General features: G+C 62.0%; 218 protein-coding genes, 2 tRNA genes and 2 riboswitches (2 of these 222 cut by a window edge). Of the genes, 122 read left to right on the plus strand and 98 right to left on the minus strand.

Annotated elements, in window-relative coordinates; genetic code table 11:
• The 3 genes from ACXYL9_RS04060 to ACXYL9_RS04070 all read right to left on the minus strand — a co-directional run.
• Positions 1-302, minus strand: partial view of an ABC transporter permease gene (locus tag ACXYL9_RS04060; protein ID WP_459038304.1) — the 5' end (the start) only. The gene continues 2,062 nt to the left of window position 1, outside the view; the window shows 302 of its 2,364 coding nt (coding positions 1-302); it begins with the start codon at positions 300-302; its stop codon lies off the left edge, out of view.
• The gene (locus ACXYL9_RS04065) at positions 299-1,039 is read right to left on the minus strand and encodes an ABC transporter ATP-binding protein (RefSeq protein WP_459038305.1); all 741 of its coding nucleotides are present in this window, start codon (positions 1,037-1,039) and stop codon (positions 299-301) included. The genes ACXYL9_RS04060 and ACXYL9_RS04065 overlap by 4 nt, the downstream gene beginning before the upstream one ends.
• Positions 1,040-1,101: 62 nt before the next feature.
• Entirely contained in the window at positions 1,102-2,136 is a 1,035-nt protein-coding gene (locus ACXYL9_RS04070; RefSeq protein ID WP_459038306.1) for a sodium:calcium antiporter, read from the minus strand.
• A gap of 516 nt (positions 2,137-2,652) precedes the next feature.
• On the opposite strand from ACXYL9_RS04070, the gene ACXYL9_RS04075 reads away from it, so the two are divergent.
• The 6 genes from ACXYL9_RS04075 (at position 2,653) to ACXYL9_RS04100 (ending at position 17,086) form a co-directional block, all read left to right on the plus strand.
• Positions 2,653-3,576: a universal stress protein gene (locus ACXYL9_RS04075; RefSeq protein ID WP_459038307.1), complete on the plus strand. Its 924-nt coding sequence runs from the start codon at positions 2,653-2,655 to the stop codon at positions 3,574-3,576.
• A complete protein-coding gene (locus ACXYL9_RS04080; protein ID WP_459038308.1) occupies positions 3,573-11,795 on the plus strand; it encodes a GH36-type glycosyl hydrolase domain-containing protein in 8,223 nt (2,740 codons plus the stop codon). Before ACXYL9_RS04075 ends, ACXYL9_RS04080 begins: the two co-directional genes overlap by 4 nt.
• Complete coding sequence (ppsA, locus tag ACXYL9_RS04085) at positions 11,792-14,206, plus strand: phosphoenolpyruvate synthase (protein ID WP_459038309.1); 2,415 nt, start codon at positions 11,792-11,794, stop codon at positions 14,204-14,206. The genes ACXYL9_RS04080 and ppsA overlap by 4 nt, the downstream gene beginning before the upstream one ends.
• Before the next feature lie 20 nt (positions 14,207-14,226).
• Positions 14,227-15,120: a 1-phosphofructokinase family hexose kinase gene (locus ACXYL9_RS04090; RefSeq protein WP_459038310.1), complete on the plus strand. Its 894-nt coding sequence runs from the start codon at positions 14,227-14,229 to the stop codon at positions 15,118-15,120.
• 319 nt (positions 15,121-15,439) lie between these two features.
• Positions 15,440-16,498 carry a fatty acid desaturase gene (locus ACXYL9_RS04095; RefSeq protein WP_459038311.1) on the plus strand — a complete coding sequence of 353 codons (1,059 nt, stop codon included), beginning with the start codon at positions 15,440-15,442 and terminating at the stop codon, positions 16,496-16,498.
• A gap of 75 nt (positions 16,499-16,573) precedes the next feature.
• Positions 16,574-17,086, plus strand: a complete 513-nt coding sequence (locus tag ACXYL9_RS04100) for a SixA phosphatase family protein (protein WP_459038312.1) — start codon at positions 16,574-16,576, stop codon at positions 17,084-17,086.
• A 52-nt stretch (positions 17,087-17,138) separates the two neighbouring features.
• Here ACXYL9_RS04100 and ACXYL9_RS04105 read toward each other — a convergent pair whose 3' ends face one another.
• The gene (locus tag ACXYL9_RS04105) at positions 17,139-17,399 is read right to left on the minus strand and encodes a hypothetical protein (RefSeq protein WP_459038313.1); all 261 of its coding nucleotides are present in this window, start codon (positions 17,397-17,399) and stop codon (positions 17,139-17,141) included.
• A gap of 91 nt (positions 17,400-17,490) precedes the next feature.
• On the opposite strand from ACXYL9_RS04105, the gene ACXYL9_RS04110 reads away from it, so the two are divergent.
• From ACXYL9_RS04110 to ACXYL9_RS04145, 8 genes are all read left to right on the plus strand, one after another.
• On the plus strand, positions 17,491-19,362 hold the full coding sequence (locus ACXYL9_RS04110; protein ID WP_459038314.1) for an ABC-F family ATP-binding cassette domain-containing protein: 1,872 nt from the start codon (positions 17,491-17,493) through the stop codon (positions 19,360-19,362).
• A 176-nt stretch (positions 19,363-19,538) separates the two neighbouring features.
• On the plus strand, positions 19,539-21,833 hold the full coding sequence (locus tag ACXYL9_RS04115; protein WP_459038315.1) for a bifunctional salicylyl-CoA 5-hydroxylase/oxidoreductase: 2,295 nt from the start codon (positions 19,539-19,541) through the stop codon (positions 21,831-21,833).
• Between the two features lie 58 nt (positions 21,834-21,891).
• Entirely contained in the window at positions 21,892-22,701 is an 810-nt protein-coding gene (locus ACXYL9_RS04120) for an enoyl-CoA hydratase family protein (RefSeq protein ID WP_459038316.1), read from the plus strand.
• Positions 22,702-22,703: 2 nt separating this feature from the next.
• Positions 22,704-24,323 (plus strand): benzoate-CoA ligase family protein, encoded by a 1,620-nt coding sequence (locus tag ACXYL9_RS04125; protein WP_459038317.1) that lies wholly within the window; start codon positions 22,704-22,706, stop codon positions 24,321-24,323.
• Between the two features lie 13 nt (positions 24,324-24,336).
• Positions 24,337-24,732, plus strand: a complete 396-nt coding sequence (locus tag ACXYL9_RS04130) for a RidA family protein (RefSeq protein WP_459038318.1) — start codon at positions 24,337-24,339, stop codon at positions 24,730-24,732.
• A 157-nt stretch (positions 24,733-24,889) separates the two neighbouring features.
• Positions 24,890-25,567: a guanitoxin biosynthesis heme-dependent pre-guanitoxin N-hydroxylase GntA gene (gntA, locus tag ACXYL9_RS04135; protein WP_459039855.1), complete on the plus strand. Its 678-nt coding sequence runs from the start codon at positions 24,890-24,892 to the stop codon at positions 25,565-25,567.
• Positions 25,564-26,151, plus strand: coding sequence for a DUF1989 domain-containing protein (locus ACXYL9_RS04140; RefSeq protein ID WP_459038319.1), 588 nt, complete (start codon positions 25,564-25,566; stop codon positions 26,149-26,151). The genes gntA and ACXYL9_RS04140 overlap by 4 nt, the downstream gene beginning before the upstream one ends.
• A complete protein-coding gene (locus ACXYL9_RS04145; protein ID WP_459038320.1) occupies positions 26,144-26,689 on the plus strand; it encodes a DUF421 domain-containing protein in 546 nt (181 codons plus the stop codon). The genes ACXYL9_RS04140 and ACXYL9_RS04145 overlap by 8 nt, the downstream gene beginning before the upstream one ends.
• 80 nt (positions 26,690-26,769) lie before the next feature.
• On the opposite strand, the gene ACXYL9_RS04150 is transcribed toward ACXYL9_RS04145, so the two are convergent.
• Entirely contained in the window at positions 26,770-27,795 is a 1,026-nt protein-coding gene (locus ACXYL9_RS04150; protein ID WP_459038321.1) for an aldo/keto reductase, read from the minus strand.
• Between the two features lie 105 nt (positions 27,796-27,900).
• Between ACXYL9_RS04150 and ACXYL9_RS04155 the strand changes: the two genes are divergently transcribed.
• From ACXYL9_RS04155 to gcvPB, 9 genes are all read left to right on the plus strand, one after another.
• Positions 27,901-28,887, plus strand: a complete 987-nt coding sequence (locus ACXYL9_RS04155; RefSeq protein ID WP_459038322.1) for an ArsR/SmtB family transcription factor — start codon at positions 27,901-27,903, stop codon at positions 28,885-28,887.
• Positions 28,884-29,813 carry a methylenetetrahydrofolate reductase [NAD(P)H] gene (metF, locus tag ACXYL9_RS04160; protein ID WP_459038323.1) on the plus strand — a complete coding sequence of 310 codons (930 nt, stop codon included), beginning with the start codon at positions 28,884-28,886 and terminating at the stop codon, positions 29,811-29,813. Before ACXYL9_RS04155 ends, metF begins: the two co-directional genes overlap by 4 nt.
• Positions 29,810-30,856 (plus strand): homocysteine S-methyltransferase family protein, encoded by a 1,047-nt coding sequence (locus ACXYL9_RS04165; protein ID WP_459038324.1) that lies wholly within the window; start codon positions 29,810-29,812, stop codon positions 30,854-30,856. The genes metF and ACXYL9_RS04165 overlap by 4 nt, the downstream gene beginning before the upstream one ends.
• A gap of 1 nt (position 30,857) precedes the next feature.
• Positions 30,858-33,494: a methionine synthase gene (metH, locus tag ACXYL9_RS04170; protein WP_459038325.1), complete on the plus strand. Its 2,637-nt coding sequence runs from the start codon at positions 30,858-30,860 to the stop codon at positions 33,492-33,494.
• Positions 33,491-34,408 carry a sulfite exporter TauE/SafE family protein gene (locus tag ACXYL9_RS04175; protein ID WP_459038326.1) on the plus strand — a complete coding sequence of 306 codons (918 nt, stop codon included), beginning with the start codon at positions 33,491-33,493 and terminating at the stop codon, positions 34,406-34,408. Before metH ends, ACXYL9_RS04175 begins: the two co-directional genes overlap by 4 nt.
• Positions 34,409-34,486: 78 nt before the next feature.
• Positions 34,487-34,578, plus strand: a riboswitch (glycine riboswitch).
• Between the two features lie 151 nt (positions 34,579-34,729).
• Entirely contained in the window at positions 34,730-35,872 is a 1,143-nt protein-coding gene (gene gcvT / locus ACXYL9_RS04180) for a glycine cleavage system aminomethyltransferase GcvT (protein WP_459038327.1), read from the plus strand.
• Positions 35,873-35,876: 4 nt separating this feature from the next.
• Positions 35,877-36,248 carry a glycine cleavage system protein GcvH gene (gcvH, locus tag ACXYL9_RS04185; protein ID WP_459038328.1) on the plus strand — a complete coding sequence of 124 codons (372 nt, stop codon included), beginning with the start codon at positions 35,877-35,879 and terminating at the stop codon, positions 36,246-36,248.
• A gap of 36 nt (positions 36,249-36,284) precedes the next feature.
• On the plus strand, positions 36,285-37,646 hold the full coding sequence (gene gcvPA / locus ACXYL9_RS04190) for an aminomethyl-transferring glycine dehydrogenase subunit GcvPA (protein WP_459038329.1): 1,362 nt from the start codon (positions 36,285-36,287) through the stop codon (positions 37,644-37,646).
• The gene (gcvPB, locus tag ACXYL9_RS04195; protein WP_459038330.1) at positions 37,643-39,256 is read left to right on the plus strand and encodes an aminomethyl-transferring glycine dehydrogenase subunit GcvPB; all 1,614 of its coding nucleotides are present in this window, start codon (positions 37,643-37,645) and stop codon (positions 39,254-39,256) included. The genes gcvPA and gcvPB overlap by 4 nt, the downstream gene beginning before the upstream one ends.
• A 5-nt stretch (positions 39,257-39,261) precedes the next feature.
• On the opposite strand, the gene ACXYL9_RS04200 is transcribed toward gcvPB, so the two are convergent.
• Positions 39,262-40,557, minus strand: coding sequence for a lipopolysaccharide biosynthesis protein (locus tag ACXYL9_RS04200; RefSeq protein ID WP_459038331.1), 1,296 nt, complete (start codon positions 40,555-40,557; stop codon positions 39,262-39,264).
• A gap of 16 nt (positions 40,558-40,573) precedes the next feature.
• Positions 40,574-41,368, minus strand: coding sequence for an NTP transferase domain-containing protein (locus ACXYL9_RS04205; RefSeq protein ID WP_459038332.1), 795 nt, complete (start codon positions 41,366-41,368; stop codon positions 40,574-40,576).
• 74 nt (positions 41,369-41,442) lie between these two features.
• Here ACXYL9_RS04205 and ACXYL9_RS04210 point away from each other — a divergent pair, with 74 nt between their 5' ends.
• The gene (locus ACXYL9_RS04210) at positions 41,443-42,189 is read left to right on the plus strand and encodes an Nmad3 family putative nucleotide modification protein (RefSeq protein ID WP_459038333.1); all 747 of its coding nucleotides are present in this window, start codon (positions 41,443-41,445) and stop codon (positions 42,187-42,189) included.
• Positions 42,190-42,351: 162 nt separating this feature from the next.
• On the opposite strand, the gene mmsB is transcribed toward ACXYL9_RS04210, so the two are convergent.
• From mmsB to ACXYL9_RS04255, 9 genes are read right to left on the minus strand one after another with little or no spacing between them, the layout of a single operon-like run.
• Positions 42,352-43,221, minus strand: a complete 870-nt coding sequence (gene mmsB, locus ACXYL9_RS04215; protein WP_459038334.1) for a 3-hydroxyisobutyrate dehydrogenase — start codon at positions 43,219-43,221, stop codon at positions 42,352-42,354.
• 12 nt (positions 43,222-43,233) lie between these two features.
• Positions 43,234-43,491, minus strand: a complete 258-nt coding sequence (locus ACXYL9_RS04220; protein ID WP_459038335.1) for a hypothetical protein — start codon at positions 43,489-43,491, stop codon at positions 43,234-43,236.
• Positions 43,476-44,261, minus strand: a complete 786-nt coding sequence (locus ACXYL9_RS04225; RefSeq protein ID WP_459038336.1) for an enoyl-CoA hydratase-related protein — start codon at positions 44,259-44,261, stop codon at positions 43,476-43,478. The genes ACXYL9_RS04220 and ACXYL9_RS04225 overlap by 16 nt, the downstream gene beginning before the upstream one ends.
• Positions 44,258-45,316, minus strand: a complete 1,059-nt coding sequence (locus ACXYL9_RS04230; RefSeq protein ID WP_459038337.1) for an enoyl-CoA hydratase/isomerase family protein — start codon at positions 45,314-45,316, stop codon at positions 44,258-44,260. Before ACXYL9_RS04230 ends, ACXYL9_RS04225 begins: the two co-directional genes overlap by 4 nt.
• A 4-nt stretch (positions 45,317-45,320) precedes the next feature.
• Complete coding sequence (locus ACXYL9_RS04235; protein ID WP_459038338.1) at positions 45,321-46,469, minus strand: acyl-CoA dehydrogenase family protein; 1,149 nt, start codon at positions 46,467-46,469, stop codon at positions 45,321-45,323.
• Between the two features lie 51 nt (positions 46,470-46,520).
• Positions 46,521-46,907, minus strand: coding sequence for a RidA family protein (locus tag ACXYL9_RS04240; RefSeq protein WP_459038339.1), 387 nt, complete (start codon positions 46,905-46,907; stop codon positions 46,521-46,523).
• A 6-nt stretch (positions 46,908-46,913) separates the two neighbouring features.
• The gene (locus ACXYL9_RS04245) at positions 46,914-47,327 is read right to left on the minus strand and encodes a hypothetical protein (protein ID WP_459038340.1); all 414 of its coding nucleotides are present in this window, start codon (positions 47,325-47,327) and stop codon (positions 46,914-46,916) included.
• A 57-nt stretch (positions 47,328-47,384) separates the two neighbouring features.
• Positions 47,385-47,696, minus strand: a complete 312-nt coding sequence (locus tag ACXYL9_RS04250; RefSeq protein WP_459038341.1) for an I78 family peptidase inhibitor — start codon at positions 47,694-47,696, stop codon at positions 47,385-47,387.
• 43 nt (positions 47,697-47,739) lie between these two features.
• Positions 47,740-49,236: a CoA-acylating methylmalonate-semialdehyde dehydrogenase gene (locus ACXYL9_RS04255; protein WP_459038342.1), complete on the minus strand. Its 1,497-nt coding sequence runs from the start codon at positions 49,234-49,236 to the stop codon at positions 47,740-47,742.
• Positions 49,237-49,401: 165 nt separating this feature from the next.
• On the opposite strand from ACXYL9_RS04255, the gene ACXYL9_RS04260 reads away from it, so the two are divergent.
• The 5 genes from ACXYL9_RS04260 (at position 49,402) to ACXYL9_RS04280 (ending at position 54,446) form a co-directional block, all read left to right on the plus strand.
• Complete coding sequence (locus ACXYL9_RS04260) at positions 49,402-50,160, plus strand: SDR family NAD(P)-dependent oxidoreductase (protein ID WP_459038343.1); 759 nt, start codon at positions 49,402-49,404, stop codon at positions 50,158-50,160.
• A gap of 191 nt (positions 50,161-50,351) precedes the next feature.
• Complete coding sequence (locus tag ACXYL9_RS04265) at positions 50,352-50,855, plus strand: Csu type fimbrial protein (RefSeq protein WP_459038344.1); 504 nt, start codon at positions 50,352-50,354, stop codon at positions 50,853-50,855.
• A gap of 120 nt (positions 50,856-50,975) precedes the next feature.
• On the plus strand, positions 50,976-51,641 hold the full coding sequence (locus ACXYL9_RS04270) for a fimbrial biogenesis chaperone (protein WP_459038345.1): 666 nt from the start codon (positions 50,976-50,978) through the stop codon (positions 51,639-51,641).
• The gene (locus ACXYL9_RS04275; RefSeq protein ID WP_459038346.1) at positions 51,613-54,261 is read left to right on the plus strand and encodes a fimbria/pilus outer membrane usher protein; all 2,649 of its coding nucleotides are present in this window, start codon (positions 51,613-51,615) and stop codon (positions 54,259-54,261) included. Before ACXYL9_RS04270 ends, ACXYL9_RS04275 begins: the two co-directional genes overlap by 29 nt.
• A gap of 111 nt (positions 54,262-54,372) precedes the next feature.
• Positions 54,373-54,446, plus strand: a tRNA-Gly gene (locus ACXYL9_RS04280).
• A 3-nt stretch (positions 54,447-54,449) separates the two neighbouring features.
• On the opposite strand, the gene cueR is transcribed toward ACXYL9_RS04280, so the two are convergent.
• On the minus strand, positions 54,450-54,854 hold the full coding sequence (gene cueR / locus ACXYL9_RS04285) for a Cu(I)-responsive transcriptional regulator (protein ID WP_459038347.1): 405 nt from the start codon (positions 54,852-54,854) through the stop codon (positions 54,450-54,452).
• Positions 54,851-57,202 (minus strand): heavy metal translocating P-type ATPase, encoded by a 2,352-nt coding sequence (locus ACXYL9_RS04290; protein ID WP_459038348.1) that lies wholly within the window; start codon positions 57,200-57,202, stop codon positions 54,851-54,853. Before ACXYL9_RS04290 ends, cueR begins: the two co-directional genes overlap by 4 nt.
• 216 nt (positions 57,203-57,418) lie before the next feature.
• Between ACXYL9_RS04290 and ACXYL9_RS04295 the strand changes: the two genes are divergently transcribed.
• The 3 genes from ACXYL9_RS04295 to ACXYL9_RS04305 are packed head-to-tail and all read left to right on the plus strand — an operon-like array spanning position 57,419 to position 59,959.
• Positions 57,419-58,132: a VV20781 family protein gene (locus ACXYL9_RS04295; RefSeq protein WP_459039856.1), complete on the plus strand. Its 714-nt coding sequence runs from the start codon at positions 57,419-57,421 to the stop codon at positions 58,130-58,132.
• Positions 58,125-59,210: a sensor histidine kinase gene (locus ACXYL9_RS04300; protein ID WP_459038349.1), complete on the plus strand. Its 1,086-nt coding sequence runs from the start codon at positions 58,125-58,127 to the stop codon at positions 59,208-59,210. The genes ACXYL9_RS04295 and ACXYL9_RS04300 overlap by 8 nt, the downstream gene beginning before the upstream one ends.
• Positions 59,207-59,959 (plus strand): LytR/AlgR family response regulator transcription factor, encoded by a 753-nt coding sequence (locus tag ACXYL9_RS04305; protein ID WP_459038350.1) that lies wholly within the window; start codon positions 59,207-59,209, stop codon positions 59,957-59,959. The genes ACXYL9_RS04300 and ACXYL9_RS04305 overlap by 4 nt, the downstream gene beginning before the upstream one ends.
• 79 nt (positions 59,960-60,038) lie before the next feature.
• Here the strand turns inward: ACXYL9_RS04305 and ACXYL9_RS04310 are convergent, their stop codons facing one another.
• Positions 60,039-60,638, minus strand: coding sequence for an outer membrane protein (locus tag ACXYL9_RS04310; RefSeq protein WP_459038351.1), 600 nt, complete (start codon positions 60,636-60,638; stop codon positions 60,039-60,041).
• 302 nt (positions 60,639-60,940) lie between these two features.
• Here ACXYL9_RS04310 and ACXYL9_RS04315 point away from each other — a divergent pair, with 302 nt between their 5' ends.
• From ACXYL9_RS04315 to ACXYL9_RS04345, 7 genes are all read left to right on the plus strand, one after another.
• Positions 60,941-61,744: an aldo/keto reductase gene (locus tag ACXYL9_RS04315; protein ID WP_459038352.1), complete on the plus strand. Its 804-nt coding sequence runs from the start codon at positions 60,941-60,943 to the stop codon at positions 61,742-61,744.
• Positions 61,741-63,258 carry a GMC oxidoreductase gene (locus ACXYL9_RS04320; RefSeq protein WP_459038353.1) on the plus strand — a complete coding sequence of 506 codons (1,518 nt, stop codon included), beginning with the start codon at positions 61,741-61,743 and terminating at the stop codon, positions 63,256-63,258. Before ACXYL9_RS04315 ends, ACXYL9_RS04320 begins: the two co-directional genes overlap by 4 nt.
• Entirely contained in the window at positions 63,255-64,202 is a 948-nt protein-coding gene (locus ACXYL9_RS04325; RefSeq protein WP_459038354.1) for a class I SAM-dependent methyltransferase, read from the plus strand. Before ACXYL9_RS04320 ends, ACXYL9_RS04325 begins: the two co-directional genes overlap by 4 nt.
• A 97-nt stretch (positions 64,203-64,299) precedes the next feature.
• Positions 64,300-64,854: a TMEM165/GDT1 family protein gene (locus ACXYL9_RS04330; RefSeq protein WP_459038355.1), complete on the plus strand. Its 555-nt coding sequence runs from the start codon at positions 64,300-64,302 to the stop codon at positions 64,852-64,854.
• Positions 64,855-64,967: 113 nt separating this feature from the next.
• A complete protein-coding gene (locus tag ACXYL9_RS04335; RefSeq protein WP_459038356.1) occupies positions 64,968-65,429 on the plus strand; it encodes a Dps family protein in 462 nt (153 codons plus the stop codon).
• A 77-nt stretch (positions 65,430-65,506) separates the two neighbouring features.
• Positions 65,507-66,130, plus strand: a complete 624-nt coding sequence (locus ACXYL9_RS04340) for a 6-phosphogluconolactonase (protein ID WP_459038357.1) — start codon at positions 65,507-65,509, stop codon at positions 66,128-66,130.
• Entirely contained in the window at positions 66,118-66,612 is a 495-nt protein-coding gene (locus ACXYL9_RS04345; RefSeq protein WP_459038358.1) for an NUDIX hydrolase, read from the plus strand. Before ACXYL9_RS04340 ends, ACXYL9_RS04345 begins: the two co-directional genes overlap by 13 nt.
• On the opposite strand, the gene dinB is transcribed toward ACXYL9_RS04345, so the two are convergent.
• On the minus strand, positions 66,604-67,746 hold the full coding sequence (dinB, locus tag ACXYL9_RS04350; protein WP_459038359.1) for a DNA polymerase IV: 1,143 nt from the start codon (positions 67,744-67,746) through the stop codon (positions 66,604-66,606). The genes ACXYL9_RS04345 and dinB overlap by 9 nt on opposite strands.
• Before the next feature lie 115 nt (positions 67,747-67,861).
• On the opposite strand from dinB, the gene ACXYL9_RS04355 reads away from it, so the two are divergent.
• The gene (locus ACXYL9_RS04355; RefSeq protein ID WP_459038360.1) at positions 67,862-69,121 is read left to right on the plus strand and encodes a multidrug effflux MFS transporter; all 1,260 of its coding nucleotides are present in this window, start codon (positions 67,862-67,864) and stop codon (positions 69,119-69,121) included.
• Here ACXYL9_RS04355 and ACXYL9_RS04360 read toward each other — a convergent pair.
• The 6 genes from ACXYL9_RS04360 to crtY are packed head-to-tail and all read right to left on the minus strand — an operon-like array spanning position 69,118 to position 76,991.
• Positions 69,118-70,671 (minus strand): acyl-CoA carboxylase subunit beta, encoded by a 1,554-nt coding sequence (locus ACXYL9_RS04360; protein ID WP_459038361.1) that lies wholly within the window; start codon positions 70,669-70,671, stop codon positions 69,118-69,120. The genes ACXYL9_RS04355 and ACXYL9_RS04360 overlap by 4 nt on opposite strands.
• A complete protein-coding gene (locus ACXYL9_RS04365; protein ID WP_459038362.1) occupies positions 70,668-72,539 on the minus strand; it encodes an acetyl/propionyl/methylcrotonyl-CoA carboxylase subunit alpha in 1,872 nt (623 codons plus the stop codon). Before ACXYL9_RS04365 ends, ACXYL9_RS04360 begins: the two co-directional genes overlap by 4 nt.
• 54 nt (positions 72,540-72,593) lie before the next feature.
• Entirely contained in the window at positions 72,594-73,682 is a 1,089-nt protein-coding gene (locus tag ACXYL9_RS04370; protein WP_459038363.1) for a phytoene/squalene synthase family protein, read from the minus strand.
• A 1-nt stretch (position 73,683) separates the two neighbouring features.
• Positions 73,684-74,265: an LOG family protein gene (locus ACXYL9_RS04375; RefSeq protein ID WP_459038364.1), complete on the minus strand. Its 582-nt coding sequence runs from the start codon at positions 74,263-74,265 to the stop codon at positions 73,684-73,686.
• 22 nt (positions 74,266-74,287) lie between these two features.
• Positions 74,288-75,793: a phytoene desaturase gene (locus ACXYL9_RS04380; protein ID WP_459038365.1), complete on the minus strand. Its 1,506-nt coding sequence runs from the start codon at positions 75,791-75,793 to the stop codon at positions 74,288-74,290.
• 22 nt (positions 75,794-75,815) lie between these two features.
• Complete coding sequence (crtY, locus tag ACXYL9_RS04385; RefSeq protein WP_459038366.1) at positions 75,816-76,991, minus strand: lycopene beta-cyclase CrtY; 1,176 nt, start codon at positions 76,989-76,991, stop codon at positions 75,816-75,818.
• 100 nt (positions 76,992-77,091) lie between these two features.
• Between crtY and ACXYL9_RS04390 the strand changes: the two genes are divergently transcribed.
• Complete coding sequence (locus tag ACXYL9_RS04390) at positions 77,092-77,994, plus strand: MipA/OmpV family protein (RefSeq protein WP_459038367.1); 903 nt, start codon at positions 77,092-77,094, stop codon at positions 77,992-77,994.
• A gap of 59 nt (positions 77,995-78,053) precedes the next feature.
• Here ACXYL9_RS04390 and ACXYL9_RS04395 read toward each other — a convergent pair whose 3' ends face one another.
• Positions 78,054-80,096, minus strand: coding sequence for a S9 family peptidase (locus ACXYL9_RS04395; RefSeq protein ID WP_459038368.1), 2,043 nt, complete (start codon positions 80,094-80,096; stop codon positions 78,054-78,056).
• Between the two features lie 94 nt (positions 80,097-80,190).
• Here ACXYL9_RS04395 and ACXYL9_RS04400 point away from each other — a divergent pair, with 94 nt between their 5' ends.
• From ACXYL9_RS04400 to ACXYL9_RS04415, 4 genes are all read left to right on the plus strand, one after another.
• Entirely contained in the window at positions 80,191-81,477 is a 1,287-nt protein-coding gene (locus tag ACXYL9_RS04400) for a metal-dependent hydrolase family protein (RefSeq protein ID WP_459038369.1), read from the plus strand.
• Entirely contained in the window at positions 81,444-82,385 is a 942-nt protein-coding gene (locus ACXYL9_RS04405; protein WP_459038370.1) for an MBL fold metallo-hydrolase, read from the plus strand. The genes ACXYL9_RS04400 and ACXYL9_RS04405 overlap by 34 nt, the downstream gene beginning before the upstream one ends.
• Positions 82,386-82,524: 139 nt before the next feature.
• Positions 82,525-84,351, plus strand: a complete 1,827-nt coding sequence (locus tag ACXYL9_RS04410; RefSeq protein WP_459038371.1) for a DUF885 domain-containing protein — start codon at positions 82,525-82,527, stop codon at positions 84,349-84,351.
• Between the two features lie 65 nt (positions 84,352-84,416).
• Positions 84,417-84,863, plus strand: coding sequence for a hotdog fold thioesterase (locus ACXYL9_RS04415; protein ID WP_459038372.1), 447 nt, complete (start codon positions 84,417-84,419; stop codon positions 84,861-84,863).
• A gap of 13 nt (positions 84,864-84,876) precedes the next feature.
• Here ACXYL9_RS04415 and ACXYL9_RS04420 read toward each other — a convergent pair whose 3' ends face one another.
• The gene (locus ACXYL9_RS04420) at positions 84,877-85,995 is read right to left on the minus strand and encodes an NAD(P)H-dependent flavin oxidoreductase (RefSeq protein ID WP_459038373.1); all 1,119 of its coding nucleotides are present in this window, start codon (positions 85,993-85,995) and stop codon (positions 84,877-84,879) included.
• A gap of 15 nt (positions 85,996-86,010) precedes the next feature.
• Positions 86,011-87,000, minus strand: coding sequence for a glutathione S-transferase N-terminal domain-containing protein (locus ACXYL9_RS04425; RefSeq protein ID WP_459038374.1), 990 nt, complete (start codon positions 86,998-87,000; stop codon positions 86,011-86,013).
• A gap of 196 nt (positions 87,001-87,196) precedes the next feature.
• A riboswitch (TPP riboswitch) is annotated at positions 87,197-87,303 on the plus strand.
• 54 nt (positions 87,304-87,357) lie between these two features.
• On the opposite strand from ACXYL9_RS04425, the gene ACXYL9_RS04430 reads away from it, so the two are divergent.
• The 5 genes from ACXYL9_RS04430 to ACXYL9_RS04450 all read left to right on the plus strand — a co-directional run bounded on the left by ACXYL9_RS04430 (position 87,358) and on the right by ACXYL9_RS04450 (position 91,367).
• Positions 87,358-87,765, plus strand: coding sequence for a hypothetical protein (locus ACXYL9_RS04430; RefSeq protein WP_459038375.1), 408 nt, complete (start codon positions 87,358-87,360; stop codon positions 87,763-87,765).
• Between the two features lie 31 nt (positions 87,766-87,796).
• A complete protein-coding gene (gene thiC, locus ACXYL9_RS04435; RefSeq protein ID WP_459038376.1) occupies positions 87,797-89,716 on the plus strand; it encodes a phosphomethylpyrimidine synthase ThiC in 1,920 nt (639 codons plus the stop codon).
• Positions 89,713-90,132, plus strand: coding sequence for a GFA family protein (locus ACXYL9_RS04440; protein ID WP_459038377.1), 420 nt, complete (start codon positions 89,713-89,715; stop codon positions 90,130-90,132). The genes thiC and ACXYL9_RS04440 overlap by 4 nt, the downstream gene beginning before the upstream one ends.
• A 99-nt stretch (positions 90,133-90,231) precedes the next feature.
• Positions 90,232-90,591: a hypothetical protein gene (locus ACXYL9_RS04445; protein ID WP_459038378.1), complete on the plus strand. Its 360-nt coding sequence runs from the start codon at positions 90,232-90,234 to the stop codon at positions 90,589-90,591.
• A 218-nt stretch (positions 90,592-90,809) separates the two neighbouring features.
• On the plus strand, positions 90,810-91,367 hold the full coding sequence (locus ACXYL9_RS04450; RefSeq protein ID WP_459038379.1) for a fasciclin domain-containing protein: 558 nt from the start codon (positions 90,810-90,812) through the stop codon (positions 91,365-91,367).
• Between the two features lie 102 nt (positions 91,368-91,469).
• Here the strand turns inward: ACXYL9_RS04450 and ACXYL9_RS04455 are convergent, their stop codons facing one another.
• The 4 genes from ACXYL9_RS04455 to ACXYL9_RS04470 form a co-directional block, all read right to left on the minus strand.
• A complete protein-coding gene (locus tag ACXYL9_RS04455) occupies positions 91,470-91,868 on the minus strand; it encodes a DUF3592 domain-containing protein (protein WP_459038380.1) in 399 nt (132 codons plus the stop codon).
• Between the two features lie 223 nt (positions 91,869-92,091).
• Positions 92,092-92,769 (minus strand): type 1 glutamine amidotransferase domain-containing protein, encoded by a 678-nt coding sequence (locus ACXYL9_RS04460; RefSeq protein ID WP_459038381.1) that lies wholly within the window; start codon positions 92,767-92,769, stop codon positions 92,092-92,094.
• Positions 92,770-92,885: 116 nt separating this feature from the next.
• Positions 92,886-93,014 (minus strand): hypothetical protein, encoded by a 129-nt coding sequence (locus ACXYL9_RS04465; RefSeq protein WP_459038382.1) that lies wholly within the window; start codon positions 93,012-93,014, stop codon positions 92,886-92,888.
• 92 nt (positions 93,015-93,106) lie between these two features.
• The gene (locus ACXYL9_RS04470) at positions 93,107-93,574 is read right to left on the minus strand and encodes a YaiI/YqxD family protein (protein WP_459038383.1); all 468 of its coding nucleotides are present in this window, start codon (positions 93,572-93,574) and stop codon (positions 93,107-93,109) included.
• Positions 93,575-93,876: 302 nt separating this feature from the next.
• On the opposite strand from ACXYL9_RS04470, the gene ACXYL9_RS04475 reads away from it, so the two are divergent.
• The 5 genes from ACXYL9_RS04475 to ACXYL9_RS04495 all read left to right on the plus strand — a co-directional run bounded on the left by ACXYL9_RS04475 (position 93,877) and on the right by ACXYL9_RS04495 (position 97,298).
• The gene (locus tag ACXYL9_RS04475; protein ID WP_459038384.1) at positions 93,877-94,023 is read left to right on the plus strand and encodes a hypothetical protein; all 147 of its coding nucleotides are present in this window, start codon (positions 93,877-93,879) and stop codon (positions 94,021-94,023) included.
• 207 nt (positions 94,024-94,230) lie between these two features.
• Complete coding sequence (locus tag ACXYL9_RS04480; RefSeq protein WP_459038385.1) at positions 94,231-94,443, plus strand: cold-shock protein; 213 nt, start codon at positions 94,231-94,233, stop codon at positions 94,441-94,443.
• A 71-nt stretch (positions 94,444-94,514) separates the two neighbouring features.
• Entirely contained in the window at positions 94,515-94,727 is a 213-nt protein-coding gene (locus tag ACXYL9_RS04485) for a hypothetical protein (RefSeq protein WP_459038386.1), read from the plus strand.
• A 174-nt stretch (positions 94,728-94,901) separates the two neighbouring features.
• On the plus strand, positions 94,902-95,246 hold the full coding sequence (locus tag ACXYL9_RS04490) for an HPF/RaiA family ribosome-associated protein (protein ID WP_459038387.1): 345 nt from the start codon (positions 94,902-94,904) through the stop codon (positions 95,244-95,246).
• 276 nt (positions 95,247-95,522) lie between these two features.
• Positions 95,523-97,298, plus strand: coding sequence for a tetratricopeptide repeat-containing sulfotransferase family protein (locus ACXYL9_RS04495; protein ID WP_459038388.1), 1,776 nt, complete (start codon positions 95,523-95,525; stop codon positions 97,296-97,298).
• Between the two features lie 73 nt (positions 97,299-97,371).
• Here the strand turns inward: ACXYL9_RS04495 and ACXYL9_RS04500 are convergent, their stop codons facing one another.
• A complete protein-coding gene (locus tag ACXYL9_RS04500; RefSeq protein ID WP_459038389.1) occupies positions 97,372-98,079 on the minus strand; it encodes a hypothetical protein in 708 nt (235 codons plus the stop codon).
• A 73-nt stretch (positions 98,080-98,152) separates the two neighbouring features.
• On the opposite strand from ACXYL9_RS04500, the gene ACXYL9_RS04505 reads away from it, so the two are divergent.
• A complete protein-coding gene (locus ACXYL9_RS04505; RefSeq protein WP_459038390.1) occupies positions 98,153-98,599 on the plus strand; it encodes a COG3650 family protein in 447 nt (148 codons plus the stop codon).
• 120 nt (positions 98,600-98,719) lie between these two features.
• Positions 98,720-99,298, plus strand: coding sequence for a fasciclin domain-containing protein (locus ACXYL9_RS04510; protein WP_459038391.1), 579 nt, complete (start codon positions 98,720-98,722; stop codon positions 99,296-99,298).
• A gap of 63 nt (positions 99,299-99,361) precedes the next feature.
• On the opposite strand, the gene ACXYL9_RS04515 is transcribed toward ACXYL9_RS04510, so the two are convergent.
• Complete coding sequence (locus ACXYL9_RS04515; protein ID WP_459038392.1) at positions 99,362-99,697, minus strand: Mpo1-like protein; 336 nt, start codon at positions 99,695-99,697, stop codon at positions 99,362-99,364.
• Between the two features lie 7 nt (positions 99,698-99,704).
• Positions 99,705-101,126 (minus strand): S41 family peptidase, encoded by a 1,422-nt coding sequence (locus tag ACXYL9_RS04520; RefSeq protein WP_459038393.1) that lies wholly within the window; start codon positions 101,124-101,126, stop codon positions 99,705-99,707.
• Between the two features lie 207 nt (positions 101,127-101,333).
• Between ACXYL9_RS04520 and ACXYL9_RS04525 the strand changes: the two genes are divergently transcribed.
• Both ACXYL9_RS04525 and ACXYL9_RS04530 read left to right on the plus strand, forming a co-directional pair.
• Entirely contained in the window at positions 101,334-101,921 is a 588-nt protein-coding gene (locus ACXYL9_RS04525; protein ID WP_459038394.1) for a YbhB/YbcL family Raf kinase inhibitor-like protein, read from the plus strand.
• 34 nt (positions 101,922-101,955) lie between these two features.
• Positions 101,956-102,204, plus strand: coding sequence for an SWIB/MDM2 domain-containing protein (locus ACXYL9_RS04530; RefSeq protein WP_459038395.1), 249 nt, complete (start codon positions 101,956-101,958; stop codon positions 102,202-102,204).
• Between the two features lie 6 nt (positions 102,205-102,210).
• Here the strand turns inward: ACXYL9_RS04530 and ACXYL9_RS04535 are convergent, their stop codons facing one another.
• Complete coding sequence (locus tag ACXYL9_RS04535) at positions 102,211-102,621, minus strand: DoxX family protein (RefSeq protein ID WP_459038396.1); 411 nt, start codon at positions 102,619-102,621, stop codon at positions 102,211-102,213.
• A 152-nt stretch (positions 102,622-102,773) separates the two neighbouring features.
• Between ACXYL9_RS04535 and ACXYL9_RS04540 the strand changes: the two genes are divergently transcribed.
• The gene (locus ACXYL9_RS04540; RefSeq protein ID WP_459038397.1) at positions 102,774-104,033 is read left to right on the plus strand and encodes a dipeptidase; all 1,260 of its coding nucleotides are present in this window, start codon (positions 102,774-102,776) and stop codon (positions 104,031-104,033) included.
• A gap of 11 nt (positions 104,034-104,044) precedes the next feature.
• On the opposite strand, the gene ACXYL9_RS04545 is transcribed toward ACXYL9_RS04540, so the two are convergent.
• From ACXYL9_RS04545 to dapD, 4 genes are all read right to left on the minus strand, one after another.
• Positions 104,045-104,236, minus strand: coding sequence for a DUF3008 family protein (locus ACXYL9_RS04545; protein ID WP_459038398.1), 192 nt, complete (start codon positions 104,234-104,236; stop codon positions 104,045-104,047).
• Entirely contained in the window at positions 104,236-104,466 is a 231-nt protein-coding gene (locus ACXYL9_RS04550; protein ID WP_459038399.1) for a hypervirulence associated TUDOR domain-containing protein, read from the minus strand. The genes ACXYL9_RS04545 and ACXYL9_RS04550 overlap by 1 nt, the downstream gene beginning before the upstream one ends.
• Before the next feature lie 68 nt (positions 104,467-104,534).
• Positions 104,535-104,807 carry a hypothetical protein gene (locus tag ACXYL9_RS04555; protein WP_459038400.1) on the minus strand — a complete coding sequence of 91 codons (273 nt, stop codon included), beginning with the start codon at positions 104,805-104,807 and terminating at the stop codon, positions 104,535-104,537.
• 59 nt (positions 104,808-104,866) lie between these two features.
• Complete coding sequence (gene dapD, locus ACXYL9_RS04560) at positions 104,867-105,685, minus strand: 2,3,4,5-tetrahydropyridine-2,6-dicarboxylate N-succinyltransferase (protein WP_459038401.1); 819 nt, start codon at positions 105,683-105,685, stop codon at positions 104,867-104,869.
• A 165-nt stretch (positions 105,686-105,850) separates the two neighbouring features.
• On the opposite strand from dapD, the gene ACXYL9_RS04565 reads away from it, so the two are divergent.
• Positions 105,851-108,223, plus strand: coding sequence for a S8 family peptidase (locus tag ACXYL9_RS04565; RefSeq protein WP_459038402.1), 2,373 nt, complete (start codon positions 105,851-105,853; stop codon positions 108,221-108,223).
• Between the two features lie 4 nt (positions 108,224-108,227).
• Here the strand turns inward: ACXYL9_RS04565 and ACXYL9_RS04570 are convergent, their stop codons facing one another.
• From ACXYL9_RS04570 to ACXYL9_RS04590, 5 genes are all read right to left on the minus strand, one after another.
• Positions 108,228-109,322 carry a phosphotransferase family protein gene (locus ACXYL9_RS04570; protein WP_459038403.1) on the minus strand — a complete coding sequence of 365 codons (1,095 nt, stop codon included), beginning with the start codon at positions 109,320-109,322 and terminating at the stop codon, positions 108,228-108,230.
• The gene (locus ACXYL9_RS04575; RefSeq protein ID WP_459038404.1) at positions 109,322-110,410 is read right to left on the minus strand and encodes a Zn-dependent alcohol dehydrogenase; all 1,089 of its coding nucleotides are present in this window, start codon (positions 110,408-110,410) and stop codon (positions 109,322-109,324) included. The genes ACXYL9_RS04570 and ACXYL9_RS04575 overlap by 1 nt, the downstream gene beginning before the upstream one ends.
• A 14-nt stretch (positions 110,411-110,424) precedes the next feature.
• A complete protein-coding gene (locus ACXYL9_RS04580) occupies positions 110,425-111,777 on the minus strand; it encodes an acyl-CoA dehydrogenase family protein (RefSeq protein ID WP_459038405.1) in 1,353 nt (450 codons plus the stop codon).
• A 93-nt stretch (positions 111,778-111,870) separates the two neighbouring features.
• Positions 111,871-113,307 (minus strand): MFS transporter, encoded by a 1,437-nt coding sequence (locus ACXYL9_RS04585; protein WP_459038406.1) that lies wholly within the window; start codon positions 113,305-113,307, stop codon positions 111,871-111,873.
• Positions 113,307-114,161 carry an SDR family NAD(P)-dependent oxidoreductase gene (locus ACXYL9_RS04590; RefSeq protein ID WP_459039857.1) on the minus strand — a complete coding sequence of 285 codons (855 nt, stop codon included), beginning with the start codon at positions 114,159-114,161 and terminating at the stop codon, positions 113,307-113,309. The genes ACXYL9_RS04585 and ACXYL9_RS04590 overlap by 1 nt, the downstream gene beginning before the upstream one ends.
• A gap of 183 nt (positions 114,162-114,344) precedes the next feature.
• On the opposite strand from ACXYL9_RS04590, the gene ACXYL9_RS04595 reads away from it, so the two are divergent.
• From ACXYL9_RS04595 to ACXYL9_RS04615, 5 genes are all read left to right on the plus strand, one after another.
• Positions 114,345-115,526 (plus strand): acyl-CoA dehydrogenase family protein, encoded by a 1,182-nt coding sequence (locus ACXYL9_RS04595; protein WP_459038407.1) that lies wholly within the window; start codon positions 114,345-114,347, stop codon positions 115,524-115,526.
• Between the two features lie 43 nt (positions 115,527-115,569).
• Entirely contained in the window at positions 115,570-116,709 is a 1,140-nt protein-coding gene (locus ACXYL9_RS04600; RefSeq protein ID WP_459038408.1) for an acyl-CoA dehydrogenase family protein, read from the plus strand.
• Between the two features lie 19 nt (positions 116,710-116,728).
• Positions 116,729-117,535, plus strand: coding sequence for an SDR family NAD(P)-dependent oxidoreductase (locus ACXYL9_RS04605; RefSeq protein WP_459039858.1), 807 nt, complete (start codon positions 116,729-116,731; stop codon positions 117,533-117,535).
• Between the two features lie 92 nt (positions 117,536-117,627).
• The gene (locus ACXYL9_RS04610; protein WP_459038409.1) at positions 117,628-117,864 is read left to right on the plus strand and encodes a hypothetical protein; all 237 of its coding nucleotides are present in this window, start codon (positions 117,628-117,630) and stop codon (positions 117,862-117,864) included.
• Positions 117,865-117,885: 21 nt separating this feature from the next.
• A complete protein-coding gene (locus ACXYL9_RS04615; protein ID WP_459038410.1) occupies positions 117,886-121,302 on the plus strand; it encodes a CheR family methyltransferase in 3,417 nt (1,138 codons plus the stop codon).
• Here ACXYL9_RS04615 and ACXYL9_RS04620 read toward each other — a convergent pair.
• The 4 genes from ACXYL9_RS04620 to ACXYL9_RS04635 form a co-directional block, all read right to left on the minus strand.
• Positions 121,299-121,652, minus strand: a complete 354-nt coding sequence (locus ACXYL9_RS04620) for a response regulator (protein WP_459038411.1) — start codon at positions 121,650-121,652, stop codon at positions 121,299-121,301. The genes ACXYL9_RS04615 and ACXYL9_RS04620 overlap by 4 nt on opposite strands.
• A 109-nt stretch (positions 121,653-121,761) precedes the next feature.
• Complete coding sequence (gene gmk, locus ACXYL9_RS04625) at positions 121,762-122,403, minus strand: guanylate kinase (RefSeq protein WP_459038412.1); 642 nt, start codon at positions 122,401-122,403, stop codon at positions 121,762-121,764.
• Between the two features lie 75 nt (positions 122,404-122,478).
• Positions 122,479-122,868 (minus strand): hypothetical protein, encoded by a 390-nt coding sequence (locus ACXYL9_RS04630; RefSeq protein WP_459038413.1) that lies wholly within the window; start codon positions 122,866-122,868, stop codon positions 122,479-122,481.
• A gap of 34 nt (positions 122,869-122,902) precedes the next feature.
• Positions 122,903-123,406: an SspB family protein gene (locus ACXYL9_RS04635; protein WP_459038414.1), complete on the minus strand. Its 504-nt coding sequence runs from the start codon at positions 123,404-123,406 to the stop codon at positions 122,903-122,905.
• Between the two features lie 83 nt (positions 123,407-123,489).
• Here ACXYL9_RS04635 and hisB point away from each other — a divergent pair, with 83 nt between their 5' ends.
• From hisB to pal, 12 genes are all read left to right on the plus strand, one after another.
• On the plus strand, positions 123,490-124,083 hold the full coding sequence (hisB, locus tag ACXYL9_RS04640) for an imidazoleglycerol-phosphate dehydratase HisB (RefSeq protein ID WP_459038415.1): 594 nt from the start codon (positions 123,490-123,492) through the stop codon (positions 124,081-124,083).
• A complete protein-coding gene (gene hisH / locus ACXYL9_RS04645) occupies positions 124,076-124,708 on the plus strand; it encodes an imidazole glycerol phosphate synthase subunit HisH (protein ID WP_459038416.1) in 633 nt (210 codons plus the stop codon). The genes hisB and hisH overlap by 8 nt, the downstream gene beginning before the upstream one ends.
• On the plus strand, positions 124,705-125,433 hold the full coding sequence (hisA, locus tag ACXYL9_RS04650) for a 1-(5-phosphoribosyl)-5-[(5-phosphoribosylamino)methylideneamino]imidazole-4-carboxamide isomerase (protein WP_459038417.1): 729 nt from the start codon (positions 124,705-124,707) through the stop codon (positions 125,431-125,433). The genes hisH and hisA overlap by 4 nt, the downstream gene beginning before the upstream one ends.
• Positions 125,430-126,191 (plus strand): imidazole glycerol phosphate synthase subunit HisF, encoded by a 762-nt coding sequence (gene hisF, locus ACXYL9_RS04655; protein ID WP_459038418.1) that lies wholly within the window; start codon positions 125,430-125,432, stop codon positions 126,189-126,191. Before hisA ends, hisF begins: the two co-directional genes overlap by 4 nt.
• A gap of 52 nt (positions 126,192-126,243) precedes the next feature.
• On the plus strand, positions 126,244-126,567 hold the full coding sequence (locus ACXYL9_RS04660; RefSeq protein ID WP_459038419.1) for a phosphoribosyl-ATP diphosphatase: 324 nt from the start codon (positions 126,244-126,246) through the stop codon (positions 126,565-126,567).
• 4 nt (positions 126,568-126,571) lie between these two features.
• Positions 126,572-126,955, plus strand: a complete 384-nt coding sequence (locus ACXYL9_RS04665) for a histidine triad nucleotide-binding protein (protein ID WP_459038420.1) — start codon at positions 126,572-126,574, stop codon at positions 126,953-126,955.
• Positions 126,956-127,069: 114 nt separating this feature from the next.
• Positions 127,070-127,525 carry a YbgC/FadM family acyl-CoA thioesterase gene (locus ACXYL9_RS04670; RefSeq protein WP_459038421.1) on the plus strand — a complete coding sequence of 152 codons (456 nt, stop codon included), beginning with the start codon at positions 127,070-127,072 and terminating at the stop codon, positions 127,523-127,525.
• Complete coding sequence (tolQ, locus tag ACXYL9_RS04675) at positions 127,522-128,220, plus strand: protein TolQ (protein ID WP_459038422.1); 699 nt, start codon at positions 127,522-127,524, stop codon at positions 128,218-128,220. The genes ACXYL9_RS04670 and tolQ overlap by 4 nt, the downstream gene beginning before the upstream one ends.
• Before the next feature lie 2 nt (positions 128,221-128,222).
• Positions 128,223-128,666: an ExbD/TolR family protein gene (locus ACXYL9_RS04680; RefSeq protein WP_459038423.1), complete on the plus strand. Its 444-nt coding sequence runs from the start codon at positions 128,223-128,225 to the stop codon at positions 128,664-128,666.
• A 9-nt stretch (positions 128,667-128,675) separates the two neighbouring features.
• Positions 128,676-129,482 (plus strand): hypothetical protein, encoded by an 807-nt coding sequence (locus ACXYL9_RS04685; protein WP_459038424.1) that lies wholly within the window; start codon positions 128,676-128,678, stop codon positions 129,480-129,482.
• Positions 129,483-129,484: 2 nt separating this feature from the next.
• Entirely contained in the window at positions 129,485-130,888 is a 1,404-nt protein-coding gene (gene tolB, locus ACXYL9_RS04690; protein ID WP_459038425.1) for a Tol-Pal system beta propeller repeat protein TolB, read from the plus strand.
• A gap of 85 nt (positions 130,889-130,973) precedes the next feature.
• Entirely contained in the window at positions 130,974-131,480 is a 507-nt protein-coding gene (gene pal, locus ACXYL9_RS04695) for a peptidoglycan-associated lipoprotein Pal (protein ID WP_459038426.1), read from the plus strand.
• Positions 131,481-131,535: 55 nt separating this feature from the next.
• Here the strand turns inward: pal and ACXYL9_RS04700 are convergent, their stop codons facing one another.
• Positions 131,536-131,691 carry a hypothetical protein gene (locus tag ACXYL9_RS04700; protein ID WP_459038427.1) on the minus strand — a complete coding sequence of 52 codons (156 nt, stop codon included), beginning with the start codon at positions 131,689-131,691 and terminating at the stop codon, positions 131,536-131,538.
• A gap of 164 nt (positions 131,692-131,855) precedes the next feature.
• Here ACXYL9_RS04700 and ACXYL9_RS04705 point away from each other — a divergent pair, with 164 nt between their 5' ends.
• On the plus strand, positions 131,856-132,389 hold the full coding sequence (locus tag ACXYL9_RS04705) for a J domain-containing protein (protein WP_459038428.1): 534 nt from the start codon (positions 131,856-131,858) through the stop codon (positions 132,387-132,389).
• A 16-nt stretch (positions 132,390-132,405) separates the two neighbouring features.
• Here the strand turns inward: ACXYL9_RS04705 and ACXYL9_RS04710 are convergent, their stop codons facing one another.
• The 5 genes from ACXYL9_RS04710 to ACXYL9_RS04730 all read right to left on the minus strand — a co-directional run bounded on the left by ACXYL9_RS04710 (position 132,406) and on the right by ACXYL9_RS04730 (position 138,602).
• A complete protein-coding gene (locus ACXYL9_RS04710; protein WP_459038429.1) occupies positions 132,406-133,170 on the minus strand; it encodes an SDR family NAD(P)-dependent oxidoreductase in 765 nt (254 codons plus the stop codon).
• A 32-nt stretch (positions 133,171-133,202) separates the two neighbouring features.
• The gene (gene purT, locus ACXYL9_RS04715) at positions 133,203-134,369 is read right to left on the minus strand and encodes a formate-dependent phosphoribosylglycinamide formyltransferase (RefSeq protein WP_459039859.1); all 1,167 of its coding nucleotides are present in this window, start codon (positions 134,367-134,369) and stop codon (positions 133,203-133,205) included.
• Between the two features lie 74 nt (positions 134,370-134,443).
• A complete protein-coding gene (locus ACXYL9_RS04720; protein ID WP_459038430.1) occupies positions 134,444-135,760 on the minus strand; it encodes a cystathionine gamma-synthase family protein in 1,317 nt (438 codons plus the stop codon).
• 165 nt (positions 135,761-135,925) lie between these two features.
• Positions 135,926-137,338 carry an SLC13 family permease gene (locus ACXYL9_RS04725; protein ID WP_459038431.1) on the minus strand — a complete coding sequence of 471 codons (1,413 nt, stop codon included), beginning with the start codon at positions 137,336-137,338 and terminating at the stop codon, positions 135,926-135,928.
• 109 nt (positions 137,339-137,447) lie between these two features.
• Entirely contained in the window at positions 137,448-138,602 is a 1,155-nt protein-coding gene (locus ACXYL9_RS04730; protein WP_459038432.1) for a DUF547 domain-containing protein, read from the minus strand.
• 240 nt (positions 138,603-138,842) lie between these two features.
• Here ACXYL9_RS04730 and ACXYL9_RS04735 point away from each other — a divergent pair, with 240 nt between their 5' ends.
• On the plus strand, positions 138,843-140,327 hold the full coding sequence (locus ACXYL9_RS04735) for an HWE histidine kinase domain-containing protein (protein WP_459038433.1): 1,485 nt from the start codon (positions 138,843-138,845) through the stop codon (positions 140,325-140,327).
• 102 nt (positions 140,328-140,429) lie between these two features.
• On the opposite strand, the gene ACXYL9_RS04740 is transcribed toward ACXYL9_RS04735, so the two are convergent.
• A complete protein-coding gene (locus ACXYL9_RS04740) occupies positions 140,430-141,035 on the minus strand; it encodes an outer membrane protein (RefSeq protein WP_459038434.1) in 606 nt (201 codons plus the stop codon).
• A gap of 138 nt (positions 141,036-141,173) precedes the next feature.
• Positions 141,174-141,264: transfer RNA gene (locus ACXYL9_RS04745), tRNA-Ser, on the minus strand.
• A gap of 77 nt (positions 141,265-141,341) precedes the next feature.
• On the opposite strand from ACXYL9_RS04745, the gene ACXYL9_RS04750 reads away from it, so the two are divergent.
• The 3 genes from ACXYL9_RS04750 to ACXYL9_RS04760 are packed head-to-tail and all read left to right on the plus strand — an operon-like array spanning position 141,342 to position 143,145.
• Positions 141,342-141,746 carry a metallopeptidase family protein gene (locus ACXYL9_RS04750; RefSeq protein ID WP_459038435.1) on the plus strand — a complete coding sequence of 135 codons (405 nt, stop codon included), beginning with the start codon at positions 141,342-141,344 and terminating at the stop codon, positions 141,744-141,746.
• Positions 141,747-141,784: 38 nt separating this feature from the next.
• Positions 141,785-142,834 carry a peptidylprolyl isomerase gene (locus tag ACXYL9_RS04755; protein WP_459038436.1) on the plus strand — a complete coding sequence of 350 codons (1,050 nt, stop codon included), beginning with the start codon at positions 141,785-141,787 and terminating at the stop codon, positions 142,832-142,834.
• Positions 142,831-143,145, plus strand: a complete 315-nt coding sequence (locus ACXYL9_RS04760) for a DUF1905 domain-containing protein (protein WP_459038437.1) — start codon at positions 142,831-142,833, stop codon at positions 143,143-143,145. Before ACXYL9_RS04755 ends, ACXYL9_RS04760 begins: the two co-directional genes overlap by 4 nt.
• Here ACXYL9_RS04760 and ACXYL9_RS04765 read toward each other — a convergent pair.
• The 3 genes from ACXYL9_RS04765 to hemF form a co-directional block, all read right to left on the minus strand.
• Entirely contained in the window at positions 143,142-145,235 is a 2,094-nt protein-coding gene (locus tag ACXYL9_RS04765; protein ID WP_459038438.1) for a RelA/SpoT family protein, read from the minus strand. The genes ACXYL9_RS04760 and ACXYL9_RS04765 overlap by 4 nt on opposite strands.
• A gap of 123 nt (positions 145,236-145,358) precedes the next feature.
• Positions 145,359-146,222 (minus strand): Rieske (2Fe-2S) protein, encoded by an 864-nt coding sequence (locus tag ACXYL9_RS04770; protein ID WP_459038439.1) that lies wholly within the window; start codon positions 146,220-146,222, stop codon positions 145,359-145,361.
• On the minus strand, positions 146,222-147,094 hold the full coding sequence (hemF, locus tag ACXYL9_RS04775; RefSeq protein WP_459038440.1) for an oxygen-dependent coproporphyrinogen oxidase: 873 nt from the start codon (positions 147,092-147,094) through the stop codon (positions 146,222-146,224). Before hemF ends, ACXYL9_RS04770 begins: the two co-directional genes overlap by 1 nt.
• A 45-nt stretch (positions 147,095-147,139) precedes the next feature.
• On the opposite strand from hemF, the gene pdeM reads away from it, so the two are divergent.
• The 9 genes from pdeM to ACXYL9_RS04820 all read left to right on the plus strand — a co-directional run bounded on the left by pdeM (position 147,140) and on the right by ACXYL9_RS04820 (position 157,386).
• Entirely contained in the window at positions 147,140-147,829 is a 690-nt protein-coding gene (gene pdeM / locus ACXYL9_RS04780; protein WP_459038441.1) for a ligase-associated DNA damage response endonuclease PdeM, read from the plus strand.
• Between the two features lie 158 nt (positions 147,830-147,987).
• Positions 147,988-148,506 (plus strand): translation initiation factor IF-3, encoded by a 519-nt coding sequence (gene infC / locus ACXYL9_RS04785; protein WP_459038442.1) that lies wholly within the window; start codon positions 147,988-147,990, stop codon positions 148,504-148,506.
• 73 nt (positions 148,507-148,579) lie between these two features.
• Positions 148,580-149,113 carry a PilZ domain-containing protein gene (locus ACXYL9_RS04790; protein ID WP_459038443.1) on the plus strand — a complete coding sequence of 178 codons (534 nt, stop codon included), beginning with the start codon at positions 148,580-148,582 and terminating at the stop codon, positions 149,111-149,113.
• Positions 149,114-149,193: 80 nt separating this feature from the next.
• Positions 149,194-152,763 carry a hydantoinase B/oxoprolinase family protein gene (locus tag ACXYL9_RS04795; protein ID WP_459038444.1) on the plus strand — a complete coding sequence of 1,190 codons (3,570 nt, stop codon included), beginning with the start codon at positions 149,194-149,196 and terminating at the stop codon, positions 152,761-152,763.
• Positions 152,760-153,443 carry a DUF969 domain-containing protein gene (locus tag ACXYL9_RS04800; protein ID WP_459038445.1) on the plus strand — a complete coding sequence of 228 codons (684 nt, stop codon included), beginning with the start codon at positions 152,760-152,762 and terminating at the stop codon, positions 153,441-153,443. Before ACXYL9_RS04795 ends, ACXYL9_RS04800 begins: the two co-directional genes overlap by 4 nt.
• Entirely contained in the window at positions 153,440-154,402 is a 963-nt protein-coding gene (locus ACXYL9_RS04805) for a DUF979 domain-containing protein (RefSeq protein WP_459038446.1), read from the plus strand. The genes ACXYL9_RS04800 and ACXYL9_RS04805 overlap by 4 nt, the downstream gene beginning before the upstream one ends.
• On the plus strand, positions 154,393-155,376 hold the full coding sequence (locus ACXYL9_RS04810) for a DUF2891 domain-containing protein (protein WP_459038447.1): 984 nt from the start codon (positions 154,393-154,395) through the stop codon (positions 155,374-155,376). The genes ACXYL9_RS04805 and ACXYL9_RS04810 overlap by 10 nt, the downstream gene beginning before the upstream one ends.
• A complete protein-coding gene (gene mobA / locus ACXYL9_RS04815; RefSeq protein ID WP_459038448.1) occupies positions 155,373-155,888 on the plus strand; it encodes a molybdenum cofactor guanylyltransferase in 516 nt (171 codons plus the stop codon). Before ACXYL9_RS04810 ends, mobA begins: the two co-directional genes overlap by 4 nt.
• A 73-nt stretch (positions 155,889-155,961) precedes the next feature.
• A complete protein-coding gene (locus ACXYL9_RS04820) occupies positions 155,962-157,386 on the plus strand; it encodes an aldehyde dehydrogenase family protein (RefSeq protein ID WP_459038449.1) in 1,425 nt (474 codons plus the stop codon).
• A 65-nt stretch (positions 157,387-157,451) separates the two neighbouring features.
• On the opposite strand, the gene ACXYL9_RS04825 is transcribed toward ACXYL9_RS04820, so the two are convergent.
• The 13 genes from ACXYL9_RS04825 to tsaD all read right to left on the minus strand — a co-directional run bounded on the left by ACXYL9_RS04825 (position 157,452) and on the right by tsaD (position 169,143).
• Entirely contained in the window at positions 157,452-157,967 is a 516-nt protein-coding gene (locus ACXYL9_RS04825) for a flavin reductase family protein (protein WP_459038450.1), read from the minus strand.
• A gap of 56 nt (positions 157,968-158,023) precedes the next feature.
• The gene (locus ACXYL9_RS04830) at positions 158,024-158,425 is read right to left on the minus strand and encodes a DUF421 domain-containing protein (RefSeq protein ID WP_459038451.1); all 402 of its coding nucleotides are present in this window, start codon (positions 158,423-158,425) and stop codon (positions 158,024-158,026) included.
• A 167-nt stretch (positions 158,426-158,592) separates the two neighbouring features.
• Positions 158,593-159,603: a fumarylacetoacetate hydrolase family protein gene (locus tag ACXYL9_RS04835; protein ID WP_459038452.1), complete on the minus strand. Its 1,011-nt coding sequence runs from the start codon at positions 159,601-159,603 to the stop codon at positions 158,593-158,595.
• Position 159,604: 1 nt separating this feature from the next.
• Positions 159,605-160,255, minus strand: a complete 651-nt coding sequence (gene maiA, locus ACXYL9_RS04840) for a maleylacetoacetate isomerase (RefSeq protein ID WP_459038453.1) — start codon at positions 160,253-160,255, stop codon at positions 159,605-159,607.
• Positions 160,256-160,481: 226 nt separating this feature from the next.
• Positions 160,482-161,657, minus strand: a complete 1,176-nt coding sequence (locus tag ACXYL9_RS04845) for an acyl-CoA dehydrogenase (protein ID WP_459039860.1) — start codon at positions 161,655-161,657, stop codon at positions 160,482-160,484.
• A gap of 129 nt (positions 161,658-161,786) precedes the next feature.
• A complete protein-coding gene (locus tag ACXYL9_RS04850) occupies positions 161,787-162,146 on the minus strand; it encodes a response regulator (RefSeq protein ID WP_459038454.1) in 360 nt (119 codons plus the stop codon).
• Positions 162,147-162,226: 80 nt separating this feature from the next.
• On the minus strand, positions 162,227-162,736 hold the full coding sequence (locus tag ACXYL9_RS04855; RefSeq protein WP_459038455.1) for a hypothetical protein: 510 nt from the start codon (positions 162,734-162,736) through the stop codon (positions 162,227-162,229).
• Complete coding sequence (locus ACXYL9_RS04860; protein ID WP_459038456.1) at positions 162,733-162,903, minus strand: hypothetical protein; 171 nt, start codon at positions 162,901-162,903, stop codon at positions 162,733-162,735. The genes ACXYL9_RS04855 and ACXYL9_RS04860 overlap by 4 nt, the downstream gene beginning before the upstream one ends.
• 1 nt (position 162,904) lies before the next feature.
• Positions 162,905-163,639 (minus strand): OmpA family protein, encoded by a 735-nt coding sequence (locus ACXYL9_RS04865; RefSeq protein ID WP_459039861.1) that lies wholly within the window; start codon positions 163,637-163,639, stop codon positions 162,905-162,907.
• A 54-nt stretch (positions 163,640-163,693) separates the two neighbouring features.
• Complete coding sequence (locus ACXYL9_RS04870) at positions 163,694-165,409, minus strand: vWA domain-containing protein (RefSeq protein WP_459038457.1); 1,716 nt, start codon at positions 165,407-165,409, stop codon at positions 163,694-163,696.
• A 103-nt stretch (positions 165,410-165,512) separates the two neighbouring features.
• Entirely contained in the window at positions 165,513-167,045 is a 1,533-nt protein-coding gene (locus ACXYL9_RS04875; RefSeq protein ID WP_459039862.1) for a lipopolysaccharide biosynthesis protein, read from the minus strand.
• Positions 167,046-167,116: 71 nt separating this feature from the next.
• The gene (locus ACXYL9_RS04880) at positions 167,117-168,112 is read right to left on the minus strand and encodes an NAD(P)H-dependent glycerol-3-phosphate dehydrogenase (protein ID WP_459038458.1); all 996 of its coding nucleotides are present in this window, start codon (positions 168,110-168,112) and stop codon (positions 167,117-167,119) included.
• A complete protein-coding gene (gene tsaD, locus ACXYL9_RS04885) occupies positions 168,109-169,143 on the minus strand; it encodes a tRNA (adenosine(37)-N6)-threonylcarbamoyltransferase complex transferase subunit TsaD (RefSeq protein ID WP_459038459.1) in 1,035 nt (344 codons plus the stop codon). Before tsaD ends, ACXYL9_RS04880 begins: the two co-directional genes overlap by 4 nt.
• 118 nt (positions 169,144-169,261) lie before the next feature.
• On the opposite strand from tsaD, the gene rfbA reads away from it, so the two are divergent.
• Genes rfbA through ACXYL9_RS04910 form a run of 5 tightly spaced genes read left to right on the plus strand, consistent with a single transcriptional unit; the run spans position 169,262 to position 173,567 of the window.
• Positions 169,262-170,152: a glucose-1-phosphate thymidylyltransferase RfbA gene (gene rfbA / locus ACXYL9_RS04890; RefSeq protein WP_459038460.1), complete on the plus strand. Its 891-nt coding sequence runs from the start codon at positions 169,262-169,264 to the stop codon at positions 170,150-170,152.
• Positions 170,149-170,694 carry a dTDP-4-dehydrorhamnose 3,5-epimerase gene (gene rfbC / locus ACXYL9_RS04895; RefSeq protein ID WP_459038461.1) on the plus strand — a complete coding sequence of 182 codons (546 nt, stop codon included), beginning with the start codon at positions 170,149-170,151 and terminating at the stop codon, positions 170,692-170,694. The genes rfbA and rfbC overlap by 4 nt, the downstream gene beginning before the upstream one ends.
• On the plus strand, positions 170,691-171,551 hold the full coding sequence (gene rfbD, locus ACXYL9_RS04900; protein ID WP_459038462.1) for a dTDP-4-dehydrorhamnose reductase: 861 nt from the start codon (positions 170,691-170,693) through the stop codon (positions 171,549-171,551). The genes rfbC and rfbD overlap by 4 nt, the downstream gene beginning before the upstream one ends.
• The gene (gene rfbB, locus ACXYL9_RS04905) at positions 171,544-172,596 is read left to right on the plus strand and encodes a dTDP-glucose 4,6-dehydratase (protein ID WP_459038463.1); all 1,053 of its coding nucleotides are present in this window, start codon (positions 171,544-171,546) and stop codon (positions 172,594-172,596) included. Before rfbD ends, rfbB begins: the two co-directional genes overlap by 8 nt.
• Entirely contained in the window at positions 172,593-173,567 is a 975-nt protein-coding gene (locus tag ACXYL9_RS04910; protein ID WP_459038464.1) for a glycosyltransferase family 2 protein, read from the plus strand. Before rfbB ends, ACXYL9_RS04910 begins: the two co-directional genes overlap by 4 nt.
• 25 nt (positions 173,568-173,592) lie before the next feature.
• On the opposite strand, the gene wecC is transcribed toward ACXYL9_RS04910, so the two are convergent.
• From wecC to ACXYL9_RS04925, 3 genes are all read right to left on the minus strand, one after another.
• Entirely contained in the window at positions 173,593-174,843 is a 1,251-nt protein-coding gene (gene wecC / locus ACXYL9_RS04915) for a UDP-N-acetyl-D-mannosamine dehydrogenase (protein WP_459038465.1), read from the minus strand.
• 63 nt (positions 174,844-174,906) lie between these two features.
• Positions 174,907-175,695, minus strand: a complete 789-nt coding sequence (locus ACXYL9_RS04920) for a WecB/TagA/CpsF family glycosyltransferase (RefSeq protein ID WP_459038466.1) — start codon at positions 175,693-175,695, stop codon at positions 174,907-174,909.
• Positions 175,692-176,753, minus strand: a complete 1,062-nt coding sequence (locus tag ACXYL9_RS04925; RefSeq protein ID WP_459038467.1) for a hypothetical protein — start codon at positions 176,751-176,753, stop codon at positions 175,692-175,694. The genes ACXYL9_RS04920 and ACXYL9_RS04925 overlap by 4 nt, the downstream gene beginning before the upstream one ends.
• A 369-nt stretch (positions 176,754-177,122) precedes the next feature.
• On the opposite strand from ACXYL9_RS04925, the gene ACXYL9_RS04930 reads away from it, so the two are divergent.
• The 3 genes from ACXYL9_RS04930 (at position 177,123) to ACXYL9_RS04940 (ending at position 179,939) form a co-directional block, all read left to right on the plus strand.
• A complete protein-coding gene (locus ACXYL9_RS04930; protein WP_459038468.1) occupies positions 177,123-177,779 on the plus strand; it encodes a class I SAM-dependent methyltransferase in 657 nt (218 codons plus the stop codon).
• A 130-nt stretch (positions 177,780-177,909) separates the two neighbouring features.
• Positions 177,910-179,133, plus strand: a complete 1,224-nt coding sequence (locus tag ACXYL9_RS04935; protein ID WP_459038469.1) for an acyltransferase family protein — start codon at positions 177,910-177,912, stop codon at positions 179,131-179,133.
• Positions 179,134-179,303: 170 nt separating this feature from the next.
• Positions 179,304-179,939, plus strand: coding sequence for a class I SAM-dependent methyltransferase (locus ACXYL9_RS04940; RefSeq protein WP_459038470.1), 636 nt, complete (start codon positions 179,304-179,306; stop codon positions 179,937-179,939).
• Between the two features lie 2 nt (positions 179,940-179,941).
• Here the strand turns inward: ACXYL9_RS04940 and ACXYL9_RS04945 are convergent, their stop codons facing one another.
• From ACXYL9_RS04945 to ACXYL9_RS04975, 7 genes are all read right to left on the minus strand, one after another.
• Entirely contained in the window at positions 179,942-180,544 is a 603-nt protein-coding gene (locus ACXYL9_RS04945; protein ID WP_459038471.1) for a CatB-related O-acetyltransferase, read from the minus strand.
• On the minus strand, positions 180,544-182,010 hold the full coding sequence (locus tag ACXYL9_RS04950) for a flippase (protein ID WP_459038472.1): 1,467 nt from the start codon (positions 182,008-182,010) through the stop codon (positions 180,544-180,546). The genes ACXYL9_RS04945 and ACXYL9_RS04950 overlap by 1 nt, the downstream gene beginning before the upstream one ends.
• Complete coding sequence (locus tag ACXYL9_RS04955) at positions 182,007-183,182, minus strand: glycosyltransferase family 4 protein (RefSeq protein WP_459038473.1); 1,176 nt, start codon at positions 183,180-183,182, stop codon at positions 182,007-182,009. Before ACXYL9_RS04955 ends, ACXYL9_RS04950 begins: the two co-directional genes overlap by 4 nt.
• 30 nt (positions 183,183-183,212) lie before the next feature.
• A complete protein-coding gene (locus tag ACXYL9_RS04960; protein ID WP_459038474.1) occupies positions 183,213-184,316 on the minus strand; it encodes a hypothetical protein in 1,104 nt (367 codons plus the stop codon).
• Between the two features lie 66 nt (positions 184,317-184,382).
• Positions 184,383-186,662, minus strand: a complete 2,280-nt coding sequence (locus tag ACXYL9_RS04965; protein WP_459038475.1) for a GumC family protein — start codon at positions 186,660-186,662, stop codon at positions 184,383-184,385.
• Positions 186,598-187,347, minus strand: a complete 750-nt coding sequence (locus tag ACXYL9_RS04970; RefSeq protein ID WP_459038476.1) for a polysaccharide biosynthesis/export family protein — start codon at positions 187,345-187,347, stop codon at positions 186,598-186,600. The genes ACXYL9_RS04965 and ACXYL9_RS04970 overlap by 65 nt, the downstream gene beginning before the upstream one ends.
• 59 nt (positions 187,348-187,406) lie before the next feature.
• The gene (locus tag ACXYL9_RS04975) at positions 187,407-188,813 is read right to left on the minus strand and encodes an O-antigen ligase family protein (RefSeq protein ID WP_459038477.1); all 1,407 of its coding nucleotides are present in this window, start codon (positions 188,811-188,813) and stop codon (positions 187,407-187,409) included.
• 161 nt (positions 188,814-188,974) lie between these two features.
• Here ACXYL9_RS04975 and ACXYL9_RS04980 point away from each other — a divergent pair, with 161 nt between their 5' ends.
• Genes ACXYL9_RS04980 through ACXYL9_RS04995 form a run of 4 tightly spaced genes read left to right on the plus strand, consistent with a single transcriptional unit; the run spans position 188,975 to position 192,164 of the window.
• Positions 188,975-189,532 carry a hypothetical protein gene (locus tag ACXYL9_RS04980; RefSeq protein WP_459038478.1) on the plus strand — a complete coding sequence of 186 codons (558 nt, stop codon included), beginning with the start codon at positions 188,975-188,977 and terminating at the stop codon, positions 189,530-189,532.
• A gap of 60 nt (positions 189,533-189,592) precedes the next feature.
• Positions 189,593-190,522 (plus strand): hydroxymethylbilane synthase, encoded by a 930-nt coding sequence (gene hemC / locus ACXYL9_RS04985; protein WP_459038479.1) that lies wholly within the window; start codon positions 189,593-189,595, stop codon positions 190,520-190,522.
• Positions 190,519-191,262, plus strand: coding sequence for a uroporphyrinogen-III synthase (locus ACXYL9_RS04990; RefSeq protein ID WP_459038480.1), 744 nt, complete (start codon positions 190,519-190,521; stop codon positions 191,260-191,262). The genes hemC and ACXYL9_RS04990 overlap by 4 nt, the downstream gene beginning before the upstream one ends.
• Before the next feature lie 23 nt (positions 191,263-191,285).
• Entirely contained in the window at positions 191,286-192,164 is an 879-nt protein-coding gene (locus ACXYL9_RS04995) for a hypothetical protein (protein ID WP_459038481.1), read from the plus strand.
• Positions 192,165-192,175: 11 nt separating this feature from the next.
• Here ACXYL9_RS04995 and ACXYL9_RS05000 read toward each other — a convergent pair whose 3' ends face one another.
• Positions 192,176-193,396, minus strand: coding sequence for an FAD-dependent monooxygenase (locus ACXYL9_RS05000; protein WP_459038482.1), 1,221 nt, complete (start codon positions 193,394-193,396; stop codon positions 192,176-192,178).
• Between the two features lie 46 nt (positions 193,397-193,442).
• Here ACXYL9_RS05000 and ACXYL9_RS05005 point away from each other — a divergent pair, with 46 nt between their 5' ends.
• Positions 193,443-195,512 (plus strand): protein-disulfide reductase DsbD family protein, encoded by a 2,070-nt coding sequence (locus ACXYL9_RS05005; RefSeq protein ID WP_459038483.1) that lies wholly within the window; start codon positions 193,443-193,445, stop codon positions 195,510-195,512.
• Here the strand turns inward: ACXYL9_RS05005 and ACXYL9_RS05010 are convergent.
• Entirely contained in the window at positions 195,463-196,029 is a 567-nt protein-coding gene (locus tag ACXYL9_RS05010; protein ID WP_459038484.1) for a hypothetical protein, read from the minus strand. The genes ACXYL9_RS05005 and ACXYL9_RS05010 overlap by 50 nt on opposite strands.
• The gene (uvrB, locus tag ACXYL9_RS05015) at positions 196,026-198,209 is read right to left on the minus strand and encodes an excinuclease ABC subunit UvrB (RefSeq protein WP_459038485.1); all 2,184 of its coding nucleotides are present in this window, start codon (positions 198,207-198,209) and stop codon (positions 196,026-196,028) included. The genes ACXYL9_RS05010 and uvrB overlap by 4 nt, the downstream gene beginning before the upstream one ends.
• A gap of 110 nt (positions 198,210-198,319) precedes the next feature.
• Here uvrB and ACXYL9_RS05020 point away from each other — a divergent pair, with 110 nt between their 5' ends.
• The 7 genes from ACXYL9_RS05020 (at position 198,320) to ACXYL9_RS05050 (ending at position 204,629) form a co-directional block, all read left to right on the plus strand.
• Positions 198,320-198,919, plus strand: coding sequence for a DUF3617 domain-containing protein (locus tag ACXYL9_RS05020; RefSeq protein WP_459038486.1), 600 nt, complete (start codon positions 198,320-198,322; stop codon positions 198,917-198,919).
• A 90-nt stretch (positions 198,920-199,009) separates the two neighbouring features.
• On the plus strand, positions 199,010-199,789 hold the full coding sequence (locus tag ACXYL9_RS05025) for an alpha/beta hydrolase (RefSeq protein ID WP_459038487.1): 780 nt from the start codon (positions 199,010-199,012) through the stop codon (positions 199,787-199,789).
• Positions 199,790-199,842: 53 nt separating this feature from the next.
• On the plus strand, positions 199,843-201,270 hold the full coding sequence (locus tag ACXYL9_RS05030; protein ID WP_459038488.1) for a circularly permuted type 2 ATP-grasp protein: 1,428 nt from the start codon (positions 199,843-199,845) through the stop codon (positions 201,268-201,270).
• Positions 201,271-201,283: 13 nt separating this feature from the next.
• The gene (locus ACXYL9_RS05035) at positions 201,284-202,228 is read left to right on the plus strand and encodes an alpha-E domain-containing protein (protein ID WP_459038489.1); all 945 of its coding nucleotides are present in this window, start codon (positions 201,284-201,286) and stop codon (positions 202,226-202,228) included.
• Positions 202,228-203,046, plus strand: coding sequence for a transglutaminase family protein (locus ACXYL9_RS05040; RefSeq protein WP_459038490.1), 819 nt, complete (start codon positions 202,228-202,230; stop codon positions 203,044-203,046). Before ACXYL9_RS05035 ends, ACXYL9_RS05040 begins: the two co-directional genes overlap by 1 nt.
• Positions 203,047-203,086: 40 nt before the next feature.
• The gene (locus tag ACXYL9_RS05045) at positions 203,087-203,827 is read left to right on the plus strand and encodes a peptidase (protein WP_459038491.1); all 741 of its coding nucleotides are present in this window, start codon (positions 203,087-203,089) and stop codon (positions 203,825-203,827) included.
• A gap of 181 nt (positions 203,828-204,008) precedes the next feature.
• Positions 204,009-204,629, plus strand: coding sequence for a response regulator transcription factor (locus ACXYL9_RS05050; RefSeq protein WP_459038492.1), 621 nt, complete (start codon positions 204,009-204,011; stop codon positions 204,627-204,629).
• A gap of 72 nt (positions 204,630-204,701) precedes the next feature.
• Here the strand turns inward: ACXYL9_RS05050 and ACXYL9_RS05055 are convergent, their stop codons facing one another.
• The gene (locus tag ACXYL9_RS05055) at positions 204,702-205,361 is read right to left on the minus strand and encodes an extensin family protein (RefSeq protein ID WP_459038493.1); all 660 of its coding nucleotides are present in this window, start codon (positions 205,359-205,361) and stop codon (positions 204,702-204,704) included.
• Between the two features lie 96 nt (positions 205,362-205,457).
• Between ACXYL9_RS05055 and budC the strand changes: the two genes are divergently transcribed.
• Positions 205,458-206,237, plus strand: coding sequence for a meso-2,3-butanediol dehydrogenase (gene budC, locus ACXYL9_RS05060; protein ID WP_459038494.1), 780 nt, complete (start codon positions 205,458-205,460; stop codon positions 206,235-206,237).
• Positions 206,238-206,247: 10 nt separating this feature from the next.
• Here the strand turns inward: budC and ACXYL9_RS05065 are convergent, their stop codons facing one another.
• The 4 genes from ACXYL9_RS05065 to ACXYL9_RS05080 form a co-directional block, all read right to left on the minus strand.
• On the minus strand, positions 206,248-206,619 hold the full coding sequence (locus ACXYL9_RS05065; RefSeq protein ID WP_459038495.1) for a VOC family protein: 372 nt from the start codon (positions 206,617-206,619) through the stop codon (positions 206,248-206,250).
• A gap of 66 nt (positions 206,620-206,685) precedes the next feature.
• A complete protein-coding gene (putP, locus tag ACXYL9_RS05070; RefSeq protein ID WP_459038496.1) occupies positions 206,686-208,164 on the minus strand; it encodes a sodium/proline symporter PutP in 1,479 nt (492 codons plus the stop codon).
• A gap of 224 nt (positions 208,165-208,388) precedes the next feature.
• Positions 208,389-209,258 carry a hypothetical protein gene (locus ACXYL9_RS05075; protein WP_459038497.1) on the minus strand — a complete coding sequence of 290 codons (870 nt, stop codon included), beginning with the start codon at positions 209,256-209,258 and terminating at the stop codon, positions 208,389-208,391.
• 111 nt (positions 209,259-209,369) lie between these two features.
• Positions 209,370-210,635, minus strand: a complete 1,266-nt coding sequence (locus tag ACXYL9_RS05080; protein WP_459038498.1) for a S8 family serine peptidase — start codon at positions 210,633-210,635, stop codon at positions 209,370-209,372.
• Between the two features lie 28 nt (positions 210,636-210,663).
• Between ACXYL9_RS05080 and ACXYL9_RS05085 the strand changes: the two genes are divergently transcribed.
• The 4 genes from ACXYL9_RS05085 (at position 210,664) to ACXYL9_RS05100 (ending at position 214,253) form a co-directional block, all read left to right on the plus strand.
• On the plus strand, positions 210,664-211,203 hold the full coding sequence (locus ACXYL9_RS05085; protein ID WP_459038499.1) for a sigma-70 family RNA polymerase sigma factor: 540 nt from the start codon (positions 210,664-210,666) through the stop codon (positions 211,201-211,203).
• Positions 211,200-211,910 (plus strand): anti-sigma factor, encoded by a 711-nt coding sequence (locus ACXYL9_RS05090; RefSeq protein ID WP_459038500.1) that lies wholly within the window; start codon positions 211,200-211,202, stop codon positions 211,908-211,910. The genes ACXYL9_RS05085 and ACXYL9_RS05090 overlap by 4 nt, the downstream gene beginning before the upstream one ends.
• A gap of 361 nt (positions 211,911-212,271) precedes the next feature.
• Positions 212,272-212,661: an acyltransferase family protein gene (locus ACXYL9_RS05095; RefSeq protein WP_459038501.1), complete on the plus strand. Its 390-nt coding sequence runs from the start codon at positions 212,272-212,274 to the stop codon at positions 212,659-212,661.
• A 14-nt stretch (positions 212,662-212,675) separates the two neighbouring features.
• Positions 212,676-214,253, plus strand: a complete 1,578-nt coding sequence (locus ACXYL9_RS05100) for an acyltransferase family protein (RefSeq protein ID WP_459038502.1) — start codon at positions 212,676-212,678, stop codon at positions 214,251-214,253.
• A 133-nt stretch (positions 214,254-214,386) separates the two neighbouring features.
• On the opposite strand, the gene ACXYL9_RS05105 is transcribed toward ACXYL9_RS05100, so the two are convergent.
• On the minus strand, positions 214,387-214,740 hold the full coding sequence (locus ACXYL9_RS05105; RefSeq protein ID WP_459038503.1) for a hypothetical protein: 354 nt from the start codon (positions 214,738-214,740) through the stop codon (positions 214,387-214,389).
• A 107-nt stretch (positions 214,741-214,847) separates the two neighbouring features.
• Positions 214,848-216,680, minus strand: coding sequence for a translational GTPase TypA (gene typA / locus ACXYL9_RS05110; protein ID WP_459038504.1), 1,833 nt, complete (start codon positions 216,678-216,680; stop codon positions 214,848-214,850).
• A 237-nt stretch (positions 216,681-216,917) separates the two neighbouring features.
• Between typA and ACXYL9_RS05115 the strand changes: the two genes are divergently transcribed.
• Positions 216,918-219,500, plus strand: a complete 2,583-nt coding sequence (locus ACXYL9_RS05115; RefSeq protein WP_459038505.1) for a TonB-dependent receptor — start codon at positions 216,918-216,920, stop codon at positions 219,498-219,500.
• A 93-nt stretch (positions 219,501-219,593) separates the two neighbouring features.
• Here the strand turns inward: ACXYL9_RS05115 and ACXYL9_RS05120 are convergent, their stop codons facing one another.
• Together ACXYL9_RS05120 and ACXYL9_RS05125 are read right to left on the minus strand one after the other, a co-directional pair.
• On the minus strand, positions 219,594-222,122 hold the full coding sequence (locus ACXYL9_RS05120) for an ABC transporter permease (protein WP_459038506.1): 2,529 nt from the start codon (positions 222,120-222,122) through the stop codon (positions 219,594-219,596).
• Positions 222,119-222,865 (minus strand): ABC transporter ATP-binding protein, encoded by a 747-nt coding sequence (locus ACXYL9_RS05125; protein WP_459038507.1) that lies wholly within the window; start codon positions 222,863-222,865, stop codon positions 222,119-222,121. Before ACXYL9_RS05125 ends, ACXYL9_RS05120 begins: the two co-directional genes overlap by 4 nt.
• A 26-nt stretch (positions 222,866-222,891) precedes the next feature.
• Between ACXYL9_RS05125 and ACXYL9_RS05130 the strand changes: the two genes are divergently transcribed.
• A complete protein-coding gene (locus ACXYL9_RS05130) occupies positions 222,892-223,614 on the plus strand; it encodes an arylesterase (protein ID WP_459038508.1) in 723 nt (240 codons plus the stop codon).
• Between the two features lie 27 nt (positions 223,615-223,641).
• Here ACXYL9_RS05130 and recF read toward each other — a convergent pair whose 3' ends face one another.
• Positions 223,642-224,727 carry a DNA replication/repair protein RecF gene (gene recF / locus ACXYL9_RS05135; protein ID WP_459038509.1) on the minus strand — a complete coding sequence of 362 codons (1,086 nt, stop codon included), beginning with the start codon at positions 224,725-224,727 and terminating at the stop codon, positions 223,642-223,644.
• A 230-nt stretch (positions 224,728-224,957) separates the two neighbouring features.
• On the opposite strand from recF, the gene ACXYL9_RS05140 reads away from it, so the two are divergent.
• The 3 genes from ACXYL9_RS05140 to ACXYL9_RS05150 are packed head-to-tail and all read left to right on the plus strand — an operon-like array spanning position 224,958 to position 225,432.
• Positions 224,958-225,065 (plus strand): enoyl-CoA hydratase, encoded by a 108-nt coding sequence (locus tag ACXYL9_RS05140; protein WP_459038510.1) that lies wholly within the window; start codon positions 224,958-224,960, stop codon positions 225,063-225,065.
• Positions 225,066-225,103: 38 nt separating this feature from the next.
• Positions 225,104-225,223 (plus strand): recombination protein F, encoded by a 120-nt coding sequence (locus ACXYL9_RS05145; RefSeq protein ID WP_459038511.1) that lies wholly within the window; start codon positions 225,104-225,106, stop codon positions 225,221-225,223.
• Entirely contained in the window at positions 225,220-225,432 is a 213-nt protein-coding gene (locus tag ACXYL9_RS05150; protein ID WP_459038512.1) for a PspC domain-containing protein, read from the plus strand. The genes ACXYL9_RS05145 and ACXYL9_RS05150 overlap by 4 nt, the downstream gene beginning before the upstream one ends.
• 102 nt (positions 225,433-225,534) lie before the next feature.
• Here the strand turns inward: ACXYL9_RS05150 and ACXYL9_RS05155 are convergent, their stop codons facing one another.
• Positions 225,535-225,929, minus strand: the 3' end of a protein-coding gene (locus ACXYL9_RS05155) for an SDR family oxidoreductase (RefSeq protein WP_459038513.1). 400 nt of this gene lie beyond the right edge of the window; only the last 395 of its 795 coding nucleotides appear in the window; its start codon lies beyond the right edge, outside the window; it ends in the stop codon at positions 225,535-225,537.

The following is a 225,929-nucleotide window of genomic DNA, read 5'->3' on the forward strand; positions in this document are numbered from 1 at the left end:
GGTTCGATCCTGCCCGGGAATTCCAGTGTGGCGAATTGTTCGATCCGGCCTTCCGCTTGCGCTACGCCGTCCACCGCCGCCACGCGCTCGACAATGCTGCGCGGGGCGCGGGTCATGTTCACGAATACATCGGCAAAGCGATAGCGATCATAATAGGCATCGCGTGTCTGCGTCAGCGAGTGATGCACGCCCATCGCCATGACGAAAGTCGCCATCGCCGCGCCGATGACCAGGGCGATGGCCAGGACTTGTCCGCGCATGCGCCACAGATCGCGGGCCAGCTTGGTGTCGAGCGCTGTCACCAGGCCATCTCGGAGGCCGCGACCCGATGTTCGTTCACCTCGATCCGGGCGATCTGGCCGTCAAGAAAGTGGAATACCCGATCCGCCATCGCGGCGATCCCGGCGTTGTGGGTGATCAGGATCAGTGTGGTGCCGAGTTCGCGATTGGCGTCAGCCAGCGTTTCCAGAACCTTGATTCCGGTGGCGCTGTCGAGCGCGCCGGTCGGCTCGTCGCACAGGAGAACCCCGGGGCGTTTGGCGATCGCGCGCGCCACCGCGACCCGCTGCTGCTCACCGCCCGAAAGCTGAGCGGGAAAGTGATGTCGCCGAGCGCTGAGACCTACCAGTTCGAGAGCCTCGGCAGCAGGCATAGGATCTTCGGAGATATCAGTAACCAACTTGACGTTCTCTTCCGCTGTCAGGCTGGGAATGAGATTATAGAACTGGAAGATGAAGCCGATATTCGCACGGCGGAACCGGGTCAGATCCCTGTCGTCCAGCGCGGTCAACTCGGTGTCCCCGAACCATAGCTGACCTGCCGTCGGTCGATCCAGACCGCCGACGATGTTGAGCAGGGTGGATTTCCCACTGCCTGACGGCCCGAGCAGGACCAGCACCTCGCCCATGTTGATCTGCAGGTCCACGCCGCGCAGCGCATGCACTTCGGTCTCGCCGGTAATATATGTCTTGCGCAGAGACTGGCCGAGAAATGCCGCCTCGCCAGCGGTTGGAAGTTCGTGCTCGCCGCGGTTCACCATGCCGAGGGTTTAAAGGGGGGCCTAGGTCGCCGCGCTACGCAATTGTCCTAAGGCTGCGCCATTCAAGGCAGCGATCCCAGGGTAAGCAGGACGGCAAGGCCGGCGGCATAGACCAATAGCACCGCAATCGAATCCTCTCCCATGCGCACAATGGTGCGATCCCGGCGCTCTATCAGGCCAAGGACAAACACCCCCGACATGATCAAGGCCAGCAAGGCTGCTGTCGCTTCGAATGGCCCGGCCATGTTCAGCACAGGCGGTCCTGCATAAACAAGGTCGATGACGAAGATCAGCGCCAGGTTGAAGAGGTTGGAGCCGAATACCTCGCCGATCGCCAACTCGTACCGCTGGCCCCTGATCGCACCGACGATCGCCGAAAACTCAGGCAATGATGTAGCTGCGGCCAGGAAAAGGAAACCCATGAGGCTGCCGCCGATACCAGTCTGATCTGAAATCAAGGTGGCGGTCACAGCCAGCGTACCGCCGCCGATCAGTATTACGGCCGCAAGCATGGCCAACCCCAGCAATATTTCGTGCCAGCCGATGTCACCGTGTTCTGCTTCGATCGCCAATGCGAGATCGGGCTGACCCACGACCAGCCACATCGGGCGCCGCTCGGACCGGTCCGAAATCCTGATCGCGAGTACAGCAGCTACAAAGATGATCAAGGGCCACCATCCGACCAGGCCAAGAATGGTGCTATCGCCTGCAGTGATTGCGGCGATCACCAGGGCCAGTACCATCATGCCGAGCACGCCCTGGATCAATGTGACCGGCTTGGCCACAACCGAGGTCAACGGGCGCGAACCCAGCATCATATCGGCCATCGCGAGCAGCAGAATGTTGAATCCTGCACTCCCGAGCACGTCGTTGAGGGCCAACAATGGCGCCCCGATGGCTGCGGCGGTCGTGGCAGTCGCCAGTTCGGGCAGCGAGGTGATCCCGCCCAGCACCAGCATGCCTGCAAAGCCCTGTCCCAGCCCGGTCTTGTCGCTCAATGCCACCACATAGCGGGGCAGCCGTGTTCCGGCCCACCAGACGGAACCGGCAGCGATAAGAAACCCCAGCACCAGCAGGGGTAAGGGGAGCGAAATCACCGCTGTGGGCATGATGTCGAAGGATCAGGAATGCACATTGCCGCAGATCTTCGGGCACTTGGGCTCTGCACGCCTATCCGTAGTATTCCGGAAGTCTACTTATTGCGACCCTGCAGCCATCGGCACATCCACCAAGAGCGATTTCTTTGCGTTGATGACCCGGCCATGGCGCGAAAACAGCCTCGTCCGGTCAAACAGCAACCTGGTCGAAGGATAGTGTCAGCGGGCGCCAGTTGTGACGGGAAGCTGCATCCACGCGATTTGCCATGGGGTCAGCGATGCGATGGCACGCCATCGGCCTTCTACGGGAGGTTCCCTATAGGAGGCTCTCGGACACCGCTGCATTCTTCGTTTCACCGGGGAGAGAATCGCTCGCCGCAGACACCCGAGGAAGTTGCAATGGTCACCAGCCAATTCAGACATTTCGCCGAAGCACGGTCCCCATCGCGTTCTGGTCCCCACATTAGCGCCAGGTCGTCCAGGGCGACGCGTGGTGCCAGTGCAGCGCCCCGTCTGGTGGCCTGCGTCGACGATGGCGAGCAGGCGCAAGCGGTTTCCACGCAGGCGCTGGCCATTGCCTGCAGCCTCGGGCTGGAAGTGACCTTTGCGAGGGTGATCGAAGCACAGGGTCATTTCGCCTCGCCCGCTGATCCAATCGAATGGCAAATGCGCCGTCGGGCTCAGCGCGAAAACTTGCGCGACTTCGCCGATCGCGATGAGGAGAAAGTATTGGCGAACAGCGTGCTGCTGGCTGGAGTTCCGGCCGACGAACTCTCCGATTGGGCGCAGGACCATGGCGCGACTATGCTGGCGGTCGGCCGCCGCAGGAGCGATCAGGGAAAGGGGCTGGGTTCGACCGCCCAGGCGTTGCTGGAGCGGGCCGATCATTCGCTTCTGCTGGTTCCGCCCGGCACTCCGAAAGAGGGTGGGTATCGTCGGATCATGATACCGATCGACGGGTCCGCGAGGGCAGACAGCGTTTTGCCGATCGCCCGCCGCATTGCGCGGACGCACGGCGCAGACCTGGTTCTGGTGCATATCGTTCCACGGTTGGAGGTTGTCGGAGGAGCCAATGCGCCGCATGTCGAACAGTCCCGAGACCGTATTGAAGCGCATAACTATCGCCGCGGAAGTCAGCATCTTGAGGACTTGCGCCGCCGTAGCGTCGAGGATGGGGTAAAAGTCACCGCCATCACGCGTGGTCCTGGCGATCCCCGGTCCCTGCTGAGCAAGATAGCTGACGAGGAACACGTGGATCTCATCGTTATGGCATCTCACGGCAATACCGGCTTGCAGGATGTGGCCTGCGGTAGTGTGGCGGAATATCTTGCCGGCCATTCCCCGGTGCCCCTGCTGATGGTGAGGCCCAACATCAAGATCAGCTCCGGCCTCGAACCGGCGAGCTGTCGTGATGCTGCTATCTTTCGATTCGAAGAGTGAGCGCTGAAGAAGACCCCGGTTCGCCCCTTGAACTGGCTGCGCAAAGTCTGGCCGAAAGGCACCGGACCAAACGGGGACCTCCGACAGCGATAGCGGCATGGCAGCATATCGATGCGATGCGGGGTTGGCTTGGCCAAGCCCGTCTAGCTTGCGTCGATCCTCCGCCCGAAGCCAGCAAGGCAGCCGAATGGCTGCTCGACAATGATTACCAGGTCCACCGGGCACTCAGGCAGATTGCCCAGGATATGCCGCGCAGTTTCTACCGCCAATTACCGGCTCTCGTGCAAGACGCCGAAGGAGTGGCGCGCATCTACGCGCTTGCACATGAATTCCTGCGGGCCAGTCATCTGCAGGTCTCGCTGACCGGGGCCTTGCGCTTCGTCCGCGCGTATCAGCAGCAACAGGGGCTCACCATTGCCGAGTTGTGGGCCTTTCCCACGATGTTGCGGATTGCCTGTGTCGAGATTCTCGTTGCCTCGCTGACACCCCTGTTGGGTGGTGGGATGGAATTGCCCTGCGAGCTTTCGCCAGCGGCGTTCGATCCGCAATCGCTCGATCAGACCGAACGGGTGGCGAGGTCGATATCCAACCTGGGTATTGTCGCAGCGATCCCCTGGGATGATTTTTTCGACCGCACCAGCCTGGTCGAGGAGGCGTTGGGTCGCGACCCGTCCGGGCATTATCCGCACATGGATTTCGAGACGCGCGATCGTTATCGAAATGCCGTCGAATATCTGGCGCGGGCCAATGATTGTAGCGAAAGCGATATTGTCCTGGCAGCAATCCGCCGGGCTAGCGCTGCCGAGGCGGAAACCGTCTGCCGCCACGTAGGATTTTGGCTGGTCGACGGGGGGCGCAACGAGCTCGAACGAGAATTGGGTACCGCGGTCGCATTGCATCAGCGACTGACCCGGATGGTGCTGGCCCGACCCGGGTGGTTCTACGCAGTGGCAATTCTACTGTCCGGGATCGCCGCGCTTATCCTGCCAGCGCTTTACCTGGCGCTCGTGGGCGCATCGTTTGAGGGCTGGCTGGGCGCGATGACTGTCAGTGTCGTCCCCGCATCGGTTCTGGCCATCACCGTCGTGCATTGGGCCATCACCCGGGTCTTTCCACCCACCGTTCTGCCCAAGCTGGATTTCCGCAAAGGATTGCCCAAGTCGATGCCCAGCATGGTGGTTTTGCCGGTGCTGATCGGCTCCAGGAATGAAATAGCGAGCCTTGCCCAGCAGCTGGAGACACATTGGCTGGCCAATCTGGACCCGCACCTGCAAGTCGCCTTACTGGCCGATCTTGCGGACGCCTCGGAAGAGGTGATGCCCGGTGACGCCGAGATAGTGGAGGCGCTGATTGAGGCAGTCAGCATGCTTAACCAGCGCCACGCGGGACCAGGCAAAGGGCCGTTTCACCTGTTGTTGCGGCCGCGACGCTACAATCCGGGCGAAGGGTGCTGGATGGCGTGGGAGCGGAAGCGCGGCAAGCTGGAGCAATTTAACAAGTTGCTGATCGACGGGGACATGGCGGCCTTCTCTTTGCACATAGGCGCTCTCGAGGAGCTGCGAGAGATTCGCTATGTCGTGACGGTCGATGCCGACACTCTGTTGCCACCCGGTTCGGTTGCGCGATTGGTCGGCACAATTGCCCATCCGCTCAACAGCGCGCAGGTCGAAGTTGAGACCGGAAAGGTGCAGCGCGGATACGCACTGGTGCAGCCGCGCGTCGAGATTTCCCCGCAAGCTGGCATCCGCAGCGTGTTCGCGCGCCTGTTCACTGGCGACACCGCCATCGACATCTACAGCCGGGCGGTGTCCGACGTTTACCAAGACCTGTTTGGAGCGGGTATCTTTGTGGGCAAGGGCATCTATGACGTGCGCGCTTTCCATGCCTCGGTGGACGGTCGCGTGCCGGAAAACCGGATACTCAGCCACGATCTGTTCGAAGGGGCGCATGGCAAGGCCGCGCTGGCCACCGACATCGTCCTGTACGAGAATTTTCCGGCGAGTTACCCCGAATATGCCCGCCGCCTGCACCGCTGGATCAGGGGTGACTGGCAATTGCTCGCGTGGCTTTGGCCCCGGGTACCTGGCGCCGGCGGGGCCAGGTTGCGCAATCCGATCAGCGGGATCGACCGCTGGAAAATCCTCGACAATTTGCGTCGCAGCTTGGTCGCGCCGGGACTGGTTGTTCTCGCACTTGCCGGCTGGTTCGTGCTGCCGGGCAGTCCGTGGTTCTGGACTGCGCTGGTGGTGTTGGCGCCCGGATGGCAATTGTTCACCGATGTCATTAGCGGGCTAGCGCGCGGGCGGCGCGTCGGGGCGTCCTATGGCGCGCTTGCGCGCTTGTCCGATCAGGCGGGACGATGGCTTCAGGCGATGGTCTACCTTCTGCATGAAGCGTTGCTGTCGTTCAGCGCAATCAGCGTCACCTTGTGGCGCAATCTGGTCAGCCACAAGCATCTGCTCGAATGGACTGCTGCGGCGCATGTCGCCGTGCGAATGAAAAAAAGCAGTCCCCGGTCGTCGGTTTGGCGGGAGATGTGGATCGGCCCGGTGGTCGCTACCGCCATCACCACGGTACTGGCCGCGTTCAGGCCATCGGCCTTGCCAAGCGCGTTAGTGCTGTTGGTACCGTGGATAGTGGCGCCCGAAATTGCCCTGTGGAGCGGCAAATCGCGCAAGTCAAAAGCGGTGCCATTGGGGGACGGTGATACCGAGTATCTTCGCCTGCTCGCCCGCCGGACATGGTATTTTTTCGAAAGCTTTGCCGGACCCGAAGACAATTGGCTGCCACCCGATAACTATCAGGGACCGCCGCATGAGGAGATCGGCCACCGCACATCGCCGACCAATATCGGAATGCTGCTTCTATCCACGGCGGCTGCCTGGGACTTGGGCTATCTCGGACGGGCAGAGCTGGTCGCGCGCGGACGCAACGTCTTTGATGCCCTGGACCGGCTGGAGCGTTATCGAGGTCACTTCTACAATTGGTACGAAACCCGCCATCTGCATCCGCTCGAGCCGAGATATGTCTCGGTCGTCGATAGTGGCAATCTTGCTGTCTGCCTGATCGCCTTTGCCGAAACCCTGCGCGAGGCGACCGCGCAGGGCGGGCTGGAGGCGCAAAGGTGGGAGGGGCTGAACGACCTGTTCGAACTGATTGATCACGCCGCGTCCCACTTTCCGGATGCGGCCGACCTGCGTGGCCTGATCACGACAACTCGCGCGCGGATAGCTGCGGCAGAAGGTGGGGCACAACAGGCCTCATTGCTCGACTGGATGGACGATACAGCCCTGCCGTCCATTGTGGGTGCAGCGGAAGAAATAGCGGCAAACGCAGGTCATGATGCCCCGGAAAATCTGCGCGATCTGTTCGTATGGCTCGACCGCTTGCGCCACCATCTGGACGAGATGCACCGCGACCAGGGCGCGTCTGGCGAAATCGCGAAAGAGCTTCACGCACTGGCGGAAGATGCAGGCGCTCTGGCCTGGTCGATGGACTTTTCCTGGCTTTATGATCGGGAGCGCCGGCTGTTCTTCATCGGTCACAATGTTTCTGCCAGCCGGATCGATACACACCATTACGATTTGCTCGCGTCCGAAGCGCGGTTGGCGAGTTTCTTTGCGATCGCCAAGGGCGATGTTCCTGTCGAGCACTGGTTTCATCTCGAACGACCGGTGACCCGCGCGCCCGGCGGGCTGTCGTTGCTGTCGTGGAACGGATCGATGTTCGAATATCTGATGCCACGATTGCTGCTCCGCGGTGAGCCGGAAACGCTGCTCGGCGAGAGCGAGCGGGTCGCGGTGGAGATACAGCGTCGTCATGCCAAGGACCACGACCTGCCATGGGGGGTATCGGAATCGGCCTTCGCCGAACGCGACCCGGAACATCGCTATCGCTATCAGGCATTTGGCACGCCCGGCCTGGGCCTGAAACGTGGTCTGTCGCGGGACCAGGTCATTGCGCCGTATGCTTCTGCATTGGCCTTGGCAGTGGCGCCCGGTTACGCGACAGCCAATCTCCGCCAGATGTCCGCATTGGGGGCGGAAGGGCGCTATGGCATGTGGGAAGCGCTTGATTTCACGCCCGATCGCGCGCCTGCCAACGGGCGCTTCACTCCAGTCGTCGCTTATATGGCCCACCATCAGGGCATGATACTGTGCGCGATAGCCAATCTCCTGACAAACGACCGGATGGTGGACCGTTTTGGACGCGATCCCCAGATGCGGCTTGTTTCGTTGCTGTTGAGCGAGCGGGTGCCGCATGAAATCCCACCTGAGATCGAGCGGCTCGAAACGCTCGAAGCGCCGGACGTGGCCGTGCAGGTGGGCGCCATCGCCCCGTGGGAGCCGCAAGCGACGGTCTTTCCGCAGGTTCAGGTGCTGGGCAATGGGCGGCTGTCGAGTTGGATTTCGGAAAGCGGCGGAGGGGCGCTGCGCTGGCAAGGCCAGTCGCTGACCCGCTTCGTGCCGGATGCCACGCGCGACGCTGACGGGATATGGCTCTATCTCCACGAGGAAAGCAGCGGTGCCCTATGGTCCGCTACGCGCCAGCCGACTGCGGCGGTCGCGGACGAATATAGCGTGATATTCCAGCCGCATATGGCAGAGTTCCATCGCCGCGATCACGGGATCGACCTGCGGATGGAGGTCAGCGTTGGCAACGGCGACGATCTGGAGCTCCGCCGTTTGACCCTCGTCAATGAAACCGCCGATATCCGCACATTACGGCTCACGAGTTACGCCGAGATTGTGCTTGCTCAACCGCTCGATGATGAACGCCACCCGGCCTTCAGCAAGTTGTTTACTGGCGGTGAGTTTGTTCCCCGGATCGGTGGGCTACTGTTTACTCGGCGGCCTCGAAGCCCGCGTGAAACACCTGCGACTCTCGTCCATTTCGCGGTGGACACAGACGGACCGGTCAAGGACCTGCGCCACGAAGTGGACCGGCGTGCCTTCATCGGGCGAGGCCGGACCTTGCGCAATCCGGTTGGCGCAGCGAGCAAGCTGGGCGGGAGCGAGGGGCACACGCTCGATCCCATTGCAGCGCTGCAATTCGAAATCCCGCTGAAGCCGGGCGAGCTGCGCACCATCTGTATTGTTACAGCGGTTGCTGCCGGACGGGCCGCCGCACTCGAGATTGCTGCCCGCCATGCGACGCTTTCCTCGATGGACTGGGTTCTGGGCGATGCCGAACTGGAGTCCGCGCGGGCAATCGGGCGTGCGCGGGTAAAGCCGAAAAACCTGCCGGCGCTGCAGTCGCTCGGCTCGCTTCTGATTCATCCCCACCCTGCATTGCGGGGGGAGCCTGCACGCATCCGCGAGAATCGCCTGGGGCAGGGCGGGCTATGGGGTCTCGCACTGTCCGGTGATTTACCGATCCTGCTTTTGCGGACGAGCGGGGCGAGGGGGCGCATGATCCCGCTTCTGGTCAGCGCACACCAATGGTGGCGGCGAATTGGCCTGCCCGTCGATCTTGTCATCCTCCAGAACAGCGGTTCCACCTACGCCGAGCCAATGCGCGGCGAACTGCACGAGTTGCTTCGAGACGTCGGAGCGAGCGAGATGCTGGGCCGCAATGGCGGGATCCACCTGCTGTTTGCGGACCAGAGCGGTTTCGATCAGGTCCGCCTGATGGAAGCAATGGCCTGGGTGATACTGGACGATGACGCCGGAGACTTGGAAGCCCAACTCGCACGCGCCCGTACCTCGGCATCGCCACCCCCGCCAATCCTGCCGAGCGTCGAATATCTGTCCACGCCTGAAGTTGGACCAGAGCAGGCCGGGAAAAGTCCAGAACCGCTATTGTTCGAAAATGGTTTCGGCGGCTTTTGTCCCGCCAGCGGCGATTACCTGATCCATCTCGAACCCGGTCGGCCAACCCCTGCGCCGTGGGTCAACGTGTTGGCCAATGACAGGTTCGGAACGCTGATGAGCGAGACCGGGGGCGGCTTTACTTGGTCGATCAACAGCGGGGAAAACCGCCTGACCCCGTGGACCAACGACCCCGTTTCCGATCGCCCGGTCGAGATACTCTACTTGCGTGACGAGGAGAGTGCGGCCGTCTGGTCGGTCACGCCGGCACCTGCGGGCCATGAGGCGCCGTGCGATATTCGCCACGGGGCAGGGTTTTCCGAGTGGCGCAAGTCATCGCATGGGATCGTGCAACACCAGCGGGTCTTTGTCGCACCGGACGCGGCGGTCAAGCTAGTGCGATTGCGGCTTGAAAATAAAACGGCTCGCCATCGTCGCCTGACCGCGACCTATTACGCTGAATGGTTGCTCGGATCGCTGCCTTCGATTGCACGCAGGCACGTTTCCTGCCGCTTCGATGCAGGCGCACAGGCGGTGATTGCGACCAGCCCGTGGAACATTGATTTCGCGGATCGGGCGGTCTTTCTCACCGCAACGGTCGATGCGCATGGCTTTACCACCGACCGGGAGGAATTCCTCGGGCGGGGGGGCGATCAGGCTGCGCCAGCGGCGCTGGGTCGTTGGGGGCTCGCCGGCAACGAGGTGGCGGGTGGAGATGCCTGCGGAGCCTATCAGGTGCACATCGAACTCGCCCCGGGCGAGGGCACGGAAGTAACCTTCATCCTCGGCGATGCAGCGAGCGAGGAGAAAGCCCTTTCGCTGGCTGCAAATTGGCGCTCGGACACCATGGTCGCGGATGCCGAAACTGCGCTGGCCCGAACTTGGGGCGATTTGCTGGGCAGCGTCGAGGTCGAAACGCCGGATCCCGCATTTGATCTGATGATCAATCGCTGGCTGATTTACCAAAGCATGTCGGCGCGGGTGATGGCGCGATCCGGCTTCTACCAGGCGAGCGGTGCCATCGGCTTTCGCGACCAGTTGCAAGACGTTCTGGCGTTGTTGCAGATCGATCCCGTCCGCGCGCGCGCGCACATTCTTGTCTGCGCGGCGCATCAGTTCGAGGAGGGCGACGTCCTGCATTGGTGGCACCCGCCATCCGAGCGCGGCGTACGCACACGCTTTTCCGACGATTTGATGTGGTTGCCCTACGCGGCTGGAACCTACGTCCGCGCGACGGGCGATCTTGGCATTCTGGACGAATTGGTCCCCTTCCTGTCAGCCCCGCCTCTGACCGCAGATGAGAGCGATCGCTATGCTAAGTTTGAACCATGCGGTCCTGCCGCGCCCCTGATTGAGCATTGCGAGCGGGCCATGAAACGAATGGAGTTGGGCGCCAACGGCCTGCCCCTGATGGGGACGGGCGACTGGAACGACGGGATGGACAGGGTAGGGGACGAAGGGCGCGGCGAGAGCGTCTGGCTTGCCTGGTTCGGTGCCGTAACTGCAGATTTGTTGGCCGATATGGAACGGCGGATGGGCCGCACTGACGAGGCCGCAGAATGGGAAGCGCGGGCAGAGACCTTGCGCTGTAATGCCGAGGAAGCGGGCTGGGATGGTGGCTGGTATCGCCGCGCCTATGACGATGAGGGCCATCCTCTGGGCGCATCCGGGTCAGACGAATGCCGGATCGATTCCATCTCGCAAAGCTGGGCAGCATTTGCCGGCGCCAACCCGGAACGGGTCACACTGGCGCTGCAGGCGGCTAAACGCGAATTAATCGATCCGGAAGCGGCGCTGGCGCGGCTGCTGTGGCCACCGTTCGACAAGGGCCCCCGCGATCCCGGCTATATCAAGGCCTATCCACCGGGCTTGCGCGAAAATGGCGGACAATATTCGCATGCCGCCGCCTGGTTGGGCCTGGCATTGGCGCAAACCGGCGATGCCGATGGAGCGCTGGATATTTTTCACATGATCTGCCCGGTGCAGCGCACTGCATCCCGTGAAGGTGCTGAACTCTATCGCATCGAACCTTACGTTGTGGCGGGTGATATCGCCTCTGCCGATCCGCATCGCGGCAAAGGAGGGTGGAGCTGGTATACGGGGGCCGCGTCCTGGACATGGCGGCTGGGTGTCGAAGGCTTGCTGGGGCTGACCCTGCGCGATGCCGGAGTGCACATCGCGCCGTCTCTGCCCCGGGATTGGCCTGGCTATCGCGCAATCCTGCGGCGTGGCACTGCGAAGATCGTGGTCCACGTCGAACGATCGGATTCCGGTCGGGACCTCGAGATCATCGTCGATGGGGTGCGCCATCAGGGCGATACCATTCCCTTCCCAGACCAAGGCAAGGAGTGCCAGGTGCACGTAAACCTGCGGACGAAAACCAATGCATCAGTGGGAGCGCCAGCATGACCAAGGCATTGATCTTGAAGTTTGAAGACGTGTCGCGAGGGGATGTCGGCAAGGTTGGCGGAAAGAATGCATCGCTAGGTGAGATGATCGGCGCCTTGGTGCCAAAGGGAATCGCCGTGCCCCCCGGGTTTGCAACCACCGCGGACGCATTTCGGCTTTTTATCGCGCATAATAAGCTTGCGCCGGTCATCGGGGACCATTTCGCGGCCCTCGCTGCGGGCGATCGCTCGCTGGCCGAGACTGGTAAAGCCATTCGCACTGCCATCCTTGCCGGGCAATGGCCCGATGCGCTGAAGGGGGCAATTGGCAAGGCGTATCGTGATCTTGCCAAGGAGGCTGGGGATCCGGCGCTGGCAACAGCTGTCCGCTCCAGCGCCACTGCGGAAGATTTGCCCGAAGCGAGCTTTGCCGGCCAGCAGGAGACCTTTCTCAATATAAGCGGCGAGGAGGCGCTGCTCGATGCGTGTCGCCGTTGTTACGCCTCGTTATATACTGACCGGGCGATCTCCTACCGTGCAGCGCATGGTTTTACCGAGGATACCGTCGCACTTTCGATCGGCGTGCAGCAGATGGTGCGCGCCGATCTGGCGAGTTCCGGCGTGATGTTTTCCATCGATACCGAGAATGGCTTTCCCGATTCGGTGCTGATCGACGGCGCATGGGGACTGGGCGAGAATGTCGTTCAGGGCGCAGTCGATCCCGATGCTTGGCAGGTTTTCAAGCCACTGCTGGATGACGCCGCGCTCTGCCCGATAATCGAGAAAAGTCGCGGCGCGAAAGCGGTCAAGATGGTCTATTCGGGAGGTGGGGAAGGGACCACGGTAAACATCGAAACCAGCGCAGAAGAGCGAGCGGGCTTCGTACTGACTGACAGCGAAGTCGTGCAGTTGGCGCGGTGGGCCACGCTCATCGAAACACATTACGGCTGCCCGATGGACATGGAATGGGCGAAAGATGGCCCTGACGGCGGACTATTCATCGTTCAGGCGCGGCCCGAAACGGTCCAGTCGCGCGCTGATCGGGGCACACTCCAATCCTATTCGTTGGATCGTGCGGGGGATGTCCTGACAACCGGCCTTGCCATCGGGGCGGCTGCAGCGACAGGTAAGGTTTGCCGGATCGAAAGCGCAGCGGACATCGCTGATTTCGTGGATGGATCGGTGCTGGTGACTTCCACTACCGATCCCGATTGGGTGCCGATCATGCAGCGCGCCGCCGCCATTGTCACCGATCACGGCGGGCGGACATCGCACGCAGCCATTGTCAGCCGTGAATTTGGCCTGCCCGCAGTCGTCGGCACGGGCAATGCCATGGAGGTGCTGCAGTCGGGGCAAGAGGTCACGGTCAGCTGCGTCGGAGGCGACCAGGGCGTGGTTTATGCCGGGATAGCCCAGATCACCGCTGAAACGATTGATCTGACCGGGTTGCCCGATACGCGCATCAAGGTCATGCTCAACCTGGCTGATCCAAGTGCAGCCAGCCGTTGGTGGCAGCTCCCAACTGCCGGTGTGGGACTGACGCGGATGGAATTCGTCATCGCCAACACGATCAAGGCGCATCCAATGGCGCTGGTTCACTTTGATGAACTGGAGGACGCAGAAGCGAAGGCCGAGATCGGGCGCCTGACTGCCGGATATGCGGACAAGGGCGAGTACTTCGTCGATCAACTCGCCTTCGGCCTCGCGAGGATTGCCGCGGTTCACTATCCGGAACCGGTCATCGTGCGGATGAGCGATTTCAAGACAAATGAGTATGCCGGGCTCGTCGGCGGGGCTGCGTTCGAGCCAGAAGAGGAAAATCCGATGCTCGGATTCCGCGGGGCATCGCGCTATTACTCGCCGCTATACCGCGCCGGTTTCGAGCTGGAATGCCGCGCGATCAAGCGACTGCGAGAGCGTTTGGGCTTCAACAACGTCGCGGTGATGATCCCCTTTTGCCGGACCTTGGAGGAAGCGGATCGAGTGCTGGAGGTGATGGCCAGTGCGGGACTCAAGCGTGGCGAAAACGGCCTTGAAGTCTACGTGATGTGCGAGATCCCGGCCAATGTCATATTGGCGGGCGAGTTCGCAGAGCGGTTCGACGGTTTTTCAATCGGCAGCAACGATCTCACCCAGCTTACCCTTGGGATCGACCGCGATTCCGAGTTGCTTGCCGATCAATTCGATGAGCGCAATCCGGCTGTCGAATGGATGATCCGCCATGTCATCACGGAAGCGCACCGGCACGCCACCAAGGTGGGCCTGTGCGGACAGGCCCCCAGCGACCATCCGGAATTTGCCCGCTTCCTGGTGGAATGCGGGATCGATTCAATTTCAGTGACACCGGACAGCTTCGTGGCGGTCAAACGCCATGTCGCGCAGGCGGAACAGGACTTCGCGGAGACCGCGAGCAAGGGGGAACCAGTCGCATGATGGATCTTGGAACATTGACAATGAACCCCACTCTTGATGCGGCGTATGAAGTCGACCGAGTGATCCCGTCACGCAAGATGCGGGCGAGCGCAGAGCGATATGATCCGGGCGGTGGCGGCATCAACGTGGCGCGGGTGTTCGTACGGCTGGGTGGCAATGCCCGATGCTATTACCTTTCCGGCGGCGCGACCGGAGTGGCGCTCGACGGCTTGCTCGACTTGCATCAGTTGGTTCGTTCACCGACCAGGATCGCAGGCCAGACACGCGTCGCCGCCGCCGTGCACGAACGCAGCAGCGGACAGGAATATCGTTTCATCCCCGGCGGGCCCGAAGTGAGCGAAGCCGAATGGCGTGCTTGCCTGAAAAGTCTGGAAGCCGCGAAACACGATTTCCTCGTTGCCAGCGGTTCCCTGCCGCGCGGAGTGCCGGAAGATTTCTATGCCAGGGTGGCTGCCATGGCCAAGGCGCAAGGGATGCGGTTTGTCCTCGACACGTCGGGTCCGGCTCTGGCCGCTGGCTTGGAAGGGGGTGACATATTCCTCGCCAAGCCCAGCATCGGTGAATTTCGCGCTCTCGTTGGTGAGGATGTGACAGGCGAAAAGGCCATTGCAGATGCGGCCATGGCGGTGGTTGAGCGCGGCCACGCAGAATATCTTGTCGTCACCATGGCTGCAGAGGGCGCCTTGCTCGCCAGTCATTCGGGGCCGCTGCGCCTGCCGGCATTGGCGGTGGACGCTTGCAGCGCCGTGGGTGCGGGCGATAGTTTCCTGGCGGCGATGGTGCATGCGCTGGCGATGGGGCGCAAGCCGGAAGAAGCGTTTCGCTTCGGCTTGGCTGCCGGAGCCGCAGCAGTCCTGACCCCGGGCACAGATCTCTGCCGCCCGGAAGATGTGAAGAGGCTTTTCGAGCAGTAAGGCATCAAATCTGATAGCTGTCGCTGCGGACGGGAAGATATGCGTCACCGACCGTTTGATGAATTATCCCGGTCCTGGTGCACCATTGATCTTGGGGGATAACGGTTGCCTCGCGCGACCGGGCAACGAATGCGTCGAGCAGGATCAGGCACTCGCTCGCCTGACCCTTCAGCACCAGGTCTTGATTGATCCCTGGTAATTAATCGGCCGCCAGCGAGGGAAAAGCTTGCCCTTTTCGGATCTTGGGGTTGCTGGCCCAATCGAAGAAGATCCACAAACCTGCGTGACAATGCTGGTGGCGGCATATAGCGCTTCGACCGTGAGCACGCCTGTCCATGAAGAAGCCTGCAATGATGGAGCCCCTGTCATTGCCTCTGCGCCGCTTGATCCGCAGCAGCTAATGCGTGAATTGAATGCGTTTCGCGAGCCGCACCTCAAACGGAGCGGATGGGAACTGGCGGTCACGCTGGTTCCGTTCCTTACCTTGTTCGCGCTTATCGTGGTTGCGGTCCAGGCAGGCTATTTCCTGGCGCTTGCGTTAACACCGCTCGCGGGGCTGTTTCTGCTTCGGCTGTTTATCATACAGCACGATTGCGGCCACGGAGCCTTCCTGCGCGGCAGGGCGGGTAATGACTGGCTCGGTAGAGCGCTGGGTGTATTCACGCTCACGCCCTATGATTGCTGGCGGCGTTCGCATGCGCTGCATCACGCTGCGACCGGCAATTTGGACGCCCGCGGAATTGGGGATGTCGACACGCTGACAGTTCGCGAATTCCAGGAGCGCACGCGCCTGCAGCGGTTTCTCTACCGCTTTTATCGCCATCCTCTGGTCTTGTTGGGCCTTGGCCCGGCCTATCTGTTTTTGCTGCGTCACCGGCTCCCGATTGGCCTGATGAGCGAAGGACGGATTTACTGGGTGAGCGCGATAGCGACCAATTTGGTGACCGCGCTGATCCTGGCCATGCCGATCTATATGGCGGGCATCGGCGTTACAGCACTGGTGTTTTTCCCTGTATTGCTCACCGCCGCTTCGATGGGCGTCTGGCTGTTCTATATACAACATCAGTTTTCAGATGCGCATTGGGACCGAGAGGCCGACTGGTCTTTCTACCATGCTGCCTTGCATGGGAGTTCGCACCTCGACCTGCCGCCTGTCTTGCGCTGGTTTACCGGCAATATCGGCATCCACCATGTCCATCATCTGGCTAGCCGAATTCCGTTCTACCGCTTGCCGGAAGTGTTGGAGAAGCACCCCCCCTTGCACGACTTGAACCGGTTTACCGCGCTACACACCTTGAGCGCCTTGCGGCTCGCATTGTGGGATGAGGGCGAACGGAGGCTCGTTACTTTTCGCGAAGCATCGCGGATTACCGCCTAGAATTTCGCTGGACCACCGCGTCGCAGGCCCGGTTGTCGCCGCGTGCAATTAGACCCAAACGAAGGGAAAAATGCGATGAAAAGCTGGCGTGCGATGGTGCTGCTTGTGACACTTGCGCTGGGAGCGTGCGCGGCGCCAGCGACACGCGACCGCGACGGGGCCGCTTCTTCCCATCAGGATAGAGACGCGATCTTCGTCATCAGGCATTTGCACAAAGCCCAAGGCGACGATCCCCCGCTCAATAGCGAGGGCACCGCAGCAGCAGAGCGCCTTGCGGAGATGTTGGCGGACAAGGGCATCGTCGCGATTTATGCAACTGCAACGCGCCGCGCGATGGAGACAGCCGCCCCGCTGTCGAGGAGGATCGGCGTCACGGTCACCCAGTACGACGCTCGTCAGCCTGAAGCCCTCGTTACCTCTGTCACGGCGAGCGAGGGAGCAGTGCTGGTCGTCGGCCACAGCAATACCGTTCCCGACCTGGTGGCGCGCTTCGGCGGGCACCAGGCGCCTGAATTGACGGAACAGGATTATGGAACGGTCTTCATGATCGATGCGACCGGCAAGGTGCATGAGTTGGTGGTCGACTGAGCGACCAGTCTCCGCAAGAGCCAGCCGTGATCGCTAGATCGAAGGATAGGGATCAGTCCGGCGTGGCGGCGGCGAGCAGATCCATCAAGTTGCGCGCCGCTTCGCGGTCGGTCGGATCCTCGAACGCGACATCCAGGTCAGGCGCCGCGTCCAGCATGTAAAGCAAGGACCATAGTGCGAAGCGCCGCCCACGGTCGCGCTCAAGCCCGAAATCGACGCGCATTCGATCAACCCCGGCGGGCAGGGCGGCCGGATCGACTTCGGCTAGGTCGGGCGTCCCGAAATAGCGCTGCAACAGGTCTTGCATCTCCATTCCCCCTCGCTAGCGCACCGGGCAGATCGTGCAAGCCACCGGGCCGGGAATTCCTTTGGGCGCGGCGCGATAGGCTGTTAAGGGGCCGCGCATGCTTACCATCGACGGTGTCACAGTGCGGCTTGGCGGCCGGCCTATTCTCGAACGTGCCACCGCGACGGTACCGGTGGGTGCTCGCGTCGGCCTGATCGGACGCAACGGCGCAGGCAAGTCCACGCTGATGAAAGCGCTGATCGGTGAGATCGAGCCCGACGCAGGCGAAATCACCAAGCCCTCGCGCGCTCGGATCGGCTATATTGCGCAGGAAACGCCCAGCGGCACAATGACGCCGGAGGAAGTCGTGCTGGCTTCTGCAACAGAGCGTGCGCAATTGCTGGCGGAGCTGGAAACCTGCACCGATATGGACCGGATGGGTGATGTGCACGAACGCCTGCTGGCGATCGATGCCTACAGCGCACCGGCACGCGCGGCCAAGATCCTCAACGGTCTGGGTTTCGATGAAGAGATGCAGCAGCGCCCAGTGGAGACCTTCTCCGGCGGGTGGAAAATGCGCATCGCTTTGGGTGCGTTGCTATTTTCCGAGCCCGACATTCTCCTGCTCGACGAACCGTCCAATCACCTCGATCTGGAAGCGACGCTGTGGCTCGAGAATTTCCTCCGATCCTATCCGGCAACGCTGGTGGTGATCAGCCATGAACGCGACCTGCTGAACAAGGTGGTCGACCACATCCTCCACCTGCAGGGTGGCCAGTTGACGCTGTATCCGGGGGGGTACGATGCGTTCGAGAAACAGCGGGCCGAGCGCGCGGCGCAACTGGCCTCGGCAAAGGCTTCACAGGATGCACAGCGAGCGCGGCTGCAGGATTACGTCGCCCGCAACAGCGCGCGCGCCTCGACTGCCAAGCAAGCGCAATCGCGGGCCAAGATGCTGGCGAGGATGCAACCCATCGCGGCGCTTATGGAAGACCCGACGCTAAGCTTCGACTTTCCCGATCCCGCAGAACTGCGATCGCCGATGATCACGCTTGAGCATGCGGCGGTGGGCTATGGCGAAGCGCCGCCGGTCCTGCGGCGGTTGAATTTCCGCATCGAAGCCGATGACCGGATCGCGCTGCTGGGCCGCAACGGCAATGGCAAGACCACGCTGGCGCGGCTGCTGGCCTCGCAACTGGCCCCGGCAGAAGGCGAGATGAACGCGCCCGGCAAGCTGAAGGTGGGCTATTTCACGCAATACCAGGTCGAGGAACTGGCCGGCGAAGACACCCCGCTGGACCTCATGAACCGCGCGATGGAGGGCCAGTCGCAGGGCGCGATACGCGCGCAACTGGGACGGTTCGGCTTCTCGGGTTCGCGTGCGCAGACCCGGGTGGACAAGCTCTCAGGCGGGGAGCGTGCACGGCTGGCGCTGGCTCTGATCACCCGCGACGCGCCGCACCTGCTGATCCTCGACGAGCCGACTAACCACTTGGACGTCGATGCGCGCGAGGCGCTAATCCAGGCGCTGAACGACTATTCCGGCGCCGTGATCCTCATCAGTCATGATCGGCACATGGTCGAACTGACGGCTGACCGGCTGGTTCTGGTCGATAGCGGAACGGCCCGCGAATATGCGGGCAGCATGGATGATTACATCGACTTCGTGCTGGGCCGCAGACAGCCCAAGGGCGACCGGGGCGGCAAGGCCGGGAAGCCGCGCGGCGCAGGCCAGGCGAATAACCCGGCGCAACTGCGCAGCGCAAAAGCGGAGTTTGCAAAGACCGAAGAAGCGATCGCGCGCCTGACAGATGAAATCAAAAAGCTCGACCGCCTGATCCTCGAAAGCACCAGCGGCAACGCCGGGCCGGACAGCGCGAAGATGCAGGACCTCCTCAAGGCGCGGGCCGAGGCCGCCGACACCCTGGCAGGCTCGGAAGAAAATTGGCTGGCGGCCGCTGCGGCTTTAGAGGAAATCGAGCAAGGGTAGAGCTATTGTCCCCGGAGCGCCCCCCCCGAGGACGGCGAACTTGGCTCGACCCGCTCGCCGAGATGCAGGCACTGCGATCATTCTTCCTGCCCAAAGATCGACGAGAAAGCCGATTGGTCTTGAAATAGATTCAGCCTGCGGTCACTCATGTCGACGTGGAGAGTGGGCTGAGAAAAATGAGAAAGGTCGCGATCTGCGGTGGGGGCCCGGCAGGGCTCTATGCCGCGATAAGCCTCAAGCTGCGTCAACCGGATTGCGCGATCACCGTGTTCGAACGCAACCGGCCCGACGACACTTTCGGCTGGGGCGTGGTGCTGTCAGAAGAGACGCTCGAGAACCTCGCCGCCAACGATGCCGACAGCGCCGACGCGATCCGTGCCGATTTTGCCTATTGGGACGATATCGCAGTGGTGCGCGGCGACAGCCGTATCGTGTCGACCGGACACGGCTTCTGCGGCATCGGGCGACGAAGGCTGTTGGCAATATTGCAGGAGCGGGCAGTCGGGCTGGGCGTATCGATCGATTTTGAAACCGAGGTGGACGATGTCGCCGTATTAATGCGCGACTATGACCTTGTCATCGCCGCCGACGGGGTCAACTCGAGGACGCGTGAACAATTTGCGGACATCTTCTGTCCCGAGATCGATGTGCGAACCAACAAGTTCGTCTGGCTCGGCACGCACCAGAAATTCGACGACGCCTTCACCTTCATCTTCGAGAAAACCGAACATGGCTGGGTCTGGGCCCATGCCTACCAGTTCGACAGTGACACGGCGACGTTCATCGTCGAATGCAGGGAAGAGACCTGGAACGCTTCCGGCTTTGGCGAAATGGACCGGGATCAATCGGTCGCCGCCTGCGAGTCCATCTTTGCAGATCATCTCGGTGGGCACGCGCTGATCTCCAATGCCAGGCACCTGAGGGGCGGGGGCTGGCTCAACTTCCCGCGGGTCCTGTGCGAGCGCTGGCACCACGAAAACCTGGTCCTGCTCGGAGATGCAGCAGCGACAGCGCATTTCTCGATCGGCTCGGGCACCAAACTAGCGATGGAAAGCGCGATTGCGCTGGCCGATCTGCTCCAGGACAAGCCCGATCGAGAAAGCGCATTCCAGGCCTACGAGGAGGAGCGTCGGGTCGAAGTGCTCAAGCTCCAGTCCGCGGCGCGCAATTCGTGCGAGTGGTTCGAGGAAGTGGAGCGGTATCTCACGCTCGAACCGGTGCAGTTCGCCTATTCGCTGCTGACCCGCTCGCAGCGTATCAGCCATGAGAACCTGCGGCTGCGCGATGGCAAGTGGCTGGGCGAGGCGGAAGGGTGGTTCCATCGCCAGGCGGGGAGCAATTCCGCTCGCGCCCCGATGTTCGCGCCGTTTCGCCTGCGCAGCCTCCAGCTGGCCAATCGCGTCGTCGTGTCACCTATGGCGCAGTACAAGGCGATCGACGGCTGCCCGACCGACTGGCACTTCGCCCATTATGCCGAGCGCGCCAAGGGCGGTGCCGGACTGGTTTATATCGAGATGACCTGCGTCGCTGCCGATGCCCGGATCACGCCGGGATGCCCTGGCCTCTACGCGCCCGAACATGAGGCGGCGTGGAAGCGGCTGACCGACTTCATCCATGCCGAAACCGGAGCGAAGGTCTGCGCGCAGCTTGGCCATGCCGGTCCGAAGGGATCGACCCAGCTCGGCTGGGAGGAAATGGACGCGCCGCTCGTGGATGATAATTGGCCGCTGATCGCCGCTTCCGCCGTGCCGTGGTCGGAGCGCAACCAGGTGCCCAAGGCCATGGAGCGGGCCGACATGGATCGCGTGCGCGACCAATTCGTCGGGGCTGCGCAGATGGCAGAGCGCGCAGGCTTCGACATGATCGAACTGCACATGGCGCACGGCTATCTGCTGTCGAGCTTTATCACCCCGCTGACTAACCGGCGCGAAGACGAATATGGCGGTAGCCTGGAAAACCGCATGCGCTACCCGCTGGAAGTGTTTAGCGCGGTGCGCGCCGTGTGGCCGGAGGACAAGCCAATCGCGGTGCGCATCTCTGCCAACGATTGGGTTGGGGAGGATGGCGTGACGCCCGATGAGGCCGTCGGAATCGCTGAATTGCTGCGGGAAGCGGGCGTCGATATCTGCGACGTTTCCGCCGGTCAGACCTCGACCCGGGCGCAGCCGGTCTATGGGCGCATGTTCCAGACGCCGTTTTCCGACCGTATCCGCAACGAAACCGGCATGGCGACAATGGCGGTGGGCAATATATACGAGCCCGACCATGTGAACTCGATCCTGCTGGCAGGCCGCGCCGACCTCGTCTGCCTCGCGCGCCCGCATCTCAGCGATCCCTACTGGACGCTGCATGCCGCCGCCGGGCTCGGAGATACTTCGGTGGCCTGGCCCGACCCCTATCTCGCCGGCCGCGACCAGCTTTACCGGCTCGCCGAGAAAGAGCGTCTCGCTGCCGAGGAGTTCAAGGCATGAGCGAAACCTTGGTAGAATTCATTCAGCCCGCCCGCAGCGGCGAAACAGTGGAGATCGCATGACCCCCGAGAACTATTCCCCCGAGCATTTCCTGTGGGATTTCGCCGATGGCGTCGCCACGATCACGCTCAACCGACCCGACCGCAAGAACCCGCTCACCTTCGAAAGCTACGCCGAATTGCGCGATACATTCCGCGCGCTCAATTATGCAACGGATGTGAAGGTGGTGGTCGTCACCGGCGCGGGCGGCAATTTCTCTTCAGGTGGCGACGTGCACGAGATTATCGGCCCGCTGACCGAAATGGCCATGCCGCAATTGCTCGAATTCACCCGTATGACCGGCGATTTGGTGAAGGCGATGCGCGGCTGTCCGCAGCCGATCGTCGCCGCTCTCGACGGGGTGTGCGTCGGGGCGGGCGCGATCATGGCGATGGCAAGCGACATGAGGCTGGCGACACCGGCCACGAAAACCGCGTTCCTGTTTACCCGCGTCGGCCTGGCGGGATGCGACATGGGAGCCTGCGCCATCCTGCCACGCATCATCGGGCAGGGACGGGCGTCCGAATTGCTCTATACCGGACGGGTGATGAGTGCCGAGGAAGGCGAGCGCTGGGGATTCCACAACCGATTGGTCGATGCTGGCGCCTTGAAGGACGAAGCGGACAGGCTGGCTCGCTCGCTGGCTTCCGGCCCGACATTCGCGCATGGTATCACCAAGACGCAGCTGGCGCATGAATGGAACGTCGGGATCGACACGGCGATCGAGATGGAAGCGCAGGCGCAGGCGATCTGCATGGCGACCAAGGATTTCCGCCGCGCCTTTGAAGCCTTTGCGGCCAAGGAAACCCCGGTGTTCGAGGGCGATTGATCGTGAAGCTCCTCCCTTCCGGTCACGACGACCCATTCGCGCGCGACAATCTGCCGCCGTTCGATCGATGGCCCGAGCTGCTGCTCGATGGCTTCGACTATCCCGAACGGCTCAACGCCGGGGTCGAATTGTGCGACCGGCTGGTGGAGGCGGGCCACGGCGACCGGATCGCACTGATCGGCAATGGCCGGGCGCGGACTTACAAGGAACTTGCCGACTGGTCGAACCGCATCGCGCATGCGCTGGTCGAGGATTACGGCGTGGTGCCGGGCAACAGGGTACTGATCCGCGGACCCAACAATCCGGCGCTGGTGGCCTGCTGGCTCGCGGCGACCAAGGCGGGGGCGGTGGCGGTCAACACCATGCCGATGCTGCGTGCGGGCGAGCTTTGCAAGATCGTCGACAAGGCTGAGGTCAGCCTCGCTCTATGCGACACGCGCAGTCTCGACGAAATGGTCGCCTGCGCCAAGGATTCGCGTTTCCTTCAGAAAGTCGTCGGGTTTGATGGCACCGCCAATCACGATGCCGAGCTCGACCGGATCGCCTTGTCTAAACCCGTACAATTCGAGGCGGCAGACACGTCGCAGGACGACGTCGCGCTGCTCGGCTTCACTTCGGGCACCACGGGCGAGCCAAAGGCGACGATGCATTTCCATCGCGATCTGCTGGTCATCGCCGATGGCTATGCGAAGGACGTGCTCGGCGTGGTGCCCGACGATATCTTCGTGGGTTCTCCACCGCTTGCTTTCACTTTCGGGCTCGGGGGGCTGGCGATTTTCCCGCTGCGCTTCGGCGCTGCGGCAGCGCTGCTCGAACAGGCGAGCCCCGCCAACATGGTCGAACTGATAGAAAACCACCGTGCCACTATCAGTTTTACAGCACCGACCGCCTACCGGGCCATGCTCGCTGCAATGGATGAGGGAGCCGATCTTTCTTCGCTCCGGTTGGCCGTGTCGGCGGGCGAGACGCTACCCGCGCCGGTTTACGAGGAATGGGAGCGCAAGACGGGTAAGCCGATCCTTGACGGGATCGGCTCGACCGAATTGCTGCATATTTTCATTACCAATCGCCCTGATGATCGCGCGCCCGCTTGCACCGGGCGGCCCGTATCAGGCTACGAAGCACGTGTCGTCGACGACGATATGCAGGACGTTCCACAAGGCGAAATCGGCCGCCTCGCCGTCCGTGGCCCAACCGGGTGCCGCTATCTCGCCGATCCGCGCCAGCAGGATTATGTGCGCGACGGCTGGAATCTCACCGGGGACAGCTTCCGACAGGGCGAAGACGGACGGTTCCACTTCGCCGCTCGCTCGGACGACATGATAATCTCTGCAGGCTACAATATCGCCGGGCCCGAAGTTGAGGCTGCGCTTCTGGCGCATCCGGATGTCGCCGAATGCGCGGTGATCGGAGCCATCGACGAGGAGCGCGGTCAACTGGTCGAAGCGCATGTTGTCCTCGCCGCCGATGTGGCGCGAGACGATGCGACCGTCGAACGGTTGCAGAACCACGTGAAGTCGAGCATCGCGCCGTATAAATATCCGCGCTCGGTGGTGTTTGTCGATGCCTTGCCCAAGACCACGACCGGGAAGATCCAGCGGTTCCGCCTGCGCGAAGGTTGATAGGAAAGAGACCATGCATGAAACGATACACCCTGCAGGCTGGGCGCCGGCGATCGGCTATGCCAACGGCGTGGCGGCATCAGGCCGCACGCTCTATCTGGGCGGCCAGATCGGGTGGAACGCGCAGCAGCAGTTCGAAAGCGACGATCTTGCCGAGCAGGTTCGCCAGACGCTGGAAAACATCGTTGCGGTGGTCGAGGAAGCGGGCGGAAAGCCCGAACATGTCGTCTCGATGACCTGGTTTATGACCGATCTCGAGGAATACACCGCGCAGATGAAAGATATCGGCCGGGCCTATCGCGCCGTCATCGGCAAGCATTTTCCCGCCATGGCGGTGGTCGAGGTGGGGCGGCTCGTGGAGCGGCGGGCCAAAGTGGAGATCCAGGCTGTCGCGGTCTTGCCAGGCTAGTCAGGCCCATTTCGGGTCGAGAATTCTGTCCCAAAGATGGGTAACCTCCTCCGACTGAGAGGGCGGTAGAAATTTATCTGTCCTCGGAGCGTTTTTGCGGGTCGCGCGTTAAGCGGTCATGCAAACCCAAACCGGAACCCTCACCGCCGATCGGCCGATGGCGATCGACCGCGAGGCAATGATTGCGTCGTTCAAAGACCACATCCGTCAACTGGACTTTCCCTGTGTCGGTGCGAAGTCGGCACTCGCCCGGGAAACACTCGAAGTCTATTGCGGCTGGTCGCTGACAAGCGGGTGGGACGATGTCGAGATTCACGACCGGCTGTTGCAGTGGAGTTATAACTATCGACGCGACCCGGAAGGGCTGCGCAGCTTCGCGGTGATCTTCCAGGGTCCCGAGAGCCTCGACGAAGGCGATTTCGAGACGGCGCTGTGGGAGCGGCTGCAATCCCTTGCGCACAAAGACGCCTGGCGCGGACAGGATTACGACAACGCTGTCAGCAGCGACCCGGGTAGCCCGCATTTCTCGCTCAGCTTTGGGGGAGCTGCCTATTTCGTTGTCGGTATGCACCCGCAAGCATCGCGGCCCGCGCGGCGCACGCAATATCCCACGCTGGTGTTCAACCTCCACGACCAGTTCGAGCAATTGCGCGAGGCAGGGCGGTATGAACGGATGCGCGAACGCATTCTCGATCGGGACCGCGAGCTTGCCGGAGACATCAACCCGATGCTCTCGCGGCATGGCGAGTCAAGCGAAGCGCGGCAGTATAGCGGGCGCCAAGTGGGCGAGGATTGGAGCTGCCCGTTCCACGATCCCCGCAAGAACAAATCGTGAAGCGGATAGAACCACGTTCGGGCGTCGCATTCGAACTGCGCGCAGGAGAGACTTTGCAGGTCAGCGATCCGCAAGGACAGCAAGTGTCGGATATGGTCGCTTACAAGCTGGACGACGTGCGCGAGGTGATCTCGAACGGCCGAACCTTCGACTACGAAGAAACGATCAAGCTGACGACCGGCAACCGGCTGTGGTCGAACCGTTCCAACGTGATGCTGACCATCATCGAGGACACGGTTGGCGTGCACGATTTCCTTTTAACACCCTGCAGTAGAGCCACCTTCCGCCATTTCTATCCTGACAAGCCCGAGCATCGCGGGTGTTTCGGAAATCTGGCTGCGGTACTGGCCCCCTACGGCGTCGAGGAAGACATGATCCCGACGGCTTTCAATGTTTTCATGAACGTGCCGGTCGATACCAAAAGCGGGGTTCTGAGGGTCAATCCCCCGCCCAGCAAGGCCGGAGATACAATCACCCTGCGCGCCGAAATGGACTTGGTAATCGGCTTGACGGCTTGTTCCGCCTACGCATCGAACGGGGGCTCGTTTAAGCCTATCGATTACCAGGTGACCACCGATGCCTGAAGCGATCAACCTTTGGTCCGGCTGGCCGCGGATGATCGAAATCTCGCTCAATGCAGTGCTGTTTTTCGTCCTGATCGTGGCCCTTGTCCGTATCGTCGGAAAGCGGTCAACGAGCCAGTTCAATAATTTCGACTGGATCATCAATATCGCTGTCGGGAGCCTCGCGGCGAGCGGGATACTGCTCAAGAATGTGGCAACCCTGGACGCGGTTCTGGCGATCCTCGTAATTGCGGCTTGCCAGTATCTCGCCACATTCTGGGTCCGCAAGACCGAGCTCGGATCCAGGGTCGTAAAGGCGCAACCGGCCCTGCTGACCCACAAGGGCGACTTCCTGCGCGAGGCAATGGACGAAGCGCGAATATCCGAGGCCGAAATCCGCGCCGCGCTGCGCCGTGAAGGTATTCACGATGATGCCGGCGCGAATTGGGTCATCCTTGAAACCAACGGCGAGCTGACCGTCATTCCTGCACGTGATGTCGCGCTTGATGATGCCAGCGCACTCGAGGATGTCGCCATACCGGACCGGGTGCGCAACTAGCTGCCTTGCCGAAGCGTCACGCGCGTGATTGCCGGTCGTCGGTCAGCCGCTGGCGAGAGGCATGCCACGTAGACTGAAGGTCATCGGCTCTTGACCGAGACCTGCAAGTCGCCTGGCGGCATGGCGAACATTCCGGTTACTTCATGCGGCACGTAACTTTGCTCGAGTGTCGCGGTCTCATCGGGCGTTAGTGTCACGTCGAGCGCGGCCACCGCGTCGTCGATGTGTTTGGTCTTGGTGGCGCCCACGATCGGACTGGTTATGCCATCCTTTTGCAACACCCAGGCAAGCGCCACCTGCGCCATCGGTATGTTGCGTGCCTTGGCGACTACTTGGACTGCCTCAATCACCGCCCGGTCGGCTTTTTCGGTGCGACCATACAGAGCAGGGATCAGCCGGTCGGTGTCAGACCGGCGGGTCGTGTCCGCCTCGGGTGGGCGAGCCAGTTTGCCGCGAGCCAGCGGGCTCCACGGCATCACCGCGATACCGTAGTCACGGCACAACGGCAGCATCTCGCGCTCTTCTTCGCGATAAAGCAGGTTCACGTAATTCTGCATCGAGACGAACTTCTTGAAACCGCCCTTCTCGGCGATGTGGAGCAGTTTCTGGAACTGCCACGCATACATGCTCGACGCGCCGACATACCGGACCTTGCCGCTGCGAACGATGCCGTCGAGCGTCTCGACAATCTCTTCCATCGGCGTCAGCGGGTCGAGCCGGTGGATTTGGTAAAGGTCGATATAGTCGGTACCGAGCCGGCGGAGGCTGTCGTCGACAGCGTGGATCAGCGCCTTGGCCGAAAGGCCGCCGGTGTTGGGCGCTTGGCGCCAGCGAAAGAAACCCTTGGTGGCAATGACGATCTCATCTCGATGCGACATCTCGCGCAGCAATTTGCCGGTGATCTCCTCGCTCGTCCCGCCGGAATAGGCATTGGCGGTGTCGAAGAAATTGATCCCCGCCTCGAGCGCCTGTTTGAAGAAGGGCCGCGACTCCGCCTCGCTCAGGGTCCAGTCGTGTCCTTCCGCTTCCGCATCGCCAAAACTCATGCAGCCCAGGCACAGGCGCGAGACGGTGAGGCCGGTGTTGCCAAACTGGGTATATTGCATCCAATGCTCTCCTTCAGGGCGTTGCGGCGTAACATTGCGCTGACCGGCGCGAAAGCCGCGCAATAGACTTGCACATATAACGATATCTTTATATGTCGATTGCCGATGAACCTTGAAACCACCATGCGCGCCCTTGCGGACCAGACCCGGCTCAGGATCATGCGGCTGCTGGGCACGATGGAACTGGCCGTGGGCGAGCTGGCCCAGGTACTCGGTCAAAGCCAGCCGCGGGTTTCTCGTCATGTTGCCATCCTGTGCGATGCCGAGCTGGCCGAGCGTCGGCGCGAGGGCAGCTGGGTTTTTCTGCGCACCAGGCTGGCGGACGAGGCCAGCGGCGAGATAGGCTGCGCGGTAGCCAGGATCCTTTCCGCCGCCGAGAACGATGACGAACTGTTCCGCCGTCAATGCGAGCAGGATCGCCAGCACCTTGCAGCGATCCGGCAGGCGCGTGAAGCCGGCGCAGCAGACTGGTTTGCTAGCCATGCCGAGGAATGGGACGACCTGCGCAGCCTGCACACGCCTGATGCAGCAGTCGAAAGCGCGCTGGTCGAAGCGCTTGGCGACGAGCCGCTCGGCACATTGCTCGATATCGGCACGGGCACGGGACGTATGGCTGAGCTGTTCGGCACCGGCGCGGACCACGTGGTAGCGCTCGACAAGAGCCTCGACATGCTTCGAGTGGCCCGCGCCAAACTGCAACACCTTCCGGCCGACAGGATCGAGCTGGTCCAGGGCGATTTCTACGGCCTGCCCTTTGAAGATGATCGGTTCGACACGGTGCTGCTGCACCAGGTCCTGCACTATGCCCCTGAACCCGAACGCGCGCTGGCCGAAGCGGCGCGGGTGCTGAGAGATGGCGGCCGAATCGCCATCGTCGACTTTGCTGCGCACACACATGAGGAATTGCGTGAGCGATTCCAGCATGTCCGGCTCGGCTTTTCCGATAGCCAGATGCGTAATTTGCTGCGCCAGGCCGGTTTCGTGCCCACCCAACCCGTCACGCTCGAGGGCAGCCAACTGGAGGTCAAGGTCTGGCTCGGTCGGCAATCCTCCCGTTCCCCTGCCAAGCGTTCCAAGGAAACCGCGCGATGAGCCCCACGTTGAGCCAGATGCGCGAAGCCCAGCGCGCACTTGAAACCCCGCTGTTTTCCGGCCTGCCGGGCGATATCGATGTCAGTTTCGAATTCTTCCCGCCCAAGACCGAGAAGATGGGCGAGACTTTGTGGCAGAGCGTGGAGACCTTGCGTCCACTCGGTCCGCGCTTCGCCTCGGTCACCTATGGAGCAGGCGGCTCGACGCGCGAACGCACGCACGAACAGGTTGTGCGGATACAGAACGAAGCAGGAATCCCGGCGGCTGCCCATCTGACCTGCGTCGATGCGACCCGCGAACAGGTCGACGAGGTCGCGCTTCACTATTGGGAAGAGGGCATCCGCCACATCGTCGCTTTGCGCGGCGATATGCCTGACGGCGCCTCGCGCTATGTCCCGCATCCCGGCGGTTATGCCAATGCCGTCGAACTTATTGCCGGGCTGAAGCAGGTCGCCGATTTTGAGATTTCGGTCGCGGCTTACCCGGAGGTCCATCCGGATTCTCCCGATGCCCAGTCCGATATCGCCAATCTCAAGGCCAAGTTTGATGCTGGTGCCACCCGGGCGATTACGCAATTTTTCTTCGATCCCGAGTGTTTCTTCGAATTTCGCGACCGCGCCGCCGCCGCCGGGATCGAGGGTGAGATCGTGCCCGGCGTCATGCCGGTGCTCAGCTTCGCAGCGGTCCAGCGCATGTCGGGCCTTTGCGGCACCGCCATCCCAGACTGGATGGAGGGGCTGTTCGACGGTCTCGACGATCGACCGGCCGCGCGCCAGCTGGTCAGCGCCACGATCACCGCCGAACTGTGCCGCCGCCTGTATGCTGGCGGCGTGCGCCAGTTTCATTTCTACACGCTCAACCGGGCAGAACTGAGCTATGCCATCTGCCACATGCTCGGCCTGCGACCCAAAGGGGACAAGGCATGACCGCACGCGAGATATTGCAAGCCGAAACGGCCAAGCGCGTCCTCGTCTTCGACGGTGCTTTCGGGACGCAGATCCAGGACCGCAAGCTGGGCGAGGCCGACTATGCCGGTGACCTGGGCTTGGGTGCGGACCAGAAGGGCAATAACGATATACTGGCCCTGACCCGGCCCGACGTGATCGAGGATATTACCCGCGCCTATCTTGATGCCGGGGCAGATATCGTTTCGACCAACACCTTTTCCGCCAACCGGATCAGCCAGGCCGATTACGCCGCCGAAGCGCTAGTCGGCGACATCAACCGCGCCTCGGCCCGGATCGCGCGCGAACTGGCCGACAAATATGCCGAATATGACGGGCGCCCGCGCTTCGTTGCCGGGGCCATCGGACCTACCAACAAGACGCTGTCGCTCAGCCCCGACGTCGATGACCCCGGCTATCGCGAAATCGATTTCGACGGGCTGGCCGACGTCTACCGCGAACAGGCGGCTGCTCTGGTAGAGGGCGGGGCTGACTTCATCTTGATCGAGACCATCTTCGATACGCTCAACGCCAAGGCCGGCATCTTCGCTGTCCGCCAGCTCGAACGCGAGCTGGAGCGGGACATTCCGATCATGCTGTCGATGACACTGACCGATCTTTCTGGCCGCAATTTGTCGGGCCACACGGTCGAGGCTTTCTGGAACGCCGTGCGTCACGCCCGTCCTATCACGGTCGGTCTCAACTGCAGCTTCGGCGCGGAGCAGTTGCGTCCGCATGTTCAGCTGCTTTCGCGCGTCGCCGATACGCTGATCATGGCTTATCCCAATGCCGGCCTGCCCAATGAGCTGGGCGAATATGACGAGGCGCCCGAGACCACCGCACGGTTGGTGCGGCAATGGGCAGAGAACGAGCATGTGAACATCCTGGGTGGATGTTGCGGATCGACTCCCGAACATATCGCCAGGATTGCCAATGCGGTGAAGGACCTTTCTCCACGCCGCGTACCCGCTGCGGAGCCGGAAATGCGGCTGGCCGGCCTTGAACCTTTTACGATCGCTGCCTGACATGAACCAGATTTCGACTGCCCGTTTCGTCAATATCGGCGAACGTACCAACGTTACCGGTTCGGCACGGTTCAAGAAGCTCGTCATGGCCGATGACTATGCCGCTGCGGTCGAGGTCGCGCGCAGCCAGGTTGAAAACGGCGCGCAGGTGATTGACGTCAACATGGACGAGGGCCTGCTCGATGCAGTCCACGCCATGACGACGTTCCTCAAGCTAATCGCTGCCGAGCCCGATATTGCGCGCGTGCCGGTGATGATCGACAGTTCCAAGTGGGAGGTAATCGAGGCCGGGCTAAAATGCGTTTCGGGCAAGCCGATCGTCAATTCGATAAGCATGAAGGAAGGCGAGGCACCGTTTCTCGAACAGGCCCGTAAATGCATGGACTATGGCGCTGCCGTAGTGGTTATGGCGTTCGACGAGAAAGGCCAGGCCGATAGCCGGGACCGCAAGGTCGCCATCTGCTCGCGCGCTTATGAATTGCTGACGGGCATCGGCTTTCCACCCGAGGACATCATCTTTGACCCCAACGTCTTTGCCGTGGCGACGGGGATCGAAGAACATGACCGGTACGGCCTCGATTTTCTCGAAGCCGTGCGCGAGATCAAGGCCGCCTGTCCCCATGCCAAGACCAGCGGCGGGTTATCCAACCTCTCATTCAGCTTCCGTGGCAACGAGACAGTGCGGCGGGCAATGCATTCGGTGTTCCTCTATCACGCCATCCCCGCCGGGCTCGACATGGCGATCGTCAATGCCGGCCAACTCGACATTTACGACGATATCGACCCCACCTTGCGCGACGCGTGCGAGGACGTGATCCTGATGCGACCTCCACCTGCGGACAGCGAACATTCCTCCGCGACCGAGCGGTTGATCGCACTTGCCGAAAGCTATCGCGGCCAGACCAAGGCCGATGAGAAGGCGGCCGAGGAATGGCGCGGCTGGCCGGTGGCAAAACGGCTCGAACATGCGCTGGTCAAGGGCATTGACGCCCATGTTGTTGCCGATACCGAGGAAATGCGCGCTAGCACCGCCGAGGCTGGCGGCCGGCCTATCGAGGTGATCGAAGGCCCGTTGATGGACGGGATGAACGTGGTCGGAGATCTGTTCGGCAGCGGCAAGATGTTTCTCCCGCAGGTGGTCAAATCTGCCCGCGTGATGAAGAAGGCGGTCGCCCACCTGATCCCCTATATCGAGGCCGAGAAGGACGAGGGCGCGCGTGCCAAGGGCACGATCATCATGGCCACGGTGAAGGGCGACGTCCACGATATCGGCAAGAACATCGTCGGCGTGGTTCTGCAGTGCAATGGCTATGAAGTCATCGACCTGGGCGTGATGGTTCCGTGGCAGGATATCCTCAAGGCCGCGAACGATCACAAGGCCGACATGATAGGGCTGTCAGGCTTGATCACCCCGTCGCTCGACGAAATGGTGACCGTGGCGGAGGAAATGAAAACCGCCGGGATGACCATGCCGCTGCTGATTGGCGGGGCGACCACCAGCAAGGTTCACACCGCGCTGCGGATCGATCCTGCCTACGATGGCCCGGTTATCCACGTTCTCGACGCCAGCCGCGCAGTCGGGGTCGCCAGCAGGCTGCTGTCGGACACGCAGGCGGATGAATTCATCCAGACCACTGCCGATGACTACCAGCACGTGCGCGATGTTCGCGCGGGCAAGGGCCAGAGCGAGCTGTTCACCATCGAGGAAGCGCGGGCCAATTATTACGACGCATATTTGAGCGACAAGGCCGCGCCACCCGAAAAGCCGGGCCTGCACGTGTTCGAGGACTGGTCGCTGGCCGACTTGCGCGAATATATCGACTGGACCCCGTTCTTCCGTGCCTGGGAATTGCATGGCACTTATCCGCGCATACTCGATGATGACGTGGTCGGCGAAGCCGCGCGCAGCCTGTTTGCCGACGCGCAGGCCATGCTGGACCGGATCGTCGATGAGAAATGGCTGACGGCCAAGGGCGTGTGCGGTTTTTGGCCGTGCGCGCGCGATGGCGACGACGTCACCATTCATCGCAAGGACGGCAGTGAGCACGTGGTGCTACCGTTCCTGCGCCAGCAGGTGAAGAAGAGCCGGGACCGCGCCAATTTCTGCCTCGCAGACTTCATCGATCCGGCAGGCGACTGGATCGGCGGATTTGCTGTCGGAATCCACGGCATCGAACCGCACAGTGCACGCTTCCAGGCCGACAAGGACGATTATTCCGACATCTTGCTCAAGGCGCTGGCCGACCGGTTTGCCGAGGCGTTTGCGGAAGCCCTGCACCGTCATGCGCGGACCGACCTCTGGGGCTATGCTCCGGGCGAACAGCTGACCAGCGAGGCGCTGATCAAGGAGCAGTATCGCGGGATCCGGCCCGCGCCGGGCTATCCGGCCTGTCCCGACCACTCGCTCAAGCCGATATTGTTCGACCTGCTCGATGCGCCGGGGAATGCCGGCCTGACACTGACCGAGAGCTTCGCCATGTGGCCGACCTCGGCCGTCAGCGGCTTTTATTTCGGCCACCCCGAGAGCCAGTATTTCGGGGTCGCACGGATCGGCCGCGACCAGTTGGAAGACTACGCTCAGCGCCGCGGTGTTGACCTGGCAACAGCTGAACGATGGCTGCGACCCAACCTCTCATGAGTTCCCTGCCTAAGGGACGCCTGGTATGGATCGGCGGCACTATCATGCTGCTGGCCTATGCCGCGCTGCTTCTGGCGGTCCCGTTCGACCCCGAGCTCATGCGCGACCTGTGGTTCCTTCCCGGGGTCGGTATCGTCGGTGCGATCATTGCCAATACCTCCGGCACAGGCGGGGGCGTGGTCTTCGTCCCCGTTTTCAATGCGCTGCGCGAATTGGCGATCATGGATTTGCAGCCGCTGCAGGTGGTCGGCGTATCCATGGCAATTCAAAGCTTCGGTATGACCATGGGCGCGCTGCGTTGGACCGACCGGCTGTACCACCAACCCGATCCGGAACCATTGCACGCCATGGTTCATCCGCGTGATTTTTTCTTGGTCGCGTTATCGGTGATGGCAATTTCCGTGCCCGCCATGCTGTTGACGCAGCGCGCTACGGCATTCGATCAGCATGCCGTGCTGATGGGCTACAAGGCGTTTTCCATCCTGCTCGGCTTGGCACTGATCGCTTCGACATGGACGGTGAACCGCCAGCGTCCCGAGAAAGCCCGGCTCGAGCGAATTGATATCGTGGTGCTGATGCTGATTGCCGCACCCGGCGGGGCGCTTACCGCGTTGTTTTCGGTCGGAATCGGCGAACTGGTCGCACTCTATCTGTTCATCCGGCACTACCCGGTCCTGCTGTGCACCGGGGCGGCTTGCCTGATCTCCTCGGTGAGCGTCATTTCGGGCACGATCTGGCATATCGAGGCCGGCACGATCAATTGGAATGTGGTCCTACTTGCCGGTCCTGCCGCAGCACTTGGCGGGTTTCTCGCCCGACCGATCGCGCTGTGGCTGGGCGCGCGGCGGCTGAAGACCATGGACGGAGCGTGGATAGTTTCCTCGGCGCTCTACCTGCTGTGGTTGAACCGCTGAATGGACTTCGTGCCGCATTGACCGACTGATCTTTCTCGCCCATGCGAAACTCGTCTTTCGGTGGAAACGATTCTGCCGGACGGACCAGCGGGAGAGCCCTTGCAGCGATGCACGGCGCCGAAGGAGCAACCGCCCCGGAAACTCTCAGGCAAACGGACCGCTGGACCGGTTGACACTCTGGAAAGCGCCGACCCCCTCGCGGGGAGAGGCCACCGAAGGGGGAAGTGGGTGCCGCTGCGGCAGCCATGAAGCTCTCAGGTTTCCCGACAGAGGGGGCGGAACAGCGCTTCGATGCGAAGCGTCGCCGTGTCGGGAACTGTAATGAGCGAAATCGAAACCGAAGACGAAATTCTGGCCGAGGAATTGGGCGCGCTGCCGCTCGATAGCTGGCATCGCCGGCAGGGCGCACGAATGGTGCCCTTCGCAGGCTATGAAATGCCGATCCAGTACACCGGTGAACACGGCGGGATCGTTGCCGAGCACAACTGGACCCGCGACAGCGCCAGCCTGTTCGACGTCAGCCACATGGGCCAGCTTTCCGTCACCGGACCGGACGCAGCCCATGAGCTGGAAAAGCTGCTGCCCGGCGCGATTGAAAGTCTGAAACCGGGCAAGATGCGCTACTCGCTGCTGCTGACCGAGGCTGGCGGGATCATTGACGATTTGATGGTGACCAACACCGGCCCGCACATCGCGCTGGTAGTCAATGGCGCGTGCAAATGGGACGACATTGCCCACCTGCGCGAGCACCTGCCCGACGAAATTACCCTGACCCATTACGACGACCAGGCATTGTTGGCGCTGCAAGGCCCCAAGGCTGCCGAGGTGCTCGAGGCGCTGGTGCCGGGCACAGCCGAACTGACATTCATGACCTCTGGCGGCTTCACCTGGGACGGTGCGCCGCTGTGGGTCAGCCGCGCAGGCTATACCGGCGAGGACGGGTTCGAGATCTCGGTCCACAATGACCATGTTGAAAGGCTGGCCGATGCGCTGGTGGCGGACCCGCGGGTCAATCCCGCCGGGCTCGGCGCGCGCGACAGCCTGCGGCTAGAGGCGGGGCTTCCACTCTATGGCCACGACCTCGATCTCGACACCGATCCCGTCAGCGCCGACCTGACCTTTGCCTTGACCAAGAAGCGCCGCGAAACCGGCGGCTATATGGGGCACGCAGCGATTGCCGCCCGACTGGCCGATGGCGGCACTGTTCGTCGTATCGGCCTGCAGCTGGAAGGCCGTATGCCCGCGCGCGAAGGTGCCACGGTCCATGTGGGTGATGCCGAGATTGGCCGTGTGACCAGCGGCGGCTTCTCGCCCACGCTCGGTTATCCGATTGCCATGGCCTATATCGCCAATGAACATGCGACCGAGGGTAACAAGGTCGAAATCGAAGTCCGCAACAAGCGTCTGCCGGCTGAAGTCGTGCCGATGCCTTTCGTACCGCACCGCTACTACCGAGGGAGCTAAGCAGATGGCCCGTTACTTCACTGATGAGCATGAATGGATCGATCTCGAGGGGGACCTCGCGACGGTCGGGATCACCGATTACGCCCAGGAACAGCTTGGCGATATCGTCTTCGTCGAATTGCCCGATGTCGGCAGCAATGTCGAAAAGGGCGGCGAAGCGGCCGTGGTCGAAAGCGTCAAGGCGGCGAGCGATGTCTACGCCCCGATCACCGGCGAGGTGATGGAAGCCAATTCCGCGCTCGAAGACGATCCCGCGCTGGTCAATACCTCGCCGGAAGAAGAAGGCTGGTTCTTCCGCATCACCGTGGCCGACAAGTCCGAGCTCGAAGGGCTGATGGACGCCAAGGCCTATAAAGCCTTCTGCGACGAGCTTTAACGAACTTCCCCGCCACCGCGCGGAATTGGAGTGACAATGCGTTACCTTCCCCTGACCGATACCGATCGCGGCGCGATGCTCGCGCGTGTGGGCGCTTCCTCGATCGACGAATTGTTCGTCGATGTGCCCGAGGAGGCGCGGCTCGATGGGCCGATTCACGGCCTGCCGATGCATGCCAGCGAGATGGCAGTTGAAAAGCACATGCGGCTGCTGAGCAAGAAGAACTTGGCCGCAGCCGATGCGCCGTTCTTCCTCGGGGCAGGGGCCTATCGCCACCACGTACCGGCTTCGGTCGATCACATCATCCAGCGCGGCGAGTTCCTGACTGCCTATACGCCTTACCAGCCCGAAATCGCGCAGGGCACGCTGCAGATGCTGTTCGAGTTCCAGACGCAGGTCGCGCGGCTCTATGGCTGCACGGTTGCGAATGCCTCGATGTACGACGGCTCGACCGCGTGCTGGGAAGCGGTCGCCATGGCCAGCCGGGTGACCAAGCGGGACCGCGTCGTACTCTCGGGCGCACTGCACCCGCATTATGCTGAAGTGGTGCGCACCATGGCGAAGTTCACCAGCGACGAGGTCGCCGGGGCCGAGCCGACGATCCAGCCCGAGGCCGATATCGACGGCCTGATCGCGCGGATCGACGACAAGACGAGCTGCGTGGTGGTGCAATATCCCGACATTCTCGGACGCATTTCGGATCTTTCGCGCATCGCTGATGCCGCGCATGAAAAGGGCGCGCTGCTGATTGCCGTGAACACTGAGCCGGTAGCGCTTGGCGCGATCAAGTCGCCGGGTGAAATGGGCGCGGACATCGTCGTGGGCGAAGGCCAGTCGATCGGTGTCGGGCTGCAGTTCGGCGGGCCGTATCTCGGCCTGTTCGCGGTGCGTGACAAGAAACATGTCCGCCAGATGCCGGGTCGCCTGTGCGGCGAAACAACCGATGCCGAGGGCAAACGCGGTTTCGTCCTCACTCTGTCGACCCGCGAGCAACACATTCGCCGCGAGAAGGCGACCAGCAATATCTGCACCAACAGCGGATTGTGCGCGCTGGCCTTCAGCGTCCACATGACCTTGCTGGGCGAGAAGGGTCTGCGGCAATTGGCGGCCGAAAACCATCGGCTTGCCTGCCTGACAGCGGACCGGCTGGCCAAGGTGCCGGGGGTAAGCGTGCTCAACGCCAATTTTTTCAATGAGTTCACCGTCACGCTGGGGCAGGATGCGCGCAAGGTTGTGCGCACGCTCGCCGACAAGGGCGTGCTGGCAGGCGTATCGCTCGGACGGCTCTATCCCGATATCGATGCGCTGTCCGATGCGCTCGTCGTCGCCACCACCGAAACCACTAGCGAGGAGGACATCGAAGCCCTCGCCACCGCTCTCGAGGAGGTGCTGGCATGAACGCGCCCAACGCATCGGGCTGGAAGCCCGAGATGACCCCGGCTGGTGAAGACGGGATGCATAATGGCCCTGCCACCATCACCGGCAACCGTGCACTGATGCTCGAAGAGCCGCTGCTGTTCGAAATCGGCCATGCGGACGAGACAGGCGTGGACCTGCCCGAGCCTTCTGCCGATGCCGCCAACCGGTTGGGCGGCTTCGCGCGTGAAGACGCGATCGGCCTTGTTGGCTTGTCCGAACCCGGGACCGTTCGCCACTACACCCGCCTCAGCCGCCAGAACTATGCCATCGATCTTGGCCTGTTCCCGCTCGGCAGTTGCACCATGAAGCACAATCCGCGCCTCAACGAGAAGGTGGCGCGGATGCCCGGCTTTGCCGATGTCCACCCGCTGCAGCCGCAATCGACCATCCGCGGCGCGCTCGAAGTCATCAACGAACTGGCTAACTGGCTGATCGAACTGACCGGAATGCACGGCGTCGCGATGAGCCCCAAGGCCGGGGCGCATGGCGAACTGTGCGGTATCCTGTGCATTCGCGCTGCACTCGAAGCTCGCGGCGATGCCCGCGAGGTGGTGCTGGTGCCCGAAAGCGCGCACGGCACCAATCCCGCCACCGCTGCCTTTGCGGGCTATAGGGTCGAGAATATTCCCGCGACCGAGGATGGCCGCGTCGATCTGGCTGCCCTTAAGGATCGCCTCGGCCCGGATGTTGCGGCGGTGATGATCACCAATCCCAACACCTGCGGATTGTTCGAACGTGACATGAAGGCGATCTCCGACGCGGTCCACGCGGCCGGCGGTTTCGTCTATTGCGACGGCGCGAATTTTAACGCCATCGTCGGCAAGGTGCGCCCCGGCGATCTCGGCGTCGACGCGATGCACATCAATCTGCACAAGACCTTCTCCACCCCGCATGGCGGCGGCGGTCCGGGCTCGGGCCCCGTGGTGCTGTCAGAGGCGCTGAGCCCCTACGGCCCGTTGCCGTTCACCGCGCGAATGGAGGACGGGACCGTCCACCTGGTCGAGGAAGAGAACGCCGCCGAGTTCGGCCATACTGATGCCTTTGGCCGGATGACCGCGTTCCATGGCCAGATGGGCATGTTCACCCGCGCACTGACCTATATCCTCAGCCACGGTGCCGATGGCCTGGCGCAAGTTGCCGAGGATGCCGTGCTCAATGCCAATTACATCCTGCGCAGCCTGGAAGACGTGCTCCACGCGCCTTATGCTGCGAGCGGTCCGTGCATGCACGAGGCGCTGTTCGGCGATAAGGGTTTCGAGAACGGCCTGTCGACGCTCGATCTTGCCAAGGGCCTGATCGACGAGGGCTATCACCCGATGACGGTCTATTTTCCGCTGGTGGTGCATGGTGCCATGCTGGTTGAACCGACCGAGACCGAGAGCAAGGCTGCACTCGACCAGTTCATTGCCGCATTCCGTTCGGTCGCCGAGCGCGCGAAAAGCGGCGACGAGAGCCTTAAGCAGGCCCCCTATTACGCCCCACGTCGCCGCCTCGACGAAACTACCGCCGCGCGTAAGCCGGTATTGGCATGGGAAGGCGAAGTCGCTCCGGCGGGCAAGCCGACCATGAGCGAGCAGGGCGGGAGCTGACTTAGCTAGGCTGGCCGGGTGTCGTTGTTGGTATCGCGCCCGGTCGCTTTGTCATCGGCATCAAGCTCGATGCGGATGCCCTGCTGGCCGAGGATGGCGACCCAGTAGCCGATCACGGCCAGCGCGCTTGCGCCGAGCATGCACAGCGCTGCGCCTTTAAGGCCTTGCCAGCCCATCGCGACGTCGAGCAGGGCGAATGCCAGCGCCATCGGCACTCCGCGCACGAGGAAAGCCGTGCCTGCGCGCCCGGCGCTTACAAGCAGCGATTCCAGGCTCGCGCCGACCAGTTCGACCGCGCCGCCAACGGCGAGGATGACCATCGCCCAGTACACGACATCGAAATCTTCCCCGGCGATCAGGACCAGCGCCTCGCGTCCGGCGACGAGCGCCACGATTACTGCCAGCGCGCCACCTACCAGCGCCATATTGGCCATGCGGCGGGCAATATCTGCGGCCCGTTCACGGGCGTGGACCAGCTCGGGGAAGATCGCCTTGGAAACGGTCTGCGCCAGTTGCACCAGCGCTTGTCCCAGCTGGCTGGCCACCCGGAAACCGCCGGCAAACGCCTCGCCGCCGATGGCCCCGACCAGCAGGATCATCACCTGCTTGCCGGCCACTTGCAGGCTGCCCAGGGCATTGGTCGAAAGCACGAAACGCCAGGAGCCGGGATGGGCGCGGGGTATCGTCGTCAGGCTGATTTCGGACAGGTCGATCTTCTCGGTGCGCAGGGCCGCGATCCATAGCGCGACAGCCACCGCGATTTCCGCCGCCGCCCAGGCAAGAATGAAACCGGCCACGGTCGGCATGAACAGCACGGCAAGTCCCGCACCAATCGCCCGGATCGCCGGTTGCACCGCCTCGGCCGCGGTTGCGCGGGCATATTCAAAGCGCAGCCGCAAAAGGCCAGTCGGGGTCGAGCGGATCGACAGAAGCGAAACTACGCAATAGCCGAAGGTCACCCATAGAAGTTCGTCGGGCAGGGGCAGCCACAATTGCGCCGTGGCGACAAGCGCGGCCGAAATCAGCGTTCCGACGATGGCCGACAAGATGTCGAGAGCGACGGCGAAACCGGCCGCGCGTGCCGCGCCGTCAGGCCCCGCACCCCAGCGCACGACGAACTGCCAGGTCTGGAAATTGACCAGCCCGGTGACCGTCTGACCCATGGCGACGATAATTGCGAAATAGCCAAACCCGTCGAGCCCGAGCGTGCGGGTGGCAAGCGCGAGATAGACCAGGCTGAGCACGGCATTGAAACCGCGCCCGCCAAGCAGCCAGCCCATGTTCTTGAAGATGCGCCGCACCGGACCGTGCTCTCGTTCAGCCAGCCGCTTCGCGCCGGGCGAGCAGCTTTTCGGTTATCTTGAAAGAGCGTTCTTCGTCGACATCGATGGCGAATTCGCCGTTCGACAGCACGATCGGCACCAGCTTGTAGCCGAATTTGCGCGAGATATTGGCGAACAGCTTTTCCTTGCTGCCCCAGCCGAAATAGAACCGGACGAGGTTGATCAGGCCGAAGGCTTTGGCGATGCGGCTGGGATATTTGACGAACTGCCCACCCCCGCGCAGGATTTCCGCTGCCCCCAGCGCCTCTTGCGAGCCGATCCAGTAGGTGTTGCAGTTGGAATAGCCGCCATCGGTGAATTCGTAGAACAGCTTCTGGCCTTCGGGATCGGCGGCCTTGACGTCCTCCGCCCGCGCCAGTGCAGCCGCAGCGCCCGCTTTCTCGGCCAGCGCCTTGTCGATGAACTCGGCATAACCCTGCGCGGTCACCAGGCAATTGTCCGAGGTCGTGATCATCAGCGGGAATTCGGCCCCATCGGCGCCGGTGAACACGCTGTCGACGAGGTTGAAGGCGCCGGGTTTAAACACCAGCCGGCCTTCCGCCGCCAGCCGCGCCACCAGCGGGATGGCGGCAATCTCTTCCGGTTCATGCGCGACAACGTGGATCGCACCGACCCGGTCGCACGCCGCCACGGCCTCGACCACGTGCTCGATCATCGGCTTGCCATGGACAGGCACGACGCTTTTCTGGCTGACCCCCGCGCGCGCGGCGAGGGGATCGAGCGTGCCGGAACGCTTGCCGGCCATGATCAATGCGGTAACCTTGGTCATCGCGCGGCCTCCTATCCTAATCTGGCGGCCGCGCAAACGGCCACTTGGTATCGGACGGTAATAAGATTTCGCCCATGCGCATCATTTTCAGCCGAAAGGGGTTCGACAGCGCTTCGGGTGGAGGTGCATCCCCGATCGTGCAAGGCCGGCCCTTGTCGCTTCCCATACCGGGCAGCGGACACTCGGCAACCAGCTATGCCGATCTTGGACTGGGGCAATATGCCGAGACAGCCAGTCGCGGCCGCGTGAAGGCAAACGATCCGTGCCATCATGATCCGATGTTCTTGGGCGATGGAACATGCCTGTTTGGCCAATGCGGAGCGGCGCAGACGCATTTGCGCAACCAGGGTGTGCGCGAGGGCGATGTCTTCGTTTTCTTCGGACTGTTTCGGGAGGAAGGCGGCGGAGCGCCGCACCATCGCATTTTCGGCTATCTCAAGGTCGATCGGATCGTCGATCTTTCCAGCTGTAGCGTGTCGGAGCGCGATGCGCTGGTAGCGCACAAACATCCTCACGCGCTTGGCATGTATGCGCGTAACGATGTGGTCTATTGCGGGGAGGGGCGCACCGCCCGAAACGCATCACCGGAACTGTGCCTGACCGCTCCCGGCGGTCCGCCGAGCCTGTGGCAACGACCGGACTGGATGAGGCCCGGCGAATTGTCTTATCATGATCGCTCTGACCGCTGGCGCGATGGCAACCTTTTGCAGAGCGTCGCGCGCGGGCAGGAATTCGTAGCCCCGATCGGCCGGCGCAAACGACCGCGGCAGTGGCTCGAGAAAATAATCCACAGGATCATCGCCGAACCGAGCCGGAAATAAGTTAGAATCCATTTTCCAGCGTTGGCAGCTACCAAATCGATTGGTTACAAACATGACTGCACCGTGGCTGACTCAAGCCCTTTGGGTCGCCAGTCAAAGAGACTTTGCAGTCACGGTGTACCATCCCCAAACAGCATCGCCTGAGGCCAACATCGTGCGCTGTCAGAGCATCTTGATTATGGCAGAAAAATCGAGCCCGCCATTGCCGGCTCCGGCAAAATCCTCGTAGAGCGACGCCGCGCGCGCACCCATCGGGGTGGCAGCATCGGCGCTCTCGGCGGCCTCGAGCGCCAGCCGCAGGTCCTTCAGCATCAGCGCCGTCGCGAAGCCACCCTTGTAGTCATTGTCCGACGGGCTTTGCGGCCCGACGCCAGGGACGGGGCAATAGCTCGTCATCGACCAGTTCTGGCCCGAGCTGACCGAGGAGATATCGTAAAAGGTCTGCGGATCGAGGCCCAGCTTCTGGGACATCTGGAACGCTTCGCAGGTGCCGATCATGTGGATCGCCAGCAGCATGTTGTTGCAGATCTTGGCCGCCTGTCCATTGCCCGCGTCGCCAGCATGGATGACCGCCTTGCCCATGGCCTCAAGGATCGGCTTGGCCCGATCGAAGGCGGTTTGCGCGCCGCCAACCATGAAGGTCAGAGAGCCGGCATTGGCCGCTGCGATGCCGCCCGAAACCGGCGCGTCGACCATGTCATAGCCTGCTGCACCTGCAGCTTCGATTACTTCGCGAGCGGTAGCGACATCGATGGTGGAACAGTCAAGCATCACGCAGCCTGCAGGCGCATGACCAATCACTTCGTTGGTGTAGACCCCTTTGACGATCTGCCCGTTGGGCAGCATTGAGACCACCGCTTCGACACCCTGGACCGCTTCCCTGGCGCTGTCGAAGGTCCGGCAACCGGCCTGCCGGGCATTCTCGATGGCGGTTTCGCTGAGGTCGAAGGCGCGCACCTCGTGACCGGCCTTGACCAGGTTTGCAGCCATCCCGCCGCCCATGTTGCCAAGCCCGATGAATGCGATTTTCATTTCTCTCTCCACTTATTCTGTCAGCAGGATCAGCCCGAGGCCGATCATGATGGGTCCGAACGCCAGCATTAGCACTGGCTGGATATAGGTCATGCTGCGTTCCCCCCGATTGGCCGGCAGAGAATCAACTTTACCGCCGTTGAGGGTGGCGGCCTCGTTCAGGCCAAGCCGACCGGAGCGGCGTTGTTTCCAGCCATCGAGCCCGCGCCAGATAAAGAACGTGCCAAAGGCAATCAGGCCGAAGCCCTTGGTGATTACCTCCCCGTCCACCGGCCCTCGCGCTTTTCTATGAAGGCGGTCATGCCCTCGGCCTTGTCCTCGCTGGCGGTGAGGATCTGGAACAGGCGGCGTTCCTGGACGATGCCCTGGTCGAGCGTCATTTCGAAGGCACTGTTGACCATTTCCTTGTTGGCGATAGCTGCCATCGGCGGCATCGAAGCGATCAGCGCGGCGGTTTTCTTGGCCTCGTCCATCAGCTCATCATGCGGAACGACCTTGGCGACCAGGTTGCTTCGTTCTGCTTCCTCGGCACCCATCATGCGGCCCGTCAGGCACATTTCCATGGCCTTGGACTTGCCAACGGCCCGGGTCAGACGCTGGCTTCCGCCCATTCCCGGCGCCACGCCGAGCTTGATCTCGGGCTGGCCGAACTTGGCATTCTCACTGGCGATGATGAAATCGGCCATCATGGCGAGTTCGCACCCGCCGCCCAGCGCAAAGCCATTGACCGCCGCAATCCACGGCTTGCGCGTGGTCTTCACGATTTCGCTGGTCCAGCGGGCGAAGAAATCCTCGCGGTAAAAATCGGCCGCCGCCTTGTCGGACATTTCCTTGATATCGGCACCCGCCGCGAACGCCTTGTCACCGCTTCCGGTCAGGATTGCGCAAAGCTGCCTGTCATCGGCCTGGTAGGCGGCGAAGGCGGTGATCAGTTCTTCCAGCACGATGCTGGAAAGCGCATTCAGCGCCTTGGGCCGGTTGAGCGTGATGATGGTCACCGCGCCGTCGGTTTCGGTCAGGATGGTTTCATACTGGCTCATAAGGGCCTCCATTCTTCATTGGCAGGCAAGGGGGCGAAGATCTGGTCGAGCAGGTCCTCGGTCACGCCTTCGGGCGTGGCGGGTTCCCATTGCGGATCGCCGGTCTTGTCGACAATCACCGCGCGCACGCCCTCGGCGAAATCGGGCCGGGTCAGCACCCGTGAGGCAATGCGGTATTCCATCACCATATTGTCAGCGAAATCGGACAGTCCGGCACTGGTCGCCAGTTGGCGCAGCGCCACCTTGCAGGTCTGCGGGCTCTTGGTTCCGAGCGTATCGCGCTCTTTTGCAGCCCAATCGTCGCCCTCGTCTGCAGCCGATTCGAGGCTAGCGAGGATATCTTCATAGCTGTCGCTGGCGAAATGCTTGGCGATCTTGTCGGCATTCTGCTCGATCCGGGCCTTGGGCGGGGTGCCGACTGGTTCGGACAGGATGCCGGCAATGCGCTTGGGTTTTTCGATGATCCGGGCCTTGATCTCCTCCACCAGTTCGCTGGGCATGTAATGCGATGCGATACCGGCCCACAGGCATTCGGACCCGTCCAGCCGCGCACCGGTCAATGCGAGAAACTGGCCCAGTCGACCGCCGAGCCGCGACAGGTGCCAGCCGCCGCCGACATCCGGGAACAGCCCGATGCCGGTCTCAGGCATGGCGAAACGGGTATTCTCGGTCGCGACGCGATATTTGCACGGCAAGGCTATGCCCACACCGCCGCCCATGGTGATGCCATCCATGAAAGCCACGATCGGCTTTGGATAGGTGAACATCTGGTGGTTGAGCTGGTACTCGTCATGGAAGAACTTGCGGCCGCTGGTGCCACCGTCATTGAGCGCCGAATTGCGCAGGAAGGCAATGTCGCCACCGGCGCAAAAGCCGCGCCCTTCGGCGTGATCGAGAATTACCGCCTCGACCTCGTCATCGTCAGCCCACTCGGCCAGCGCCGCGCTCATCGCGTGACACATATCGAGCGTCAGCGCGTGCAGCGCCTTGGGCCGGTTGAGTGAAATATGTCCAACGCGGCCGTGTTTGTGGGTGAGGATGTCTTTGCTTTCCATGGCCTTATCCCTGCCTCAGCAGATCGCGACCGACGATCATACGCATGACCTGGTTGGTCCCTTCAAGGATCGAATGGACCCGCAGGTCGCGCCAGAAGCGTTCGATCGGGTAATCGCGCAAATAGCCATAGCCACCGAACAATTGCAGCGCGTCATCGACGATCTTGGAGCCACTGTCGGTCGCCAGCCGCTTGGCCATGGCCGAGAAGCGCGATTTGTCGGGGGCATTGTCGGTCACCTTGGCCGCCGCAAGATAGAGCAGCGCGCGCGCGGCTTCGAGGTCTGTCGCCATGTCGGCGAGCATGAACTGGGTGTTCTGGAAATCCGCCACAGGCGTGTCGAACTGCTTGCGTTCCTTGGTATAGGCAACGGCCTCGTCAAGGCAGCGCTGGGCACCGCCCAATGAGCACGCGCCGATGTTGAGTCGGCCCCCGTCGAGCCCCATCATGGCAAAGCGGAATCCTTCGCCTTCATCGCCAACGCGGTTTTCGACCGGCACCCGGGCATCTTCGAAAATCACCTGCGCGGTGGGGGAGGCGTTCCAGCCCAGCTTCTTCTCCGGCGCACCGAAGCTGACACCGGGGGTATCCTTGTCGATTACGAGACAAGTGATGCCCTTGGTCTTGTGCTCACCGGTGCGGACCATGGTCACATAGACATCGTTTACGCCGCCGCCGGAAATGAACTGCTTGGTCCCGTTGAGGATGTAATGGTCACCATCGAGGCGCGCGCTGGTCTTGAGCCCCGCCGCGTCCGAACCGCTGCCCGGTTCGGTCAGGCAGTAGCTGGCGATCTTCTCCATGGTGATGAGGTCGGGAAGATACTTTTCCTTCACGCCCTGGCCGCCGAATTGGTCGATCATCCAGCTGGCCATGTTGTGGATAGAGATGAAGGCGCTGGTGGCGGGGCAGCCATAGGCCATCGCCTCCATGATCAACGCTGCTTCGAGTCGGCCTAGACCGATCCCGCCCGATTCCTCGGACACGTAGATTGCACCGAAGCCGAGCTCGGCGGTGCGCTTGATCACGTCGCGCGGGAAGTGATGTTTCTCGTCCCATTCGGCGGCATGGGGGGTGATGTTATCTGCGGTGAACCGCTGCGCCATTTCCTGGATCGCAAGCTGGTCGTCGGTGAGCTGAAATTGTCCTGTCATGGGGGGCGCTCTAGCGCCGCCTTGCGAGCGAGGGAAGGGGGGAGCGACGCTTCAGCCGAGGATCGCCTCGGCTTCGATTTCGACTTTCCATTCCGCCCTGCAGAGCCAGGCGACGCCCTGCATCGTCGCGGCCGGTTCCGCGTTGCCGAACCAGCGGGCGTGGACTGCCCCGACTGCATCCTGGTCGGCCGGGTCGGTCAGCAACATGCGGGTGCGCACGACATCGCTCGCGCTACCACCCAGTTGCTCGATCGCGGCAATGATAAGTGCGCAGCAGCGCTCCGCCTGGGCCGCTGCATCTCCGGGGGTCGTGCTACCGTCGGCTTCGATCGGGCCGGTGCCGGCTACATGAATGTGCTGTCCGACCCTGACAGCGCGAGAGAACCCGTACTGGCTTTCGAAGGGCGAACCCGAGCTGGCGCGCTTTCGTGGGGACATTGCGGCTCAGCTCCGTGTGTGGCTGCGGCAACGATAATAGCCAATCTTGGGGGCCGGCTTGCCTTCATAGGTGGCGTGCCACAGCTTGTTGTCGCGGAGCAATTGGAAACTCATCCGCACACCCTTGGTGCTCCATCCGCCAGGAGCAACGAAATCGGCCACGATCATGCGATCGGATAGGCGGTGAATTTCGCCGAGTTCGTAAGGCTGTCCTTCGAGAATCAGCTTGTTCTCGCGGATTCCCATCTTGCCCTCGACGGCAAAACCACGCGCTCGGCAGGCGTGGTTATTGCGGCCATAAACACCCCAGAACCCGCGCGGAAAGTGGACCTCGGCCTGCTCGTCTTCACCGGCTTCTGGGGCAGGTGTATCATCGGCAATGCCGCTGGCGGAAACGGGAAGGGCGAGGCCAAGGGCCATGGGCGCAACAAGACGGAAATTCACAGGCAAGATCCCCCGGTCACCTGCGCCGGGAACCTATCCGCAGCGCACGGTCGTTATCGTCATCTCGCGGTCATAGCTCACGCGGACTCGATCGGGACGATAGTCCATCGTGACCGCGCTGTCAGGGGCAACCCATTGAAAAATATGCGAGCCGGTCTTTTCCAGGATCGCCTGTCCGGTGGCCTGCGATGCCTTTTGTCCGATGTAACTTTGGGCCTGTGCGGCATCGCACGGGCTGTCTTCACCCGGCATCCGCTGGGTCGGCTCGGCAGGCTCGGCTGGCACTGGCGCGGTAGCGCAAGCGGCCAGCATCGCCGAGGCGAGTAAGGGTAGAAGGGCTTTCATCGACACTTCTCCTTAAACTTCAAACAGCCTGCGAGAAGCCGCATTACCCCATCGTCGGGATCACGAAGGCGTTGGATCCGTCGCCGCCGCCATCGGGCCAGCGCTGGGTGACCTTCTTGACCTTGGTCCAGAATTTCAGGCCTTCCATGCCGTACTGGTCGATATCGCCGAATCCGGAACGCTTCCAGCCGCCAAAGCTGTGATAGCTGACTGGCACCGGGATCGGCACGTTGATGCCGACCATGCCGACATTCACGCGGCTGGCGAATTCACGTGCGGCGTGGCCATTGCGGGTGAAGATAGCGACGCCATTGCCGTACTGGTGCTCGCTCGGCAGGCGCAGCGCGTCCTCGAAATCCTTGGCGCGCACGATCTGCAGGACCGGGCCGAAGATTTCCTCCTGGTAGCTTTCCATCTGGGGCGTGACGTGGTCGAGCAGGGTGGGGCCGACGAAGAAACCCTTTTCGTGTCCCTGCAGGCTGAAGCCCCGACCGTCGATCACGACTTCGGCACCTTCCTTTTCGGCAGTGTCGATCCAGCTTTCAACCCGCGCCTTGTGCTCGGGCGTTACCACCGGGCCGTAATGCGCGTCGGGGTCGTTGCTCACCCCGACCCGCAGGGCGTTGATCGCCGGGATCAGCTTTTCTCTCAGCCGTTCGGCCGTGTCTTCTCCCACGGGAACCACCACCGGCAGCGCCATGCAGCGCTCGCCAGCGGACCCGAAGGCCGCGCCGGACAGATCGTTGACGACCTGGTCGAGATCGGCGTCGGGCATGACGATGCCGTGGTTCTTGGCGCCGCCGAAGGCCTGCACGCGCTTGGCATTGGCGGTGCCACGCGAGTAGATATACTGCGCGATATCGCTCGAACCGACGAAGCTGATGGCGGCGATGTCAGGGTGATCGAGTATCGCGTCGACCATTTCCTTGTCACCATGGACGACCTGCAGCAGCCCCTCGGGCGCGCCGGCTTCGAGGAACAGTTCAGCCAGTCGCATTGGCACCGAGGGATCGCGTTCGGACGGCTTGAGGATGAAGGCATTGCCCGCCGCGATCGCCATGCCAAACATCCACATCGGAATCATTGCCGGGAAGTTGAACGGGGTGATGCCGGCGCCGATGCCGAGCGGCTGGCGCATCGAATAGACATCGATGCCCGGGCCTGCGCCCTGGGTGTACTCGCCCTTGAGGGCCTGCGGGATACCGCAGGCATACTCGATCACCTCAAGCCCGCGCTGGACGTCGCCCTTGGCATCATCGACAACCTTGCCATGCTCGCTCGAAAGCAGCTCGGCCAGTTCTTGCATATTGGACTCGATCAGTTCCTTGAAGCGGAACATCACTCGGGCGCGCTTTTGCGGGTTGGTGGCTGCCCATTCTGGCTGGACCCGCTTGGCGGTCTCGACCGCGCGAGCGAGCAGGTCGGCATCGCCCAATGCGACTTCGGCCTGCACTTCGCCGGTCGACGGGTTCCAGATCTGGTGCTTGCGGCTGCTTCCGCCGCTCGTGCCACCGACTATGAAATGATCGACTTGGCGCATGATTATTCCTCTCGCTTAATTGATCGTGTCGCGCGGCTCCTAGCCGGATCGCGCGGCGAATCCAACGGTCAGCAACGATACTAGCGCGCATCGCACGCCCGGCCTATCCGATTGACCATCGCACGGGCGACGGGCAGGTTCCCGGGTCGAGGGGAATGAGGTGCCATGAACATGTTCGATCTGTCAGGCCACGTGGCGGTCGTTACCGGCGGCAATGGCGGGCTCGGCCTGGCCTTTGCGCGCGGTCTGGTGAAAGCCGGAGCCGATGTTGCGGTATGGGGACGAAATCAGCAGAAAAATTCGGACGCGGTCGACGAGCTGGCAGGCCTCGGTGGCGGCGCAGCGCACGCCTTCACCTGCGATGTAGCGGATGACGCGCAGATTGTTGCTGCGCTGGCGGACACGCTCGATCGGTTCGGCAGGGTCGATAGCTGCTTCGCCAATGCAGGGGTCGGCGGCGGATGCGCCCTGCCGGAGATGACGGCCGATGCCTGGGACGCGGTAATGGACGTCAATGCCCGCGGCGTGGCTTTGACCTATGCGCGAATCAGCGCCCACATGATCGAGCGCGGCGGGGGTGGTAAACTGATTGCGACGTCTAGTGACCAGTCGATCATGGGGGTCAATCGCAGCTCCAACTACGCCGCTTCGAAGGCGGCGGTTAACGGCCTCACGCGCGGCGCGGCCTTCGAACTGGCGCGGCACCGGATCACAGCCAATGCGCTGCTGATGGGCTATTTCGAGACCGACATGACCGCGGCCGCCGATCCGCGATTTGCAGAGTGGATCACCAAGCGTATTCCGCTGCGGCGCTACGGCGATCACGAAGGGCTGGAAGGGGTCGCCGTATTCTTCGCTTCACCGCATAGTGACTACATCACCGGGCAGTGCCTGCCGATCGACGGGGGACTGTGCATCAGTTGATTACCAGCATCCCAGCCCAAGTATTTTTCGGCATAATTTGTATAAGTTCTTGCGCGTTAATAATTTTCATCCGGTATTTACCGGTTTCCTCGAACGCACGTTAACCATCCACCTTGATGCCGTGTTACGTTGTGGCCGCTTAAAATCGCTCATCCGATAATTGAACAATCGGCAACGGAGCGTATTTCGCCATGTCCAAAACTTTCAAAGCCGGTTGCGTGCTCGCCGCCCTTCCGATGATCCTCGTGGCCCAGCCTGCCATGGCTGGCCAGGCAACCGGTCAAATGCCGGTTTCGGCCCAGGTTCTCGAGAACTGTTCGGTCGTCTCGTCCGCCATGAACTTCGGTCCTATCACCGATGTCGGGGCGGCCAACGTCGATACCACTGCCACTCTCACCCTGGCGTGCACGGCCAACGCCAATTACGAGATCCAGCTCGACAATGGTGCCAATCCCGTGGCCGGGCAGCGCCGCCTCGCCAATGCGGCCAGGAGCGAGTTCCTCAACTACGATATCTACCGGGATATCTCGCGTTCGTCGCGGTGGGGCAACACGCTCGGTGCCGATACGGTGACCGGCAAGGCCACCATTCTCGGGGCCGCCAGCGTGACTGCCTATGGCCGTATTCCTTCGGGCGTCGCGAAGGTCAGTGCCGGCGCATATACCGATACGGTGACGGTTACCGTTAATTTCTGACCCGGAAATTAAACCAATATTTATGCCAACCAATTAGGGGCGATAGATGTGAAAAACCATCTGTCGCCCCTTCTGTTTCTGGCATCTCTGACTGGAGGCGCCTTAGCAGCCACAGCCGCCATGGCGCAGGAGCAGCCGCAACAGGCGCGCCTCAATGTCACGCCGCTGCGGCTCGAATTACCCACTGGCCAGGCTGCGACGCAGATGCTGGTGAGAAACCAGGGCGACAAGCAGATCGCGGTACAGATGCGCGTTTTCGAGTGGACGCAGGATGATGGCGAAAATCATTATGCACCCTCGCGCGATGTCGCCGTTTCACCCTCGATCGTGAAGATCGATCCGGGTCTTGCCCAGTCTTTCCACGTTCTTTCGCGCAGTACGCAGGGTCATTCGGGCGAGCGGCGCTTTCGCGTTGTTCTCGACGAGATTCCCGACAACGAACCGGCTGCGCCGGGGACCGCGCGTACGCGCCTTCGTCTCACCCTTCCACTCTTCATCGGCAGCGATACCGCGCAAGCCGGGAAGCTCCGCGTCGCAGCCCAGCCAGATGTCCTGATGATCGCCAACGGCGGCGGCCGCACAATCCGCCTGTCGGATTTGCAGGTGACCGCCGACGGTATCCCGGTCCCGATCGAAAACTACGCGATGCTGCAATATATCCACGGCGCAAGCTGGATCGCCATTCCCCTGCCGGAAGGCGAAGCCTGTTCCGGCAAAGTCCTGCGCCTGTCTGCCACTGCAGACGGGGGGCTGTTCGATGAAATTGCGAGCCAAGACTGCCCTTAGGGCGGCGACCGGCCTGGCGACCCTGGCTGTTGCGCTACATTCGTCACAAGCCTTCGCAGCGCCCGATCCGTTCGCCCTGCCGCAGGATGCCGATCGCAGTGTAAGGGATGATCCTTTCGCCCTTCCGGATACTCAACTGGCGCGCGTACCGGACACCACTGGATACACATTCTTTGCCGAGGTCGTGCTCAATGGCGAGCGATTGAAGGGTATCGCGCCGCTGCGACGTACGGGCAGCAAGCTAGCGATCCAAAGCGCCTTTGCCTTCTCCGCCGGCATTGTCCGCGTGCTGCCGCCACAGGATTTCATCGACCTCGATACGATCCCGGGCGCGAAATACGATTTCGATACTAGCAGCTACACGCTGACCATCCGCATTCCTCTCCATTCCACCGGAGCGAACATGGTTTCCCTTTCGGGGCGTCCCGAAAGGGGCAGACAGAGCGGATCGGACGTCGCTGCACTGATATTGGATTACGACCTGTCGGCACAGGTCGACCAGACGGGAGTGGCTGCAAGCGGGCTGGTGGCGCCGCGCCTGGTGAAGGGCAATGTCTCGTTCGATACAGCGTGGCGCTTCGCCACCTCGGGCGATCGGCTGAACCAGGGAGTGACACGGCTGGACACCGCGCTGACCGTGCGCAACCCCGACGCGGTGGCATCAACCACGGTGGGTGATTTCATCAACCAGGCACCGGCGGGTAGTCGTGCGGTGCGCATGCTCGGCTTGCGCTTCGGGACGGACTTCTCGCTCAGGCCGGACCTGGTGACCCAGCCGCTGCCCGATTTCGTCGATAGCGTGGCGGTCCCGACCGGGCTCGACGTGCTGGTGAATGACCGGCGTGTTGCCAATGTCGATATCCAGCCAGGCGAATTCACCGTCCGCAATATTCCCGTGCCCGTCGGTCGCAGCGAGGTGGGCGTAGTCGTGCGTGATGCGCTTGGTCGCGAGGTTGTGCGAACCATCCAGTTCTACGGCTCGCGCGACCTGCTCGCGCCCGGCCTTTCGGAAGGGGCCTTCAATATCGGGGCAATCCGCCGCCGCTACGGCCTGGTCAGCAACGACTATGGCCCGGTCGCCATCAGCGCCATGCTGCGCAAGGGGTTCAGTCCGCGCTTCACCGGAACGGTGATGGGGGAAGCTACTGAAACGGTCATGAACCTCGGGGCGGCTGGCGATGCCGTGATCGGTAATTTCGGGATCCTGTCCGCCACTTTACGCGCCAGCCGTGCCGCCCTTCACGGTGACGACACTCTCGCAGGCACGATGATGCAGGTCGGCTTTCAAAGCGTTGGTCCGGCCGTCTCCTACTCGATCGAGTATCGCACTGTCTCCACGCACTATGCCGATGTCGCGAGCGCGAATGGCGATGCCCAACCGCCATCATTGCTGGCTGCCAACATCAGTTTCGACCTGAAAGAATTCGGCCGCCTGCGCTTTGCGGCGATCGAGCAGAAGCAACGCGAGGCCGGAGAATTCGCAGGGCCGAGACGGACAACCCGTCTCGTCTCGGCGAATTACCGACGCGAACTGCATCGCAGGGTCGATCTGTCGCTCGATGCCAGTTATCGCCGCGATGGATTCGGCCGCTCGGACTTTACCATCCTGGCAGGCTTGTCGATCTCGCTGGGTGGGGCGCAGTTCGGCCAGGTCAGCTATTCGCACGGGAGGGACGATGAATTTCTCCAGTCGGGCCTCTACGCCCCGGAAACCGGCCCGGGGAAAACAGGCTACTCGGTCACAGCCGGCACAGGCACGGTGGATCGCCTCGGCATGTCGGTCAGCCGCCAGGAGCATTGGTCGAGATTCGAAGCCCAAGGCGAAGTGGTGGGTGGCTCTGCTGCGGCACGTATTGGCATGCGTGGTTCGCTGATCGCGGCTGACGGGGAGATTTTCGCCTCCCGCGGGATGGGGGATACCTACATCCTCGTCGACGCCGGGGGTGTCGACGATATAGTGGTCGAGCGCGAGAACCGGGTCGCCGGGAGGACGGGCCGTGGCGGGCGTCTGCTGATCGACGAGGTGCCGGGTTACAACACCATCAAGGTAGGGGTTAATCCGGCCGAGCTCCCGCCGGATGTCATTGCCAGCAGCGTGGAGGAATATGTCGCGGCTGCCCCCCGTTCGGTCGCCAAGGTGCGACTGGGCCTGACGCATTATATCCCGGAGGTTATGCGCCTGTCCGACCCGCAGCGTGGCCTGTTCCCGGCAGGAACACAGGTGGTGGCGCTGCCGTCCGGCACCGAATATTTGGTCGGATACGATGGCGAACTGGAAATCAATCTTGCCCTGAAAGACACCGAGCTGGAGATCCGCGAACCGAACGGTTCGATCTGCCTAGCCGATCTTGCCGATCGTGCTGCAAGCGATACCGGTGCCGTGCCCGAACTGCGCTGCTATATGCGCTCGCGCACCTATGTCGTCGGCGGTCCTGACGATATCCGGCATCAGCGCACTCCGGCAGTCAAAGCGCTTTCTACTCCGGCTCGCTCGCCCAGGAAGCAATTGTCCAATGACCCGCGTCGTGCCGACGATACAACAGACGCTGCTGGCCCCTGGCGCATCAGCGAGAGCGAGCAACGCGGCTTCTATGGACCGGTTTGCACCGATAGCCGCTGATTCAGCCCTTGCCCGAATATCCGTTGACCCAATTCCGGCAACGCGGCAGAGGGTCGAGGCCGGACAAGGCGAGGCAATCCCTTCGGGATTTGTTCGCTTGAACGGCCAGATGCGGGTGTAGCTCAATGGTAGAGCAGAAGCTTCCCAAGCTTAAGACGAGGGTTCGATTCCCTTCACCCGCTCCATCTTCATCCATCCGCACACGCTCTCGTGACCATGCCCTCGATGATCGGGCAATCGGGGCGGTCGTCGCCGTGGCAGTTCTCGGCCAGGTGGAGCAGGCTGGCGCGCATTGTTGACAGCGCATCGGCCTTGCGCTGCAGCTCGTTTGCCTTCGCCAGCGCGAGGGATTTGACCTCTGCGCTGGCACGATGATCGTCCGCCCACAGGTTCAGCAAATCCCTGATTTCCGTGATAGAGAACCCGAGGTCGCGGGCATTGGCGATGAAGGTCAATCGCTGCACATCACTGTCGGAATAGTCGCGATAACCGCTATCCCGGCGTGATGGCGCCGGAATCAAGCCGACCTTTTCATAGTGCCGGATCATCCGTTGCGAAACGCCAGATGCCTTCGCGGCCTGCCCGATGTTCAAAGCTTTGCTCCTTTCAGTCGCAGCGAATTGGAAATCACGCTGACAGAAGAGAGTGACATCGCCGCTGCCGCGATCACCGGGGAGAGCAGTATCCCGAATTGCGGATAGAGCACCCCGGCGGCAATCGGCACGCCCAGCGCGTTGTAGCCAAAGGCAAAGACCAGATTCTGGCGGATATTCGACATGGTCTTTTTGCTGAGGGTGCGGGCGCGGGCAATGCCGGTCAGATCGCCATGGAGTAGCGTCACGCCCGCACTTTCGATCGCCACATCGGTGCCGGTTCCCATGGCTATGCCGACATCGGCGGCGGCCAGGGCGGGGGCATCGTTGACGCCATCCCCGGCCATGGCGACGACGTGGCCTTCTCCGCGCAAGCTTTCGATGACATCCTTCTTGTTCTCGGGAAGCACCTCGGCGGTAACCTCGTCGATTCCCAGCCGCGCGGCAACTGCAAGCGCGCTGGTTTCGTTGTCTCCGGTGAGCATTACGATGCGGATGCCCTGGGCCTTCAATGCGCGGATGGCTTCGGGGGTAGTTGGCTTGATAGCATCCGCTATGGCGATGATGCCTGCAACATTGCCGTCCACAGCCACCAGCACGGCGGTCGCGCCTTCACTGAGCAGGGCATCGGCGCGGCCCGCGGTGCTCGCAGTCTCGACCCCGTTTTCCGCGAGATAGGCGGCATTGCCGATCAGGATATTGCGGCCTTCTATCGCCGCTGTCACACCCTTGCCCGTGGGCGAATCAAACCCGGTGCTGCGCGGCAGCACGATTTTCCGGTTCTCGGCTTCGGCTACGATGGCCTGCGCCAGCGGGTGCTCCGAATCCTGTTCGACGCCGGCCGAGAGACGCAGCACATCCCTTTCGGACATTTCGCCGGTCGGGATCACAGCGACAACCGAGGGTTTGCCTTCGGTCAGCGTTCCGGTCTTGTCGACCACCAGCGTATCGATCTTCTCAAGCCTCTCCAGCGCCTCGGCATCCTTGACCAGGATTCCCAGCTCCGCCCCGCGTCCGACCCCGACCATGATCGACATCGGTGTGGCAAGGCCCAGTGCACAAGGACAGGCGATGATCAGCACTGCCACTGCGGCGACCAGCGCATGAGCAAGGCGCGGGTCGGGGCCGAAGGTCGCCCATGCCGCGAATGCCGCGACTGCGACCGCCAGCACCAGCGGCACGAACCAGCCTGCGACCTGGTCGGCTAGCCGCTGGATCGGCGCCCGCGAACGCTGGGCCTCGGCCACCATTTGGACGATCCGCGCCAGCAAGGTGTCGCGCCCAAGCTTTTCTGCGGCCATGACCAGCGCGCCGGTACCGTTGATCGTGCCCCCGATGACGGGATCACCTTCACTCTTGGAAACCGGCATCGGTTCGCCAGTAACCATCGCTTCGTCGACCGAAGAAGAACCTTCGATCACCACCCCATCAACAGGGATTTTCTCGCCGGGGCGGATGCGCAGATTGTCACCAATCGCCAGATCCTCGATCGGAACCTCGCTTTCGCCGTCGGCGCCGATCAGCCGCGCGGTGCTCGGAGCGAGGCCAAGGAGGCTTTTCAGGGCGTCCGAAGTGCGTTCGCGCGCCCGCAGTTCGAGCACTTGGCCGAGCAGGACCAGGACCGTGATGACGGCCGCCGCCTCGAAATAGACTGCGACGGTACCATCGGCTGCGCGGAACGCATCGGGGAACACACTTGGCGCGAGGATGGCCACTACGCTGTAGGACCATGCCGCGCCGGTCCCGATGGCGATCAGGGTAAACATGTTGAGATTGCGCGTGCGGATCGAATCCCATGCCCGCTGGAAGAAGGGCCAGCCGGCCCACAGCACCACCGGGGTCGCGAGCGCGAACTGGATCCAGATGGATATCTGCATTGGCACCAGATGATGGATGACCGAGAACAAATGGCCGCCCATTTCCAGCAGGAACACCGGCAGGGCCAACGCGAGACCGATCCAGAATCGCCGGGTCATGTCGACCAGCTCTTCGCTCGGCCCGGCATCGGGATCGACCATTTCCGGTTCGAGCGCCATGCCGCAGATCGGGCATGAGCCGGCGTGATCCTGCCTGATCTCGGGGTGCATCGGGCAGGTCCACATGGCGCCTTCGGCCACTTCTATGTCCTGCGCGGGAATCTTCGAAAGCCAGCGGACCGGCTCGGCAATGAACTTATCGCGGCAGCGCGCGCTGCAGAAGTGATAGGCCTTTCCATCATGCTCTGCGTGATGGGCCGTAGCCTCCGGATTGACCTGCATTCCGCAGACCGGATCGACTACAAGGGCCGAACCAGGGTCGGCGCGCGTATGAGCATCATGGTCATGATGGCAATTCTGATGGTCTTGCATCGGCTTTTCTCCTTTGCCGATACCCTTCTTGAGCCCTGACATCATGTTAAGGTCAAGCGCCTTTTGTGAATCTGTTCGCCGATCCTAGCATCTTCGTCGCAAAATGGCCGGGGTTTGGCGAGCGGGTGTGGGCTGTCTGGAGCAGCAGGAATATTCCGCAATTTCGGCATCGGGGCACCAAGGTGGCGCGACCCGTGACGAGCGAAGGAACGAATGATGCGACCTTTATTCCTCTCCCTGACCCTGCTCCTGACGAGCGCCTGCTCGACCATAACCCCGGCCATGATGCGGTTGCCGGGAGATCTAGCAATGAATTCCGAGAGGCTCACCTATTCCGGCATCGGCGGCGGGACGCGCGGCCGCTTCCAGATCGGCGGATTTCGTGGCAGCTTCGAGCGTTCGGAGCAGAGGCTGGCTATTTTCGATGCCCTCGTGCGCAATTACGGCCGTGCCGATTTCGTGATCGAGGGACCAGCTATCAGCAGCACGATCGAGGCCCAATGCCGGATGCGCGAGCGATTGATCGATCTCGGAATCGCGGAATTTAAAGCCAGCCGGATGGCCTATCGCTGTGAATTCACCGCTGCCGGACACGCTTTCCCCGCTCGCTTCGAATTGCAGGAAGTGTCTCGCGGTCTTGGCGGTGCCTTGTCGAAGAAGGAGCGTCGCGGAGAGATTGCACTTGGCGGCGAAACGGTCCAAATCCGGTCGGTTCATAAACTTGACGGGTCGCCGATCGAAATGGCCAGTCCCATCGGATATGTATTCACCCAGAATGGCGATCCCGTCGGGGCGGTCGAACTCAACGGCACGCCGGTACTGTATGTTGCGAACCGCATAGACATGGGGCTTGTCCGCACCATCACGGTCGCAGCGACGGCGCTGGCGATATTCTGGGATCCGGCCAACAGCGCGCTGGGCGATGACTGAGACCAACCCATTTGCCCTGCTGCGCAAGAAGTCGGGACGGATCGCCGTCAGCCTGACGGTCGGGGTGTGGATCGTCTCTTCGTTTCTTTTCGTCGTCCCAATGCTGGTCGCGGGGCAGGAAATGTCATTCTACCTCGCCGCATCGATCGTGGCGATTGCGACCGGTGGTTCGCTTGTCTCGGCCATGCTCATGATCGCGATCTGGTATGTCTTCGATAGCGAGATAGGTTCCAAGATCCTGATTTCAGGAGCGGCCATACTGCTGGCTGCCATCGTCCTTACCCTATTGGATCTGGCGGCTGCAGAGATCTTCGTATCGATCCAGCCAGGGAACCTGATGTCACCGTCGAGGACATTCAGGGCGATCAATAATTTCGCGGTGTTCGTGCCGCATTTTGCGCTGCTCGGCGCGCTCTATGCCTTGCTGGCGCACACAAGGCGCGCGGCGAACCAGGAACGGATGCTCGCCGAAGCGCATTCGCTGGCCCAGCAGGCCAGGCTCTCGGCCTTGCGCTATCAATTGAACCCGCATTTCCTGTTCAACACGCTCAATTCGATCTCGTCACTGGTGGTCACGAACCGCAATGGGGATGCCGAGCGAATGCTGGCCAATCTGTCCGAATTCCTGCGCACCACACTGGCAGGGGACCCCAACGCACCACAGACGCTCGAGGGCGAGCTGGAAACCATCGACGCCTACCTGGGGCTGGAGCGGATCCGGTTTGGCGAGCGGTTGGATGTGGCGATCGATTGCCCGGCGGAACTGCGCGAAGCGCAATTGCCGCATTTCCTCCTGCAACCGCTGGTCGAAAATGCAGTCAAGCACGGCTTGGCACCCAACGATACGCCCGTGCTGATCCAGGTGTCCGCCCGCGCGCAAGGGTCGGAAGTCATCATCGCGGTGGAGAATGATTGCGGCGAGGGAGCAGTGAGCGACTGCGGCACCGGAGTTGGTCTGAGGAACATTCGCGAGCGACTGGAAGCGGTCTACGGCGCATCCGGCCGGTTGGAAACAATGCAGCGCGACACCGGCTTTATTGCCATCGTGCGCTTTCCGCTGAGCTTCGCGGTCGGATGACGCTGCGGCTGCTCATCGTCGATGACGAGCAGCTGGCCATCGACCGCCTGAGCGAACTTCTCAATGATATCGATACGGTCGAGGTGGTCGGAACCGCCTCCACGGCGCGCGCAGCGAAGGCAGCGATCACGCTATTGCGCCCCGACCTGGTGCTGCTCGACATCCAGATGCCCGGCAAGAGCGGGATGGCACTGGCGTCCGACCTGCCCGAAGATCAACGGCCGGAGATCGTGTTCGTCACTGCCTTCGAACATTTCGCACCAGACGCCTTCGCGGTCGACGCGGCAGACTATCTGCTCAAGCCGGTGCGGTTCGATCGTTTGCGGCAGGCCATCATACGCGCGCAGCGCAGGATCGAGTTGGTCGCGGCAGCAGCGCGAGGCGAGGCGGTGCTTCATGAGCACAGCCGCTATCTGCGCGAGATCTGGGTATCGGTGCGCGATGGACAGGTGCGGCTCGATGTCGACCAGATCGACTGGATCGAAGCGGCCAAGGATTACGTCCTGTTCCACACTGCTACCCGCAGCTACCTGCATCGCATATCGATGAATGCGCTGGAGGAAAGGCTCGATCCCGCCGCGTTGATGCGGGTCCACCGATCTGCTTTCGTCCGGACCAGCCTGGTCGAGAAGATGGAGCGGCCTGCCAAGGGCGTGCTCAACCTCAGCCTGCGCGATGGCGTGATCGTCCAGGTCGGCCCGAGCTATGTGAAGGAGGTGCTGCGCGCGCTGCTTCCGGCTGATGGCTGACAAGGGACCGTGAAAAAGCCCGCCCGGTTTGCACCGGGCGGGCTAGTGTCCTGAGGCTGGACGGGGGGACGGGGTCGCCTCAGAAGCGCAGGCCGGCAGTCAGCATGACCTGGTGTCGGCTGGTCTCCAGATCGGTATCCGAAAAGGATCCGTAGTCGGAATAGCGATATTCGATCCGGGCAAACGGTTCGCCGAGATCGAATTCGATGCCGGCACCGAGGCGATATCCGCCGATATTGTCGCTCGCGGTTTCGATGTCGTCGTCGAGCGTATAGGTCGCGTTGATACGCTGGTTGGTATAGCCCGCCTTGCCGTAAACCAGGACGGTATCGCTCACGGGAACGCCGACGCGGACGCCGGCGTAGATGTCGCGGCCAACATTGAGCGACAGTTCATCGCCCGTGATGAGGACGTCGGTACCGCTGGCCTTGACCGAGCTTTTGCCCAGCTCGGCTTCGGCGCCGACAAGAACACCGCCGAGGCTGATGTCGTAGCCAAGCGCGATGCCATAGGCGATGCCATCTGCGGATTCGCTGCCGTCGCCGTTGAACGTGTCGTATCCGGCGGTGGTTGCCACCCACGGGCCTTCGAAGGTGTCGCCATCCTGCGCGAAGGCGGGAGGGGTGGCGACAGTCATGGCGACAACGATAAGGGTCGTCGCGAGAAGCGTATTTCTCATGTCCAAATTCCTTGCTGGTGACTTGCGTCACATAATCCTGAAGCCTGGGAATTGGTGGCTTCCGAGACATGCATGACAGCCAGGGCGGGATAAGGCGCGGACCCGGCGCTCAAGCCGCTATCCTGATCGCCCAACTCGGCAAATTGCGGCGAAACACGGTTCTGGCACGACGAAGCTTGCCGTGACGGCTTCCCGGAGCAGTGCTTCTCATGCGCCAGCGGCATTCTCGGTTGCTGCAAATATCAGGCAGGAGCTGCCGGCAAAGGGTTCCCATCTCCAGCTCTTCACGCTTAAAGGCTGCGATGCGCCAGATTATCGTTCCAAATACAGACCTTAAGCTCTCTCGCTTCGTGTTCGGAACATCCGGTCTTTTCAACGTTCGTGGACGAGCAAAGCGCGAGGCGCTGCTCGAACAAGCCGTGGCGCACGGTTTCACCCATTTCGACACCGCGCCCTACTATGGCTTTGGTCACGCCGAACGCGATCTCGCGCCGATCCTGCGATCAAACCCGCATACAACTGTCACAACCAAGGTCGGGCTCTACTCCCCCGGCGGCGAAGAACAGCCAGCGTGGCAGGTCCTCGCTCGCAAGGCGGCCGGCAAGGCCATTGCATCGCTGAGCAAGCCGGCACTGGATTTTTCGATCGACCGGGCACGGCAATCGCTTGAGGACAGCCTCACACGGCTTGGGCGCGAACGGGTCGATATGTTCCTGCTGCACGAACCCCAACACGCCTTGCTCGATACGCAGGAGTGGCTGCGCTGGCTCGAAGATTGCCGGACACAGGGCAAGGTGCGGTATTTCGGCATGGCCGGATTACCGGATGTTACCGCTCCGATCGTGACGCAGGCGCCGGGTCTTGCGCAGGTCCTGCAACTGGCTGACAGCCTCGATCGCCAGGAAGCCGGCACATTGCTGGTCGAGCGAGAGATGCAGATCACATATGGCTATGTTTCTGCTGCGCTCGAACGGACGCCTTCGGCCAATGTGCCCGACGTTCTGGCCAGGGCGCTCGCCCGCAATCGCACAGGGGCGGTCATCGTCAGCACCACGCGGGTCGAACGGCTGGCGCAATACGCCCCGATAGCAGAGGCCGCCGCGTGATCCTTGAAGCCAGGGCGCGCTTGCCTGAACGTGTCGAAACCCTCGTCATCGGGGGCGGCACGATCGGCCTGCCGCTATCCCTGCGCCTGGCCGACACAACAGGTGCCCACGTCCTGTGCCTTGAATCTGGTGGTTGGGACCAGCCAGACGAGACGCATCCACTGAACGCGGTGGAGCAGCGCGGGATCGAATATGCCGGTGCCGAGCATGGCCGTTTTCGGGTGGTTGGAGGGACTTCGACCCGCTGGGGCGGTGCGCTGATCCCGTTTCAGGATGCTGACATGGCGGATTGGCCAATCGGCTGGGGCGACCTTGCCCCCTATCTCGCCGACGTTGAAAGCCTGTTCGGCCTCGACGGCGGACCATACACCCTGGACGATGCCGGAATAACCAGCGAGCATATGGTTGCGCGCCTTGCCAAATGGCCACCCTTTGCGAAGCGCAACGTGTGGAAATTGCTCCGGAAGCGACTGCGGTCGAGCACCAACTGCACGCTTGCGACCGACAGCATCGTGACCGGGCTGGTCCCCGAAACCGACGCTATTATTGTCACCGTTATCCACGGCGGCCGGGCATGTGCCGTGCGCGCGAACCGGCTTGTCATCGCGGCCGGGGCAATCGAAACCACCCGGCTAACGCTCTTGCTCGACAGGGCGATGGAAGGGCAGGTCCGGAAGACTTCGCCGTTGTTGGGGCAGACATTTTCGGACCATCTCTCGATCGAGATCGGACAGGTAGTTCCGCGTGATCGCGCTGCGCTCAACCGGCAGTTCGGGTTTCGCTTTGCCCGCTCGGGAATGATGCGCAATTTGCGCTTCGAATTGGCACCGGACACGACGCGACGTGCGCAAGTTCGCCCGGGATTCGTGCATATCGGCTATGCCACGGACGGAACCGGCGGGTTTGATCACCTGCGGGCAGCCATGCAGCAGGTCCAGCGGGGCAGCTTCCCCGCTCGCGCCACAATTGCTGGTTTGGTGCGCAACGCCCCGTGGCTTGCCCGCGCCGTCAAATGGCGGTTTGTCGACAAGCGACAACTGTTCCCCGCCGGGGCCGATCTCGTCGCCCATGCCGTTATCGAGCAGGCTCCCGACACACGAAACGCTATCACCTTGAGCGATACGCTCAAGGACTCGCACGGCACTCCGCTCCCCGCCATCACCTGGCAGGTGTCGGCGGAGGATGTCGCGCAACTTCAATCGTTGGCGAGGTTATTTGAAGGACACTGGAAATCGACCGGCCTGTCCCAGCTGGGCGCGTTTGAACCGTTTCCTGCGGCCGAAACGGCCGGGGCGCTGGTTCATTCTGGCGGCATCTATCATCCCACGGGATCAACTCGCATGGGCTGCAGCCCTGCCGAGGGCGTTGTCGATAGTGACCTCAGGCTGTTTGCCGAGCCGCGTATCCAGCTTGTCAGCACGTCCGTCCTGCCCACCGGCGGGGGAGCAAATCCAACGATGACCGCTCTGTTGCTTGCTATGCGCCTGGCTGCACAGCATAAAAGCGAGCGATGAAAACCACCAATTCCTCCGCCAAGGGTCTCTCGTTGTGGACCAAGCTGGGCTATTATTTCAAGCTCTTGCGGATCAGGACGTCGATGCTTGGGGCTGAAGATGCGGCCGCGCGTGATGTCGAGGATTTGCGGCGGATAGTCGCGACTTTCGAAGCGCGTACGGGCCGCAAGGCCGCCGATTCCAGCGTGCTGGAAATCGGGTTCGGGGCGCGCCCACGCAGGGCCTTCTTGCTGACTGCATTTTTTCGTGAGGTTCATGCCATCGATCTCGATGCCCCGGTCCTTTCGCTGAGGCAGGCTTTTGCTACGTGGCGCAAGAATGGCTTCGAGCGCGCGATCAAGAGCGTGGTGCGCCATGCCCTGTTCGACAGCCGCGAATGGCCGCAATACCATGCGGCTGCAATGAAGCTGCTGCCTGGATACGCGCCCGATAAAGCGCGGCTTATCGTCGGTTCTGTTTCCTCGCCCCAAGTGTGGGACAAGATCGGCAAGATTGATTTCGTTTTTTCGCGTGATGTCTTCGAACACATTCCCGAAGCCGATCTGCGCGAAGGGATGCGTCTGGCGAGACTGCATCTGTCGCCCGAGGGGATGATTATCACCATGCCGGCGGTTTTCACCGGCATTATCGGGGGGCACGATCCGAACTGGAACGTGCATCTGGCGGAGAAGAACACCGCAGAGGACGCGTGGCGACACCTGACTGATCCCGGCTTCAAGGTGAACACCTATCTCAACCGGTTGCATCGGCGTGAATATGTTCGCCTGTTCGAGGAAACCGGCTTCACTGTCGAGAGAGACGAGGCGGTTTTCGGCCACATCCATGCCCATCTGTTGACTTCCGAAAAGCGCGCAGAGCTGGCCGGTTACGACGACTACGAGTTGTTTTCCAACCGGGTCGAGTTTCACCTCGTCCCCGATGTCAAGGCGATGTCCGACACCTGATAATCATCAGGATGCCAAACTGTCGCTATGTCTTGGTTCGCTATCGCATTGCTGACGCTGAAGCGTTAGCCGAGCGGCGAGAGAGGTAACTGCCGCCATGTCGTCCTTCCTGTTCGGATTTGCGCTCGTGCTGATCGTGTCACTTGGCGCGCGCGACCAGTTGCTGGTGGCGCGCCTTGCAGACCGCACCGGGCCCGGCCTGGTGGTGGCAGGCGCACTGGCTGCGACCCTTTCCGCCTGCATCATGGCTTGGGGCGGAGCGTGGGTTGCCGATATGCTGTTTCCCGGAGCGCAAGCCATGCTTGTGGCCCTCGCACTGGCAGCGGCTGCAATCGAACTGATGTGGCCCTTGTCCGATAAGGCACCACGCGAACCGACCCATTCGGTGGTGGCGGCGTTCGTGGTCCTGCTGGCTAGGCAATGGGGCGATGCCGGCCGTTTCCTTATCTTTGCCTTGGCAGCGGCGACGGCACTGCCATGGCTTGTCGCTGCCGGCGGCGCACTTGGCGGGATCGGCGCTGTGGTGCTCGGCTGGTTGGCTGGCCGCAATCTGGAGACAGCGTTGCCGCTGCGCAAAATCAGGCTGGCCCTCGGCGCGATGTTGCTGCTCGCTGCCATGACCATTGGGTTGTCCGTCCGCGGGATAGTCTGACCGCTTTAATCGACTCGATCGATTACAGTTACCACTTAGAGGAGGGGAAACCGATAAGTGCCTTGGGCGTTGATAAAGCGAACAGACATTTTTCAGACCCAACGGAGGCACACATGGCCGATACCGGCGACAATTCCAGAACCGCACTCGTCAACGAACTTAACGGCTTGCTGGCCGATCATTTTGCGCTTTTCACCAAGTCCAAGAATTTTCACTGGCACGTGAAGGGCCCGCGCTTTCGTGATCTCCACCTGCTATTCGATGAGCACGCCATCGAGATCCGCGACCAGATCGACCTGCTGGGTGAGCGGGTGCGCAAGAACGATGCCACCACGCTGACCTCGATTGGCTCGATCAGCAAGCACACTGATATCACCGACCAGGATAGCACTGATCTCGACGCGGAAGCGATGGTCAAGGAATTGCATGACGACAATGTCAAGGTGCTGAAGCGGCTGAAGAAATTAAAGGATTTGGCCGAAGACGCCGGAGACAATGCCACCGATGGATTGCTCGACGACCTGACCGACCAGACCGAGCAGCGCATTTGGTTTCTCAAGAGCACGCTTGGCTAAACAGGTCTCAATCACGCATGCGTCTCGAAGGCTGGGCGGGGGTGCACTCCGCCCAGCGTTTTTCTATAAGGCGCAACATGACCGATGTTGAAATGATCAACGGCGCCGATGCCACGGCTATCGCCGATTGGCTCGAAACCCATCTCTCCCGCGCCCTCAACGCAAGCGACGGTCCGGTGGCGATAACCATTCCCGGTGGCTCGACGCCGTTCCCGATCCTCGAACAACTGGTCACCCGCAGGCTCGACTGGAGCCGGATCGCGGTGTGGCCCAATGACGACCGCATCGTGCCCGAAGACCATGAGGCTTCGAACACCGGCAAGATGCGTCGCCTGTTCGAGCCTGCCGGAGCCGAGGTCGTGACCCTGACGATCATGGAGCAGGTGCCGTCCTTCGCGCTGACCTGGCTTGGAATGGGCGCGGACGGCCATATCGCATCGCTGTTCCCGAATACCGACCCACGCGCCGACGATGCCCAGCCGATACGCCAGATCACTCCCGATCCGCTGCCGGCCAACGCGCCGTTCGACCGGGTCACATTGACCATGCCCAGCCTGCTTGCCAGCGACACTATCCTGTTCACGCTCGGTGGATCGGCGGAGAAGCGAGAAGTGTTCGAACAGGCCGTCGTTGGCGGGAATGATTTGCCGGTTGCAAGGTTGCTCGCGTCGGCTAGTCAGCAGGTGACATGCTTCACCTGATCCCGGCTCCTCTCCACCGCGCCGCGCTGCCGCTGGCGCACCGCGTCCGCCATGTCTGGCGCCAACTCAGCAAGGCGCCGCTGGTAGGATGCGCAGTCATCATCAGCAATCTCGATGGCTCAATTCTGCTAGTTCGCCACAGCTACGGCCCCCCGAAATGGGCCTTGCCGGGCGGCGGAGTCGGCAGGCGGGAAGATCCCGAGGACGCCGCGCGCCGTGAAATCCGCGAGGAACTGGGCATTGAACTGGGTAAGCTGACCCGAGTGGCGACATTGCAAGACACATTGTCCAATTCGCCGCATGAAACACATCTGTTCGAAGCGGTGACGGACCAGCTTCCGCGCATCGACACGCGCGAGGTCGTCGAAGCACGCTTCTTCCCGCGCCATTCGCTGCCCCAGCCTCAGGGTGATGAAACACGCAAGCGGCTGGAGGCATGGTGGGCCGAACAGCGCGGCCTAGGCGCCGACGTTTCAGAATAGCGGCAACTGCCCGGTCTTGCGAAGGGTCCGCTCGGCCTCGCGTTCGGCGACCTCGGGCCCGTGTTCGAGATTGGACAGCGTCAGTCCCATCAGGCGGATCGGCAGTGCCAAGGGCAATTGTGCTTCGAGAAGCTCGCGGGCGATGGCGGCGAAGGCATCGCGTCCGTCTACCGGATGCGGCAGCGACTGGGCCCGGGTTGCGATACGGAAATCATTATATTTCAGTTTCAGCGTAACGGTCCGGCCGCGTGCCTTTGCACGTTCGATCCTTTCCCACACGATTTCGATGATACGTTCGAGCGTCTCGCGCAATTCGTCCGGTTCGTGCTGGTCCTGGTGGAAGGTGCGCTCTCCGCCAACCGATTTGCGGATCCGGTTGCTGCGTACCGGCCGCAGGTCAATCCCGCGCGCGGCACGGAAAAGATAGTCGCCGAAACTGCCGAAGTTCTGCCGCAGCCATTGCAGGTCACGGATTGCCAGGTCGGCCCCGGTCTCGATCCCCAGCCGGGCCATTTTCTCTGCACCTTTGGGGCCGACCCCATGAAAGCGCCGGATCGGCAGCGACTGGACGAAAGCAGCTCCTTCGCCGGGGCGGATGATACACATGCCGTCGGGCTTGTTTTGGTCGCTGGCGAGCTTTGCCAAGAACTTGTTGTAGCTCACTCCGGCGCTGGCGGTCAGCTGCGTCTCGGCGCGTATGCGCTTGCGGATGGCCTGCGCGGTGGCGGTGGCGCTGCCAAGGCCGCGCAGATCGTCCGTGACGTCAAGATAGGCCTCGTCGAGGCTCAACGGTTCGACCTGCGGTGTGTAGTCGTTGAATATAGCGCGGATCGCGCCCGAGGCTTCGCGATAGGCATCGAAGCGCGATTTGACGAATATCAGGTCAGGACACAGCCGCTTTGCCGTGACCGAGGGCATGGCGCTTTTGACCCCGAATGTGCGCGCTTCGTAGCTGGCCGCCGCCACCACGCCGCGCCCGCTCGACCCGCCGACCGCGACGGGTTTCCCCCGCAGTTCAGGATTGTCGCGCTGTTCGACACTGGCGAAGAAGGCGTCCATGTCGACATGGATGATCTTGCGCAGTCCCTGCGCTTCATCTTCCCCACCGTCGTCGTCATACCCGTCTTCGGCCATGTCGAGAGCAATAGGAGCGTTCGGACTGGAGCGGAACCTTTGCTTGGAGCGGCGCTATCATGCTGCATTGCAAAAACATCTGGCAAATGCATCTTGCCACGCGCAAGGAACTCTTATGTCAGCCGCTCCGCCCGACGCGAAACCTCTTGCCGAGCGCGCCCCACACCGCGCTCTGGGCGAGCGCGAATTGATCGTGCTGATGGCACTGTTGATGAGCTTGCAGGCCTTCGGGATCGACGCGATGCTACCCGCTCTGGGCCATATGGCGGACGAGATGGGGGCAGGCGGAAACGACCGGCAACTGGTGATCGGGGCCTATTTTCTCGGCGCCGGGGCGGGGGCATTCTTCCCAGGCTCCTTTGCCGATCGTTTCGGGCGGCGACCGATCCTGTTCCTGGGGCTGGCCTCCTATATCGTCCTTTCGCTTGCCTGCGCGCTGGCCAATGACTTCTGGCTGCTGGTCGGTTTGCGAGTGGTGCAGGGCGTCACTTGCGCCGGTCTCAGCGTTGTGCCTGCGGCAATCGTGCGCGATCACGTCGGCGGCGACCGGATGGCACGGATGATGAGCCTGATCATGATGATATTCCTGCTGGTGCCGATCCTGGCTCCGGCGGTTGGGCAGGGGATCATGATGGTGGCCGGCTGGCGGGCCATTTTTGGTGCGATGGCGGTCATGGGGCTGGGTGTGAGCCTGTGGGTATGGTGGCGCCTGCCCGAGACCTTGCAGGACGAGCACCGACAGGAAATCGATCCCATGACGATCCTGCGCAACATGGGGACCGCGCTCACCACCCGCGGCGCGATCGGCTATGTCATTGGCAGCGCGCTGGTGTTCGGGTCGCTGTTCGGCTTCCTCAATTCCAGCCAGCAATTGATTGGCGAAACCTTCGGGGCCGGTAATTATTTTGCCTTCATCTTCGGCGGCGCGGTGGTCGGCATGGTGGTGGCCAATTTCACCAATTCGCGCATCGTCGAACGGTTCGGCGCGCGGCGCGTCAGCCACACCGCATTGTTCGCCTTTATTGTGGTTGCACTGCTGCAATTGTGGAGCGCCAGTTCCACGCCGCAGAGCCTGATTGAATTCATCGTGCTGATGAGCCTTTCGATGGCCATGCTCGGCTTCATCGGCGCCAACTTCAGCTCGATCGCGATGCAGCCGTTCTTCCATATCGCCGGGGCCGCCAGCAGCGGACAGACCGCCGTGCGGATGAGCACCGGGGCGATCCTGGGCAGCACCATCGGCTATCTGTTTGACGGGACGGCGGTGCCGCTCGCCAGCGCGATGCTGGCCTGTGGCCTGCTGGCGCTCGCCGCCGTGCTATTCAGCGAACGAGGACGACTGTTCCGCCGCCCGAACGCCGGCAGCTCCCGCTAGTCCCCGGCGTCGAGCCGCCGCCACGCCAGCTCGGCAAATTCGCACAGCAGCGGACGAGTGTCCCGCGGGTCGATGATATCTTCGACATTGAAGCGTTCGGCGCTGCGGAAGGGCGAGGTGACCTTGTCGAGCCGGGCCTTGATCGCCTCCAGCTCGGCGGCCGGATCCTCGGCTGCTTCGAGTTCGGATTTGTAGGCCACCTCCAGCCCGCCGGCGATGGGCAGGCTGCCCCAGTCGCCGCTCGGCCAGCAATAGCGATACTGGAATGTCTCCGCATTGCTCATCGCGCTGCCGGCGATGCCATAGGCGCGGCGCATGACGATGCTGGCGAGTGGAACACTGGCCTTGTAGACCGCGTTCATCGCCTGAACGCCGTAACGAATTGTGCCTGCCATTTCTGCCTCGCGCCCGATCATGAAGCCGGGATTGTCGACCAGATGGACAATCGGCAGCCGGAACTTGTCTGCCAATTTGACGAAGCGTTCGACCTTCTCCGACGTCTTGGCTTCCCAGCTGCCGCCGAGGTAGGACGGGTCGCTTGCCAGCACTGCAACCGGACGGCCTTGGAGCCGGGCGAAGGCGGTGATCGCGGCGCGGCCCCATAGCCGCCCCATCTCGAACCCCGAATCAAGGTCAAAGATCATCTCCAGCGCGCGGCGCATGGAATAGACCTGCTTGGGATCGCGGGGGACCAGGTCGAGCAGGCGCTCGTCGCGCCGGTCAGCAGGATCGCGGGTCTCGGTATGCGGCGCTCGCTCGCCAACATGCGAAGGCAGGTAGGACAGGAAAGCGCGCGCGCTGGCGAAGGCGGCGGCCTCGTCCAGCACTTCGTCATCAACCACCCCGTTGCGGGTATGGATGCCGCTGCCGCCGAGGTTTTCCTTGGCTTCCTCGTGGCTGGCAGAGCCATCGCGGTAGATGTCGCCCATGGCCTCGACCACGGCCGGGCCGGCGGCGAAGATCTGGCTCAGACCCTTGACCATGACCGAGTAATGGCTGGCGACCGTGCGCGCCGCGCCGAGCCCTGCCGTAGGGCCGAGCGCAAGTGCCACCACCGGCACCGAGTCGAGGTTCTCGACCACGTCACCCCAGCCGGGGACGGCGGGGATATAGGTCGCGCCGATTTGCTCCAGCGTCTTGACCGAGCCGCCGCCGCCAGTGCCGTCGATCATGCGGATGATCGGCAGCTTGAGCTCGTGCGCCATGCGCTCGGCCTGAACCATCTTGCGGCTGATCCCGGCATCGGCTGCGCCGCCGCGAATGGTGAAATCGTCTGCCGTGGCGACGACCGGCCGGCCGTCTATCGTGGCTTTGCCAAACAGAAATGGGGCGGGGAGGATGCTTTCGAGGTCGCCGCTTTCGTCATAGCTGGCCTTGCCGGCAATTTTGCCAATTTCGCGGAATGAGCCTTCGTCCACCAGCGCCGCCAGTCGCGCGCGCGCATCCATCTTGCCCCTGCCACGCTGACGCGCGACCTTTTCCTCGCCGCCCATTTGCTCGGCAAGTTCCTCGCGCCGGCGCAGTTCGTCGAGTTCCTTTTGCCAGGTCACTCTTCGACCGGCTCCACCACGCACAGCACCGCCTCGACCTGCACCTGCCCGCCTTCGCCGGCATTGAGTTCGGTTACGATTCCGTCGAAGGGCGCGGTCAGCGCGTGTTCCATCTTCATCGCCTCGAGCACCATGAGGCGCTGTCCGGCAGTCACGGTGTCGCCTTGCGCCACGTCGACCGCGATGACCTTGCCCGGCATGGGGGCGAGGATTGCTCCGTCGCCTGCTGCTGCGACACCGGACCCGCGACTCGCGGTGGCGAATTCAAAGGCCTGCCCGTCGGTGAATACCAGCACACGATCACCCTCGAACACGCCGCTCGCAATAATGTCGCTATCCTCGCGACTGGCCTGTACGACCCGCGTTTCGCCCTTGAAGGAAATGCTCGCTCCCAGACGCGGGGGGGCGTTGAGGCGCAAGCCGATCGGTTGGTCGGTGAAGTCCTGCGTCGCCGCCATCAGGGCAAAATCCGATGCTGCCTGCCAAATAGCATCCGACGGCTGGGCTTCCGGAACCAGCGTATCCATCTTCCGGGCGATGAAACCGGTATCGAGATCGGCGGCGATGAAATCGGAATCGAGCAGGGCGCGAGCGATGAACCCCGCATTGGTGCGGACCGGCCAGACTTCGACATTCTCGGCAATGTCCGCGAGGAGCTCGATAGCCTCGTCGCGGTCATCGCCCCAGGCGACCAGCTTGGCGACCATCGGATCGTAGAAAGGCGAAATTGCGTCGCCCTCCTCAACCCCGGTCTCGATCCGGCCCTCCTCGCCGAGGTCGAAATGATCGAGCGATCCAGTGGAGGGAAGGAAATCGGTCGCCGGATCTTCGGCATAAAGCCGGGCTTCGATGGCGTGGCCTTCGATAAAGAGCTCGTCCTGCTTCAGCGGAATCGGCTCGCCGCTTGCCACGCGTAGCTGCCATTCGACCAGGTCGACACCGGTAATTTCCTCGGTCACGGGATGCTCCACCTGCAGGCGGGTGTTCATCTCCATGAAGAAAATGCGGTCGGCGCGCAGGCCTTCGCTGGCGTCGGCGATGAATTCGATGGTGCCTGCACCCTCGTAATCGACTGCCTTGGCGGCGCGTACGGCGGCGGCACAGATTTCTTCGCGGGTGGCCTCGTCCATGCCGGGGGCAGGGGCTTCCTCTATCACCTTCTGGTGGCGGCGCTGCAACGAGCAGTCGCGTTCGAACAGGTGGACGACGTTGCCATGGGAATCGCCAAACACCTGCACCTCGATATGGCGGGGCGAGGTGATCCACTTTTCCAGCAGCACTTCGTCATTGGAGAAGCTGGCCTTTGCCTCCCGCTTGCAAGATTGCAGGTCAGCTTCGAAATCCTCGGGCTTCTCGACCTTGCGCATTCCCTTGCCGCCGCCGCCCGCGACGGCCTTGATCAGCACCGGATAGCCGATCGCGTCGGCTTCTTTCTTGAGGCGCTCGACCGACTGGTCTTCGCCCAGATAGCCCGGCGTCACCGGCACACCTGCATCCATCATCAATTGCTTGGCCGCGTCCTTCAGCCCCATGGCGCGGATGCTGTCGGGCTTGGGGCCGACCCAGATCAGCCCGGCATCGAGCACGGCCTGTGCGAAGTCGGCGTTTTCCGAGAGGAAACCGTAGCCGGGGTGGATCGCCTCGGCGCCTGTCTCTTTCGCGGCGGCGATGATCTTTTCGCCGACGAGATAGCTCTCGGCGGCAGGCGAGGGGCCTATATGCACCGCCTCGTCGGCGGAGCGGACGTGCAGGGCCTTGGCATCGGCATCGGAATAGACCGCGACCGTGGCCACGCCCATTTCGCGTGCGGTGCGGATGATACGGCAGGCGATTTCGCCGCGATTGGCGATCAGGAGCTTGGAAATCATGGTGCGATGGCTAGGCGAGCGCGCGGCGCTCGGCAAGCCGTCACGAACGCGGCTCTATTCCTCGTCGGGCAGCGGCGTCATTGGCGGTTCGGCAATCTTGCCGCGCATCCGCACGTCGAGCAGGATGTCGCCGTAATTCCAGCTGGGCATATCGTCGGGCGGCAAAGGCTTGTTGCGCAAGGCCTCGAAGAATGCCGAGACGATCAGGCCCAGCTTGCGATAACGCGGAATTACCACGCGGCGATCCCAGGCGGCGCGACCTCGTGCATCGACCTCGTGCCCGATCTCGGTGTAGATATTGGCAGCGGCCAGCACTGCCCAGCGGCTGCGGAACGGGAGATTGGTCGTGCCCAGCTTCGCGGCCTGCGCATGGCGGTCCATCATTACCACCAGCCGGCGGGCGATATCGGATGCCTCGCCGCGATGGTGCGGCTTCATCAACTGGCCCGGCTCGATATCTTCCTCGGCCAGCCACTCGTGCGGGATGTAACAACGTCCGGCGGCATCGTCCTCGTCGAGATCGCGGGCGATATTGGCGAGCTGGAAAGCCAGGCCCAGATCGCAGGCGCGGGCCAGCGTTTCTCCATCATCCGCCGAAACCCCCATCACCCGAGCCATCATCACGCCGACCGCGCCGGCCACGTGGTAACAATAGCGGGCAAGATCGGCTTCTGTCCTTGGACGCCAGCCTTCCGCATCGAGTTCGAACCCGGCGATGACGTCTTCGGCCATTTCCATTGTCAGATGGCATTCCTTGGCCACCTGGCCGAAGGCATCGAAGGCAAGGTCAGCAGTGGGCTGGCCGTCTAGCGCGCGACGGGTGAGGACGCGGATCGCCTTGACCCGGTCGGTGAGATATTCCTGTTCGCGCAATTGGCCGCCCAGGTCCTGCCCGTCGGCAATATCGTCACACCGGCGACACCAGGCATAGAGCATCCAGACACGCTCTCGCGTGGCTTGGTCGAACAGCGAACTGGCCGAAGCGAAGCTTTTCGATCCTTCGGCAATCATCGCATAGCTGTTGGCTACAAGCCCCTCGCGGTCACGCCCGCCCCCCGCGCGCGGAACCGTCTCGCGCAGGATGAGAGAGGGAACAAGCCGACGCTCAGTGAACTTATGGATCGGCTGTCTTTTCTTGCTCACGTCAGAGATCTTCGGCCTTCATCCGGAAGATGGGGGTGTGCGGCTGATAACGCGCCATCTGGTCCAGCAGTTCCGGCAGACTTTCGGCAGCGATCAGGATATTCTGGTGCGCTGGCCGTACGAAACCGACCGAAGCCATGTGGGCGTTAAAGGCAATCAGGTCGTCGAAAAAGCCAAACGCGTTGAGCAGCCCGACCGGATTGGAATGGTATCCAAGCTGCGCCCAGCTCATCGCTTCCCACAATTCGTCCATCGTGCCGACCCCGCCAGGGATGGTGATGAAGCCGTCCGACAGGTCGGTAAATTGCTGCTTGCGCTCGTGCATGCCGGAAACGGTGTGGAGCTCGGTGCAGTCATTGTTGGCGACTTCGCTGCCCGCGAGCGCTTCCGGGATCACCCCGATGACCTCGCCTCCGGCGTCGAGCGCGCCGCTGGCGACCGCCCCCATCAGGCCCAGCCGGCCACCGCCATACACAACCCCGATGCCACGCTCGGCAAGACCGGCGCCAACGTCGCGGGCGAGTTCGATAAAACGCGGGTCCCGGGGCGTTGCGGAGCCGCAATACACAGCAAGTCTTTTCATGTGGCCCACGTATCGGCGCGCGTCAGGATGTCAAATCCTCGATCATCAGACCCGCTGTCGCCTTGGCGCTGCCGACTACGCCGGGGATGCCCGCGCCGGGATGGGTGCCGGCCCCGACAAGGTAGAAATTGTCGATCACGTCGTCGCGATTGTGCCCGCGGAAGAAGGCACTCTGCGTCAGCACCGGCTCGAGGCTGAAGGCGCTGCCCAGATGCGCGTTGAGATCGGTTGCGAAATCGCTCGGCGCGTAATGGAACTTGGTCACGATCCGGTCGTGGATATCGGGTATCAATCGTCGCCCCACCTCGTCGAGGATACGCTTTTCCAGTTCCGGCCCGACTTTGTCCCAGTCGATCTTGAGCTTGCCCATGTGGGCGACCGGGACCAGTGCGTAGAAGGTGCTCTTGCCAGGCGGGGCCATGCTCGGGTCGGTCACCGTCGGATGGTGCAGGTAGATGCTGAAATCCTCCGGTAACACGCCCTTGTCGTAAATGTCCTCCAGCAGTCCTTTGTAGCGGGGCCCGAACAGGATCATGTGGTGCGGGATGCCCGGCCAGGTGCCCTCGAGCCCGAAATGGACCACAAACAGCGACGGGCTGTAGCTCTTCTTTTTCAGCCGTTTGCCCATCCGCCAGCCGCGTTGGTCGCGGCCGAGCAGATCCTGGTAGGAATGGACGATATCGGCATTGCTGGCCACGGCATCGAAGGGCTGGAGCCAGCCGCTGGCAGTCTCGACCTCGCGTGCCCGGTCATCCTCGGTATGTACGCGCACTACCGGGTCGCCAACCTTCATCGTTCCGCCCAGGCGTTCGAAATGGCGGATCATGCCGGCAATCAGGCGGTTGGTGCCACCGCGCGTCCACCATACCCCGCCATCCATCTCGAGCTTGTGGATCAGCGCATAGATGCTGCTGGTCTTCATCGGGTTGCCACCCACCAGCAGCGTGTGAAAGCTCAGAGCCTCGCGCAGCTTCTCGCTTTCGACATAGCTCGATACCATCGAATAGACACTGCGCCACGCCTGCTTCTTGGCCAGTGCCGGAGCCGCCTTCATCATCGACTTGAAATCGAGGAACGGCACGGTGCCGAGCTTGACGTAGCCTTCTTCGTAGACACCGGCGGCGTATTCGAGGAAGCCCTGGTAGCCTGCCACGTCGGCCGGGTTGAGCTTCTCGATTTCCTTGTAGAGCGAGGCCTTGTCGTTCGAATAATCGAAATTGTGACCATCGGGCCAGTTGAGCCGGTAGAAGGGGCGCACTGGCATCAATTCGACATCGCGCTTCATGTCGTGGCCGGTCAGCGCCCACAATTCCTTAAGGCAGTCGGGGTCGGTCACCACCGTCGGTCCGGCATCGAAGGTGAAGCCGTCACGCTCCCAGAAATATGCCCGCCCGCCGGGCTTGTCGCGGCCCTCGATCACGGTGGTGGCGATGCCCGCGCTCTGCAGGCGGATGGCCAGCGCCAGTCCGCCGAAGCCGGCTCCGATGACGCAAGCGGTCTTGGCGTCTTTGTCTTGCGGAGAATTCATTGCAGTTACTGACTTTCGACGTTCAGCGGGCCACCAGTGGCGGCTGTTTGTTGGCGATGGCTGCGATCGCGCGCAGCACGGGAACGGGAGGCTTGCCGCTCAACACGCGCAGCTTGTCACCCAACGTCGAGCGACCGGCATAGAACCGTTCGATCAGTCCGCGGTCGAGACGATAGAACCGCTCGAACACCCGATAGCGTTCCCTAGGCGAAGCGGCACCGAACAGCATGCTGCCCAAAAGCCTGTAATATCCGGTCCGGTTCCAGTGCTGTCGCGCATGGTCGGCGAGCAGGGCGGCGAGCTGGTCGCCGGGCAGGTCGGCATTCTGCGCCACAAGCTGCGCGGTGCGGACCGCGAACGGCACGGTGTAGCTGGTCAGCGGATGCGCCAGCAGGGCGCCGGTACCGGCAGTGGCGACCCGGTCGAGGCCGGCATCACGGCGGTAGGCGCTGAAATCTCCGCCGGTAACCACAGGTAGCACGCCGGTCTCGCTGCCGATGATATCGCCTTCCCACCCTTGCTCGCCGGCATAGGCATCGAGCCGAGCCGACAGCGCCGAGCGGTCGAGCACAGGGGTGTCCTGATAATAGGTGTCCTCGATGAAGATGTCGCTTGCGCCCAGGGGCAGGACATAGACGAAGCGATAGCCGTGGGCCTGGTCGACACCGGCGTCCATGATCACCGGACGGGCGATCCCATGCGGAATGCGCGTGCGCATGTGCCGCCCCATGAAGACCTGCCACCCGCCGCGCACATGGGGCGAGGGGGTAAAGCCCCGGCAATCGATCACGCTGCGCGCATTGACGATCTCGCCGCTGCCAAGCGTCACGCTGTCATGGGTGCAATGCTGTGCATCTGCCCCGGTACGGATAGTCTGCGGGGCCAGTTCCCGACGCAAGGCGGCATCGAAATCATGCGAGGCGAGTGAAAAGTAGCGCGTGTCGAGCCGCCGCGTATGGCTTGGAAAAACCACGTCGTAGCCATCCCACCGGCTCTTGCGAAAGCTGGCCAGCAAGGCTTCGCCCTCGTTGTCGCAATCGCTGGCAAACCAGCTCCAGCGGTGGTTGCCGCCCAGTGCTTCACCGCCTTCGAGCAGGACCACCTGGCAATCGGGCCGCGATTGTCGCAGGGCCAGTGCGATCAGGCCACCCGATAGCCCGCCGCCCACGATTGCCACATCTGCCTTTCCCCCGCTCATCACCTGATCGCACTAGGGGGCGTGACGGCTGGCGGCAATCTCATTATCGGTTGTGATGCCGGGGCGAGGAACTTACGCCTTGAGCTGGAGTTGTAACGCCATGAACTTCCTTACATCCGGCGCCATGCGTCATGCCGCTCTCCCATTGCTTGTGCTTGCGGTAGCCCCGTTGGCTGCGCAGGATGTCGCCGACCCGGGGGCCGCGCCCGACCAGGCAGCGCCGGCGGGTGGCCCGCCCACGACAGTATTTGACGGCGATTTTCTGTCGATCGGTTTCGGCGCTGCTTTCGGTCCGAGCTACTCGGGGTCCGACGATTACGTCATCTTCCCCCTGCCGATCGTCCAGGCGAGTGTCGGAGGGATCGATATCAGTCCACGCCCGGCGGGCTTGGCAGTGGATTTCGTGCCCGATGCTGCCGAGGGCGTGTCGTTCGACTTCGGAATTGCCGGGCGGCTGCGCAGCGACCGCGCCGATATCAAGGGTATCAAGGACCCGGTGGTCGAGACCCTTGGCGAACTTGATCGCGCGATCGAAGTCGGCCCCACCGCCGGAATCAGTGTTCCGCAGGTGCTCAATCCATACGATAGCCTCAGCTTTAGCGTCGATGCGCTGTGGGATATCGCCGGCGCACACAGCGGGATGTCAGTGTCGCCGAGCGTGACCTACTTCACGCCGCTCAGCCGCGGCATCGCGGGATCGCTTTCGCTCGGCGCAAGCTTTGTCGACGATGATTTCGCCGACTATTATTACAGCATCACCCCGGCGCAGAGCCTCACCAGCGGGCTCCCGGCTTTCCAGGCCGATGGGGGGCTCAACAGCATCGGCGCCAACGTGTTCATGGCCTTCGACCTCAATGGCGATGTCACCGACGGCGGGTTTTCGCTGGTCGGGATTGGCGGCTATTCGAGGTTGCTGGGTGACGCCAAGAACACGCCCCTGACGGCGATGCGCGGCAGCGCCGACCAATGGCTTATCGGGGCGGGACTGGGCTACACCTTCTAAACAAGGCTATATTGCTCCCACGATAAAGGGCCCCGGAATTCCGGGGCCCTTGTCGTGTATCAGTCCTTGCTCTCTTCGGCCTTGTCGATCTTCAATTCGGGCCGTGCCGGCGGCATCTTGGCCTTGCGGTTCCCGGTCTTGAGATAGGTGTCGAACCATCGCAGCATCCGCAGATTGTAGTCATAGCGGCTGGCTGCCCGGCGGTTGCCATGCGGCTCGCCCGGATAGAGCACCATGCGTACCGGTGTTTCGGGCTTGCGCACCTTGATCGAACGATAGAGCTCGTAGCTCTGGCCCGGGTCGACCCGGGTGTCTTCCTGTCCGTGCATGATCAGGATCGGCGTCTCGGCCTTGTCGACATGGTAGACCGGCGACACGTCGAGCATCGCTTGCCAATCGTCCCACGGCCACTTGCGGCTGTGCACATTATACATCTCGTAAGGGATGTCGGTGGTGCCGAACTTGCTGATCTGGTTGGAAATACCGACAAACATCACCGCTGCGGCATATTCAGCCGAATCATGCGTCGCGCCCCAGGCGCTGGCATAGCCGCCATAAGAGCCGCCGGTGATCCCGGTGCGCTTGGGATCGGTAATACCCGCCTTGACCAGTTGTCGCTTGGCATCGACGATATCGGTGAACTCGGGGTCGGTGTATTTGCCCTGGTGCTGCTTCGAAAACGCCGTGCCGTAGGCGGTCGAACCGCGATAGTTCGGGTGAAACACGGCATAGCCTTTGCCGGCACCGACCTGGCCCGGCATAGAATAGGCGGTCAACCAGCCGTTCGAATAATGCGCCTCGGGACCGCCATGAACCATCATGATGGTCGGCGATCCGCCCTTGGCCGGACCACCCACGGGTTCGATCAGTATGCCTTCGACCTGCTGCCCGTCGCGCGCTGCATAGGTGATCGTGCGCTGCGTGCCGAAGTCGATTTCCGACAGCCACGGATTGTGCGAGGTCCAGCGGGTGAAGCTGTTGCCGTCGAGCGCAAATATTTCGCCCGGATGTGTCGGCGAATTGGCTTCGACAAAGATCTTGCCACCGCCGGTCTCGACATCGGTCAGGATCAGCGCGCCGGCATCGATTTCGCCCTTCACGCTGCCATCGGCGTTGTACATCCGCAGCAGAGACTGCGCGCCCTTGTGGATGATCGCCACCAGAGTGCCATCGGTCATCCATTCCGCATCGGTCGCAGCTTCGGCAGCCCCGGCGTTGAGCGCGCGATAGGTGCCGGTTGCAACGTCCACCAGGTGCAGTGTGGTGTCGGCCGGATCGTTCATGTCGACCCCCGCGATCATCGAAAGCTGGGCGCCATCGGGCGAGACCTCGACATCACCGAGCTTGCCTGGAGTTTCGACCACCTTCTTTACGGTGCCGGTCGCCAGGTCGATCACATGGACCCGCTTGGAGGTGTAATTGTCGTCGATATTGGGTGTCGGCGCGCTCTGGATGATGCCGGTCTTGCCATCGGGCGAGACGTCGAAGGCGCTGACATAACCGGGGATGGTTATCGCCAGTGGCGCGGCGTCGACATCGCTACCGACCCGGGCGGCAAACAGCCGGTTCAGCTTCGCTTCTTCTTCGTAAACGATGGCATCGAAGCCGGCCTTGTCTTCCTTCTTGCGAGCCTTGTCCGTTGCGGCGTCGACCAGCAGATACAGCGTCTGGCCATCGGGCGAGAAAGTGTAGGAAGCGACGTTCGTGTCCTTGATCTCGGCCAGCTTGCGCGGCGCGCCGCCATCAACCGGCACGCCCCACACGGCGCGCTTTTCGTCCTCGTCGGCCCACAGATAGGTGACCATCTGGCCGTCGGGCGAGAAACCGACCCGACCCGGGCTGATGTCGTCGGGCAGATAAGCGCGCCAGCTGTCGGGGCCCCAGGCGACCTTTAGTTCCTGCGTCGTGCTGCCGTCGTCCTCGCCCGCAGTCACGTCAGGCAAGCTGGCAGTGGTGTAGGCCACGCGGCTGCCATCGGGGGAGACGGCGAGCGTGCCGACGCTCTCCAGCCTGGCGACGTCTTCGGCCGTCATTGGACGCGCCATCGCGGCGGCAGGGGCAAGCAGGGCGGTGGCTAGAAGGGCGGTTTTCAGACTCTTCATCGGTCAGTCTTTCCTCTCGTTTGTGGTTTGGTTGTGGCGGGCTATAGCGGCTGTCACTTGAAGCGCAAATCATGCGCCATACGAGGGGATTGCCATGAAGAATACCGTCCGCAGCATTCGCATTGCCGCCATTGCCGTAGCGTCCATGCTGGCCGGTCCGGCCCTGGCCGATACCGTGATCATCCACGCCGGCTCGGTCGTTGCCGATGCCGATGGGACTGCCAGTGGTCCCGCCACCATCACTGTCACCGATGGCAAGGTCGTCAGCATCGCCGAAGGCTTCGCGCCCACGCCTGAAGGCGCGACCATGGTCCACCTGCCCGACCACACCGTACTGCCGGGGCTGGTCGACCTGCACACGCATTTGTCGGGCGACCCGAGCGGTGAGTTCTGGCGCGCCGCCACCACTCCGCCCGAGTGGTACGTGTTGCTTGCGGCGAAGAATGCGCGGGAGACGGCACAGGCGGGCTTCACCACCGTGCGCGACCTTGGCTCGCGGACCGACCAGGTCATGCAGATGCTGCGCCGTGCGACGGAGGAAGGCGTGATCCCGGGACCGCGCGTGGTCACTTCTGCACGCACGATCGCCATCGTTGGCGGCCATGGCGACACCAATGGTTTCCGGCGCGGCGTGGGTGAAATCCTTGCCAGCGACTTTACCTGCACCGGGCCGGTAGCTTGTGCCGAAATGGTCCGCACTGCGTCCAAATACGGCGCCGACCTGATCAAGATCACCGCCACTGGCGGGGTGCTGAGCCAGCAGGGCCGCGGGCTCGAGGCGCATTTCAGCGACCCCGAGATGAAGGCAATCGTCGATACCGCGACATCACTTGGCCTTAAAGTTGCCGCCCATGCCCATGGCGCGCGCGGGATCGAGGCGGCGGCACGCGCCGGTGTCCAGACGATTGAGCATGGCACCTATATCGATGAACAGGCGGCTCGCGTAATGCGCGAGAAGGGCACTATCCTGGTGCCCACACTGATGGCGTTCCAGGGCATCAAGGAAAACCTTGGCACCGGCTTCTACACCCCCGTGGTGGAGGACAAGGTGCGCGCCGTGGGACCGTTTGCCGAAAGTATTGTCGAGCGGGCGCGCAAATGGGGCGTCAAACTCGCCTTTGGCACCGATGCCGGGGTCTTTCCGCACGGGCAGAATGCCGGCGAACTGGCGCTGATGAAGAAGGGTGGGATGAGCGATCGCCAGGTGCTCGCCAGTGCGACGACGGTCGCGGCGCAGGTTCTCGGGCTGGAAAACGAGATCGGCCGCATCGCGCCCGGATTTTCGGCCGATATCATCGCGGTAAAGGGCAATCCCCTGACTGATGTGACCGTGCTCGAAAACGTCGATTGGGTGATGGTGCGCGGCCGGGTGGTCGAGTGATCCTCGCCGCGCTGGCGCTGGCCTCGATCACTCCCGCCGGCCACACGGTCTGCCAGCGCGAAATCATGGTATTGGGCACAGGCCAGGATGCCGGTGCACCGCAGGTCGGCAATATGCGCGACCGTGGGCCGCGCCTGTTGCCCAGTTCGCTGGCCTTGATCGATCGTGGGCAGGGTAGCCGCTACCTGTTCGATGCGACCCCTGCGATTACCGATCAGCTCGCCATGCTCGACGCCATCGAGCCGCCCCAACGGGGTTTGGGCATCGACGGCATCTTTCTGACCCACGCGCATATCGGGCACTATCTCGGTCTGGGTTGGCTTGGCCGCGAGGCCGCTGGAGCGCAGGAGGTGCCAGTCTTTGCCATGCCGCGCATGGCAGCTTTCCTGCGCGAAAATGGCCCGTGGAGCCAGTTGGTCGAATTGGGCAATATCACGATCGAGGAAATGGCCGCGAGCCAGTTCACCGTTGTGAGCGACAATTTCGGAGTGATGCCCATCCTCGTTCCTCATCGCGACGAGTATTCCGAGACGGTGGGCTTTTTCATCATGACACCGGACCGGACCGCGCTGTATCTGCCCGATCTCGATGATTGGGACGCTTTCGAAACCACGAGCGGCCAGAGCCTGGAGGAACTGGTGGCCGGCTTCGACCTGCTTTTCCTCGACGCTACCTTCTGGGACGATGGCGAGTTGGCGGGCCGTGACATGAGCGAGATACCGCATCCGCGCGTGGCCAAGGTGATGGATCGGCTGGCTGGCCTGCCCGCACAGGATCGCGCCAAGATCCATTTCATCCACATCAACCACACCAACCCGATCCGCGATTCCGATAGCGAGCAATCGCGCGAGGTCGCTCGACGCGGATTCAACATCGCCCGCCGCGGCGACCGGCACTGCCTGGGATAGCCGCTGGTCGATAAGCAGCGGCGTTTGGCCGATACAGGCTCCTGCAAGGTCGGGTCATCCATATGGCGTACTTGTCACGCGGCGGTATGTGTATTATCCGCCTAATACAGCATTCGATCAAACTGGGGACTTTTCCAACATGACCATTTTACGCAGCGTCTTGCTTGCCACGGCCGCACTCGCCTTGCCGGCCACTCCGGCCCTGGCCGATAACCATGGCGCAAAGCCTGCCGTCGAGGCGAAAAAGGACGCCGCGCAGACCGAGCGCGAGAAGCTGTTCGCCCTGTTTGCCGAAAGCGATGAGCGCAATCTCGAAATCAACCCGATTGCCCGGTTGTTTCGCGGTGACGACAAGGACGCCGACAGGCTCGGCGATTTCCTTACCGATGCGTTCTTCTATGCCAGCAAGCGCGACACCCAGCTCAACATGGCGCTGCTGGCGCAGATCGACCGCAGCAAGCTCGCCCCGCAGGACCAGCTCGCTTACGACGTATTCCTCTACAACCAGGAACAGTCGCTCAAGGGCAGCACCGACGAAATTCGTGCACTGACCGAAGTTCGCCCGGTCAACCACTTCAGCGGCTTTCACACCTTCTACCCCAATTTCGCCAGCGGCACCGGCGCGGCACCGTTCAAGACCCTTGCCAATTACGAGGACAACCTCAGCCGTCACGACGATTATATCGCGACCACCGACCGGGCCATCGACAAGTTCCGCGAAGGCATGGCCACCGGCGTGGTCGAGACCAAGCTGACCATCAAGAACGTGATCTCGCAGCTTGATACGCAGTTGGAAATCCCGGTCGCGGAATCGCAATTCATGGGACCGGTCGGCATGTTTCCGGAGGATTTCTCGGATGCAGACAAGACCCGGCTGACCGCAGCCTATGAAGCCAAGACGCGCGAAATCTACGCTGCTCACGAGCGGATGCGTAATTTCCTGCGCGACGAATATCTTGCCAATGCCCGCGAGAAAGTCGGCCTGAGCGCGATGAAGGGCGGCGAGAAGCTTTACAAGCAGATGATCGAGGAAACCACGACGCTGCCATTGGAAGCGGACACGATCCACAACCTCGGCCTGTCGGAAGTCGCGCGCATCAAGGGCGAGCTGGAAAAGCTGAAAGGCGAAGTCGGCTTCACCGGCACCTTGCAGGAATTTTTCGACCACGTCCGCACCGACGCGCAGTTCAAGCCTGCAAGCCGCGAAGCGCTGACGCAGAGCTATTACGATATCGGCAAGGACGTCGACAAGGTCATCGGCGACTACTTCTCGCTCGTTCCCAAGAGCGAATTGAAGATCGAGCCTTACGACCCCTCGATCGAGCAGTTCAGTGCGGGCGGGTCCTACCAGACCGGTACGCCCGACGGTTCGCGTCCGGGCACTTTCTATTTCAACGCCTATGACCTGCCCAGCCGCCTGACGACGGGCAATATGACGCTGTATCTGCACGAAGGCGCACCGGGCCACCATTTCCAGCTCAGCCTGGCGCAGGAGAACACCGATCTCCCGGCCTTCATGCGCTTTGGTGGGACCACCGCCTTTATCGAGGGCTGGGCGCTCTATGCGGAATCGCTCGGCTACGAGATGGGCTTCTTCGAAGATCCGTGGAACCGCTATGGCACGCTGCAGGACGAGCAATTGCGGGCGATGCGGCTGGTGGTCGATACCGGCCTTCATTCCAAGGGCTGGACCCGCGACCAGGCGGTCGATTTCATGCTCATGAACTCGGGCATGACGCGGACCGAGGTGGTGGCCGAGGTCGAACGCTATATCGCCATCCCCAGCCAGGCGCTGGCCTACAAGATCGGCGCGCTCAAGATCCAGGAGCTGCGGGCCAAGGCGCAAAAGGCGCTGGGCGGCAAATTCGACATCAAGGCCTTCCATGCGCAGGTGCTGGGCACGGGCGGACTGCCGCTGCCGGTGCTCGAATCCAAGATCGATCGTTGGATTGCCAGCCAGCGCTGATCGGCACTGAACATCATGCGCGGGAGGCATGGACACGCGTCCTGCCTCCCGCCATTGAGAGTCGCATGAGCAAGGACAACATTTGGTGGGGCGGCAAGGTGCCCGAGGTTGCTACGCTGGCGTCGGGCGGCGACGATTGCATGCACGGCCATCTCGGCGTCCAGTTCACCGAAGTCGGCCCCGACAGCGTGACCGCGCGTATGCCGGTCGATGCCCGCACCCGCCAGCCCTATGGCCGATTGCACGGCGGAGCCTCGGTCGCGCTCGCAGAGACCGTCGGATCGGTCGCCGCGTCGATGACGGTCGACCGTGAACGCTTCGCGACCGTTGGCATGGAGATCAACGCCAACCACATCCGCCCGGCCTATGACGGGTTTGTCCATGCCACCGCCACGCCGATCAATATCGGCCGCACAACGCAGATATGGTCGATCCGCATCGTTGACGACAATGGCAAGCTGGTGTGCATCTCGCGCCTGACGATGGCGGTCATCTCGCTCGACAGGAAATAGCGCGCGGTCCAGCCTATTCGAGCATTCCGATCATTCGCTCGTAGGCGGCGGCGAAGTCTTCCTTGAATTCCTGCACCACCTGTCCGGCACCGCGCTGGGTTTTGACCATGCCCACGCCCTGGCCGACAAAATAGGTCGCCAAGTCCTGCGCCGCGCGATTGCCGTTGACGCTGGCCTTGTCGATTGCGCGCAGCGTGGGTTCGGACAGCAGCATCATCAATGGCATGGGCAGGGCGGGTATCTCGGCCTCTTCCCATTTCTGGTGCCATTCGCTGCGCAACTGCCGCGAGTATTTGCCGGTCCGGTGCTTCGACCGGATGGTGTCGCGGCTGGAGGCGGCGATCATCTTTTCGCGGAAGACCTCGGTCGTTTCGGCTTCGCTGGTTGCCAGCCACACGCTGCCGCACCAGGCACCGTCCGCGCCCATCGCCATCATTCCCGCCATCTGCTTGCCGGTCATGATCCCGCCCGCAGCCAGTACCGGGATATCTGCGCCAGCCTCGGCGATGGCGTCGATCACTTCGGGGATCAGCACCACGGTGGAGACCTCGCCGCAATGCCCACCGCCTTCGCCGCCCTGCGCGACAATGATGTCCACACCCGCCTCGATCTGCTTCATCGCGTGTTCCTTGGCCCCAACCAGCGCCGCCACCGGAATGCCGCGCTGCTTGCCCGCGGCGATCATTTCGGGCGGAGCGGTGCCGAGCGCATTGGCGATCAGCCGCACCGGGTGATTGAAGCTGACTTCGAGCAACTCCTGGCCGAGTGAGGTGTTGGGCCGTTGTGATCCACCTTGCAGCTCCGCTCCCTGCTCGGCGATGCCGGCTTCGCGCAGGATTGCGCGGGTGAAATCGCGATAGCGCTCGGGAATCTGGGCGATGATCTGGTCGGCGGTGATGTCCATCTCCACCGCCTGCACCTCGGGGATCAGCACATCGACGCCGTAGGGTCTGCCCTCTACGTGATCATCGATCCAGGTGAGCTCCTGCTCGAGCTGCTCGGGCGTTGAACTGACCGCCCCGACCACCCCGAAACCGCCGGCACGGCTAACCGCGGCAACCACGTCGCGGCAATGCGAAAAGGCAAACAGCGGGAATTCGCATCCCACCATCTCGGTCATGCGGAAGGCCATACTTGTGTCTCTTTCCTAGGTTTCGAGGGCTTTGCGCCAGCTATCGCCGGCCCATCCGGAGACGCGCGCCCTGCCGTCTTCAGACAGCGCCATGTAGCGGCCGCGCAAATCGGCGAGGCACTTGGCCTGGTATTTGAACACCGGTTGCGAAAACGTGTGTCCCAACGCCTCGAAGCGAAGCATGTCTTCTCCGGCATTCAACGCCGCCTGGTTTCCGACGAGAAAGGAGGCGTAGACCGCACCTGCGACCTGCGCGATCCGCAGCGCCGCAGCTGAGGGCTCGTTGGCCCACTCGCCCGTGTGTCCCGACAGATCTTCGAGATGGGCGAGCCAGCGGTAGGTATAGGGGTAGTGTTCCCGCATCATGGATTGCGGGGTCGGGTCGGTGGCAAGCTGTGAGAGTTGGCCGAGCAGGCCGAATTCTGCAAGACTGGGACGGCTGCCGAACAGGAAGAAACTCTCGGTCACATGGGATTCGAGCGACTGCAGCACCACGTGAGTGGATGCCTCGATCAGCGGAAAGTTATCCCTCGTGCAGCCGACCAGCCCCATCCGTCCGACCTGTCGCTCGCGAAACGCTTTGGCTGCGGCCTGGCTGGCCGCGAGCCCGCCGCCGTGCGTCCGGTCGAAGGCGAGCCAACGGCTCATCTGCACCTGGTCGACCTCGGCCAGCCAGCGCCAGCCGAACATGGCCTTGGTCAGCCATTCGTCGGCGAAGTCCTCGATCAGATGCGCGAGGAATGCAATCGCCGGGTCCGGCGGCACGACGCCACGTTCCTGATGCAATTCCTCCAGTTCGTACACCAGAGGGGTGGAATCGTTGGCGAAATGCCCGTCGGGAAATTCGAGCACCGGGATGACCGGGGCGCGGACTTTGGCGAGAGCGTCCTGCACGCTTACCCCATCGTGCCAGATGAAGGGCAGCCAGCGGTAGCGCAACAGGCTGCGCATCTTCATCGAATAGGGCGAGGCAAGCGCGCCGTAGAGCCGGTACATTCGGGCCATCAGCAACCAGCCTGCCGGCCAGGTTCGACCGGTATGACGCCGCAGTTTTTCTGGGCAGCAACTCCCATGAAAATCTCCTCTCCGGCAGGAAAGGTTGCATAGCGAGACGAGACTGTCACGCCGCAATATCGGTTGGTGGTTCGAGGCAGTGGGTGGTCGAGGGGTCTGGACCGGACACGCCGATCCCCCTATGCTCGCATCATCCCCGGGGAGCCGCTTGGCTGAGAGGTGGGTATAGCACCCCACGACCCGTTGAACCTGAACCGGTTAGCACCGGCGGAGGGAAGGGGCGGCCGCCGTGCGATATCCGCCAGTTTCCCTCACTTGTGCGACCGTGCGCTTGAGAGGAGGCCGGGCATGGCCAATTTTTCCGATACACCAGCCTGGATAGCCCTGTTCGTCGGCCTTTATTCTCTGGCCGCAGGCGTTGGCGAACTGCGTAATCCGGGCATGTGGGCCAAGATGGTCGACGATATCGAACGCAGTCCCGCGCTGCTATTCCTGACCGGCATGTATTGTCTCGCAATTGGCGCTGCCATCTATCTCGTCACACCGTGGCGCGAGGGCGACTGGCTCAGCGTCCTCATATCGGTGATGGGTGGCTTCATGGTGGCCGAGGGGCTTGTATTCCTGGCCGCGGGCAAGCGCTTTATCGGCATGTGGAAGGGAGTGCTTTCCTCCCGCATGAACCTGTGGGCCGGCATCGCGGTCCTGCTCGGCGCCGCCATCCTCTTTGTCGCGCTCTCGCGTCTCAATACCATCTGATCCTAACCTTTCTATAAGGACAATCCTCCCCATGGCAGACATCGATTCCCAGCTCGAAATCCCCAACTCGGGCGAAAACATAGCCGTCACCACCGGGCCTATCCGTGGCTCGAAGAAAATCCATGTCGGTGCCCGCACCGGCACCGGCGTGCGCGTGGCGATGCGCGAGATCCAGCTCGAAGGGGGCGAGGACCCCGTGCGTGTCTACGACACTTCCGGACCCTATACCGACCCGAGCGCCAGCATCGATATCCAGTCCGGCCTGCCGCAATTGCGGCGCGAGTGGATCATGTCTCGCGGCGATGTCGAGGCTTACGATGGTCGCGAGATCAAGCCCGAGGACAATGGCCAGCTCGGCCCAGATCGTTCGGGCGGCGTGCCCGCTTTTCCCAACGTAGTGAAACGCCCACTGCGGGCAAAGCCCGGCCAGAACGTCAGCCAGATGCACTATGCCCGCCGCGGCATCATAACGCCGGAAATGGAGTATGTGGCCGAGCGTGAGAACGTTGGCCGCGCAGCGCTGGCCAGCAAGCCCGAGGGGCAGCATTGGGGCGCCGCAATCCCGCTCGAGATCACGCCCGAATTCGTCCGCGACGAAGTCGCAAGGGGCCGGGCGATCATCCCCAGCAACATCAACCACCCCGAAAGCGAGCCGATGGCGATCGGGCGCAACTTCCTGGTCAAGATCAACGCCAATATCGGCAACAGCGCGGTCGCGTCCGATGTCGCCGCAGAAGTCGACAAGATGGTCTGGTCGATCCGCTGGGGCGCTGACACGGTCATGGACCTCAGCACCGGCCGCAACATCCACGACACCCGCGAATGGATCATCCGCAACAGCCCCGTGCCGATCGGTACAGTACCGATCTACCAGGCGCTGGAAAAGGTCGGCGGCGTGGCCGAGGACCTGACCTGGGAAGTGTTCCGCGATACGCTGATCGAGCAGGCCGAGCAGGGGGTGGACTACTTCACCATCCACGCCGGCGTGCGCCTGCCTTACGTGCCGATGGCGGCCAAGCGCGTCACCGGCATTGTCAGCCGCGGCGGTTCGATCATGGCGAAATGGTGCCTCGCGCATCACAAGGAGAGCTTCCTGTACGAGAGGTTCGACGAGATCACCGAGATCATGAAGGCCTATGATGTCGCCTATTCGCTGGGTGACGGCCTGCGCCCCGGCAGCATCGCCGATGCCAACGACGAGGCGCAGTTTGCCGAACTCTACACGCTGGGCGAACTGACCCACCGCGCATGGAAGTCCGACGTCCAGGTGATGATCGAAGGCCCCGGCCACGTGCCGATGCACAAGATCAAGGAGAACATGGACAAGCAGCTCGAGGTCTGCGGCGAAGCGCCGTTCTACACGCTCGGGCCGCTCGTCACCGATATTGCGCCCGGCTATGACCACATCACCAGCGGCATCGGCGCAGCGCAGATCGGCTGGTACGGCACTGCCATGCTTTGCTACGTCACGCCCAAGGAACACCTCGGCCTGCCCGACCGCGACGATGTGAAGGTCGGCGTGATCACCTACAAGCTGGCCGCCCACGCGGCGGATTTGGCCAAGGGCCACCCGGCGGCGCAGGTGCGCGACGACGCGCTGTCAAAGGCGCGCTTCGAATTCCGCTGGCGTGACCAGTTCAACCTCAGCCTCGACCCCGAAACGGCCGAGCAATATCATGACCAGACGCTGCCCGCAGAAGGCGCCAAGACCGCGCATTTCTGCTCCATGTGCGGGCCCAAGTTCTGCAGCATGAAGATCAGCCAGGAAGTGCGTGACTTCGCGAGCAAGCAGAACCAGAGCGCCGAAGGCTTCATCGCTGCCGAGAAGCTCGGCGCCGATACCGCCGAAGCCAGCCGCAAGGCCGCCGAGGAAGGGATGCGCGAGATGAGCAGGGTTTATAAGGAAAAGGGCGACAAGCTCTATCTTCCCGAAGAGGAGGCTCAAGAGTGAGCGACGAGACGGGCAAGGAGCAGCACGGAAGCTGCCTGTGCGAGTCGGTGCGCTACACGGTGACCGCCGCGCCCGTTGCGGCGATGGCATGTCATTGCAGCCATTGCCAGAAGCAGACCGGCAGCGCTTTCTCGACCATTGCCGGCGTGCCGGAGGCGGCATTCTCGCTCGAGGGCGAGGCCGCGACCTATGTCGATCACGGCGACAGCGGCAACACGGTGGAGCGCAGCTTCTGCCTGCAATGCGGTTCGCCGCTATTCACCCGCGCCGAGGCCGCTCCCGGCCTGGTCTGGATCAAGACCGGCACGCTCGACAATCCCGATGCCTTCGCACCCTCCATGCATATCTGGTGCAAGAGCAAGCAGCACTGGCTCGAACCGGGCGCGCTCCCGGCCTTCGATGTGATGCCGGGGTAGGCCTGAAGAAGCTCCGCTGCAGGAGTTGCCGGAGGTTTACAGGGCCAAGGGCGACCGGGTGTATTTGCCAGCGGGCGAGGTGGAGGCTAACTCCGCCAAATGACGGTAGCAGAGCGCAAAACAAGTGAGGGACCGGCGGTGCTCGACGACAAGCGCGAGCGCCGCCACCTGCCGCGGATCGGCCTTGCGCTGACCGCGCTCTATGTCGCGGGGCTGGTCATTTACCTGGTGGTCCAAGGGCAGAACCCCGCTGATCTTAAGCTCAACGAGCTGGGCGATTTCCTCGGCGGCGTATCGAGCCCGCTGGCCTTTTTGTGGCTGGTCCTCGGCTTTTTCCAGCAGAGCCGCGAGATCCGTCTCAGCGGCAAGGCGCTCCACCTCCAGGCGCGGGAGATGCGCCGCAGCGTGGACGAACACCGGCAGCTGGCGGAGAGCAAGAAGGATAGGCGCGATGCGTGATGTGTGACGCGGAAAAACTTCCGCTGATGCGACCAGCTCATTCAAGCTGTGTCTCGTCCAGACCTCGGGCCTAGCTCAACAGCTGCGCGTGCCGCCCGTCCGTCGATCGTTATACGGTCCTTGGCCTACATCGCCTTTCGTCCGTCTCGTCAGGCTCCGCCCGGATCCCCAGCTTGGGTGAGACGGGAAATACGAGACCACTATTTGAAAGGATTGCCATGTTCCGCTCACTTACTACCTCGCTAATCGCGGGGGCCGCGCTCGCCCTGCCGGTCACGCTGCAGGCGCATGACCACAAGGACAAGAGTCATGCCTCCGAAATGAAGGCGCAGCCAAATATCGTCGCCATCGCCGCCAGCAATGACAATTTCTCGACCCTGGTCGCTGCGGTGAAGGCCGCCAAGCTGGTCGACACACTGGCCGGCCCGGGACCCTTCACTGTCTTCGCGCCCACCAACGCCGCTTTTGACGCCCTGCCCGCCGGCACAGTCGATCAGCTGGTTACGCAGGACACCGACACGCTTGGCAGCATCCTCACCTATCACGTGGTCGCAGGTGAGGTGATGAGCGGTGCGCTGATCAAAGCGATCCAGGGCGCCGGCTATGGCGGTTACGCAATCGAGACAGTTAACGGCGCCACGCTCACCGCCACCCTTGAAGGCGGCAATGTCGTGCTGACCGATGCCACCGGCGCAAAGTCGACCGTGGTCGCCACCGACGTCGACGCCTCGAACGGCGTTGTCCATGTGATCGACACGGTGCTGATGCCTGGCTGAAGCCCTCCGGTAAATCGGTGACAAGGGAAGGCGGGTTCGACGGAACCCGCCTTTTTCTTATGTGAACAATCTTATGTTGGTGCGGCTTTTCACTGCGTTCGCTTACCCCACCAACCCCATCGCCGCCGCCAAACTCAACCCGCCCATCACGATAAACGCCCCCGAAAACACCAGCCGCTGCCCAAGATTGAGGTCGAGCAAGTGGTCGGGATTGGATGGTTTGTAAAACAGCTCGACCGGCTCGCCGATGTCCCACGGCTTGCTGCGGCCCACGCCGCCCTTTGCGCGGTGGAGCGGGCCGCCGATGTCGAACTCGATCTCGGGGAAATGGACTGCGCGGCGGGCGCTGCCGGGGCTGCCGTGGGCCCATTCGCTGATATTGCCGACCACGCGGCCCCGCGCCCTTGGCCAGGTGCGGGCGATCCAGGCGAATTGGACCAGCGTGCCCCAGCCGATCACGCTCAGCACCACTCCAGCAATCCATGCGACAGTCGTTTCCATCGCGGCAATAGATAGCACGCGCCAGCGCCGCCTCCCCACTTCCGCTTTCCTACGGGCAGGGCGGCGCGCTAGCACATGTGCCATGCAGCATCGCCACGCCCTTTATGCACCCGGTCTTCCGGGCGCGGGCGCGGCGATGTTTTTTGCACCAGAACCGTGTTCCATGTGTTCCATCCTGTTGGATTGGCGCACACGCGGCCCCGGCGCAGATCGGCTTGCGGGGTTACTTCAGGCGCGCCAGCAAACGCTCGGCGGCTTCTTCGGAGGAAGCGGGGTTCTGGCCGGTGATCAGCAGGCCGTCCTCGAGCACGTAGGACGCCCAGTCCTCGCCCTTGGAATAGGTGCCGCCCTTTTCGGCCAGCATGTCTTCGAGCAGGAAGGGGACAACGTCGGTCAGGCCGACGGCCTCTTCCTCGCTATTGGAAAAGCCGGTGACCTTCTTGCCCTTGACCAGGTATTCGCCGTCCTCGCCCTTCACATGGCGCAGCACGGCCGGGGCGTGGCACACGGCGGCGACGGGCTTGCCGTTGCCGATGGCCTGTTCGATCAGGCTGATGGAGGTCTTGCTTTCGGCCAGGTCCCACATCGGGCCGTGCCCGCCGGGGTAGAAGACCGCGTCGTAATCGGACACGGAGACTTCGGCGAGGCGCTTGGTGGTGGCCAGCGCCTTTTGCGAATCCTCGTCCTTCTTGAACCGGCGCGTGGCGTCGGTCTGCGCGTCTTCTGTATCGCTGCTGGGATCGAGCGGGGGCTGACCGCCCTCGGGAGAAGCGAGGGTGATATCCGCGCCGGCATCCTTGAACACGTAATAGGGGGCGGCGAATTCCTCCAGCCAGAAGCCGGTCTTCTTGCCAGTATCGCCCAGTTCATCGTGCGAGGTGAGGATCATCAGGATTTTCATGGGGGGTTGGTCCTTTGGCTAATGGGGGGTTCCCCTTACCAATGGATGGCGCGCGGCAGCGTTCCGTGTGCCTTACCCCGGGCGCACGGCTCGCCAGCCTGCCTGACGCGCTTGGGTCAGCTGTTTGTCATGTTCTCCAGGCCCTTGATCCCGCCGGGCTTCTGCGAAGGCTGCGAGGCGTTGGTCTTGACCTTTTCCTTCTTGGGTTTGCGCGCTTCGCGGTTCGATTTCTGTCCCTTGGACATGGGTTTTTCCAATCGGGGCGGAATGCCCCGTGGCTACCCTACGCCTGTTCGGGCGACAAAGCGCGCGAAATCGTGGGCGGCGAGAGCTTTGCTCAGCGGCCCAGCTGGTTCAGCACCCGGTCGAGTGCCTGCAGGAAAGCCGAGCGGTCGGCCTTGCTGAACGGGGGCGGGCCGCCGGTCATGCCGTCCATCCCGGCGCGCAGGTCCGCCATCAGCGCGCGTGTTGCGATGGCGCTGCCGATGCTGGCCGCATCGAACTCGCGGCCATTGTGTTGCAGCACCTTGGCGCCAGTCTTCAAGCAGCGTTCGGCAAGCAATATGTCGGCGGTGATCACCACGCTTCGTGGGCCCGCATTCTCGGCGATCCAGTCATCGGCGGCATCGAAGCTGTCATCCACCACCACCCGCTTGACCCGCTCGCTCACCGGCACGCGGAAGGGCGAGTTGCTGACCACCCGCACCTGCGCGCCGAAACGCTCGGCCACGCGATAGATCTCGTCCTTCACCGGACAGGCGTCGGCATCGACAAGGATGGTGACGGGGTTGGGCGGGGAAGACATGCGCGGCGGCATAGGGCTTTTTGCCAGCGCCCTCAAATGCCGGGGACGGGGGTTCAACAACCCAGCAGTACGAGCTTTTCGAAGAGCACCCGTAACCTGCTTGTCCTCCGGTTTGGAATTTCATGCCGTATTCATGGAGAACTGTGCTATACACACCGTGCTTCAAGTTTGTTCGGCGGCGCCGGGACTTCGGTCCAATCTCCATCGCGTGAATTTCCAGCCAGGCCGATGCGACCTATTCCGGTGCGCGTGGCAGGGACAGTGCAATGGTGAGACTGAAAAAATGGCTTCAACGGAACAAGATGGCCCCGCATACCGGCAGCATGGCCGAGACCGCGGCAATTGCCGATGAGGATCTCGACACCCTGCATGCACGCAAGCTGGACATGTGGGAGCAGGCGCTTCGTTCCCCGGACGAACAGGGGCAGGGCGGCTGCGGCCACCAATGATCGTTAGGCGTTTCGCGCCTTCTGTGCTAAAGCAGCATCGCTGACGTCGAAATTTGCGACGGATGTCGAGATTTGATTACCGCCGTTTGGTGCCTTGCACCCCCGGCGTAAACCAGGCGACGATTTCCTTTCATCGGACGATTTGACGCACGACCAAGCCGCATGTTGTGGCCTGGGTTACCCAATAGTTCTCGAAAGGAACATCGAATGGCCAAGACTGGCACCGTAAAATTCTTCAACGCCGACAAGGGCTATGGTTTCATCCAGCCCGACGACGGTTCGAACGACAGCTTCGTGCACATCACTGCCGTCCAGGCAGCAGGCATGACCTCGCTCGATAAGGACCAGCGTCTCAACTATGACGTCGAGCAGGGCCGCAACGGCAAGGAAAGCGCCGTGAACCTGAGCGCCGCCGACTAATTACGCAAATCCCCCGGGGGCAGCCACGCGCTGCTTCCGGGGGGCTTCGCACATCCTGGGGGAGTGACCGAATGAGCCAGTCATACGAATTCTACGCCGCCCGTGCTGATGATGCGGCGCGCGCTGCCAAGGCAGCGGTACTCGCCAATGTTCGCGATCGCGAACTGCGTGCGGAGAAGACTTGGCGCGGTCTTGCCGAGCAGGCTCGTGCGGTTGCCGCGCAGCGAGAGAAGATCGTCCGCGAAAAGGCCGAAGCGCGCGCTGAAGAGCAAGCCGAAAGCTGAGCGCCGGCGCCCGTTTGCGCTGTTACCGCCGCAAAATTTTATCCAATTTCCGATACCACTCGCCGTGACCCGATCACGGTCGAACGAACTTGTCTGCGTGTTTTCGTTGGAATCCCGCAGCCTGCTCCCCATCTCGCATAGTACCCGTTTAACATGCGAGAGGAGCTTCCCCTGATGCAGGTCCAATTCAATTCCGACAGTTCAGTCATGGGCACGGAAAACGTCGCCGAGCGGATCGAAAACCAGGTTCGCCAGAAACTGGCCCGTTTTGAAGAACGGCTGAGCCGGCTCGAAATTCACGTCCGCGATGAGAATGGACCCAAGGGCGGGGCCGACGACAAGTCCTGCACAATCGAGGCGCGGCCGCGCAGCGGCAAGCCGATCGGTGTAACTGCCCATGCCCCAGACGTTGATTCTGCGGCCCGGCAGGCGGCCAATACGCTTGCACAGCGGCTCGAGCGGCATTTCGGCAAGGCTGAACGGCACAAGCACGATCCATCGCCCGACAAGGTGCTCTGACCTAGGGTCTGGGGGCAAACCTGTTTGCCAGGCTTGGTCTTGGTGCGCAGGTTTGCTCACCCGCGACCTGTTGCCTGATATCTTCATTTACCAGCGTAGCTGTGGCGGGCTGGCATGCGAGGTTGAAAGTCTGTCCGGCCTTTTCAAGCAGCGCGGTCCAATTCTTCGCGACAATCCCTTGCATGCAATCATGACCTCCTGTTTCGGCCAAATTTCAGGCTACAGCAGAGCGCAGGTGCGTTGACTCGCACTTCCGCTCTCCGCAGGGAGCGAAACATGAGTGAACTGTTGGACCAGGCAGAAGCTGCAATGCGGCAAGGGCGCTTTGCTGAGGCGCGGACGTCGATCGAGCAAGCGCTCGGACAACGTCTGGACATGCGCCAGAAAAGCGAAGCTCGATCAATGCTCGGTCTGGCGATGGTGGCTACCGGCGAGGCCACAGCTGCGCTGGACCATCTGCGCGCAGCGGTTGCCGCCGAACCTGCCGAAGCCATGTTCCGATACAATTTGGGGCGGGGGCTGGAGGCGGTCGGTGATGCTTCAGGTGCCGTTCGCGAATTGCGCGAAGCGGTGCGCCTGGCCCCGGGCATGGCGCCGTTGGACATCGCATTGGCTCAAGTCCTCCTGAGAAATGGCAATGCCGGGGAAGCGCGCCACCTGCTCGAACCTTATGCTGCCAACCCTCAAGCTCCTGCGCAGGTTATAAGGATGCTGGTGCAGGCGCAGGCGGGAATTGGTGATACCCATGCTGCGCTCGATACAGCCAGACGGCTTCTCCCGGTGGACCAAGCAACGGCGATCGGGCCGCGCGATGCGCAGCAGCGCGCCGACGTGATGACCGCAGCCTCGCTGGCGCACGCGGCGATGCAATACGCAGAGGCGGCGCAATTGGTCCGGTCGGTGCTTGAGCGTGATCCATCTGACGCCGAGGCCGCTACGCTGCTCGGCCAACTTACGCTTTGGATGGAGGGCCCAAAGGCGGCGCGGGACGTTCTCGCAAGTGCGCAGGCGGCAGGGGCCCGTTCCTCACGCTTGCTGGTGGATCTGATCGCTCTCGACAGCGACAAGAAGGTCATCGAGCAAGCCGAGGCCGAGCTGAGGAGTGACAAGCTTTCGGAAAATGATCGGATCGATCTGCTGCTGGCCCTGGCGCAGTATCATGACCGGGCTGGCAAGCCGGACCTGGCCTGGGACCTGGCAAGCCAGGGCAAGGCCCTGCTTTCTGGAGGGGAGCGGCGCGATTGGCCGTCTTTGCTCGAACGTCAACGCGAATTGCGCCGCGAAGCACAGCCGGTTGCCAGCGAAAGCGGCGGTCCACAGCACCTTTACCTGCTTGGCCTGCCGCGGTCCGGCCAATCACTGCTTCAGTCGGTCCTGGCCGCTGCGCCCGAAATCACTTCGGTGGGGGAGCGCGGTGCCCTGTTACAGCACCTGCTGTTGCGAGAGCGAGACATCATGGCAATGCCCGCCGGGCAGCGGCAATCGTTGCTGCGCGAACTGGCCGAAGCCGATCGGCGGGGCATCCAGAGGCTGGCCGGATCGCCAAGCTGGATTGTCGACAAGTCTCCGCTCCACCTGTGGATCGCCGGCAATGTCGAGAGGATTCATCCGGGGGCACAATTTGCCGCCGTCTTGCGCGACCCGGCCGATGTGGCCGTCTCGATTTGGCTTCGCCGTTTTCCGCCGGTGTATGATTTTACCAACGACTTCGGCACCTCGCTCGATCATATCGAGTTCGCAATCGATACGTTGAAGGCATGGCGCCAGGACGGGATGGATATCCGGCTGATCGATTTCAAGGATTTCGTGGCTCAACCTGAAGTCACCGGGAGAGCGATTTTCGACTGGCTCGGAATAGAATGGTCGGCAAAATACCTCGAACCGGAGAGCCGGACCGAGCCGGTTCCGACATACAGTGCTGCGCAGGTGCGCCAGCCGGTCGGGCAGGGTGGCGGGCACGGCGCCGAGCCTTATGCTGAACACCTCGCTCCTTTCGCAGAGAGGCTGGCGCGGATCCGGGAAAAACAGGCAGAACTGCTGTCTGCCGAATAAGCTTGTGCCTTGGATTGGCCGAGCTGGGTCAGTCGAAGGCGTATGCACCCCGGCGAGAACCTATCCCCAAGCGTCAGCTACCCAGCGACTGCTCCAGGGATTGCTGGGCAAGTTCAACGGCTTCAGTCGGTGCGCCAACGCGCGTCCGCTGTTCGACCAAGGACTGGCGAGGCGTAGTCGAGGCTAGGTCTTGGCGGCCAGGCTCGACAACGGCAATGCTTCGCTCAGTGCCGCGAACGACCATGACCTGGCCAGCTTTCGGCTCGCGAATGGTGGAAGCAGATTGTGACCTGTCTGATTGCATTGCCTGGCCGCGCTGCGGGCCGGTGGCCGCATCGGGCTTTGAACTGGCGCTCGTCCAGCCGTCGACGGGGATATAGGCTGTTTCTTCTATCGCCTGGTATTGTGCGTCGAGCGGTTCGTATTCCCCGTTTTGGTATGGGTCCACGCCGACGGGTTTACCATCAACAAGCATCGTGCGAGCAACATATTGTCCTGCTTGCGCCCGTTTCCCCTGGTGCTCTGAGCCGATTCGGGGCGCTTGCGGCAAATCATAAGAGTGACCCGAACGGTAAAGCATACCGTGCTCGCCCAGAGCGTCCCCGGTCGTCGCACCGGCTACGGCAACGACCATCGTCAATAGGCCGAGAATTGCTCCGTTGCGGAGAACTGGCTTGTTTTCGTAAGAGGCGGGCATTGCAGAAATTCCGGAAAATAGATGTCGCTTGCCCAGAGAACGTGCAGATGGCTGAGCTGTTCCGGTATTGGAGAGCGTCCGCAATGGCACTAGATACGATCAGGGGGCTGCCCACGATCACGCGCCGAGCTTGATAAAAAGATCAGGAATTCATGTGATGCCATTTCGCGTACTTGCTTTGCCCCTTTCTGCCCTGATTATGCTTGCCGGATGCCAACAGGGTGAAGGTTCCTCGAACGCACCCGGCACCTCGCCCCAAGGGTACACCGGAATTGCGGCAGATGAAGTAATCACCGCCACGGGCACCGAGCCGTTCTGGAACGCGAAGATTGCGGGCAGCAACCTCACCTATTCAACTCCGGAAAACCTTGATGGTACGATCATCGTTGTCGAGCGGTTCGTCGGGCAGGGCGGAATCGGCTTTTCTGGTGAATTGGGGCAGCGTGCATTCGACCTTCTGGTCACGCCCGGCCAATGCTCCGACGGTATGAGCGACCGACTTTATCCCTACACCGTATCGCTCAAAATCGGTGATGATCTGCGGACAGGATGCGCTTTTACCGACCGGCAGCCTTACTCGGAATTACAGACCACTACCCCCTAAAAGCCGTGTTCTGGTGTCGGAACGAGTGTGCTTAACCGGCGTTGAGAGGGCATAACCGGAGGCCGTAATTCTCCATCATGCGCCCTCAAGACTAAAGCGACACAAGGACCCCCCCCCACCATGAGAATCTCTTTCCAGGCTATTTCGACCAGTATTCTTACCGCCGCCAGCGCAATCTCCCTTGCTGCCTGCGGAGCTCCTGCAGACGATGCCGACAACACTGCCGCAGACGCGGAAAGCGTCGCCGAGGAGCCGGGCACGATCGTGGCTGTCGCCCAGGGAGATGAATCCTTCTCGACCCTCGTGACCGCCGTCACTGCAGCCGATCTCGTCGAGACGCTGTCCTCGGGCGGACCGTTCACGGTTTTCGCGCCGACCAACTCGGCTTTCGACAAGCTTCCTGATGGCACGCTCGACGAGCTGACAGCGCCGGAAGGCAAGGAAAAGCTGACCTCCATCCTGACCTATCATGTGGTTGAGGGTCCAGCCGATGCAGCGACACTGATCAACAACATCAAGACCAACGATGGCAGCTACGAAATCACCACCGTTAACGGTGGCACGCTGACTGCCACGCTCGACGGAAACAACGTCGTGCTGACTGACGCGGCCGGCGGCAAAGCAACCGTCACGGCGACCGATATCGCGGCATCGAATGGCATGATCCATGTGATCGACACCGTGTTGATGCCTGGCTAATCGCCTAATTTTCCAACTACTGAGACAAAGGGCGCCCCGATCGGGCGCCCTTTTTCATTTGGCTCAAGGCTCGACACCAGCGCGCTCGAGTTCGGGTCCGAGCTTCCCGGTCAGCCACAGCGTCCACATCCGGAAGTCGGCAAACAGGCTCCACAACGGATAGGTGAATGTGGCGGGGCGGTTTTTCTCGACAGCGAAATGCGCCACCCAGGCGAAAAAATAGCCAGCCAGCGGAATGGCTGCGAGCCAAGGCCAGCGCTGGGTGATCAAGGCGAATGCCGCAATCGCCACGACCAGCGTGGTGCCGGCATAGTGAAGTTTGCGGGTCGTGGGTTTGCTATGTTCGCGCAGGTAGAACGGCCAGAACTCGCCGAAGGTGGTATACTGCCGTTCCGCCATGGCTCCCTCAGAATAGTCCCGGGATGCGATATTGCGCTGCCGTCGGACGCCTTGGCTGCATTAGCTCCTTCTCGGGCAATACTGCGCGAGCAGATTGCACACCGCCCTGGCCCGAAGAAGTGATCGCGTTGCAGGGACGACCGGCAAGGAAATCGAGCGCCTTGGCGACGGAATCCTCGTTAGGGTCCCCGAGCTGGTCCAAAATGTCATCCTCGGCGCGGCAGGTTTTTGAAAACGCAGTGGCGAGGCCGGTGAAATAGTCGCTGTTGCCGTCCCTGTTTTCGGTCTTGAAAGCGACAACGCGCAGTCGGTCGTCGCAGACATCGCGATCACGGGCAATCTGGCCGACCGGCTTGCCATATGTATTGGCCCCGATCAGTGCCGTGTTCGCGCCGAGATAGGGGATGAAGCTGTTGGCCACCAGTTCGCTAGCAGATGCGGTTCCCCCGCGTCCGATGACTGCGATCTTGGTCGCGGCGATGGCTTGGGGCTGGCTTTCGAAATTCTCAGTATCGTTATTGCTGGCCAGCGAGGGGCGGAAGGTGGTGCGGCTGAAAACCTGCCCGACCTTGTCGGCCCCGAGTAAATCACCCAGCAATTCGGCCACCGAGACCAGCCCGCCGCCATTGTAGCGGAAGTCGAGGATTACCTCGTTGATCCCCTGGTCCTTGAACTGCTGCACCGCGTCGCGCAGCTGCGGCCCGGCCGATTCCACGATGAAGGTGCGCAGGTTGATATATCCGACCTGCCTACCGCCATCGTTGAGGATCTTGACGCCATAGCGATCGGAAATGGGGTCGAGCGAATAATCCGCCTTGCTGACCGTGACGGTGCTATCGACGCCGTTGAGGTCGCGGATGACGAAAGTGCGGGTCACGCCCGGATCGCTCGGCCCGAGCGCCTGGACAACTGCCTGCGGTCCCCCGCTGGCCATCAGGTTGGCAACACTCTGCCCCTCGATGGAAAGAAGCTCGACCCCGCGGTCGAAACCCTTGGCGAAGGCCGGCGCATTCTCGAAGGCTTCGAGCACGAAGACGCGGTTGTTGCTGGTGTCATAGGCAAGACGAATGCCGAAGCCAGCGCTGGAGCCTGAGTTGATCAGGTCATTTTCTTCCTGGATCGAGGTGATGTAGGTGAAGAAGCGATCCTTCGCTTGCGCTCGCGCGGGTGCGACCAGAGCGTCGATATAAGCCTGCAGGTCGGTGAAATTGGCTGCGCTGACGCTCTTGTCGATAAGGTCGGGGAAGAGATAGAATTCGTCGATCTGGGAGAACACCCAGGCCTGTCTGTTCGAAAGCGAGCATTGCGAAGTGCCGCCACCCCCGCCGCCACCGCCGCCGATCGGGTCGCCTCCGCCTCCACCACCCCCGCCACATGCAGCGAGCGAGAAGGCAAGGGTTGCGGACAGGGCTGTACGACCAAGAGGCATGAAACAAGGCTCCGGATGAAAAGACGAGCGGAATTGCCTCCGCGGGAACAACAGATAGCTAGCAATAGCCCTGAACCGACCATGAGCAAGGCGTGTTTTGGTCGTTTTAGGTGGCGTTTTGGTATGCTAGCTGGGGAAAACTTGCCGCGCTGTCCCTCGCCAAGCACGGCCTTTCGGACTAGCACCATCGCCGAGGAGACCCATTGAATGGCCGATTGGCTCGCTTCCGTACTACCAGCAGGCTGCCCGACGAATAGCGGACTGACGATCGCCCGTGTGGCATCGGCAAAGCATTTTGGCCGTGGCGGGCTGGCTTTGACCAGCCCCGCTTTTGCGCCCGGCGGAGAGCTCGACCCCTGCTTTACCGCCGACGAGGAAGACGCTGTCGCTCCGCCCTTGGAATGGAACGCCCCGCCACCCGGCACTCAGGAACTGGCCATCATCGTCGAAGATGCCAGCGCCGATGCTGCGACGTGTCATTGGCTTGTCTGGGGTTTGCCGGGCCAGAAAGGCAAGCTGCTCGAAGGCGAGGTGCCTCCGCGGGTCGGTAAGAACGGTGTCGGCAATTCCGAGTGGTTATTGCCCGCGTTGCCAAAAGAAGACGCGCCGCATACCTTTGTTTTTCAAATATTTGCACTCGACTTGCCGCTGACATTGATGCCAGGGGCCTCGCGTGACCAACTCATCGCGGAGTTGGACGGCCATGTCATCGCCGCTGCCGTCCTAACCGCAACGTACCAGGCCTCGGACGATGAGGACGAGAACTGGGTCGACGAAGGCGATGAAACCGAATAGCAAGTTTCGAATAGCCCAAGGAAAGGAACTAACCATGGCTGGCAATAATGCACTTCAGAAGCCGGTAACAGTCTCGAGCGAGCTCGAAAACGTCATCGGCAAGGGTCCCATGACCCGTGCTCAGGTTACGTCAAAGGTGTGGGAATACATCAAGGCGAACAACCTGCAGGACAGCAAGGACAAGCGTCAGATCAATCCCGATGCCAAGCTCGGCGCGGTGATCGGCAAGGACCAGATCTCGATGTTCAAGATGACGGCAGCCGTTTCCAAGCACTTGAAGTAAGCTGCTTCACGTCTGACTAACTTGGCGGGGGAAGGGCCAATCGAGCACTTCCCCCACCCATAGCGCAAGCCACACGACCAGTGGCTGCGCGACCATGCGGGGACCGTGATAGGCCCAGCCCATCCCGCCGTCGTCGCGCGCCATATCGAGCGCGAAATGGTGGATATTGGCGGGGAAGACGCAAACCGCATAAACGGCAAGGCCGATCGCACCTGCTCGTCTGAGTGACCACGAAAATGGCTGCGCAAGCGCCACTGCGCCTAAGATCTCGGCCCATCCAGTCAATTCTACAACCAGCACCGGCCGCGGCACCCAGGGCGGCATGATTGCCAGAAACGATTCCGGCGTCTGCAGGTGCATGATACCTGCGATCAGGTAGATCGTGGCGAGCAGCCATCGCAGGCCTGTACGAATCATGCGATTGGCCCCTTCCAATTGTTCGAGCCGCATTTTGGACGCCTTTGATAGCACAGCTATGCGGCAGGCGGGTGAATTGTCGGCATAGCCACTTGCTTGCTCTCTCGCGCCAGCTAGGTTGCGCAACACGCGCCTTGTCACGGAGTTCACCCATGAAATTTGTCGCCATGTTCGCCGCGCTTGCTTGCGGGGCCGCTCCGTTGGCAGCGCAGACGGCACGGGAAACCGCCGCTGCTGCACTTGAGGCGGCACCGGTGTGGGATGGGCACAATGATGTGCCGATCCAGCTGCGCGGTCGGCTAGGCAACGTTATTGGCGATTTCGATTTCCACGACACCAGCGAAACCGGCGAAGATAACGGACGACGCGCCATGCACACCGACATTGCCCGCCTGCGGCAAGGGCAGGTCGGGGCGCAGTGGTGGTCCGTTTATGTCTCTGCAAATCTGTCTGAACCAGAAGCGGTGCAGGCGACCATCGAACAGATCGATGTGACGAAACGGCTAGTCGCGCGGTACCCCGAGATGCTCGGTCTTGCCTTGGGTGCGGACGATGTCGAGAGGCACATGGCAGATGGGCGAATCGCCTCCTTGATTGGCATGGAAGGTGGCCATTCGATCGGTTCGAGCCTTGCAGTGCTGCGACAGATGTATGCGCTAGGCGCGCGCTACATGACGCTGACCCATTCGAATACGCTGAGCTGGGCCGACAGCGCTACCGACACTCCCGCGAACAACGGCCTCAACGCATTTGGCAAGGATGTCGTGCGCGAAATGAACCGGATCGGAATGCTGGTCGACCTCAGCCATGTCAGCGAGAAGGCCATGCATGATGCGCTCGACACTACGCGCGCGCCTGTAATGTTCAGCCATTCCTCTGCCCGATCCATAAACGGTCACGCGCGCAACGTGCCCGACAGCGTGCTCGCCCGTCTTTCGGAAAACGGTGGCCTGGTGATGGTCACCTTCGTACCCGGCTTCTTGAGCGAGCCGGCAAGGCAATGGAACGCGGATCGTGCTGCCGAGAAGGCGCGGCTTGAAGCATTGTGGCCAGGCCAGCCCGACGCGGTCGAGCAACGGCTGGACACATGGGACGAGGGCAACCAGCTGCCGCAGTCTTCAATTGGCGAGGTAGCTGACCACATCGACCACATTCGCAGCATTGCCGGTGTCGATGCCGTCGGAATTGGTGGCGACTACGATGGCATACCCTTCGCTCCGCCGGGACTGGAGGACGTCTCAGGCTATCCGGCGCTCTTTGTCGAGCTGGCTCGCCGTGGTTACACGCAAGCGGAGATGGAGAAGATCAGTTCGCGCAACATGATGCGCGTCCTGCGTGCAGCTGAGGCCACGCGCGACAGGTTGTCAGGAGAGCAGCCACACGAACATCCAGCCGGTCAGCCACGCAAATAGCTCCCGCGCTATCAGTCGCTTTCGGCGCGCTCGGGTAGATCGGTCCGATCAGTGGAGGCCATCTCCTCGAGTTCGTCGTCGCTCATGCTGTCGACCATCTGTTTCGAGGCACCCTTGAGCTTCGACTTGTCCTGCTCACCGCGCTTGGCGGAGAGTGCGGCACCTGCGGCCTTTTGCTGCGCCTTGCTCATTGCCTTGACCATCAGATGTCCGCCGCTTCCAGCTCAGACCCGAGCTTGAGCACCTCGCTGCCATCCTCCTGTCGGATGAGATAGGCCGGGTTATTTGCGTCACCATTCCTGGTGATTTCGCTGCCTTGCAAAGTTCGCGTCACTTCGCGTTCGAACCGTTCGCTGACCTGGCCCTTGCCAGTTCCATTGCCCCAGTTCCACTGGACATGTTGCTTGTTCTGGAAGCTGTTTGCATCGCTCATGGTTCAATCCCTTCTCTTGGAATGAACAGCCGGAACACTTTCGGGTTCCGGGACGCGAACGAGCAGAGTTAGTTCACTTGGGGCTCGGATTCTATCTGGTCATCGACGATGATGCTGTCGGTCTCGTCGCCTTCGGCATCGGACTGCGCCTCTATCTTGCCCGAAAGGGTTGCCTCTTCCTCAGCGTCACCTTGGGTCAGCGCACCGGAAATCCAAACAATCGACAAACCGATGATGGCGACCAGCGTGCTGATGCCCAGGACCCAACGCATGTGACCGGAAGTCTCGCCGGCACTGGCTTCGTTGTCGTCAATGTGTATTTCGCCGTTCCGGTCTTCCATCAATCCCTCCTGGGTAAGCTCTACAGTGTCGCCTAAACGTGGTGTGCAGGCAAGCGTTCCTAGTCTCGCAGCAGATCGTTGATACCTGTCTTCGCCCGGGTTTTTGCATCAACTGTCTTGACGATCACCGCACATGCGAGCGCGGGGCCACCCTTGGGATCGGGCAACGATCCGGGGACGACGACCGAATATGGCGGGATGTGACCGCGAATGACTTCGCCGCTGTCGCGATAGACGATCTTGGTCGACTGGGTGACGAACACGCCCATCGCCATCACGCTGCCTTCGCCCACGATCACGCCTTCGACGATTTCCGAGCGCGCGCCGATGAAGCAATTGTCGCCGATGATGGTGGGGTTGGCCTGCAGCGGTTCGAGCACTCCGCCGATACCGGCCCCGGCCGAGATGTGACAATTGGCACCGACTTGCGCACAGCTGCCTACGCTGGCCCAGGTGTCGATCATGGTTCCATCGCCGACATGGGCGCCGATATTGATGAAGCTGGGCATCAGCACCACGTCCTTGCCGATATGGCTGCCGCGCCGGGCAATCGCCCCCGGGACGACCCGAAAGCCGGCCTGGCGGAAGCGGGCATCGTCCCATCCTTCGAACTTGCCCGGCACCTTGTCGAATGCGGGCGCGCCAACAGCGCCTTCGACGACTGTATTTTCGCGCAGGCGGAATGACAGCAGGACAGCTTTCTTGAGCCACTGGTTGACCGTCCAGCCGCCTTCGCCGTCTGGTTCGGCCACTCGGGCAGATCCATCGTCCAGCATTGCAATCGCCCTCTCGACCGCCTCGCTGATCTCGCGGCTTTGCGGCGTGACTTCGGCGCGATTTTCCCACGCCCGCTCGATGGTGGATTGAAGATCGTTCATTTTGCCAGCCTGTCTCGATTGGTCGTTGTCTTGCAGGGCTGCTAGACGCGGGGGCTAAGCAGGGCAAGCGATGAGGCGGCAGATCGAACGTGAAGCCGGCGATGTGGCCCGGTTCAGGGCATCGGCAGGATTGCACCGGCATAAGGGCAGCAACATAGGGTCTGCATGATGAACGATAATAGCCGCTCTACCCGTCTGCTGAACGGCGTTGGCCTCGGCGTTTGCCTGGCGTTGGCTGCCTGCGGTGGGGGAGGGGGGCGTACCATCAGCACGCCCGCGCCAGCGCCAACACCCGTTCCCACGCCGACGCCCACACCTACCCCAACGCCTACCAGCACCTTTGATACCGCCGAATTGCGCCGTTCTGATGGTCCGGAGTTTCACAATGCTGTTGCTGCGTGGTCGCAAGGATATACCGGCGCAGGCAAGACCGTCGCTGTGATCGACACCGGCATCGACGTCGACAGTCCGGAATTTGCAGGGAGAATCCATCCCGATTCGACCGATGTGGCGGGCAATACGACATTCGATGCAGTCGACGATCATGGCACCAACGTGTCGCTCGTGGCGGCCGCCGCGCGCGACAATACGGGCATTGTCGGGATAGCGTTTGATGCCCGGATCCTGGCCTTGCGCGCCGACAGCCCGGGAAGCTGCACCGCGACGGAGAGCGACGGGGATCTTGCTGGCTGCCAGTTCTTCGACAGCGATATCGCGCGCGGCGTCGACCAGGCGGTGGCAAGTGGCGCGACCGTCATCAACATCAGCCTCGGCGGCAGCCCCGCCTCGCAGGCTCTGCGCAACGCCATCTCCCGCGCGTCGGCGGCAGGGGTGGTAATTGTGGTCGCAGCCGGCAACGCCGGTGACGGCAGCGATCCTAATAATCCGGCAGATCAGCCCGATACCTTCGCGCAGGATGTCCTGCAGTTCGGCGGGGTCAATGTCATCATTGTCGGATCGGTCGACGACAATGGCGAATTTTCCGGGTTCAGTAATCGGGCCGGTAATTCGGCCTTGTCATTCCTGAGTGCGCGGGGCGAGCGGATCTGCTGTGTCTACGAGGATGGCACGCTGCAGGTGACCACCGATGGCAGCGGAAACCAGTTCGTGACCTTGTTTTCGGGCACGAGCTTCTCCGCGCCCCAGGTGGCCGGTGCGGTAGCCTTGCTGGCACAGGCATTTCCGAACCTGACCGGGGCCCAGATTGTCGAAATCCTGCTCGACACTGCCCGCGACGCAGGGGCAACCGGCACCGATGCGACTTATGGCCGCGGCATCCTCGATATCGGGCGCGCTGTTTCGCCGCAGGGTAATACTCGACTGCCGGGCACCACCGTCGCGCTGGTCCTGTCGGACGATACCGGCACTGCCTCGGCTGCCATGGGCGACGCGCTGAACGGGCAGTCGCTCAGCGCCATCCTCCTTGACAAGTATGATCGCGCCTACAGCTACGACATGGGAAGTCGCTTGCGGACGGCATCGCTCATTCCGCGGCTGGAAGGCGCTATCCAGCAACCCGGGCGCCGGATTGACCTGGGCAATGATCGGATCTCGATGGCCTTCACCGTTGATGCCAGCGGCCCGATACCCTGGGCCAATGGCGCAGCGCCCCTGCGACTGTCGCAGGAAGATGCGCAGCTGGCGCGTGTCCTTGCAGGACAGGCAGCATTGCGATTGTCGCAAGACACGCAATTGGGCCTGGCCTTCTCGCAAAGCGTCGACGGCATTGCTGCGCATCTGCGCGGCCAGCGCCGCCCTGCCTTCCTGATTGCCGGAGATCCGTTGGGCGATACCGGATTTCTGAAGGCCGAGACCAGCTCGATCGCCCTTCGGCATGAGGCTGGCGATTTCGGCCTGAGCTTCACCGCCGCCCGCGGACAGGCGCTGCTCGGACGGCAGCGAAGGGCGGCCGATTTTCTGGCCCGAGAGCGCGAGCGCTACGGGATGGAGCGGCTGGGGATTTCCGTCGATCGCCGGTCGGGGACAGTCCACGCGGTAATCGGAGTTGATTACCTGCATGAACAGCGCACAGTGCTGGGGGGGCATTTCCACGAAGCCTTCGGCGCGAATGGGGCAGACAGCCTGTTTCTCGACAGCTCGCTCGGCATCGACTTGGCACCGAACTGGTGGCTCGGCGTCCAAGGGCGGCAGGGGATTACCCGCGCCCGGAATGCAGGGTTGGTCGAGGGATCGAACCTAATCAGCAGTGCTTGGTCGCTAGACCTGATGCGACAGGGCTCCTTGCAAAGCGGCGACAGCTTCGGCTTCAGGCTTTCCCAACCCTTGCGGGTCGAAAATGGCGGGCTGATACTCAACCTTCCAGTCAGCTACGATTACGCGACCCAGAGTGCCGATTTTGCAACGCGGCGGCTCAATCTCGCGCCCAACGGGCGGGAGATCATGGCGGAGATCGCGTGGCGAGGCTCTGCAATGGGTGGCAATATGGCGGCCAGCGCATTTTATCGCCGCGACCCCGGCCATCACGCCGACATGGCCGACGATGGTGGGGTGGTGGTGCGCTGGATACGCGAATTCTGACGCCCTATTCGGGCATCCCGGCAGCCCGCGCAAAGTCGTAGGCGCGTTCGATCAGCGGAGTCACACGCTCGCTCATCGATTTCGCATGGGCGGATGAGGCCGTGCCATCGATGACCCGCTTCTTGATGCCCTGCATGATGCCGGCGAGGCGGAAGAGGTTGTAAGCGAAGTACCAGTCCATCGGCGGCACTGGGTAACCGGTCCGGGCAACATAGCGCTCGACCGCCTCCTCTTGCGTCGGAATGCCCAGTGTTTCGAGATCGAGGTCGAGCAGCCCGGCGCGCCCATCGGACGGATTGTGCCAGTTGAGCATCAAATAGCTGAAATCAGCAATCGGATCCCCAAGCGTCGAAAGCTCCCAGTCGAGCACCGCAATCACGCGGTTCTCTTCATGATGAAAAATCATGTTGTCGAGGCGATAGTCGCCATGGACGACCGAGCTTTCAATCTGCGGCGGGATCGTCTCCGGCAGCCACTTGATCAGACGTTCCATCTTCGGCTGGTGCTCGGTTTCCGACAGCCTGTACTGCTTGGTCCAGCGGCTGATCTGGCGCGCGCAGTAATCGACCGGCTTGCCATAATCGCCAAGGCCAATCTCGTCGGGTTTCTTGGTATGCAGATCGGCCATGGTGTCGATCATGGCATTATAGATTGCGCGCCTGTCAGCGGGTTCGATCCCTGGCAGTCCGCCGTTCCATAAGCTGCGACCATCGGCCAGGCTCATCACGAAGAACTTGGCCCCGATCACGTCTGGATCCTCGCACAGTCCATAAGTGCGAGGGACCGGGAAGCCGGTTGGGTACAGGCCCGTCATGGCCTTGTATTCGCGGTCAACCGCGTGGGCGCTGGGCAACAGCTTGCCGAACGGCTGGCGGCGCAGGACATAGGACGCACCCGGCGTGTCGATGCGATAGGTCGGGTTGGATTGGCCGCCCTTGAACTTGGAATAGCTGATGGGTCCGGCAAAGCCTTCGACATTGGCCTTGAACCAGTCGCTCAGCTTCTCCAGGTCGAGCCGGTCCTGTTCGGGCACATCGGTGGTGCCGACCATTTCCTTGTCGAAATCAATCGGCTGCTCGTTGTCGTTGCCAGTCGTCATCAGTCGAACACCACCACGCTACGCGCCGAGTGTCCCTCGCGCATCTTGTCGAAGCCCTTGTTGATGTCCTCCAGCCGTATCCGCTCGGCAATGATCGTGTCGAGATCGAGCAGTCCGCGCATGTAGAAATCGACCAGCCGCGGAAGGTCGACCGGGAAGTGGTTTTGACCCATGATTGCGCCCTGCAGCTTCTTGCCTGACAGCAGATCCATCGCACCGAGCCCGACCTTGCAGTCGAGCGGCATCATGCCGAGAATGATCGCGGTGCCACCGCGCCGTAGCGCTGCCACGGCAAGGTCGGCCGAGGCCTGCCGTCCGACTGCCTCGATCGCATAATGTACACCGCCCTCCGAAATCGCGATGATCTGCTTGGCGGCGTCGGCCGCCAGTGCATCGACAGTGTGGGTGGCCCCTAGCACCTTCGCCAGTTCGCGTTTTTCTGCGAGCGGGTCGGCGGCAATTACCTTACCGGCACCGGCGATCTTCGCGGCGTTGATAGCGGCAAGGCCAACCCCGCCGCAGCCCACCACGAGAACGGTTTCGCCCGGCGTGACTTTAGCAGCGTTGAAGATCGTACCCGCCCCGGTCGTCACTGCGCAGCCGAGCACGGCTGCACGGTCAAGCGGCATGTCCTTGTCGATGGCGACGCAGGCATGCTCGTGAATCAGCATCTGTTCGGCAAATGCTGACAGGTTGAGCATCTGGTTGACCGGAGAACCGTCGCCTCGGGTGATGCGCGGCGGACTATCTGCACCCCGCCGCGTATCGGCACCCAGGCACAGCGCCATACGGCCGGTAACACAGAACTCGCAATGGCCGCAAAAGGCGCTGAGGCAGGAGACCACATGGTCCCCCACCTTCACCGTCTTCACCTCGCTACCGATTGCGCGCACGACGCCGGCCGCCTCGTGGCCGGGAACGGCCGGCAGCGGGTGCGGATAGGCGCCGTCGATGAAGTGCAGGTCCGAATGGCAAAGCCCGCAGGCCTTGGTATCGATCAACACTTCGTGCGGGCCGGGATTGGCGATCTCGACCTCGCTGATGACCAGCCCTTTACCGGGCTGTTCGAAGATTGCAGCTTTTGCCATGCTCGGTCCTCTTCCTAGCGTGAAACGCCGACGTCGCCGCTGCTCATGCCGGCGCTGGCAGCGGCACTGCCGGCACTGGCGGAGCGGGCATTGTCGCCGCGCAGAGCATTTGCGGTCGGGCCATCTTCCGGCTGGTGCTTGCCGAGCTCCATACGCGCGATAGAGCGGGCGTGGACCTCGTCCGGGCCGTCGGCCAGTCGCAAGGTACGCTGGTGGGCATAGGCGCTGGCGAGGCCATAATCCTCGCTTACGCCGCCGCCGCCATGGGCCTGGATCGCATCGTCGATGATCCGCAGCGCCATATTGGGTGCCTGTACCTTGATCATGGCGATTTCCTGCTTGGCCGACTTGTTGCCGACCTTGTCCATCATGTCTGCCGCCTTGAGGCACAGCAAACGGGTCATATCGATATCGATGCGGGCCCGCGCAATTCGTTCTTCCCAGACGGAGTGCTTGTAGATCGGCTTGCCGAACGCCTCGCGCTCCTGCAGCCGCTTGCACATCTTCTCCAGCGCCTCCTCGGCCACGCCGATGGTGCGCATGCAGTGGTGGATGCGGCCCGGGCCAAGGCGCCCTTGCGCGATTTCAAAACCGCGCCCTTCGCCCAGCAAGACGTTGTCGACCGGCACGCGGACGTCCTTCAATTCGACTTCCATGTGTCCATGCGGCGCGTCGTCATAGCCGAACACGGGCAGGTGACGGATAATGTTCACGCCGGGCGCATCGGTCGGGACGATGACCTGCGATTGCTGGGCGTGACGCTGGGCCTCCAGGTTGGTCTTGCCCATGACGATCGCAACCTTGCAGCGCGGATCGCCCAGCCCCGAGGACCACCACTTGCGGCCATTGATGACATATTCGTCGCCATCGCGCTCGATCCGGGTTTCGATGTTGGTCGCATCGGAGGAAGCTGTGTTGGGCTCGGTCATCAGGAAGGCGGAGCGGATCTCGCCATTCATCAGAGGACGCAGCCACTGTTCTTTTTGCTCGAGCGTTCCGTAGCGGTGGAACACTTCCATATTGCCTGTATCGGGGGCCGAGCAATTGAACGCCTCGGAGGCAAAACCGACGCGGCCCATTTCCTCGGCGCACAGCGCATACTCGAGATTGGTCAGGCCAGGCCCTTCGAATTCGAAGCTGTCCTCGACATGGTGGTGGCCTTCATTGCGCGGCGGCATGAACAGGTTCCAGATCCCCTGTTCCTTGGCCTTGGCCTTGAGGTCCTCGACCACTTGGATGACTTTCCAGCGTTCACCTTGCTCATCCTGTTCCTTATAGGTCGGAATGGCAGGACGGACTTCCTTCTCGATGAAGGTCTTGACGCGATCGCGCCAGTATTGCTGCCGTTCGGTGGGTTCGAAATCCATGAGGGTCTCCTTCTCGCTCTTCTTGTCGTTCTTTAATATCTAGGCGCGACCGTGGCAGAGGGCGTGGGGCGCGCCAAGCGGCATCTTCAATTCCTACGGCGTAATCGAATGGGCGTTGGGATCGGCGCGCGCGGCCCCCCCCAGAATGGCAAGCCGCCGTTCGTGGTCGGCGCGGTCAATCGGGAAGCGTATCAGCCAGAAGGCGGCGATACAGGCAAGGATTGTCGCGGTTGCGGCATACCACAGTATCATCTCGTCGAGCACGGGTTTGGGCACACTGCCGGGCGCAGCACTGCTCGGCAGTTGCGAAATGGCGATGATCTGGCCGGTCAGGAAGATACCGGCCCCGGTGGCACATTTCTGGACCAGCCAATTGCCCGAATAAAAGGCGCCTTCCGCGCGGCGGCCACCGCGTTCTTCGTAGGCTTCGACGATCTCGGCGACCATCGACGAGGCGGATATCATCACCACGATGCCCAGCGTGTTGCTGAACAGCAGGAAGGCATAGACCAGCAAGGTCGAGGCGAGCGTACCGGCCTGGGGCCAACTCCCGGTCACGAACAGCAGGAAAGGCGTCAAAGCAAAGACGAGCGCACCAATGGCACTGTAGGCCGCGCTGCGGGGCTTGCCCAAGGTGCGATGCATCGGCCCGACCAGGAAGAACATCATCACTACCGAAGCGAACAGCACGATTGGAAATGCCGTCAACGCCGCTCCTTCGAATTGCCATACGAACAGGTTGACGTAGTTCGTCATGGAGAAGGTCATGCCCTGGCCGATATAGGCGGCCAACCCGCCTGCGGCAAAAATGAGAAAGGCTTTCTCGGAGAAGGCGTCTCGGATCTCGGAAAAGGCGGAGCGCAAGGAAAAGGGGCCGGGTCTGTGAGCGGGAAGATGCGCGACGATGTGATGCTGGCCAGCCGCAGATCCCACCACGGAAAGCACCATTAGAAGGGCGCCAAAAATGCCGAAGGCGGCGTAGCCGTCGGCCTGCAGCATCCCGTCCTGACCCGGCATGAATATCGTGTAGGCCAGCAGCATCATCACGATGCCACCGCTCCAGCCCGACAGGTAGCGGTAGCGAAACAGGGTCGTGCGCTCATCATAGTCGGACGTGATTTCCGGGACCAGGCTGACCGAAGGCACTTCGCAAGCGGAAAGCAGGACCCGCACACCGATAGCGATGCCGAGAAGGCCGAGGAATGTGGGAGCTTCGCCGCCAGGAGGCGACCACAGCGTGATCCAGGCAAAGGCCAGTGGGATCGGCGCCAGGTACAGCCAGGGCAGGCGGCGGCCCCACCTCGTATAGGTCCGGTCCGACAAATTGCCGATCAGCGGATCGACCACAGCATCGACCAGCAGCGCAATTGCCAGGGCGGCGCTGACCGTGCCGGCATTCATGCCCAGCACCTGGTTATAGAAGATCAGCAGGAAGAAACTGAAACCGGTATCCTTGACCCCGAATGCAATCGCGCCCGAGCCGTGCACGAGCTTGAGCCGCATCGGCAGCTTGCCGGGCACAAATCCCATTAGGCGTCGGCCTGCTTGGCGGCTTCTTCCAGTTGCTGCAGCGCCTCGAACATTCCCGGCGCTTCGGGATCCCAGCTTTCGCGGGGACCGATGGTAATGCCACCATCGACCAGCAGCGAAGTGCCGTTGACGAAGCCCGCCGCTTCACTGGCGAGATAGGCGCAGGCTTCGGCAATATCGCGCGGTTGTCCGCCGCGCCGAACCGGCTGGGCATTTGAACTCATCTGCGCAATCATACCCTTGGCCATGTCCTTCTGCTCGGCCGGGATCTCGAGCGAGGAAGTAAAGATGTTGGTATTGATGAAACCGGGCTGGATCGCGTTCACGCGTATACCAAACTGGGCGAGGTCGGCCGCGGCCAGCTTGGTCAGGTGCAGCACGCCGGCCTTGGCCACGGCATAGACGGTGGGCGAATATCCGGGGCCGACTGCGGCTACGCTGGATACGTTGACGATTGCGGCGCCCGGGCGATCCTTCATGTGCGGCACAGCGTAGCGAATGCCGAAGGCGACCGATCGCAGCAACAGGTCCATCGTGCGGTCCCATTCATCCGGTTCGATTTCATCGATGGATTCGCGCGCTCCGCCAGCGCCCGCATTGTTGAAGACCACGTCGATGCCCCCGGTCTCTTTCGCGGCGCCGTCCATCAGCGTCTTGATGGCCTCTGGCGAGCAGACGTCGCAATGGCGATAGCGGATCGTGCCGTTGCTATCGGACTCAAGCGATTGGCCCGTTTCATCGTCGATATCGGCGGCGTAGACGATCGCACCTTCGCGCGCGAAAAGCAGCGCGCTTTCGCGCCCGATGCCCGACGCCGCGCCGGTGATCACAACCGTTTTGCCGGAGAATCGCATCCCCATTCTCTCCCATTTCATTTTGCAACCAGCTTAGGCCGATGGCGGCGTGCGTCAACGCGCGAACGCATGACGCTACGGCATGGGGCGACGCGGCTGGATAGCGAAACTTCGCCTTGCGCCTTCTTCCGAAAACGCCCTAACGTATACGTCAAGTTGCAGACGATGAGAGGAGTCGGCACCATGTCCGAACTGGAAAAATTCCGCCAAGAAACCCGTAACTGGCTGGAGGCGAATTGTCCTCCGGAAATGCGCGAGCCGGTGCGTGACGACGACGATGTCTATTGGGGTGGCCGCAAGGCGAGCTTCAAGAGTGATGCCCAGAAAGCCTGGTTCGAGGCGTGTGTCGAGAAGGGCTATACCGTCCCGGCCTGGCCGAAGGAATATGGCGGGGCAGGGCTCAATCCGGCCGAGGCCAAGGTTCTGCGCGAGGAAATGGCGGCCATCGGTGCGCGTCCCCCGCTGTCCAGTTTCGGTATCTGGATGCTTGGCCCGGCGCTGCTGCATTTCGGGACCGAGGGCCAGAAACGACGCTTCCTTAACGAGATCGCCCGCGGTGAAATTCGCTGGTGTCAGGGGTATTCCGAACCGGGCAGCGGGTCGGACCTTGTTTCCCTGCAAACTTTTGGCGAGGACAAGGGCGATCACTGGACCGTCAATGGCCAGAAAGTGTGGACCAGTTATGCTGACAAGGCCGACTGGATCTTCTGCCTCGTCCGCACCGACAAGAACGACAAGTATCGTGGCATCACCTTCATGTTGTTCGACATGGAAACGACGGGTGTTTCGACCAAGCCGATCCTGCTGATCAGCGGCAATTCGCCCTTCTGCGAGACCTTCTTCGACGATGTCGACGTGCCCAAGAGCTATGGCGAGGATGTTCCTGCTCAGGTTGGCGAGATCAATCGCGGCTGGGACGTGGCGAAATATTTGCTCGGCCACGAACGCGAGATGATTTCTGGTGCCGACGGCGGTGATCGTACCAGCGCCATTGGCGCTACACTGAAGCGTCAGGCGGGTGAACTCGATCCGGTCCTGCGCGCCGAGCTCGCCATGTTCGATGTCGATGCGCTGGCCTATTCGGCGATGGGCGAGAAATTCCTCGACGAGATCAAGGTCGGCAAGTCCCATCCGGCCCAGCCCAACATGATGAAATATGCCGGCACCGAACTCAACAAGCGGCGGCATGAGTTGATGATGAGCGCCGGCGGCAGCCGCGCGCTGGAATGGGACAGCGAAGAGACTGGTGGCGGCAAGACGTCGCGCAACTGGCTTCGTACCAAGGCGAATTCGATCGAGGGTGGCACCAGCGAAGTGATGCTGAATGTCATATCCAAACGCATTCTCGAGTTGCCGGGCGGCTGAGCCAGCAAGCCCGCACTGATTATGGATTCAAGGAACAGAACCGATGCCACTTTATCATGATGACGATCAGGCCATGCTGGCCGATAGTGCGAGCCAGTTCATGGCGGAGGAAGGCGCAATTGCGAAGCAACTGCGCCACTGGCGTGACCGCGACTGCAAGGATGGCTTCGGCCACGGCTTGTGGGAACAGTTCGGTGAAATGGGCTTCACCGGTATTCTCGTCGATGAAGCGGACGGGGGGCTCGGCATGGGTCATGTCGAAGCCGGGATCGTGCTCGAGGAAATTGGCCGCAACCTGACGCCGTCACCGTTTCTGACATCGTCGGTGCTGGCCGCCACCGCGCTCAAGCATGGCAGCGACGATCTGCGCGGCCGCTATCTGCCTGGCCTGATCGAGGGCAAGAGCGTATTTGCGGTGGCCGTGGACGAGGGTGCCAAGCACCGGCCCGAAAATATCGCCTGCAAGGCTGAACGTTCGGGCAACGGGTTCAAGCTATCGGGTCAGAAGGATTTTGTCATCCAGGGCGCCAGCGCCGACATGCTTGTGGTCGCCGCCCGGACCTCGGGTTCGGACAGCGACGAAGATGGCATTACCCTGTTCGCCGTCCCCAGGGATGCAGCGGGAATGAGCCACGACGCGGTGCGGCTGGTCGACAGTTCCATGGCAACGCACACGAAATTTGAAGGCGTGGATCTGGATGGCGACGCGGTTATCGGCGAAGTCGACAACGGTCGTTCGATCCTAAACGCAATGCTCGATGCCGGACGTGTCGGCAGCGCCGCCGAGGGCGTCGGCGTCGCCCGCGGCGCGATGGACCTGACCGTTGATTATCTCAAACAACGCAAGCAGTTCGGCACGCTTATCGGCGAGTTCCAAGCCTTGCAGCACCGCGCCGCACACCTTTATTCCGAGGTCGAGATCGCCCGTGCCGCTGTCATCAAGGCCCAGCAATTGCTCGATGCCGGCAGCGAACGCGCCAGCCTGATGGCATCGGTTGCCAAGGCCAAGGTCGCCAAGACTGCCGGACTGGCCGTGCGCGAAGGCGTGCAAATGCATGGCGGCATCGGCATGACCGACGAATACGACATCGGGCTTTACATGAAGCGCGACCGGGCGTTGCAGGAATTCCTCGGCGACGCCTATTACCATGCCGGCCGTGTGGCCGAGCTCAGCGGTTATTGAACGGGAAACACGCGATATGATGAACCTCAGGGAATTGTTCGGCCTCGAAGGCCGTGTCGCACTGGTAACCGGCGGATCGCGCGGGATCGGCAAGATGATCGTCGAAGGTCTGCTGCAAGCTGGCTGTGAGCGTATCTATATCGTCGCTCGCAAGAAGGAGCAGGTCGACCAGACCGCCAGTGAACTGGGCGAAAAGGTCATTGGCCTGACCGGCGACCTCTCGCAGATCGAGGGTATCCAGCAATTGGCCGACGAGTTGGCCCAGCGCGAGGACAAGCTCGATATCCTCGTCAACAATGCCGGTGCCGCATGGGGCGAGCCGTTCGAGGAATTCAGCGAAGCCGGCTGGGACCGGACGATGGATCTCAACGTAAAGACGCCATTCTTCCTTACCCAGAAGCTGTTCAAGCTGCTCAAGGCGGCCGGGACCGCCGAGCGCCCGGCCAAGGTGCTGATGATTGCCAGCATCGACGGGATGAAATCCAATCCGTGGCCGACCTATCCCTACCAGGCGTCCAAGGCTGGCCTCATTCACCTAACGCGGCGGATGGCGGCGGAACTCGTCAAGGACAACATCATCGTCAACGGCATCGGTCCGGGAGCATTTCCCAGCGCCATGAACCGGGCCGCGCGGGATAACGAGGATCTGGTCGCCAAGGGCATTCCCAGCCGGCGTGTCGGAACGACGGAAGACATGGCCGCAGGCGCGATCTACCTGCTCAGTCGGGCAGGCGATTATGTGGTGGGTACGACGGTCCCGATCGATGGCGGGGTGGTGAATGCCAATATTGGCGCGGGCAACTTCGTCGATCCTTCGGGACACTGACCTGCAGGAACGTCGCGCGGCCTTGGCCGTTAGACACTTTCGACTGACGATCAAAACGAGATCGCAGGTACTCGGAAGGTAGCGCGCCTGAAATGAATGCCCATTCCACTGATGCCGAGACACTGGACGACGAACTTGCCCTGATATTCGCATCGCAATTTGGCGTGATGCGGGCGAGTGAGAATGATTTCGACCTCCATGATCGCGCGCTGAGCGAAGACCAGCAGCAACTCAACGAGTTGACCGCCGGTTCAAATCGCGCCCTGCTATGCAGTGTAGGGGCGTTTGCCTCAAGCTACAGCATCATCGCTCGTTCCCAAATTCTCTAGGCAGAGAAGGGAGCAGTGCATATGACGAGCGTTGCGGGCGATTTTCCCATTGTCGGTGTCGGGGCGTCGGCGGGGGGGCTCGAAGCGCTTCGGGAAATGTTCGGCGGTTACAACGGGCCGTCCGGAATGGCTTTCGTCATTGTCCAGCATCTCGACCCGACGCATGAATCGCTAATGGCGCAACTAATCGAACGCTATACGTCCATGCCGATCAAGCAGGCGGAAGGTGGCGAAACCCTGGCGCTTGATCACATTTACGTTATTCCCCCAGGCAATGGGCTGGCCGTGCATGACGGCGTCCTCGAACTGACGGAGTTTACCGACCCGCGAGGTATGCGGCGACCAATCGACGATTTCTTCGAAAGTCTGGCTATCGATCGCAAGGACCGGGCCGCCTGCGTCATCCTATCGGGCACCGGCGGAGATGGCAGCCGGGGTCTGCGTTGTATCCGGGAGAACGGCGGAGTAGTTATCGCGCAGGCACCGGACACCGCTGCTTATGACGGCATGCCCGCGGCAGCCATTGGCACTGGATGCGTGGATATTGTGTCGAGCCCCGGCGAGATTGTCCAGGCGCTTCGCAGCTATTTTTCTCGCGGCGAACCATCGCGCGATGTGTTCAATGATCCTGCCAACACATCCGACTATCTGGACAAACTATGTGCAATTCTCCGGGAGGCGGTCGGTCACGATTTCTCGCAGTATAAGCGCAGCACGCTGAACCGGCGGATTGCCCGCAGGATGCAGGTCCTGGGCCTGACGGAACCGCGTGATTATCTCGATCTGCTGAGCAATGACGAAGCCGAGTGCAACGCGCTCTTCCGCGATATGCTCATCAACGTGACCCGGTTCTTTCGCGACAGCGAACTTTTCGGTGCGCTGAACGAGCAGGTCATCGATCCAATGGTAGCCGAGGTGCGCGATGGAGAGGAGATCCGTGTTTGGGTGCCAGGCTGTTCGAGTGGCGAGGAAGCCTATTCGATTGCCATGATGTTCGCAGCGGCTGCCGACTCGCATGGCAAACGCCCCTACGTTCAAATATTCGCCACCGATATCGACGAGGCCATGCTCGATGTCGCACGTTCTGCCAACTATCCGCTCTCAGCCTTGTCGGACATTCCGATGAACTACCAGAGCGAATACGTGATCGGCGGAGGTGACACTTTCACCATGATCTCGCGAATCAGGGACATGGTCAGTTTCAGCGCTCACAACCTGGTCCGCGATCCGCCGTTTTCCAAGATGGACCTGATTTCGTGCCGCAATCTCCTCATCTATTTTGAAGAGCCGCTGCAAAAGACGGTTATGCCCTTGTTTCATTTCGCACTACGCGAAAAGGGAACGATGTTCCTTGGACCTTCCGAGACGGTCGGCCGCCACGAAGACCTGTTCACTATCATTGATCAGCCGGCGCGCCTGTTCCGGCGCAGGAACGTGAAGAACAAATACACATTGCAGCTGGCGAGCCAGCGGGGATCAGAACCTCGATTGGCTGCGGCAGCCCCGGCAAAGCCGGATCTCCCGCGAACCAGTGGAACCGAGATCGATGCCCTGCAAATCCTTGCGCAGAAATATTCGCCGGTCAGTCTGTTGGTCGATCGAGAAGGCGGCCTGTTGGAGCGTTGGGGCGCGGCGGGTCGATATCTCGATTTTCCCGAGCGGCTTGAGCGGCGGATCCACGTTCCGACCCTGGCACGGCCAGGATTGAGTGAGCTGATTTTGCCCCTGATCCGGCAAGTGGCCGAAACCGGCATGCGAGCGGGCAAGAAGGATGTCGATATCCGGACGGATTTCGGGACCTTGGGCGCGCGGGTCGTGTGTGAACGTGTCGATGCGAACGCCTTCCTGATCATAATCGAGGAAACGAAGCCGCTCGAGACACAAGAGGACGAATTCGAAGCAGTCGATGTCGAAAGCAGTCATCGCCTGTTCCTCGAGGAAGAGTTGCAGACAACGCGTCATCGCCTGCGTTCGACCGTTGAAGAGCTTGAGACCACCAACGAGGAGCTCAAGAGTTCGAACGAAGAAATGATGTCGATGAACGAGGAGCTCCAGTCCACCAACGAGGAGCTGACCACGGTCAACGACGAACTCAAGAACAAGGTCGACGAGCTCATGGTGGCCAATGCCGACCTGCGCAATTTCTTCGACAGCACCGAGCTGCCGATCATTGTCGTCGATGCAGATATGAGGGTGCGCAAGTTTACCCAAGCGACGAGCGACCTCTTCGATATCGAGAAGAGGGACCTGGGCATCTCGCTCGCGGCCCTCTCGGGCACGCTGCAGGGCCGCGATTTCGTCCCGCTGGCACGCAAGGCTGCGAATGAGGGGGAGACGGTCGAACAATCGGTTTCTTGTTCGTCGCTTGATACGGAATTCATTCTTCGCGCCGTGCCCTATCGGCTGGCGGGCGGAGAGATCGACGGAGCATCACTCATCTTTACAGATGTGACGCATGCGTTGACGCTCGAACGCGACCTGCGCGAGGAGAGCGAGCGGCTGCGGCTGGCGCTGGATGTCGCGAAGATCGGGGTCTGGGAGTACGAGCCGTCCACGGACCGGATGAAGCTGGATGCGACCGAGCGCGAACTCTTGGCCATCAAGGACGACGATCCCGGAAATGCAATGCAACGCATCCTGGCTTCACTGCCGGTCGAGGATCGCGACCGGGTCAATCGCGCTTTGCGCATGGCCATCAACGGCCGCCAGGAATTCGATGAAACCTTCCGTCGGTCCATGCCCGATGGCACCTATAGATATCTGCACGGCCTCGGCAAACAGATCGAAATCCAGGGTTCGCGCAAATTCATCGGGGTGACGTTCGACATCACCCACGAACACACCTTGCTTGAACAGCGAGACCTGATGATTCGCGAGATGAACCACCGGGTAAAGAACCTGTTTTCCGTCATCGCGGCGATGGTTTCGATCGCAGCGAGGGAATCGAGCGATGTAGCCAGTTTCGCCGAAGGGTTGCGTGACCGGATCTTTGCCTTGGGCCGTTCGCATTCGTTGACCAACAAGGTCGCCGACGGTCATGGTGACGGAATTGCGCTCGAGGAACTCCTCGAAACCGTGCTGACGCCCAGCCTGTCTGGACAGACCGTCGATATGGACGGCAGCGCGGTGACGATTTCCAATGACCGCATCACCTCGCTTGCACTGATCCTGCACGAATGGGCGACCAACTCCGCTAAATATGGTGCGTTGGGAACCCAGGGCGGCACCTTGCGCATTGAATGGGCGATGAGGGACGGCATGATTACACTCGATTGGACCGAGAATGGCCGCGCCGACACCATTGGCAAGAATGCGCCCGGTTTCGGTACACGGCTGGTCGAAACGGCGGCGCGGCAATTGCAGGGGGACGCATCAGGCCGGCCCACTGAAGATGGATTCACCAGGAGCCTGCAGTTTCCTGTCGGTGAGGGCGGTTAAGCTACCCGCTGGCTTCTGGGCAAAGCCACTCGCATCGCATTCTCGATCTCGCGATGCGAGACCGGTTTTTCCAACCGTGCGAAATGTGCAAACTCGGTTTGCAGTTCATTGTGATTGAGATTGGCGCTGATGAAGATGATCTCGCTGCCGTCGGCGGCGAGGGCACGCGCGAGCGGCCAGACCGGTTCCCCGGCTACATCGATATCCAGCAATGCAAGGTCGGGAGGCCCCACTTCAAGCGCCGCCATGGCGGACTCGATGGACGTGGATTCCGAGTGGACGTCATAACCCAGATCTTCAACCGTCATTGTCAGGTCGAGAAGAACAAGCGCTTCGTCGTCGACGATCATGATGTTGCTCATGCGGTCACACTTCCAGAATCCAAAAGATGCATCAAAACGCGTAACGCGGCTTGCGGAACAAAAGTTCCCGAACTGCAAAATTATCTTGCAGTGCCTATCAGGCCATCAATTGGCGCACGAAGGGGATCAGGCCGGTCTGCCGGGTGCGTTTCATCCGCTCGGCGTGCAAGATCTCGCGTACACGCACGAAACACTGGTCGACATCGTCGTTCACGACCACATAATCATATTCGGCCCAGTGGCTGATTTCGCCCCGCGCGCGATCCATGCGGCGGTCGATCACGTCCTCGCTGTCGGTAGCGCGGCCCTCAAGCCGGCGGCGCAATTCCGCGAGGGTGGGCGGCAGGATGAACACGCTCACCACGTCCTGCTGGTCCTTCTGATAAAGCTGTTGCGTGCCCTGCCAGTCGATATCGAACAGGAAATCCTGCCCTTCCTTCAGGCCCTGGCGGATGTAGCCTTTGGGCGTACCGTACCTATGCCCGAACACTTCGGCCCACTCGTAGAAATCGTCCTTCTGGACCATATCTTCGAACGTGTTGGACGACACGAAGTGATAGTCGATACCGTCAATTTCGCCTTCGCGCGCAGGCCTTGTCGTGGCTGAAACCGATAAACGGATCTGCTCGTCGGCAGTCAGCAACATGCGAGAAATCGTCGTCTTCCCGGCACCCGAGGGCGAGGAGAGGATGAACAACAAGCCGCGACGGTTGAGCGCATCAGTTTGATCATGAGCCATGCGCGCCTTTGCACCTTTGCAGCGCAATAAATCAACCCCCGGCTAAGCCCGCAGATAACCTCCGGCAGGGCGAATTCAGGCCTCGCCTTTGATCCGCTTGTCGAGGATCTTCTTGCCACGCCTGCGCGCTCGCCGCTTCTGGCTGAGGTCGAACAATGTCTTGAGCGCGATCCCGCTGCCCACCACTGCTGCCCCCGGCACCGAACGGGTCGCCACTTTGGCGGCGACCATCGACGCAAGGATATGCGTCGGAGGACGGTTGTCGATGATCTTCTCGGCGGCGTCGGGGCTATAACGGCTCTTGAGCAGAGTTTTTTCGACCTTCCCGCGGATGAGATAGGTGACCGCACGTATCGCGATGTCGGCCATTACGAGATTGGTCGCAGAATCAGGGCTCGGCCCGGGCACGGTGTTGCCCTTGCCGGGAGGAACCAGGGATTTAGATTTTCGCGAAAGCTTCGCCATTACCTGCCTGACCTTGCCAGCCAGCGGAGGCTGGCTATTTCTTGCGTCCGAAATCGACGGTCACAACATTGGAACCGTCATCCTTTTCCTTAACAACCGGATGCGCCCCCTGTTCCGCTTCGTCGTTTTCGGGATCGTCATGAGCCTCGGGCGCCATGTCGGTCACCGAAGCCTGGAACTGTAGACCGAAATCGACCGCCGGATCGACGAATGCCGTGATTGCCGAAAACGGAATCGATAGCTGTGCCGGCATCTGGTTGAAGCTGAGACCGACCGAAAAACCCGTTTCGGTGACTTCGAGATCCCAGAATTTGTTCTGCAGAACAATGGTCATCTCGTCGGGGAACCGCTCTGTCAGATTGGCCGGAATTTCGACGCCTTTAGCGGCCGTCTTGAAGGTGATGTAGAAATGGTGGTTCCCTGGCAGTTCGCTGCCGGTATTCTGGATTTCGCCCAGAACGCGACCAACGACGGCGCGCAGGGCTTCCTGCACGATCTCATCATAGGGGATGAGGCTATCGGGGCTGTCCTCGGTCATGGCTGCCTAGGTGGCGAGTGGCGCGGCCCCGGTCAAGCGCAGAATGCTTGCCTATCTGCAGCTGAAAGTTATAGCCCGCCGCCATGCGCAGCGGGAAAATCGAGCGAAACACGGCGGAAACGAAGATCCTGGTCGAAATCGACCTCGACGGGACCGGCGCCTATGACGTTTCCACCGGGATCGGCTTTCTCGATCACATGGTTGAGCAGTTCTCGCGGCATTCGCTGATCGACGTCACCATGAGGGTCGACGGCGACCTGCATGTCGACCAGCACCACACTACCGAAGACAGCGCCATCGCACTGGGCCAGGCACTGGCGCAGGCACTGGGCGAGAAGGCGGGTATCGGAAGATATGGCCAGGCCTATTCGCCGATGGACGAAACACTTGCCCGGGTTGCGCTTGATATCTCGGGCCGCCCCTATACCGTGTTTCGCGCAGGGTTCAGCCAGGAAAAGCTGGGCGAATGGGACACCGAGCTGATCGAGCACTGGTTCCAGTCGGTCGCACAGGCCGCCGGAATTACGCTGCATATCGAACTGCTCTATGGCGCCAATAATCACCATATTTGCGAAAGCATCTACAAGGGCTTTGCCCGGGCCATCCGCCAAGCGGTCGAGATCGATCCACGCAAGGGCGGGGCGATCCCTAGCACCAAGGGGCAGCTTGGTGGCTGAGCTGATCGCGCTGATCGACTACGGCGCGGGAAATCTGCATTCGGTTCACAATGCGCTTAAGGCAGCGGGCGCGCATGGCGTCAAAGTCACCCACAATCCTGATCTGGTGCGCCGGGCCGATCGGGTCGTGCTGCCTGGCGTCGGTTCGTTCGGAGCCTGCGCCGCGGGATTGCGGGCGATAACCGGCATGATTGATGCGCTGGAAGAACGCGTTCTGCTCGGCGGTGCCCCGTTCCTGGGCGTATGCGTGGGCATGCAATTGCTGGCCACGCGAGGGCTCGAGCACGGCGAAACGCCGGGACTCGACTGGATTGGCGGCGAAGTGCGTCGGATCGATCCGTCCGATGCCACCGTGAAAGTGCCGCATATGGGCTGGAACGATGTTGCGCCAACCCCGCATGCGCGCCGTCATCCGATTATCGAACGGGGCGAGGCCTATTTCCTTCATTCCTACCATTTCCACGCTGACGAAGGGCGAGACGTGCTGGCGATGACCGACCATGGCGGCGGGCTGGTTGCTGCGGTCGCGCGCGACAATGTGGTGGGGGTGCAATTCCACCCTGAAAAAAGCCAGGCTTACGGACTTGGCCTGTTGGCGCGCTTTCTCGATTGGAGACCGGCATGATTATCTTTCCCGCCATCGACCTGAAAGGCGGCGAAGTCGTCCGGCTGGCCGAAGGCGATATGGACCGCGCCACCGTCTATGGCGACAACCCGGCCGCGCAGGCGCTGTTATTTGCCGAGGCCGGAGCCGAGCACCTGCACGTGGTCGACCTCGATGGAGCGTTCGCGGGCGAGAGCCGCAATGCGCAGGCGGTCGAGGCAATCGTCGAGCAATTTCCCGGTTATGTCCAACTGGGCGGGGGGATCCGCGATGCTGCGGCGGTCGAGGGCTGGTTCAATCTCGGCGTGGCCCGGATCGTGATCGGCTCGGCCGCGCTCAAGGACCCGCAATTCGTCAAGGACGTGGCGCGCGAATGGGAAGGCGGCATTGTCGTTGCTGTCGATGCCAAGGACGGCATGGTCGCGACCGAGGGTTGGGCGGAGGTTTCCGATGTGCCCGTGATCGACATGGCCCGGCGGTTCGAAGATGCAGGCGTCGCCAGTCTGCTGTTCACCGACATCGGGCGCGATGGCCTGCTCAGGGGCTGCAATGTTGATGCCACGGTGGAACTGGCGCGCCAGACCGACCTGCCGGTGATTGCCAGCGGCGGGGTCAAGGGGCTGGACGACATCCATATCCTCTCGCTCCACGCGCATGAAGGGATCGAAGGCGTGATCACGGGCCGCGCACTCTATGAAGGGCGGCTGGACCTGGCAGCAGCAATTGCGATGGGCGCGCGAGAATGACCGTCCGCATCCGCGTCATTCCCTGCCTCGACGTTGCCGATGGCCGCGTGGTCAAGGGCGTCAACTTCGTCGATCTGAAGGACGCCGGCGATCCGGTCGAGCAGGCCCGGGCCTATGATCAAGCGGGCGCAGACGAACTGTGTTTCCTCGACATTTCTGCCAGCCATGAAGGGCGTGGAACGCTGCTGGACGTGGTCCGCCGCTCGGCAGAGGTATGCTTCATGCCGCTGACTGTCGGCGGCGGAGTGCGCTCGGTCGAGGATGCGCGTGCGCTGCTACTGGCCGGCGCGGACAAGGTAGCAATCAACAGCGCCGCGGTTGCCCGGCCCGAACTGGTGGCCGAGGTGGCGCAGCGTTTCGGCAGCCAGTGCGTCGTTGCCAGCGTCGATGCGCGGCTGATGGGTGAGGGCCGGTGGGAGATATTCACCCACGGCGGGCGGCAGGCAACCGGCATCGATGCCATCGAATATGCAGAGAAGATCGCCGATCTCGGCGCGGGCGAACTGCTGGTCACCTCGATGGACGGCGACGGGACCAAGGCCGGCTACGACCTGCTGCTGACCCGCACCATTGCCGACAGCGTTTCGGTTCCCGTCATCGCCAGCGGCGGCGTCGGCACGCTCGACCACTTGGTAGAAGGCGTGACGCAAGGCCATGCCAGCGCCGTCTTGGCAGCCTCGATTTTCCATTTTGGCACCCATACGATTGCCGAGGCGCACCAAGCCTTGCGTGCTGCTGGTCTTCCGGCGCGACAATGAACCCTGGCTTCCCGGCTTGACGGAAGGCACCGCGGGCCTTCATGCGGGCGCCATGGACACCCTGAACCGTCTCGAAGCCGTGATAGCCCAGCGCAGCAATTCCGATCCGGCCACCAGCTATGTAGCCAAGCTCAATGCCAAGGGCGTGGCCGCCATCGCGCAGAAGGTGGGCGAGGAGGCGACCGAGACGGTGATCGCCGCGCTGACCGGAGAACAAGGCGATCTTGTGGGCGAAAGCGCGGACCTGGTATTCCACTTGCTGGTCCTGCTGCAGGCGCGCGATGTCCCGCTGGCAGACGTGCTGGCCGAACTCGACCGCCGTCACGGCGTTTCGGGCCTCGATGAAAAGGCCAGCAGAACCCCCGAGGAGTCGTAACCCCATGCCGATCGATGCCACCCAGCCTTACGATGACGGCAATATTTTCGCCAAGATCTTGCGCGGCGAGATACCGTCGAACAAGGTCTATGAGGACGATTGGGCCTTTGCGTTCGAAGATATCAACCCACAGGCCGAAATCCACACGTTGGTCATCCCCAAGGGGCGCTATGTCAGCTGGGACGATTTTTCCGCCGCGGCCTCCGACGCCGAAATTGGCGGGTTCGTGCGCGCAGTGGGCGAAGTTGCGCGGATGAAGGGACTGGTCGAACCCGGCTACCGGATGATGGCCAATGTCGGTCCCCACGGGGGCCAAGAAGTGCCGCACCTGCATGTCCATATTTTTGGCGGCCAGCCGCTCGGGCCGATGATTGCCCGGCGCGGTTGAGGCATTCATGCGCCTCGCTTCATCGCAGCGGTGAATCGTTTAGCCGCCGTTCAGGTAAGTCAGCACAATGGGCGCTTTGCAGCGAATCCTTGCTGCGCTAGGTGGCCCCTCGAAATGATAGAACCCACTCCTCCTGGCGGCGTGTTTGATGGCGTTGTGCACCTGTATGCGGTGCGGGTCTATTACGAGGACACCGATCTTTCGGGCGTCACCTATCATGCCAACTACCTGCGCTGGTTTGAGCGGGCGCGCTCGGACATATTGCGCCTGCTCGGCATAGACCAGCGGGCGGCCATCGAGGCGGGCGAGGGCGCCTATGCTGTCGCCGACATGAAGCTGAAATATCTCCGGCCCGCGCTGCTCGATGATGATGTGGTCATCCGCACACTCTGCACTCAACTGGGCGCCGCATCGGTTACCATGTACCAGCGCGCCTATCGCGGTGCCGATTTGCTGACCGAGGCGACTTTCCGTGTCGGCTTCGTCGCCCTCGATGGTCGCCCCCGCCGCCAGCCGGCTGCTTGGCGCAAAGCCTTCCAACCCGTTCTGTCCGAGGACATTTCCGAATGAACCTGCAACTTCTCGCTGCCGCTGCAAACGTCGGTCACCTCAACCCGCTGCAGCTTTTTCTCGATGCCGATATCGTGGTCCAGCTGGTAATGATCGGTCTGATCCTCGCCTCGATCTGGAGCTGGATGATCATCATCGGCTTCTCGCTTCGGATCGGAACGGTCCGCCGTCGTTCCAACGATTTCGAGCGCGAATTCTGGCAGGCCGACGATTTTGAATCGGTCATGGCGGTGCACCAGCAAAAGGATGTTCCTTCTGCACGCGTTGCGAGGGCGGCTATGAGCGAATGGAAGCGCTCGACCACGCGCGGGCTGAAAGACCGAGAGGCGGCGTCAAACCGGATGGCGTCGGCGCTTTCGAGCCAGGTGGCCGAAGAGGCTGATTCGCTGGCTGGTCGGCTCAATTTTCTCGCCACCACCGGCTCGGTCGCCCCCTTCGTCGGCCTGTTCGGCACGGTTTGGGGTATCATGAACAGCTTCTTCCAGATCGGGGTGCAGGAAAGCAGCTCGCTGGCGGTTGTCGCGCCGGGTATTTCAGAAGCACTGTTTGCCACCGCTATCGGGCTGTTCGCGGCCATTCCGGCGGTCATTGCCTACAACCGCTTCAGCAATGCGGTGAACATGTTCGAAGCGCGCCTGCAGCGCTTTGCAGACAAGTTTCACGCTAACCTCAGCCGCGAGCTGGAGCAGATATAGTCATGGCGATGGGTGTCCTTGCCTCCAGACGCGGGCGCAACAGCCGCCGCGCGCCCATGGCCGAAATCAATGTCACGCCTTTTGTCGACGTGATGCTGGTGTTGCTCATTATTTTCATGGTCACCGCCCCGCTGCTCAATTCGGGCGTACCGGTCGAATTGCCTGAAAGCCGGGCCAATGCGCTTCCCGACGAGCCGGAGACGGTGACGATCTCGATATCGGACGATGGCACCATCTATATTGACGATGCGCCGCAAATTCCCGGGCAACTGGCCGAATCTCTGGCAGCAATTCCGATGAGTTCGGAAGGGACGCCGCCACAGGTGACCCTGCGGGCCGACCGTACGCTCGACTATGGCCGGGTGATGGCGGTGATGGGCGAACTTAACCGGGCCGGTTTCAACGCCATCTCGCTGGTCACCAGCGGTTCAGACGAACAGCCATAGCTCGCAGGGATGATGCACCAACTCGCTCTTCGCCGCGAAGATGGCCTCGGTCTCGGGGTTGCGGTGGTGCTGCACCTGTTGCTGGTGGCGGCGCTGCTGTGGCAAATTCAGCGAGACAAGCGGGTGACTTTTGGCGGCGACGGCGCGGTGACGGTCACGCTTGCGGATGGGTTCGAAGAGGCCGGCGGTTCGATTGCGCTTGGCACTCCCGATGCCCCCACGATCACCGAGACGCCCGATATTGCTCCGCCCGAACCGCTTGCCGAGCCAGTGCGTGAAGTTGAGCGGCCGGTCGAAAGCCCCCCCGAGCCGCGTCGCCCCACCCGGACGACACAACCGGTGCGTGAAGTCAGCCCGCCAAAGCGTGAGCCGACTCCGGCGCGCCAGCCTGCAAGATCGACTGCGCGTGAAACCTCGCGAGGGTCGGAGGCAGGCCAGCGGACAGGACGCAGCGAAACCGGCTTTGACGGCGCGTTTGGTAATGGCAGCGGGTCGGGCAGCACTGCATCGGTCAAGGCCGATATCAAGGTCAGCATCGGGGCACAGGTCGCGCCGCATTGGAACAATTGCCGGGTCTCTGGGCTCGATATCGACCAACTGCGCGCAGTCGTCAGCTTCCGGATGGATCGCAGCGGCCGCGTCAGCTCGATCGGGACGCCCAGGATTTCGGGCGAAAACGCCAGCAATGCAGCCCAGGTTGGCCGCTTCAGCGAATGCGCGGTGCGGGCCCTGCGGCTGGTCGGAACCTTTGATGGTCTGCCCGAAGACAGGTATGACCTGTGGAGCGCCTACGAATTTGAATTCAGGAAACAATAGATATGCGGTTCTCGATCACCATCTCTGCCCTTCTCGCCTTTGGCCTGGCTGGCCCCGCGCTAGCTCAGGAAGAAGTCACGACCGTCGAGCCGAGCGGTGAACCGCGAGCGGCAGCGCAATCGGCCACCGGTAATGATACCGTCGGCCGCGAGACCGTGGTTGGCACACTGGGCGGTGACGATGTCGGAATAGCGATTCCCGCATTCGCAGCCGATCGCGATGTGTCGACGCCGGCTAATGCCAGCGGCACCTCGGCACTCGGTGTCGAGCTGGCGCGGGTCATCACCAATAACCTGCGCAACAATGGCCTGTTCAAGCCGACCGGCCCCGACAGCCTTCCGCGCCCGACCTTCCCGCAGATCACCGATCCGCAGTGGAGCACCTGGTCGAGCCGCGGTGCCGAGATGCTAGTCCACGGCTACGTTCGTGCGCGCGATGACGGCAAACTGATCGTTGGCTGCTATCTCTATGACATGGCGCTCAAGGACGAACTCGCGCGGAGCGGGTGGGTCGTACCACCGGCCGACTGGCGGCGCGCGGCGCATAAATGTTCGGACCTGGTCTATGCGCGCCTGACCGGGGAAAGCCCGTTCTTTGACAGTCGCATTGCATATATCGCCGAAACCGGCCCCAAGGATAACCGCACCAAGCGGCTGGCGATCATGGACAGCGACGGGGCCAACCATCGCTTCATCACTACTGGCCGGGCAACGGCGCTCACGCCGCGTTATTCGCCCGATTACCGCCGGTTGCTCTATCTCAGCTATGTCGACGGCAATCCGCGCATCTACATTTACGATATCGGCACCGGGCAGCAGCAGCTGGTCACCCAGAGCACCAACCCGACCTTCGCCCCGCGCTGGAGTCCGGACGGCAAGTGGATCCTCTATTCAATGGCGGTAAACGGCAATACCGATGTCTACCGCGTCAGCGCCGACGGCGGGCCGAGCGTGCGCCTGACGACGGAGCCGGGCATCGACGTCGGCGGCTCTTACTCGCCCGATGGCAGCCAGATCGTATTCGAAAGCGATCGTTCGGGGACCCAGCAGATTTATGTGATGAACGCTGACGGGTCGAACCAGCGGCGGATCAGTTTCTTCGGAGGTCGGGCTGCAACACCCGAATGGAGCCCGCGCGGTGACCAGATCGCCTTCACCTACATTCCCGGCGACTTCAACATCGCCGTGATGAGCCCGAACGGGCGCAACTTCCGCAAGCTCTCAAACGGCTGGCAGGACGAAGCGCCAACATGGGCGCCCAATGGCCGTATCATCCAGTTTTTCCGCACCGAGCGGAATTCGGGGCGTACGGCACTCTACCAGGTTGATCTAACCGGCGAGAACATGCGCCGGCTAGAAACACCTGTGGATGCTTCGGATCCTGCTTGGGGACCGATTCTACCGTAAGAGCGTTGAATTGATACCGAAGAAAACAGGGAACGGGTCGCGCCGTGAAATCTGGGGGCAACCAGTTTTTGGTGAGGAAACAGTCATGAACATGAAATTTGCTGCAATTGTCCTGCTGGCCGGAACGACCAGTCTCGCCGCTTGCAAATCGAAGGCTCCCGAAGAGCTGCCGCCGGGCCCAGGCCCGGTGACAACTGCGCCCGTCCAGGCTCCGACCGGCCCTGCGGTGGGTTCGCAAGAACATTTCGTTCGCGCCGTTAACGGTCAGAACGTGATTTTCTTCGATACCGACCGCTACAACATCGATAGTGCGGACGCCGCTGCCCTGCAGACACAGGCACAGTATCTTTCGCAATATCCCAATGTCTCGGTCACGATCGAAGGTCATGCCGATGAACGCGGTACGCGCGACTACAACCTCGCGCTAGCCGAACGCCGGGCCAATGCGGCCAAGAACTATCTCGTAAGCCTTGGCGTTGCGGCCAGCCGCGTTTCTACCGTCAGCTATGGCGAGGAACGCCCGGTCGCGACCGCTTCGACTCCTGAAGCTTGGGCGCAGAACCGCCGTGCCGTAACCGTGGTCATCAACTAGGACCTGCGGAACCGATAAGTCGAACCGATCCTCGCCATGCGCGAGGGTCGGTTCGCTATCGCGAAATAATCGCCGAGATGGCGAGAGGTGTTTCGATCCCGGCTTTGCTCCCGGACCCGGTAAGCGAACCGGCTGACACGGCAAACAGTGCGAGCGTCAGAACGCTGACTATGCTGGAAAATCGTAACTGGCGGCTCATCTGGCGGTACATCGGGTTCTCTTCTCAGCTTCGGTTGTGCTGCTAGCGCACATCGATTAAGGATCTGTTGCACTGCAACATTTCGTATTGCAACTAGTTCCCGAACTTCCCTTGCTTCGCAAGAACACCTAGATTGACCGTCATGATCGCCCGACCAACTGCATTGCCGACAACCCGTGGCTAAAGCGCGCCGTTCAAATGACTGGGGCTTCCCCCGCTGGCGTGGCTATGAAGCTTCACGCGAGGCCGCGAGCGTCCGGCTGTGCGACCGCCATGGCTGTGACGAGCCGGGCAATTGTCCAGCCCCCAAGGCTCCCAACAGTCCCGAACGCTGGCATTTCTGCCAGAAGCATGCTGCCGAATACAATTCCAAATGGGACTATTTCGAAGGTCTCGACAAGGCTGAGAAAGCCGCCCGCACCAAGACCGAACAGGCCGAAAGCGCCGGCTATGCCGAGGCATCGCATTACGGCTGGGCAGGGTCGGGCGATGGTTCGCGGTCGGTTGACGAGATGCGCGCGCTCGAGGTTCTCGGCCTCGAAGCCGATGCCGATTTTACCGCGATCAAGCGCGCCTGGCGTGTGAAGGCCAAGGCCGTGCATCCGGATGTAAAGCCCAACGACGCCGACGCCGCAGAGGAATTCCAGAAGCTACAGCTGGCCTACGAAATCCTCAAAGCCGCCGAAGAACGTCGCGAGTGGAAGGGCTAGGCGCGGCGGACATCCTTTAAGGATTGTCGTTCCACCACGGTGTGTCTGTCCAGGGCCTGAGATCGAGCTCGTGGGTCCAGGCGCTGCGCGGTTGGTGGGCGAGGTGCCAATAGGTTTCGGCAATCGCTGCCGGATCGAGCACGCCGTCTTCACCCTTCGATGCCTTGTAGGCTTCGAATCTATCGCCGAGCATCTTGCCGAGCGTGTCCGGCGCATCGACGGCACCATCGACGACCACGTGAGCAACGTGCACGCCCTGGCTGGAGAATTCGGCGTTGAGGGCCTGGCAGAGCATCCGGCGGCCACCCATGGCAGCAGCATGGCTCGCCTGACCTGAATTTCCCCGCATCGCAGCGGTCGCGCTGGTGACGAGCAGCGTTCCCTGACCACGCTCGGCCATGCGCGGGAGCAGCGCCTTGGCGAGGCGGAACGGCGCGAATGTCGCAAGCCTCCAACCCATCTCGAATGCCTTGAGCGAAGTGTCGGCGATCGGACGATTGCCGATCTGCGCCCCGAGATTGAACAGCGCCGCCTCGACGGGGCCGACGGTGCGCTCAACATCTTCGACGAGGTCTTCGATGGCTTCAGGCAGTGATACATCCAGCAGCCGTCCACTGGCTTCGCTTCCCGCCTCGCCGATCTGGCGGACCAGACGCTGCAACCCTTCTTCATCGCTGCGCCGGGCAAGCACGGCGTGATAGCCACCATTTGCGAAGCGTTTGGCGGCGTGGCCGCCGATACCGGCACCGGCACCGATTACGAGGAAAACGGGCTTGCTCATGGCACTCTCCTGGAACGGCGAGATCGCCGGTTTCAATAGTGAAGCTGCACCTTCCCGGCCGCGGCAACAGCCTTCTGGCGCGCGGTGTCGGTATCTCCAGCTGTTGCCAACGCTACTCCCATGCGGCGATAGGGGCGGGTGGTCGGCTTGCCAAAAATCCGAACATCGGCACCATCCGCCATCGCGTTGGCAAGGCCAGAATAGCTGATCTGGCCGCTTTCTCGATCAGCCAAAATGACCGCACTCGCAGCAGGCCGGGCCTTCAATTCGGCGGGGATCGGCAGTCCCATTATGGCGCGCGCGTGGAGATCGAATTCGGACAGGTTCTGGCTGACCGAAGTGACCATGCCGGTATCGTGCGGGCGGGGCGACAGCTCGGAAAATATCACTTCATCGCCTTTGACAAAGAACTCTACACCGAACAGGCCGTAGCCCCTGCCATTACCCTCCAATGCCTCGACTACCTTGGCTGCCATTTCCTGCGCCTCGGCAAGGGCCTTGGCGGACATGGGAGCGGGCTGCCAGCTTTCGCGATAGTCACCGCGCTCTTGCCGATGTCCGATCGGTGAGCAGAAGGATATTCCGCCTGCGTGGCGAACGGTCAGCAGCGTGATCTCGTAATCGAAATCGATGAACTGTTCGACGATGACGCGGCTGCGGTCGCCGCGCATGTTGGCGACGGCGTAATCCCACGCTTCTTCCAACGTAGCGGCATCGCGAACGGTGCTCTGGCCCTTGCCGCTCGACGACATCACTGGCTTGATGACGCAGGGAAATCCCGTGAACTCGGCAGCGGCCTGAACTTCGTCAAGGTTCTTGGCATAGCGATAGCGCGAGGTGACAAGGGCCAGCTCCTGTGCCGCCAGGTCACGGATCGCATCGCGGTTCATGGTCAGCTGGGTGGCGTGTGCGGAGGGAACGACATTGAAGCCCTCGGTTTCGATCTCGGCCAGAACCTCGGTGCGGATCGCCTCGATCTCGGGCACCACGTAATCGGGCCGGTGTCGGTGGACTGCCGCGCGCAAGGCGGCCCCGTCGAGCATCGAGAAGACCTCGCAGGCATCGGCGACCTGCATTGCCGGCGCATCGGCGTAGGCATCGCAGGCGATCACGCAGGCTCCCAGCCGCTTGGCCGAGATCACGAATTCGCGGCCCAGCTCGCCCGATCCGAGCAGGAGGATTTTCGCAGTGTAGGCCATCGGACTCCCATTCGCTTGCGTCACCGCGCGACACCTAGCGGTGTGGTGCAGCGACGCAAGCGCAAGGAGCGATTTCAGACCGCGTCGAGTGCCTGTTTGAAATCGGCGATCAGGTCGTCCGCATCCTCGATCCCGATGCTGATTCGCACGAGGCTATCGGTGATGCCGAGCGATTGCTTGCGCGCATGGGGCACCGACAGATGCGTCATGCTGGCCGGATGGCTGGCGAGCGTCTCGGTCCCGCCCAGGCTGACGGCCAGCTTGGCGATCTTGAGATTGTCGAGGAATCGAAAGCTTTCTTCCTCGCCACCCTTGATGAACAGCGAGAACGTGCTGCCCGCGCCAAGGCAATGGCGGTCATAGATGTCCTTCTGGCGGGCATCCTTGATCATGCCGAGATAGCCGAGGCCTTCTACCTTGGGATGCTGGCTGAGGAATTCGCACACCTTGGCGGCATTTTCGCCCGCGCGCTGCATCCGCAGTTCGACGGTTTCGAGGCTGCGGCACAGCATCCATGCGGTGTTGGGATCGGCAATGCCGCCCATCGTGTTGCGCAGGGCGCGGACCGGGTCCATCCACTTCTTCGCGCCGGCAATTGAACCTGCCACGAGGTCAGAATGGCCGCCGACATACTTGGTCAGCGAATAGGCCACGATATCGGCGCCGTGGTCGAGCGGGCGCTGCCACAGGGGCCCAAGAAAGGTATTGTCGATAGCGATCGGGCACGAAGCGTCGAGCACCGCATCGCGTGCATCGCGCACGGCCTCGACATCAACCAGCGCATTGGTCGGATTGCCGGGGCTTTCGAGATAGACCATCGCCACCTTGCCGCCCTGGCCGTCGGCTTGTGCCTTGGCCTTCTTGAGCACTTCGTCCAGTTCGTCGCGTGTCGCGCCGGCGGGGAAATCGACATAGGTGATGCCGAATTTCGACAGCACCTTGGCCACGAAGCCTTCGCTGGCAGCGTAGAGCGGTCCAGAATGGACGATGACGTCGCCGGCGCTGCAATACGCCAGCATCAGCACGCAGATCGCGGTCATGCCGCTGGAGAAGGACAGTGCATCTTCGGCACCGTCCCAGATCGCCAGGCGATCTTCGAGGATTTCCTGGTTGGGGGCATTGAATCGCGAATAGACCAGGCCCTCGGCCCCGCCTTCGCGGATGCCGGTGATGCCTTCGAAATGGCGCTTACCGGCGGCGGCGTTTTCAAAAGCGAAAGTGCTGGTGAGGAAGATCGGGCTCTTCAGCGACCCTTCGGACAGGGCCGGGTCATAGCCGTGCCCCATCATCAGGGTGCTCGGCTTCATCTCGCGCCCGGCCAGTTTGGCCTTTTTGGGCTTGGGATTGCGGCGCGGGGTGGGTTGATCAGTTGAATCGACGGCATCGGTCATCGAAAGATGACTCCTTCCTAAAATTGGGCGCCCCCAGGAAGGCAGGGGCTGATTATGCTCCGGGGCCGCCCGCTCCTAACCTCCGCAGGAGCGCATCTGCACCAGGGCCGAACTGCGCGCCGAATATCGCGCCCGGGCGTGCATCGCAACCGGTTGCATGTGAAATCAGCCGACCAAGGTCGCGATCAGCCAGACCATTGCCACGATCAACACGATACCGATCAGGTCGAGCAGGAAGCCGGCGCGGACCATTGCCCCAATGCGAATGTGCCCGGTCGACCATGCGATGGCGTTTGGGCCAGTCCCCGCAGGCAACATGAAGCCCCAACTCGCCGCGAGTGCCGCAGGCAGGGCCAGCAACACCGGGTCGGCACCCAGCACGGCGATCAGGCTGGCGACAACCGGGATGATGGCGCTGGCAGTGGCTACGTTGCTGGCGAATTCGGTAATCAGCACGACCATGGCCACAATTGCCAGTGCGACCAGCACCAGCGGCACCGCAGCCAGCGGCAGCAGCGCATTGCCGAGCCACTCGGCAAGGCCGCTCGCGCTCATTCCAGCGGCCAGCGCCAGTCCTCCGCCGAACATCATGATGACACCCCAGGGCGCGCGGTCGGCTTCCTTCCACACCAGCAACGGGCGTCCAGTGCCGTCAGGCAGAAGGAACAGCGCCAGGCTGGCGGCGATGGCAATGGTCCCGTCGGTCAGCGATCCGGCGGGCAGGTAATCCGCGAGGATCGGGCTCGTCATCCACATCAGAAATGTCAGCGCGACGACGGGCACCAAACGGCGTTCCGCGCTCGACCAGGCATGTTCGACACGGATGGCTTCGCGCGCACCGGCTACGTCGAATGGATGGGCGGCAACCTTCTGCACGCGCGCGATGATAGCGGCCGCGATCGGTATGCCGATAACGACAATTGGCAAGCCATAGAGGGTCCATTGGGCGAAAGTAATCCGAACACCGATAGTGGTGTCGAGCAGGCCGACGGCGATGGCATTGGTGGGCGATCCCACCATAGTCCCGAGGCCACCGATACTCGCCGCGAAAGCAATACCCATAGGTAGTGCACCAGCCAGACCCTCGCGCTCCTCGGCAGCGATCCCGCCGCCGGAAAGCACTGCCAAGGCCATCGGCATCATGATCAATGCGGTCGAAGTGTTGGAGATCATCATCGAGAGCAAGGCAGCGCTGATCATGAAAGCCAGCAGCAGCCGTGACTGCCCGCCACTGGTGCCGATTGCTCGCAGGATGCCAAGGCTCAGCCGTCGATGCAGCCCGGTTCGCTCGATCGCCAGCGCGATGAAGGCTCCGCCCAGAAGAAGGAACAGGATCGGCGAGTAATAGGTCGAGGCCGTGGCTTGTGCGTCGGAAACACCGGCAAATGGCAGCACCAGAAACGGCATCAGCGCGGTCGCAGTGAGCGGTAGCGCTTCGGTCATCCACCAGCTCGCCATCAGCACGACCAGCCCGGCAACGATGAAGGCTTCGCGGCTCATCCCCGCAGGTGGCGGGGCAAAAATGCCTACCAGAAGCGCGATGGCGCCAAGATAAAGGCCGATCCGCTGCGGCGTCATTTTTCGAATTGTCCCCCTCCAGCCCCTCCGTCGCGATCCGTGCGAAAGCGGGTGGTGCCTGTCCTAGCGTTCAGGTGCGGGAGGGCAAGTCCACGCACTGGCGGAGCGGCTATTCGACGATGTAGCCATCCTTGTTTTCCGGGTTCTGCATGTCGATTACGATCACCCGCGGGGTCAATTCCTTGCGCCGGATCAGCTCGTTGATCTTGCGCCGCTGTTCCAGCACCAGACGCGCCACAGAGCGCGGGACGCGTGCGCCGGCCGGTTCTGCGCCTGCCAGCCCGCCGGTATCCTCCAGCACGTAAGACAGTGTCGGTTCGCGCTGGCCATTGGCGAGATCGGCAATGTCGGTTTCATACAGCGAGGCGTCGATCCTGTCGGTCTCCTCGACAATGCCGGCGACCTCGTCACGGGCGTAGCGGTCAATATGCGCTCGCAGGTCGGTATTCCAGTTGTTGAAGTGAAACGGAGCCGCTTCCTCGTAGATTTTCGAGACGTGCATCGTGCTGCCCCGCTTCTCTACCGCGCGCAGGCTGTTGATGAAATCGCGCGCGCCGTCTTCGAGCAAGCGCGAGACGTTACGGGCGGTATAGGCCTCGGCCATGATCGACGGGCCGCCGATTTCGCCACGGAAAAAGCCATAGATGACCTTGGGGTCGCTCCAGTTGGGATAGACGATCCGGGTTCGGATATCTTTCGGGCTCATCGCAATCCCACGGATGTTAATCACCTTCGCATCGTCGAGCGGCACCTCGTCGGCGCCGAATTTCGAAAGTGTCGGCGAACGCACCGGGTATTCCTGTGCAAGTTGTTCGATCACCGTCGCATTGTGCAGGTTGATCCAGAAAGCCAGTTGTTCGTTGCGGGGCAGGGCGGCGATGTCGATTGTGTTGGCAGTCGCTTCCAGATCCCGTTTGTACGCGGTCAGGCTGTCGATGATGTCGCGATCGAGGAATGAGAAGATCACCCGGTTGCCTTCAAGCCGATAACGCGATGTATGGCCCCAGGTGCGCCGCGAACCGGTCCCTGGCTCGGGCGTAGCGGCCGCCTGGCGCGAAGAGCGGCCCATCCGGAACACCATGTATTTCAGCGCATCGTCCCACACCGTGTAATCGATGGAAGTCGCCTGAACCTGCGTGCTTGGCACGAATTGCTCAAACCCGGCCTGCCCACTTGGATCCTGTGCGTTAGCAGATACTGCGGATGTGATGGCCAGGGTCGCGGCCAGAGCAATACATCTGGCAATAGGGGCAAGGCGGTCCATCAGTTGAAGCTCCAGTTAGGCAAGTTGGGCCGGACGGCCATTTCGAAGATGCAACTAGCTCTTAGCGGGGTGGCCGGAAAAAGGCACCGGAAGTCTGTCGGTCGCATTGGGGAATCGATTAACGACATGAGACGTTAGGAGCGTCTGTTCGCAAGAATCATTATGATTTTACAACGACAAGCAACATCTGTTTGCCAGCTCGGCCTCTCTCGCATAGTTTGTTTTGTGAGGGCAGAGCAGATGAACATTCCAGAGTCGCTTGAGACGAAAAGTGGACTGTCGATTTCCACGGCTTACCAGCTTGTGACGTCGACTGCCGGGCATATCGGTGAAGCCTTTTTCCCGGCGGTCGCAAAGGCGATTGCAGAAGCTGTCGGTGTCCGCTGGGTGCTCATAAGCAAGCTGCACCGGACCAATTCAGGCAAGGCGGAAACAGTGGCCGCCTGGGACAATGGGCCCTCCGATAACATGGTCTATGACCTGGCAGGCTCCCCTTGCGAGAACATCCTTACCCAGGGCAGCTGCAAATACGCCTTCGACCTGCAGGATCGATTCCCTGCCGACAGCATGCTGCAGGAAATGGGCGCGCACTCCTATGTCGGGACGCCGCTGAGATCCTCGAGCGGGAAAGTCCTCGGGTTGATCGCTGTCCTGCATGATGCTCCGATGAGGAATGAGAGCGAAATCGCTGCGGCTGTCGAACTGGTGGCCGACCGGACCGGTGCCGAGCTCGAGCGGCTGGCGGCCAGGACGCTCACCGAGCGCCTCGGTCGGATGGTCGAGGAATCGGTCAGTGAAGCCTACGTGTTCTCGGGCGACACCTACAAGTTTGAACTGGTCAATAGCGGAGCCCGTGAGAATCTGGGCTATTCGATGGAAGAGCTATCGGAACTCACGCCGTGGGATATCAAGCCGGATTTCTCGGAGGAGGAATTCAAGGCATTCGTCGCCCCCCTGCTCGCAGGCGAGGTAAAGGATCAAAGGTTCGAGACGCGCCACCAGCGAAAAGACGGGTCATTCTACCAGGTAGATGTTCGGCTCCAATTCTATCCCGGCGTCGACAACGTGTTTTTCGCCTCGATCACCGACATCACCGACCGCAAGGAATCGGAGCATCGCGAGAAGCTTCTGGCACGCGAAGTCAATCACCGCTCGAAGAACCTCCTGAGCCTGGTCCAGGTCATCGCCCGCCAAACTTCGGCCCGGCACCCAACCGAATATGTCAGCCGGCTGGAGGAGCGGATTGCCGCGCTTGCCGCAAACCAGGACGTGCTCGTAAACAGTGGCTGGCGACGCATTCCGCTCGAGGCTTTGGTCGAGTCCCAACTGGCTCACCTCAAGGGCTTCCAGTCGCGCATAACGACTTCTGGTCCCGCGGTGCAGCTCAAGCCTCCTGCGGCGCAAGCAATCGGTATGGCGATCCACGAACTGGCCACCAATGCGATCAAGTATGGGGCGCTGTCCGATGACGAAGGCATCATCTCCATCGATTGGACCGTCGATCCAAATAAGCAGAAATTTGTTTTCCGATGGGTCGAAACTGGTGGACCGGAAGTAACCGAGCCACAAGACAAGGGGTTCGGATCGGTAGTGATCGTGCGGCAGCCGCAGGCTGCGCTCAAAGCGGACGTGACAATCGAATACCGGAAAGAAGGCTTGTTTTACCAGATCGAGAGCCCGTCCGAACTTGTCCTCGATACCGGAGTAGTTCCGGCGAACGACTAACACAGGGTCGCGGCGATTGCGGTGCGGGGGCCGCGTCCCTGCGAACACGGCCCCCGCACATTCATTTGGCCAGGGGCGACAAGGCGCCAGGCCTTGTGTTTCTCAGAAACGGATACCCAGACCGGCTACGAGCTGATCCGTGGTGGCATCGCCATAGGCGCCCTCGCCGAGGTCCTTATAACGCGACCGGCGGTATTCGACCCGGGCCTCGAGAGGTCCGGGAAGCTGCACCTGCACGCCGCCACCAAAGCGAATGCCCCCGGCATTGTTTTCCAGCTCATTCAGCGATCCGGAGGTGGTGAAGGCCTTGGTGTCGAGCGCGGTGTAACCAAGCTTGCCATAGGCCGCGATCCCGGACGTTAGCCCGATGCCGGCGCGAAGGCCGACGTAATACTGCCCGTTGGCCTCGAGCCCATCGCGGGCCCCCGAGAAGCTGGCAGGGAAGCTTGTTGAGCCGCCGCTGGTCGACAGTTCGCCTTCAACCCCGACAAATGCATTGCCGAGGTCAAGGTCATAGCCGGCATTGATACCGTAGACGGCGGAATCGGCCGTTGCTGTGGCAGACCCGTCAGTTGATTCCACGTCGAGGCCCTCATAGCCCCCGATCACGCCGACGAACGGGCCGCCGGATGCGCCGGTCTGCTGGGCCATGGCCGGAGTTGCGGCGAGACCCACAGATGTGACAGCCAGTGCAAGAAGCATTCTCATTCAAAAAATCCTTTCGATAACAATTATCCATCGCCTGATTCACCCTGCCGGGTTGCGCAAGGATGAACTGCCCGATGACTCGGGCTGGAAGCGCGGCGAACTGGTCTGACGGCAAGCCGGAAGAGGAAATCCAGGGAATGGCGGAGCGGGTGGGATTCGAACCCACGATACGGGGTTACCGTATACACACTTTCCAGGCGTGCGCCTTCGACCACTCGGCCACCGCTCCGCGCGCCATGTTGGCGAAGGCGGGCGTCTAGCGAGCGCGGCTTGCAGGCGCAAGTGGCTCGTCCTACTTCGGCCAATATGACCCGCACATTCGGTACGCCCGTCAGTCTTGCAGAAATGGAACAGATCGGTCGCGCCGCGCTCGAACGGCTGCCGACGCACTTCCGTAGCCAGATGGGCGACGTGGTGTTCCAGGTCGAGGATTTCGCAGATGCAGAGACGTTGGCAGACCTAGGCATCGAGAACCCGTTCGAACTGACCGGGCTTTACGAAGGCCATGCGCTGCCTGACCGCAGTATCGAGCAATCGGGCACTTTGCCCACACGCATCCGATTGTTCCGACGCCCGATCCTCGACGAATGGGCCGAGCGCGGCAATGAGGCGCTCGAGCACCTTGTCGCGCATGTCGTGATCCACGAGGTCGGCCACCATTTCGGCCTCAGCGACGAGGATATGCACGCGCTGGAAGATGCCGAGGGATAGGGATTGCCTTTGCCCCGCGTCATGGCACAAGGTGTTGTATGAAAAAGCTTCTCATCACCACCGCCGCCGCACTCGCTCTCGCCCTTCCTGCCATCGCTCAGGACGAACCGGCCGAAGCACCGAGTCCGAACCAGATCGTCGATGCCGCTCCGGCCAGCGAATGGGTCACAATCGCACCCGAAGACCTGCTGGTGATGACCCTTGCGCCCGACGCAGGGGGCAATGCGCGCGAAGTAGTGATCCAGCTCATGCCAGCGCCTTTCAGTCAGGGCTGGGTCGAGAACATCCGCACGCTCGCACGCGCCGGCTGGTATGACGACATTACCGTAAACCGGGTGCAGGACAATTACGTCGTCCAGTGGGGCGATCCCAATAACGATAATCCCGAAGCGGAGGGCGAGGCCAAGCCGCTGCCGGCAGGGTTGAGGGTGGTGAGGGAAGAGGATTACTCAGTCATCCGTCCGGCACTTTTACAGAAGCTACAGGACAAATTCAGGGGACAGAAGCTGGGCTCCGCTGGTGCGGCGATATTGCAGGCCATGAAAGTGGAGCAGCCGACCCTGCGGGGAATTCGTCGCGACCCTCCTGGGAACCCTGACCCCTATTCGATCTTTTCCGGCACTCTTAAAGGCTGGCCAGTGGGCTCGGACACCGACCGGCTTTGGCCCGTCCATTGCTACAGCATGGTTGGTGTAGGGCGCGGCTACTCGCCGGACACTGGCTCGGGCGCGGAGCTGTACACTGTAATCGGTCATGCGCCCCGGCATCTTGACCGCAACATCGCGCTGGTCGGACGGATCATCGAAGGGATGGAGCATCTCTCCTCGCTCCCGCGCGGCTCAGGCGCACTGGGATTCTATACCGAGGACGAGTTCGATAAGCGGACCCCCATCCTCTCGGTCCGAGTCGCCAGCGACATGACGCAGTTTCCACTGCCGAAGTTCCAATATCTTTCCACGGAAAGCGACACCTTCGCCAAATATGCAGACGCGCGTGCCAACCGACGCGATCCGTTCTTCATCCACCCTGCAGGCGGCGCCGACATCTGCAATATTCCGGTGCCGATACGCCGCGTCCCAACGGAGTGAGCAAAACACTTACCGTCACCGTGCCGCTCATCGTGTGGCAGGGTGATCGGGGTACTTATCACCTGGTCGAGATCAAAGGCGAGGCGGCCGGAACCATCGCCACGCACGCGCGATTGCACCGCCTGGAGTTCGGCCGGCGGCGCGGGTTCGGCTCCGTCAAGGTGCTGGCGCAGATCGGCACCACGCAATGGAAAAGCTCGGTTTTCCCAGCCAAATCGGGTGGATGGATCCTGCTGGTGAGCAAGAAAGTGATGCGCGCCGAGGGAATTGGCGCTGGCGATGAATTGAGCGTCGTGCTCGAACTGCTCTAGATACGCTCTGCCTGGGCCACCGCATCGCTGGCACGCAATGCGCTCAACATGCGGGTGAGGTGGGCCAGGTCCTGCACCTCCAGATCGATGTCATAGCTGGTGAAGGGGTGGTCGAGCGTGGTCTGGACCAGGCTCATCACGTTGACGTGGTTCTTGGCGAAAATATTGGCCATTTCCGCCAGCGTTCCGGGCCGGTCGTAGAGGGTCACTCGCAGGCGACCGACCGCGCCCTGGCTGCGCTTACCCCATTGCAGGTCGATCCAGTCGCTGTCGATCCCGCTTGCAAGAGTCAGGCAGTCGATCGTGTGCACCTCGACCCCTTCGCCGGGCTTGCGAGTGCCGACAATCCGGTCGCCCGGAACCGGGTGGCAGCATTCGGCCAAGCGGAAACCGACCCCGGGAGTGAGCCCGCGTATCGATATGGCCTTGTCGCGCTTGGACCAGTCGGGCGCATCCTCTTCGAAATTGGCGGTGCAGCCCGGGACCAGCGCTTCCATTACCTGCTGGTCCTCGATCTCGGCCGCGCCAATGGCGTGCATGAGGTCTTCCTCCTCCTCCATTTCCAGCCGCTTGAGCGCTTCACGCAAGGCTTTCTTGCCGATCTTTGCCGGCACGCGAGCCGCGATATCATCGAACAGTTTGCGGCCCAGTTCAGCCACTTCTGCGTATTCTTTTTGCCTGACGGCGCGGCGGATTGCGGCGCGCGCCTTGCCGGTAACCACGAAGCCCAGCCAGTTGAGCTGTGGCTCCGCTTCCCTGCCCTTGATGATCTCGACCACGTCGCCATTGTTCAGCACCGTGCGCAGCGGCATGTGCCGCCCGTTGATCATTGCCCCCACGGTCTGCGCACCAAGATCGGTATGGACCGCGAAGGCAAAATCGACCGGCGTTGCACCCTTGGGCAACTGGAACAGCGCACCCTTGGGGGTGAAGGCGAAGATGCGGTCCTGGTAGATCGCCAGCCGCGTGTGCTCGAGCAATTCCTCGGCATCATGGCTGGCATCAACGATCTCGATCAGGTCGCGCAGCCAGCCGACCGCGCCATCGGGCGTTTCATGTTGTTTGTAAGCCCAGTGCGCGGCGAGCCCGAATTCGTTGCGCTGGTGCATCTCGCGGGTACGGATCTGCACCTCGACCCGCATCGAGTTCTCGTAAATCAGCGAGGTATGGATCGAGCGGTAGCCGTTGTTCTTGGGCGTCGAGATATAGTCCTTGAACCGGCCAGGGATAAACTGCCAGACATTGTGCAGTACGCCCATTGCGCGATAGCAGTCGTCGATGTTGTCGGTGATGATCCGGAAAGCGAAGATGTCTGTCACTTGTTCGAAGTTGACGTGGCGCTCGGCCATCTTCGTCCAGATCGAATAGGGATGTTTCTCGCGACCTGAGACTTCGACTTTCAACCCAGCTTCGGCGAGCGCCTGCTTGATCTTGAGCGCGATAGCGTCGACCTGGCCACCGTCCTGGTCGCGGATCTGCGTAAGGCGATCGGTGATCGTCTTGTAGGCATCGGGCTCGAGCTGTTCGAAGGCCAGCGCCTGCATTTCGCGCATGTACTCGTACATGCCGATCCGCTCGGCCAGCGGGGCGTAGATGTCCATCGTTTCGCGGGCGATACGCTGTCGCTTCTCCGGCTTGGATATGAAGTGCAGCGTGCGCATGTTGTGAAGCCGGTCACCCAGCTTGACCAGCAGCACGCGGATATCCTCGCTCATTGCCAACAGGAACTTGCGCAGGTTTTCCGCCGCGCGCTCGTTCTCGGGCATCTGCTCGATCTTTGACAGCTTGGTCACACCATCGACAAGCCGGGCGATATTCTTGCCGAAATTAGCCTCGATATCCTCGATCGTGGCGAGCGTGTCCTCGACCGTGTCGTGCAACAGGGCGGTAATGATCGAATCCTGGTCGAGCTTCAGATCGGTCATCAGCCCGGCGACCTCAACCGGGTGGCTGAAATAGGGGTCGCCGCTGGCGCGTTTCTGGCTGCCATGTTTCTGAACGGTATAGACATAGGCGCGGTTGAGCAGCGCCTCGTCGGCGTCCGGATCGTATGCCTTGACCCGTTCGATCAGTTCGTATTGCCGCAACATGTATGTAGGAATGTGAGGGACCGGGGAAATATTGCAATGCAAAATGCATATTTAAACCTGTCGCGAGCACCTCGCGACCGCTCTCTTAACGTCCGCTCGGGCTATGCCGGTCGGGGCGGGGGGCTAAGCCGAGAAGACTTCCAACCGACCATCGGGTGAAATGGCACAGCGGTAAAGCGCCAGCGCGCCGCAGCGTCCCTGGTCCTCGGCGCCGGTCGAGAGGTCGAAGCGATAGCCATGCCAGGGACATGTAATGCGTCCGTCCACGCCCGGTTCGACCGTGTCGAGGGGGCCAAGCGCATGCGGACAACGCGCGGCGTGGGCGATCCACGCTCGGCCGTTGTGGCGAACGGCGACCCTTCGATTTCCCAATTGGGCGTTGTGAACGATAGTTCGGTCAAGCGCGGCTTCGAGACCAAGATCGGTGCTGTTGCCAGGCTCGCTCCCGCGCAATGCCTTGCGCTCGTCCAGCGCCTCCTGCCGTCCGCGCATCAGCGCCTCGTCCTCGTCGTAGAGCGTCGCGTATTGGGTCTGGAGATAGCCCAGGATCATCGCCGCTTGCGATTCGTTTTCCGGCGGCTGCGGCAGGTAGAAACGGACGTCGACGGTGATGCCGCTCCCACTGCTGCCGTTCGCCTGCGTGTGGATCTGCGTTCCCTGACCGGGGCCGGACACGATGGTGGTCGCCCAGTAATGGTTCTCCTCGTCGACCAGCAGTTCAAGCAGTTGCTCGCCGCCTCCGCTTGGCAAGGTAGTCTTGCAGCGCCAGCCCCATGTGCCGGTTTCGACCGGGGCGATGGCGGCGAAGGATGATGGGTGGACGAAGGGCAAGTGCTCCCAGTCGTGGGCGTTTTCCATCATTCGGGTGAGGTTCGATGGTATGTCGCGCAAGTAATTGCCGAGGTAATGCAGGTGCTCGGCCGCAGCATGGTCGACGCGGATTGCCCTGCGATTGAATGCAGCGCGATCCGCGGCAGAGACATTCATCAGTTCCACACGGCCTGCGGAGGTAGGCTCATCAGAATGGCATCGATATTGCCGCCGGTCTTGAGGCCAAACAGCGTGCCCCGATCATAGACCAGGTTAAACTCGGCATAGCGACCACGCCATTCTAGCTGGGTCAGCTTGTCCGCATCGGTGAATTCGCTGTCCATCCGCCGACGAACCAGCGCCGGGTAGATGTTGAGAAATGCTTCCCCAACGTCTTGGGTAAAGGCGAAATGCCGGTCGAAACTCGCCCCGTCGTCAAGACCGGGGTCGCTGCATTCGAGGTGGTCGTAGAAGATGCCGCCCACGCCGCGGTGGACGCCGCGATGTGGTATGAAGAAATAGTCGTCCGCCCATTTGCTGAACCGCTCGTAATAGGTCGGGTTGTGCTTTGCGCAGGCGGCGCGAAATTCTGCGTGAAAAGCTTGGGTGTCTTCCTCGCGCGGGATCGGCGGGTTCAGATCGGCCCCGCCGCCGAACCATGCCTTTTGCGTCGTCAGGAACCGGGTGTTCATATGCACGGCCGGCACATGCGGATTGGCCATATGCGCGACCAGGCTTATGCCGGTGGCGGTGAAGCCGGGCGTTTCCTCGCTCGCTCCGTTCACCTGACCGGCAAACTCAGGGGAGAAATTGCCGCGCACGGTCGACACATTGACGCCAACTTTCTCGAACACCTTGCCTTTCATGACCGCCCGCCTGCCGCCGCCGGGTTCAGCATTGCCTTCTTCCTCGCGGCGCCAGTCAGCATATTCGAAGGTTGCATCCGAGCCAGCTTCGCGCTCGATCGCTTCGAACGCATCGCAGATGCGTGTGCGCAGGCTTTCGAACCAGTCTTGCGCGCGCGCGGCGTGGGTTGTCCAGTTGGTCATGTCGTTTCCCTTGCCAAAGCATGCGGCAGGCGGCAAGGGACAGCGATGGTTCCCCTTTCGTTCGCCAATGAAGAATTGGTCCTGACCAAGGGCCACGCGGTCTATTGGCCGCGCGAGCGCGCTTTGCTGGTGGCCGACTTGCACCTCGAGAAAGCGAGCTTCTACGCGCGGCACGGGCAGATGCTGCCGCCCTATGACAGCCGTGATACGCTCGAAAGAGTGGCCGATGCGGTCAAGCAGACCGGCGCACGGCGGGTCATAACACTGGGAGACAATTTCCACGACGTCGAAGGCTCCGCCAATCTCGAACCGCACGCTGCCGGGATGCTTGAGGCGCTGACCCGCTCGCTCGACTGGGTGTGGATCACCGGCAATCATGACGAGACGATGCACCGCACCTATGGTGGCGCGTTGGCCGAGGAGCTGGAAGTCAGCGGTATCGTGCTGCGTCACCAGGCCAGACCCGGCGAAACCCGGCCCGAACTTTCGGGCCATTTTCACCCCAAGCTACAAGTGACCCTGCATCGTCGCCGCATCAGCCGCCCATGTGCTGTGAGGGCAAGAAGTGCGCAGACCGACCGGATGATCTTGCCGGCTTTCGGCACACTGACCGGAGGGATGAATGCCGGCGATCCGGCCATCCTGCATGCGCTCCAGCCATCGCAGGCGATTGATGCATTGCTGCCGGTTCGAGATCGGCTTTCAACCTTTCCGCTGTGGCGGGACGCCGCCTGATCCGGCCATCATTCTGCCGCTCAGTTGCAACAGGATCGGCACAATTGCAGGCCAAGTGCGCAAGTCCTTTGCGAATCCGTAACGCACGCCCTACATAGCGCACAGTTTCAGAGGCCATTACAGGAGAAAGCCCCATAGCCCGTCCACCACGTCGTTCCATGCAGCCGCCGGTCAAGAGCGGTCCGCGTTTCGACAATCTCATCCAGTCGCCCAAGGTCCGTGTCATCGATGACGAAGGGGAAAACCTTGGAGTCATGTTCACCCGCGAAGCGATCGAGCAAGCCCAGGAAAAGGGGCTGAACCTCGTCGAGGTCTCTCCCAATGCAGACCCGCCGGTGTGCAAGTTCCTCGATGTCGGCAAGCATCGTTACGAAGCCCAGAAGAAGGCCAACCTCGCACGCAAGACGCAAAAGACGCAGGACATCAAAGAGGTGAAGATGCGTCCGAACATCGACACCCATGATTATGACGTGAAGATGCGCAACGTGACGAAGTTCATCGAAAATGGCGACAAGGTGAAGATAACCCTACGGTTCAGGGGCCGTGAAATGGCTCACCAGCAGCTCGGCATGGACTTGCTCAACCGGGTCCGCGACGATGTCGAGGAGATCGCCAAGGTCGAGGCGTTTCCACGTCTCGAAGGTCGCCAGATGCTGATGGTGCTAGCACCCAAATAGCCAGCAACGTCCGGAACCCTACGCAGGTCGAAGTTTAGGGGGCGTTATCACTTAAGTGGGCACAAGGGTCCGCATGGATCCTTGCGAGCAAACCCTGTGTCAGCGGGCCGAGCCACGCGTTCAGTTCTTTGTGGCCGCAGCGCTGCATTGCGCTGGTCGCTCGGTTGCGGTGAAGATCCGCAATTTTTCGTCCTCGGGAACGCGCATCGAGGGGGAATTGATTCCCCCCGAAGGCGCGTTCGTCGAGCTGCGGCGCGGGATGCTGGCGGCCAAGGGTATGATCGTCTGGCGAGATGTCGACGCCGCCGGGATCGATTTCGACACGCCGGCTGATGTATTCGACTGGATGCCCGGCGGCGGCGCGCCGCAAGCTCGCGTCGACCAGCTTGTCGACGCACTCCGGCAGGGCTGTGACGAGGAAATGGTGGAAGCTTGGGACCGCCAAGATCCGGTCACCGAATATGCCAATCTTGCTCACTTGGCCGAGTCGCTGGACGAACTCGCCAACCTCCTCAGCACCGAGCCGGCGTGGGTCGAGAAGCACGGTGATAAGCTGCAGATACTGGACCTTGCGGCGCAGCGCTTTCGCAAGATTGCAGCGCGTTAGCTGCCCTAGCATTCTGCTCATACTGCCCGGCACCGAGATCGGTGCTTTATTCCTGTGCCGTGACTGCCTAGGCAAAGACTATGGAAGGCACGGGCAAGTGGCGGTTCGCGATTGATCGCGGGGGGACCTTTACCGATATTGTAGCGGTCACACCAAATGGCGCGCTGGTCACCGACAAGCTTCTTTCGGAAAATCCGGGCCGATATCAGGATGCGGCGAGCGAGGCCGTGACGCGGCTGATGAAGCAACATGGCAAAAGCCCTATCGCCGAACTGCGCATAGGAACGACGGTTGCCACGAACGCATTGTTGGAACGCAAGGGTGAGCGGCTGGCATTGGCGATCACCCAGGGGTTTGGCGACGCCCTGCGGATCGGCTCGCAAGCGCGGCCCGATATCTTCGCCCGACACATTATCCTGCCGGAACAACTGCCGTCACGAGTCGTCGAAATCGAGGAACGTGTCGCGGTCGATGGATCGGTGATCACACCGCTCGACGAGACGCGTGCCCGCGCACAATTTTCTCAATTACGCCAAGACGGGTACGATGCCGTCGCGATCGTGCTGATGCATGGTTGGCAACATAGTGCGCACGAGCAGCGCCTCGCCGGGATCGCCCGCGATCTAGGCTTCCCGCAGGTCAGTGTCAGCCACGAGATTGTGCCGTTAATCCGCTTGGTCCCGCGCGGCGACACCACTGTGGTCGATGGCTATCTCTCGCCGGTCCTTGCCCGCTATGTTGCCAGGCTGGAGGATAATTTGCCGCCGCATGGACAATTGTTCTTCATGCAGTCGAACGGCGGACTTGCGCGGGCTGGGGCGTTTCGCGGCAAGGACGCGATTTTGTCCGGGCCGGCTGGCGGGGTGGTTGGCATGGTCGCCGCCAGCGAGCCGCTTGGCCACCATCGCCTGATCGGATTCGATATGGGCGGGACCAGCACCGATGTCGCCCATTACGCGGGCGAATACGAGCTCACCGGCGACACCGTAGTGGCCGGGGTGCGGGTGGCAGCCCCGATGATGCAGATCCACACGGTGGCTGCGGGCGGCGGATCGATCTGCCGGTTCGACGGTACACGGTTTCGCGTTGGGCCCGAGAGCGCGGGAGCGGATCCTGGCCCGGCCTGCTATCACAAGGGCGGACCACTGACAGTGACCGACTGTAACCTGTTCCTGGGCAGGATCGATCCGGCGCTGTTCCCCTCCGTGTTTGGACCCGGCGGTGACCAGCCGCTCGACCCCGCGGCAAGCAGGGAGCGTTTGGCAGAAGTGGCTTCGAGCCTCGACCGGTCGATGTCGCTGGAGGAAATCGCCGAAGGCTTCCTCGCCATCGCGGTCGACAACATGGCCAATGCCATTCGCAAGATCAGCGTGGCGCGCGGGCACGATGTCACGCGCTATGCTCTCGCCTGCTTTGGCGGGGCGGGCGGGCAACACGCTTGCCGGGTGGCCGATGAGCTGGGGATTGGCACCGTGCTGGTGCACCCGTTGGCGGGTATGCTGTCGGCGTATGGGATCGGCATCGCGCCAGTAAAGTCTGTCCGCGAACAAAGCGTGGTGCGGCCGTTGGGGGAAGATTATTCGCGCATCCTCGATACGCTCGAAGCACAGGCGCTCGCGGCGATGGCGGAGCATGGCCTCGACCTGGAGAAGGTTGATCTGGCAAGGCGCACCAGACTGCGCTTCGCCGGCAGTGACAGCACGCTCATGCTCGATCTGGCCGGCGATGCCGAGCTGGCTGAGACATTTCGCGCCGAGCATCGCCAGCGCTTCGGTTACTCCGACGCCGAAGGGCAAATCATCGTCGAATCGCTCAGCGTCGAGGCAAGTGGGATGCCGGGCGCGTTCGAGGGAAAGTCATTCGAGCTCGACAGCCGAGCAATCGATGGATCGGGTGATTTGCCGGTCTATCATCGCGGTTGGCTTGACTCAGGCGGCGATGTCTCCGGCCCCGCCCTTGTCGTCGATCCAGGCTCCACGACCGTCATTGAGCCAGGCTGGACTGGATCGCTGGCCCCAGACGGCAGCCTCGTTCTGATCCGAACTGAGCCTCTCGACCGAGGCCGAGCAGAGGGAACCGAGGTCGACCCGGTAAGGCTCGAGATTTTCAACAACCTATTCATGGCCATTGCCGAGGAAATGGGCGTGGTGCTTCAGTCCACCGCGACCTCGGTCAACATCAAGGAGCGGCTCGATTTCTCCTGCGCCCTGTTTGATGCCGAGGGGGCGCTGATCGCCAATGCGCCGCATATCCCGGTGCACCTGGGCAGCATGGGTGACAGCATCCGCCGCATTCTTGAGGCCCGCGGACCGGATGCAACCGGCGAAGCTGCAGACGGGCGCGGGATCAGGCGCGGCGATGCCTATGTTCTCAACGATCCCTATCGCGGCGGTACGCACCTGCCCGATATCACAGTGATTGTGCCCGTGTTTTACTCGGGTGATGGACGATGGCCCGACGCCTTCGTTGCTGCGCGCGGACATCACGCCGATATCGGCGGGATCGCGCCCGGATCGATGCCGCCCGATAGCGTGACCATCGATGAGGAAGGGGTGCTGCTCGACAATGTCCTGCTGATCGACGAGGGCACCTTTTGTGAGGCCGAGGTCTGCACGGCGCTGGCTGCAGGCGCATGGCCGGCGCGCAATCCCGACCGCAACCTGTCCGATCTGCGCGCGCAGGTCGCGGCCTGCACCCGCGGCGCCGAATTGCTGGTGCAAGCCGCGCGCGACAATGGCGCGGAGGTGATTGCCGCCTATATGCGCCATGTTCTTGCCAATGCAGAAGAAAGCGTTCGCCGCCTGCTCGACCGGCTGCAGGACGGTGCATTCACCTGCCGGATGGACAATGGCGCGCAGGTTACGGTCTCTATCCGTATCGACCGTGAGAGCCGTTCGGCTGTTTTCGACTTCACCGGCACGAGCGAGCAGCAGCCCAACAATTTCAATGCCCCGCGCTCGATCACCAGGGCCGCGTCGCTCTATGTCCTGCGCACCTTGATCGATGACAATATTCCCATGAACGACGGGTGCCTGCGCCCGGTCGAATTGGTCATTCCCGAAGGCTCGATGCTTAACCCCGCATCTCCGGCGGCGGTGGTGGCGGGGAATGTCGAGACCAGCCAGGTCATTACCGATGCGCTATTCGCTGCCACCGGCAAGCTCGCCCCGAGCCAGGGGACGATGAACAACTTCACCTTCGGGAATGAAGAACACCAGTATTACGAGACCATCGCCGGAGGTTCGGGTGCCGGACCCGATCACGATGGCACCAGCGCGGTGCAGACACACATGACCAACAGCCGCCTTACCGATCCGGAAATCCTCGAAACGCGACTGCCAGTGCGGCTCGACCGGTTTGCTATCCGGCGCGATTCTGGCGGGCACGGAGCGCATCGCGGGGGCAACGGGGTCGAACGCAGTGTCACGTTCCTCGAACCGATGCGCGCCAATATGCTGGCCAATCGCCGTGCCATCGCGCCAAGCGGGCTGGCGGGAGGAGGCGATGCTGCGCCGGGACGCAACTGGGTCGAACGCATGGATGGCACGCGCGAGGAGTTGACCGCAACCGCATCGGCGCAGATGCAGATCGGGGATAAATTCGTGATCCTGACGCCTGGCGGCGGCGGATACGGGGAGGGCAATTCGTGAATTACTGGCCGCTGGTCGGCATCGCTATCGTTGTGGTGGGCTTCGCCCTGCGGTTCAATCCGTTGCTGGTAGTGGTTGCCGCAGCACTCGCCACCGGCGTACTGGCCGGGCTCGACTTGGTCGCGGTGATCGAGGCGCTGGGGAGCGCCTTCAACGACAATCGCTACATCTCGGTGACCTGGATAATCCTGCCGGTGATCGGCCTGCTCGAACGCTATGGCCTGCAACAGCGCGCACGGGCGGTGATCGAAAGCGTGCGCGGGGCAACCATGGGGAAGCTGCTGGTGCTCTACCTGCTGTTCCGCCAGATCACCGCCGCCATCGGCATGAAGGATATTGGTGGACATCCACAGACCGTGCGCCCGCTGGTCGCGCCCATGGCCGAGGCGGCGGCCGAGATGAGCCATGGGGAATTGCCAGAAGAAGAGCGGCAGAAGGTCCTCGCCATGGCGGCCGCAACCGATAATGTCGGCCTATTCTTCGGCGAAGACATCTTCTTCGCAATCGCTTCTATCCTGCTGATACAGGGTGTTTTTGAAGGTTATGGTTATCCGCTGACCCCCTTGCAGCTATCAGTCTGGGCCATACCGACCGCCATTTGCGCCTTCGTCATCCACGGCTGGCGGATTACCGCTTTTGACCGTCGGCTGGGACGTATCGTGAAGGGGCCTGTGGCATGATCACGCTCGAATGGCTTTACGTTCTTGCCGGCATCGTCTTTGCCGGGTGGGCGCTGCTGAGCGCGCTCGATGCTTCCAATGGCAAACGCTGGGGTAATGCGGCCTTCTGGGGATTGCTGGCGGTCAGCTTCTTCTTCGGCTCGCAGTTCAGCGCCTTCGGCAATGGACTGCTGGTACTGGCTTTGGTGGCGATCGCGGGGCTGGGCGGACTGGGACGAAGTGATCCGGCCACGACGACGCCGGACGAAAGGTTCAATTTCTCTGCGCTGCTCGGCAACCGCCTGTTCCTGCCGGCGCTGGTGGTGCCGATCACTGCTGTCGCCGGTACGCTGCTCTACAATTACACGCCCGCCGGGGAGAGCGGCCTGTTCGAGGAGCGGCGCGAGACGCTGATCCTGTTCGGCTTCGGCGTGATGCTGGCACTGGCGGCAGCGATGGCGTGGCTCCGGCCTCCGGCCCTTGCACCGATGCAAGAGGGACGTCGGCTGGTCGATTCGATCGGCTGGGCCGCGATCCTGCCGCAGATGCTCGCAGCGCTTGGTGCGGTTTTTGCCCTTGCCGGAGTGGGCGACGTGATCGGATCACTCGCTGGCACGATCATTCCCGATGACAGCGTGCTGATCGCGGTTGTCGTCTACGCGACCGGCATGGCGATGTTCACTATCATCATGGGCAATGCTTTTGCAGCCTTCCCGGTGATGGCAGCCGCGATCGGTATTCCCTTGCTGGTCGAGGGATACGGAGGCAATCCGGCAGTGATCGGCGCGGTCGGGATGTTAGCCGGTTTCTGTGGCACGTTGCTGACCCCCATGGCGGCCAATTTCAACATCGTGCCGGCCGCACTGCTCGAACTGAAAGACCAGAATGGCGTCATTCGGCAGCAAGTCGGTACTGCCATCCCCCTGTGGTTCTGCAATGTAGCGATCATCTATGTGGCAGGGTTCCTGCTGTGGAACTGACGCAGGCCATCGCCAGCCGCTTTGCCAGCGCCGCGCTCGGCCATGTCGCTCGCGAGTATCCCAACAAGCTCGACCACGTGATGGCCGGCGATGCCGACGCACAAACACCTCGCCAGCTTCACCCGTGCTTTTTTGGAAGCTACGACTGGCACAGTTGCGTCCATGGCTGGTGGACCTTGCTGACGTTGCGGCGGCTCTATCCCGAGATGGCCGAGGTACCGTCTATCACCAAACTGGCCGACGCAACTTTCACGCCGGACAAGATCGCCGCCGAGCTTGCCTATGCGCTGCGTCCGCAATCGAGCGGATTTGAGCGCCCCTATGGCTGGGCCTGGCTGCTTTATCTCCACCATGAGGCCGAGCGGCATGGCAATGCCGAATGGGGCTGCCGCATGGAGCCGCTGGCGCGTCACTTCGCGGCAATGACAAAGCGCTATCTCGACGTGCTGACCTATCCGATTACTTTTGGCACACACTTCAACACCGCCTTTGCACTGGTGCTGACGCGTGAGTGGGCCGCCGCGCGCGATCCCGAACTCCTCGCGGCAATCGATACGTGGAGCCTGATGCAATTTGGCAATCGCACCGATTACCGCGGGTGGGAGCCGGGCGGGGACGAGTTTCTTTCGCCCGCACTAAGTGCGGCGCAGTTGATGAGCCGGGTGATGGAACCTGCGCGCTTTGCCAAATGGTTCGCTGCTTTCCTGCCGAGCGACGTCTGGCTCGCCAGGCTCGAACCTGCATTTGTGTCCGACCGCAGCGACGGCAAGATTGCCCATCTCGACGGACTGAACCTGAGCCGTGCATGGGCCTTGCGCGACATTGCCCATGCTGGCGGAGGTAGCAGAGCGGAGCTTGATCGTCTTGCCGACCAGCACCTCGCCGGCGCCATCGAGCACGTCACTGGCGAATATATGGGCGAGCACTGGCTGGCGAGCTTTGCCCTCTTGGCGCTCCTCGCAGGCAAAGAATGAAGCTTCTTGGCGCGATCCTGGCCGGTGGGCAGGCGCGCCGGTTCGGTAGCGACAAGGCGCACGCGCTGATCGGCGACGAGCGACTGATCGACATCGTGGCGCGGGCGCTAGGCGAGCAATGTGATGGTCTGGTAGTTTGCGGGCGCGTGGAGGCGAACTTCGCATGCCTCGCTGATAGTCCCGCTCCGGGCCTCGGCCCGCTCGGCGGATTGTACGCGGCCTTGCGGCACGGCGAGCAGGCTGGCTTCGATGCGGTGCTGAGTTGCAGCTGCGATGTGCCCAATCTGCCGCCGGACCTTGCGCAGCAACTCGGTCGCACGGGCCCGGCCTTCGTCGCCACGCAGCCGGTGATCGGGCTCTGGCCGGTGGGACTGGCACCTGCCTGTCATGCATTCCTGGGCGGAGGCGGACGCGCGCTCTACGCCTTTGCAGAGCAGGTCGGTGCGGTGGGAGTGCAGGTCGAGCCTGCGCTGCGCAATATCAACCGGCCCGGCGACTTGCCTGATCAGTAGCAATCGAAAACTTGGGGGCGACAAACCCCGTTCGCTCCTGCTATCTCGCGACTCAACACGAGAGGAGTGAATTATGGCCAAGGACTATCCCAATCTGATCGACGGCGAGATGACCACCAATGGCGAATGGATGGATGTCGTAAATCCCGCCAATGAGGAGGTGATCGGCCGCGTCCCTGCCTGCGGCAAGGAAGAACTCGACCGCGCTGTCGCCGCTGCCCGCCGCGCCTTCAAGACCTGGTCCAAGACATCGATCGAGGATCGCCGCGAGGTGATCCAGAAGATCTCCGCGATCATCAAGGATAACATGGACGAGCTGTTCCGCCTGCTGACCAGCGAACAGGGCAAGCCCCATGCGCAGGCACAGGGTGAAATCATCGGTGCATCGATGATGATCGGCGCTCAGTCGACGCTCAATCTCGACGATGTCATCAACGAGGATAGCGATACCCGCCTCAGTCGCACCCGCCGTGTCCCGGTGGGCGTGGTTGGCGGCATCGTACCGTGGAATTTCCCGGTCATGATGGCGATGCAGAAGATCGCACCCGCCATGCTGTCGGGTTGCACCATCGTGCTCAAACCGTCGCCCTTCACCCCGCTCGCCACGTTGCGGATTGCCGAACTGATCAAGGACGTGGTGCCCGCAGGCGTCGTCAACATAATCACCGGCGAGGATACGCTTGGCCCGCTCATCACCGAGCATCCTGATATTGACAAGATCACCTTCACCGGATCGACCGCCACGGGCAAGAAGATCATGGAGGGCGCAAGCGCCGATCTCAAGCGCATCACGCTGGAACTGGGCGGCAATGACGCCTCGATCGTGTTGCCCGATGCCGATGTCGAGAAGGTAGCCGAACAACTGTTCTGGTCGAGCTTCTCCAATGCCGGTCAGATCTGCGTCGCCGCCAAGCGCATCTATATCCACGAGGATATATATGACGATCTGAGCAAGGCGATCGCCGAATACGCCAAGAACGTTGTCGTCGGCGACGGCGCGCAGCAGGGCACCGGCGTCGGCCCGATCCAGAACAAGAAGCAGTATGAGCGCGTGCTGGAGCTGATCCAGGATGCCAAGGACAACGGCTACAAGTTCCTGCTCGGTGGCGAAGACGACCCCACGGGCACAGGCTATTTCGTGCCGCTGACCATCCTCGACAATCCGCCTGAGGACGCGCGCATCGTGGCCGAGGAGCAGTTCGGGCCAGTCATGCCGCTGATGAAATTCTCGAGCGAGGAAGAGGTCATCGCACGGGCTAACAACTCCGAGTACGGTTTGGCTGGTGCGGTGTGGACCAAGGACACAGACAAGGGGGTGAAGATCGCCGAGCAGCTTGAAACGGGAACGGTGTGGATCAATGAATATCTCCACCTCTCACCCTTCGCACCGTTCGGCGGGCACAAGCAATCGGGCTTTGGCGCCGAATATGGTATAGAGGGTCTCAAGGAGTTCACCTATCCGCAGGTAATCACGGTAAAAAAAGACGCCGTGGTCTAGTTCAAGCCGCGATAGAGGACGCGTCAAAGGCGGGAGGCAGGGCCTACCGCCTTTTTCGCATCTGGTCAGTCGATATGGATGCCGCGATAGGCGCCGCGAAAGTAAAGCAGCGGATCATCATGCGGGTGATAGATCGCGTGCAGGATGCGGCCGATCAGAATGATGTGGTCGCCGCCGTCGTGCAAGGATTCGCGCTCACATTCAAACACCGCCAGTGCGCGGGTGAGGATGGGGAGACCATGCTCCGAGGTGCTCCAGTCTCCTTCCCCGAACCGCTCGCTGCCCTTGCGGGCGAAGCGGGTCGACAGGGACTTGTCCTGGCTTCCGAGGACGTTGACTGCGAAACGTTCAGTCTTTTCGAGGACAGACGTGCTGCCGGCGTTGCGAGCCGGACATACCAACAATAGCGGCGGATCGAGGCTGACCGAGGAGAAACTGTTGACCGTCAATCCGACTGGCGCGCCCTCTGCGGATCGGGCGGTCACGATCGTCACCCCGGTGGCAAAACAGCCGAAAGCATCACGCAAGGAGCGCGTATCGTCGCCATCGCGATAGATCCGGGTGGAGCTCGATTTGGTCATCGCGCGAGCGTTAGCATGGCCGGCGGGCAAAAAAAGGGTCTGTTCCCGCCAACTCCTTAATCCCGCTCGCGGACATTCTCGATCAGCACCGGTTCGAGCGTGTCGCCATGTAGGACCGAGATATCGCCCGTGGTCTCGAGCACGACGGCCCGGACCTGCGACAGTTCGAGCACATTGGCTTCGCGGAGCTTGGCGACCAGGTCGGACCGGGTCACGCGTTCTTCCTTCATTGCCAGTTCGCAGAACGCACCCTCGCGCATCAGCAGCACGGGTTCGTTCTGGAGCGCCTGTTCGAACGGATCGTGGTCTTTGCGAATTCGCGAGACCAGCATTTGCACGAAAAACAGCGCGGCAATCGCCACCATCGATTGCGCAAAACCGCCCCACTCGGATGACTGCGCGGCTCCGGCCAGCAAGGAGCCAGTCGCGACCGTCATCACAAAATCGAAATTGGTCATCTTCGAGAACGACCGAAGTCCGACTATGCGGACCAGTATAACGATCCAGACGAGCGCTACGGTGGCGAGGATTGTTCCGCGCGCCGCAATGTCGAGCAGGGCATTATCGAAGAAAATGGCAAGCTCCTCTTGGTGTCTGTCCGGTGGTGGCTGGCGCTAGCCGCTGATCAGCCCTGCACCACTTCCTGTTCGATCGCGCCAAAGATGGAGTGACCCTGATCGTCTTCCATCCAGATCTTCACCGTATCGCTAGGTGCCATAAAGCGGGTCTTGGCCTCCCCGTTGGCGATGGTCTCGATCATGCGGATTTCGGCGATGCAGCTATAGCCATGCCCGCCTTCGCTTACTGGCTTGCCGGGGCCGCCATTCTCGTCCTGGTTGGAGACTGTGCCCGAGCCGATGATCGCACCGGCACCCAGATTGCGGGTCTTGGCCGCATGGGCAACCAGGTCAGCAAGGCTGAAGGTGGCGTCGACGCCGGCATTGGCGCGGCCGAAGGGCTGGCCATTGTAATCGACGTTGAGCGGCAGGTGGATGACATTGTCTTTCCACGCATCGCCCAGCTCGTCAGGGGTTACAGCCACCGGCGAGAAAGCCGTCGCCGGTTTGGACTGGAAGAAGCCGAAACCCTTGGCCAGTTCGCCGGGGATCAGGCCACGCAGCGACACGTCGTTGACCAGCATGAGAAGCTTGATGTGGTCGGACGCTTCCTCCGATGAGACACCCATCGGCACATCGTCGACCACGACTGCGATCTCGCCTTCCATGTCGCAGCCCCAGGCGGTGTCCTTGAGCGGGATGTCGGCGCGCGGCGGCAGGAAGTCGTCGCTGCCGCCTTGGTACATCAGCGGGTCGTGATAGAAGCTCTCGGGAACCTCGGCGCCGCGTGCTTTGCGCACAAGTTCGACGTGGTTGATGTAGGCCGAGCCATCGGCCCACTGGTAGGCGCGCGGCAGGGGTGAATGGGCTTCGCGCTCGTGGAAACGCTCGCACGGCACGGTCTGGTGTTCGACATCGCGGTAGAGCGCCTCGAGACGGGGAGCGACCTCGTCCCAATTGTCGAGCGCGAACTGCATTGTCGGGGCGATATTGTCGGCCGCGCAATAGCGGGTGATGTCCTTGGATACGACCACGAGTTTGCCGTCGCGGGTGCCGTCGTTGAGGGTGGCGAGCTTCATCTCAGCTGTCCTTGTTGTTTTCTGGATTGTCGGGTTGCGCGTCGGGATGGGCGCGCTGGAATGCGGGATGGGCGAGGCAAGCAGCCTCGATCCGGGTCATGTGCTTGTGGGCGGAGAAGTCGAAGGCGAACCGGCGCGCATTATACATTTGCGGCATCAACACCACTTCGAAGAAGCCGGGTTCGTCGAACAGGAAATCGCCCGTATCTAGCTGCTCCAGCCGTTTTTCGAGCGGGTCGAGCGTGCGGGCGAGCCAGTGGCGATACCAGCGATCGACCTCGTCCTGCGGTTTGCCATATTCCTCTTTCAACCACTTCAGCACTGGCAGGTTGAGCGGTGCGTGCAGCTCGGTGGCAATGGCATAAGCGAGTTCACGGGCAACATACCGTTGCTGGATATCGGAAGGCAGCAGCGGCTTGTCGGGATAGGCTTCGTCGAGCCATTCGATGATCGCCATCGACTGAGCCTTGTCACCGCTGTCCGTTTCCAGCATCGGCACGCTGCCAAAGGCGTTGCGGGCGGTGAATTCTTCACTCTTCTGCTCGGTCTTGAGCAGGTTCACCGGCACGTTTTCGTAAGCCAGCCCCTTCAGCTCAAGCGCACAGCGCAGGCGATAGCTCGTCGAGCTGCGAAAATAGCCGTAAAGCTTCATGAAGCCGCATTTCCTCCCGCTGGTCGCACCTGTAACCAAGAACCAAGCGAAGCGACAGATGTTCCGCCGCCACCGCCTGTAATTCCTACAGGATGGAACACCTGGAACACTGTTCTGGAGACGAATTTCCGCGGCCCGGCATCGCCCTTGATCGAGGTGCGAAAGTGGGCGGGAAGGGCGGACATTCGAACGTCTTGCCAGCAGGGTGCGATGTAGGACAGCAGGCTTAGAACGCTGCCAGCCCGGTGATGGCGCGACCAAGGATCAGGGCATGGACATCATGTGTGCCTTCGTAGGTGTTGACCGTTTCCAGGTTCACCATGTGACGGATGACCTGATACTCCTCGCTGATGCCGTTGCCGCCGTGCATATCGCGGGCATGGCGGGCGATTTCCAGCGCCTTGCCGACATTGTTGCGCTTGACGATGCTGATCATCTCCGGCGCGAAGGTACCTTCGTCCATCGTGCGTCCCACCCGCAGCGAGCCTTGCAGGCCCAGCGCGATCTCGCTCACCATGTTGGCGAGTTTCAACTGGTACAGCTGCTTGCTAGCCAGCGGAACGCCGAACTGGTGTCGGTCGAGCCCGTATTGGCGCGCGGCGTGGAGACAGAATTCGGCCGCGCCCATCGCGCCCCAGCTGATGCCGTAACGCGCCCGGTTGAGGCAGGAAAACGGGCCCTTTAATCCCTGCACGTCGGGCAACAGCGCGTCCTCGCCAACTTCGACCTCGTCCATCACGATCATGCCGGTGGTGCTGGCACGTAGCGAAATCTTGCCTTCGATCTTGGGCGCGGAAAGTCCCTTCATCCCTTTTTCAAGAACGAATCCTCGAATGCCGCCACCGTGCGCCTCGCTCTTGGCCCAGACCACGAATACATCGGCGAAAGGAGAGTTGGAAATCCAGGTTTTCGACCCGGAGAGGACGTAAGTGTCGCCGCGTTTCTTCGCGACGGTTTTCATCCCGCCGGGGTCCGATCCGGCGTCTGGCTCGGTCAGGCCGAAACAGCCGATCAGTTCGCCCGAAGCGAGGCCGGGCAGGAACTTGCGGCGCTGTTCTTCCGACCCGAACGCGTGGATGGGGTACATGACCAGCGATGACTGGACCGAGGCCATCGAGCGATAGCCGCTGTCGACCCGTTCGATCTCCCGTGCGATCAGGCCATAGGCGACATAGCCGGCACCGGCACCGCCATATTCCTCGGGGATGGTCGCGCCGAGGAGCCCCGCCTTGCCCATCAGAGGGAACAGCTCGGGTGCGTCGACCTCGTTGGAAAAGGCTTTGATCACGCGGGGCTGCAATTCGGACTGCGCGAAACCATGGGCGGCATCGCGGATCATCCGCTCGTCTTCGGTCAATTGTTCATCGAGCCGGAACGGATCGTCCCAGGCGAAGGGCGCCATGCCTGCCATGTTAACTCCTAGGTCACGCCCTGTTGCGGGCGACGGCTGGTAACGTCCGTGCTTTTGCAGGACTGGCGCGCCGCTTCAAGCCCAACGCATGGCTCGACCAGTCTAAATCCGCCTGGGAGACTATGCGCTTTCGAGTTTGGCCCTGACGGTATCGAGCATCTTGCTCGGTGGGACCGGTTTCTGCAGGACGGTCGCGCCAGGAAATCGCTCGGCAAGATCCTCGGGTTTGTAGAGGCCCGAATGGAAAATGACCTGCACATTTTCTGAGATGAATTTTTCCGCCAGTGGCAAGACGTTGTCGTCGCCCAGGTGGATATCGAGGATTGCAACGTCAGGCTTGCGTTTCTGATAGGCGAGCATCGTCGATGAGACGTCGGGCAGGGGTCCTTCGACCTCGCAACCGGCTTCTTTCATGGTCTGGCAAAGATCGTCTCCGATAACGATCTCATCTTCAGCGACGAATACATAGGGCGCGTTCATCGCGTCCTCCCCGAGGTTATGACATGAACCTAACCAACGTGGCGGAATGGGAATCGTTCCCCCGCCAAGGGAGCAGCGTATCAGAGCTTGCCGAACTTGTCCTCGTATCCTTGTGTATCGCCACTGGCGAGCAGCTGGGCCTGGCTGACCCAGTCGTCGCGCCGGATCCGCCCTTCGAAGCGACCCAACCGGGCGTCGATGCGATCGATATCGGCATCGGTCCAGGCAGCAATCTGCGCGAATTGCGAGATACCTAGTTCGTTGAGGAGGGCAGCGAGTTTCGGTCCCACGCCCTTGATCCGGGTCAGGTCATCGCTGTCCGGCGCGGCCTTCGTCGCCGCTTCCTGCACCGCAGCGGCGGCCACGGTACCGGCTCCTGCCACCCCCATTGGCGAAGCGGGTGGCACGGCGGCAACGGGCTGCGCATCGATCAATGCCTGGTTGCGTGCGGCCGGCCCGGTGTCTTCGCCATTGCCTTCGCGGGTTACTGTGGTCCGGCGCGTGCCGACAAAGATAAACCAGGCGACTGCAATGCCCAGCAGCAGGACAATCAGGAACCAGGGCCAGTTGGCTTCGACCAGTTCGATCATGGGGCGCTTTCTCCTTTTGGGTTGTCGGCCAGGGGCTTGGACGGCATTTCGGGATCCGGATCATCGTACAACGTGGCCGGGGCCCGGCCCCACACCAGCCAGCCGATGCCAATGCCGACGGCGTAGGTAAACAGCAGCAGGATAACGAGTTCGGTCCAGATCGGCATGTCAGCGTGGCCCCGGTGTATCGATGGGCGTGGGGCGCACCTGCAACTTCGCCACCACGGTAAACTCGATCCGCCGATTGGCCGGATCGGCCGGGTCGAGCCCGGCGACCGGCTGGCTGGAGCCGACCCCGCGGGTCTGCAGGCTTTGCTCGGCAATTCCGCGAGCAACCAGCGCACGTTTCACGCTATCGGCGCGTTGCTCTGACAGGACCGTGTTCGCCGGTTCGTCGCCCGAGTTGTCAGTATGTCCGGTGATGGCGATGCGGGCACCGAAGCAAGGCTTGAGCGCGGCCGCAACCTCGTCGAGCAGCTCTGATCCTCCAGCTGCCAGTTCCGCGCTCGATTCCTCGAACCGGATCGTGCGGGCAGCAAGGATGGCGGCAACGTCGTCCTGGCATTGCAGCGATTCGACCGGAGCTTCGCCGGGTTCGGCCAGCATCGTCCCATCGGTCCAGTGGACTCCGCCGGCCCCGGGAAGTGCGGCGATGCCCCGGGCAACCCGATCGCGGGTTCTTTCGCTGATTTCGCCCTTAGGGGTCAGCATGGCGTGGCGCGAGGCCCAGCCTCCTGCGGTTGCAAACTGAGCAATGACCAAGCCGTCTGCTTCTGCCTCGATCAGTTGGGCGGCTTGCGATGCGAGCCTTTCACGCAACGGCTGAACGGTCTGGATCGCCGCGATTAGGGCGAAGATCACTACGAGCAGGGCTCCGGCGAGGATGGCGATGGTGGGGCGCATTGTCACGCCGCTCCTCTAGCCATCCCCGGGGGCAAAAGGAAAGAGGCAAGACGCCTACTTGCCGCCTTGCATCGTGCGGGGGCCATCTTCTGCCAGCTGGTCACCGACCAGCGAGGCGAGCTGGATGAATTCCTGCCGCCAGTAATTGTCCTGCCTCCCGGCAAGCTTGACCAGGTCGCGATAGGCAAAGCCTTCCAGCAGAGGGTCGGCGCGCAGCTTCTGGCCGAACCCGGCCACCGCCGTCGCAAAGGCGAAATCCCCGCGTGGCGCGCCGGCATTGCGCAGGCTGGAAGTGGGCAGGACATAGTCTATCAAGGTGGACGTATCGCCATCGGGCAGCTTGTAGCGCAGCTTCACATAGGCTGCTTCCTCGACCATCGTGGCGGCTGCTGAGGGACGCTTGTCGCCATAGCGGCGGTCGGCGATCCAGCCCTTCGTGCCCGTGGGGACAACCTCGTAGATCGCAGTGACCTGGTGCCCGGCACCGATATCGCCCGCGTCGACCGCGTCATTGTCGAAATCCTCGTCCCTGAGCGCCCGGTTTTCATAACCGATCAGGCGATACTGGCTGATCACCGCGGGATTGAACTCGACCTGGATCTTGACGTCCTTGGCGATGGTGAAGAGCGTCGAGGACATCTCGTCGCCGAGTACCTTCTTCGCCTCCAGCGCGCTGTCGATATAGGCGTAATTGCCGTTCCCGTGATTGGCGATCTGTTCCATCATCGCCTCGTTGAAATTGCCTGTTCCGAAGCCGAGCGTGGTCAGCGTGATACCGCTGTCGCGCTTCTTCTCGATCATTTCGATGAGCGCATCGCGACTCTGCACGCCGACGTTGAAATCGCCATCAGTGGCGAGAATTACTCGGTTGACCCCGCCGTCGATGAAATTGTCCTCGGCGATGCGATAGGCAAGTTCCAGTCCGGCCCCGCCAGCAGTCGAGCCGCCAGCCCGCAGCCGATCGAGCGCGGCGCGGATGGCGCGGGTATCGCTGGTCGGTTCGAGCACGAGCCCAGCCGCCCCGGCATAGACCACGATCGAAACAGTATCGCGGGGCTGCAATTCTCCCGCCAGCCCGGCCAGCGCGGTCTTGACCAGCGGCAGCTTGTCGGGGCTGTTCATCGAGCCCGAGACATCCATGAGGAAGACCAGGTTCGCAGGCGGGCGCTCGTCACGCTCGATATCGTATCCGGCCAGGCCGATGCGAATCAGTCTGGTATCAGCGTTCCACGGTGTCCGGGCCGCATCGAAACTGACCGAGAAGGGCTGCGACCGGTCGAGCGGACGTTCATAATCGTATCGGAAGTAATTGATGAACTCCTCGGTCCGTACTGCAGCCTTGGGCGGCATCTGGCCCTGCGACAGGAACCGGCGGGAATTGGCGTAAGCGCCGGTGTCGACATCGACCGAGAATGTGGAGATCGGCTCGACAGCGGCGATCTTGACCGGCGAGACTTCCTCGCCGTCATACCGTTCGCGGTCGGTCGGACCGGGAACCACCACAGGCGGGATGTAGCGATAGCTGGGTGGGACGGTTTTCACGCGCGAACCTGAGACAACTCCGTCGGCAACCGCCTCGGCTGCATAGGCTGGTGCAGTTTGCAATGCGGGCGGTGGCGGGGCTGGAGGGGATGGTCGGGTGTTTTCGTCAGATCGGCTGGCCTTGGAACCGGTCACAACAATCCGCTCGTTTTCCTCAGGCGTTTGGGAGGCGCAGCCAGCCATGGCCACAGCTAGCGCGCTGGCGGTACAAATATGGATGAAACGCATCGTCAGTCCTCCCCACAAACAACCCGTCCCCAAGCATTGGCCGCGCGCGTGAATGCGTTCTGAATGTCTTGTGCAGGAATTGTCAGTCTGGGGAGGGCTGGGCCTAGCGCCGCAACTCGGGGCCGGGTTCGGGCAGGTCGTTGTCCGCCACCGGATCGGGCGGCGGGAGGTCGTCGACATCGTCGGCTTCGCCGCCGATATTCCTGCGGAACAACATCCTGTCTTCCGGCCCGAACCCACGTCGCCATATGATGTAGCCATAGGTCCCAAGGATCATCGGGATACCCAGCAACAGTTCCATCCATTCAGGCAGGTAGGTGATGGCATAGCCCACCGCCACGGCGGGCGCTGCGGCCCAGACCAGCGCCCAGCGCCAATTGTTGACCGGGTATCCCAGCAGCTTGGTCAACAGCAGTGCCTTGACCAGCGAGGCGACACCCAGCGCTACCATCAGCGATATGGCCGCGCCTGCCGCCATGAAGCCGTCCCGCAGCTGCATGTTCTGGATCACCAGCAGCGCGGTAACGGTCAACCCGGCCTGGAGGGCGATGGTGGCAAGCGATATCCACATGTTGCGGACCCGCGCCATATAGACCAGCGCAGCCTCGGAAACGACAGCGGTGGCGGCGACCACTTCGGCCAGCAGCAGGAAAGCCAGTGCGCCGGTACCGCCAACGAATTCGGGACCAATCAGACCCATCACGGCCTCGCCCGGAATGCCCAGCGCCAGCGCGATGCCGGCCTGTGCGGCTATGATCCAGAACCCAACCTGGCACACCTGCCGGGCGATCGCGGCGTAATCCTTGTCCTTCAAATTCTTGGTGATGACCGGGCCGAGCACAGGCTCGAAGCTGGTCTTGAGTTTCTGCGGCAGGCTCGCGACCTGCTGGGCCATGTAGTAAATGCCTACCGCCGCGGGAGATGCGAAGAAGCCGAGGATAAAGATGTCGAGCCGCCGCGTTCCCCATTCCACTCCGTCGGTGGCAGCCAGCGGCAATGCGCGGGTCAGCATGCGCCACATGTATACTGGTTGCGGCCGCCAACCGTGCGGGGCGCCATAGGTCTTGCAGAAGGGCCACAGTGCCGTCACGAGTCCGGCATAGATCGAAAAGATATAGGCAAGCGCCAGCCCGGCATCGGGCAGCCAGAAATAGAGTGCCCCGGCCATGATCGAAATCGTCCACGGCTCGACCACGGCGCGAGCGCGGACGGTGGTTGCGATATCGAATTTATAAGCTTGTGCAGCGAGCGCGATCTCGGTCAACGCGTAACCGGGAATGGCGACGACCAGTAGAATATCGAACTCGCTGTTCATCCCGTTGGGGAACATTGGCGCGGGGAACAGCCAAAGGATGAAGGCAACAATGCTCGACAGGATAAGCGAGAGCAGGAAGCCGTCGACCACCAGATTGGCGTGCGGTTCCTCGCTTTCGGTCAGGCGCTGAGCGAGACCGCGCTTTTCACCCATCGAGCAGATCAGCGCCAGCAACTCGACAACGATCAGGGCCGAGGCGAAGCGACCGACAGCGTCGGCGCCATAGAGCCGTCCGGCCAGGAACAGGAACGGCAGCCGGGCAACCAGTCGCAGGAGGAAGCCGAAGAAATTGGTTCGACCGCCCTTGGCCAGTGCCGCCATGTCGTCGGTATTCTCGACGGTCGGATCGGCTGGCGTGTTGGCGGGCGCACCTGCGGGCGGTGGCGTACCGGTCAAGCGCCTGCTTCCCGTTCGGCACGCAAGGGTCGGGCCAGCAATTGCTGGACCACGTCGCGGGCCGGCGCCCCTTCCAGCAGGGCGTTGACGGCATCGACGATCGGCATGTCGATGCCACGCGAGCGCGCCAGTTCGGCCAGCACTGGCGCGGTATGCGCGCCTTCGGCCACGGTGGTGCGGTCGGCCATCAGATCGGCGGATGATCGTCCCTGGCCGAGTGCCTTGCCAAGCGAGAAATTGCGGCTGGAAGTCGATGAACAGGTCAACACCAGGTCACCGAGCCCACACAGGCCGGCCAGTGTCTCGGCTCGCGCACCGAGATTTTCGCCAAAGCGCAGCATCTCGGCATATCCGCGAGCGATCAGGGCGGCGCGGGCGTTCTGGCCGAGACCCAGCCCGTCAACAACGCCGCAAGCGATCGCCAGCACGTTCTTGACCGCGCCGCCGACTTCGGCCCCCGCCACATCGTCGCTGTAATAAGGTCGGAAGGCGGCTCGCGCGATGACCGGCTTCAAACGCTGCCACTGCGTTTCACCGCCAGCGCAGGCGAGGGTTACTGCGGTGGGCAGGCCGGCAGCAACTTCATGGGCGAAAGTCGGACCCGACAATATGGCAATGTCGCTTTGCGGGCAGGCGGCGGCCGCGACGTCGTTCATCAGCCGGCCGGTCGATTGCTCGATCCCCTTGCTGCACAGCACTAGGTCGCGCGGATCGCCTGGCAAGGTTGCGAGGACAGCGCCGGTATGTTGCGCCGGAGTGACCACCAGAACCACCGGGATGCCCGCCAGTGCGCCGATATCGTCAGTCGCGTGAATGGAGGGAGAAAGCTCGGCGGCGGGCAGGAAGGCGGTGTTGCGGTGGTTGGTATTGATATCAGCCACCACCTCGCTCTCGCGCGCCCACAGCAGCACGTCGCGTTCATCGCTGGCCAGCATCTGCGCCAGCGCGGTTCCCCAGGCGCCGCCCCCGATCACTGCTACCGCGCCGCTCATCCCTTCACTCCCGCTCCGCGGACCGGCTCTGCATCCGGGTCGAGCGGCCAACGCGGCCGGGCCTGGAAATCGAGCGGATCATCCTGTCCCAACCCTAGCCGTTCGCACCCCGCCCAGCCAATCATTGCGGCATTGTCGGTGCACAGTTCCAGTGGAGGAGCTACGAAACGCATGGAGCGAGCCTTGGCGAAACTTTCAAGTTCGCGGCGGATTTCCTGGTTCGCCGCGACTCCGCCAGCCACCACCAGCGCAGGCAGGTCGCCGCCGTCGTCCAGCGCTACGCGCAGCCGGTCTAGCAGACAGTCGATGGCCGCTCGCTGGAAACTGGCAGCGATGTCTGCCGTTTCGTGCTGCCCACTTTCATGCGCGCGTAAAACCGCGCTCTTGAGCCCGGCGAAACTGAAATGCGGCTCGCCGCTGCCGACCAGTGGGCGGGGCAGCTTGACTGCCGTAGGATCGCCCTCGCGGGCCAGTCGCTCGACTGCGGGGCCGCCGGGATAGCCGAGGTGAAGGATCTTGGCGGTCTTGTCGAACGCCTCGCCCAGCGCATCGTCGATGGTGGTGGCAAGTCGGCGATAGCGCCCAACGCCATCGACCCGCAGGATCTGGCAATGACCGCCCGAAACCAGCAGCAAGGCATAGGGAAATTCAAGCTCGGCATCGGCCAGCCGCGGGCTGAGCGCATGGCCTTCGAGGTGATTGATGGCCAGCAGCGGCTTGCCCGCCGCCATCGCCAGCGCCTTGGCACTGACCAGCCCGACCATCACGCCGCCGATCAGTCCGGGCCCGGCGGTTGCGGCGATGGCATCCAGGTCGGCGAACTCGAGTCCGCCTTCGGCCATCACCGTCTCGATCATCGGAGCCAGCCGTTCGGCATGGGCGCGGGCGGCAATTTCGGGAACGACGCCGCCATAGGGGGCGTGGGCCTCGTCCTGCGAGGCAATCCGCTGCGCCAATACCTGCCGCTCGCTCGTCACCAGCGCGGCCGCCGTCTCGTCGCAGCTCGATTCTATGCCGAGGACAATCGCCATGCGGGTTTCCCTTAGACGATGGCAAGGCTAGGGCAAGCGCTGCCGATGACCGACACGACCTTCACCCACTATTGCCCTGATTCGCGCTGTGCCTGGCCGATCCTCGCTGGAGCTGACGATGAGTAATGCCAGAAAGGGAATTATCCTCGCAGGCGGCACCGGCTCGCGCCTGTGGCCTTTGACCCGTTTCGTTTCGAAGCAACTGATGCCGGTCTACGACAAGCCGATGATCTATTATCCGCTCAGCACCCTGATGCTGGCGGGGATCCGCGAAGTGCTGGTCATCACTACGCCGCAGGACCAGGCCGCCTTCCAGGCCGTGCTGGGGGACGGGGCCGCATGGGGCATCACCATTGAATATGCGGTCCAGCCCAATCCCGACGGGCTGGCCCAAGCCTTTCACATCGGTGCCGATTTTCTTGCCGGGCAGCCGAGCGCGCTCGTCCTTGGCGACAATATCTTCTACGGACACGGGCTGCCCGAACTGCTTGCCAGCGCCAATGCGCGGACCGATGGCGCCAGTGTCTTTGCCTATTACGTGCGCGATCCGCAGGCCTATGGCGTGGTGGATTTCGACGCCGAAGGCCGGGCCCGGACAATCGAAGAAAAACCGGCAAATCCGCGCTCGAATTATGCTGTTACCGGCCTGTATTTCTATGACGATACGGTTGTCGAACGTGCGCGCGACCTCAAGCCGTCGTCGCGCGGCGAACTCGAGATCACCGATCTCAACCGCTCATATCTCGAAGACGGTTCACTCAATGTCGAGATCATGGGTCGCGGCTATGCTTGGCTCGATACCGGAACCCACTCATCGCTGCTCGATGCAGGGACCTATGTCCGCATCACCGAGGAACGGCAGGGCCTCAAGATCTGCTGCCCCGAAGAAATCGCTTGGCGGCAGGGTTTTATCGACGACGAGCAACTCGCCCGTCTGGCCGAGCCGCTGAAGAAGTCGGGTTACGGCGAATATCTCGCGGCGCTCCCGCACCATGGTCTGCGCAAATGAAAGTCCTGCCTTGCGACATTGAGGGGCCGATGATTGTCGACCCCGATGTCCATGGGGACGAGCGCGGGTTCTTCCTCGAAAGCTGGAATGCCGACCGCTTTGCCGACGCGGGGCTGGATATCGATTTCGTGCAGGACAATCACAGCCGCAGTCAGAAGGGCGTCCTGCGCGGCCTGCATTTCCAGAACCCCGGTCCGCAGGGCAAGCTGGTGCGGGTCGTCAACGGCGCAATCTTCGATGTCGCGGTCGACCTGCGCCGGTCGAGCCCGACATTTGGGAAGTGGACTGGCATTGAACTCAGTGCCCGCAACAAGCGCATGTTCTGGGTACCGCGCGGCTTTGCCCACGGCTTTCTCTCGCTCGAAGACGATACCGACCTGCTCTACAAATGCGATGCTCCCTACGCTCCGGCGGCGGAATTTTCGCTCGTCTGGGATGATCCGACCGTGGCGATAGACTGGCCTCTCGGAGAAGAGACACCGATCCTGTCGGCGAAAGACCGCTCGGCGCTGACGCTGGCCGAGGTCGAGGCGTTCGCGTGAAGGCCCTGGTTACCGGGATCACGGGACAGGTCGGCAAGGCGCTGCTGGCTTGCGCGCCCGAGGGCTGGGATGTTGTCGGACTGACCCGCGATCAACTCGATCTTGCTGATGGCGAGGCCATCCGAGCCTGTGTCGCGGAACATCGGCCCGAGTGGGTCATCAACGCCGCCGCCTACACGGCCGTCGACCGGGCGGAGACCGACACGGCGACGGCGCAGGCGATCAATGCCGAGGCACCAAGGCATTTCGCCGCCGCGCTAGCCGATCACGGCGGCCGGCTGGTCCAGGTTTCGACCGACTATGTCTTCGACGGCACAGCCTGCAGCCCCTATACGCCAGATGCGCGACGCAACCCGCTGAGCGTTTATGGCGTGAGCAAGGCGGCTGGCGAGGACGCGGCGGCGGGCGGCGCGGCCATCATCTGCCGCACGAGCTGGGTCTATGCTGCCGGCGGCAGCAATTTCGTGACCACCATGTTGCGGCTGATGAATGAGCGTGACCAGCTTGGCATCGTCGCTGACCAGATCGGGGCCCCGACCCATGCGCCGGGTCTGGCCCGCACGCTTTGGGGCCTTGCGCAGGCCGGGACTTCGGGCATCTATCATCACCGCGATGCCGGGGCTGCGAGCTGGTACGATTTCGCCGTAGCGATCAACGAGGAATCCTTGGCCCTCGGACTGCTTGAACGTGAGACGCGCATCGCGCCGATATCGACAGAACAGTATCCGACGCCGGCCCGGCGCCCGGCCTATTCGCTGCTCGACGATAGCGCGACGCGTAGCCTGCTTGGAGACGAACACACCCACTGGCGGGTCAATCTACGCCGGATGCTGCAAGAGGAAAAGACGCTTGGCTAACCTACTCGTCACTGGCGGTGCCGGCTTCATCGGCGGCAATTTTGTGCACTACTGGCGCGCCCGGCACCCGGAGGACGAGCTGCATGTGCTCGATGCGCTGACTTATGCCGGTAACCGTTCCACCATTGCCGATCTTCCCGATGCGCAGTTCGTGCATGGCGACATCTGCGATACCGACGCGGTCGAGACACTGCTGCGTGATCGCGCCATCGATACGCTGGTGCATTTTGCAGCGGAGAGCCATGTTGATCGATCGATCAGTGGCCCTGACGCCTTCATCGAGACCAATGTCGTAGGCACCCACAGTCTTCTCAAGGCTGCACGCAGGGTCTGGCTGGAAGGCTCCGGCCGCGAACACCGCTTCCACCACGTCTCGACTGACGAGGTGTACGGATCGCTTGGCCCCGATGATCCGGCGTTTAGCGAAACCACGGCCTATTCGCCCAACTCACCCTATTCGGCGTCAAAAGCGGGTTCGGATCACTTGGTGCGTGCCTATCACCACACCTTTGGCCTGCAGGTCACGACCAGCAATTGCTCCAACAATTACGGTCCTTACCAATATCCCGAGAAGCTCATCCCGCTGTTTCTGATCAACGCGCTGCATGGGCGGCCGCTGCCGATCTACGGCGACGGGATGAACGTGCGCGACTGGCTGCATGTCGAAGATCACTGTCGCGGGATCGAGGCAGCGATAGGCCAGGGTCGTCCGGGCGAAGTCTACAACATCGGCGGCGGGCAGGAATTGCCCAATCTCGAAGTCATCGAAACCATCTGTCGCGGGGTCGACTCCGCTTTTGCAGCCGATCCGCAATTGGCCGAGCGCTATCCGCAGGCGCCCGCTGCCAACGGCCAGCCCACCGCCACGCTGAAGACCTTCGTCGAAGACCGCAAGGGTCACGACCGGCGCTATGCGATTGACGAGACCAAGGCTCGCGAGGAACTGGGTTACCGCGCCACCAGAACGTTCGACGAAGGGTTCGCTCAGACGCTAACTTGGTATCTCGCCAACGAGGAATGGTGGACGCCATTGCAGGCCAAATGACCCAGCTTGCCGAAACGAAGCCGGCGGTTGATCCCGAACTCAGCGTACTGGTCGTCAACTGGAATACGCGCGAGATGACGCTCGAGGCGCTTCGCTCGCTCTATGCAAATACCCACAGGACCCGGTTCGAGACCATCCTTGTCGACAACGGGTCGAACGACGGGTCGGCAGAGGCGATCGCGGCCGAGTTCCCCCAGGTCCGGCTGCTGGCCGAGAAAGCCAATCACGGTTTTGCCAAGGCCAATAATCTGGCCGCCGAAGTAGCGCGCGGCGAGTATCTGCTCTTGCTCAACAGCGATACGCTGACTTTCGACGGGGCAATCGACCGGCTAATGGAATTCGCCCGTGCCCGGCCAAATGCAAAGATCTGGGGAGGGCGGACGGTATTTGTCGACGGGTCGCTCAATATCGGGTCGGCCTGGGGCAGGCTGACGGTGTGGAGCGCGCTGTGTTTCGGGACCGGCCTGTCTGCTGCATTCTCGCGCTGGAATATCTTTGATCCGGAGGCGATGCGGGGCTGGGACCGGTCGACGGAGCGCGAGGTCGATATTGTCTCAGGTTGTTTCTTCCTGATCCGTCGCGATTTCTGGGACGCGCTCGGCGGGTTCGATCTCGATTTCTTCATGTATGGCGAGGAAGCCGAGCTGTGCGCTCGCGCGCGGCAGGCCGGCGCGCGTCCGCGTGTGACGCCAGACGCGACAATCGTGCATTATGGCGGTGCCAGCGCCACGGCCAGCTATCACAGCCGCTTGTCGGTCTGCGCCGCAAAGGTCGCCCTGGCGAAGAAGCACATGTCGCCAATGGCTGCCTCGCTGGTGCGTAACTTCTACGTCATGGGGACAGGGCTGCGGAGCTTTGGCTATCGGGTACTGTCGGCCTTGACCGGCAAGGGCTCGCAGCAGGCGCATGTGTGGACCAAGGTCTGGGAATTGCGCGGAGAATGGTCGCGCGGCCGGCTGCCGCCGCGATAGGACAAGCCCCTTGGCTGGCGCGCACTCAGGCCGCCCACATACCCCGGGTGTCGTACAGGATCTTGCCCTGATAGGCCTCTGGTGGAACGATCTTGAAGACGTCGTGATCGACCAGCACCGCGACTAGTTCGCAAGCCTCCATAGCTTCGCTTATGCTGCACAGTTTTGCGCCGCAATCGGCGAGTCCGCTGGGAAGCTCTTCGGCGAAAGGTTCCACGACCATTAGCCTGTCGCCATAGCCGGACAGCTCTTCCGCGATTTTCATGGCCGGGCTCTCACGAAAGTCGTCGATGTTGGGCTTGAACGCCAGTCCCAGCAGCGCGAGCCGGGCATCTGGTGTTGCATCGAGCATGGCTTTCAGGCGGCTGGTGACATGCACAGCCTTGTTGTCATTGACCTCGCGCGCAGTGCGGATCAGCCGTGCTTCTTCGGGCGCGCTCGAGACCAGAAACCACGGATCAACCGCAATACAATGTCCGCCCACGCCGGGGCCGGGCTTGAGGATCTCCACCCGCGGATGGCGATTGGCCAGCCGGATGACCTCCCACACGTCAATGTCCATCTTTTCGGCGATGAGAGAGAGTTCGTTGGCATAGGCGATGTTGACGTCGCGGAAGCTGTTTTCGGCCAGTTTCACCATTTCGGCGACGCTGTTGCTGGTGAGCAGGCAATCGCCGTCGACGAAGCGGCGGTAGAATTCTGCGGCCTGCCGAGCGCAGGCGGCAGTCATGCCGCCGATGACCCGGTCATTCCTGACCAGTTCCTCGATTATGTGTCCGGGGAGTACCCGTTCTGGACAATAGGCGATCGCAACATTGGGTTCGCCGTCGCAGAAACCGGGTACGGCCAGGTCGGGCCGGTTTGCCGCCAGCCGTTCCGCCATCTGGCGGGTTGTACCGATCGGCGAGGTGGATTCCAGGATCACGCAAGCTCCGGGAGCAATGCGCGGAGCGATCATGTCGAGGGCCGAGAGGACGAAGCTGACGTCGGGCTTATGGTTGTCCTTGAACGGGGTGGGGACCGCGATCACGTAAGTGTGAGCCTTGGGAGCTTCGAGTGAAGCCGAAAGCAGGCCCCGGTCAACCACATTGCGCACCAACTGGTCGAGGTTGGCTTCCTCGAAATGGACTTCGCCGCTGTTGACGGTATCGACCACCGCCGGATTCACGTCCACGCCGCGCACCTTGAGCCCCGAACGGGCAATCACGGCAGCAGTGGGCAAGCCGATGTACCCCAAGCCGATCATCGCGGCGTCGTAAATCGAATGCTGGGTCATGGGAAAGGGCTCGGGTTGAGAAGTGCGATCCGGAATGGACATCTTTGATGCCTCGCTAGCGGCCTATTCCGATTTAGACAAACGGTCCGAGCAGGCGCGCGAAGTTTCAACAGGATTTTGCCCTTTGAGATAAGTCTTCGCCAGGAGCCAGGCGTAAGCCGTGTTGGTCGTGATGTATCGCCGGGCCATCTTGCGCGGTTCCTGGATCAGCCGGTGAAGCCATTCGAGCCCGATTCTCTGCATCCACACAGGCGCCCGGGAAACCTCGCCGGCCAGCACATCCACACTGCCACCTACACCCATGGTGAAGGGGATTTGCATTTCCGCAGAGTAACGGTTGAGGAACCGTTCCTTGTAGGGAGTGGGCATGGCGACGAAGAGGCAATCTGCGCCGCTGCGCGCAATTTCTTCAACCAGGACCGGTTCATCGGCCGTTGAGAAATAGCCATGATGCGATCCGGCAAATTCGAGGCCGGGGTAGCGTTTGCGGGCTTCGGCCATCGCGTTGTCGAGCACTTCGCGCCGCGCACCCAGGAGGTAGGGCCGCCACCCTTCTGCTGCCGAGCGCTCGAGCAAGGCCATGAACAGGTCCACCCCGGCAACGCGCTCGACATTCTTGATGCCGAAGAGCTTGAGACCGAGCACGATCCCCATCCCGTCGACCCCCACTATGTCGCTGGCGCACACATCGGCCGCCAGCTCGGCATCGTTCTTCAGTGTAATCAGCTTGGCGACGTTCAGGGCGGTGTGGCGCAAGGTGCCTTTGTCCCTGATCGCGTCGCGGACCGCATTGGTCATGTCTCCAAGAGTGAGAAGATCGAGTGGCGTACCGAAGAACCAGATTCGCGTCACTTCGCGACAACCTTGCCATGGAGCGTCGGAGGTGTTGCCGCCAGGGTGACGGTGACGCCGATCAGCATCATGAGCCAGCCGTTGATCGAACCGGTGAGGGATACGGTGAAGGCCATCAGTACAAGGATGATCTGCGAGAAACACAGGCTCCGCAGGACCTGTTGATAAACCACATCGTCTCCGCGCGTGCTGGCGCGGGCCGCCATGACGATTGCCCAGACGGCCAATGCGCCGGCGAATACTATCGCCGGTATGCCGAAGCGCATGGGGATGAGCAGCCAATGCGCGTCGACCGACTCACTGATCATCCACGACGGCCTGTCAAATCCCTCGAAACCAATCCCGAACAACGGGTTGTGGCGTACCGAGGAAAGCCCAAAGTCCCAGGTTATCTGGCGATAGGAGCCGGTTGCCGGATTGAGAGTGAGATAACGAATAATGACATAGAGCAGCCCACCCTTGGCGGCGATCTGAATCGCCAGCGCCAGCGCGCCGACCGCGACCAGCACGATTGTCCAGTTGAGCTCTCGCACGGTTTTCTGGACGCGGTCGTAAATGATAAAGCCCGCACCTAGAACCAAGGCGAGCAGTGCGGCCGAACTGAGACCGAAGAACCCGCAGAGCGCCGACAGTGCGCCTACGATCCGCGGCCAACCACGCAGGCGCGCCCATAGGTAGAGGGGCAGCAGGCTGGCCAGGAAAAGACCCCCCAGGATCGAGTGTGGGAACGGCCCGGTTGCCCGCATCAATCCCAGACGGAATTCCGAGCGAATGAAATATTCGCCTACCGCTTCCCCGCCGATAAACTGCGGCAAGGCCCCGAAAACAGCCACTGCTGCGGGACGCACCAAATTGCGGCCAGAGATCGATTCCAGTGCCATAGACAATCCGGCCAAGGCGAAGCCTGGAGCCACCAGGATCAAAACCTTCTGAAAATCGGTGGTATTCTTGATGCAGCTTCTGGCCACAAAATAGGAAATGGTCGCATCCAGCGCCAGCGCGCCGCCGCGTTCAATTCCACTGGCAAGCCCGTAGTGGGAAGCCATCGCCGCGACCATCCAGCCACCCAAGCCAAGAACGAGGATATCGGGTCCGCGCAAGCGCATCGCACCGCGCCAGACCGCGTATAAGAGGAGCGGAAGCAGGGCGAGCGAAACGAGTCGGTCGGCAAAAAAAACGAGACCGGAAAATTCAATCCGGACCTCGCGCGGCAATAAATAGGAATAGACCAGGACGACAGGCGCCCAAAGCGGCATCGTGAACTGCTCAGCCGAGGCACCAGCGCGCGGCTCACCTATCAGTGCATCCTGTGTCGCGGCTGTCATGGGGGGCTTTTAGACACGCCATTCCGCATTGCAAAGGACTGCTTTGTACCCATCGCGGCTTTCCGCATGACGTGTGGTGAATGGCAACCTATAGGGTACGCAATGGCGCTTTCCGACCCCCGAGACCCGCAATCACTGTCCTACCGGCTTCGCGCAAAGCGCGACGAGTTCCTGCGCGAGTTCCTGCTGCGAAACGGGCGTCGTATACTCGATATGGGTGGCACCGCGCATTACTGGCGGCGCGTTGGCCTCGAATTTCTCGATCGCCACGGGTTCGAGATCACGATCGTCAATCTCACCCCGACCGATCTCGGGGAAGGTCCATTCGCTATGGCGGTGGGTGACGCAACCAATATGGATTTTGCCGACAACAGCTTCGATATCGTGCATTCCAACTCGGTTATCGAACACGTCGGCGGGTCGGACATGGTTGCCGCCTTCGCCCGTGAAACACGGCGCCTGGCACCGGCATATTACTTGCAAACGCCGAATTTCTGGTTCCCGGTGGACCCGCACTTCTGGCGCATGCCGGCATTCCACTGGATGCCCGAAACACTGCGGGTATCGCTGCTTCGAAAACTACCGATTGCCACGGCGGGACGATTGAAAACACTCGATGAAGCGCGCGAGGCGGTTGAGAATACGCGCCTCTTGACGCCCCGTCAGATCCACGAACTTTTTCCCGATGCTCATGTGCGGTTTGAAAGGTTTGCTGGCTTATCGAAATCTATTATCGCCTATCGTGACCGCAAAGCTTAGTAATGAGGCTCGGTATAGGGTTATAATATTCCAAATACTGCACGCTGGACTTACGCAAAACTGGGCCGTATCGTCTTAAGTGCGTAAGTTTCAGCCGCTATCCGGCTAGCGCAATGCAACGGAAGCCTGAATGAACGCGTCTCTCAATATCGACCGCGCCAATTTGAGCGACCGTTCAGGTCTGCCGCATCGTTTCGCGGTTCTGGATTCACTGCGCGGCTTGAGCGCCTGTGCGGTTGTTTTCTTTCATTTCAACAGTTCGGGCATGATCACAGGTTCTGCGTTTGCGCGGGGCAGCTGGATGTTCGTAGACTTCTTTTTCGTCCTGTCCGGCTTCGTGATCTACGCCTCCTACGGCGAGCGCCTGCGCGAAGGGTTCTCAATTTCGCGCTTCATGGGCCTCAGAATGGGCCGGATATACCCGATGTATCTACTGGTGCTCGCGGCATATCTGGTTCCGCAATTGTTGCTGCTGTTGGCGCAATCTCCCGCCCGGGAACCGTTCACGGGCATCATGAGGCTTGATCTGCTCGCCCTCAATCTGACCCTGACACAGATATTCGGGATCGTTGACCGGCTCGGCTGGAACGGCCCCGGTTGGAGCATCGCCGCAGAAATGTGGGCTTACCTGCTGATGGCGATGGTACTGCGTTTGTTTCCACGTAATCCGTGGCCCGCAGTAGCCGCCGTGTGCGTATCATCGCTGGCGATCCTGGCAGTCGCAGGCGACCCCTGGCTTAACTCGACCTATGTCAACGCCCTGCCGCGCTGTCTTTTCGGTTTTGCTTTGGGCATGGCGCTGTATCGATTTGCGCTTCCGGGGCAGAACACCTGGTCATTGCGCAAAGCGAGCGTGATCGAGATATTGGCAACGGCACTGTGCGTGGTCACAGTAACATTTGCACAAGGTCCGACCACGTTGCTCGTCCCGGTCGTCTTCGGCTTGGCCATATTGGTGTTTGCACGCGAGGCTGGCTGGTTGAGCCGGATCCTGTCCGGTCGATCATTCCTGCTGCTCGGAGCCTTATCCTACTCGATCTACATCGTGCATATGTTTGTGCAGATATGCTTCATGACGGCGCTTCGGCTGGCAGAGCGGTATGACGTGCCCTGGACTGTCGGGTTCAACCAGTTCGGGGCGCTTACCGTTGTGTCGACGCCGTGGGTGTCCGACCTACTGACGCTGACCTTGCTGGCCGGGGTCGTCGGCGTAGCCTACGCTACCTATCACTTGGTAGAGGCACCAATGCGGCGGTGGAGCCGCGCGGCATTGGCCCAGCCGCGATCAGACGCGAGGCAGGACGAGAGCAAGCGAACCAACGACAAGAACGATGCCTATCCCGTAGTAGAATAGGGTGCTCTTGCGACGTTGCAGGGCTTCTGCTGACTTGGCGCTGGTCATTCTTGTACTCCAAAAGGTACCACGTGCCCACTACCGCTCCCCCCAGAGCATGGCAAGCCAAAGGCGCGTACTGGCGAGTGTGGGAGATTGTCTCGGCAGCAGCTCTCGCCTAAGCGCTGCAAATGACAATCGAGCAGTATCACTCCCATGTCCGGCGTGACATCTTTCCCTTTGTTTCCAAGGGCGGCAATCTGCTTGACATTGGCGGCGGAGACGGGGCCACGGCGCGTGCCATCCGGCAGGAAGGCTTAGCCGACACCGTCGGCGTGGCGGATATGGTCGCGCCGCGCAATGACGACTTGCTCGATTTTACCTGGCAGGGCGATTTGACGTCCGAAGGAGCGATTGAATCGATCGGCGCCGAACACGGTCCGTTCGATACCATTCTCGCCTGCGACATCCTCGAACATTTTGCTGATCCGTGGAGCATCGTCTCGCGGCTGCACCGCCAGCTCAAGCAGGGCGGGACTCTGGTCGCGAGCATCCCCAATGTCCGTCACTGGTCGGTCAGCGGGGCGTTGTTCCTTAAGGGCCGGTTTGCCTATACCCAATCCGGCATTCTGGATCGGACCCACTTGCGATTCTTCGTCCGCGATACGGCGCAGGCACTGATGGGATCGAGTGGTCTCCGGGTTGAACGGGTTGCTCCGCTGCCGAGTGGGCGCAGGCTTGACCGCGTCATAACCCGCATACCTGTCGAAGGAATTCGCTCCCTGGGCGCGCTCCAATACGCGATAGTCGCGCGCCGGGTGGATTAGGGTCAGATCTCGCCGGCTTCGGCGGCGGCCAGAAACTGTCCGACATCGTCCGACATCATGTAGCTGCCAGCTGCCACGATGCGTTCGTGCGGCCAGTTCCACCATGCAATGGCGAGCAATCTTGCGATGGTTTCATCGTCGAATCGCTTGCCCGTTTCGCGTGCCGGCATCCCGCCAACGATGGCATAGGGAGCGACATCACGGGTCACCACGGCCCCTGCCATCACTACGGCCCCATCACCAATCGTGACGCCCGATGTGACGGTCACATCGCTGGCGAGCCATACATCGTTGCCGATCCGCACATCTCCCCGGCTCACCGGATGGCCCGGGATATGCGCCAGGCTGCGTTCCAGCGCCGTGAAGGGGTAGGTGCTGACCCATTCGGTCCGGTGCCCCCCGCCGAGCAGGACCTTGCACCCACTTGCCACGCTGCAATAGGCACCCATGGAAAAACCGGTCCCGTCGCCGAAGTCGATTATTTCCAGCTCGCCATAGCTGCCGCGCCCAATGTCATATTGCGGGTAGCGGCGCGCCAGCATCGGCGGGCGAATACGGATACCCAGCTTGCGCGCAATCCGGTGACTTAATTTCCTGTTGGCCATTATCGCCCAACTACCCCTTTCAAGATCCTTGCCGGCACAGCCATTACCATCTGCCGCAGGCGGGCTGGTGCGATCAACCAGCCAAGTCCTGTCGACACGAGCCCGGCCAGGGCCGCAAACGCAAGTGCTGGGATGATCGACAGGGGGGCAAGCTGGTTCAACCAAACCGTCAAGGCGACGAAGAATGCAAAGGTGGCGAACAGGACTACGCCTCGTTCGACCCGGCCCTCGGCTGCGAAAGAGAGTGTCACGGTGTCGACGCTGTTCCGGGCGAGATAAATCCACGCCGCCCCGGCCAGGCCATAGCTTCCTAATGCCCACCACAACCCGCCGAGGAAAAACGGCAGTTGGGCAAGCGTCACCAAAGTGACGACATGCGGCCGCCCCTGGGCCTGCAGCCGTGCGTGCGGGGGCTTGGCAAAGATGTTGATCCAGCCAGCAATGGCGAGAATCCGAGCCAACGGTGCCGACTGGGCACCGACTTCGTCTCCCAGCCATAAGCGCAGGAGTGGGTCGGAAAGCACGATGAAGGCAGCCACCATCGGGGTCGCCATCGCATAGAGCGTGCCGATGGCGACCTTGGTCAAATTCCGGCTCTGTGCATCGTCTGAATTCGCCAGCCGCGGAAATAGCGCATTGGCAAGCGCATCTGCGAGCACGGCGATGCGGCGGGTCGCATCGAGCGGGATGGCATAGATTGTGACTGCCACTGCGCCCAGTATCGCTCCGATCAGGACCCGGTCCGAGAACACTATGACCATGCCAGCTATCCCGCCCAGCGTCACCCAGCCGCCATAGCCGAGCATCGAGCGCATCTGCGCGCTGTCCCACAGCCGCATTGCACCCGAGCCGAACTCCTTGGCCGTGTGGCGCAGCAGGACCGTCACCGCGAATATGCGCGCCGCCAGCGCTGCCAGCACCAGCGGGAACAGCGTCGGCCCGGCCAGCCAGGCGACGATCAGCGGCAAGGTCTGGAACAGCGCCGAGGTCATGATCGTGACCCTGTTGACGAGGAAAAAGCGCTCTCGGCCTTGCAGCGCCCCATTGAGAATGCCGAGCGTAGTCATGACCGGTACGCCCAGCGCCATCAGTGGGACCAGCGCAACCGCTTCTTCCTGCAAGCCGGGCTCTAGCTTCATCCCACTTGAGAAAAGGTAGAATGCCGCACCGCTCATCAGCAATGCGCCGATTGAACCGATCACTATATTGCAAGCCAGCGCAGTGCCCAGCGCAGCGCGGCGTTGTCTGTCCGTGTCGTGCTTGAGCAGCGCGATGCGCTGCGTTGTCGCCCGGCCAAGGCCAAGGTCCATCATCCCGAACAGGCCGAGAACCAGCCACACGATTGCCAGCACACCGTAACGCGCCGCCCCGATCAGCGAGATGTAGATTGGTATGGTGATCAGAAACAGCACCAGCGGCACGCCGAAGCCGGCGAGATTATAGGCCGTGTTGCGCCCGATGCTCATGCGGTTCGGGACCCCGCGTTTCGGTTCAGCGCTCGATCAATGCCGTTTGCAAAAGCATCCGCAATGGCTGGCCGGGTAAACCGCTTCGCCTGCTCGCCCACTTGCCAGGTCGCGAGACTGGCCTTCAAGCGGGCTTCGTCGCGGTGCAGGGTAAGCATGGCATCGGCGATGGCGCGGGTGTTCCGCGCATCGACCCGAAGGGCGAAATCGCAGCCGTCGAAATAGCCATCAATCGCCGCCCCGGCGGGATAGGCTATCGGCAATCCGGATTGCAGCGCCTCAATGAAAACCAAGCCAAAACTTTCCCGCCGCGAAGGCATGACGAAGCCGCGCGCGCGTGCGAACCGGGCGCGTATCGCGGCATTGGGCAAAGGGCCTTCAAGGCTCGAACCTTGTGCCAACATCGCTTCTGCCAAGCAGGTTTCGTTTGCATCGCCGCCGCCCACGATTCCCAGTTGCAGATCCGGTTCACTTTCGCGCGCTTGCACCACTGCACCAGCCATGCGGGGCAGGTTCTTGAGGCGGGCATTGCGCAGATGGAACGCGCTGACCAGCGTATCGCCGCCGGACTTGGGTTCCTTCCACTCGTCGCCGGCAAGGGCGCATGGCAGCAGGGCGTGTGGTCCACTTCGAGGGCCGAGGCGCGCTTCGACCGCGTCATGCGCCCAGGGCGTGAAGGGAAAGACGAAAGCCGCCCCGTGATATATTTCGGCCAATCTGCTCGCAAGGTCGCGTCGAACGGACATGATCCTGGTATCGGTGTTGCCCTGGATCGATATCGCATAGGGTATGCCGAGCAATTGTGCGGCTCGGGCGACCGCAATGCCCTCGACCGTCAGCTTGTGGCCGATGATCAGGTCGGGCGCTTGCGAAACAAGCCTGTCGGCAAGCGTTTCGCCCAGGTGCCGCAGCATTCGCCAGTGATGCAGGCCTGCGGGCGGAGCGGCATAGGATAGCGTCGTGACGCTATCGGTTTCGGCGCGGACTTCGACCCGAGGTTGCGGCCGTATCCACTGTTGCAGTGGCGGTGAGCGCCGGTTGAGCGAAATCACTGACTGGTCGTATCGATCCGCGACCAGATCAACGAGCCTGGCGATGACCGGTGTCTTGCTAGCATCAAGAGCGTCCGGAAAATCGGCCGACACATGAATGATGCGCGGCTTGTCAGACATTTTTTGGAGATCGGCGGGCACCGGCGCGGGTCAGGATTGCGGCGTGAGGCTCAGTGGGGCCAATGGCTCCACCTGCGCGCCGGCGCTCTCGGCACCTACGGAAAGGAATTGCACCGGGCAGCCTTGCGACACGACCACACTCGAACCAGCACCGATTGTCTCGCGCGGGTCCTCGATCCGGTCGCAGGAGAAACCATAGCGCCAAGGGCGTGCCGTCTGGCGGTCGGCGCTCGCCAGCGTGTATCGGCCGGGCTTCAGCGCCAGCCGGACCGCCACCGGACGTGTTGCGCGCGCTCTTGTCCGCATCAGCACCTTTTTGCCGCTCTGGGTGAGGACGGTGTAGCCTGGCGGGATACTCCAGTCGAACGCCGTGGGTTGCCGGCGGGCGGCATCGTCAGGCCAATCCGGTGCCAGCGCTCCATCCGGCTTGGCATAGAGGGATTGCGCAATAGCCACGGCCGGTTGCACCCGTCCTGTCTCTAGCAGCCGCGCGACCAGAGGTGCCGCTACGTCCCGGCCGAGCGGCTTGCCGCCGCTTGCGCGCTGCCGCGCGATATCGGTGAGGACATGGTTGGGCAAGGTGCTGCCTTGGACATGGAGGAAGCCGGTGGTCCAGGACTGGTCCTGTGCCAGTTGGTCAGTCAGCGCTGCGGCGTAGCCGGGCCTGTTCAAATCCCGCGCGATTGCCTCTGCTGCCCATGCGCGCTCGTCGCTGTGACGGCGCAGCAAGGCCTCAAGATGGCGCATCGCATCGTCGAAGTTCCCGGCCGCGACAAGCTCGCGGTAGGTTTCACGCTGGACCACTTCATCGTGCCATCCACCGCGCCCGGAGAGCTCTAGGTAGGCCGCCGCCTTTGCGGCATCGCCGTTGTTCACCGCATCCCGGTGCATCCTGAGCAGCGCACGGGCGCTGAAAGGATAGGTCGAAAGTGCGGCCCGGGCGACAGATACGCCGATCGCCCGGTCGGCATCTTCGTCCATTTCGAACAGTAACCGGGAGGCAACCTGGTGAGTGTGCAGCGGCACCTGGTGGGCTGCCGGAAGCCCGATCAGTGCCATGCCGGTGACAGCCCAGCTGGCGAGCACTAACACGGCCAGCAATGCGCCAACTGTGATCCCTACAAATCTACGCATGGATCTCTCCGTCAGGGCTCGGGATGTTCGGCCCAGCAAGACCGGCCGTCGCTGGGGTGCAGCAGATCAGGCCCGCGGGTTGCTGGTGCCGCCCTCCTCGCCGTACTCGTAATAGCCATAGTGATAGTCGTAGGAGTACCCGGCTTCGCGGAAATCGAATTTGGTCACGATGATGCCGGTGAGATTGCCGCCGATATCGGTCAGGCGACGCGCTGCAGCGCGCAATTGACCGGCTTTGGCCCGGCCTGCTTCGGCTACGAGAAGCGTGAAGTCGGCATGGCGCGACAGCATCGGCGCATCGGCAAAACCCATGACCGGCGATGAATCCAGCACGATGAGGTCGTAAAGCGGTTCCAGCTGCTTAAGCAGGTCGGGCAGCAGGTCGGTGCTCAGGATCTGGGCGGGGTTGGCCGGACGCGTGCCGAGCGGCATGTAGTGGAACGATTTGTCCTCGTCCCGACGAATCGCCTGTTCGATCGTGATGTCGCTGGCCAGCACGTCCATCAGGCCGTTTTCGTTCTCGATACCGAGATTCCGATGCACGCTGGGTTTGCGCAGGTCGCAATCCAGCAACAGGACCTTGCGGCCGACCTCGCCGAAATCGCGCGCCAGTGCCAGCGAAGTGGTCGACTTGCCTTCGCCCGGTTGGCAACTGGTGATCAGCATGGTCTTTCGGCGCTTGCCGCCGGTGGCCATGTCGACCGCTGCCCGGATCGAGTAGTAGGCTTCCGAAATCGCGCTCTTGCGATCAGTCAGTTCGTTTTCTTCTTCGCTATCGACATAGGGGGTCGTCCCGATGATCGCGAGGCCCAGCTTGCGCTCGATCTCGTCCGGCGAATAGAGCGTATCGTCGGTCGCTTCGCGAACAATGGCGAGGCCGCAGCCAATCAGGAGGCCCATCACCAGCGATACCAGCAAATTGCGCGGGAGATTGGGCGAGATCGGCGCGCCCGGCACGCCGGCTTCGTCGATTAGCTGAATGTTGTTGGCCCGCATATCGGATGCGCTAGCGATCTGGGCCAGACGCTGCTGCAAGCCCTTCAACTGGTCTCGCAGGTTCTGCGCATCGCGGTTGAGAAGGGTAAACTGAACCGAGCGGTCTTGTTCGTTGAGCGTTGCATTGGCGAGGCGCGAACGGGCACGTTCGAGTTCGGCCTCCTGCCGGCGCGCGACTTCGTATTCGTTGCGCAGCGAATTGCGTACACGGTTGGCAACACTGCCGATCTGCGCATCGAGTGCGGCAACTTGAGCTTCGGCCTGCTGCACCTTGGGGTGTCCGGCAAGATAGAGTTCGCGGACTCGCTGCAATTCAGCCTGTGCCTTTGCCCGCTCGGAGGCGAGGTTCTGAAGCGTCGGGTTCTGACGCGCCTCGGCCAGGTTGAGCGGCTCGGTTCCTTGCGCGGTGCGATACCGCTGCTCGGCCAGGATCCGCTCGGTCTGGGCCTGCGAATAGGCCTGGTTCATCTGGGCCAGGCGCGAAGCGGCGATAGACTGGCTCGCACCTGCGCCCGCGCCACCATCTCCATCGTCCTGTCCGAGCGCCGATCCGGCAAAAATCAGTCCATTACGACGGGCATATTCGACCGCCGCGGTTTCGGCCTCGCGCAGCTCTACCCGGGTCTGCTCGACCTGGTCTTCGAGGATTTCGCGCGCATAGGCGTTGTTTTCCAGCTCCCCGCGCACATTCGCTTCGATGAAGTTGGCGGCATAACCATTGGCCAACAGCGCCGCCATTGAGGGATTCTCGGAAATATAGGTGATGGTGGCGACGCGGCTCTGCTGTGACAGTTCCATCGCGACGTTCTGTTGCAGCATTGCCGATGCCATGGAGCGTCGCAGCTCGGGCGAAATCTCGACCGCGCCCAGAGCCTGTTGGTCGATGCCGGCCGACTGCAAGAACGCCTCGTTCTGCGTCAGGTCGAGCGAGTCGACCACTGCCAACGCCATCCGGCGGCTGCGCAGCATTTCGCGCTGGGTGTTGAGATAGCGGTCGGTTTCAAACGCGCTTATCACCGGGCTCACGTCCGAACCTTCGATGACCTGCAGGCTCTCGTTATCGATCCGGACCGTTGCGCCGGCCTGGTAGAGCGGCTTCATCAGCAAGGTGATGATCAGGCCGGCGAGTATTGCCACGCCGACAAGGATCGCCACCATTTTCTTTTGCCGCCAGGCCATGGCGCGAAGCTCAGCAATGCTGAATCCTTCTTGGTAAGCGCTGGCGCTGTCATCCGCGATGTATCGCTGCAGGCCGCTACGCGCGGCCTCGCTGTTGGCTAGATCGTTAATTTGTAGAACTCCCAGAGCTCGAAGAACTTCCAGAATTTTGCAATTGTGCGAAAATCGCAAGGGCCGGCAGTGCGGAGATCAGATCCTGCCACAGCCGCGCACGCCCGTTGGTGCCGATCATGATACGATCGCCGGGTAAAATTACCGGGTCGACCATCTGTCCGGTGCGCATCAGGTTGAGATCGAAGCGGGCAGCCATTTGCTGGTTATCGATAACTCGAAACAGCACGATATGGTCGTTCTTGGCGTAACGGGTGGTCCCGTCAGCCAGCGCCAGTGCGCCGAGCAGGGTGGTGTCGGGCGGAAAATTAAATACGCCCGGATCGGAAACTGCGCCTTCGACCGTGACGAGGTGCGAGCGCTGCTCGAGCAGGTGGACAGTGACCATTGGATTGCGAATGTAGCGCGCGGCGAGCGTTGCGCGGATGGATTCGGCAACCTGGTCAGCCGTGAAACCGGCAGCTTGCACCTGGCCGACCATCGGCATCATGAAGTTGCCGTCTTCGCTAATACGAATGCTCTCAAAGCTCAGGTCGGGCTCACCCATTACCGAAACGCGGACCGTGTCCTTCGGGGCGAGCACATAGGTGGCAGGATTTACCTCTGCACCGAGCAGGCCCAATCCTTCGGCATTAACCGGCGCGACCGGATTGAGGATGCCTGTTTGTGTGGGGGGCGTGCTGGCACACCCCGCAACAAGCAAGGCCACCCCGGCAGGGATGGCAGCGTGAAACAATCTATTCATCGAGTTGCGACGTCCAATCCGAAAGGCAGCCATGAAAAATAGGGAAATCCGCGTATTCCTTAACCGTCTCGTCCTGTGCTGGCAACTGAATGCACCATGGGATTTCGCGCGGTGGAGCCGTTGACGATCAAGCCCAGCGCGTACGCCACAAGGGTCGAGATGGTAATTGTCCGCAACGGGTAGTCGACGAGCGAGTGGACGATTGGCAAGGACATCGCCAGCAAAATCAGCATCGTCGGCACGACGCTGGTGCGCGCTCGCAAAACTGTCCTGATCCGCCGGCCAAGCAGCAGGAAAAATGTCCCCACGAGCCCTGCTGCCACCAGCCCTCCCTCGATCACAAGTTCGAGGAAATCATTGTGCGCGTGATTGATATAGAGCTGGCCCATCAGGTCGAGCGGTTCGAACTGTTCGTACACTTCGCGGAAGGTACCGAACCCGCTTCCGAAGGGTAGGGACTGCCCAGCGACAGCGAGTGCTTGCGGCCAGATCACGAACCGCTTGTCGTCGGCAATGGCGCTGCGGTTGGAAATCGCGGAAAGGACCCCGTCGCTGATGAAGGGCAGGATCACCAGCGCCGCGAGCACAACAACTACACCGCCCAACGCCAATGCCAGGGTTCGCCGTTCAAGGCCGAGGCGCTCGCGCAGCAGCACCAGAGCAGCGCCAAACACGGCCAGGGCCAGCAACACGGTTCCGGCGCGCGATCCGGTCAGTAGCACGCAGATGATGGCAAGAGCCGCGAGCGACAGGTGGACCACACCGCGCGTGAACTCGGTTTCGCTCTTCTTGGCTGCCAGTGCTGGGGAATTGGCCAGCATCAGCAAGACCGCCATCAGCAGGAAGGTCGCCTGATGATTGTGGTTGGTGAAAAAGCCGGTCGCCCAATCGGTGTCGGCGCGGTCGAAAGGATAGAACGTGTCACCGGCGAGCGACTGCAGCAGGCTGAGGCCGATCGCTATTGCCAACACGCTCGTGAGGCCGCGTCTGAATGCTGCAATTCGCCTGTCATCGCCGCTCCGCACTGCGGCGTAAACCGCGAGCGCGGGGATCAGGAACAGCATCGATTCAAATGTGGCATGCCAATCGATTGACCACGAACGCCACGTTGCCGCTCCAAATAGCATGGTGTCCAGGTTCTCGACCCCGTCGTAGTGCGGCAGCAGCTGCCACAGCGCCGGGGGGAGGGGGGCCATTTGCAGCAACAGCACGCCGATCAAGGTCAGCGCCAGCCAATCCAGCCCCGCGAGCGAGCGCAGGTGTGAACGACGTGATGCGATCGCGACTCCCAGCATGATGCACGCCAGCAGCTCGGCGAAATGACGCGTGGCGGGGTAGCTTGGATTGGCGCCGCCCATCAGCAGGATGAGGACGAACGCGCACGTCCACATCCAGCCAGCGACTGCGCCAGTGGGCTTGGGTAGGCTGGACAAGTCGAAATACCCCGGAACTGGGCCGCCTGACATCGATCTGCGATGGCCAGCAGCAACTATAGCTGCACAATCAATGGTTCGCGTCTTGCAGTAAAGCGATAATTCACCGATGGGCGACCTTGTACCCGGAGCAGCATCACGTGTTGCCCACCACGGGCAGTTTGCCCCGAACCAATTTGGGAAGAGAACCACTGGTGCCGAGTATACCCGACTGGTTGGGAATATCCGCCTATCTTGCCGTTGCCGCCCTATGCCTGTGGGCGGCGTTCGCTTCCCCCGCCCGCGCGGCGAAGCCCACGCGGCTACACTGGATCGGCATTTCGGCAGCCTTGGTCGCGCTGGCAGCGTGGCGTTTACTGCAGATCGAGGAATTCCTGCGCTCATGGCTGCGCACCGAGGTCATCGGGGATGCCTACGATACGCGCTACGAGTTTCAGGGCCCGGCGGCCGCGATAGTCATCCTTGGCGGATTGGCGATACTGGCACTGGCGGCGTGGCAGCTCCATCGGCGCCCACTTCCGGTGATCCTGAGTTCGCTAGCTATCGGAGGATTTGCGGGCCTGATCGCGATCAGAATCGTCTCGATCCATATTCTCGACCGGCTCATTTATTCTGGCATCGGACCGGTCCGGATCAATTACCTGATTGAACTCGGCCTGCTGGCAACCATTGTCTATGGTGTGTACCTGTACCGTGCAGAACCAGCCCAGCCGCCAACCGATCCGCACCGGCGCCGCACTCGCCGCGGCTGACTTGCTGGACACCAGCCGGCTTTCCCTTCGCAAATAGCTTGGCTAGGGCGGTTCCTGCGCATGACTAGCACGCCGCATCTTCGCCTCGGGACCCGTCGCTCACCGCTTGCCATGGCTCAGGCAGAGGAAGCGCGCTGGCGCCTGTGCAAGGCGCATGGCTGGGTCGAGGCTGATGTCGAACTGGTCCCCGTAATCGCCAGCGGTGATCGCATCCAGGACAGGCCGCTGGCAGAAATCGGGGGCAAGGCGCTGTGGACCAAGGAACTCGACGCATGGCTCGCCGAAGGGCGGATTGATGCGGCGGTCCACTCGATGAAGGATGTCGAAACCTTGCGCCCTGACAGCCTGATCATCGCTGCGTTGCTGCCACGGGCGGACCGGCGCGACGTGCTGATCGGCGCCGCCAGCATCGCCGAGATCGCTGCTGGAGCGCGGGTCGGCACCAGTGCCCCGCGCCGGGCAGCGCAGATGCTCCACCATCGGCCCGACCTCTCCATCGTCACCTTTCGCGGCAATGTCGCCACCCGGCTGGCGAAGCTGGAGGCGGGGGAGGCTGACGTGACGCTGCTCGCCGCAGCGGGACTCGACCGCTTGGAACGGGGAGAGATCGGCCACCGGCTTGATGCGAATGATTGGCTCCCGGCACCTTCGCAGGGCGCTATCGGGATCGAGTGTCGCAGCGACGACGAGCGCGTGCGCCAGATGCTCGTCCCGCTCGATCACAGCCCCACACGCGCTGAGGTCATGGCCGAACGCGGCTTGCTCGAGGCGCTCGATGGCAATTGCCACAGTCCAATTGCGGTATTGGCAGAAGCGGAGGCGGGGCGCGTCACCGTCCAGGCTGCGATTTACAGTCCGGACGGCAGCGAGAAGATTGCCGGATCGACCGCATTGGTCGACGGCGAGACTGCCCCGTTGCGCCAAATGGCGCGAGACATGTTGGCGCGCTCAGGCCCGGCCGTGCGCGCCGTATTCGGGAGCGCGGCTTGAGCGTTCGCCTCGTCGTTCTACGGCCCGAGCCGGGACTGACCGCGACGCTGGTCGCCGCGTTCGAACGCGGCTTGTCTGCGCGCGGAATGCCGCTGGCCGCGGTCGAGCCGCGCGCCTGGAAAGCGCCGTCCATTGCATTCGACGGGATTCTGGTTGGCAGCGCCAATGCCCTGCGCAGCGCCGGCCCAGAACTGGCCAAGGTCGCCCATCTGCCGATCCTGGCGGTTGGCCAAGCGAGCGCGCAGGCGGCGAGCTCTGCGGGTTTCGAGGTCGAGCAGGTGGGGAAAGGCGGCCTGCAGGACCTGATAGACGGTTTACATGGCAAAACGCGGCACCTTCTCCGTCTTGGCGGAGAGACACATCTATCACTAGACTTGCCTGATAATATCTCTGTCGCGACACGAATTACCTATGCGGTGAAATATTCTGCGCCCACCGCTGGTCAAGCGGCATTGCTGCGCGAGGGGGGCGTTGTAATGTTGCATTCGGGCGAAATGGCTCGCCATTTTACCCAGCAATGTGAAGCGCTTGGCATCGACAAATCGTGTCTGACGATTGCCGCCCTTGCTCCGCGTATCGCCGAAATGGCGGGAACCGGCTGGAGCTCTGTCCACATCGCCCCTGCCTACAGCGACGGCGCGCTGTTGGATTTGGCTGCCAGACTATGCAACACTCTCGCCATGAATATTGAAGGCGCACGACCCGGCGCGGCGAAAATGCCGAAGAACGGATCGAAATGAACGCAGAGACCGGACCTGCAAACATGGGTTCTACCCGAACGATCCTGGGCGTTGTCCTGATCGTACTGCTGCTCGTCGTATCGGCGGCAGGGTTCTTCTACTGGCGGCAGGGCATGGATGATGTCGGTAGTAATGAGGTCGCGACAGGATCCGCCGCAGAAGGCGCGCTATCATCGGCTGACCCTGCAGCGGATGCGATGCCCACGCCAACTGCTTCGGAAGCCGTGCAGGAGGCGGCAGAAGCGGTAACGCGGGTGACCGAGCAGCAGGGCGGGCTCGAGGAACGCCTTCTTGCTGCTGAGCGCCGTCTCCAGTTGCTCGACCAACAGGCCCGCGCTGCCGCCGGCAATGCCGCGCGCGCCGAAGGTTTGCTGATTGCTTTTGCCACCCGCCGCGCCATCGAGCGCGGAGCCGAGCTCGGATATCTCGCCGACCAGTTGCGGCTGCGCTTCGGCGATGGTTGGCCCAATGCTGTTGCGACCATCATTTCAATGTCGCGTGACCCGGTCACGCTCGACCAGCTTATCTTTCGACTCGAGGGGCTTGAGCCCGAACTGCGCAACGCCAGTGAAGAACCCAGCCTTGACCGGCTGCGCCGCGAACTGGCCGAGTTGTTTATTGTAAGGCGCGAAACCTCACCCTCTCCGCAACCGATGCAGCGGATGGAGCGGGCGCGGCTGTTCCTCGAAAGCGGACGCTATGAATCAGCGATCGAGGAGGTGCAGAATATGCCCGGCGCCGTCGCAGCCGAGCGCTGGATCGCTGATACCCGCCGTTATGCCGCAACCCAGCGGGCAATCGACCTGATCGAGACCGGCGCGCTGCTCGAACCGCGGCGGTTGCGCGATGGTTCGGGTATCACTGTCGACCAACCCAGCCCGATCTTGCAGACATCCGAGTAGGCTCCGACGCGTCAGGCGCGATGGCGCAGCAACTCGGGCCGCTGGCCCGTGACCCCGCGCGCTTCGTCCATGAAAAAGGCTTTGAGAACGCCGGTCCGCTGAATGGCGCCCATGCCCAGCCGGCGCAGGGCCGATGCGGCCTTGCCCGGAACGCCGAACAGCCGGGTCAGCCCGTCGGTAGCGGCCATCACCATCAATGCGTCGAGCGCGCGCCATTCCTCGTATTTGCCGAGCATCTGTGCGTCGCCCGGATCGAGGCCGAGTCGGCGGCCTTCGGTCAGCACTTCGACCAGCGCGCCGACATCGCGTAGGCCGAGATTGAATCCTTGCCCGGCAATCGGGTGCATTCCATGCGCCGCATCACCCACCAGCGCCAGTCGTTCGCCGACCAGTTTGGAGGTATGCTGGAAGGCAAGCGGATAGGATGACCGGGCCGAATTGAGTTCGACCTTTCCGAACAATCCGTCCATCCGCTGCTCGACCTCGCCGAGGAAGGCGCGGTCGGACATTTTCAGAACACCATTCGCGTCGTTCTCATCGACCGTCCAGACCAGCGCGCTGCGATGCGTGCCGTCGGAACCATCAAGCAGCGGCAACAGCGCGAACGGTCCATCGGGATAGAAAATTTCCCAGGCGACATTGTCGTGTGGATTTTCGTGGTTCAGCCCGACGATAATCGCACGGTGGCTGTAGTCCCACTTTGCGAGGTTCAGACCCTCTTCCTCGCGCGTGGGTGATCCGCGCCCCTCGGCGGCGACCATTAGCGCGCCTTCCAGCACGGTCCCGTCGGCCAGAGCGGCGCTGGTGCCGAAAGGGTCGCGTTCGCGGTGGACGATCTCGGCCGGGGCATGCCACTTGATTAGCGGCTCGGCCCGGGCGGCATCGAACAAGGTCGTACGCAAGGTGCGGTTGGCGAACATCCGGCCGAGCGAATCCTCGTTCGGTTCGGGCTGGAAGTCGATCCGTCCCGGCTTCATCTGGTCGGACACGGCGATAGCCTCGATCGGGCAGCCGTGGGGTTCGAGGGTGTCGGCAAGGTCGATATTGCGAAACAGGTTCCAGCTGGCTGTCGAGATCGCGGTAGCCCGTCCGTCGAAGCCTTCGGCGGTGACCGCGGCCGGATCGGCGCGGTCAATCACGTGGCTGGTGAAACCACGCTTTGCCGCCGCCAGCGCCAGCGTCATCCCGACGAGCCCGCCTCCGAGGATCAACAGATCGCGTTTATCGCCCATGGATTCCCTTTGCTTATGCACTAATGGGCGCAGTAGGACTTATCTGATGCCTTCCGCAAGAACGACCTTCGGACACCTTTACGCCCGGTTCGCCATGTTGATGGCAGCACTGGTGCTCGCTGTGCTGCTCGCAACGCCCGCAGCATCGCAAGATAACACCATTCGCGCCGCACTGCTGGCCGAGGGTGCGGTCGCGCCGGGCGGGGAAACGACGCTGGCGCTCAGGTTCACGCCGGTGAGCGAGGAATGGCACGGCTATTGGGCCAATCCGGGCGATGCCGGCCTGCCGATGGAGCTAGAGTGGACTGCCCCTGTAGGGGTGACGATCGGCGAACCGCTCTATCCCACGCCGCAACGGCTGGTGATCGACGGCCTGATGAACCACATCTTCGAAGGCGAACATGCGGTCCTGTTGCCGCTGCACCTCGCCGAAGACTACTCCGGCGATGGCGTGTTAGAACTGCAATTGGCGATCACCTATCTCGCTTGCACCGACCGGATCTGTGTGCCGCAGCAGGCGGAACTGCAGGTCGGAGTGCCGGTCGGCAAGACTGGCGGCACCAATGCCGCTTTCACCCGTTATCGCAGCCAGCTGGCACCGCTGATCGATGCGCCGGGACGCTTTGCTATCGCCAGAAACTTGCTGCAGCTCGCCATTCCGGTGGCGGCCGTTGTCGACGTCGGTGAGCCGCATGTCTTCATCCGTAACCGCCAGCTCGTGGATTATGCCGCACGGCAGGGTTTCCGCCGGCAGGGCGACTGGCTGGTAGCCGAAATCCCGATGGCCGAGAGCGCAACGCGCCCCGGCGTGGTCGAAGGGATTGTGCGGTTGGGAAATGGCGAGGGCTTGCGCTTCGTTGCCGAGCCGGGCGCTATTCCAGCGGGCGGAAAGCGACTGATGGCTCTGGCGGACGATCGACCTGCCTTGTGGGTGTTGCTGGCGGGGGCTTTGATTGGCGGGCTGCTGCTCAACATCATGCCCTGCGTATTTCCGATCCTCAGCCTCAAGGCGCTGAGCCTTGCGCGCGCCGGGGGCGGCGAGGGCGAGGCGAGGGCAGAGGGACTGGCCTATACCACCGGTGTCGTGTTGGCCTGCGTGGCGCTGGGCGGGGCAATGCTGGGCTTGCGGGCGGCAGGCGAACAGGTTGGCTGGGCGTTCCAGTTGCAGGAGCCGGGCGTGGTCGTGGCGCTGCTGGCGCTGGCCGCGCTCATTACTGCCAACTTGCTTGGCGCATTCGAGTTGCCGGGGCTGGCAATTTCAGGCGGCAGCACCCCGCGCGGAGCCTTTTCGACCGGACTGCTGGCGGCCTTCGTCGCCACGCCTTGCACTGGCCCCTTCATGGCGGCGGCGCTGGGGGCGGCCCTCTTGCTTCCTGCAGGACTTTCCCTCCTGCTGTTTGCCGCGCTGGGGCTTGGACTGGCGCTACCCTTCCTGTTGCTCGGTTTCGTACCGGCATTTCGCAATCGCCTGCCAAAGCCAGGTCCATGGATGGCGACTTTCCGCAAGCTGCTGGCGATTCCGATGGGGCTGACGGCGCTGGCACTGGTGTGGTTGGTGTGGCGGATCGGTGGAGCAGGTTTCGCCCTCTTCGCACTCGCCGTCGCAGTGCTGCTATGCTTGGCCGCAGCGCTTGCGTGGGGACGAGGGCAAAGGGGCTGGGGCGTAATCGTGGCTCTTGGCGCCATCCTGGTGGCGGCCGTCAGCCTCGTGTATTTCGAGCCACCCCAGCGCCAGGCGCAGGCGCAGGTGCTGGACACCGTGCCGTTTAGCAAGGCAGCGTTGGCACAGGCCCGCACCACCGGCGCCCCGGTGTTTGTCTATTTCACTGCTGACTGGTGCGTAAGCTGCAAGGTCAATGAAAGGGTCGCGATAGAGCGTCCCGCGACCCGCGCTGCGTTCGAACGGGCTGGCGTCACAACCCTGCGCGGTGACTGGACGCTACGCGAACCGGAAATTACCGAGTTCCTCAATCAGCGGGGTGTTGCGGGCGTACCGCTCTACTTGTGGTATCCGCCGGGTGCGGCAGAGCCGGCACAATTGCCGCAATTGCTTGCGCCCGACAGCCTTATTCGTCTGGCTCGGGATTCAGATCGTCCAAGCCGGGTTCGTCAGTAGCGCGGCAGGCGTTGACCAGATCCCGCACCAGCGGGTTGGGCTTCAACATCACCGCGCCGGCTCCGGGGATGACCGCCTCGACTTCGCGCCGACCGGTCAGGGCTTCGAGATCGGGGGAATCGGCCGGAACCGAGCCCTGCCACAGCCAGGCCCGGCCATTGTAGACCGCATCGACCGGAAAACGCTCGGCATGAAAATTGCCGACCAGGCTCATCATCGCCTGCGCCTCGCGGTCAGCGCGAACAAAGCGGGTGAAGACAAGGCGCGGCTTCGCAGTCTCACGCTCGCATTGCACTGCCATCATCGGCGTCTCGCCCGGTACACCGTATAGCAACCGTTCGATCTGGTCGCTGGGCGCCCAGATGGCATCTTTGGCTTCGGGCGAGTCCAGCGGTTGGGAAGCCTCGGGCACGTCTTCCTCGACAAACCCACGCTCGAGATAGTCGTCCGCCGCCGGCGGCTGGCACGCGGCCAATGCGAGAGCGGGCAAGATGAGAACCCCGGAACGCATAGTCACCGCAACTTCCGCTGGGTTTTGCCGTAGCGCGTCTTGCGCGTGCCGGGGCGGCCCGCGTCCGAGCGGCCTACGCGCGGCGCCTTTTTTTCGGAGTCGGGCAGGCCCAGCTCGTCGTTCTCGAGGCGGCGGATTTCGTCGCGCAACCGGCCCGCTTCCTCGAACTCCAGGTCAGCAGCGGCGTTGCGCATCCGCTTCTCAAGGTCCTCGATATAGGCGCGAAGGTTGTGCCCGACCAGATTGTTGCGCTCGTCATCGCCGGTGCCGATGGTGACCCCGTCCTGCGACGCAGTGTGCGCGACAATGTCCTGGATATTGCGCTTGATCGTGGTCGGCGTGATGCCGTGCTCCTCGTTATAAGCACGCTGTTTCTCGCGCCGGCGATCAGTTTCCGCCATGGCGCGTTCCATGCTGCCGGTGATGCGGTCGGCATAAAGGATCACCCGCCCGTCGACATTGCGCGCCGCGCGGCCAATGGTCTGGACCAGCGACGTCTCGGACCGCAGGAAGCCTTCCTTGTCGGCATCAAGGATGCACACCAGCCCGCATTCGGGGATGTCGAGCCCTTCGCGCAGCAGGTTGATACCGACCAGTACGTCATAAACGCCCAGTCGCAGATCGCGGATCAGCTCGATCCGCTCCAGTGTTTCCACGTCAGAGTGCATGTAGCGCACGCGCACGCCCGCTTCGTGCATGAATTCCGTGAGATCTTCCGCCATCCGCTTGGTCAGTGTGGTGACCAGTGTGCGGTAGCCCTTGGCGGCGGTCGCCTTGCATTCCTCGATACAGTCCTGGACCTGGTCCTCGACCGGCTTGATCTCGACCGGCGGGTCGATCAGCCCGGTTGGGCGAATGACCTGTTCGGCAAACACGCCGCCGGTCTGTTCAAGCTCCCACCGACCAGGGGTGGCCGAAACGCAGAAAGTCTGCGGGCGCATCGCGTCCCATTCGTTGAAGCGTAGCGGACGGTTGTCGATACAGCTGGGCAAGCGGAAGCCATATTCGGCCAGCGTCAGCTTGCGACGGTGGTCGCCGCGCGCCATCGCGCCAATCTGGGGCACAGTCTGATGGCTTTCGTCAACGAACAGCAGCGCGTTTTCGGGCAGGTATTCGAACAATGTTGGCGGCGGCTCTCCCGGCAGGCGACCGGTCAGGAATCGCGAATAGTTCTCGATCCCGTTGCAGCTACCGGTGGCAGCGATCATTTCGAGGTCGAAATTGGTTCGCTGCTCAAGCCGCTGGGCTTCGAGCAAATGGCCCTCGGCATGCAGCTCCTTGAGCCGTTCTTCCAGTTCGAACCGGATCGCCTGGGCAGCCTGCTTCATGGTCGGACCGGGGGTGACGTAATGCGAATTGGCGTAAACGCGCACCGTGTCGAGGCTTGCGCCCTTCTTGCCAGTCAGTGGATCGAATTCGCTGATATCCTCGATATCGTCGCCGAAGAAGCTGATCCGCCACGCCATGTCTTCATAGTGGCTGGGGAATATCTCCAGATTGTCGCCCCGGACGCGGAAATTGCCGCGCGCAAAGGCCGCATCGTTGCGCTTGTACTGCAGGGCAACGAGCTTGCGGATCAGCTCGCGCTGGTCGACGCTTTGGCCCTTCTTGATATCGAAGATCATCGCCGAATAGGTTTCGACCGAGCCAATACCGTAGAGGCACGACACCGAGGCAACGATGATCACGTCGTCACGCTCTAGCAGGGCGCGAGTAGCCGAGTGGCGCATCCGGTCGATCGCCTCGTTTACGCTCGATTCCTTCTCGATATAGGTGTCCGAGCGCGGGACGTAGGCTTCGGGCTGGTAATAGTCGTAATAGCTGACGAAGTACTCGACCGCGTTGTTGGGAAAGAAGCTCTTGAACTCGCCGTAGAGCTGCGCCGCGAGGATCTTGTTGGGGGCTAGCACGAGCGCCGGGCGCTGCAACGTGTCGATCACCTTGGCCATGGTGAAAGTCTTGCCCGAACCGGTCACGCCCAAAAGTGTCTGGGTCTTCTCACCTTCGCGCGCGGAGGAAACCAGTTCCGCAATCGCTGTCGGTTGATCGCCGGCGGGTTCATACTCCGAAACCAGCTCGAATTTCTTGCCCGGCATCGATTTTTCCGGTCGCTCCGGGCGGTGCGGGGTGAAATCTTCGCCGGTTTCGGGTTCTGCCAGCCCGCGCCTGATTACAAGATCTGCCATGGCGAATGGATATGCGTATCCCGAAGGGCATTGTGAAGTGCTGCGTGCGGCGATACCGTTCGCACAAGCCAGGATGGCCAGGATCCGGCGGTCGCAAATAAGGATCAGACATGATTGGCAAACGTCGCACTGGGCGGATGGCGGGTTTTACTGTGGGCGCTATCGCGGCGATCGCGCTCGCTTCCTGCAGCGAGGAGCGGATCGCGGACGAGGATGTCCTGGCGCGGTCCGGCAAGTTGGAGGATCCGGCACCCGGCCTCTATGCCGTGACCACCGAGCTTGTCCGGTTCGAAGTGACCGGGGCGCCGCCGGCCGTGGCCGATCGCCTGCGCGAACAGAGCGGCGGAGTGCAGAAATCGACCAGCCAGCGCTGCGTGACCAAGGATGACGCCGACAAGGGTTTCGAACCCCTGCTGCGCGAATTCGCCGAGATGCGGAACGGTCTCGATTGCGGCTTTATCCGCTTCGATGCCGATGCACCTCGGTTCAACGCGAAAATGACCTGCACCGGGCCGCTCGATGCAACCGCAGCGGTGGTTTTCGCCGGCGAAACATCGCGCGAGGGTTTCGACATGACGATGGATACCGAAGCCAGTAGCCGGATCATCGCCGGTGGTACCATGGCGATGCGGTTGCGCTTTTCTTCCGAACGAGTGGGCGAGTGCAGCGACGCTGCCAACGGCCCGGAAGTAGCGCCACCCGCGCCCTGAACGCCCGCTCGAAGCGCGGAACGCTATCGTTAGCGCCGCATTCATAGGTTTTAGCCTATGGTGTAAAAAAAGATGGCCGCGCGCGCACCCATGACCTCGATACTGCCCGTTCCACTGGAGCGGGCGGAACTCGTGCGGCGGTTCGAACTGGCTCGTGAAGCGGCGCCGGAAGGCATCCCCACACCCGGCCTGCGGCTGTTTGCTGCGGAGATATTTTCGACTTTTTCACCCAGGCCACGTCTCTCGCGGCTGTTTCGCGGTCGGTTGCAGCTGCCCAAGGCAGCCAATCCGCGTTGCGTGATGCTGTTGCCCGGCTTTGCCACCCACCCTTCGCGCATGCGCTATTTCGCTGAAACTCTGGAGGAGGCGGGACACACCGTCAAACGCTGGGGGCAGGGATACAATTGGGGCGCAACGACGGAGATGTTCACCCTGCTGGAGGATCGCCTTCTCGATCTCGATCGGCGCTGCGGCGGTCCGGTGGTGTTGGTCGGCTGGAGCCTGGGTGGGCTGTTTGCACGCGAACTGGCGAGAAAGCATCCCGCCGCCGTGGCCAAGGTCATTACCATGGGCACTCCGTTTTCCTATTCGCCACGCGCCAATCATGCCTGGCGGCTGTATCAATTCATTGCCGGCCACAGGGTCGACAAGCCGCCAGTGGGAGGGGACCTGGCAGCCAAACCGCCGGTCGAGACCGTGGCGCTGTGGAGTTCCAATGATGGCGTGGTCCATCCGCGTGCGGCCTGCGGCAAGCCTGGCGAGCGCGATCGGGCGATCGCCTTGCGTTGCGGCCACATGGGCTTTGCTGACTCCCGCGAAAGCATCGAAACCGTCGCACGCGAGATTGACGGGGAACCTGTAGGCGATTGAACCCTTGTTAGGGCGGGGCATGACTGTAGGTTGTGCTTCTGGACAGGGGACCGATGAGCACTTCCGGTAGCTATTTCGACGAGCGCGAGGACGAGACAGGCGCGATCCGCGAGGCGTATCGTGACTACGACACGTGGTTCCAGCAACAGGATAACGGCTTCCTGCGGCGCAAGCACCTCGAGGCAGAGGGGCAATTTCGCAGCACCGGCATCACCTTCAATGTCTATGGCGAAGACAAGGCCGAGGAGCGGTTGATCCCGTTCGACATGGTCCCACGCATCATTACGGCAGCCGAATGGCGCCGTCTCAGCCGCGGGATCGAACAGCGCGTGTCCGCGCTCAATGCCTTCCTCTACGATCTTTATCACAAGCAGGAAATTATCCGCGCGGGTCGACTGCCCGAGCGGCTGTTTCGCAACAATGCAGCGTGGCTGCCGGAAATGGTCGGCTTTACCCCACCTGGCGGGGTCTATACCCACATCGTCGGTATCGACCTGGTGCGGACCGGGCCTGACGACTTCTACGTGCTGGAGGACAATGCCCGCACGCCGTCCGGCGTCTCCTACATGCTGGAAAACCGCGAAACGATGATGAGCATGTTCCCAGAGCTGTTCACGCAGGTCGGGGTCGAAGGCGTTTCCAACTATCCTCGTCGGCTGGCCAAGAGCCTCGCCGCCTGCGCGCCGGAGGGCACTGGCGGCAAGCCGGTCGTCGCGGTGATGACGCCGGGGATCTATAACAGCGCCTATTTCGAACATTCTTTCCTCGCCGACCAAATGGGCGCCGAACTGGTCGAAGGCAGCGATCTGCGGGTGATCGACGGACGGGTGCAGATGCGTTGCACCGCCGGGTATCGGCCGGTCGATGTCATCTATCGCCGCGTCGATGATGAATTTCTCGATCCGCTGACCTTCAATCCCGACAGCATGCTGGGCGTGCCGGGGATCATGGATGTCTATCGGGCCGGCCGCATCACCATTGCCAATGCCCCGGGTGCCGGCATTTGCGACGACAAGGCAATCTACAGTTTCATGCCCGAAATCGTCGAATTCTATACCGGCGAGAAACCGCTGCTGCCCAATGTCGAGACGTGGCGATGCGCCGATGACGACAGCCTCAAATATGTGCTCGACAATCTCGAGGAGCTGGTGGTCAAGGAAGTGCATGGATCGGGCGGTTATGGAATGCTGATCGGCCCGACCGCCTCGAAGCGCGAGATTGCCGAATTCCGCAAGAAGTTGGCATCCAATCCGACGAACTACATCGCACAACCCACCCTGGCGCTATCGACCTGTCCGATTTTCACCAAGAAGGGGCTGGCGCCCCGCCATGTCGACCTGCGCCCATATGTGCTGGTCAATCCCGACGGGATCGAGATCACCCCCGGGGGGCTGACAAGGGTCGCACTCAAGAAAGGTTCGTTGGTGGTCAACTCGAGCCAAGGCGGCGGGACCAAGGATACCTGGGTGCTCAAGGAATGACGAAGGGACCCTCATGCTAGGCCGGACAGCAAACAGCCTGTTTTGGATGTTCCGCTATCTCGAGCGGGCGGAAAATACCGCGCGCCTGCTCGAAGCCGGTTTCCGCATGGCGCTTACCCGTGACCTGGCGACGGCGGAGGGGGAGTGGCGCTCGGTCATCGAAGCCGCAGGCCGACGCGAGGATTTCGAGCGCCAGAACGCCACCTATACAGGCGTTCAGGCCTGGAATTTCATCCTCCGCGATTCCGGCAACCCGTTGAGCGTTATGGACATGCTCGACGCGGTGCGGACCAATGCACGCGCCGCGCGAAACGCCATCAGCGAGGAATTGTGGACCGTCATCAATGAAAGCTGGATGGAAATCCGTGACATGCTGGCCAAGCCCGTAAGCCAGGGACAGGTTGGCCGGGTGCTCGGTTCGATCCGGCGTGCGGGCACGCTGGCGCATGGGGCCATGGTCGGTTCGATGTTGCGCGACGAAGGTTTCCATTTCGCCCGCGCCGGTACCTTTCTCGAACGGGCCGACAGCACTGGCCGCATCCTGGATATCAAATACTACCTGCTGCTGCCGTCGCTGTCCTATGTCGGGTCGAGCCTCGATACCGGGCAGTGGGAGAACGTGCTGCGTTCGGTGGCCGGCGACCGGGTGTTCAGCTGGCTCCATGCCGGAAGGATCGATGCCCGCAGCATTGTCGACTTCCTCGTTCTGGACGAGCGGTTTCCCCGCAGCCTGGCCTTCTGCCACGATGCCTTGCGGCAGGAGCTGGCGGCGCTCGCTCGGATCCACAAGACCGAGGGCCAGTCCAACGCGCTGATGCGGCAAGCGGACATGCGGCTGGCGGAGTTGACGGTGGAGGACATCTTCGACCAGGGGCTGCACCAGTTCCTGGTCGACTTCAAACAGTCCAATATCCGCATAGCCGAGGCGATCGGCCAAGATTACAGGTTCCTCGTCTGATGCGACTGACAGTGCGCCATACCACCCGCTACAATTTCGCAGAGCCGGCCCTGCACGGATTGCAGCGCCTGCGCCTGACGCCCAAGTCGACGCAGGGCCAGGAAATCATCGAATGGCAGATGCGGTTTGAAAACGCGCACGAGGAACTGGCGTACGAGGATCAGCACCACAATGCGGTCACTCTGGTCTCGGTCGAGGAAAATGCGCGATACGTGGTGGTGGAATGTTTTGGCGAGGTAGACACGCGCGACAACGCCGGCGTGATTGGTCGCCATGCCGGTCATCTCCCGTTGTGGAGCTTCATGGGGCAGACCAAGCTGACCCGCCCGGGACCGGCCTTGAAAGGCTTCTTGCGTGACCAGGCCCGCAACGAGCGCGAGTCTCCAATCGAGTTCCTTCACCGCCTGTCATCGGCAATTCGTGACACCATCGAATATCGCATCGGTGAGACCGGTGTGAGCACCACAGCCGAAGAGGCCATCGTCCAGGGCGGCGGAGTCTGCCAAGACCATGCCCATGTGTTCATTTCGGCCGCTCGCGAAAATGACATTCCGGCACGCTATGTCAGCGGGTACCTGATGATGAATGACCGCATCGAGCAGGATGCAACCCATGCCTGGGCTGAGGCGCATGTCGACGGACTGGGCTGGGTCGGGTTCGATATTTCCAACGGCATCAGCCCTGACCCCCGGTATATTCGGGTGGCGACGGGCCGCGACTATCGCGATGCCGCCCCCATCACCGGCATCAGCGTTGGTGGCCGCACGCAAGACATGGACGTGCAGGTGGCTGTGGAACAACATTCGGAACAGCAGTAGAGGGCGGCCGCATGAGCGTGCCCCCAAAGGAATTCAGAATATGACCTATTGTGTTGGCATGATGCTCGAAAAGGGGCTGGTGTTGATGAGCGACACCCGCACCAATTCGGGCGTCGACAACATTTCGACATTTCCCAAGATGTTTCGCTGGAATGTACCGGGCGAGCGGATCATCACCGTGATGACCGCGGGCAACCTTGCCACCACGCAGGCGGTCGTCAGCCAGTTGGAAGAACGCACAAAGATACCCGACGATCGTGCGAATTCTCTGCTGGAAGCGCCGACCATGTTCACTGTCGCCAGTGAGATCGGGCGGCTGCTTCGCGAGACGATCGACCAGCGACAGCGGGCCAATAATGACACCGGGCGCAAGCGGTTCACCGCTTCGATTATACTTGCTGGCCAGATCGCCGGGATGGAGCCGCGGCTGTTCATGATCTACCCCGAAGGCAATTTCATCGAAGCCAGCAGCGACACCCCGTTCTTCCAGATCGGCGAGCTCAAATATGGCCGCCCGATCATCCTGCGCGCCTATGACCGGGGAATGAGCTTCGAGGAAGCTATCAAATTGCTGATGGTTTCGTTCGATTCCACCCTCAAGGCCAATCTGTCGGTCGGGATGCCGCTGGACCTGATGGTGCTTGAACGCGATCGCTACGAGCCGGCCTATACCGCTCGCGTGACGCGCGACGATCCCTATTTCCAGTCGATTTCGTCGAGTTGGGGGAATGCCCTCAAAAGCGCGTTTGAATCGCTGCCCAAATACACGATGGACGACTAGGTTTTTGACTAAGGCAGTTTGCCTAAGTCGAATTACCGAGTGGAATTTGCGTAAACAGCCACCATTTTGAAAGTAATTTTCCAGCAGGGCTCGGCGATTCCAAGACCTTACCCGATGATTACATTCATTTTGGTATTAATCCGGATACATAAGTCCCTGCGTCGGCGTCATTATGACGGCCATGGACGAACGATTGACACTCCACTGCATCGATGGCGACAGCCGTTCCCGCGCAGAGCTGGCTCGAGCGGCATTCGCGCTCGGTCATCATGCAGAAGTATACGGTTCGGTCGAGGAACTGGCCGAGCACCAACCGCGCGAGGGAATCCTGCTTGCGCGCGACGATAGCAGCCCCGACGGAATAGATATCTTCATCGAGCAGATTACGGCCCTCGGCGTGTGGCTGCCGGTAGTCGCAACCGGAGAGGATCCCGACACTGACCGTATCGTCGCCGCGATCAAAGGCGGTGCGCTCGATTTTCTTCCCTTGCCGATCGAACCAGATCGCCTGTCTGCCATTCTGCAGCGGATTGCCGAAGAAGCGCGCAACCAGGTGGCCGAGCGGCGACGGATGGTCACGGCACGCGACCGTATCGCATCCTTGTCCGACCGCGAACGCGAAGTCCTAGAATGGCTGATCGAGGGTAGCAGCAACAAGGTGATCGCGCGCGAACTGGAGATCAGCCCGAGGACGGTCGAGATTCATCGCGCCAACATGATGACCAAGCTGGGCGCGCGCCACGCTGCCGAAGCGGTGCGGCTGCGTATGGAGGCACGCATGGAGCCCGACCTCACGTCCTGACGACCCGACCCATCGCGCGACCTTGCGGTTGAGTAGTGCATTACACTGCTGCAGCTACGCCCACGGGGACATTCACCGACAAAAGCTTCCTTCGCCCCATTCGAGATGGAAGTGGTCCCGATGCGCCGAATTATATTCAGGACCAAGCACGGTGCCGAACCGCTTGCAGGCGCTGCGCTGGATTGTGCGCAGGAATTCGCGTTCGGCGCGGCCGCTGCCATCCCAATCCGCCAGTACACTGATCCGTCGCCCGTCTTCCAGCACGAAGGCGGCGATATCGATCGCCTCGGCCCGAGAATGGGCCGAACGGCGCGAACTGCCGGCGATATTGCGGCAGGAATAGCTGCCCATGGTCTCGATCCGGCTAAGCGGACTGCCGAGAATCTGCCGCGCTGCACGATCGACGCCAAAACGCGCCCAGCCGCTGAGGGCTTCGGCCGTGGGACAGGTCACCGGCCCGAGATTAACGATATCGAGGTTGCTGCGGTCACCCCCAAGGGCCTCGACCTGCACGGCATTGAGCGCCGAACAGCCAGCCCCGTAGTATTTGTCGGGTAGCGCGTTGAACCGCGAACCGGTTTCGCCCAGCTTGGCGAGGCACTGCTGGCCAACGGGACTCCTGGTGATCACCTGGTCGGGCATGGGCGCGCGCGCTTGCGATCCGTTGCCCGAAGGAAGGATATTACAGGCACCCAGGGCCAGCCCGAGCATGACGACGAGAGCATGACGCATAGGGCAACTTTGCCCCTTCGTAGTTAACACCGTCCTAATTTGGCGGTAGGCCGGGGACATAAGTCGCATTTTAACAGGCCGCATCAGGAGAACATCATGCAGCGCTTTTCCGGCAAGACAGTGATCGTTACCGGCTCATCGGGCGGAATCGGCGAGGGAATCGCTCGTGCATTTGCCGCCGAAGGTGCCAATGTCGTGCTCAACAGTCGCAACCAGGCCGATTGCGAAAAAGTTGCCGCAGACTTCGATGCCGAACGGACGCTGGTGGTGGCAGGCGACGTATCGAGCTCGAAGTTCGTGGGCGAACTGATTGCCAGCACCGTCGAGCGCTTCGGGGGGCTCGATACGCTGATCTGCAATGCCGGCGTTGCCTATTCGGGCCCCTTGGAGAAGACTCCCGACGAACAGATCGACCGCGTCATCGACATCAACGTCAAGGGCGTGATTTACTTGTGCCGCGAGGCGATAGGGGAACTGGCCAAGACTAAGGGCTCGATCACCATTATCTCGAGCGTTTCGGGACTGGGGGGCGACTGGGACCTGCCGGTTTACAACGCATCCAAGGGCGCAGTGTCCAATCTCACCCGCAGCCTGGCGCTGCAGCTGGGCCGCAAGGGTATCCGCGTCAACGCGATCAACCCCAGCATCACGCGGTCAGACATGACCGATGCAATCACCAGCAACGAGGCGCTGGTGAAGGCAGCACTTAAGCGCCTGCCGCTGGGCCGGGTGGCCGAGCCGGAGGATATCGCGGGACCGACGCTATTCCTGTCCTCCGACGAGGCGCGCTTCGTTACCGGGGTCAACCTGCCGGTCGATGGCGGTGTAAGCGCGTCGAACGGCCAACCTAATTTCGCAGCCGAAATGGGGGGCTGACAGCTCAGCGTCAGCCGGGCGCTTCGACCTGTTGCCACAGCTCGATCTTGATCCCGTCCGGGTCGAGCAACCAGGCGAACTTGCCATAGCCCTCGTCCGTGCTGTCGAGCACTTCGACGCCCTTGGCTTTCAATTGGGCGACCATGCCGTCGAGGTCGTCGACGCGCAGGTTGATCATGAATTCGCCGCGTCCCGGCTTCAAATAGTTGTCGTTCTTGAAGTGGCTGATGAGCGAATAAGGCTTGTCGCCGGTCTCCTCCGACCAGTCGAGCTGTGGCCCATACTCGCCGTCTATCCCCAGCGTGTCGCGATACCATGCTCGCGTCGCTTCGGGGTCTTTCACAACGTAGAACACGCCGCCCAGTCCGGTCACTTTGGCCATCCCGTCCTTCTCCTCTTGCGCAGGCAATCCTAGCCGAGGGGAAGGGCGGGGAACAGGGGCGACAGTTTAGCTGGCAGTGGCGCGTTTTTCGGCGGTACCAGCGGTCGCGAGCGAGACCAGCCAGATCGCCAGCCATGCGGTCGCGAAGCCGGGGATAATCTCGTAAACACCTGGTCCGCCAAGGAAGGCTCCGTTCCAGCCGAGCGTGATCCACGCGACGACGACTACAGCCCCGGTAACAAGGCCAGCCAGTGCGCCGGCGCCGGTCATCCGGCTCCATGTCAGCGACAGGATAATGAGCGGCCCGAAGGCAGCGCCAAACCCGGCCCAGGCATTGGCAACAAGGCCCAGAACCTGGCTTTCGGGATCGCGGGCGATGAATATCGCCACCAGCGCCACCAGCAGGACGCACACCCGCCCGACATTCACGCTCTCGCGCTCGCTGGCGTTCTTGCGCAGGAACAGGCGGTAGAAATCCTCGGTCAGCGAACTGGAGGCGACCAGCAATTGCGAGCTGATGGTCGACATAATCGCCGCCAGCAGGGCTGCCAGCAGGAAGCCGGTGATGAGTGGGTGGAACAACAGGTCGGCCAGGACGATGAATATGGTTTCGGGATCTTCCACCACCAGTCCATTGCGCTCGACATAGGCACGGCCGGCAATGCCGACACCCAGCGCGCCCAGCAGCGCCACACCCATCCATGTCATGCCGATATTGCGTGCTGCGCGGACCGATTCCACGCTGCGTACCGCCATGAAACGTACGATGATATGCGGCTGGCCGAAATAGCCCAGCCCCCAGGTCACCGCGCTGAGGAAGCCAATGAAGGTCAGGCCGCCGAACAGGCTGAGGAAGCCGGGTTGTACGTCATTTAGCGACTGTCCGGCACTTCCCCCTTCGCCGAACATCACCACCAGCGGCATCAGCACCAGCGCGACGACCATGATGCAACCTTGCACAAAGTCTGTCAGGCTGACTGCGAGGAACCCTCCGACCATGGTGTAGGCCAGAACCACGCCGGCGGTCAGCCAGATGCCCAGGGCATAGTCGCTCATCCCGATATCGCCGAACAGGCTCGCAAAACTGGTCTCGAACAGCTTGCCACCGCCGACCAGTCCGGCTGCGGTGTAGACGCTGAAGAAGGCGACGATAATGATCGCGCTGATGACGCGGAGGGCAACCGCCTTGTCAGGAAAACGATTGGCGAGAAATTCGGGGATGGTCAGCGCATTGCCCAGCTTTTCGGTCTGTGCGCGCAGGCGCGGAGCAACAATAATCCAGTTTGCGAACGCGCCGACAAACAGCCCGATCCCGATCCATGCCTCGACCAGGCCGGCGGCATAGAGTGCGCCTGGCAGGCCCAGCAGCAGCCAGCCCGACATGTCGGAAGCGCCGGCGGACAATGCTGCGACCGCAGGGTGCAGATTGCGTCCACCGAGTAGATATCCTTCGCTGTCGTCGGTCGACTTGCGCCAGGCATAGAGCCCGATGCCGAGCATGAGAATGAAATATAGCGTGAGAGAGATCAGTGTTCCGGTCTGCATGGTGCAAGCGAGTAACAGGGCAGATACCGCTTGACTACAGGGTCGCATGAATTCGCAATTATGGCACATGGATCACGCCGGATTCTGCAGGGATATTTCTGCCAAGTGTCCAAGGCAGCAACGAATTTCACGCAAAGAAGAGGCGGGCCCTGTTGCCAGGACCCGCCTCTCGGTTGGGCTTGCGCTTGGTGGAAGGAGTTAGCAAGCCCGGGGAGAAGATGCGCTTACTGCGCGTCGACACCTGCGGGGCGAGCGCGTTCGGCGCTGGCCGCACCACTGGCGCTGCCGGCGACAAGGGCGTTACCGTTGGCGCTGAACATGCCGGCCGGGAGGGTGCGGCTGACCTTGCCCTGCGTCACGACAACCTGCTGGACCTGGCCACGCCCGTCGGCGACGATCTGGCTGACCTGCCCCAGCGAAGCGCCCTCGGGCGTCGTCACCGGCATACCCGGAGCAACCGTGGCAGCGCCGGAAGCGTTACCGGCGGCGCTGCCAGCGACGGCGAGCGGTGTTGCAAGGGCGCCGCCTGTCAGCGAGCCGTTGCCGCTTGCCGAACCCTGGCCATTGGCGCTGGCGCTGCCGAGTGCGGGAACGCCCGACGTGGCGGCGCTGTTGGCAGCAGCGCGAGCCGTGCCGGTAGCGGTGGCGGTTGCCGAACCGGCAACCGAAGTGGCTTGGCCAGCTACCGGAGCGATTGCACCCGTAACGGCATCGGTGCCGATCAGCTGGGCGTTCGCATTACCATTGGCCGAGCCCTGGCCGCTGGCCGAACCCGATGCCATCGTCGGAACCACGAGGTCGGCGAGGCTGGCGGTCGAACCGGTCAGCGAGCCTTCGGCGCTGCGATTGGCCGAGACGCTGCCTTCGCGGGCATTGACCGACTGGTCACCTGAGGTCGAGGCCGAGCCGTCGACCGCGCCGCGCACGGTACGGGTAGTGGAGTTGATGGTGCCACCGATGGTGGAATTGACGGTCGAGTTGATCGAACCACCGACATTTCCGCCGAGGCCGCCGCCAAGTCCGCCCAGCAGCTGGGCGTGGGCCGCAACCGGGAACAATGCGATGGCACTTGCAGTGAGAATAAGCTTTTTCATGTCCGTTTCCTTTCGGTCATTGACGCGAGCCGGAAATCTCTGGCTTGCTCAAAAGGAAAACGGGTGGACCTCGCGGTTTAATTCATCCGCCTCAAAAATTTTTAAAAAAACCTAATTTGTGCGAGCGCAGTTGCCGCAAAGCAGACCGCGGCCGTAGACCTTGTCGGGACCCTTGGCCCCAAGATCGCGCGCTTCCTTGTCGACAGCGCTGCGCCAGTCCGCCCGCCCGTCCATCGCGGCCGCGATCCGCGCAGCAGCCAGTGGCGTGGCGAAGGAGGTGCCGCGCCAGCGGCTGCGCTTGCCCTTGGCGTTGAGGGCATAGACGTCTGCACCGGGAGCGGCATAGTCAAGATGCAGGGCCCGCCCGGCCTCGATCAGGGCCCGATTGCGTCCGTCGACCCCGGTGATGGCGACCACCCCTTCGTAGGAGGCAGGATAGGCGGGCGGTGCAGCAGGTCCGTCATTGCCCACGGCGGCGACCACCACCACGCCCTTGCGCCGGGCGGCGGCGATAGCGTTGGCGACAACTGCATTGCGAGGGCCGACCAGGCTGATCGTGACCACCTTGCTGCCGCTCGCGGTCAGCCAGCCGAGCCCACGCGCAATGGCAAGAGCGTTACCCCCGGCAGGATCGGTGCCATAGACATCGGCCACGCGCACACGGGCAACGCCGGCACCCTTGAGGAGCGAGGCAATCGCGCTGCCGTGGTTCGAAGCAACCGGCGCGCCCTTGGCAAAGCCTTTCAGGCTGCTGACGCCGATGGCTGGACCCGGCGCGCCGTCAATCATGCCAACCTCGGTGCTCACTGTAGCCGCCGCCGATTGCAGTGCCACCGGCAAGGCAGCAGCAGTGACGGTCGGTGCGGCTGCGCCTGAACGAAAATGCAAATTGTCGGCGCTGATATCTGCGCCCGGCGCCAGCTGGCTCGCCAGAGTTTGCGCTGCAGCCAGATCGAGCCCGGCGGGGATTGCGATTCGGGTTATTGTCAGGTCCAATCCCTCGATGGTCTCGGTCGAGAGGACAGGGAATCCCGCATGTCGAAGAATCTCGAGCGCTTCGGGCCGGGCACCCTGAACCAGCAGTTCGCCGCGCCGCGCCAGTTCGCCGTGCGCATCACGCTCGATCAGGTCGCGATTGCGGCGCAACAGGCGGTCTGTGGCCCGCTCGCGCAGGCGGAGGAGGCGCCGGGCCTCGCGCTGGAGACTGGTATCGAGCTGGTCCAGCGTGGAGTCGAGCCGTCCGGCAACGCCGCCAAGGGTCCCCGGAACCTCGGGCACTTGCACCTGCGGCAGGCCGATCTGCGCCGACAGCGGGTTCGCCAGCGGCAACACCAAGGCCAGGGCCATCATCATGGTGGGAAGGATCCGTGTCATCATTGTCGTATTGCCTTTTTTTGCATTAAGCATGGATGAAACGGACCGGCAGCATCGTTTCATCCATGCAAAGGCAAGGAATCTGACCCAAGGCTTCGAACAGCAGGTGCTCGCGCTGCTGCCGCGTTTGCGGCGGTTTGCCATCGGGCTTGCCGGTTCGGCCGCCGATGGGGACGATTTGTGCCAGATGACCATCGAGAGGGCCCTGACCCGCCGCGAACAATGGCAAGAGGGGACCCGGCTCGACAGCTGGATGTACCGTATCATGCGCAACATATTGATCGACGAGAAAAGAGCCAGCGCCCGCCGCTCGCAAACATTCGTGGACGCCGACGCAGGCCTGTCGATCGGTGCCGAGGGTGCGCAGGAGGCGCATGTCGAACTGTCGAATGTCGACCGCGCAATGCAGCAATTGCCGCCCGACCAGCGCGAAGCCGTGCTGTTGGTGATGGTCGAAGGCTATGCCTACAAGGAGGCGGCCGAGATCGTCGGCTGCCCGGTCGGCACGCTCAATTCGCGGCTGGTGCGCGGGCGCGACGCGCTGATTGATATTCTGGGGGAAGGGGCATGAGTGTGTCGAAGGAAATGATCGCCGCTTATGCTGATGGTCAACTGGCGGGCGCGGAATTGGCGGATGTCGAAGCGGCTATCGCCGCCGATCCCGCTTTGGCGAAGCAGGTTCAGGCACATCGCGCGCTGAAGGGCAAACTGGGTGCACATTACGCTCCGGTGCTCGACCAACCGGTGCCAAGCCGGCTGACCGAGATGCTTCACCCGCAGCCGGACGCCGATAGCGCTGAAATCGTCAGTTTCGCAGCAGCCCGCCAGAAGCGCGGTCTCGCTCCGGTGGTGCGCCGCTGGGCTCCGCTTGCCGGGCCGGCGCTGGCTGCTTCGCTGGTGCTGGCGCTGTGGCAACCCTGGCAGGGTGGGGGCGTTGCACCCGAAGGCTATGCCGAGACGCAGCTGGCCAGTGCGCTCGATACGCAGCTTGTGGCCGAGCAGGGCAGCGATGCCCAGACGCGGATCCTGCTGAGCTTCGAGAATTCAGAAGGCCAGTTCTGCCGCGCCTTTCGCGGTGATGAAACAGGCGGCATTGCCTGCCGTGACGACACTGGCTGGAAGCTGGAAAGTCAGTTCGGCCTTGATGGCGCGCAAACCACCGAGTTTCGTCAGGCTGGCAGCGAAAGCGACCTTATGGCCGCCGCCCAGGACATGGCCGCCGGCGGCGCGCTCGATGCCGAGGGCGAGGCAGCGGCGAAGAAGCAAGGCTGGCGCTAAACCTCCCGGTTCTGCAATCGCCACGGGTTTTTGGGACGATCCATTTCCTGTTTTTCCACAATCGCCCGTTGACACTCTACGGGGCAATGCCGAAGGGCTTGCCCCAAGCGAGGCCGTAAAGCTGTCGCGTGTCGAGACCCGAGGAAAATCGTTCGCGTTGAAAGGGATAGCCGCCAGATGATCAAATCTGCTCAGCTATCGTATCAGTGAGCCGGGTACGACGTAGTGATAACAATCAAGAAGATTTCGGCACAGTTGCGGATCGTGGCTGGCCTGTGATTTTTGGCGCCCACCCATTCACCGGGGATCCGATCGTCCGTTCCAACCGGCTATCTGTAACTGCTTGTAGGCAAGGTCAAAGATGGGGAAGTTGACGTACCGCCCTGACATCGATGGGCTGCGTGCATTGGCAGTTATCTCGGTCGTGCTGTTCCATCTGGGCAGCCCGGTCTTTGACGGCGGTTATGTCGGTGTCGACGTATTCTTCGTCATTTCCGGGTACCTGATTACCCGTATCCTCGTAGAAGAAATGGAAGCCAGCCGGTATTCTATCCTGCATTTTTACGAACGCAGGTTGCGCCGCCTTCTGCCATCGCTCTTTGTGGTATTGATAGCGACTTTGCTTGCGGGCTTAGCGATCCTGGCGCCGGAGGATCTAGAGGATCTGGCCAAGTCGGCGATCGCCACTGTGATCTTCGCCTCCAACATCTTTTCAGGCAGGACGGTTATTTCGACGGTGCCGCCGAGTTAAAGCCGAACTTGCATATGTGGTCATTGGCGGTCGAGGAGCAATTCTACCTGCTGTTTCCCATCGTGCTTTTATTGCTCTTTCGATTGTGCAGAAAACACACCGTTGCCGTTCTCGGCGTGGTGGCAGCATTTTCATTCGCGCTCAGTCTTTGGGCGACTACGAATGCTCCGGTCTTCAATTTCTACCTTCCCCTAACACGTGCCTGGGAGTTGCTGGCAGGTTCGTTTATCGCGCTGGGTGCAGTGCCAGAAGTGCGGCAGCGTCTGGGGCGGGAAATTCTGGCTTTCGGCGGTCTTGCTCTAATAATCATTTCGGTAGTCGCATATTCGCCGAGCACGCCTTTCCCAGGAGCTTCTGCCTTGCTTCCAGTGACGGGGAGCGCGCTGATCTTGCTGACCGCCAAGGATACGCTCGTGGGTCGAGCGTTTTCCATCCGTCCGCTGGTCTATATCGGCCTGATTTCATACCCGCTCTACCTGATCCATTGGCCCGCAATCGTCTTGTTTAAATACACACAATTGAGTGCGGACCCGGTCCCATTTAGCCTCATCCAGTCGTTCTTCATTGTCTCATTCTCCGTACTGTTTTCGGCCCTATTGTATCATTTCGTGGAACGGCACTTTCGCAGTCGCCAATGGATCGGCAGGAACGCCATTTTTGGATTGTCGCTGGCATCGGCCACGGCCGTCCTTGCATTTTGTGCCTTGATTCTTGTCCAGAATGGATTTCCATCTAGAGGAGGCAGTGAGAGCGCTCTCCTTCGTTCCTTGAAGCTGGAAATTTCGGATTTTCAGTCGAACGAGTGCCTGCGTCGGGGGGATACTCTGGCCCGGCCGGGTGCATGCGATCTGGCGGCGAGTGCGACCGATGCCGCGCCTGCTGCCGCGTTCTGGGGCGATAGCCAAGCCGCCCAGCTTGCTCCTGCATTTGCTGCGGTCGGTAATCGAGAGGGCATTTCGATCAGGCAGTTCACGAAGGCCGGATGCCCCCCCATTCTCGCGGATCGGTTCGAACCCAGCGATAGGATGGTAGCAGACTGTCCCGCTTTCAACCGGGCTGTAATAGCAGAGATCGAGGCCAATCCAGCTATCAAGGTGCTCTTCGTCGCAGCAAGGTGGGAGACCTACCTGGACGGACACAAGCTGGCGGTCATTGATGCAAAGGCTGACGGGATCAATGGATCCAACGCGGCGATCGTGGAGACCATCCGGCGCCTTCAGAGATTGCTGCGTGCGCGTGGCGGCGAGCTCGTCTTATTTGGGAACACGCCCATACCCGGGGTCGATTTGAACATCTGCATCCGGACTGCGGAGTTCACTGAGAAAGACTTGGGTCAGTGCGAAACATTCGCCGCTGCTCCTGCAATCGAGACTGCAAATGCGTTTCGCAACAGGATACTTGGACCGGTGAAGGGCGAGGGTACTCGGCTTTCGGTGATCGAACCCGTGAAAATCTATTGCGACGAGACCCTGTGCAAGGCCATCGATAAGGGCCAACCTTTGTTCATGGACAAGGTGCACCTGTCGAAGACTGGTTCGAGTAAGCTCGAGCCCTACATCACAGAGAAACTGGGTTTTAGCCCGGCAGACTGATCTGACTAGGACAGTGCCGCCCCCGTAGGCGACGGAGGTTCGTCAACCGTGCGGCAAAAAGAAAAGGGCCGGTTTTCACCGACCCCTTTCGCGACCCTTTGCGGGCTCTGTTATGGCTTTGGAATGCGCGGCGTCAGTCGTTGGCGAGCACGGTCACTTCGCCCATGCGAAAGCCGCGCTTGGCCATTTTCTTGACGTAGTCCTTGCGCTCGTGGCGCAGTTCGCCGGCATATTCTTCCCACGCATCGCGCAGGTCCTCGGTGTCGTCGGCCTTGCCGAGATCGCTGCGCAATTCTTTCTGCGCCTCGGTGATATCGATGCGGTAATCGAACCACAGCGAGTTCTCGATCCCGGCGATGGGATAGTTGATAATGCGCTGCTCTTCCTCGCGGGCCAGGGCTTCTTCGTACAGCATCGGCAGCGTTGCCTGTGCGGCTGTGCCAATGGTGATGGCGGCGATGGCGAGAAGGGCTTTGGTCGATTTCATGTCGCGTCTCCTGAATATCCGACCGGCGCCTGTGCGGCCCGGTTGGAGGAGAAACGAAAGGCCCGCGCGGTTTAATCCACGCGGGCCCGAAATTTTCTGAAGGAACCTCAGTCGGCCAGCTTGCGCTTGGCCTTCTTGCGCTCGTGCGGATCGAGGATAGCCTTGCGCAGCCGGATCGACTGCGGGGTGACTTCGACCATTTCGTCATTGTCGATATAGGCAATCGCCTGTTCAAGCGTCATCACCCGCGGCGGGGTCAGGCGGATGGCATCGTCCTTGCCGGTCGAGCGGAAGTTGGTCAGCTGCTTCGACTTCATCGGATTGACTTCGAGGTCGTCGGGCTTGGCGTTCTCGCCGATGACCATGCCTTCGTAAATCTTGGCATTGGCCCCGATGAACAGCTCGCCGCGATCTTCCAGCATGTTGAGAGCATAGGCCGCCGCTTCACCGGCGACCATCGAGATCAGGACGCCGTTCTGGCGGCCTTCAATCGCGCCCTTGTAGACGTCGTACTTCTCGAACAGGCGGTTCATGATGCCGGTACCGCGCGTGTCGGACAGGAATTCGCCGTGATAGCCGATCAGGCCGCGGCTGGGGGCTGAGAAGGTGATGCGGGTCTTGCCTGCGCCGCTCGGGCGCATCTCGACCAGCTCGGCCTTGCGGCGCTGCATCTTCTCGACAACCGTGCCGGAATGCTCGTCATCGACATCGATGACGACGGTTTCATAGGGCTCCATCCGCTTGCCGTTCTCTTCGCGGAACAGAACGCGCGGGCGACTGATACCGAGTTCGAAGCCTTCGCGGCGCATGGTCTCGATCAGGACGCCCAGCTGCAATTCCCCGCGTCCGGCGACTTCGAAGCTGTCCTTGTCGGCGCTTTCGGTGACACGGATGGCGACGTTGGTTTCAGCCTCGCGCGCCAGGCGATCGCGGATCATGCGGCTGGTGACCTTGCTGCCTTCGCGCCCGGCGAGCGGAGAATCGTTGACCGAGAAGCGCATCGCCAGCGTCGGCGGATCGATCGGCTGCGCAGCGATTGGTTCCTTGACCGACGGATCGCAGATGGTGTTGGAGACGGTCGCCTTTTCGAGACCGGCCAGGGCGATAATGTCGCCTGCCTGGGCCGATTCCACCGGCACCCGCTCGAGCCCGTCGAAGCTCATCAGCTTGGTCGCGCGACCGACTTCGACAACATTGCCGTCCATGTCGATGGCGTGGATCGGGTCGTTGACGCGGATGGTACCCGACTGGACCCGACCGGTCAGGACGCGACCCATGAAATTATCGCGGTCGAGCAAGGTAGCGAGAAAGCTGAACTTGCCCTCGGTATCGAGACCCGGAGGAGGAACATGCTCGGTAATCAGCTGGAACAGCGGATCGAGCGTGCCTTCGCGCGCGTTCTCGTCAGAGCTGGCATAGCCATCGCGGCCCGAAGCCCACAGCGAGGGGAATTCGAGCTGCTCGTCATTGGCGTCGAGATTGGCGAACAGGTCGAAAATCTCGTCGAGCACTTCCTGCGGGCGGCCGTCGGGACGGTCGATCTTGTTGACGACCACGATGGGACGCAGGCCGAGCGCCAAGGCTTTGCCGGTCACGAACTTGGTCTGAGGCATTGCGCCTTCAGCACTGTCGACCAGCAGGATGACGCCGTCGACCATGCTGAGGATGCGCTCGACTTCGGCACCGAAGTCGGCGTGGCCGGGGGTGTCGACGATGTTGATACGGGTGGTCTTGCCGTCATGTTCGTATTCGACACTGGTGCACTTGGCGAGAATGGTAATCCCGCGCTCTTTTTCCAGGTCGCCCGAATCCATTGCCCGCTCCTCTACGCGTTGGTTATCGCGAAAGGTGCCGGACTGGCGGAAAAGCTGGTCGACAAGCGTGGTCTTGCCGTGATCGACGTGTGCGATAATCGCCACGTTGCGGAGGTCTGCAGACATGTGGGTTCTCTTGAGACTGGGGGCGGCCGCGTTTGTGCGCCGCAACAATTACCGCGCGCCCCTAGCCGAGCAGAGCCCGTTGGGCAACTGTGTCTGCGCTGCAACAGCCGCGAATCTTAGCCGTATCACTGCGTTAGGACACTTGAATGGTTGCTGTTTGATACCCTATCCGACGCGGCAAGTGGCTGCATACTCCTCCCCGATGTTGCGCGGCTACGAAGGAAGAGGAACAAATATATGAATTCGAACACGCTTTTTAGCAGGTCCACCCCGCGTACTGGCTTTGCCTTGCTGGCTTCGGCTGCCGCCATCGCCCTGATACCGGGTGCTGCGCTGGCCCAGGACGCCGACGGTGAAGATGCCGAGATTCCCGAGGCCGTCGATACGCCCCTGCCGCCTGCCAGCAACATCATCGTCGTTACCGCGACCAAGCGTGAAAAGACGCTGCAGGAAACGCCGATCTCGGTCAGCGTGACCTCGGGCGAGACGCTCGAACAGGCGCAGATCCGCGACGTGCTCGATTTGCAGACGGTGGCTCCTTCGTTGCGTGTCAGCCAGCTTCAGAACTCGTCATCCTCGACCTTCATCATTCGCGGCTTCGGTAATGGCGACAACAACTTCGGCATCGAGCCGTCGGTCGGTGTCTTCATCGACGGCGTTTTCCGCTCGCGTTCGGCCTCGTCGCTCAACGATCTCGCCAATGTCCAGCGCATCGAGGTCCTGAACGGCCCGCAGTCGACCCTGTTCGGCAAGAACGCTTCGGCAGGTGTGATCTCGGTCATCACCCGCGCGCCGCAGTTCCAGTTCGGCGGCTCGGTCGAAGCCAGTTACGGCAATTACAACAACATCCAGGTCAAGGGTGATGTCACCGGCCCGATCAGCGACTCGATCGCCTTCGCGGTCGACGGCAGCTACAACACCCGCGACGGCTACGGCACTATCGTCAACCTCGGCGAAGACGTGAACGACCGCAACCGCTACACCGCGCGCGGTCAGCTCCTGTTCGAACCGAGCGACACCTTCAAGGTCCGCGCCATCGCCGATTACTCGAAGATCGACGAAGCCTGCTGCGTCGTCAGCACGCTGGTTGCCGGCCCGACCGCCCCTGCGGTCTTCGCTGTTGGCGGCGCGCTCAGCACCGATTTCTTCAGCTACGACATCTTCCTCAACAAGGTGCCGGAAAACCAAGTCAAGAACTACGGCGGGTCGATCCAGGGCGATCTCGAGCTCGGCGCCTTGATGCTGACCTCGATCACGTCCTATCGCGAGCTGCGCAACTTCGTCGACCAGGACGTCGACTTCACCAGCGCAGATATCGTCAACGAAGTGCGTGACCAGCGGGTCGACACCTTCACCCAGGAATTGCGACTGACTTCGGACTTCGACGGTCCGATCAACTTCCTGCTCGGCGGCTTCTATTTCGATGAAAGCGTCCTGCAGGACAGCGCCCTGACCACCGGGGCCGACGGTCGCGCGTTCTTCTCGCTGCTGACCGGCAACCCCGCCACCTTCAATGGTGTTGAAGCTGCTCTCGGCTTGCCGCAGAACAGCATTTTCTCGGCCGGTCCGCTGACGTCCGAAGCCTATTCGATGGACAACCGGTCGTGGTCGGTCTTCGGTACGGTCGACTTCGAGCCGATCGACGGCCTCGTCCTGACTGCTGGCTTCAACTATACCGACGACAAAAAGGATTTCGCACTCGCCGGAACGGCGTTTGACGAACTGGCCAACATCAACCTGGTCGATGCCTTCATATTTGCAGCTACGGGCGGCACTGTTGCCACCCCGGCTCAGTTCCGGGCCCTGCCGGCCGCGAACCAGGCTGCACTGGCCGGAGCGGCGACCAATCCGGCGTTCAACCCACTGCTGGCGCTCGCGCCGTTCCAGTTCCAGCCGCCGTTCCTGACCACGCCCAACAGCGTGGAAGATGGCCGGACGCGGGACGACGACTTCAGCTACACGCTGCGCGCGTCGTACGAGTTCTCGAGCAACCTCAACGCCTACCTGAGCTATGCAACCGGCTTCAAGGCAAGCTCGGTCAACCTGTCGCGTGACAGCCGTCCGGTGTTCGGTGACTACATTCCGGGGCCTGGTCGTTCGACCATCCTTGCGCCGGATTCGCCGATCCTCACTGGCGGCCTCGCCGTGCCGAACCTCAACACCGGTTCGCGTTTTGCCGGCCCCGAGGAAGCCGAAGTCTACGAAATCGGCCTGAAGGGTTCGTGGGATGGCCTGTCGGTCAACCTCGCGTTGTTCGACCAGACGCTCAAGGGCTTCCAGAGCTTCCTGTTCACCGGCACGGGCTTCCAGCTCAACAATGCCGGCGAGCAGTCGGTCAAGGGCTTCGAACTCGACACTCGCATCCAGCCGAGTGACGGATTGGTCTTCACCTTTGCGATGACCTATCTTGATCCGCTGTTCGACAGCTTCGTGGGCAGCCCTGTGGGCGACCTCACCGGCCAGCGTCCGGCAGGTATCCCCGAGATCAACATCGCCACCTCGGGCACCTACACGCATGAGTTCGGGTCCAGCGGCAATCGCCTGATCACCCGTCTCGACTACAGCCACGAGAGCAACACCAACATCAACAACGGTCTGCCGACCTTTGGCCCGAACAACTTCCGCCGCGAAGTGAACCTGGTCAATGCGTCGATCACGCTGGCGCTCGATAGCGGTATCGAAATCGGTGCCTATGCGCGCAACCTGCTGAACGAGGATTACATCCTGACCGTGTTCGACGGCGTTGCTCAGGCCGGCACTGTGTCGGGCTACCCGAGCGCGCCGCGCACCTATGGCGGCGTTGTCCGGTTCAAGTTCTGATCGAGAATTCGTCACGGGCCGTCACCAAGGCGCGACGGGACCGAACGAAAGGGGAAGGGGGCTCTTGCAGCCCCCTTTTTCTTTGCCTGTTGGCTACAGCGCCCTGAGCGCCTGGGCCGGTTTGGCGCGCAGCAGCGGGAGCGATCCGAGCAAGGCAAATCCCACCACCAGCGCGAGCCCCGCCCCCAGCACGGCGAAGACCTGGCCCCAATCAGGGAGCCAGTCGAACTCGAACAATTGCGTGATGACCAGCCATGCAAGTCCGCTGCCGATGGCCAGCGCGACCACGGCGAGGATCGCTGCAAGCGCTGCGTACTCGATCAATTGCATCAGCAGGATCTGTTTGCGGCTGGCGCCGAGCACGCGCAGGACGACAGTGTCATAGGTCCGCGCCGCGCGGGCAGCGGCAATCGCGCCCAGTAACACGGCCAACCCTGCCAGCACCGCCACCGATGCCGCCGCCAGGGTTGCTATCCCGACCTGCGAAAGGAGTGCGCGCGCCTGGCCCAACACCTGGCCGACCTCGATCACCGAGCTCGAAGGGAAGGCGCGCACCAGTTCGCGCAGCAGCGGCCCGGTCGGAGTCTCCCTCTTGAACTCGATGGTGGCGGCAAAATTGTGCGGTGCATCCTCGAGCGCGTTGGGGCTGAAGACGAGCGCGTAGTTGAAGCCCATGCTTTCCCAGTCGATGCTGCGGGTGCTGGCAACGCGGACGCTGCGTTCGACCCCCAGCAGCGCGATGGTCAGCCGATCGCCGGGCTTGAGGCCAATGGCATCGGCCAACTCCTCGTCGACCGAAACCGCTGGTTCACCGTCATAGCCCGGCCCCCACCATTCGCCGTCGACAACAGTGTTGCCCGGTGGGACTTCGTCGGAATAGGTGAGCCCGCGTTCGCCGCGTAGCGCCCAGGCGCCGTCGGGTATTTGCTCCAGGTCGGCCACGCGGGTCATGGCGTTTTCCGGCCCGTAGGCGATGATCGAACCGCGCATGGCCGGTAGGGCGCGAATTGCGGCATCTTCGTCCTGGGTTCGCACGAGCTGCTTGAATTCATCCACCCTGTCGCGCGGTATGTCGAGGACGAAGAAGTCGGGCGCTTCGTCGCTCACCCGGCTCTGGATATTGCCGTCGATAGCGCTCTGGACGCCTGCCAGCAGCACGAAGGCGCTGAGGCCAAAGCCAAGGGCGGTCACCAGCGCGCCGGTCGAGGTGCCGGGGCGGCTGAGATTGGCTAGCGCATTGCGCACCAGCGGATTGCCCGGTCGGCCGATCTTGCGCGATGCTGTCCGTATCCCCCAGCCGAGCAGCGCCAGCACGGCGAGCATGGCTGCAGCTCCGCCCAGGAATCCGGCCGCAAGCAAGGGCTGGCGCGAAGTCGCCAGCGCCAGCACCACGATAGCAACGAGTCCGCCCCCGACCCAACCCAAGGCGGCCTTGTCGCGCGCCAGTGGCACGACCCGTGCCCGCATCAGCGCCATCGCCGGGAAAGTGCGCGCGCGCAGCAGCGGAGTCGCAGCGAACACGAGGGCAACCAACAGGCCGAAAGCAATGGCGAGCAGAAGTGCAGCAGGCTCGAAGGTGAATCCGCTCGCCACCGGTAGCAATCCGGAGAGCGCCAACCCCAGCAGGGGTGTCACGGCGAGACCGGCAATAAGGCCGGCGGCGCTGCCAACGATAGCGGCGAGGCCGATCTGCATGGCATAGATGCGGACAATATCGCCGCTGGTGGCCCCGAGGACCTTAAGTGTCGCAATCGAGCTACGTCGCGCTTCGAGATAGGACGAGACCCCGCCGCCGATACCGATCCCGGCGATCACCAATGCGGCCAGGCCGACCAGTGTCAGGAATTCGCCCATCCGCCCGACAAAGCGGTCGGCTCCGGGGCTGGCCCGGTCACGGTCGCGGTAGTCGAACCCGGCCAGCGGAAACCTGTCGGTCAGCGCGTCCTGCACCGCACCTGGATCGCGCTCGGGGTTATCGAAAGCAATGCGGGTCTTGGATTGGTACATGGCGCCCGGCTGGATCAGTCCTGCGGCGAATGGCGTTTCCTCGTTGACGATCACGGTCGGACCAAGCTGGAACCCTTCGGACAACTTGTCGGGCTCCTGGGCGATCACCCCGGCAGCACGCATCCGCATCGTGCCGAGATCGAAGGTATCGCCGACCTCCAGTTCGAGCCGGTCCATCGCGCCCTGGCCCAGCCATGCCTCGCCGATAGGAGGTGGACCGACCGAGCGTCCATCAGTCAGCGTCAGTTTGCCAAACAGCGGATAATTTTCGGCCACGGCCTTCAGACCGATTGGCGCAGTTGCCTCACCCTTGCGCGCGACAACCTGCAAGCGCGTTCCTTGCGAGATCTCGCCATATTCACGCAGCGCCTTGAGTTCCTCGTCATCGAGGCTGCGTTGCCAAACTTCCACCTCCAGATCGCCGCCGAGAAACTCCTGCCCCCGCTCGGCCAGTTCACTCTCGATCGCCGCTGTCAACGTGCCGATTGCGGCCAGTGCGCCGGTGCCAAGGAACAGGCAGACCAGCAGCAGGCGCAGCCCCTTGAAGCGCAGCGAATGCTCGCGCCGAGCGAGGGTCCAGGCCGCGCTCCATGACAGTTTGGCAGTTGCGCTCATGCGGTGTTGTCTTGGGTGGAATTCCCGGCGGTATCGGTGGCGATCACCCCGTCGCCCAATGTGATGATCCGCTCGCAGCGTTCGGCAAGGGCGGGGTCATGGGTGATGATGACAAGCGTGGCACCGGTTTCCTCGCGCCGGGCGAACAGCATGTCGATGATCTCAGCGCCGGTGGCAGCATCGAGATTGCCGGTGGGTTCGTCGGCGAAGATCAGTTCCGGGCGCGGCGCGGTGGCGCGGGCGATAGCCACGCGCTGCTGCTCGCCGCCGGAAAGCTGGCTCGGGTAATGGTCGATCCGGTGGCCCAAGCCGACCGCTTCGAGTTCGGCCGCAGCGCGGGCACGGACATCGCGCTCACCCGCCAATTCCATAGGTGTTGCCACGTTTTCCGCAGCGGTCATGGTAGGTAATAAGTGAAAAGCCTGGAGCACGATGCCAATCCTGCCGCGGCGGGCGCGGGCAAGATCGTCTTCGTCCATGCCGCTGAAATCGGCACCGGCAACATTGACTGTCCCCGAACTGGCCCGTTCGAGGCCCGACAGGACCGCCATCAGCGAGCTCTTGCCCGATCCCGAGGGACCGAGCAGTGCGAGAACTTCGCCGCGCTTCACGTCCAGGTCGATCCCCTTGAGGATCTCCACGGGATGTTTTTCCTGTCCCAGAGTCAGGGTCAGGTTGCGCGCGGAGATGGCGAGGGGGCCGGGACCATTGGAGGAGCCGTGCAAGTTAGGGGTGTCAGTCACAATAATCGGGTGCCATATTGCATTCCATGGAACAAGGTAGATGGCCGAAGGGCCTAGGTCGTTGGTCGATTCCGCTGGTTGCACTGGCAGTATTCGGCTGTGGAGACGGCACGCCGGTGGCCGAGCCGTCGGTCCCGCAAGCGGATGCGGGTTCGCCCACCAATGCCCAAGTGCCCGTAATGGGTCCCGAACGGCGCATCCTGGCTTTTGGAGACAGCCTGTTTGCAGGATACAACCTGCAGAAAGCCAACAGCTATCCTGCCAAGCTCGAAGCTGCTTTACGCGCTAAAGGCATCAATGCGCGCGTCGCCAATGCCGGCGTCTCGGGCGATACCAGTGCAGCAGGGGCGCAGCGCTTTGCCTTTACGCTCGACAATATGGCTGAGCCTCCGGAACTGTTGATCCTCGAACTGGGCGGAAACGACCTGCTGCGCGGTATCTCGCCAGAGCAGACGCGAGCCAATCTTCGCGCAATCATCAAGGCAGCGAAGGCGCGCGATATCGACGTGCTGTTGATGGGTATGCGGGCTCCACCCAACATGGGCGCCGATTTCGTCACCGAGTTCAACGATCTCTATGCCGAGCTCGCGCGCGAGTCTGGTCTGGATTTCATTCCGTTCTGGGTCGAAGCGGTGGCCGACAGGCCCGAACTGATCCAGCGGGACCGCATCCATCCGACCGCCGAGGGGATCGAGGTACTGGTGGCCGAAACGCTTGACGAAGTCATCGCGGCGCTGCCGAAAGATTAGTTGGGCGCCTGCACCCACGCGTGCCGGTCAGATGCGTTGCACGTCGCCATCGGCAACACGCCAGGTCGCAGCTTCGCCAAGGATGCCTTCAAAGGACGCACGTTCGGTGCCGGTCATCCACACTTGGACACCGGTGGCGCGGAGCCGCTCGAACAGGGCAGTGCGACGGACCGGATCAAGATGCGCGGCGACCTCATCGAGCAGCAGCACGCCCGGTCGACCCTGTGCCGCGCGCTCGCCATGGGCGAGGGTGATAGCGATCAGCATGGCTTTCTGCTCACCGGTGGAGCATTGCTGGGCGGGCACATCCTTGCCAGCCATGTTGACCGACAAGTCGTCGCGATGTGGCCCGGTCAGAGTGCGTCCGGCGCGGCGGTCATGCATCCGGCCTGATCGCAATGCTTCCCGCAGTTCGTCTTCGCCGAAAGGGGACTGCGTATCGATAGCCAAAAGCGGTTGGGCAAAAGGTCCGCCAGCGTGGTTTTCCAACGTCTCGGTGAGCGCGCCGACTAGCCGGGCGCGTCCCTGCGCGAGGGCGCTGCCATGGGTTGCCATTTGCGCCTCGATCCCGTCCATCCAGGCCGGATCGGGAGCGATATCGTCGGCGAGCAGCCGATTGCGCTCCCGCAGCGCGTTCTCGTAGCGCGCGGCGTGGCGGGCATGCATAGGGTCGAGTGCGAGCGCCATGCGGTCCATGAATCGTCGTCGCTCGCCGGCGGCACCCATGAAAATGCCGTCCATGGCCGGGGTGAGCCAGCCGATTGCCAGCCACTCGCCCAGTTTCACCGCACTTGCCTCGGCGCCATTGATGCGCACCCGGCGGCGGCCGGCCCGGGCCGCATCGACCTGCGTTCCGATCTGGACCGGCTCCTGCCCGTCACCTGGAGTAAGTTGGGCGCCAATGGTGAAGCCGCCGCAACCGGCGCTGCGCGCCATGTGCGGCAATGCCGCGCGGCGCAGTCCGCGACCGGGCGCGAGCAGGGAAATGGCTTCGAGAATGTTGGTCTTGCCGGCCCCGTTTTCACCCACGAGCAGGTTGAACCCCGCCGTCTCGTCGAGCGATGACACGGCGTGATTGCGAAAGTCTGAGAGCGAGATGCGGTCGAGCGCCATAGGGTTGCGTGCACCTAGCGTGTGTGCCTCGCGCTTGCCACGAAAAAGCCAATCCCAACCTTTGGGGGAATTTCCCAATCTTTCGTTTTGATGAACAGCCGACCGCGAGCGGATGAGTGAGGAAACCGCAGAAAACCGGCATTTTTAAAAACTGGCACGGCTGATGCAACGTATTGGGTATCCGGCGGGATGGTCTCGCCGGACCAGACAAACACAAAAGGAAGACCCCCATGATCTTCAATATCGACCGTTTCTTCGCCGCCGCTTTCGCCGTCGCCCTTTCGGCAGTTGCCATGGCAACCGCGATCGTCCCCGCCACCCCGACGCTGATTGTCTGACTCTTCAGGCATTTTCATCGCAATAAGGACTGACCCCCATGTTCGAATTCAAGCCCGCCGGAAATCGACTCTTCGCAGCCGTCTCGGCCTTCGCCATTTCCACCCTCGTGATGGCCTTCGCCATCATCCCCGCTAGCCCTTCAGGAGTGATTGCATGAACCAGATATCCAACAAGAATGGCGGCCAGCCGTCGAAAGATTTTCGGCTGGACCGCAGCAATGCGAAGGTCTGGGGTGTGTGCGCAGGCATCGCGCGCTATTTTGGAATCGATCCCATGTTGGTCCGCATCGGCTTCGTCGCGGGCACGCTGATCGGCTTTGGCTCGCTGATCCTGGTCTATATCGCTATTGCCCTGATCGCCGATTGAGGGGCCGTAAGGCTCCTCAATCCACCCTGGATCGAAACCTCCCGAGCGACTCTGCCGGGAGGCTGCCACCGAGCAGACGGCATTGCTCCCGGCAATCGGACATCACATCGCCGAAATACCGCCGTCGAGCTTGAGCTCCGCCCCGGTCATGAACCGGCTTTCGTCGCTCGCCAGGTAAAGAACCGCATTGGCGATGTCGCTCGGTTCGCCTACGAATTTTAGCGGAATCTGTCGCGCCAGTTTTTCGAGCAGCACGTCCTTGTCCATGTTGTGATGCTTGGCCGTCCCATCGAGAATCGGGGTGTCGACAAAGGTCGGATGGATGGAGTTGCTACGGATCTGCATGTTGTTCTTGGCACAATGCAGCGCAATCGATTTGCTCAGCATCCACACCGCCGCTTTCGACGCATTATAGGCCGGCATGGTGTCGCTGGCGATCAGGCCGGCAATCGAGCTGATATTGATGATCGACCCAGGCGCGTGCTCGCGCATCAGCG

Source organism: Qipengyuania sp. CAU 1752 (assembly GCF_054482615.1).

Bases quoted from the DNA above. Each gene is read 5' to 3' on its own strand.
- ACXYL9_RS04540 (WP_459038397.1), top strand. From the start codon at position 102,774: ATGAAATTTGTCGCCATGTTCGCCGCGCTTGCTTGCGGGGCCGCTCCG.
- ACXYL9_RS04830 (WP_459038451.1), bottom strand. From the start codon at position 158,425: ATGACCAATTTCGATTTTGTGATGACGGTCGCGACTGGCTCCTTGCTG.
- ACXYL9_RS04260 (WP_459038343.1), top strand. From the start codon at position 49,402: ATGAACATGTTCGATCTGTCAGGCCACGTGGCGGTCGTTACCGGCGGC.
- ACXYL9_RS05040 (WP_459038490.1), top strand. From the start codon at position 202,228: ATGCGACTGACAGTGCGCCATACCACCCGCTACAATTTCGCAGAGCCG.
- ACXYL9_RS04740 (WP_459038434.1), bottom strand. From the start codon at position 141,035: ATGAGAATGCTTCTTGCACTGGCTGTCACATCTGTGGGTCTCGCCGCA.
- ACXYL9_RS05120 (WP_459038506.1), bottom strand. From the start codon at position 222,122: ATGAGCGCAACTGCCAAACTGTCATGGAGCGCGGCCTGGACCCTCGCT.
- ACXYL9_RS05100 (WP_459038502.1), top strand. From the start codon at position 212,676: ATGTGGTCATTGGCGGTCGAGGAGCAATTCTACCTGCTGTTTCCCATC.
- ACXYL9_RS04765 (WP_459038438.1), bottom strand. From the start codon at position 145,235: ATGTTGCGGCAATACGAACTGATCGAACGGGTCAAGGCATACGATCCG.
- ACXYL9_RS04875 (WP_459039862.1), bottom strand. From the start codon at position 167,045: ATGGCGGCACTGGCCAAGGGCGGTCGAACCAATTTCTTCGGCTTCCTC.
- ACXYL9_RS05050 (WP_459038492.1), top strand. From the start codon at position 204,009: ATGGACGAACGATTGACACTCCACTGCATCGATGGCGACAGCCGTTCC.
- ACXYL9_RS04105 (WP_459038313.1), bottom strand. From the start codon at position 17,399: ATGGAGATGCAAGACCTGTTGCAGCGCTATTTCGGGACGCCCGACCTA.
- ACXYL9_RS04585 (WP_459038406.1), bottom strand. From the start codon at position 113,307: ATGGGATTTGTGCCCGGCAAGCTGCCGATGCGGCTCAAGCTCGTGCAC.
- ACXYL9_RS04470 (WP_459038383.1), bottom strand. From the start codon at position 93,574: ATGTCTTCCCCGCCCAACCCCGTCACCATCCTTGTCGATGCCGACGCC.
- uvrB (WP_459038485.1), bottom strand. From the start codon at position 198,209: ATGGCAGATCTTGTAATCAGGCGCGGGCTGGCAGAACCCGAAACCGGC.
- ACXYL9_RS04950 (WP_459038472.1), bottom strand. From the start codon at position 182,010: ATGAGCATCGGGCGCAACACGGCCTATAATCTCGCCGGCTTCGGCGTG.
- ACXYL9_RS04545 (WP_459038398.1), bottom strand. From the start codon at position 104,236: ATGGTCAAGGCAATGAGCAAGGCGCAGCAAAAGGCCGCAGGTGCCGCA.
- budC (WP_459038494.1), top strand. From the start codon at position 205,458: ATGCAGCGCTTTTCCGGCAAGACAGTGATCGTTACCGGCTCATCGGGC.
- ACXYL9_RS04945 (WP_459038471.1), bottom strand. From the start codon at position 180,544: ATGGCCAACAGGAAATTAAGTCACCGGATTGCGCGCAAGCTGGGTATC.
- ACXYL9_RS04550 (WP_459038399.1), bottom strand. From the start codon at position 104,466: ATGAGCGATGCAAACAGCTTCCAGAACAAGCAACATGTCCAGTGGAAC.
- ACXYL9_RS04535 (WP_459038396.1), bottom strand. From the start codon at position 102,621: ATGATTCGTACAGGCCTGCGATGGCTGCTCGCCACGATCTACCTGATC.
- ACXYL9_RS04175 (WP_459038326.1), top strand. From the start codon at position 33,491: ATGAGTTCCCTGCCTAAGGGACGCCTGGTATGGATCGGCGGCACTATC.
- ACXYL9_RS04820 (WP_459038449.1), top strand. From the start codon at position 155,962: ATGGCCAAGGACTATCCCAATCTGATCGACGGCGAGATGACCACCAAT.
- ACXYL9_RS04940 (WP_459038470.1), top strand. From the start codon at position 179,304: ATGACAATCGAGCAGTATCACTCCCATGTCCGGCGTGACATCTTTCCC.
- ACXYL9_RS04145 (WP_459038320.1), top strand. From the start codon at position 26,144: ATGCCTGAAGCGATCAACCTTTGGTCCGGCTGGCCGCGGATGATCGAA.
- ACXYL9_RS04795 (WP_459038444.1), top strand. From the start codon at position 149,194: ATGGAAGGCACGGGCAAGTGGCGGTTCGCGATTGATCGCGGGGGGACC.
- ACXYL9_RS04870 (WP_459038457.1), bottom strand. From the start codon at position 165,409: ATGCGTTTCATCCATATTTGTACCGCCAGCGCGCTAGCTGTGGCCATG.
- ACXYL9_RS05035 (WP_459038489.1), top strand. From the start codon at position 201,284: ATGCTAGGCCGGACAGCAAACAGCCTGTTTTGGATGTTCCGCTATCTC.
- ACXYL9_RS04565 (WP_459038402.1), top strand. From the start codon at position 105,851: ATGATGAACGATAATAGCCGCTCTACCCGTCTGCTGAACGGCGTTGGC.
- ACXYL9_RS04255 (WP_459038342.1), bottom strand. From the start codon at position 49,236: ATGCGCCAAGTCGATCATTTCATAGTCGGTGGCACGAGCGGCGGAAGC.
- ACXYL9_RS04415 (WP_459038372.1), top strand. From the start codon at position 84,417: ATGAGCAAGGACAACATTTGGTGGGGCGGCAAGGTGCCCGAGGTTGCT.
- wecC (WP_459038465.1), bottom strand. From the start codon at position 174,843: ATGACCCAGCATTCGATTTACGACGCCGCGATGATCGGCTTGGGGTAC.
- hisA (WP_459038417.1), top strand. From the start codon at position 124,705: ATGATTATCTTTCCCGCCATCGACCTGAAAGGCGGCGAAGTCGTCCGG.
- ACXYL9_RS04660 (WP_459038419.1), top strand. From the start codon at position 126,244: ATGGACACCCTGAACCGTCTCGAAGCCGTGATAGCCCAGCGCAGCAAT.
- ACXYL9_RS05140 (WP_459038510.1), top strand. From the start codon at position 224,958: ATGATCTTCAATATCGACCGTTTCTTCGCCGCCGCTTTCGCCGTCGCC.
- ACXYL9_RS04960 (WP_459038474.1), bottom strand. From the start codon at position 184,316: ATGCGTAGATTTGTAGGGATCACAGTTGGCGCATTGCTGGCCGTGTTA.
- ACXYL9_RS05045 (WP_459038491.1), top strand. From the start codon at position 203,087: ATGACCTATTGTGTTGGCATGATGCTCGAAAAGGGGCTGGTGTTGATG.
- ACXYL9_RS05145 (WP_459038511.1), top strand. From the start codon at position 225,104: ATGTTCGAATTCAAGCCCGCCGGAAATCGACTCTTCGCAGCCGTCTCG.
- ACXYL9_RS04115 (WP_459038315.1), top strand. From the start codon at position 19,539: ATGAGAAAGGTCGCGATCTGCGGTGGGGGCCCGGCAGGGCTCTATGCC.
- ACXYL9_RS04430 (WP_459038375.1), top strand. From the start codon at position 87,358: ATGGCCAATTTTTCCGATACACCAGCCTGGATAGCCCTGTTCGTCGGC.
- ACXYL9_RS04805 (WP_459038446.1), top strand. From the start codon at position 153,440: ATGATCACGCTCGAATGGCTTTACGTTCTTGCCGGCATCGTCTTTGCC.
- ACXYL9_RS04335 (WP_459038356.1), top strand. From the start codon at position 64,968: ATGGCCGATACCGGCGACAATTCCAGAACCGCACTCGTCAACGAACTT.
- ACXYL9_RS04165 (WP_459038324.1), top strand. From the start codon at position 29,810: ATGACCGCACGCGAGATATTGCAAGCCGAAACGGCCAAGCGCGTCCTC.
- ACXYL9_RS04250 (WP_459038341.1), bottom strand. From the start codon at position 47,696: ATGAAAGCCCTTCTACCCTTACTCGCCTCGGCGATGCTGGCCGCTTGC.
- ACXYL9_RS04325 (WP_459038354.1), top strand. From the start codon at position 63,255: ATGAAAACCACCAATTCCTCCGCCAAGGGTCTCTCGTTGTGGACCAAG.
- ACXYL9_RS04240 (WP_459038339.1), bottom strand. From the start codon at position 46,907: ATGTCCCCACGAAAGCGCGCCAGCTCGGGTTCGCCCTTCGAAAGCCAG.
- hisB (WP_459038415.1), top strand. From the start codon at position 123,490: ATGCGCAGCGGGAAAATCGAGCGAAACACGGCGGAAACGAAGATCCTG.
- ACXYL9_RS04520 (WP_459038393.1), bottom strand. From the start codon at position 101,126: ATGCCTCTTGGTCGTACAGCCCTGTCCGCAACCCTTGCCTTCTCGCTC.
- ACXYL9_RS04925 (WP_459038467.1), bottom strand. From the start codon at position 176,753: ATGGTCGCGGCGATGGCTTCCCACTACGGGCTTGCCAGTGGAATTGAA.
- metF (WP_459038323.1), top strand. From the start codon at position 28,884: ATGAGCCCCACGTTGAGCCAGATGCGCGAAGCCCAGCGCGCACTTGAA.
- ACXYL9_RS05055 (WP_459038493.1), bottom strand. From the start codon at position 205,361: ATGCGTCATGCTCTCGTCGTCATGCTCGGGCTGGCCCTGGGTGCCTGT.
- ACXYL9_RS04425 (WP_459038374.1), bottom strand. From the start codon at position 87,000: ATGGCCCGAATGTACCGGCTCTACGGCGCGCTTGCCTCGCCCTATTCG.
- ACXYL9_RS04670 (WP_459038421.1), top strand. From the start codon at position 127,070: ATGATAGAACCCACTCCTCCTGGCGGCGTGTTTGATGGCGTTGTGCAC.
- ACXYL9_RS04995 (WP_459038481.1), top strand. From the start codon at position 191,286: ATGGGTTCTACCCGAACGATCCTGGGCGTTGTCCTGATCGTACTGCTG.
- ACXYL9_RS04460 (WP_459038381.1), bottom strand. From the start codon at position 92,769: ATGAAAATCCTGATGATCCTCACCTCGCACGATGAACTGGGCGATACT.
- ACXYL9_RS04910 (WP_459038464.1), top strand. From the start codon at position 172,593: ATGACCCAGCTTGCCGAAACGAAGCCGGCGGTTGATCCCGAACTCAGC.
- ACXYL9_RS05090 (WP_459038500.1), top strand. From the start codon at position 211,200: ATGAGTGTGTCGAAGGAAATGATCGCCGCTTATGCTGATGGTCAACTG.
- gntA (WP_459039855.1), top strand. From the start codon at position 24,890: ATGGCGATCGACCGCGAGGCAATGATTGCGTCGTTCAAAGACCACATC.
- ACXYL9_RS05130 (WP_459038508.1), top strand. From the start codon at position 222,892: ATGGAACAAGGTAGATGGCCGAAGGGCCTAGGTCGTTGGTCGATTCCG.
- ACXYL9_RS04505 (WP_459038390.1), top strand. From the start codon at position 98,153: ATGCCATTTCGCGTACTTGCTTTGCCCCTTTCTGCCCTGATTATGCTT.
- ACXYL9_RS04770 (WP_459038439.1), bottom strand. From the start codon at position 146,222: ATGAATGTCTCTGCCGCGGATCGCGCTGCATTCAATCGCAGGGCAATC.
- ACXYL9_RS05020 (WP_459038486.1), top strand. From the start codon at position 198,320: ATGATTGGCAAACGTCGCACTGGGCGGATGGCGGGTTTTACTGTGGGC.
- typA (WP_459038504.1), bottom strand. From the start codon at position 216,680: ATGTCTGCAGACCTCCGCAACGTGGCGATTATCGCACACGTCGATCAC.
- ACXYL9_RS04420 (WP_459038373.1), bottom strand. From the start codon at position 85,995: ATGGCCTTCCGCATGACCGAGATGGTGGGATGCGAATTCCCGCTGTTT.
- ACXYL9_RS04365 (WP_459038362.1), bottom strand. From the start codon at position 72,539: ATGATTTCCAAGCTCCTGATCGCCAATCGCGGCGAAATCGCCTGCCGT.
- ACXYL9_RS04375 (WP_459038364.1), bottom strand. From the start codon at position 74,265: ATGAAAAGACTTGCTGTGTATTGCGGCTCCGCAACGCCCCGGGACCCG.
- rfbA (WP_459038460.1), top strand. From the start codon at position 169,262: ATGAGTAATGCCAGAAAGGGAATTATCCTCGCAGGCGGCACCGGCTCG.
- ACXYL9_RS05085 (WP_459038499.1), top strand. From the start codon at position 210,664: ATGGATGAAACGGACCGGCAGCATCGTTTCATCCATGCAAAGGCAAGG.
- ACXYL9_RS04110 (WP_459038314.1), top strand. From the start codon at position 17,491: ATGCTTACCATCGACGGTGTCACAGTGCGGCTTGGCGGCCGGCCTATT.
- hemF (WP_459038440.1), bottom strand. From the start codon at position 147,094: ATGACCAACTGGACAACCCACGCCGCGCGCGCGCAAGACTGGTTCGAA.
- ACXYL9_RS04480 (WP_459038385.1), top strand. From the start codon at position 94,231: ATGGCCAAGACTGGCACCGTAAAATTCTTCAACGCCGACAAGGGCTAT.
- ACXYL9_RS04865 (WP_459039861.1), bottom strand. From the start codon at position 163,639: ATGCGCCCCACCATCGCCATCCTCGCCGGAGCCCTGCTCGTAGTGATC.
- ACXYL9_RS04475 (WP_459038384.1), top strand. From the start codon at position 93,877: ATGGCCCCGCATACCGGCAGCATGGCCGAGACCGCGGCAATTGCCGAT.
- ACXYL9_RS04305 (WP_459038350.1), top strand. From the start codon at position 59,207: ATGACGCTGCGGCTGCTCATCGTCGATGACGAGCAGCTGGCCATCGAC.
- mmsB (WP_459038334.1), bottom strand. From the start codon at position 43,221: ATGAAAATCGCATTCATCGGGCTTGGCAACATGGGCGGCGGGATGGCT.
- ACXYL9_RS04330 (WP_459038355.1), top strand. From the start codon at position 64,300: ATGTCGTCCTTCCTGTTCGGATTTGCGCTCGTGCTGATCGTGTCACTT.
- ACXYL9_RS04955 (WP_459038473.1), bottom strand. From the start codon at position 183,182: ATGTCTGACAAGCCGCGCATCATTCATGTGTCGGCCGATTTTCCGGAC.
- ACXYL9_RS04635 (WP_459038414.1), bottom strand. From the start codon at position 123,406: ATGACCGAGGACAGCCCCGATAGCCTCATCCCCTATGATGAGATCGTG.
- ACXYL9_RS04700 (WP_459038427.1), bottom strand. From the start codon at position 131,691: ATGTACCGCCAGATGAGCCGCCAGTTACGATTTTCCAGCATAGTCAGC.
- ACXYL9_RS04390 (WP_459038367.1), top strand. From the start codon at position 77,092: ATGAACTTCCTTACATCCGGCGCCATGCGTCATGCCGCTCTCCCATTG.
- pal (WP_459038426.1), top strand. From the start codon at position 130,974: ATGAACATGAAATTTGCTGCAATTGTCCTGCTGGCCGGAACGACCAGT.
- ACXYL9_RS04850 (WP_459038454.1), bottom strand. From the start codon at position 162,146: ATGAACGCGCCCTATGTATTCGTCGCTGAAGATGAGATCGTTATCGGA.
- tsaD (WP_459038459.1), bottom strand. From the start codon at position 169,143: ATGGCGATTGTCCTCGGCATAGAATCGAGCTGCGACGAGACGGCGGCC.
- ppsA (WP_459038309.1), top strand. From the start codon at position 11,792: ATGACCAAGGCATTGATCTTGAAGTTTGAAGACGTGTCGCGAGGGGAT.
- ACXYL9_RS04445 (WP_459038378.1), top strand. From the start codon at position 90,232: ATGACGGTAGCAGAGCGCAAAACAAGTGAGGGACCGGCGGTGCTCGAC.
- ACXYL9_RS04570 (WP_459038403.1), bottom strand. From the start codon at position 109,322: ATGACGACTGGCAACGACAACGAGCAGCCGATTGATTTCGACAAGGAA.
- tolB (WP_459038425.1), top strand. From the start codon at position 129,485: ATGCGGTTCTCGATCACCATCTCTGCCCTTCTCGCCTTTGGCCTGGCT.
- ACXYL9_RS04450 (WP_459038379.1), top strand. From the start codon at position 90,810: ATGTTCCGCTCACTTACTACCTCGCTAATCGCGGGGGCCGCGCTCGCC.
- ACXYL9_RS04155 (WP_459038322.1), top strand. From the start codon at position 27,901: ATGAACCTTGAAACCACCATGCGCGCCCTTGCGGACCAGACCCGGCTC.
- ACXYL9_RS05030 (WP_459038488.1), top strand. From the start codon at position 199,843: ATGAGCACTTCCGGTAGCTATTTCGACGAGCGCGAGGACGAGACAGGC.
- ACXYL9_RS04620 (WP_459038411.1), bottom strand. From the start codon at position 121,652: ATGATCGTCGACGACGAAGCGCTTGTTCTTCTCGACCTGACAATGACG.
- ACXYL9_RS04065 (WP_459038305.1), bottom strand. From the start codon at position 1,039: ATGGTGAACCGCGGCGAGCACGAACTTCCAACCGCTGGCGAGGCGGCA.
- ACXYL9_RS04665 (WP_459038420.1), top strand. From the start codon at position 126,572: ATGCCGATCGATGCCACCCAGCCTTACGATGACGGCAATATTTTCGCC.
- mobA (WP_459038448.1), top strand. From the start codon at position 155,373: ATGAAGCTTCTTGGCGCGATCCTGGCCGGTGGGCAGGCGCGCCGGTTC.
- ACXYL9_RS04230 (WP_459038337.1), bottom strand. From the start codon at position 45,316: ATGGAAAGCAAAGACATCCTCACCCACAAACACGGCCGCGTTGGACAT.
- ACXYL9_RS04730 (WP_459038432.1), bottom strand. From the start codon at position 138,602: ATGGACCGCCTTGCCCCTATTGCCAGATGTATTGCTCTGGCCGCGACC.
- ACXYL9_RS04935 (WP_459038469.1), top strand. From the start codon at position 177,910: ATGAACGCGTCTCTCAATATCGACCGCGCCAATTTGAGCGACCGTTCA.
- ACXYL9_RS04525 (WP_459038394.1), top strand. From the start codon at position 101,334: ATGGCCGATTGGCTCGCTTCCGTACTACCAGCAGGCTGCCCGACGAAT.
- purT (WP_459039859.1), bottom strand. From the start codon at position 134,369: ATGGCCTACACTGCGAAAATCCTCCTGCTCGGATCGGGCGAGCTGGGC.
- ACXYL9_RS04510 (WP_459038391.1), top strand. From the start codon at position 98,720: ATGAGAATCTCTTTCCAGGCTATTTCGACCAGTATTCTTACCGCCGCC.
- ACXYL9_RS04495 (WP_459038388.1), top strand. From the start codon at position 95,523: ATGAGTGAACTGTTGGACCAGGCAGAAGCTGCAATGCGGCAAGGGCGC.
- ACXYL9_RS04595 (WP_459038407.1), top strand. From the start codon at position 114,345: ATGTCCGAACTGGAAAAATTCCGCCAAGAAACCCGTAACTGGCTGGAG.
- ACXYL9_RS04790 (WP_459038443.1), top strand. From the start codon at position 148,580: ATGGATCCTTGCGAGCAAACCCTGTGTCAGCGGGCCGAGCCACGCGTT.
- ACXYL9_RS04490 (WP_459038387.1), top strand. From the start codon at position 94,902: ATGCAGGTCCAATTCAATTCCGACAGTTCAGTCATGGGCACGGAAAAC.
- ACXYL9_RS04630 (WP_459038413.1), bottom strand. From the start codon at position 122,868: ATGGCGAAGCTTTCGCGAAAATCTAAATCCCTGGTTCCTCCCGGCAAG.
- dapD (WP_459038401.1), bottom strand. From the start codon at position 105,685: ATGAACGATCTTCAATCCACCATCGAGCGGGCGTGGGAAAATCGCGCC.
- ACXYL9_RS04970 (WP_459038476.1), bottom strand. From the start codon at position 187,347: ATGAATAGATTGTTTCACGCTGCCATCCCTGCCGGGGTGGCCTTGCTT.
- ACXYL9_RS04225 (WP_459038336.1), bottom strand. From the start codon at position 44,261: ATGAGCCAGTATGAAACCATCCTGACCGAAACCGACGGCGCGGTGACC.
- ACXYL9_RS05025 (WP_459038487.1), top strand. From the start codon at position 199,010: ATGACCTCGATACTGCCCGTTCCACTGGAGCGGGCGGAACTCGTGCGG.
- ACXYL9_RS04605 (WP_459039858.1), top strand. From the start codon at position 116,729: ATGAACCTCAGGGAATTGTTCGGCCTCGAAGGCCGTGTCGCACTGGTA.
- ACXYL9_RS04725 (WP_459038431.1), bottom strand. From the start codon at position 137,338: ATGACGCCGCAGCGGATCGGCCTTTATCTTGGCGCCATCGCGCTTCTG.
- ACXYL9_RS04580 (WP_459038405.1), bottom strand. From the start codon at position 111,777: ATGGATTTCGAACCCACCGAACGGCAGCAATACTGGCGCGATCGCGTC.
- ACXYL9_RS04835 (WP_459038452.1), bottom strand. From the start codon at position 159,603: ATGAAGCTCGCCACCCTCAACGACGGCACCCGCGACGGCAAACTCGTG.
- ACXYL9_RS04755 (WP_459038436.1), top strand. From the start codon at position 141,785: ATGAAAAAGCTTCTCATCACCACCGCCGCCGCACTCGCTCTCGCCCTT.
- ACXYL9_RS05105 (WP_459038503.1), bottom strand. From the start codon at position 214,740: ATGAAATCGACCAAAGCCCTTCTCGCCATCGCCGCCATCACCATTGGC.
- maiA (WP_459038453.1), bottom strand. From the start codon at position 160,255: ATGAAGCTTTACGGCTATTTTCGCAGCTCGACGAGCTATCGCCTGCGC.
- pdeM (WP_459038441.1), top strand. From the start codon at position 147,140: ATGGTTCCCCTTTCGTTCGCCAATGAAGAATTGGTCCTGACCAAGGGC.
- ACXYL9_RS04265 (WP_459038344.1), top strand. From the start codon at position 50,352: ATGTCCAAAACTTTCAAAGCCGGTTGCGTGCTCGCCGCCCTTCCGATG.
- ACXYL9_RS04615 (WP_459038410.1), top strand. From the start codon at position 117,886: ATGACGAGCGTTGCGGGCGATTTTCCCATTGTCGGTGTCGGGGCGTCG.
- hisF (WP_459038418.1), top strand. From the start codon at position 125,430: ATGACCGTCCGCATCCGCGTCATTCCCTGCCTCGACGTTGCCGATGGC.
- ACXYL9_RS04735 (WP_459038433.1), top strand. From the start codon at position 138,843: ATGAACATTCCAGAGTCGCTTGAGACGAAAAGTGGACTGTCGATTTCC.
- ACXYL9_RS05095 (WP_459038501.1), top strand. From the start codon at position 212,272: ATGGGGAAGTTGACGTACCGCCCTGACATCGATGGGCTGCGTGCATTG.
- gcvH (WP_459038328.1), top strand. From the start codon at position 35,877: ATGGCCCGTTACTTCACTGATGAGCATGAATGGATCGATCTCGAGGGG.
- ACXYL9_RS04130 (WP_459038318.1), top strand. From the start codon at position 24,337: ATGCATGAAACGATACACCCTGCAGGCTGGGCGCCGGCGATCGGCTAT.
- ACXYL9_RS05065 (WP_459038495.1), bottom strand. From the start codon at position 206,619: ATGGCCAAAGTGACCGGACTGGGCGGCGTGTTCTACGTTGTGAAAGAC.
- ACXYL9_RS04750 (WP_459038435.1), top strand. From the start codon at position 141,342: ATGACCCGCACATTCGGTACGCCCGTCAGTCTTGCAGAAATGGAACAG.
- ACXYL9_RS04485 (WP_459038386.1), top strand. From the start codon at position 94,515: ATGAGCCAGTCATACGAATTCTACGCCGCCCGTGCTGATGATGCGGCG.
- ACXYL9_RS04310 (WP_459038351.1), bottom strand. From the start codon at position 60,638: ATGAGAAATACGCTTCTCGCGACGACCCTTATCGTTGTCGCCATGACT.
- ACXYL9_RS04710 (WP_459038429.1), bottom strand. From the start codon at position 133,170: ATGAGCAAGCCCGTTTTCCTCGTAATCGGTGCCGGTGCCGGTATCGGC.
- rfbC (WP_459038461.1), top strand. From the start codon at position 170,149: ATGAAAGTCCTGCCTTGCGACATTGAGGGGCCGATGATTGTCGACCCC.
- ACXYL9_RS05075 (WP_459038497.1), bottom strand. From the start codon at position 209,258: ATGAAAAAGCTTATTCTCACTGCAAGTGCCATCGCATTGTTCCCGGTT.
- ACXYL9_RS04685 (WP_459038424.1), top strand. From the start codon at position 128,676: ATGATGCACCAACTCGCTCTTCGCCGCGAAGATGGCCTCGGTCTCGGG.
- ACXYL9_RS04100 (WP_459038312.1), top strand. From the start codon at position 16,574: ATGAAAAGCTGGCGTGCGATGGTGCTGCTTGTGACACTTGCGCTGGGA.
- ACXYL9_RS04455 (WP_459038380.1), bottom strand. From the start codon at position 91,868: ATGGAAACGACTGTCGCATGGATTGCTGGAGTGGTGCTGAGCGTGATC.
- thiC (WP_459038376.1), top strand. From the start codon at position 87,797: ATGGCAGACATCGATTCCCAGCTCGAAATCCCCAACTCGGGCGAAAAC.
- ACXYL9_RS04610 (WP_459038409.1), top strand. From the start codon at position 117,628: ATGAATGCCCATTCCACTGATGCCGAGACACTGGACGACGAACTTGCC.
- ACXYL9_RS05150 (WP_459038512.1), top strand. From the start codon at position 225,220: ATGAACCAGATATCCAACAAGAATGGCGGCCAGCCGTCGAAAGATTTT.
- ACXYL9_RS04205 (WP_459038332.1), bottom strand. From the start codon at position 41,368: ATGACCAAGGTTACCGCATTGATCATGGCCGGCAAGCGTTCCGGCACG.
- ACXYL9_RS04150 (WP_459038321.1), bottom strand. From the start codon at position 27,795: ATGCAATATACCCAGTTTGGCAACACCGGCCTCACCGTCTCGCGCCTG.
- ACXYL9_RS04400 (WP_459038369.1), top strand. From the start codon at position 80,191: ATGAAGAATACCGTCCGCAGCATTCGCATTGCCGCCATTGCCGTAGCG.
- ACXYL9_RS04355 (WP_459038360.1), top strand. From the start codon at position 67,862: ATGTCAGCCGCTCCGCCCGACGCGAAACCTCTTGCCGAGCGCGCCCCA.
- ACXYL9_RS04235 (WP_459038338.1), bottom strand. From the start codon at position 46,469: ATGACAGGACAATTTCAGCTCACCGACGACCAGCTTGCGATCCAGGAA.
- ACXYL9_RS04515 (WP_459038392.1), bottom strand. From the start codon at position 99,697: ATGGCGGAACGGCAGTATACCACCTTCGGCGAGTTCTGGCCGTTCTAC.
- ACXYL9_RS04590 (WP_459039857.1), bottom strand. From the start codon at position 114,161: ATGCGATTCTCCGGCAAAACGGTTGTGATCACCGGCGCGGCGTCGGGC.
- ACXYL9_RS04090 (WP_459038310.1), top strand. From the start codon at position 14,227: ATGAACCCCACTCTTGATGCGGCGTATGAAGTCGACCGAGTGATCCCG.
- gmk (WP_459038412.1), bottom strand. From the start codon at position 122,403: ATGGCTCATGATCAAACTGATGCGCTCAACCGTCGCGGCTTGTTGTTC.
- ACXYL9_RS04530 (WP_459038395.1), top strand. From the start codon at position 101,956: ATGGCTGGCAATAATGCACTTCAGAAGCCGGTAACAGTCTCGAGCGAG.
- ACXYL9_RS04880 (WP_459038458.1), bottom strand. From the start codon at position 168,112: ATGAGCGGCGCGGTAGCAGTGATCGGGGGCGGCGCCTGGGGAACCGCG.
- ACXYL9_RS04380 (WP_459038365.1), bottom strand. From the start codon at position 75,793: ATGAATTCTCCGCAAGACAAAGACGCCAAGACCGCTTGCGTCATCGGA.
- ACXYL9_RS05000 (WP_459038482.1), bottom strand. From the start codon at position 193,396: ATGGGCGATAAACGCGATCTGTTGATCCTCGGAGGCGGGCTCGTCGGG.
- ACXYL9_RS05115 (WP_459038505.1), top strand. From the start codon at position 216,918: ATGAATTCGAACACGCTTTTTAGCAGGTCCACCCCGCGTACTGGCTTT.
- ACXYL9_RS04315 (WP_459038352.1), top strand. From the start codon at position 60,941: ATGCGCCAGATTATCGTTCCAAATACAGACCTTAAGCTCTCTCGCTTC.
- ACXYL9_RS04465 (WP_459038382.1), bottom strand. From the start codon at position 93,014: ATGTCCAAGGGACAGAAATCGAACCGCGAAGCGCGCAAACCCAAGAAG.
- ACXYL9_RS04410 (WP_459038371.1), top strand. From the start codon at position 82,525: ATGACCATTTTACGCAGCGTCTTGCTTGCCACGGCCGCACTCGCCTTG.
- infC (WP_459038442.1), top strand. From the start codon at position 147,988: ATGCAGCCGCCGGTCAAGAGCGGTCCGCGTTTCGACAATCTCATCCAG.
- ACXYL9_RS04555 (WP_459038400.1), bottom strand. From the start codon at position 104,807: ATGGAAGACCGGAACGGCGAAATACACATTGACGACAACGAAGCCAGT.
- ACXYL9_RS04600 (WP_459038408.1), top strand. From the start codon at position 115,570: ATGCCACTTTATCATGATGACGATCAGGCCATGCTGGCCGATAGTGCG.
- ACXYL9_RS04275 (WP_459038346.1), top strand. From the start codon at position 51,613: ATGAAATTGCGAGCCAAGACTGCCCTTAGGGCGGCGACCGGCCTGGCG.
- ACXYL9_RS04575 (WP_459038404.1), bottom strand. From the start codon at position 110,410: ATGGCAAAAGCTGCAATCTTCGAACAGCCCGGTAAAGGGCTGGTCATC.
- ACXYL9_RS04245 (WP_459038340.1), bottom strand. From the start codon at position 47,327: ATGGCCCTTGGCCTCGCCCTTCCCGTTTCCGCCAGCGGCATTGCCGAT.
- putP (WP_459038496.1), bottom strand. From the start codon at position 208,164: ATGCAGACCGGAACACTGATCTCTCTCACGCTATATTTCATTCTCATG.
- ACXYL9_RS04210 (WP_459038333.1), top strand. From the start codon at position 41,443: ATGCGCATCATTTTCAGCCGAAAGGGGTTCGACAGCGCTTCGGGTGGA.
- ACXYL9_RS04680 (WP_459038423.1), top strand. From the start codon at position 128,223: ATGGCGATGGGTGTCCTTGCCTCCAGACGCGGGCGCAACAGCCGCCGC.
- ACXYL9_RS04290 (WP_459038348.1), bottom strand. From the start codon at position 57,202: ATGCAAGACCATCAGAATTGCCATCATGACCATGATGCTCATACGCGC.
- ACXYL9_RS04345 (WP_459038358.1), top strand. From the start codon at position 66,118: ATGCTTCACCTGATCCCGGCTCCTCTCCACCGCGCCGCGCTGCCGCTG.
- ACXYL9_RS04270 (WP_459038345.1), top strand. From the start codon at position 50,976: ATGGCGCAGGAGCAGCCGCAACAGGCGCGCCTCAATGTCACGCCGCTG.
- ACXYL9_RS04975 (WP_459038477.1), bottom strand. From the start codon at position 188,813: ATGTCAGGCGGCCCAGTTCCGGGGTATTTCGACTTGTCCAGCCTACCC.
- ACXYL9_RS04930 (WP_459038468.1), top strand. From the start codon at position 177,123: ATGGCGCTTTCCGACCCCCGAGACCCGCAATCACTGTCCTACCGGCTT.
- ACXYL9_RS04120 (WP_459038316.1), top strand. From the start codon at position 21,892: ATGACCCCCGAGAACTATTCCCCCGAGCATTTCCTGTGGGATTTCGCC.
- ACXYL9_RS04845 (WP_459039860.1), bottom strand. From the start codon at position 161,657: ATGGCGCCCTTCGCCTGGGACGATCCGTTCCGGCTCGATGAACAATTG.
- ACXYL9_RS04395 (WP_459038368.1), bottom strand. From the start codon at position 80,096: ATGAAGAGTCTGAAAACCGCCCTTCTAGCCACCGCCCTGCTTGCCCCT.
- gcvPA (WP_459038329.1), top strand. From the start codon at position 36,285: ATGCGTTACCTTCCCCTGACCGATACCGATCGCGGCGCGATGCTCGCG.
- ACXYL9_RS04825 (WP_459038450.1), bottom strand. From the start codon at position 157,967: ATGACCAAATCGAGCTCCACCCGGATCTATCGCGATGGCGACGATACG.
- ACXYL9_RS05005 (WP_459038483.1), top strand. From the start codon at position 193,443: ATGCCTTCCGCAAGAACGACCTTCGGACACCTTTACGCCCGGTTCGCC.
- metH (WP_459038325.1), top strand. From the start codon at position 30,858: ATGAACCAGATTTCGACTGCCCGTTTCGTCAATATCGGCGAACGTACC.
- ACXYL9_RS04300 (WP_459038349.1), top strand. From the start codon at position 58,125: ATGACTGAGACCAACCCATTTGCCCTGCTGCGCAAGAAGTCGGGACGG.
- ACXYL9_RS05080 (WP_459038498.1), bottom strand. From the start codon at position 210,635: ATGATGACACGGATCCTTCCCACCATGATGATGGCCCTGGCCTTGGTG.
- ACXYL9_RS04855 (WP_459038455.1), bottom strand. From the start codon at position 162,736: ATGATCGAACTGGTCGAAGCCAACTGGCCCTGGTTCCTGATTGTCCTG.
- ACXYL9_RS04720 (WP_459038430.1), bottom strand. From the start codon at position 135,760: ATGACCGATGCCGTCGATTCAACTGATCAACCCACCCCGCGCCGCAAT.
- tolQ (WP_459038422.1), top strand. From the start codon at position 127,522: ATGAACCTGCAACTTCTCGCTGCCGCTGCAAACGTCGGTCACCTCAAC.
- dinB (WP_459038359.1), bottom strand. From the start codon at position 67,746: ATGGCCGAAGACGGGTATGACGACGACGGTGGGGAAGATGAAGCGCAG.
- crtY (WP_459038366.1), bottom strand. From the start codon at position 76,991: ATGAGCGGGGGAAAGGCAGATGTGGCAATCGTGGGCGGCGGGCTATCG.
- ACXYL9_RS04860 (WP_459038456.1), bottom strand. From the start codon at position 162,903: ATGCCGATCTGGACCGAACTCGTTATCCTGCTGCTGTTTACCTACGCC.
- ACXYL9_RS04295 (WP_459039856.1), top strand. From the start codon at position 57,419: ATGCGACCTTTATTCCTCTCCCTGACCCTGCTCCTGACGAGCGCCTGC.
- recF (WP_459038509.1), bottom strand. From the start codon at position 224,727: ATGGCGCTCGACCGCATCTCGCTCTCAGACTTTCGCAATCACGCCGTG.
- gcvT (WP_459038327.1), top strand. From the start codon at position 34,730: ATGAGCGAAATCGAAACCGAAGACGAAATTCTGGCCGAGGAATTGGGC.
- hemC (WP_459038479.1), top strand. From the start codon at position 189,593: ATGACTAGCACGCCGCATCTTCGCCTCGGGACCCGTCGCTCACCGCTT.
- ACXYL9_RS04340 (WP_459038357.1), top strand. From the start codon at position 65,507: ATGACCGATGTTGAAATGATCAACGGCGCCGATGCCACGGCTATCGCC.
- gcvPB (WP_459038330.1), top strand. From the start codon at position 37,643: ATGAACGCGCCCAACGCATCGGGCTGGAAGCCCGAGATGACCCCGGCT.